This window comes from Enterococcus sp. NPDC086594, from assembly GCF_044746145.1.
GTDB classification, from domain to species: Bacteria; Bacillota; Bacilli; order Lactobacillales; family Enterococcaceae; genus Enterococcus_D; species Enterococcus_D entomosocium.
This window is the reverse complement of record NZ_JBIVBP010000005.1, coordinates 1-230686: the sequence shown is the minus strand read 5'-3', so window position 1 is coordinate 230686 and position 230686 is coordinate 1. Positions and strand designations below refer to the sequence as shown.

Genomic DNA, 230686 nt, shown 5'->3' with positions numbered 1-230686 from the left:
AACTCCGTTGTTTCAATGATCCAAGATGCCCAGTCGAACTTGCGGGGAATCATCGGGAAAATGGATTTAAATGAAGTTTTAAATGGGACTGAAGAAATCAACGTAGCATTGTTTACTTCAATCAAAGATATCACGGCAGGCTATGGGTTAGCGATTGACCGAATCAACATTGGGGAAATCAAAGTTTCGCAAGAAATCATTGAATCAATGAACAAATTGATCACTGCCTCTAGAGACAAAGAATCGATGATCACAAGAGCCCAAGGTGAGAAATCTTCTTCAGTCTTGAGTGCAGAAGCCAAAGCTTCTCAAATGACGATCGACGCCGAAGCCCGAGCGGAACAAACTCAAATCGATGCCGAGGCGCGGGCAAAGCGTGTACGGATTGATGCCGAGGCGGAAGCAGAACGAATCGCGAAAATCACTGAAGCTGAACGCAAACGGATTTTAGCCATCAATGAAGCAATCAAAGAAAGCCAGCTCGACGAGCGCTCACTATCATATCTAGGGATCGAAGCCTTCAGAGATGTGGTGAATAGCAATACCAATACGGTCATTCTGCCATCAAATATGACGGAACTGGGAAATATTCCAGTCGTCAAACAACTTTGGGAAAATGCACCATCTAAATCGGCTGAATAAGTTAAGCACAACAATTGAAAAAGGTTCCCATACTCCGAGAAGAAAGAGGAGTATGGGAACCTTTTTTACTTCGTTTTTTCCGCCGATTGATTATCGACGATCAAGAGGGCCATCATGACATACCCGATCCAACTATCCCGAGAGTATAAAATGTAGCGAGGGGACCAAGAAGCGGCATATTTCTGTTTGTATTCGCGTAACCCTTCAAAAGAATAGAAACGAGAACCAAAGGTGTAAACGAGATAGGCGATCCGCTCTTGCAAGAAACTGCTGCGGAAAGTACCAACGTTGGCTAATGGTGCCATGCCTAAATCAAATTGTTGGTAGCCTTGTTCTTTAAAATAGTCGAATAGCTGAATAAACAAGAAATCCATCGTTCCATTCGGCGCTTTTTCAGGATCGTGGCGCATCAAATCAATGGATGCTAGGCCTGTTTGATAGGTGGGCATAAAGGAAGCGAATGCGACGATCTCCTGTTGCTGATTACGGACGACAGCAATTGGTGCGGTGCTTAGATAGGATTCTGAAAAGAACCCAAGGGAGAACCCTTTTTCTTTCCGTCCATCTAGCCAGTTGTCAGAAATTTCCTTAAGCGTTGCAAATGTTTCGGCTGAAAAGGGAGGGGTGAGCACATCAAAAGTAAAGCCTTCTTTAGTGATCTTATTGTTCAATGCCCGCTGTCCCTTCATTTTCTTTCCTGAGAGGGTGAAGCTAGGTAGATCCACATAAGCTTTCTCACCGAATTTGATAAAGTCATACCCAAATTCATGCAGCAGCATCACCATTTCTTCACTACTTTCATAAAAGACCGGCAGATAATTCCATTGATCCATTTCTGTTAAGAAAGTTTCCAGTGCCTGTGGAAAGTCTGCTTGCTTCCCAGAAGGATCCCCCATGACTAAACATTTGTTATTAAAGGTCGTAAATTGAAAAAAGACCGTCGGCTCGCCAATTTCTGGATACACGTATACTTTCTTGTCTTTTAGATACACCAGATGGCTGTCGCTGTTGCCACCGTAAGTATTTAAAACATGTTTCACTTTATCAGTGGCAGCACTGACGCCTAATTGGTGTTTTGGTCCCATCAAGTACCGGGCAAACAGCAGCATCGCAATGGCGACGAATAAAATCGCAACGAACCCTTGCAGCCATAATTTTTCAGAAGGGAAAAGCAAAAAATCCATCGAATGGTGATGCGTTGGATGTCGATTGATATGAGGCATATTGTAGACCCCGATAATGACATAGAGGATCGTCAACGAACCAATTAACAAACCATCGATCGTCAGCCATTCCCACGAGAAGACGAGTTGTTTACGGAACAACTCGCTTTTTGAAAAAATCATGATTGCTAATAATAATAGAAGAAACAGCATGGTCGAAAAACGGAAGCCAGCAAAAATAGCATAACCGATTGTTGCTGCAATCAACAAAAGCGTCGGCACGTACGCGCGACTGACACGGGCAGATATCCCTCGACCGGCAATTAAAAAGAGGTAACCGAGAAAAATACTCGGGTACTGCATCACAAAATTCAAGCGAATCGGATTGAGGTGGGCCAACCATTTGATTTGATCAAAGGCTTCTGGAATCGTGGCGGAGAGCACCAACATCGTTCCCGTCAAATAAAGCAGCAACACTTCGATCTTGTGGAACACTTCCAACAACAAGCTTTTTGGAATACCAGAAAAGCGCTGGTTGAGGGAGACGCCGACATTTTTTGAGAAAAAAAGCAAACCGATCAAAAAGGGAATGATGTAATAAAACAGGCGGAAAAGCAACAGCCAAGCAATGACACTTTCACGGGGAATCTGCAGTGAGCCCATTCCCATGATCATCATTACATCAAAGGTTCCAAGTTCTCCGGGAATCATCGAAACGATTCCAATCACGGAGGCAGCGATGAAAAGTGGCAACAATTGAAACACATCCACCGAGATGCCCATCAAGAGACCAGTCGTAAAGAAGGCTGCAAAAACACCTAGCCATTCTAATAAGGAAGCGGCGATCAACTGCAGACGATCACGCCGTTGCAGTCCACCTAAGTAAGCATTTTTTTTGGAAAAACTAAGGGCATAGACAACTGGAAAATAAAGACTACCGCCTAAAAGCCAGATCCAATACTGTTGCAGATAATCTGTCGTTGGACCAAATAAGACGAAGGCTAGTGCAGCAAGGGATAAAATCGAAAGACCAGACATCAGGTAAATAAAAATCTTCGAAATTGCTTGGGCAACTTCTTTGCCTTTTTTTCCTTTGCCGTAAAATTCCGAGCGTAATCCGATGCTGATGAAGCCGCCGAAGCCGATTAAGTTGTTCATAGTGTTGATGATCCAGCTGGTTTCCAGCAAATAACGGCGATCAGGTTTGTCCCCTAGCAAGCGATTCAAGACGATATCATATAAGACCATGGGAAAGACACACAGTAAGCCAATGACAGCCATTAATGCCACTCGCCAAAGTGCCAGTTGCGCAAACAACTCTTTTAATTGATCAATGGAGATCGTCTTGCTTAATGAAAGCAGTTCGCCCAACACGATCACGGCTACTGCAATCAAGAAGAGTGTTTTAAACAGTGAGCGGTGGTCGCGGAGCCAAGTAAAGATTCTCATAGTTATTCACCGACCTTTTCTAAAAAAGATAATACTTTCGTGTTAAATACCTCTGGATTCTTTCGTGCAAAACTATGTCCTTGTCCTTTGACGACGATAAAATTGGACTGAGGGATACTGTTTGCAATATAAAATGAATGGGAAAGCTTGATCGAATCACGTTTGCCGACCAAAATCAATGTCGGCACACTGAGGTGATTCAAATCGGCTGTAGATAAACCGATTGGACGAAACAACAATCCCAAAATAGGGAGAAAGCCCCGCATTCCTTTTGAGAATGGGGAACAAAGCCAAACGATCAGATATTGCAAGACACTCCCCATTCGAGAAAAGAGTCTAACTCCCCGTGGCTCAGTATTGCCCGAGTTTAAAATCATACAACTAACATACTCAGGGTAAAGATGACAAAAGACCATTGCTAGATTAGCCCCATCACTAAATCCTAATAGGGCGATTTTAGACAAATTTTCTTGCTGAATGATTGCAAAAAGATCCGTTGCCATTTTAAAAAAATCGATCTTTTTCTGTGTGTTAGTGGACTTGCCATGCCCACGGCTATCGATTAAGTACAATTGATGTTTTTGTCGCAATGCGTCGACCTGCTTTGAGAAATAGGCACTGCTACCGCCATTTCCGTGCAATAAAAAAAGAGGGCATCCTGAACCGGTTTTTTCATAATAGAGGACAGACCCATCCGGTAAGGGTGCGTAACATTTTTCAACTTTCATTTTTTCACCTACTTTCTAAGAGTATACCTTGAAGTCAGTAGCTATCACAAACATATCACTAGATAAAATGAGAAAAAATAACGTTCTACTCATTTTTTCTTTAGCAGATATTTAGGAAAAGGCTTTTTTCTTTACAATGTAAATAAAAATAATCGGCTAAGTTAATTAATTTGTTTTCAGAAAATTCTTTACAAACACGGTTTCGTTGACTATAATCGAACTAACTAATTGAGAATGATTTTCATTTATGAAAGGGAGGCTAGCCAATGACCACTATAGCAGATGTTCTGATTATCGGAGGAGGGCCCACGGGGCTCTATGCGAGTTTTTATGCTGGATTACGTGATCTATCGGTCGTATTGTTTGAAGCACAAGCCGAATTAGGCGGGAAGATCAATTTTTATCCTGAAAAAATGGTCTGGGATGTGGGTGCATTGCCGCCAACCAAGGGGAAGAAAGTCAAAGAACACTTGATTGAACAGGCTAAGTTGTTTGATCCAACGATCTATCTGAAAACGAAAATCATCGAATTGACCAAGGAAGACGATCTTTTTTATGCAGTGGATGACCAAGGGAGGACCCATGTTGGACGCACCGTTTTAGTTTGTATTGGCGGCGGTGTCGTTTCTCCGCAAAAATTGCCTTGTTTCATCCATAATAATGTCGACAACTATATCCACTATCAGTTTCCTGACCAGCAAGCGATCCAAGGCAAACATCTTGTGATCTCTGGCGGCGGGGATGCAGCAGTTGATTATGCGATTGAAGCGGCGTCTTATGGGGCAAAAGTTTCGCTTTGTTATCGGGGCGAGAAATTGAAGGCCCATGAAGCACAAGTAAAGAAGATGAAAGCAGAAGGGATTCAAGTGTTGATGAATCACACGATTGACGGGGTGAATCAAGCCGAAACCTTCAATATGGTTCTAAGATTAAAAAACAGTGCTAACCAAGAAACGATCGATTTTTTATGCGATCATTTGTTGATCCAACATGGCTATGACCGGGACAGTGCCTTGTTAGATAAAGTTTCCTTTGATCTCGCACGTCATGAAGATTTTTATTTGAACTGTGAGATTCCAACAAAAACCAGCCATCCCGGTGTGTTTGCAGCTGGTGACATCCATTACTTCAAAGGCAAAGTGAATCTTTTGGCAGGCGCCTTTCAAGATGCTGCGCAAGCAGTCAACCAAATCAAACACTATTTAGAGCCGACCAGTGTCCCACAGGCGATGGTTTCTTCCCATAATGAGAAATTCAGTGAAAGAAATCGACAGCTGCTGGTGAACGAGTAGCAGCGATTCTTTGTGAAAGAAAAAAAGCAAAAAACAGGATTCCCTTGGGAGTCCTGTTTTTTTGGTAACCTCAGAACAGAAATTCGTTTCACTAGAAGTGAATGTTTGCCACTCCTAAAAAATAAAATCTCTCAAATAAATGATGCAATTGATGAAAATTTCAGCTATTATTTTCAAGTTGACTAATTGGAGGGGATGACATGAATCAAACAAGATATGCAGAATTAAAACAAGCAGAAAGAGGCGCTATCTTAAGTATCGTTGCCTACATTTTTGTTTCCATCGCCAAACTAGTTATTGGTCGTTTGGCAAACTCTGAAGGATTATGGGCGGATGGATTAAACAATGCGACGGATATCGTAGCGTCTATCGCTGTTTTGATCGGTTTGCGTTTGGCTCAAAAGCCAGCAGATGAAGACCATAAATATGGTCATTGGAAAGCAGAAAATGTGGCGAGTCTCGTAACATCCTTGATTATGCTGGCGGTCGGTCTGCAGGTTTTATGGTCCTCCATTCAAACGATTCTACTCGGTGAAACGCAAAGTCCCGATATGATTGCGGCAGTCGTCGGTATCATTTCAGCTATTTTGATGTATGGTATGTATTACTACAATAAGCGATTATCCGCTCGCGTAAAAAGCTCCGCTTTGCTAGCAGCTGCTAAAGACAACCGCAGCGATGCGTGGACGAGTATTGGAACGGCGATCGCTATTTTTGCCGCCTCATTTGGTATCGGTTGGTTAGACAGTTTGACTGCGATCGTGGTAGCTCTTTTGATTATCAAAACCGCCGTTGATATTTTTCGCGAGAGTGCCTTTTCACTTTCTGATGGGTTTGATGAATCGTTAGTCGTGGAGTATGAAGCGGCAATCGCTGGTTTTTCTGAAGTGAAATCTGTTAAATCGATTCGAGGAAGAATGTATGGCGCCAATGTTTTTCTTGATGTCGTCGTGACGATGGACAAATCTTTGACGGTTGAAAAGAGTCATAACGTGGCAGATGCTATTGAAGATCTCTTAGCTGATCGTTTTCAGGTGTTTGATACTGACATCCACATTGAGCCAGCTACCGAATAAATTTTCTGGAAAAACCTTGGTAGGACAAGGATGTAAACCACCCGTTTCCTGTTTGTAAACTGAAAAGTTCTTACGGAACCTGCTCATTCATGGCAAACTAGAGGTAACAAAGGAAGAAAGTAGGGAGCCCTATGAATAATAAGCAGGTAGTAGAAAATGAATTAGTTATTTCTTTAGATAAAATGGATGAAACAGAAATGATGGCAATTTGCCAACAATATATTGCGGCTATCGATGATAGCCAAGTCCTCTTCGCTTTACTGAAAAAAGTTCAAGCCTCTAAAGCAGCAGTAAGCAAATAAAAAAACCGGCATCTTATGCATTGATGTTCCCCACAGCGAAAGCGAAAGGAGCATTGATCAACATGAAAAGATGCCGGTTATTTTTTGATTCGTTCAAGTCTTTTTAAAAACTTTTAAAGGACGTTTAATAGTGCGGTTAATCCATAGACGAGCAAAGAAGCTATTCCTAAAGGAATAATGCGTCGAAATATAATCTCTTTCAAGCGCTTGCCTGCTTGTCGTTCTTTTTCATAGTTAGGATCATGAGCGTGTGCTTTAAATTGCTGAGGAAAACGAGAAAAGATCAAGCCATTGGTCATCGATAAAACCCATCCAATCAACACCAAGAAGAAAGAAACAAAAATGATTGCCAGTAAAAGTAGTTGTAAGAGTTGCATCGTATTGCTACCTCCTTTTTGTAGCCATTTTTTCACTTCTAGTTTACCATCTTTTGAAACTTTTAGGGATCTTTATTCAACGTGCCCTTTCTTTTTTTGGTTCTTCCCTTATAATAGAGATATTTATAAGCGAGTTTCTGTTTCGCACAGCAACAGAGAGAAGGGATTCTTATGGCAATTACACAAAAAATCATTCAATCACCAGAAGACTTCCAAACGTTGGATCGTTTGATCAACGAAATCTGGCCAGAAGTGTTTACACCAATCATTGGTTCGGATCAAGTCGCGTATATGCTGGCTCATTATCAATCACCAGCAGCGATTCAAAACGAAGTCCAGCAAGGAGCCGTCTATCTTTTACTAATGGAAGGTGACCAAGCAGTGGGGTATACAGCGTATGAAGAAACGCCGCAGCAGATTTATTTAAGTAAATTGTATCTCCACCTATCCACAAGAGGCAAAGGCTATGCCAGCCAAGTCTTTGATTGGTATGAGGAGATCGCCTCAGGCAAAACGCTGCATTTAAACGTCAACAAACAAAACCAGCAAGCGATCGCTGTTTATGAGCATCGCGGCTTTACACGTGTTTCTGAACGTACTGTTACGATTGGTTCGGGGTTTGTGATGGATGATTTTATTTATGAGAAGAAGATGGTTTGAAGGCGAAGGTGCGCAGCAAGGAGAAAACTGATGGAACTCACTGCCGAGAATAAGTCATTTAGTAAGAAAGAATGGCAACTATTTCAGTACGTATTAAATCAGCAAGCAGAAGTCTGTTCGATGTCTATTCGTGAGTTGGCGGATGCAACAAAAACTAGCTCAACGACTGTTCTACGGTTTTGTCGAAAATTTGATTGCGAAGGTTTTTCAGAATTTAAAATCAAGCTGAAAAAGACGTTACAGAAACAAGGAAAGACTGATCGATTATTCAAACAAGATAAAAAAGCCCTGCACTATTTTTTTGAACGTATGGATGAATCCTTCTATCGAGAAACATTATTAACGATTGCTAAACGAATAAGCAAAACAAAACTTTTGATCTTAGCCAGTGACAGGGAATCAACACTTTCTTTGACCTATGCCCAACAAAAGTTTGCACGTTTAGATAAGATCGTGAGCGTAGAGGAAGAAGTAGCACCGATTAAATCTGTTTGGCGAACCTTAAGTAGCGAAGCCACGTTGCTGGTTTTTTCTAATAAAGGCGCCGATCCATTCCTTGAATCCTTGATTACTGAATTTACCATCGCTGGAATTTCGACCATTTCACTAACAAATCGTTCAACAACGTCAATTGCCAAACTTTCTGAGCGAAACTTTGCTTATTATTTTTCCGATAATCAAGCAGCTGATTCATTGTCCTCACAAATTCCAGCCATTTATTTGGTGGAACTTTTATTTGATTTAGTTACTGATTGTGAAGGTCGCTGAATAATTAAAACTACCTACGCCTATCAGAGAAGTTCTTCTGATAGGCGTATTCTTTTGGCGATTTTTTCAATTAAATAGATTGCTGGTAGCTGAGAAGTCAGTTCAATGGTTTTCTCTTTTTTTTGACTGGCTTTAAAAATGGTCTCTCTTTCGATGTAATAGGGCACCGTTAAGTCGGATAACTGGCTGATGGTTGAATCTTCCGTATTCGTGATGGCAATAATCTGACAATCTTTTTGATTTAACTTTTGTAAGTATCGAATCATTTCTTGTGTTTCCCCAGAAATAGACAAAACAATGATACCGGTTTTGCACAATATGTCTTCTGGAAACCAGTCGATAGGATAATTTGAGGGATCGTCAACTTTTAATGCCGTTTTTCCCAAGTCAGTAAAATAGAGTGCGCCATATTCCGCAATCGTTTCAGATAAGCCTGATCCAATAAATAGCACGAAGCTTTTGTTCTTAAGAATCTCTGTTGCTCGATCGATTCTTTCAGATAAAAAGGGCTGGTTTACTCGCTTCAAGAAATCAATTGTTTGGGATTCATCACTATCGGATATTTTAGATTTTACGAGAGAATCTAAGTAAAAGCGCAAATTGATCTTAAATTCAGTAAACGTATTACATTCAAATTTCTTGCAAAAGCGGCTAATACTAGCAGTACTGGTATGGGTCTCTTTGGCAAGTTCTTTCATCTTCATTTTAGACACTGAAGCCAAGTTTTTTGATACAAATCGGTAAACCTCGTATTCTAGTGCAGTAAGTTCAGGATTGTAGTCAAGAAAAAGCATGATGCACCTCCGTAACAAAGTGTTTTTTTTGTGGAACAAATGACAAGGAATGAATACGTTTTCTATTTTGGATTATAACATTATATTGATTTTACTTCATGCTATACTTTCGTTGTTCAATAATGTAAGCGGATGCTTCGCTTAGTAAAAAAGGAATTGTAGGAGGGCGACATGGCGTATAATTTTTCGAAGGACTTTTTCTGGGGTGCAGCAACGAGTGCGACACAATCAGAAGGAACGATAGCTGGAGACAATAAAGGAGAAAACATTTGGGATTATGCATCAAAAAACTATAACCATCGGTTTTTTGAAGGAGTTACAACAGAACATACATCAAGGTTTTATCAGGAAATGGAAGCGGATCTGGATCGAATGGAGGCACTTTCTTTTAATTCTTTTCGGACTTCGATCTCTTGGTCACGTCTTATTCCCGAAGGTACAGGGGAAGTCAATCCAGAAGCAGTTGACTTTTATACCAGAATGCTTGATGGGTTAAATCAAAGAGGCATCAAACCGTTTATCAATCTTTATCACTTTGACATGCCAATGAAATTACAAGAAATCGGCGGATTTGAAAATCGTGAGGTCGTCGAAGCGTATCGGGCGTATGCGAAAATTTGTTTTGATTTATTTCATGAGAAAGTTGCGTACTGGTTTACCTTTAATGAGCCGATGATTCCAGCAGAAGCCGGCTATTTGCATGACCGACACTATCCTTATGTAGTAGATTTTAAACGGGCGGCACAAGTACTTCACCATATCATCCTTGCTCACTGTGAGGCAGTTAAGGTCTTTCGACAAGGAACTTATCAAGGAAAAATCGGTATCATCATGGATGTGATCCCAGTTTACCCAAGAAGCCAGCATCCTGCCGACTTAAAGGCAGCGGAAATGGCAGACCTGTTCTATACTCGCTCCCTTAATGAAGCGATATTAAAAGGTCGTTACCCTCAAGAGTTAAAGGCTATTTTAACGCGCTACGACCAAATGCCACGAGTGGAAGAACAGGATCTTGCCTTGATTGCTGAAACAACGATTGATCTGTTAGGGATCAATTATTACCGTCCACGGCGAGTGAAAGCCAAAGAATCATTGCCTAATCCCGAGGGAGTTTTTTCGCCAGAATGGTTTTACGATGATTACGAGATGCCCGGCAGAAGGATGAATACTTCAAGGGGGATTGAGATTTATCCTCATGGCTTGTATGATATCGCCAAAAAAATCCAGTTAGAATATGGGAATATTGATTGGTTTGTTTCAGAAAATGGCATCGGGATTCAGGGAGAAGAAACATTTATCGAAGGGGGGCAAGTACAAGACAACTATCGGATTGCTTTTTTAAAAGAGCATTTAATTGAGCTTCACCAAGCAATGACGGAGGGTAGTAACTGTCTGGGGTATCACATGTGGACATTTGTGGACTGTTGGAGTTGGCAAAATGCGTTCAAAAATCGCTATGGCTTTTATCGCTTAGATTTAGAAACAGGAGAAAAAACGGTGAAAAAGTCTGGTCTATGGTTTAAAGAAGTGATTCAAAGAAATGGTTTTTCAAACGAATTTTAGGAGGTTTTTATAATGAAAGTTTTAGACTCGGTTGCAATGAAGTTATTACCGATTGCCAATGCTATTGGACAGCAGCGGCACTTGCAGGCAATTCGAAATGGGTTGATTTCTATTTTGCCGCTCACGATCGTTGGTTCTTTTTTCACCATTATTTTAAATTTGCCGATTCCTGGTTATACCGAATGGGTCGCTCCTTATTTACCGGCACTTGACATTCCTTTTCGATTTACGGTGGGGCTAATGTCTCTCTATGCCTCATTTACGATCGGCTCCAACTTAGGTGCAAGTTACAAACTCGATCGGATAACAAGTGGGTTTTTATCCATGTTAGCAACGATTTTAATGGTCGTTCCAATCAATTTGGCGGAAGGCATCAGCACGACAGGAGATGCCGTACTTGCAGGAAGGTATTTACCCATTGCTTCACTTGGATCACAAGGATTATTCGGTGCGATCATTGCGGCGCTAGTTTCAGTAGAGATTTATCATTTTACGAAAGCAAAAAACTTGGAAATCAAGATGCCAGAAGGCGTACCTCCTGTGGTAGGAGAATCCTTTGCGGCACTCCTACCAACCTTGCTAGTTATCTTAGTCTTTTGGATTCCGCGACACTTTTTTGGTTTTGATTTAAATGGATTGTTGACGATCGCCATCTCTCCTTTAAAAGGGTTCTTAACGGGAAATAATTTGATTGGTGGGATCATCACACAATTTGTAATCTGTGTATTCTGGGTATTGGGTATTCATGGCCATGCCGTTTTAGGTCCCATCATTCGCCCGTTTTGGGATCAGGCAATTTTAGAAAATGCAGAATTGTTCCAAAATGGGATGTCTGCCTTTGATCTACCAAATCTTTTTACCGAGCAATTTTATCAATGGTATGCCCAAATGGGTGGAACAGGATCAACGCTTGCATTGGTTGTTTTGTTTATGTTCTCTCGTTCAAACTATTTAAAACAATTGGGTCGTCTTTCCATTTTACCAGGGATTTTTAATATTAATGAACCGATGATCTTTGGGACGCCAATTGTGATGAATCCACTGTTGGCAATTCCGTTTATTCTTGTGCCAATCGCTAATACTATCTTAGTCTATATCGTTACCGCTTTAGATTGGATGCCTAAGATGATGGTCAAACCACCATTTTCGATTCCCGCACCTCTTGGCGCATTGATTACCTCAAATTGGAATTGGGTTGCTTGTTTGATGGTCTTCGTCTGTTTCTTCGTTTCGTTAGCGATTTATTATCCATTCTTCAAAGCATTTGAGAAACTTCAAGTGGCGCAAGAGCTAGAAACAGTTAAAGAAGGTGAGTAGAATGGTTCTAGTAGTGAGTTGTTTGCTCTTGATTTTTCTGACCCATCTTCTTTTAGAAAAAAATAATGCTAGAATCACGCTGGCTTTTTGGAAACTATTACTTGTTTCCTTACTTTTCTTACTCAGTTTGTTTTTCCTGTTGATCCGCACTCCTTTGGCGCCAGTTTTCATTTTGTTACTTATCATCAATTGTACCGTCATCCAAAATCGATTTATGTATCAGTATCGACCGAAAGGACAACGATAGGACGCTTGATGGTTACTGTAAGAAATGTTATTGCGAAAAGATTATTCTATCTACTGTTTAAAAAACTATTTACGAACCTTGATCCTCTGTGCTATTATCCTTGTATAAACATTATAATGTTATAAACTAAGGAGGCAATTATGAAAGGGTTTGTAGAATTTATTGAACAGAAATTGATGCCGATTGCAAATAAAGTGGGGATGCAACGGCACATGGTAGCGATTCGAAAGGGGATCATCGCTACTTTACCATTAACGATCGTTGGGTCGTTCTTTACGATTTTGCTGAATTTCCCCATTGAATCGGTCGCTGCGGTGATCGAACCGTATCGGGAAGTTTTGGATATTCCATTTCGTTATACAGTCGGATTATTGGCATTATATGCAACGTATGGGATTGCTTCATCGCTAGCCAAAAGCTACAAGCTGGATTCATTGACTGCGGGTATTTTAGCAACGATGTCCTTTCTTGTAACCGCTGCACCACCGTTGCGAGTCTTTGATTCTGTGGAAGGTATCATTGATGCCGGGCGTTATATCAATGTGGCCAACCTAGGTTCCGGCTCTTTGTTTGGTGCGATCGTTACGGCGATCTTGTCCGTTGAAATCTATCGTTTCTTTATCGTAAAAAATATCACCATCAAAATGCCAGATGGTGTGCCGCCAGAAGTGACAAATTCATTTATGGCATTGATTCCCGGTGGAGCGATCTTGATTTTGTTCTGGGTGATCCGTCATATGCTCGGTTTTGATATCAATGGCTTTTTAAGTAACTTGTTGATGCCGTTAAAAGACGTGCTAGCGGGTAACAGTTTGTTTGGTGGTTTATTGACTGTCTTCTTGATCTGTTTCTTCTGGGTACTGGGAATTCATGGACCAGCCATCATGGGTCCTGTCATTCGTCCCTTCTGGGATATTTCCATCGCTGAAAATATGGAAGCCTTCCAAGCATCTGGCAATGCGCATGAATTGCCTAATATTTTTACGGAACAATTTTTACAATGGTTCGTATGGATCGGTGGAGCCGGTACGACCTTAGCGTTGGTCGTTTTGTTCTTCTTCTCCAAATCAAAATACTTGAAACAATTGGGCCGTTTGTCCATCTTGCCAGGCCTATTCAATATCAATGAACCAGTGATTTTCGGTGCACCGATCGTAATGAACCCAATCTTAGGTATTCCTTTCTTGGTGGCACCGTTGATTACGACAACGATTTCTTACTTCGCTACCATTACCGGTGTTGTACCGATGATGGCTGCCAGACTTGGGTTTGCCATTCCAGCACCAATCGCCGCCTGGATGAGTACGGACTGGAGTATCGCAGCAGCGATTTTAGTGATCGTCAACTTCTTTATCACACTCGCAATCTATTACCCATTCTTTAAAGTCTTTGAGAAACAGCAGATTGCCCGAGAGCAAGAAGAAGAAACAGCCGCTTAAGCAAAACAAAAAGAGTGAGGTGCAAACATGGGGATTTATGCCATTTGTTTATTTTTTGGTTGTCAAATTTGGTTAACAAAATCAGCACAAGGGAAAAAAATTCAAGAAGTGCCGTTTTGGCGGATGCTTTTGTTCGGGATTCTTGGCGTTGCTGCAGCGATCCTACTGAGCCGTCAGTTTCCGTGGGGACCATTTTTGACGATGACGGCGACGATTGTTTGCAGTTCGCTTTTACTGACACGTTTTACTGCTTTTTATGAAGAAATGAGGATGAGATAAGTTGAAAAGAAAACTAGGAGTATCGGTGTATCCCGATCACAGTGATTTTGAAACAGATAAAGCCTATCTGCAATTAGCCCATGATTATGGCTTTAGCCGCATTTTTATGAGTATGTTGGAAGTGAGCGACGGCAAAGAAAACGTGCAGAAAAAATTTAAAGCGTTGATTGATTTTGCCAAAGGATTAGGCTATGAAACGATTTTAGACGTGGCACCAGCCATCTTTTCTGAACTAGGCATCTCCTATGATGACTTGACCTTTTTCCATGAACTAGGTGCCGATGGGATTCGTTTAGATTTAGGTTTTGACGGCAACAAAGAAGCGATGTTGACCTACAATCCCTTTGGTTTAGCTGTTGAATTGAATATGAGCAATGATGTGGCGTATTTAGACAATATTTTGACCTATCAAGCCAACATTCCTTACTTATACGGCTGCCACAATTTCTATCCGCAAGAAGGGACTGCCTTACCCTATGATTTCTTTGAAAAATGCAGTCGTCGTTTCAAGGAAAAAGGCATTCGAACCGCCGCATTTATCTCTTCTCAAACGGGAACGATCGGACCTTGGGATATCAATGATGGCTTACCGACCTTAGAAATGCACCGAAGAATGCCTGTAGAAACTGCCGCAAAGCATTTGTTTGCCACAGGCTTGATTGATGATGTCATTATCGGCAATGCTTATGCTTCGGAAGCAGAATTGGCGGCACTAGGAGCGATTGATCGCTACCAGACCGCATTTGCTATTGAATTTGTGCCTGAAATCAATGAAGTTGAACGCCAAATCGCCCTGGACGAGCAGCATTACCGTCGAGGCGACATCACCGATCGGATGATCCGTTCCACAGAAGTTCGTAAAAAGTATAAGAACCATGACAATCCTGTCCATGACCACGAAGGCGTCTTTCAACGAGGGGACGTTGTGATCGGCAATGATCGTTTTGGCAAGTACAAAAACGAGCTGCAAGTCGTGCTGGAGCCTCACTCAGATCCACGAAAAAATAAAATCGGTTCGATCGTCGAACAAGAGTTAGTTCTGCTGCCCTTTATCCATCCTTGGTCGAAATTCACTTTCACAGAGAGGAAGGTGTAACGAAATGTTTGATTTGATTATTCGTCAAGCCCGCACGATCGATGAAAAAGTATTTGATATTGGGATTCAAGACGGCAAAATCACTGCTCTGGCACCCATGTTGAAGGAGCAGGCGAAACAAGAGCTGACCTTAGCAGAAGGGGAGTTCTTGTCAGCTGGTTGGATCGATGACCATGTCCATTGTTTCGAGGAAATGACGCTCTATTATGATTATCCAGACGAGATCGGTGTCAAACGAGGCGTCACGACCGTTATCGATGCGGGGACGACTGGCGCCGAAAATATCCATCGGTTTTATGATTTAGCCAAAGAAGCCAAAACCAATGTCTTTGCTTTAGTCAATATTTCCAAATGGGGGATCGTAGAGCAGGATGAACTTGCGGATCTGTCAAAAGTCAAAAAAGAATTGGTCAAAGAAGCGCTGCAGAAGTTTCCTGACTTTATCGTCGGAATCAAAGCCCGAATGAGCAAAACGGTGATCGGCGAAAATGGCATCACACCGTTGAAATTAGCGAAAGCGATCCAGGCTGAAAATCAACCGCTGCCTCTGATGGTTCACATCGGCTCAGCACCACCGAATTTAGCAGAGATTCTCGCTGAATTGGAAGCAGGCGATGTGGTGACCCATTGCTTTAACGGCAAAGCCAATGGGATTTTGGATCAGACGAACCAAACCATCAAGCCTTTCGTCTTTGCTGCCTATGAAAAAGGCTTGGTCTTCGATATTGGTCATGGGACAGACAGTTTCAACTTTGATGTGGCGGAGAAGGCCTTTGCCAATCAGCTAAAGGCTTCTTCCATTAGTACGGATATCTACATCCGCAATCGTACCAATGGACCTGTTTTTGATTTAGCGACGACTATGGAAAAATTAGCGGTCGTAGGGTATGATTGGCGTGAGATCATCGAGAAGGTGACCAGTGCCCCTGCGAAGCAATTTCATTTACAGAACAAAGGCGAGATCGCATTGGGATATGATGCTGATTTTACGATTTTCCGCTTTGAAGAGGGCGAAAAGGAATTGACGGATTCTAACGGCAATCGCCGAATCACGACACAACAGATCGTGCCGCAAAAAGCGGTGATAGGAGGGGAACTTTTTGACACTGAATATTGAAGAACTAGGCTTGAAAGAAGTCATCAATGCTTCTGGCAAAATGACGATTCTAGGTGTCTCGAAAGTCAGCGAAGGCGTGCTTGCAGCCCAGCGCTATGGCGGGGAGCATTTCTTTGAAATGGCAGATCTAGCAGAAAAAACCGGTGCCTATTTAGCAAAATTGTTGAAAACGGAAGATGCGCAAATCGTTTCTTCCGCTTCGGCGGGAATCGCCCAATCAGTGGCGGCACTCATCGGTCAAGGAGACAGCTATCATTTGTACCACCCATACAGTGAGAAAATCAGCAAGCGGGAGATCATTTTGCCCAAAGGCCACAACGTAGATTATGGCACACCGGTGGAAGTGATGGTGGCGCAAGGCGGCGGAAAAGTCGTAGAAGCAGGCTATGCCAATATGTGCATACCCGAGCACATTGAACAGATGATTACGCCCGAAACGGCGGGGATCCTCTACATAAAGAGTCATCATACCGTTCAAAAAAGTATGCTGACGGTAGCAGAAACGGCCCAAGTTGCCAAGGCACACGATCTTCCATTGATCGTTGATGCGGCTGCTGAGGAAGATTTGTTTGCCTATACCCAAGCAGGTGCTGATTTAGTGATCTATTCAGGTGCGAAAGCACTGTCAGGACCAAGTGCTGGCTTAGTGATCGGCAAGCAGCCCTATGTCTCTTGGGTGCGCCTGCAATCCAAAGGTATTGGTCGAGCAATGAAAATCGGTAAAGACAATATTCTCGGATTTACCCAAGCCGTGACGGATTATCTAACGGAGGGAACAGAATCTGGCGCTTCGATGCAAGAGCGCCTACAACCATTTATTGCGGCAATCAATGAAATCACTGGTTTCGAAGCAAAAATCGTTCAAGATAGCGCTGGCAGAGACATTTATCGAGCGAGTGTCAAAGTGAAAGAACCAAGTGCCAAAGCAGTGATCGACGCGCTAAAAGCGGGAGAACCAGCGATTTATACCCGTGAATACCAAGCCAATAACGGCATTATTGAATTTGATATCCGAGCAGTCAATGAACAAGAAATGGCAGTGATCACCGATCGCTTACAAGAAATTATGTTAGGAGCAACCCAAAAATGAAAACTTCACCCAATTATTTCGCTGACCGTGTCTGTCTGAATGTGTTAGCAAACTCTGTTGAAAATGCGAAAGCTTGTTATGAAGCAGCAGAGGGCAACATCGTCCTAGGTGTTTTATCAAAAAATTATGCTAGCGATGAGGCAGCCATCGTTGACATGAAAACCTATCAAGCGGCAACAAATAATGCCCTTTCTGTTGGGCTTGGTGCTGGCGACCCCAACCAAAGTGAAATGGTCTCCCGAATTTCCGCTGTTCTACAGCCACAGCATGTCAACCAAGTATTCACGGGGGCAGGGACCTCACGAGCTTTGTTAGGACAATCTGAAACGATCGTCAATGCCCTTGTTTCACCAACGGGAAAAGTCGGCTATGTCAATATTGCTACTGGACCATTGAGTTCACAAACTCCAGCTGCAGAAGTCCCCGTCGAAACAGCGATCGCTTTATTAAAAGACATGGGGGCTAGTTCTATCAAGTATTTTCCAATGAAAGGGTTGGCTCATAAAGCAGAGTATCAAGCAGTAGCAGAGGCTTGTGCTGCGAATGATTTTTATTTGGAACCGACCGGCGGCATCGATTTAGAAAACTTTGAAGAAATCTTGCAGATCGCTGTTGATGCAGGAGTAAAAAAAATCATTCCACATATTTACAGCTCGATCATCGATGGCGAAACAGGGAACACACGCCCTGAAGATGTACAGACATTAGCAGAAATGACGAAAAAGGTGTTGGCAGCAGCCAAATAGGGGGGATCAATGATGCGGATCGGTGCTTACGGTGAGGTAATGATGCGATTGACGCCACCAGAATATCGAACACTGGAACAGACCCACTCTTTGCGGATGGATTTTACAGGAACAGGGGTCAATCTGTTAGGCAATTTGGCGCATTTCGGCTTGACCACCTCGATGCTGACACAAGTGCCAGCCAACCGTTTAGGGGATACGGCGAAAGCCAGCTTGCGTTCCTATGGGATTCAAACAGCATTTGTTGGCAAAAAATACAGCCATATCGGCAGTTATTTCGCCGAGATCGGCTACGGCGCTCGTCCGACTTACGTGACTTATCAAAATCGCCATCATAGTTCCTTTGGCGTTTCAGGTCCAGAAGAATATGCCATCGATGAATTTCTAGAAACAGTCGATCTCATTCATATTTGCGGGATCTCTCTTAGTTTGACTGAGAGAACCTGGCAAACTGCATTGGCTTTGGCGAAACAGGCCCATGTAAAGCAGATTCGCGTCTGCTTTGATTTTAACTTCCGCCCAAGCTTGAATGAAGAATTAAATCGGGAGGTACTAAAACAACGGTATGAAACGATTCTACCTTATTGTGATCTAGTTTTCGGCTCTGTCCGTGACTTGGAGGAGCTGCTGGCATATCCCTTAGAGGAAACAGAAGGCGCCGAGCTTGCGTTGATCCAATCCTTTATTGACCAGTATCAACTAGAATGGTTCTGCGGGACACGCCGTCTAGCCGTGGAAGACAAGCAGTTTATCAGTGGAAGAATCATTACGGCGCAGGATGCCTATGAAACGGCACCGCAGCTGCTGCAAGTCTTGGATCGGATCGGGGCAGGGGATGCCTATGCCGCTGGTGTATTATTAGGCTATGCCGAAAAATGGTCGCTCCAACGCACCGCTGATTTTGCAATCACGAATGCTGTATTGGCTCATACGATGCTGGGAGATGTCCCCTTAACCACCAAAGAACAAGTGGAACAAGTCTTACAGGCACCAGGGAAAGACTTGATTCGCTAGAAAAAACACTTGCATCCTTCTCCTGATGGATAACTGCGCAAAAGCAGAACAATCGGCTGCTTTTGCGAAATCATCCATCGATTTTAGGAGAAGACCGCAAGTGTTTTTATTGTTTTAAAAAGGTTTCTACTTTTTTCTCAGGGATCACCCACAACAATAGCACGAGACTATCCAGCGTGATGATAAGTAGTGGATGGACCAGCCAGCCGAGGAGCAATGCCAGCACGTTGATAAACAACGTAAAGTAGAGTTTCTTGTATCCGCGAAACAGTTCTACGATGGCTTGATTGTCAGGGTTGGCACGCACCAAGGACTTTCCTACAAGGAAATAGCTGAAATCCGTCAATAAAATGACAGACCCGTATAGCAGCTGAGGGGCAAGAGCGACTGGATAACGACTGACCCATGACGTTACAAAAGGAAAGAGGGTTAGTGCCAGGATCAATAAATGATTCGCCCACAAGGTCCAACCGTCAATTTTAGATACTACTTGAAATAGATGATGGTGATTGTTCCAGTAGATCGCTAACATCACAAAGCTGATCAAATAAATAATAAATTGCTGTTCCACTCCTAAAAAAGAAGCAAATGTATCGCCTTCGGGCTGGTGCAATTCCAGTACTAATAAGGTCATTACGATCGCAATGACCGCATCCGTAAAGGCTTCGATTCGATTTTTTGACATGTACATCCATCCTTTTATGTTCCAGTTTACAGGATCAGTGTACTCGATTGTCAGAAATTCGTCTAATAATTTTTCTCGCGCATTACCCAATTGGACTCGCTATTTCGCAATTGGCCCACTGCCTAGTGCACCGAATAAAAACAAATCGATCGCTTCTGGCATTTTGTCTTCTTTTCCCGGTGAGTCCAAGTGAGCCGCCATCAGCACTAACAACTGGCTGGTAACAAATTCTGGATCGACATCCGAACGAAGATTGGAATCACTGCGACGGAACAAGTCAAGAAACGGTTCTTTGTAATTTTTCCGCCAAAGCAAGTACAGTTTTTTTGAAGTGTCCTCAGAAACGGTATGCTGAATGTCGTGCATCATCATATAAAAATTGATGCGATGCCGACTTCTTAAAAAAAGAAACATGTTTAAGATTTTTTCAGAGATCGTCAAGGAAGTATCTTCAACAGTCTGATTTAGTTTTCCAGAAACCTCTTGTGCCAAAGAGACCATCACTTCATAATAGATGGCTTCTTTGCCTTTGAAGTGATAATAAAGATTGGGTTGGGTGATGCCGACGGCTTCTGCGATCTGTCTAGTAGAAGTTGCTTGATACCCCTGCTGCATAAACAGGTTTTCTGCGACTCGTAATATTTTTTCTCGCAAGTTCAAAGTCAGCCCTCCCAACGTTCCTGACGAAGCATTTTTTTCGCGGTAAACAAAAGTTGGATTTTCCGTTGTTTCGGTACCGCTGTTTTTTCAGCAAATACTTGATAGTTGTTTTTGCGGATCACAGTCAAGATTTCCCGATAGATCAAAGCAGCTGCTAATAGAGCTTCACGGCAATCTTCATCGATTTGCGGCATCATTACAAAAGATTCCTGATAAAGCGTCTCAGCAAGTTGCGCTTCGTGTTCCCACATCTCGATAAACTGCTGGTTTTGATTGCCAGCTGCTAATGCCTCTCGCGAAAGGTTGAATTGCGCCAAGACCGTTTGTGGCAAATAGATGCGGCCCATTCGCAGATCCTCGCCAATATCACGTAAAATATTGGTGCGTTGCATCGCTTCACCCAATTTTATGGCGGGCTCTTGAATCACAGCGGCTGTTTGTGAGAGAATCGGCAAGAGCATCAGACCCACACTGCCGGCTACGTAGTAACTATAGTCGGAAAGCTCTTTTTCAGAGGTGGGCTGCTGGAAGTCAAGGTCTTGTTTTTGTCCCACCAATAGATCGAAAAAGGGTTGAAACTGTAGGTCAAACTGTTGGAAAGAAAGGGTCAATGCCCGCCAAATGGCTTCATCAGGATCTTCTTCCTTGATGGCTTGCGGCAAGTCGATCGCATCGCCGGTTAATAGTTCTTGTATTTCTTCCAAGCGTTTTTTCATGGCTTCGATCAACAATGGGTCATGCTTTTCATCGACGGCATCATCGGCACGTCGGCAAAAGGCGTAGACGGCATAGACGGCGCGTGCTTTGTCTTTTGGCAATTGAGAAAAGGCGGTATGAAAGTTTTTCGAATGCTTTTTTATGATGGCCTCACAGTATAAAAAATCGTTGTCGTATTCATCAAAGACGCTTAATGATTTAACGGTCATCTTTTAACAACTCCTCCACAGCTAACTTGGCACTTTGCATCACGATTGGCACACCCGCTCCCGGATGCGTACTGCTGCCGCAGAAGTATAGGCCTTCTGCATAATCAAATTTATTATGGGGACGATAGTAATTGCTTTGCGCCAAGGTTGGTTTCAAGCCAAATGTCGCACCGTTGTAGGCATTGAACCGATCATTGAACGTATCTGGCGTATACATTTTTTCATACACGATGTGTTCATCGATATCCGTAAAGATCGTTTTTTCTTTTAATAATCCAATGATCTGCTGGCGGTAGCTTTGAATCGTTTCATCCGTCCATTGATCAAATTTAGATAATTCAGGTACTGGGACTAAAACATAAAGACCTTCTTGACCATCAGGTGCTAAGGAAGCATCTTTCAGGGTTGGACGATACAAGTAGAAGGAAGGATCTTCTGGCAGCTTGCCAGCCTCGAAAAGATCGTCTACATTGCGTTTAAAATCATTAGCAAAATAAATGCTATGGAGTGCGCTATCTTCATATTTTTTGTCCAGTCCTAAATAAAGCAAGAAACAAGAACAAGAGTAATCCATCGAAGCGATTTTTTGATTGGTATATTTGCCGCGTTTTGATTCATCAGGAATCAAGCTTTCCATAGCATAAGGAAAATCAGCCGCACAAATCACAGCATCTGCGGTGATCGTTTTTCCATTGACACGAACGCCTTTGGTTTGCTTGTTTTCGATCAATAATTCATCGATTGGGGTATTGTAATGGATCGTTCCGCCTAATTCTTGGAACAAACGTGCCATACCAGTGGCTAATGTATACATGCCGCCTTTGATGAAATAGACCCCATACATCAACTCGATCATAGGGATGATGGTATAAAGGGACGGCCCTTGGTAAGGGGAGACACCGATATACAAGGTTTGAAACGCCAATGATTTTCGCAGGCGATCATCTTTGACAAATTTAGAAATGGAAGAGTAGGCGTCACTAAACGTTCGCAGCTTTAACCCTGCCCATAATGATTTGGGATTGTAAAAGTCTCGCCATGTCCGAAACGACTTGGTGATGAAGGACTCTTTGGCGATCACATAGCGTTTGTAAATATCTGCTAAAAAGGCAAAATAGCCTTGAGCATCTTCTTCCGAGATCGCTTCTAGCGTTTTGGTCAATTCTACTAAGTCGTTTGAGAAGGTCAGCGGTTCGTCTTGAGCAAAATACAGCTGCAGCATCGGATCGACTTTCTCCATAGGAATATAGTCATTCGGATCAACGCCAGCAAATTCAAACACTTCACGATAAATTTCAGGCATCATCACGATGGTGGGTCCCACATCAAAGGTAAAGCCGTTTTCCTTGATCTGATTCATTTTGCCCCCAGGTTGACCTTCTTTTTCGTAGAGGGTGACGTCATAGCCAAGTTTTTGCAAACGGACAGCAGCAGCTAATCCTGACACGCCCGCACCGACAACAATAATTTTTTTCATGCTTGCTCCTTCTGCGAATCACTTGATTCGGCTTCTTTTTTCGTGTGTTCTTTTTCTTCTAAAACGCCATCCTTCATGACGAGGACCCGATCACAATAATCTGTCAAACGGGTATCATGGGTCACCATAATGGTGGCTTTTTGTTTTTCTTTGGTTTCTTTTGCTAAGATTTTGACGACTTCGACGGCTTTTTTTGAATCAAGACTCGCCGTTGGTTCATCTGCCAAAATGATGGTGGGATCATGATAGAGCGCTCGGGCAATAGCCACACGCTGCCTTTCACCACCAGATAGTTCATCGGGGTATTTGTTCTGCAGCTTTTCAATCCCTAGTTGTTCAAACAATTCAGTAGCTGATTGCTTTTGGGGTTCTTTGCTGACCTTATCCACCAATTGAAGTTGCTTTTTGACCGTCAAAAAAGGGACAAGGTTGGAAGCTTGTAAAATAAAGCCGATCTTTTTGAAACGAGTTTTTGCCCGTTGCTTTTCTTTTTGTTTACTAAAAGGTTCGTCATTGATAAATACTTCGCCTTCAGAGGGAGCTTGTAGACCACCGGCAATCGTCAGAAAGGTACTTTTCCCAGAGCCGGAAGGACCGATGATGGCGACAAATTCGCCTTTTTCTACCGAAAAGTTGGTTTCTTTCAAGGCTTCAATCGTCGCGTCCCCATCTTTAAATGATTTTTTGACTTGTTTGAATTCAATGGCACTCATGTTTTTTCCTCCTATCCGATTGCTTTCAATGGGTCGATTTTTACAATCGTTCGCACCGAGAAGAAAGCACCTAGCATCGCGATCAGAATCATCATTACACTGATACTAGCAAAGAATAATAGATTGATTTGGAATGGCACTGCCGCAGGTAACACGAGGGCGGTACCGATCGTTGCCAACCCACCGATCAAAACACCCGAGGTGGCCAACAAGAACGTTTGGGCGATCACCGAAAAAGCAATGTAGCGGCTAGAGATCCCTTGAGCTTTCATGACACCAAAAATTTCTGATTTTTGCATCGTTAGCACATAGATAAAAATACCGATAACGATGGCAGCGATCACGATCAAGAACCCGATCATAAAGCCAAAGGTCAGCACTTGTGCGTTGTAACCAGGCAATTCATTAATAAATTTGCTGATATCCGTAGCGACCAGATCATCTGGCACTTCTTTGATTTTGCCACGAGTCACGATCGCGTTGATACGGGCATTTTCAGAATCATCTTCTTTTTCAAAACGAATTTCTTGATAAGCACCGATCGAGGTGTAGAGGACCGGAGCGACACTGAAGCGGGCGTTATCTGTAAAACCGACGATTTTCAATTTTTTGTCACTGCCTGCTAATTTGATGGTGTCACCAATGGAAATCCCGTATTCTTCCTCAATACTGCTGTCGGCGACCGCTTCATCATCTGAAGCAAACATCTCGCCATCGGTAATATTGGGTGCTAAAAATTGATCTGGATCAATGCCGAAAAAGGTGACATCGACTTTTTCACCGTTGTCTTTTTTGGTCACAACTCCAGCGGTTTGCGCCAAAACTGCTTTTTCTGGTGCATCGACTTCATCATAAAGACTGCGAGGAAGCATCGACATGTTTAAATTATCATTTGCTTCTTCGGTCAACAAAATTTGATCTGCCTCCCATTTGTCGACCGCCATCCGATTATCTTGAGCCAACCCATAAGCTAACCCAGTTAAAAAAAAGACCAAATAGGCGATTAAAAACATGACCCCTGTGACTAGGGCGTAACGCAATTTGGAATGGCGTATTTCATTGATTGCCAAAAACATAACGATTCCTCCTAATATTTTATCACTTGATAAAATAAAAATACCATTTTTTTTATTTTCAGCAAACTATCTTGCTTACAAAGAGTAAATTCGGTGAAAAAAGGAAGGTTATTTAGAAGGGCGTCTGTTGATTGAAGAAAACCAGTTGCTGCCCCCTGATTTCAATAGGAGCGTAGGAGCAGCGAAGGAGCGGGGGATTTTAGTGAAAAAAGAACTAGGATAACAGTAAAAGCCCTCTGATTCAGCGCACGCAAACACTTGGCGTATTTTGAAATCAGAGGGTTTCTATTTAAAGTCTGGTGCTGGATCAAAGTGTCAATCGTCAGTTTCTTTGCTTGTAGCGATAACTAACGGCACGATTTTTTCAAAGGTGTGGCGGAAGCTTTCAGGTTGTGCTAATTTTTGATAAATGATCGCCAAACCGTCTTGGTTTTTGCGATAATCCAACCAAACCTTCAGCTCACTTTGAGGACCATATTTCTTTGAAATGTACTGATACGCTTCTTGGTGCAATTGTTCTAGATCTGTGAGTTGCTTTTTCTCATAAGCAAAAAGCAAGGTTCGCTTGAGGATTCGCTCAAAATCTAAGTCACGATCGGCTTCGGAAATAATTTTGCCATAAAGCGAGCGAGGCTCATAGGGCAGCGAAGCACGATGGTCTTCTACTGCTTCGCCGATCATTGAAATGACTGGAGGAGAGAAAAAGTGTGGCAACACAGCATCTTGTTCAACGATCTTGCGGGAATTGCTTTCGTGGTTTTTGCGGCCATAGAGCAAGCCGATATCATGGTAGGCAGCTACCGTATAGACGATATTCAGGTCAACAGGCAATGTTTCAGCAATCTCAAAACTATTTTGGATCACTTGGTGGACGTGCGCTGGGGAGTGACTGCTATCCAATTGGTTGTATTGTGGGATGATGGAGCTTTCAATATAGTGCTTTAGTTGTGAATCAATCTTCATTTGTCTGGTTCTCCTGCCTTTCTTATGCTAGATGAGGGGGAATTGAGCCAGTGCCAAACCGATCACTCGTTTCTAGACCTAGCGGCTGACGACAAAAGCCAAAGGGCTGTCCATCAATGGTGATTTGCTGCTTGAGCCACGGAAGATAGCTGATGGTATCTGTTGGATCGCCGGCAGCTGCTTGTTCCATTTTCTGCCATTCATTCGACGTAGAAATCGTTGCAGCACCTTTGAGTAACCCTTGCCAAATCACCTGGATCTCCTCGGGACAAAGGTTTCCTGCCATTGATGACAGCCCGTTAAACCCTAGTGCGACCTTTTCCGCCAAGTCCGCTTCACCACCAGCATAAAAACGAAAATCGGCAGCCGTCTTTGTTTTTAGTTGAGGCACTCGCTCCTTACTGCCAGCTTCTTTTAAGCCGATCACCCGAGGGTCAGCGATCAAGGTCAAGAGACTTTCTGCAGATAAATCAAAGCCCGTGCGGCGGGGATTGTTGTATAAAATAACTGGTTTTTCGCAAGTATGGATCAATCCCTGAGCATAGAGGACGGCTTCCTTTTGGGTCAGGCAAAGATAAGGGGGAAAGCCTAAAACCACACCATCGATTCGGGGATTTTTGCTGATTGCTTCTGCCAACGCGAGCGTTTCATGAAATACAATGCCAGCTAAACCGAAGAGGACTTCGAAATCGGCTGCCCAGCTGGTTTCTTGCGCTAAGGCATGTAGAAGCTGTTTTTTTTCTGTTAAAGTCAATGAATGCTGTTCACCGGTGGAGCCACACACCAAAACCGATTTGATCCCTTGCTTTTGCAGTTGCAAGATATGAGCGATCGTCCTTTTCGTGTCAAGTCTTTCTGCATGGTCAAATGCTGTTGGGACGGCAACATGCAGTGAGTGATTCAATGAAGTCATCCGATTCATCCTTTCTTGTGATACGTTTAGCCAGCGATGTTCTTCTTGCTTCTGGTGCAAGCCAAGGAAGACGAAATAACTGATTATCCACTAAGTGTAGCAAACTTCTCGTTTCAGCAAAAGGCTTAGCAAAATATTTTTAAAACGGTGGTTGCGTTTTCAAATAAAGCATGGTATTATGCAAGTAATAAAACAGGCATGTGACTGGTAATGCAGGCAGGACCTATAAAAAACATGGAAGGGATCGTTGGATTCCGTTCAATGTTTTTGTAGGTGCTGCCTGCTTTTTTCTTTGTTTGGCCAACAAAGGAAAACTAATTAAAGGAGAAGAAAATTATGAATGTAAAAGAAACGGCAACTGCCATCGTTGAGTTGATTGGCGGAAAAGAAAATATCGCACATTTGGAACATTGCTCCACACGCTTGCGCTTTACCTTAAAAGACAATAGCCTCGTACAAAAAGATGACTTGGAAAAAGTCGATGGCGTGATTGGGGTGCGACAAAATGTCCAATGCCAAGTCATCATCGGCAATGATGTCGTCGAAGTGTATGATGAGGTTATGAACGTGTTAGGTCATGAGCTAACAGCGGATGGAGGAAGTGAAGGCAAACAAAAACAATCGTGGGGTGCGGTCCTGCTTGATTTTATTATCTCGATTTTTCAACCGTTGATTCCAGCAGTCGCTGGAGGGGGCGTCTTGAAATCCTTACTGTTACTTGCTTCTGTCACTGGATTGATGGACAATACGAGCCAAACGTATCAAATTTTGAATCTGATCGGTGGCGCACCATTGTATTTCTTACCGATTTTAGTGGCGATCACCACGGCAAATAAATTAAAGGTCAACCAATTGGTGGCGGTTTCCGCTGTCGGTGCCTTGATTTTGCCTGAATTAACGACACTATTGACAGATGGCGCAGCTTTCATGGGCTTCGGTTTACAAAATATCGCCTATGCGTCACAAGTATTTCCAGCCATTTTAACGGTTTTATTTTACGCTCAAATTGAAAAACTGTTTACTCGAATCTCACCAAAACCGATCCGTATCTTCTTTGTTCCAATGATGAGCTTAGTTATTACGGTTCCAGTTGCTTTATTGATTTTAGGCCCATTAGGCTTTGAAGTCGGAACGATTTTCTCAGCAGCGATTATTTGGCTGTATGCCCATTTAGGTTGGGTGGCAACGGGGATCTTAGCCGCTGTTTTACCATTGATGGTGGTTACCGGTATGCACAAAGCTATGATTCCTTATGCTGTTTCGTCCATGAGTGAGATGGGGGCAGAGCTGTTATACTTACCTGCCTCATTGGCACATAACATCGCAGAAGCCGGTGCTTGTTTTGCGGTGAGTGTTCGGACCAAAGACCAAAAACTTCGTTCAACCGCTGTTTCTGCAGGCATCTCCGCCCTTTTTGGCATAACCGAGCCTGCTTTGTATGGGGTGACGATCCTGCACAAACGAGTGCTTTACGGCGTGATGGCTTCCAGCCTAGTTGGTGGTGCAGTGGCTGGGTTATTTGCCATCAAGGCCTTCGCATTAGTTGGTCCCGGTCTAGCAAGTATCACTATGTTCGTCGATGAAGCCAACCCGATGAATCTTGTGTGGGCATTAGTCACGTTAGGGGTATCCTTTGCTGTTTCCTTCGTCCTTGTCCTTTTCTTATTCAAAGACAAAACAGTGGAAAATAAGACGACAGTTGCCGATCCGAAAGCCGAAGTATTGAGTAAACCAGTAGAAGGCCAAGTGGTCGCCCTATCTGAAGTCAACGATGAAGTCTTTTCAAGCGGTATGATCGGAGAAGGTTTCGGGATCATCCCGACGTCTGGCGAATTGATCGCACCAGAAGATGGCGAAATCACGATGTTGTTTGAAACCAACCATGCGATCGGGTTAAAAACTCGTAATGGCGCAGAATTGCTCTTTCATATCGGCTTGGATACCGTTCAATTAGAAGGCAAACACTTTACCCCTTACGTGAAAGCGGGGGATCAAGTGAAACAAGGGCAACCCCTGATTCAATTTGATCTAGATGCCATCAAAGCAGCTGGGTTTGATCCAATCGTGATCTGTGTGGTCACCAATCAAGAGAACTTTACTGTCAAACCGATCGAATCAACCGATGAGCGCAACGAACAAGGTGTTTTATCGATTGCACCGATCGTCTAAACCAATGAGCAATGCAACAAAAACAATGTAAAAGGGGATTGAAAAAATGACTGAAACAACTTTTCCAAAGGACTTCTTATGGGGTGGCGCTATCGCCGCAAATCAAGTAGAAGGGGGATGGAATCTTGGCGGCAAAGGCTTGTCGGTAGCGGATGTGGCTACTTACAAACCTCATGTCGACGTGAAAAACTTTGCAGCACATATGAGTGTGACTGTTGAAGCCGTCAAAGAAGCAATGGCGGATTCAACGGATACCATCTATCCAAAACGCCGAGGGATCGACTTCTATCATCGCTATCCAGAAGATTTGGCTTTATTTGCGGAGATAGGTTTTAAAGTATTGCGTTTATCGATTGCATGGACCCGATTGTTCCCAACTGGGGAAGAAACGACACCCAATCCAGAAGGGATCGCTTTTTACCGCAATGTCTTCCAAGAAATGCAGCGTTTGGGAATCAAACCGATCGTAACGTTGTCTCACTATGAGATGCCGTTAGCGCTGAGCTTGAAGTACAATGGCTGGGTGGAACGTAAAGTGATCGATGACTTTGTCCGTTTTGCGACCGTCTGCTTTGAAGAATTTGGGGAGTATGTGGAGTATTGGCTGACCTTTAACGAAATCGACAGTATCCATCGTCATCCCTTTACAACAGCAGGTCTCATTCCTGAGCAATCAGAAGCTGGTAAGGAAGAGCAAGACGTATATCAAGCCCTCCATCACCAATTTGTGGCCAGCTCATTAGTGACAAAAATCGCCCATGAAATAAATCCCGACAACAAAGTCGGCTGTATGATCACGAAGTTGATGACGTATCCATTGACTTGTGACCCATTGGATGTTGAATTAACTTTAAAGAAAAACTTGGAAAATGATTTTTATGCGGACGTTCAAGTCAAAGGTGCTTATCCGCGAATGATTGAAAAAGATCTCGAAAAACGGGGCATCAAGATTGAAATGGCACCAGAAGACCGCCAAATCTTAAAAGATCACACCGTTGATTTTCTTTCTTTCAGTTATTATATGTCTATGGCTGAATCAGGCGACCCACATGCGGAACGGACACCGGGCAATACGGTTTTAGGGGTAAAAAATCCCAAGCTGCCGTCAACTGAATGGGGCTGGCAGATCGATCCTAAAGGCTTGAAAATCTCCTTGCTTTCATTGTATGATCGGTATCAAGTGCCATTGATGATCGTTGAAAATGGTATGGGTGCCGTGGATGTCCTTGAAGACGGTCAAGTGCATGATCCGTATCGGGTCGATTATTTCAAGGCACACTTCAAACAAATGAAGGAAGCCATCGATGAAGGAGTCGATTTGATTGGTTATACTTCATGGGCACCGATCGATCTGGTCAGTGCGGGGACGTCACAAGTGACGAAACGCTACGGCTTCATTTATGTGGATGCCGATGATGAAGGAAACGGCAGTTATGACCGTTTGAAAAAAGATTCCTTCGATTGGTACAAAGAAGTGATCGCTACCAATGGCGCAAGTTTGGCAGAATAAACAGTGAGGAGCGAGAGTGCATGATTTACATCAAGAAAGTCTTAAATTCAAGTGTCGTACTTGTTGATAAGGAAGGCCAGGAAATGATTGCACTTGGGAAGGGGATCGGCTATGGAAAGAAAGTCGGCGACAGCATAGCCGATACCCAGATCGATCAAGTTTTTCTGCCAATCGATGAAAAAAAATCGGGTCAGTTTGCCGATTTGGTGGATGAGATTCCGTTGTACTATTTTGAAATGACCAAAGAAATCGTTCAGCTGGCGCAAAAAATGCTGCCGTATCCGCTAAATTCAACGATTTACCTTACCTTATCGGATCACTTGCACTTTGCTGTGGAACGTCAGCAAAAAGGCTTGAGTGTGACGAATCGGCTCTATTGGGAAATCAAGAATTACTATACGGAGGAATTTCGAGCCGCCGAACAGGCACTACGCTTGTTGAAAGAGAAGTATCAAATTGATCTGCCGGAAGAAGAAGCCTCCAATATCGCGTTTCATTTGATCAATGCCCAGTCGAACACCGAGGAAAATCAAGATGGGTTGAAAAAAGCCAAATTGATCGGGTTGATCGTCAATATGGTACGCTACTCGATCCAGCAAGACGTCAACACCAATTCGATCCATTATAATCGCTTTATCACCCACGTGCGTTTCTTCGTTGACCGGTTCTTTTTGGATGGTCTGCTGCAAGAAGAAGACGAAGGACTATACCGTCAAATGTGGGCTCTTTATCCAAATGCTATGGAGATCGCGACAAAAGTCAAAGCCTATATCGATAAAGAATATCAAACGAAGATCCCTGTCAATGAAATCGTCTATCTAGGCGTTCATATCAATCGGTTGATGAACCATTCAGCGATCAATTCCTAAGCGTCCTCATTTTTAACAAACACAAACAAGCCGTTTCCCTTTGCTGGAAAAAACGGCTTGTTTGTATTTAGTAGGCTTGCTTGTCAGGAATCACGCCTCGAACGCCGCCTTTTGGTTCCTCCACGTCGCCTTGGTAGCGTGGGATCAAATGACAATGGCAATGAAAGACCGTCTGTCCGGCAGCCTCCCCGCAATTGAAACCGATGTTGAAGCCGTCTGGTCGATAGGTTTCCAACAAATAGGCTTTGCCTTCCTGCAACAAAGCCTGCAAGTCTTGTAATTCCTCTTGGGTGAGGGCAAAATAATCCCTTCGATGTTCTTTGGGGATCAATAGCAGGTGTCCAGGGGTGACGGGAAACTTATCAAAGATCGCATAAAAGCGTTCGTTTTCAATGATCGCATGTTTTGAGGCAGTACAAAAAATACAAGTCAAAATCTTCCGCTCCTTTTTCTCAGCTAGATAGCGTATCGATACTTATCTTTAGTGTACCAAAAGCTGATTCGAAATGAAACGCACGACAAAAAGCATGTCATTATGAGTCATTTGCGAGTAAAATGAAAAAAAGTTTGCTGATTCGCTTGACTTAGAGTGCACTTCAACCTGTATGCTTAGTGTAACTTAAAAAACAGGAGGACGAGCAAATGAACTATGTAAAATTTGGCAATACGGGACTTGATGTGTCACCATTATGTTTAGGGACAATGGGATTTGGCGATCCCAATAGTGGCTTTCATGAGTGGGTGTTAGAAGAAGCAGATAGTCGCGAAGTCATCAAAAAAGCCTTGGATCTAGGCATCAACTTTTTTGATACGGCAAATGTCTATTCTTATGGAGCGAGCGAAGAAATCGTCGGTCGAGCATTGAATGATTTTGCTCCGCGGGATGAGATCGTGGTTGCCACAAAACTGTATTCAAAAATGAAGCAACGGCCAAATAGTGGAGGGCTGTCTCGAAAAGCGATCTTTTATCAAGTCGAACAAAGCTTAAAACGCCTACAAATGGACTACATTGATTTGTATATCATCCATCGTTGGGATTACCACACGCCAATTGAAGAAACCATGAAGGCCTTACATGATTTGGTGGTTTCTGGAAAAGTGCGCTATATTGGTGCATCCGCGATGTACGCTTGGCAATTTGCCAAAGCACAAGCAGTTGCAGAGAAAAATGGCTGGACCAAATTTGTTTCGATGCAAAATCACTTAAACTTGCTTTATCGAGAAGAAGAGCGAGAAATGATGCCCTTGTGTGCCGATCAAAAAATTGCCGTGACGCCATATAGTCCTTTGGCTGCTGGACGTTTAACAAGAGATTGGGGTGCAGAGACCAAACGGTACTTAACGGATAAAACCGCCAATCAAAAGTACGACAAAACGATGGAACAAGACCGGGAGATCGTGGCACGAGTCGCAAAGATCGCTGACAATCACCAAAGCAAACGGTCGCAAATCGCCTTGGCTTGGTTATTGCAAAAAGAACAAGTGGTCGCACCAATTATTGGCGCAACAAAAGAAAGCCACTTATTGGATGCTTTACCTGCCCTTGATCTAAAGCTGACTGCCGAAGAGATTGCTTATTTGGAAGAGCCTTACTTGCCTCATGCAGTGGTAGGAGCGGAATAACGAGTAACAAAAGGGCTTCTGGCTCGTAGCATACAAAACGATCTAGGAAAAAATGCAAAACAAGGAAGTGAAGCCATGAATATCAAAAAAGTCAGTGAACTGAGCGGTGTCTCAGCTGATACCATCCGTTACTATGAAAAAATTGGGCTGATTCCGCCGGTCAAACGCAATAAAAACGGTGTTCGTGAATTTGATGATGACGACTTAAAATGGATCACCTTTACTAGGCAAATGCGTAATGCTGGACTATCGATTGATGGGTTGAGTCATTACCTGGCTTTATTTGAAGAAGGGCGAGGGACGGTTCCTGAGCGCAAGCAGCTCTTAGCAAAACAAATTGCGGTACTCAGGGAGAAAATCTCAGATATGACGGAAGCTGTTGAACGTTTAGAATACAAACTAGAACATTACGACGAGCATGTTCTGCCGACAGAAGAACGATTGCGTCAACGAAAAGCCAATTTGGTCACTAAGTCTTAATGACTGAATTCGCTACTATGGAAATTGAAACGTTCTGCTCAATGGAATCCAATAGAAAGGAAGCTTATGAAACGACTTGCGATTTTAGGTGCTGCTGGAACGATTGGGCAGCTGACACGCCAAACACTTTTAGAAAGAACCAATTTCTCCCTAGTACTCTATGCCCGCCAGGCAACGGAGCGTTTGCAACAGATTGATGCTGCGCGTGAGACGATCATTGATGGTGACTTTCTCGATTTAGGACGACTCGTTCGGGCATTGCAAGGTTGCCAGTCGGTTTTTTTGACGGATATCCATGATCCGCGGGCAACGCTGCGGGTGATCGAGGCGATGAAATTAGCAGAGGTCAGCCAATTGATCAGTGTCGCACCAGAAAGAAACCTTTGTCATTCAGAGGCATTAAAGCAATTGGTGTCCGCAACTGATCTTTCCCTTCCCCCGAAAAAGCATCAGCTGTTATTGCAGCAAAAAAATCGCTTGATGTCCTATCAATTGATTAAAGGATCAGAATTGTCGGTTTACTTTGTTCATTTGCCGTCAGAGAAGAAACGTATGGCGAATAGAAGAGCATGGCGGGAATCTGTTGTAGAAGAAATCCTTTCCGCTTGTGATTGCTGTGCAGCTTAACAGCAATCTTAAAGGAATGAAAAAATAGCAGAATACTTTCTTGAAGGTCAGAATCAATTTTTTCATGTTTTCATGAAAAAATTGGTTCTTTCTTTTACGATTTTTTTGATAGAATAGACAGAAGCTTTTATACATAAAAATAGTTGCCAGATCGAAAGGAGAACGTTGATGGAAACACTTATCAAAAAAAATCTTGCTTTATTGCTTGGGGTGCTATGGATCTGCATCGCATTAAACTTCTTCCTTTTACCTCACAGCATTGCTTCTGCCGGCGTCGGGTCGATTGGCTACCTCATCGAAACTGGCTGGTCGATCAATCGCCATATCGTTGTCTGGGGTATAAATTTATTGATGCTGGCCCTTGCGTTTTTACTTTTGAAACGAGAGGTCTTTGTCAATACGGTTATCGGTAGTTTGGCATTTCCCGTTCTTCTAGCACTTTTACCAGAAATTATGCTGCTGCGCTTTTATTCCATCTCATTGATTTTAGGTAGTTTCTTCTTTAGCTTCGGCATCTTTTCGCTCTACAAAATTGGTGCGTCTAATGGCGGCGTGACGATTCCGCCACTAATTTTGGAAAAATACTATGGCATTCGCAGATCTAGTGGGGTTTTCTTAACCAATTTGATCATCATCTTATTGAACCTTCTGATCTTTTCTTGGCAAGAAGCACTTATTTCTGCCTTTTCAATCTACTTGATTGCCTTCTTCATGCGGCTCTTCATGAGAATCGAACAAAAAATGCAGGCCAAGAAATCTGTGAAAGTCCAAGGAACAGCAAAATAGAGTAACATTTCAGAAGCAAAACATCGGTGCAAAAAATCTGCACCGATGTTTTTTAATATTTTCTTTTTCTTAGAACAGCTATGGAACCAGTCAAACAAGCGATGATCAAAAAGCAAGTTAACAACAGTGCTGGCAGCAGTTCCCCTAGTTTGATTTGGTCGGTTAAGTAGTTAGGAAATTGGCTGGAAAGGGAATATGGATTCCAGTTTGTTACTTGACTCCATAGGTTGCCTAACATGCCCATCAGATAACAAACGCCAATAAACAACAAACCTTGATAGATACTTTTAGCAAAGCTGGAACCTAGCAGCAGGATGCTGATTGCTAGTAAACCGAAAAGCCAATAGCTGACCAAAGCGCTAGGGACTTGAGCAGCGCTGGAATCATCGAAATAAATCTTCGTATAAAAAGCACTGACACTGGCACTTATGAGGTAACTCAAAGACCAAAGAATCATTAAATAGCAAGCTTTTGCTATGACGATCGTGGTTTTTGGTAAGCCTCTGGTGATCAGCTGAATAAAGGTACCCTGATTTATTTCGGCTGAGAGCGTATCGGTAAAAAGAATCACAAATACTAGCAGGCCAATCGTGCCGATGTTGCTGTAAAACTGAAGCCACGCATCGATCGATGTCGGATCAGCAATCGTGATTTCAATCGATTCCGGCATCATACTGGCCATCAGATCTGGCATGATTTTGGCAGTAAAGGGAGAAAGCATACCAATCAGGGCAAACAGGATCAAGCAAATCAGTAGTTTTTTGCTGCGAAGACCGCCGAGAAACTCTTTCTTTAAGAAAACAAGAAACGCATTCATTTGATCACCTCCAAATAAATCGACTCTAACGATGGTTCGATTCTTTGAAAGGATTCTGGGACAATGTGTTGTTCGTTCAGCAATTGTAGCAGCTGTGAACCGATATTGGTTCCAGTTTGTTCATCGATCAGTAATTGATTGTTCTTTCTTTTTGCCGATATGTCGTGGATTGCTAACACTTTGGCAAATTTTAAATGGTCACCTTCGTCGGTAAAGACAATCCCAAAGACGGTTTTTCGATAACGGTTTTTTAAGGAATCCATCGTTTCGAACGCACGGATCTGACCTTTGTGCAAAATCGCAATATAATCTGACAGCTGTTCGACATCTGCGAGAATATGAGAGGAAAAAAGCACTGTCGTTTCTTCTTTGATTTTTTCCAATACATCAAGAAATGCTTTGCGTCCTAGAGGGTCTAGTGCGGATGTTGGTTCATCACAAATCAAGATGGCGGGGCGGTTGATCAGAGCTTGGGCTAACCCGAGACGTTGCTTCATGCCGCGAGAAAAGCCAGCGATTTTTTGTTTCGAAGCTTTCAGGCCTACCAACTCTAAGACTTCCATCACTCGCTGAGGCTGAAAAGATTCTTTATTTGGCTGAATTTTTCCGCAGAAAGTCAAATATTCTACAGCTGTCATAAAAGAGTAAAACTGCGGCACATCTGGTAAATAGCCGATCCAGCGATTGGTCTTGGTTGAGCCAAATTGTACTGGTTCGCCACAGACAGTGATTTCGCCTTCATCAATAGGGAGTAACCCTAAAATCGCTTTCATGGCGGTTGTTTTGCCGGCGCCGTTTTCCCCTACAAATCCCACGACACTCCCTTTGGGGACCGAAAAGGATAGGTCTTGTAGCACTTGTTTATGCCCAAAATGTTTGGATAAGTGATTGATCTCGATCATCTTCATTGTTGATCCCCTTTTCCAAAAGCAAAATAAAGGATAGGACCGATCAGGCTAACAAAACAGGCGATGAAGAGCCAAAGAATACGAGAGCCGAACTTAAATTGTTCTTGTTTTAAAATATCTCGAACTGCCAAAACGATCAAGATCAATTGCAAAAGAATCAGAGGGATCAGTATGGGCAAATAATCAGATATATTTTCTGGTACGTTTAGTGAAAAACTATTCATGTGAGTCACTCCTTTGCGAATTAGATACTTGTTCAGCCAGATTGCTCAAGCGCTGAAACAACTCTTTAAATGAGGGTTTTTCTTGATACGGTTCAAACAAGGGTGTCAGCTGTGCTATTGCAAGAAATTGTTTTTTGACACTACCTGAGTTACGCGGGATCTGACTCCCTAATTCTAATTCACTGATCCACTCATCGATGCTGTTGAAATAATCATCTCCTTTCAAAACGATTTCCTCTGGAGTAGCTTCTAATGTTTTGACATACAGCGTTAATGCTTGTAACAATAAGCTTTCTTTTCCTAAAGCAGCAAATGAAACCATCCCAGCGGCTAGAAAATTCAGTAAAGAGAGGGGATGCAATTCGGCTAGTTGGAAGCTCTCGCTGAGTGCCAGTCCACGTGCATAGGTTTTTTCCAGTTGCTCCTCGTCTTGTGTGAGCATTGCTAAATAATTCGTTAGCAAACTCATAAAAATAATTAAGTACTGGTAAATCGCACTTTGCGTAACGATCTCAGCTTGTTGCAACTGATTTTTTTGCTGAAATGCTGCGGCAATCAACGGTTCGCTAGGTAAAAAAGAGAGAGTTTTCGTGCCAAGGATCGCCAAGACTTCTTCTGGCTTGTTTCTCATCAGAAGACAATAAGCATCGATCTGTTTCGCTTGTTGTGCCAGCTCACTGTCTCCTTGGTCCATGATCCGTTGGTACAGGGTTTCTGCTTCCTTCAAATAGGTATTTTTCTTTGCTTCCATCAAAGCGTCTTCGTAAGTTTGCCCTTTCGGGACGCCTTCTACGGGGACATCCGGCAACAGATCCCAATGATTCAAGTAAAAGGACCCCATTTGTAATAAGAATGGATAACAAGAGTAATACCGTTTGGTAAAACTTTGAGCAAGAGCGAGAACTTCCGTTGGTGTTTTTGTTTGGAAGGCGTCTTTTAATAATTGATAGATTCGCTGGATCTCTTTAGGTGATAGCTGCGAATCTAAAATCAACAATTCATCGACGCTGCAATCAAAATACGCCGCTAATAAGGGCAGTGAAGTGATATCTGGATACGTCTGTCCCGTTTCCCATTTTGAAACGGATGCTTTTGACACGTTCATAAATGCTGCTAATTCTTGCTGCGTAACGCCTCTGTGTTTTCTTCTCCGGGCGATTTCCTCGCCAATTGGTAAGTCCATAGTACACCTCCGATAGGTTTGTTTGATATACTTCTATCATAAGAGGAGAAGGGATAACTTACAATGGATTACTAGTTAACTTTTGGTTGATTTGATTAACCATAGGTTGATTATTAACGTAGGTGCCCCCATCTCTGGCAAAGAGATGATCTAGAAGGAGAGGCAGAATGATGAAAATTGTAGCAGCGATTGATTCCTTCAAAGGAAGCGCCACTTCCGCAGAATTAAATCAAGCGGTCTTAAGCGGGTTTTCAGACCAGTGGGAAAAATGTAGTATTCCCATCGCTGATGGGGGAGAAGGCTCAATGGCAGCAGTCTTTGCTGCGTTTGGAGGCAATTACGAAACGGTTCCAGTGACCGACCCATTAGGTGGTAAGTTGCAAGCCCGTATGTTGGTCACAAAAATCAATGAAGAAAAAATCGCTTTGATTGAATCTGCGGAAGTGATCGGATTGCAACTCGTGGAACCTAGTGACGAGACCACCCGCAATAGCTCTTCTTTTGGTTTAGGCCAAATGGTCTTAGCAGCTTGCAGACAAGGAGTGAAAAAGATTTACTTGACCCTTGGCGGTAGCGGCACTTCTGATGGGGGCGTAGGCTTTTTACTTGCGTTAGGAGCAACCATTCAAAGAAACGAGCGAATGGAAAACAATCCTTTGCTGCAGGCAGAATCTCTGGAGGTCAGCCAGTTGAACCCTCTGCTTGCACAAATTGACCTGTTTGCTTTAGCCGATGTAACAAATCCTTATTCAGGTGAACAAGGATTTGCGTCAGTTTTTGGTTCACAGAAAGGGGCAACCAAAGAAACGATCCAGCAGTTGGATCAACAAGCAAATCGTTTAGCTGAACACATCAAGCGGACCACGGGGATCGATTTGGAAGTCCCTGGTTCTGGTGCAGCTGGGGGCCTTGGTGGTGCGGTTTATTTGGCAGGTGGTCAGTTGGTTCCGGGATTTTCGACGATTGCTTCCTTGATTGGATTTGAGGAAAAAATCAAAGGAGCAGACTTATTGATCACCGGTGAAGGTCGTATCGATGGCCAAACAGCTAGGGGGAAAGTACCCTATGGTGTCGCTTTGCTCGCTCAAAAACGCCAACTCCCAATTGTTGCAATCTGTGGCTCCCGAACCGAACGTCTCGGTGAACTGTCGCAATTGATTCCAACAGTCTTCAGTATCCAACAAGGACCAGTTTCCTTGGCAGAAGCGATGGGAAAAAAGCGAACCTTGATTAATGCTCAACAGACTGCTCAAGCCATCGCCGGCTTTGTGGAGCAGTGGCAAAAAAAGACCGGATCAGCTCCTTCAGAAGGCACTGATTTTCCAACCAAATAAGAAGCAAACACCAAAAAACTTCGTAGGGAAGGCAATAGCCAGTACGAAGTTTTTTGGTGTTGCGCCTTTTTAAGCCAAGGTGGCTTGTGCTTCAATCTCCACTTTAAATTCAGGGGCAACCAAGCCGGCAACGATGACGAGACTCATGGCCGGTTTGTTTTCTGCCAAAATGGTTGTGAATGCCGTACGGACAGCAGCTAAGTAAGCAGCATCCGTTAAAAAGACGGTCATTTTGACCACTGATGACCAAGACAGTTGATTGGCTGATAAATGCTCTTCGATTTTCTTCAAAACGATGGCTGTTTGCTCTTGCGGGTCCTCAGGTGTGGCTCCGTCTTGTGACGGCGTTTGACCAGAAATGAAAAGAAAAGGTCCTTGCGCGATTTTTGTATCGGTATAGATTGCCACTAATTTGGCTCCTTTCTTCTATCTTACCTTTGGATGATGGGGACAGATAGCAATTGATTGGGTGTGTCTTAGTTTACTTGATTACACCTGCAAAAACAATCAACAAACGTTTTCTGTTGGTTTTGTGAAACCACGGGACGAAGCCGCCCTTCCCCTTTAATAAAAACACTCATTTTTTTCAGGCTCCACTGAAATTATCGCCAGAATTTTATGGTTTTAATGTCTTATACTATGTTCAGATCAAATAAATAAACAAGGAGGAAAAAAATATGAATTGGTACAAAAACACAACAGAAGAACTATTACATACGTTGCAAACAACACGGCAGGGCCTTTCCTCCGAAGAACGCAACCAGCGTTTAGCAAAGCAAGGTGAAAATAAAATTACTGAGGCAGCGCAGATCCCTACATGGAAGAAAGTCGGCAAGCATTTTACAGACTTACTGATGTTGGTCTTAATCGTCGCAGCCGTCTTAAAAGGGGTTTCGGGTGATTATATCGAAAGCGGCATTATTATGGCGGTCGTCGTCATCAATGGATTAGTCGGCTACTGGCAAGAGCGTAAAGCCCAAGAGTCACTGGATGGGTTGAAGCAATTCATGGGGCAAGAAGCAACAATTTATGTTCATGGCCGCAAGAAGAAAATTGCTGTTTCTTCCTTAGTAAACGGAGATTTAGTCGTTTTAGGACCAGGAGATGTCGTACCAGCAGATATGCGCTTGATCGAAACCCATGATCTTGTGATTGAAGAGTCTATCTTAACCGGCGAATCTGAGCCAGTTCAAAAAATGACCGAACCCATTACTCAAGAAAGTACGATTGGTGACCAGCGGAACATGGCGTTTTCTGGTACCCATGTAGAAAGCGGAACTGCCAGCGGGATCGTCGTTGAAACAGGAGACGATACACAAATCGGCCAGATCAATCAAGCAATTCAGTCTGTGAAAGCGCAAGAAACCCCGTTGATCAAAAAAATGAAGCAATTGAATCACCAAATCTTTAAAGGCATTATCGGATTAGTGATTTTCTTGATCTTCTTTACTACCTTCCGCTACGGCTTTAATCTTGATCTCTTGTTCTCATCAGGTATCGCATTAGTTGTAGCAATGATTCCTGAGGGCTTGCCAGCCGTGCTGACCATGATTTTATCGATGGGTGTCAAGGAAATGTCTGAGGAGCAAGCAATCATCAAAACGATGCCATCAGTGGAGACACTAGGTGCCATGACGGTGATTTGTTCAGACAAAACAGGAACCTTGACCAAAAATGAAATGACGGTCGTCGATGTTTTAGTTGAGTCAAACGTGGATAAAGCAACGGTGCTTGATATCATGGCAAATTGTCAAGACTTGAAGCAAGACGAAGGACAAAAGGCTGCGGATCTGGTTGGGAACCCAACCGAAAAAGCCTTGTTACAATACGCAGAATCAGCGCAGCAACCATTGCGTAAAACAGTCGATAAGATTCCTTTTAGTTCCTCTTACAAGTACATGGCAACACGCCATCAAAATCAAGAAGAGCCGAATGCCTCGGTAGTTTTTGTCAAAGGTGCGCCCGAAGTGTTGCTTGAGAAAAGCCAACTGACTTCAGATCAAAAGCAATGGTGGTTAGATGAAAGTGCAAAATTAGCAGCGAAAGGGCAGCGGCTGATCGGCTTTGCGCATCTGACGCTGTCGGCACAGGAGTCCTTGTCCCACGAAGGGCTAACCAATTTAACCTTTGTCGGGATCGCTGGCATCATTGATCCTCCGAAAGATAGTGCCATCAAAGCGGTAAAAGAGTGCTTGCAAGCGGGCATCCAAGTCAAAATGATCACAGGAGACCATGGCAAGACCGCTCAAGCCATCGGCAAGCAAATTGGCTTGAAGCACACGAATCACGTGTTGGAAGGGCTAGAAATCGATCTGTTGTCGGAGGAAGAATTGCAGCAAGCAGTCCAAAAGACAGACATCTTTGCTCGAACGACCCCTGAGCATAAATTACGGATCGTTAGTGCTTTGCAGGCGAATGAAGAGATCGTCGGAATGACCGGTGATGGCGTAAACGATGCACCAGCGCTGAAAAAAGCCGATATTGGGATCGCTATGGGGATCAAAGGCAGTGAAGTAACCAAGCAAGCAGCCGATATGGTTTTGGCAGACGATAATTTTCATACGATCGCCAATGCCGTCCGAGTGGGTCGTCGAATCTACGATAATTTGAAGAAAACCATCAACTTCTTCTTACCAACTGCGGTTGCTCAAGGCTTGATCGTTATTGCGGCACTCTTGTTGAACCGACCACTGCCACTGACACCTGTACAAATTTTATGGGTAAATATGGTGACAACGATCACGCTTTCTTACGCACTCGGTTTTGAAAAGGCAAGTGCGGATGTCATGAATCGACCACCACGGCCAATCAAAGAAGGCATCTTGTCTTGGTACAGCTTGTTCCGCATCTTCTACGTCTCGCTGTTGATCATGATTCCTTCTTACGTCTTAGCGGTTCAATTTGAGGGAACGGTCCTTCAGCAAAGCATGCTGCTGCAAAGTATCGTCTTTGCCCAAGCGGTCTACTTGTTAAACTGTCGGGAGCTGGTCAAGCCAGCCTTGAATCGCCAACTGTTTGCCAACCGAGCGCTATTAGTTTCTCTTTCACTGCTGATCGTATTACAGGCAGCGATTTTCCTAACCCCTCTAGGACACCAGCTTTTAGGGATCGGTTCTTTGACCTTGATGCAGCAGTTGAGTATCGCTGCTAACGGCGCACTCCTTTTCGCAGTCGTTGAGGGTGAGAAATTTATTACGAATAAGCTGCAAGGACGGCAAAAAGCCGCTCCAGTGAAGCAGTAGCGGCAGCTTGATGATTCTAGCGATAGCTTAAATAATAGGTTTGGATGAGCTCAGTCACTTGATTGAGCTCATTTTTCGTTGGTACCATCGATAAGTAAAAAACTGGAACAGATACTTCCTCTAAAGGGAAATTTGAGAGAATAAAATCAACCTCGATTTCCGCCAACGCTTCTAGTTGACCAGGCTCGATCGCCGATAAAAGGATGCGGGCACCGAGGAAGTCATTCAATTCTTGCAGGAGATAAGCTTTCCAGGCAGGCTCACCTTGGAAAACAAAATACCCTTTTGCGCGAATGGGATTGATCTGTAAAATCGCTTGTTGGATCAGTAATGTGGTGGTTGACCATAATGGAAAACTCATTTCCGATTGACTGGCTGTTTGCTCTTCTAAAAAGTCATGGATCGTCGCTTCGATCGATAGCGAATAGGGTTGATTTAACCGTTGGATCTCGTGAAATTCGAGCCCGAACAGTTCTGAGAGCTTGGCTGACTCTTGCGATTTGATCAAAAGCAACAGTAGATTCTCAATCAGTTGTGTATCACTAGCTAAAGACAACTGCAACAAGCGGTCTAGTTTTCCAACAAAATGGGTCGTTTTCTGATAAATAGTTTTGTAGGATTCAAGGGTTGCTTGGATCGTTGCGGACCAGTCGTTATTGTAGTTCCAACTTTCTAAGAAGCAGTAGAAGCTAAAGAAGTGTTCGCTGCGTTCTAAATAAACGCCTTCTTTTTGATACAGCTGGCTTAATGGCTGTTGGAAAAGGCTATAAAGGGGATCGTTCCCCTGAAACTCAAAGGAATCGATACGGCAATTGGCTTTGATGCGAATCGTATTGATAAAAAACCAGCAGGTACCGTAGATTTGTTCCACTTCGATCTGCAACTTGGCTTTTGCTAAGCGATCCAAGAAATGATAGTAGTGGGACTCATGAATCGTATATTCCTCAAAAAAGTAATTGTTATGGGTGTATGGCAGTAACAGGCGATGAAAAAAAACACGGATGTTGATCTCACTTCCTTCAAAGCGGATCATGCGATTGGTGATCCGAATCCGCAACGAAAAATCAGTGAGACTTTTGTTTAATTTTGTCACATGTCGTCGCAAGGTCTCATAGGATGTCCCTGTTTGGCTAAGAATATCTTGCGTACGGAGTTCGCTGGAAAAAAGCAATGCTTTCATCAAAGAAACACCGATCGATTGAGGGAAAAACGTTTCCCAGAGCTGACTCATCAACAATGGCCCATCATGGGTCAGAGCAAAGCCACTACTGGCAGCTTCGATCTGCCAACCATCAGGCAATTGTTGGCGAATATAGGTTAGATCGGAAAAAACGGTTCGCTCCGTCGTATCGATCAATTTTGCTAGTTGCTTGGCAGTGATCATTTTGTGATTCGCCAGTTGTTCCAAGAGAAGGATCTGACGTAATAAATCCTTCTCCGTAATGATTTTTTTCATCATCCCATCCATGACAAAAACTTCCTTTCCGAGTCTTGAAGGTCAAAAGAGTCACATTGACTGTTTTGATGAAAGACAACTCTTTCGTGTTCTTTTTGATTTTATACGAAAAAGGCAAGTTTTGCTATTTCCAATTCACTGGATGATGTTTTTTTTATTAAAAAAGATGGGATCGGCAACCTTCTGAGTAACTGTCTAAAGGAATGCGTTTGTTTTATGTGTTTTAACGGTTAGAGGTCTATCATGTGTTCGTATTTCTTCATACGCAAATACATAGAATAACTTTCTTTCGACAATTTTATTTTTGAGGAAAAAAGACTCTTTTTGCGAGAGGCGTAGAGTTTTCGATGGAGCGCAGAATTGATGATCCATTCAATTTCTGCTTGTTCTTCCTCGGATAATTCGACTTTTTTCTCATTGGATTGAATGAGAGAGTAAGTAAATTCTAAGCAACTCATTTTATAAATAAAGGTGGAAAAATATAATTTGTCTATGTGCATTTAATCACCCTTTCTTACATTCGGTTCAATCATATAGAAGAATATTTCAAATAACAATTCTGTTTTTTCATGATGTTATGAAAATTTTGGGAAAATGTCGATTTTTTGTCAAAATTATAGCAAAGTTTTCACTCTTTGATCTTCACGTAAGGGTTATAAAAAAACGAATATTATTTAAATGGAGTAGCAGCTATAATTAAGTACGCTGAAAGAAGTGAAGGAGATTTTTATCCTAAAGAATGTCTTTTTATTTTGTTTAAGGCAACCCATTGCAGGTTGTTTTCTTGTATTGTCAAAAGGAGACAAAAAAAGAAAATTTGCTTTTTTCTGTTGACAGAACAGTAAAAGCCACGTAATATAGCTACCAATAACTAGTAAAGACTAAACAAAAGAGAAGTATGAGGACGTTCGTCTTGCAGAGAGCTGATGGTGGTGTAAATCAGCAGATTGACGCTTCAGAAATGGACTTTTGTGTCGAAAGGCTGAAATCAGTAGGCTTTTTTCGGGATCTCCCGTTACAGAGAACGATCGTTGATAGACGATCTAGAGAACCAATTGAGGTGGCACCGTGAGTAATCGCCCTCATGCAGACGAGTTTGTTTGCATGAGGGCTTTTTTGTTTTTCTTGCCCTTCAACCAATAAAAAAAATAAACGTAAAATCAAACTAAGAGAAGTACTTGAGTCTTTTTTGGTTACAGAAAGTCGGCGGTGATGAGAGTCCGATACCAAAAAATCAAGGAAATGGCCTTAGCCGATCATTTTTTGAACCCTTTTTTGGCAGTAGGAAAATGCGGGAACTCCCGTTATAGAGGAAGACCGTTGTTAGACGGTTGATAGAGAAGAAGTTGTTTTTTTAGGCAACTTTCAATTGAGGTGGTACCGCGGTCATTCGCCCTCAAGCAGACGTTTTTATGATGTTTGCTTGAGGGCTTTTTGTTTACAAAGAAAGGAGCAGCTTATGTATCGAATGGAACGAATCAACAGCGATTGTTTGACACCTGTCTCAGTGTTTTTACGGATTCAAGGGGCGCATAAAAGTTTACTGGAAAGTATTCCCAGAGAAGAAGATACGGGACGCTATTCGATCCTCACTTTTGATCCTGTTCAGAAACTGACCTTTAAGGATGGTGTTTTTCAAGTAGAGGATCTTTTGGAAAAAACGGTCAACAAGTATCCCTGTCAGGCCCCTTTAAAAGAAATGGAACGGTATGTAGTCAAAAAAGAAATCACCGCATTATCGGATCTGCCGTTGCAAAGTGGGGCGATCGGGTATGCGGGCTATGATATCGCAGCTTGCTATGAAGATATTGGACAACTGCCCGCAGATGAATTGCAGGTGCCTGATATGGCCTTTTGGCTTTTTGAAACTTTTCTCGTTCTGGACCATCAAAAGGAAACCTTGACGATCATCCTTGAAAATTGCTACAGCCAAAGGGGGACCACCGAGATGGAGCAGGTACTCCAAGCGGTGCAGCAGCAATTAAGGACACCGGTCGCAGCTGAGACCCGTGGGTTATCGAATGAAAAGCTGCATTTTACAAGTAATGTTACCCAACATGCCTATGAAACGATCGTTCGTGAGGCAAAAGCCCGAATTACGGCAGGGGATATGTTTCAAGTGGTTCCTTCCCAACGTCTGCAAGCAGCATTTACACAAGATCCTTTTGACTATTACCGAAAACTGCGAGTGACGAATCCGTCTGCCTACCTCTATTATCTTGATTTCGATCACGGATTCAAAGTGATCGGCAGTTCACCTGAAAGCTTGATTCGGGTTCAAGGAACAACGATCACCACAAATCCAATCGCTGGTACCCGCAAACGAGGGGCAACCAAAGCAGAAGACGAAGCTTTGGCGGCGGAATTATTAGCAGATGAAAAAGAATGTGCAGAGCACCAAATGCTGATCGATCTGGGGCGCAATGATTTGGGACGAATCGCTGAACATGGCACGGTTCATGTTCCTTTATACATGGTGATCGAGAAATACCGCTATGTCATGCATATCGTTTCGGTGGTGGCTGCCAAGCGCAGAGCAGGTGTGACGGCAATGGATGCCTTGAAAGCAACCCTGCCAGCAGGCACGGTCAGCGGGGCACCAAAGATTCGTGCCATGACTCGCATCTATCAATGGGAAGCTGTTCGAAGAGGGGTCTATGCGGGAGCCGTTGGGTATTTTTCTCGAAACGATCAAGCGGATTTTGCCATCGGGATTCGGACAATGGTTTTGAAAGACGCGATCGCTTATGTCCAGGCAGGGGCGGGTGTCGTTTATGATTCTGATCCCTCATCTGAATACCACGAAACCTTACACAAAGCCAAAGCACTATTGGAGGTGTCAGCCAATGATCTTACTCGTCGATAACTATGATTCGTTTACTTACAATCTTCTCCAGATCTGTCCAGAAGAAACAGTCGTCTTGCGAAATGATGATCCAGACCTTTTCCTTGTTGCTGAAGAAGCAGAAGCCATCATTTTTTCTCCAGGACCAGGACGTCCCGCAGAGGCAGGATTCATGATTCCTTTGATCAAAACATATCACAATAGCAAGCCGCTTCTAGGGATCTGCTTAGGTCATCAAGCCATTGGAGAAGCGTTTGGTGCCAAAGTGGTCCAAGCACCAGCCATTATGCACGGCAAGCAATCGAGCCTTACGTATCAGAAAAAAGGCGTATTCGAAACCTACCTAGGAGACATGACTGTCATGCGCTATCACTCGCTGGTCATTGAGCCAGCGACCCTTCCTACACAATTTGAGGTGTTGGCTGAAACAAAAGGGATCATCATGGCGATCCAGCATCGACAAAAGCCGATCGTAGGACTTCAATTCCACCCTGAATCAATGGGGACAAACGAAGGGGCATTTTTTATCCAACGGTTTCTTGAACTCATTCCAGAAAACTCAGCAAAAAGCAGCAAATGAAAAAGGAGGAACATTTATGGAAGCAGTCAAAATACAGCAGCCGCAGCAAATCACCCAGCAGCTTTTTAATGGCAGTCATTTAAGTTATCAGGAGATGCGCCACTTTGCTCAAGGAATTTTAAGCGGGATGTTTTCAGAAAGTCAATTGGGGGCAGCGTTAGTTGCGATGAAGATCAACGGCATCACAGCCGCCGAATTGACTGCTTTAGCAGAAATTATGTTAGAGCATGCCGTGACCATTCCTTATGAAGGAGGAGACACCATGGACAATTGCGGCACTGGTGGCGACCACGCCAATAGTTTTAATATCTCTACTACGGCTGCCTTCGTTTTAGCAGCTGGGGGAATCACGATGGCAAAACACGGCAATCGCAGTATCTCTAGTCGTTCAGGCAGTGCCGATGTCTTAGCATGCTTGGGGGTGGCAATTCAAGCATCACCAGAAAAAATCGCCGATCTATTAGCGACAGTCGGCATCGCTTTTCTCTTCGCCCCGTCGTTGCATCCGGGCATGAAAGCAGTGATGAAAATACGGCAAGAATTAGCGACACCAACGATTTTTAATCTATTAGGCCCTTTGATCAATCCTGTGCCATTGACTACGCAACTGATCGGTACCTACGCAGGCGAGAGCTTGGCCGACACCGCTCAGGCGTTAGGCAGTCTTGGTCGACAACGAGCAATGGCGATCCATGGATGCAATGGAATGGATGAAGCCAATTTGGCAGGTGAAACGGCGATCAGTTTTTATCACGAAGGAAAGGTGACGAATTTTTCTTTGGATCCGCAAGCGTATGGCTTTACGCCAGCACCGATCGAGGCGATCGTCGGCGGAGATGCGGCTCAAAACGCCGCGATCTTAACAGCAGTTTTGAAAAATCACCCTTCCGTTTATCTAGAGACAGTGGTCTTAAATGCAGGGTTAGGCTTTTATACCAACGGCAAAGCCGCCACCCTAGCGGAAGGCTTTGCGATGGCACGAGCGTGTATCGCTTCGGGCGCGGCCTACGACAAACTGCAGATGCTGATTCGTCAGTCAAATAGCCATTAACTACGAAAGCTGTAAGGAGGAGAATCATGGATTTTTTAGAAACGATCATCCAGAAAAAAGTTGAAGAAGTTGCCGCGATGCCACAAGAAATCGAAAAGGTCGTAACGAAACGTCCATCATTTTATCAGCAAGTCAAGGACCGACCACAAAAAATGCACCTCATTGCTGAAATCAAGCGTGCTTCACCCTCAAAAGGAGACATCAACCAAGGAATCGACCCAGTCACACAAGCGCAAGCTTATGAAGCCGCGGGTGTCAGCGGGATTTCCGTTTTGACCGACCAGCAGTTTTTTAAAGGCTCGCTGGCAGATCTTGAAGCAGTCAGTAAGGCTGTTTCGGTGCCTATACTATGCAAAGACTTTATTATCGACAGAAAACAATTGATTCGCGCCAAGAATGCGGGTGCCAGTATTGTTTTATTGATCGTGGCCGCTTTAAAACCAGAACGCTTAGCCATACTTCATCAAGAGGCAATAGCACTAGGGTTGGAAGTACTCGTTGAGACTCATAATGCGGCTGAATTTCAACAAGCCCAAGCCTTAGAGGCCAAAATCATCGGCGTCAACAATCGTGACCTAAAAACCTTTGACGTTTCCTTGGATATCAGTGTTGCTTTAGCACCTCAGCCGTCAGAGGCGGTTTACATCAGTGAATCTGGTATTCGAACTGCCTCCGATGTGCTGCAGCTTGCACCGTTTTATCATGGAGTCCTCGTTGGAGAAACGTTGATGAGAAGCAATCGAATTGCTGAAACAGCTGCAGATTTGCAGGTGAGCCGCCGATGACCAAAGTGAAAATTTGTGGACTCACCGAACGGCTGCATGTCGAAACTGCCATCAGTGCAGGAGCAGATTACCTTGGCTTTGTTTTTGCCGAAAGCCGTCGGAGAATCGATCCGACACAAGTCCGCAAGATAACGGAGCAAGTACCCCAAAATGTAGGGAAAGTCGGGGTTTTCGTTTCTCCAAGTTTTGAAGAAGTGCAAGCGGCAATTCAAGCCGCCCAGCTGACAGCGATTCAGCTCCATGGAAAGGTTCTGCCATCTTTGCAAACAGCCATCCAGACAGGCATTTTTGCGCATCAAAAGATCGCAGTGATCCAAGCCTTTGATGGAGAAGCAGAGACTTTAGAACAAGATTTCCTAAGCTGCGATGCAGATTTTGGGTTATTGGACGCTCCAGTAAGAGATCACCCTTATGCTGGCGGCAACGGCCAATCCTTTGATTGGCAAAAAGCGGCGAGAAAACCGTTACCGTTGTCTGAGCGATTTTTTATTGCTGGCGGTTTGCACGCGGAAAATGTAGAAGAGGCGATCCAACTTTTTAGGCCTTATGCTGTCGATGTTTCTTCAGGCGTTGAAACCCAGGGGAAGAAAGACAGTCGGAAAATCGAACAATTTATTTACTTAGTAAAGGAGAAGATAAAATGACCCAATACCCCACAGAAGCAGGTTTTTATGGTTCTTTTGGCGGGCAGTTTGTGCCAGAGACATTGATGTATGCAGTCAAGCAATTGGAAACTGTCTATCGTGAAGCACAAGCGGACGCAAGTTTTCAAGCAGAATTACAGGAATATTTGCAAGAGTATGTAGGAAGAGAGACCCCCCTTTATCATGCACAGCGCTTGTCACAACACTTAGGCGGTGCCAAAATTTATCTGAAGCGAGAAGATTTGAATCATACGGGCGCCCATAAAATCAATAATGCGCTAGGGCAAGTGTTATTAGCAAAGCGGATGGGGAAAAAGAAAGTGGTAGCGGAGACCGGTGCTGGACAGCATGGCGTCGCCACAGCGACTGCGGCCGCGTTGTTCGGTATGGAATGCACGATTTTTATGGGTGCGGTAGATGTTCAGCGGCAAGCACTAAACGTCTTTCGAATGGAATTGTTGGGAGCAAAAGTGGTTTCAGTCACTTCAGGCAATCAGACATTGAAAGATGCTGTCAATGAAGCGCTGCGTTACTGGGTCGCAACCGTCGAGGACACCCATTACGTGATGGGTTCCGTACTCGGTCCGCATCCTTTTCCAGAGATCGTTCGAGATTTTCAAAGTGTGATTGGCAGTGAGACACGACGGCAACTATTAGAAAAAGAAGGACGACTACCGACGACAGTCGTTGCTTGTGTTGGCGGCGGCAGCAATGCGATGGGAATGTTTTACCCTTTTATCGATGATCAGACCGTTCGTTTGATTGGCGTTGAAGCAGCTGGGAAAGGTGTGGATACTACTGAGCATGCGGCGACCTTGACGAAAGGCAGTATCGGTATTTTACATGGTACCAAAATGTATCTGCTGCAAGACGATGATGGGCAAGTGATCGAACCTTATTCGATTTCAGCTGGTTTGGATTATCCAGGGGTCGGTCCCGAGCATTCTTACTTGAAGGAGATTGAGCGAGCGGAGTATTTCGCTGTCACTGATGAAGAAGCCGTTGACGCCTTTTATCTCTTGTCTCAAATCGAAGGCATTATTCCTGCTTTGGAAAGTGCTCATGCCGTTGCCTATGCCCTAAAGCTAGCCCCAATCATGACACCCGAAGAACGCTTAGTGATCTGCTTGTCTGGGCGAGGGGACAAAGATGTTCAACAAATCAAAGACCGGAAAGGAGCAGCGAAATGACCAGCAAAACATTGACGATGAAACTAAAGGAGCGCCAAAAACAAGGCAAGCCACTATTTGTTCCTTATATTATGGCGGGTGCCAACGGACTGGAACGCCTGCCAGCAGAAATCGAACTGTTGACGACACATGGCGCAGCCGCCATTGAAATCGGCGTGCCCTTTTCAGACCCAGTCGCAGATGGAGCGGTCATCCAAGCAGCTGGAATGCAGGCATTAGCCAATGGGACCACTTTAAAAAAGATCATTGCTTTGCTGCAAACAATCCATTCCGAGGTTCCACTGGTATTGATGGGGTATGCCAATTCATTCTTTCATTATGGGATTGAACAGTTAGCAAATGAGTTAAAAGCGACAAATGTGAAAGGGTTGATTATTCCAGATTTACCTTTTGAACATCGATCACTAGTAACGCCTACTTTTGATGCGGCGGATCTCGCGCTGATCACACTGGTCTCTTTGACCAGTCCTCCAGACAGAATTCAGACGCTGATCGAAGACGCAGAAGGATTCGTTTATGCTGTGACAGTGAACGGTGTCACTGGAGAAGATCGCCAATACAACGAACAGCTGGATCAGCATTTGCAAGCCATTTCGGAAAAAAGTCCGATTCCAGTATTAGCTGGTTTCGGGGTCTCGACCCACGCAGATGTGCAGCGCTTTGCCAGTGTGTGTGAAGGGGTAGTGATCGGTTCAAAAATCGTAGCAGCGCTACAAAACGAGCCACTGCCTAAAGTCAGTGAGCTGTTAGCAGAACTTGTTGGTAAGCCATAGAAAACAATGTGAAGGAAAGAACCCGAATTGGGTTCTTTTTTTATGAGAAAACTAGTATTCGAGGTACTGATGGGCTGCTATGGAAAAAAACGTAATGTGTGAAGAGGAAAAGAAAAAAGGCTGATTGAAGATCAGCCCCAAATTGTCGTGATTATGCCAGTGTATCCGTGTCGATGGTTACTGTCTCGCAAAAATGCCCTCTGCCCCCAACGTAAACATGTTGGATTACCTTTCGCGAAGTCGTAGCTAGTTTGACAAAGATTTCAGAAGGTTCACCTAAATTGCTGCCTTGTTCAAAGCGATACACTTCTTTTTCGAGGGCACACTTTTGATACAAGAAGCAAGCCAAAGCGGCATTGGAAGTGCCTGTGGCAGATTCTTCATTGATGTCAAACAATGGGGCAAAGTTACGGCAAACGATTCGTTCTTTTTCCATTGCATATAAGTGCATGCCAACTACTTGTTGAAGCGCACTTACTTTTTTTATTTCCTCAAAATTAGGTGTAACTTGCTGCAACTGGGCCGTTGTTTTGATTGGAATAAGGATATCCTTTAATCCAGTAGAAACGATTTGAATAGGAATTTGATCATTGATAGCATTGGTATCAAAACAGTCAGTTAATTGTTCTAGTGAAAGCACATCTGAAAACAGTGGTTTGTTCTGTTCCATGAAAATGACACCGTCTTTGATGGTGATCGACAAACGTCCGGCGTTGGTGTCGATGCGATACTGTTGCCTGGAAAGTTTGTTTAGATACGATAATAGTGCAAAGGAGGCAATTGTTGCATGTCCGCATAAGTCAACTTCTTCTTTTGGCGTAAAATAGTCAAATCGGAAATCGGCCTGCGGGGATTTCGATAAAAAAGCTGTTTCTGAAAAGCCTAACTCTTTTGCGACGGCTAACTTTTGTTGTGGCGTAAGAGGCTGTTCCAACAAGACGACTCCAGCCTTGTTGCCACCCGTTTGATTTTTACTAAAACCACTTGCGATATGTACCGTTATCTCCATAGGACACCTGCTTTCTTTGTTCTTGTTAAGCATAGCATAATTTTTGCAGGAGGAGGATATGAAAACGGATTGGGTAAGCGTGTTATACTGAAGGTACGACAGAGGAGGGACTTTATGAAGAGAGGGAAAGTAGTTGTAGTGAGTGGCGTTACAGCGTCGGGCAAAACGACATTGGTTCGTGAATTGAGTAGATTGGCAGATGGAATAGTGATCTCCTTTGATGATTATAGTATCGATGCATTGCCCTCAGCACCATCTTTTGATTATTTTTTACAAGATCCCCGCGCAGCGATCAATCAATATGACATCAGTCTGCTACTGAAAGATTTGAAGAGAGCGATGAGCATTCAACCAATCATTTTTGTGGACTTTCCCTTCGGATATGAGCACCAAGATTTGCGTCAGTTGATCGATACGGTGATTTATTTGAAAACACCACTAGATATTGCTTTTGCTCGTCAGATTAAACGGGATTATACGAACGAATCAAAAGAAGCGATTTTGACTTGGGCAGATACTTATCTTTCCTATGCAAGAGAGCTATTTGTTTTACACGAACAGATCATTGCTGAAACAGCCGACTATGTACTGGATGGTGCTCTACCAGCTGATCAGCTAGCAGAACAAGTCAAGTATTATCAAGTATTTTAAGAAGCGCTTTTAAGCAAGATTTAGTCTACTGAGTTTTGTTTAATCTCCCTTACTATCTGTTTCAGAGGTCAAAAATGCCGCTGCTTCCTCTAAAGAGAGCGCTGCTCCATTGAATGTGGGCCACGCATTGATACCGTCACATTTTTTTCTCGGAATCAAGTGAAGATGAAAGTGAGGGACTGATTGACCCGCTGCTTGATTTGCTGCGCTTAGCAAATTAATCCCATCAAATCCTAAGCGAGTGACACAATGATCTGCTATTTTTTGAACCGTTTGAATGAGGTGAGCAAGAAGAACGGGGTCGCAATCTAAAATACTGGTGTAATGTTTTTTAGGAATAACCAGCATATGATAATCCACGTCTTTGGCATGATCAAGGAAGGCGCAAACACTGTCATCTTCATGGATTACATGGCTTTTTATTTTTCCAGAGACGATGCGGCAAAAAGGACATTCTTCCATCAAAATTCCTCCTATGGAATAAATTTTGTTAGTTGTGTTCGAGAAGTATAATATCTAAAAATGTGAAGCTACGGGATTATGGGAAACCATAAACGATCTTTGTAATTAAGCCGCTCTTTGAGAGGATAATATCATATTTATTTAGCAGTTAAAACTATATGTGATAATTAATGATGTTTTAGATAATTAGTTAATAGGTTGTTTGCAAAAGAAAAGCACCGTGCTGCTGATTTGTGGTAAAAGTGACGTTTGAAAAAAGTGGTTTTTAAAAATTTATCAAAAAAAATCGTTAGGAATCAAGATTCCTAACGATCTGCTAGTGCAATGCACGATAATATAACGTTCCAGGAGGGATTCGAACCCCCGACCGTTCGCTTAGAAGGCGAATGCTCTATCCGGCTGAGCTACTGGAACAAATAATTTTCAGCGAATGCTCACTTCGCCTAAGCTGTTGAAATCAATCAGCAACAAATAACATTATAGAAAAAGGGCGCAGCAATGTCAATCGCTTTTCGCCCTTTTCTTATTTTTTCTTTGAAAAAAGGAAGCGCAGCTGCCCTCAACCTTTCTCAGGTTCCTCAAGAATTACGCTATCTGCTTCTTTCGTAATGAGAATCACACCATCTCCTAAAGGGACAAGCGTGGAGGTCAGCTGAGGATGGTTCATCACGGTATCCAAGAAAAGATTCAATTTGCGATGGATCGCTCGCTGGTTACGAGGGATTTCTTCGATGGGGTGTAGAATCGTTCCAGCTTGAAATACGTCATCCACCATCAGCACACCGCCTTTGCGTAATAGACGCAGACATTCTGGTAAAAATTCAATGTATTTTGATTTGGCGCTGTCCATGAAGATAAAATCATAAGGGCCACTCAATGTAGGTAGGACGTCTGCCGCTTGTCCTTCTAATAGCGTGATTTTTTCTTCATTTCCTAAGCGAGCGTAGGTTTCTTTGGCTTTGCGGATCATGACGTCAAAGCGATCGATCGTTGTGACATGACCATCTTTCACACATTGCGCCATCAAGCTTGAAGAAAAACCGATCGCTGTGCCGATCTCAAGGATTTCTTTTGGCTGGAGCTGTCCTAATAAAAACTGCAAAAAGACCACTGTTTCATGTGGGATGATTGGCACTTCTTTTTCATGAGCGGCTTGCTCGATTTCACCAAGTTCGCCGGGTAACTGCTTTTGTTTTTCACGCATAAACGCCACTAGTTCTGGTTTGACTACTGGACGATGCATCATTTCGTTGCGCATCTTCATCCTCCTAATTTATCGCTGCCCCTTATTATACGAATAACTCACCTTAAGTTCAATCTTTTCGAGTCTTTGGAACAACAAAAAAACCAGTCATAAGACTGGCAGGATAAAGGGGTGAAAAATATTTTTGGGATATTTCTATCATAACGGTGTTATGTGGAGGTTTGGTTAAAATCCTGTGAAGATCTCGTCAGGTTCTGCTTAAATTTTCATCAAGGAAGAAAAGCAACCCATCAACAGGGCAAAAACGAACTTTTTATCGAAATATTCAGAAAATTCAGGGAAAAGTGTTGACAGAGGAACCTGCTGTTTGGTATCTTCATAACAAGATAAAAAAAGTGATAGGTGACGACGATGGATAAACGATTGAAACAAACAGCTGCATTTTTATTATTATTATCGTAAGGACTCTTTTTCTATGACCCGCCTTTTTTAAGGCATCATTTGAAGAGTCCTATTCGCATTGCATGAAGGAAACCCTTTATGGAGTGCTTTTTTTATACCATTTTTTCAATTGTGTTTGAATGAGGTCGCGCCAAGCGTGCTCCTACCACTGCTAAGGAGGAAATAGTGATGAGAAAAATCCAGTTTTTTGATACGACATTGCGAGACGGTGAACAGACCCCGGGAGTCAACTTTAATACGAAAGAGAAGGTTCAACTGGCGCTGCAATTAGAAAAATGGGGCATTGATACGATCGAAGCAGGTTTTCCGATTGCATCAGAAGGAGATTTTCAAGCAGTCAAAGCGATTGCTGGGGCGGTGACGAAAATGACCGTTGCAGGACTTGCCCGTTGTCAGAAAAAAGACATTGATCGTGCCTATGAAGCTCTTTATCAAGCCGTCGATCCACAGATCCATGTCTTTCTAGCAACGAGTAAGGTGCATCGCCAGTACAAGCTGAATATGACGAAAGCAGAAGTACTCGCTTCCATCAAAGAACATGTGGCTTATGCGCGTGAACGCTTTGAAAAAGTTCAATTCTCGCCAGAAGATGCCACCCGCACCGATAAAGCCTTCTTGCTTGAGGCGGTTCAAACAGCGATTGATGCCGGCGCGACGATCATCAATGTGCCCGATACAGTAGGGTTTACCAATCCTACGGAATATGGAGCGCTTTTTGCCTATTTGATCGCCAATATCAAAAGCGAGCAGCAGATCACTTTTTCTTCCCATTGTCATGATGACTTGGGAATGGCGACAGCCAATGCGCTGGCGGCTATTGAAAATGGTGCTGATCGGGTGGAAGGAACGATCAACGGGATCGGCGAACGAGCTGGCAATACTGCATTAGAAGAAGTGGCCTTGGCGTTGCATATTCGCAATGATTTCTATCAGGCTACCTCCAACATCAAATTAAACGAAACAAAACGAACCAGCGATCTGGTGGCACGTTTGTCAGGAATCACGGTACCGAAAAACAAAGCGATCGTCGGAGGCAATGCTTATGCCCATGAATCAGGGATTCATCAAGATGGCGTCTTGAAAAATCCTGAGACCTACGAAATTATTACCCCACAGTTGGTGGGGGTAGAAACCAACTCGTTGCCTTTAGGCAAACTTTCTGGCCGCCATGCGTTTGTCGATAAAATGCAGCAACTGGGCTACCAGTTTGACCAAGAAGAAACCAACGAATTGTTTAAACGCTTCAAAGAATTGGCAGATAAAAAGAAGCAAGTGACCGAACAAGATTTGCTGGCTTTGGTGGCCGATCAAGGCCGCAGCCAAGAAGGCGGCTGCGAGTTGGACGCCGTTCAGCTACAATACGTGTCCAATGGCCATCAAGGAGCAGTGGTTTCTATCATCAAAGACGAGGAAAAACAAGTGGCATCAGCCATCGGTGCCGGCAGTATCCAAGCTATCTACAACTCGATCGATCAGATTTTCCAGCAGCAGCCGAAGTTGTTGAATTATGAGATCACTGCCTTGACCAGTGGGGAAGATGCGCAAGCGGAAGTGCACGTGGTCATTGAATGCCAGGAAACCAATGAAAAAATCAGCGGGATCGGCTTAGACTTTGATGTCTTGCAGGCGTCAGCCAAAGCATATGTACAGGCTAGCGCAGCTCTAAAGAATCGAGGTGTCCTTGTTTGAAAAAGATCGTGGTTTTAGCAGGAGATGGCATCGGACCAGAAATTATGGACAGTGCCCTTGCGGTATTGAAAGCGGCTTGTCCTGACCATCTCCAGCACTTTCATTTTGACCAGCGGCCATTTGGTGGAGCGGCGCTGGCACTTACTGGAGAGCCATTGCCGCAAGAAACACTACAAGCTTGCCAGCAGGCGGATGCGGTCCTTTTAGGAGCCATTGGTGATCCAGCTTGGGAAAACGCACCGACAACACCCGAGAAAGGACTTTTGAATCTGCGTCAAGCGTTAGGTCTATACGCCAATATTCGACCCATCAAAGTAGTTGATGCGGTGATTGCTTTGTCTCCCATCAAAGAAACGATCCTTCGAGGGACAGATTTTGTCATCGTTCGTGAGTTGACTGGCGGTATCTATTTTGGCGAAAAAGCAGAAAAACCTGAAGAAGCCTACGACATCAATCATTATCACCAAGCAGAGATTCGACGGATTTTGCGTAAAGCCTTTGAGATCGCCCGTACGCGGAAGAAGCGGGTTCTCTCTGTCGATAAAGCAAATGTGTTGGCGACTAGCCGGCTTTGGCGCCGATTAGCGGAAGAAACGGCACAGGAATTCCCGGATTGTCAGTTGACTCATCAATATGTTGATTCCGCCGCTATGAAAATCATCCAAAATCCCAAAGACTTTGATGTAATCGTGACCGAAAATCTCTTTGGCGACATTTTAAGTGATGAAGCCTCGGTTTTGCCGGGGTCATTAGGGGTGCTACCAAGCGCAAGCCATGGCGCAGAAGGGGTTTCTTTATATGAACCGATCCATGGCTCGGCACCGGATATTGCTAGGCAAAATTGTGCCAATCCGGTTTCCATGATTTTGTCTGTCGTGATGATGCTAAGAGAGTCCTTTCAAGAGGAACAGCTGGCAGATACCATCGAAAGTGCGTGTTATGAGGTAATGAATGCGGGGATCTTGACGCGTGATTTAGGTGGGACGGCAACGACAACTGCCTTTACAGAAGCGGTTATTGCACAGTTAGGAGTGAGCAATTATGGGGAAAACGCTGTTTGATAAACTATGGGATCGGCATGTGATCACAGGAGAAGAAGGGCAGGCGCAGCTGCTTTATGTCGATCTGCATATGATCCATGAAGTGACGACGCCGCAAGCCTTCGAAGGCTTGCGGCAAGCGGGACGGACAGTTCGCTGTCCCGAAAAAACCTTCGCAACAATGGATCATAATGTGCCTACCAAAGATATTTTTACCATCACCGATCTGGTTGCAAAAAAGCAAATGGATACGTTACGTAAAAACTGTCATGATTTTGGGATCGAATTGTGTGACAATGGCTCTGCCAACCAAGGAATTGTCCATATGGTTGGCCCAGAAGTAGGCTTGACCCAACCAGGAAAAACGATCGTTTGCGGTGATTCCCATACTGCCACCCATGGTGCTTTCGGCGCGATCGCATTTGGGATCGGTACGAGTGAAGTGGAGCATGTCTTTGCGACACAGACGATTTGGCAGACAAAACCGAAACGCATGGGAGTTGAGATCACCGGTCAGCTGCAGCCGGGGGTGTACGCCAAAGATATTATTTTGGCATTGATCGCGACGCATGGCACAGATTTTGGTGGTGGCTATGCCGTAGAATTCTTTGGCGAAACGATCCGCAACCTGACGATGGAAGAGCGCATGACCATTTGCAATATGTCGATCGAAGGTGGGGCGAAAATGGGCTTGATCGCACCTGATGAAACGACCTTTGCTTATGTGAAGGATCGACGCTTTGCGCCACAAGCGTTTGCCAGTGCGGTGACGGATTGGGAAACCCTGTATACCGATGAAGGTGCCAACTATGATGCCCTGATCACCTTAGACGCAGCAACCTTAGAACCTTACATCACTTGGGGCACCAATCCAGAAATGGGAGTACCGGTCAGCGAAACGTTTCCTGAAGTGCGAGATCACAATGATCAGCAAGCCTATGAATATATGGCACTGCACCCCGGACAGACGGCTGCCGATATCCCCATCGAATACATCTTTATCGGATCGTGTACCAATGGTCGTTTGTCTGATCTGCAAGAAGCAGCGGCGATTTTGAAAGGTCAGACCATCAAAGAAGGGGTCACTGGCATTATCGTTCCTGGTTCACGCCCTGTTCGTAAAGCAGCGGAAGCGATCGGTTTAGACAAAGTCTTTATTGAGGCTGGTTTTGAATGGCGGGAGCCTGGCTGTTCCATGTGCCTAGGAATGAATCCTGATAAAGTACCAGAAGGCGTCCACTGTGCCTCCACGTCAAACCGCAATTTTGTTGGACGGCAAGGGAAAAACGCTCGGACGCACCTGTGTAGTCCAGCAATGGCGGCAGCAGCTGCGATCCATGGGCGTTTTGTCGATGTACGAGAAGTGGTTGGAGGTGTTGGTTAATGGAAGCTTTTACGCAATTTGAAGGTACGACGCTGCCTTTGATGAATGACAATATCGATACCGATCAAATCCTACCGAAAAATTATTTGAAGCGCGTTGAAAAAACGGGGTTTGGCGAATTTTTATTTGACGATTGGCGCTATTTGCCGCAACGCAAGCCTAATCCAGCATTTATCTTGAATGATCCAGCATATCAGACCGCTCAAGTCCTCGTCACTGGTGATAATTTTGGTTCTGGCTCTTCTCGAGAGCATGCGGCATGGGCGCTGTTGGATTACGGCTTTAAAGCCGTGATTGCTGGCAGCTTCGGTGATATTTTCTATATGAATGCCACCAAAAACGGGCTGCTACCCATCGAGCTGCCTTTGACCGTTCGCCAAAGGATCGCCTCGCTGCCTGCTTCTGAAAAAATCAGCATCGACTTGCCGAGGCAATGTGTGATCGTTGCCGGGGAGGAGCATTTCTTTGCAATCGATGCTACCTGGAAACACAAATTGATCCACGGTCTCGATGAGATCAGTATCACCTTGCAGGAAGAGGCGAAAATCACCGCCTATGAGCAGACGATTCCAGCGTATTGGCAGTAGGGCTAGGGGACTGGTCGTTATTCGTCGGCTGGTATTTGTGAAAGAATGTTTCTTAACCCTCGCCAATCAGCTTCGATTTGCGGAGTTAACGTCCGATTATAAAAGATCGCAGCGGGATGATACATCGGCACGATCAGATATTCTTTTTCCGACCATTGATAGCCATCCTTTGTCGGATTGCTTTCTTGAATTTTGGAACGGATCACTTCGCCATGGTGGTCTTTGATATAATAGGCGTTGCCTAATAATCGCTGTAGTCCGATATTGCCAACAGTTGCAATGACGGGCGGATCCACGATGGACAACTCGTAGTCAAGCAGTGGTGCGTGTAGCAAGACTTCCTTTTTGGTAGGTGTCCGATTGGGATGGACGATCTCATGGGCATCGCTGCGCTTGTTGATTCGTTCTTTGACGGAATATGGACGGCTGCGGACAGCGCTGGTGATGTAGACATCCTCACGGGTCAAACCGGCTAAAGCCAACGATTTCATCAATTCTTTTCCTGCTTGTCCGCTAAAAGGAATAAAATTCTCGATTTCGGTTCGACCAGGGGCTTCACCAACGATCATCAATTTGGGCTGCAGCGGTCCTTGACCGGGAACAAATCCTTCCAACGGATAACTGCGGGATGCCTGTTGAACGGCAGTGGCTAATTCTTTGGGGTATTGCATGAAAACTCCTCCCATTCTGTTTCGCTTGTGCTCTTTCTTCTATAGTAATAGAAAATAAAAAATGCACAAAAGGAAATGACTAGTAGCAAAAGAATTCTGTCTTTTCCTTAATTAGTGATTGACTTTAGGAAAACATTTTGATAAAGTTAATCTGTTGTAATTGTGGACTCCACAGCTACAACCGCACAGAACAAGTAGTAAGTACGAAAGTCACTTGGGATGGCGAGTCTAAGTATATTATAAGGAGGTGCTGTAGAGCATGTACGCAATTATCAAAACTGGTGGGAAACAAGTAAAAGTTGAAGTGGGTCAAGCAATCTACGTTGAAAAATTAGACGTTGAAGCTGGACAAAAGGTTACTTTTGATGAAGTTATCTTAGTAGGTGGCGAATCAACAAAAGTGGGTGCCCCAATCGTTGCAGGAGCAACTGTTGAAGGAACTGTTGAAAAACACGGCAAACAAAAGAAAGTCGTAACTTTCAAATACAAACCTAAAAAACATTCACACCGTAAACAAGGTCACCGTCAACCTTACACAAAAGTTGTTATTGACGCGATCAACGCTTAATTCTTACGAAAAGCAGGGTAACGAATATGATCAAAGGGACATTCAAACGAAATGACTCTGGTCGGATTGTTTCTTTTGAACTAGCTGGACACGCACAAGCAGGAGAATACGGCAAAGACATCGTCTGTGCTGCAGCATCCGCTTTAGCGATCAGTGCAGTCAATGGGATCGATGCTTTGGCTGGCGTTGCGCCAAAAGTTGAAGCAGATAACGAAAATGGTGGGTACTTATTAGTCACGCTGCCTTCTCGTTTGACCCAAGAGCAGTCGAATATCGCACAAATTCTTTTAGAAAATTTGTTGATCGGCTTGCAATCAGTTCAAGAAGAGTACAACGATTATATCCAAATCAAAACTACTAAAGAAAACTAGGAGGTGCATCTCATGTTGATGAAAATGAATTTGCAATTCTTCGCTCACAAAAAAGGTGGGGGTTCTACTTCTAACGGACGTGACTCTCAATCAAAACGTTTAGGTGCGAAACGTGCTGACGGTCAAACCGTTTCAGGCGGATCAATCCTTTATCGCCAACGCGGTACTAAAATTTACCCAGGGGTAAACGTAGGTATCGGTGGAGATGATACATTGTTTGCAAAAGTTGACGGCGTTGTTCGTTTCGAACGTAAAGGCCGCGACAAAAAACAAGTATCTGTTTATCCAGTAGCGCAAGAAGCATAAGAAAATGACATCCAGATTACGTAAAAGTAACCTGGGTGTTTTTTTATACACCAATGAAACCGTTTTAACGAAATAGTTATTTATAATAGCTTAGATAAGGAGTGAAGCAATGATTCAATTAAAAGAAATCACGAAGGAAAACTATCGTGCGTGCATGAATTTGAAGACAACGAAGGAGCAAGAAGATTTTGTTGCGCCCAATTGGTACTCAATGTTAGAGGCGATCTATGAGGAACCACGTCAGGCATTTGCCCTCTACAATGGTGAGGATATGGTCGGCTTTCTCTTATTTAGTTTTTACGAAGCGGATGAGGATTATCCAAAAGCTTCGTGGTGGATCGAGCGGTTTATGATCGCAGAAAAATTCCAAAATCAAGGGTTAGGCAGTCAGGCGTTTCTTGCTGGGTTAGATTGGTTCAAAACCCATATCCAAGCGCAAGAATTAAGGATCTCCGCTGTAGATGGCAACGAGATCGCAACAAAGCTTTACGAACGAAACGGCTTTGTCTTGACAGGTGAAATGATTGATAACGAGCATGTACTCTTGTTGCAGCTGCCAACGGATCAAGGGTAAATGACTCTTTCTACAGTAAAAAATGAGGTCAAAAGCAGAGGTTCTTAAGGGGATTCTCTGCTTTTTTTATTGGTGTTTTTCCGGTCAAAAAAGTGTGCCGTCATTTTCTGGCTAGATTTTTCAAGAAATTTTGTGCACTTAGGGTAAGAATTACGAGTATATCCATGCTTTGTTGTTCACAAAGTTCCTTTTGCTATTAACGAAATCTTTACACGTTGACAACACAAACCTTATATTCATTTGATACTCTGAGGAAGTAGAATAAATGGAAAGAAACTTTCGAAAAACGTTGATTATTGAGAATGTGCTCACGAATGATTTTGGTCGAAACACGAACATTATCAAAAAAGAAAACGTTCGTAATTCGAAAAAGATTGTTTTTGATTCGTTGGTTTTTTATAATCAAAAAGGAAAGTTCGGAATTCCGTGAGTTCGATTTTTTTAATGAAAAGGAGAAAAAGTGATGAAAGTTTGGAAGAAAACGGCAATGTTTGGTTTAGGTTTGGTGGCAGCAGTTACGCTGGCGGCATGTGGCTCAGGTGGAGCAAGTACTGACTCGGCGGCTGAAGAAGCAGGATATGTACCAGAAAAGTTGACCGTTCAATTTGTTCCATCACAAGCAGCAGAAACATTAGAAGCAAAAGCAAAACCACTTGAGCAATTATTAAGTGATGAATTGGGGATTCCAGTCACTGTGAGTGTTTCCACTGACTACAATACAATCGTCGAAGCAATGGCTTCGAAACAAGTAGATGTAGGCTTTTTACCGCCGAATGCCTATGTTTTAGCAAATGAACAAAGCAATGTTAAGGTGCTATTACAAGCACAGCGTTATGGCATCAAGCAGCCTGGTGGGGAATCAACGGATGAATTGGTTGATAGCTATCGCTCAATGATCGTCGTAAAAAGCGGCAGCGATATCAAAGAGTTGGAAGATTTAAAAGGCAAAACGATTGCCACGCAAGATGTTACTTCTTCTGCCGGTTATGTTTGGCCAGTAGCAGAAATGAAAAAAGCAGGCATCGATATCAATACGGATGTGACGACTGTTCAAGTCAAAGGCCATGACCAAGCGGTCTTATCTGTCTTGAATGGCGACGTTGACGCAGCGTTGGTTTTTGAAGATGCCCGCAACACGGTCAAAAATGATTACCCAGAAATCATGGATGAGGTAGAACCAATGTACTTTACCGAACCGATCCCGAACGATACGATCAGTGTCCGCAGCGACATGAGTGAAGAGTGGGACAAAAAAATCCAAGATGCCTTTATCGCGATCGGTAAAGATGAAGAAGGAAAACAAATCATCTCTGATATTTACTCTCATGAAGGATACGTTGTTTCACAAGACAGCAATTTCGACATCGTAAGAGAGTATGCGGAACAAGTCGGACAATAACTAATAGATGAATAGATCGGGAGGGTACCGGTAGTTGAGGTACCCTTTTCGAATGGAAAGCAATTTTTACCTAATGGAAAGAAAGTAGGAGAATCATGGCTCTAGAGAACGAAACGATTATTTCATTTCAGAATGTGACCAAGCGATACCCAAATGGGGTATTAGGTTTGAAGGACTTAAACATCGATATCAAAAAAGGGGAATTTGTCATCGTAGTGGGTTTATCAGGAGCAGGAAAATCAACGATGCTGCGCTCCATCAATCGACTGCACGAGATCACGAGTGGCGAGATTTTAATCGATAGCAAGTCGATCACAAAAGCAAAAGGAAGAGAGCTACGCTTGATTCGTCGAGACATTGGCATGATTTTCCAAAGCTTTAATTTGGTGAAACGTTCGAGTGTCTTGCGAAATGTCTTAACTGGGCGAGTAGCTTATCACCCAACGATCAAAATGTTGCTTGGTTTGTTCCCGCAAGCGGATAAAGAGCTGGCTTATCAATCGCTGCAGCGGGTCAATTTAGCAGAAAAAGTCTATACTCGAGCCGATGAATTGTCTGGCGGTCAGCAGCAGCGGGTTTCGATTGCCCGTGCTTTGACGCAAGAGCCGAAGATTATTTTAGCGGATGAACCGGTTGCTTCCTTAGATCCTTTAACCACTGAAAAAGTCATGAATGACTTAAAACGGATCAATCAAGATCTGGGGATTACCATCGTAGTCAATTTGCATTCTGTCCAATTGGCAAGAGAGTACGGCACGCGGATCATCGGGTTGCGAGACGGAGGCTTGGTTTTTGATGGCCCTGTCAGTGAAGCGACCGATCAGCGATTGAAACAGATTTATGGCAGCGAGATCATAGAAGAGCAGGAAGGGGCAGGACAATGACGACAAATACGTTGCCGAAACGCAGCGGACTATGGAAAAATGTTCTTTGGCTCGTCATTTTTTTAGTGGTATTGTTCGTTAGCGGCTCTATTTCAGGCGTTGATTTGGCACGGTTCTTTAGCAATAGCAGTCAAATGAATGTCATTTTACAAAAGATGGCTCATCCTGATTGGGCATATGCCAAAATCATTGTAGAGCCGATTTTACAAACGATCCAAATGGCGATCATCGGCACGACCTTTGGTGCACTGGCGGCTTTTCCGTTTTCACTTTTAGCAGCACGAAATATCATGACGAATCATTGGATCAGCGGTTGTTTCCGTTTTGTTTTAAATATCATTCGGACAGTACCTGATTTGATGCTGGCGGCTTTATTTGTTGCCATTGTCGGAATCGGTCCCGTTGCCGGGGTGATCTCCATCTCTGTGTTTTCTTTTGGGATGATCACCAAATTGTTTTATGAATCGATTGAAACGATTGATGAAGGTCCGATCGAAGCAATCACGGCTTCTGGAGGATCGAAGTTTGACATCATCCGCTATGCAGTCGTACCGCAAGTCATGAGCCATTTTCTTAGTTACTTGCTTTATGCCTTTGAGATCAATGTGCGGGCATCGACGATTCTTGGGTATATCGGCGCAGGCGGAATCGGTGTTTTCTTACAACGATCTTTAAGCCAATTTCGATATGACCAGACGTCGATTATCGTCTTAGTGATTTTTGCAGTTGTTTTGGTGATTGATACCATCAGTAATAGATTAAGGGAGCGATTGTTATGATGTTGCCAGCAGAACCGAAAAAGAAAAAAATACGGAATTGGCTGATCGCAGTAGTCGTTATCCTCCTTTATATTTGGGCTTTTGCTGGCGTGCCTTTTGCGGGTGTTAAAGAAAATGTCGGTCAAATTGTCGGCTCAATCTTTTATGGCTTGATCCATCCTGATTGGGGCTATGTTTATACCGGTGATGGCGAAGATTTGATCAGTTTGATGATCGAAACCGTTGCGATCGCCTTTGTGGGTACGTTTTTATCCTCAATATTAAGTATTCCTTTTGCCTTTTGGGCGGCGCGCAGCAAAAACAGCCCTCGCTGGCTATCAGGTTTCGGTAAAATCGTGCTGACGGCGATTCGAACGTTTCCAGAAATCGTCTTAGCGATCATGTTCATCAAAACAGTGGGTCCCGGATCCTTTGCTGGTGTTTTGGCAGTTAGTGTCCATTCCATTGGGATGTTGGCGAAACTCTATAGCGAAGCGATCGAGAACATGGATCACGGTCCTTCAGAATCGGTCGTTAGTGCGGGAGGAAATCGTTGGGATGTGTTAGGCTTTGCGACATTGCCACAATTGATTCCAGAATTTCTTTCTTTTACCTTGTATCGTTTTGAACTGGCTGTCCGTTCAGCTTCGATCTTAGGGATCGTAGGAGCAGGTGGGATCGGTACGCCGATGATCTTTGCCATCAATGCGCGATCATGGAGCCGTGTAGGAATCATTTTATTAGGGATCGTTGTGACGGTCACGATCATTGATTTTATTTCTGGGCGCTTGCGTAAACGATTGGTTTAATAAAATGAGGTGCGTACTCGAAAAAACACAGTCAGCATAGGCTGTGTTTTTTTGCAGCGGATAGGCGGATGTCGTTTAAGACAGGTTTCGTGAAACTTGTTATACTGGATTCATAGAAAATGAACCCAAACAAGGAGGCTGTTTTATGAAAGCATTATTGATCGTCAATCCAAGTTCTGGTGGGGAACAAGCGAAAGAATTTGAGGAGATGGCAGAAGAAAAGCTGCGGGAAGCTTTTTCAGAGGTCGTTGTCAAACATACCGAAAAAGAAGGAGATGCTACACGTTTTGCCTCTGAGGCAGCAGCAGAATTTGACAGTGTCTTCGCAATGGGCGGTGATGGTACCGTCAATGAAGCGGTCAATGGCTTAGCCCCTCATGACAAACGACCAAATTTCGGTTTCTTCCCGCTGGGCACAGTAAATGATTTAGCCAGAGCATTAGCGATTCCACTAGATCCCAAGGAAGCCATCGAATCATTTGCAGTGGATCACACCCGCAAAATCGATATTGGGCAGGTTAATCAAGACTATTTTACCAATGTAGTGGCGATTGGTATGATTCCAGCGGCGATCAACAATGTGGAAGTTGAAGAAAAAACCAAGCTGGGAAAAATGGCCTATTTTGTTTCTGGTCTACGGGAAGTGCGGAAAAATGAAAGTCATCCGTTTGAAGTGACCGCCGAAAATAATGGCGAAAAAACGACGATCGCTGTGGAAAGCAGTACGATGATCGTTGGTTCATCCAATACGATCGGCGGTTTCGAATCTCTTTTGCCTAAAGCGAGTACCGATGACGGCAAATTACATCTGATCTACTTAAAGGATACGAATCTTTGGGAAACTGTCAAAAGCGTGCCTGAGCTTCTCAAAGGAGTTACGGAATCAAATGATGTTCTTGGTTATCAAACTTTTGATAAAGCAACGATTCGTTTGACGGATGGGGCAACGATCGAAACGAATGTCGATGGTGATCCAGGACCTGAATTGCCAATCACAGTAGCGGTGCTGCCGCAACATCTTACCGTGTATTGCGGAGTTGAAAAAGCCCGCTAAATCATTCATAACTAGGAAACGATCCGTCAAAAGCGGATTGTTTTTTTTATTCAGAAAGAGTATACTGGGAAAAAAATTTACTGAAAGAAGGGGTTCTATGACGATACGTTCTGCCACGATTGCAGATGCGCAAGCCTTGACAGCAATCTATGCTTATTATGTAGAAAATACACCGATTACCTTTGAAACGGAGGTGCCATCGGTTCAAGAATTCGCGGAACGCATCGCCAAGACCTTGAAACGCTACCCGTATCTCGTTGCAGAAGAGGCTAGTGGAATTGTCGGTTATGCCTATGCGTCAGCCTATAAAGAACGGGCGGCGTATGATTGGACCGTTGAAGTAACCGTTTATTTAGCGCCGGATGCCAAAGCAAAAGGGCTCGGCACCGCTCTTTATCAAGGGCTTGAAGAAAAACTAAAAGCGCAAAACGTGGTCAATCTGACTGCGTGTATTACAGGAGGCAATCAACAAAGTGAGGCTTTTCATGAGAAGCTTGGGTATCGGAAAGTTGCTGATTTTTCGCATGTCGGCTATAAGTTCAATCAATGGCACGATGTGATTTGGATGCAAAAAGAACTGCAATGGTTTCCTGATCAGGTGCCAACGTTCATTCCCAATGAAAAAGCCTAACACATCCTGACTTTTGAATATCTTTTTTTGGCAAAATGCTTTATGCTGAGAGTAGCATGTGAAAGGACGTTCTATTGTTCTTTCGAACAAAGTATTTTGCTTTTTCTGTGTGGAAAAAAAGTTGCTTTTTTATAGAAAAATGAGTAAAGTATTCAAGTGGAAAAAACAAGGAGGCGAAGCTGTTGGGCAAGCGAATCGAACGGATTTATCAATATATCGTCGAAAATACGATGAGCGGCTTAGGGGAAAAGAAGGGGTTGTCTACTTCAGAAGTTGCCGATCATTTAGCCATTCAGCGCAGTAATGCCAGTAAGGATTTAAATAAGCTTGTCAAAGAAGGGCGCGTCGAAAAAAGCGACTCGCGGCCTGTTCGTTATTGGGCGGCAGGGGTCGATCCCAGCAGTAAGGAAAAGTATGTCCCAAGCTACAAAGAAAGTCGCCCGCAAAGAGAGAAAGCCTTCCCTCAACGAGTACAAGGAAAACCCTCTGACCGAGATATTTTTGCGACGATCATCGGTGCCAACGGAAGTATGAAAAACGCTGTTGAGCAGGCGAAAGCAGCGATCTTGTATCCGCCGAAAGGGCTAAACTGCTTGATCACAGGGCCTACTGGTTCTGGGAAAACGTACTTTGCCCATGCGATGTTCCAGTTTGCCAAAAGCAATCAAGTAATTGCCGATGACAAAGAATTGATCGTCTTTAACTGTGCGGACTATGCAAATAACCCAGAGCTTTTGATGAGCCATTTGTTTGGTTATGTACGGGGGGCATTTACGGGTGCCGATCAAGAGAAGATTGGTATTATTGATCAAGCGGATGAGAGTATGTTGTTTCTCGATGAGATCCATCGATTGCCGCCAGAAGGGCAAGAAATGATTTTTTACTTTATGGATCATGGTACCTTTAGTCGTCTAGGAGAGACGGGCAAAAATCATCAAGCGAATGTCCGAATCGTTGGTGCTACTACCGAAGACCCCAACTCAACGCTATTAGATACCTTTACCCGACGCATTCCCATCAATATTCAACTGCCCTTTTTTGAGAAACGACCCGCATCAGAAAAAGTCGATCTCGTTCGGGTATTAGTCGGGCAAGAGGCGACCCGTATTCAGCGGACGATCTCCTTGACAGAAGATGTGGTCAAAGCGTTGATCGGCAGTGTCAGTTTTGGGAATATCGGTCAATTGAAATCCAATGTCCAGCTAGTCTGTGCACGGGGCTTTTTGAATCATATGCAACAAGATGAGATTGAAATCGATTTGATCGATTTGCCAGAAGGGATTCGTTCAGGATTGATCGTTTTGGGGAATCGCCGCAATGAGCTGGCAGAGCTTTCTAAGATCCTTGAACCGAAGATCAGCATTCAACCGAATCAAAACTTAAACAATATTCAATCAGATTCCTATGAATTGCCTTATAATCTTTACGATATTATCGGCGACAAGGCTGCTCTGCTAAAAGCAGATGGGTTAGATCAAGAAGCGATCAATCATTTTATCTCAACAGATATCAATGTTCACTTAAAGTCTTTTTATAAAGATCACGGGTTTTCCTTTAACTCGGTCAATAAACTAAGTGAATTTGTCGATCAGAAAGTGATCAGTGTAACAAATCAAATCTATGAGCTGGTTCGACAACGCTTAAATTATGATTTTCAGCAAAATTTCATCTATGCCATGAGCTTACACATCAGCTCGTTTTTGAAAAAAATCCATTTGGGAGAAGAACGACAAACCAATGACAATATTCGTCAGATGGTAGCTGACTATCCTCAAGAGTTTGAAGTCGCCAAAGAAGTCCGCGATTTTATTGGTGATAGTTTCCAAGTGGCGATTCCTGAGAGCGAATCTTATTATTTAGCGGTTCTTCTGGTTTCTCTTAGAACCTCTCATTCCTCTGGGAAAATCGGCGTCGTCGTTGCAGCCCACGGCAACAGCACAGCCAGTAGCATGGTACAAGTGGTCAAACAGTTGCTGGAAGTCGATCAAGTGACAGCGGTGGACATGCCATTAGATATGCCACCAGCTGTGGCGTTGAAAAAAATCGTGGATAGTGTACGGGCAGTCAATGATGGCAGTGGGGTGATCCTCTTAGTCGATATGGGGTCCTTAGCGACCTTTAATAATGAAATCCAGCGAGAAACGGGTGTGGCTGTTCGAACAGTCGATATGGTGACCACCTCCATCGTCCTAGAGACGGTCCGTAAAGCGTCAGTGATCGGCACGGACCTCGATCAGCTCTATGATTCATTACGGAAGTTCCGCGGGTATGGAGCGGTCACTGTGGAAGAACCAGTGACACAAAACCACCATCCTAAAGCGATTCTAGCGGTCTGCGCTTCGGGAAAGGGAACGGCGCAGCGCATCAAAGAATTGATCCAAAGCTCATTGTCAAAACGTCAAAACCAAAATGTCGAAGTGGTGACGTTATCGGTGGCGGATCTGAGGACGGACTTGGATCAAATTCAACAGCGCTATCGACTGATTGCCGCAACAGGGATCATCGATCCCCATATCGACGCACCGTTTATTTCATTAGAACGTTTTATTGATCAAGATGTTGATCTACTGTTGGATGATATCCTATTAGAGAATGATTTGAGTTTTGAAGATGAAGTACAGCTAGATGATCGGCAGGCGAAAGAAATCTGTGTCCGGTATTTAGAGGAAAACTTTACCTATGTCAATGCGAAAAAAGTAGTAGAGCCGTTGTGGAAATTTGGCGAAGAGATCATTCACGATTTGGATTTGGTAGGGGCGCAGCAAGGCTTTCAGATCAATTTTGTGATGCATGGCGCAGGTATGCTGGAGCGGATCTTACTGCGGCAGCCATTGACTGTTTCTGAAATTGATTTAGCAGCGATGGAGGAGAATCCGCTTTATGGCCAATTGCATGTGCATGTCCAATCGTTTTCACGCTTGATGAATATCGAAGTGCCCAAGACTGAAGAGTACTATCTGCTAGAGCTGATCAAAAACCATCACGAAAAAGAAATGTATTTTTAATTCTTACAAATAATACAGATACACTAAAAAAGATACAGTATTTTTTAGTGTATCTTTTTTAGTGTATTATCTGAATGCTGATTCTTAAGGTTTTTTCAAGAATAGTGTATCGGAAAAACTTGGCACGCTTCTTGCTTCTATATAAGTGGATACAGGAGGTGATTGAAAAAAGAACAGATCCTCAATATGAAAAGCGGATCGATGGATGTAGGAGGCTTGCACAATGGGAATGGATATACGTCTTGCCCGAATCGACGATCGGTTGATTCATGGTCAGGTCGCCACAGCTTGGTCGAAAATGACTGGTATCAATCGAATTATCGTGGTCAGTGATGAAGTCGCAAATGACCAATTACGAAAGTTTCTCTTGAAAGAAGCTGCTCCACCAGGAATCAAATCCAATGTGGTGACAGTAGCGAAAATGCTTGAGGTGGCGCATAACACATTATTTAATACGCAAAAAGTCATGTTATTATTTACCAACCCTCAAGATGTCGTGACTCTGGTTAAAGGAGGCATTGACATTCGTTCCGTCAATATCGGCGGTATGAGTTTTTCAATGGGAAAACGAATGATCACTAATTTCGTGTCAGTCAATGATCAAGATCTTGCTTCATTGCTTTACTTGCAAAACCAAGGCATTGAAGTGGAGATACGCAAAGTTCCAGCTGATCGTAAAATCTTTTTGAAGGATATTTTGGAAAAAGAAGGTAGTCACCCTTAGTTTTTCGATGTTGTTTTTTCTTTCGTATTCGTGTCACATTTTTCAATTTTGATATAGGAGGTAAAAAGATGGTAGGAATTATCCTAGCAAGTCATGGAGAATTTGCTAACGGCATTTTGCAATCTGGTTCAATGATCTTCGGCGAACAAGAAAATGTTAAAGCTGTTACATTGATGCCAAGTGAAGGTCCAGATGACATCAAGGCAAAAATGCAAGAAGCAATTGCTACATTTGACGATCAAGAAGAAGTATTATTCTTAGTTGATCTTTGGGGTGGTACTCCTTTCAACCAAGCGAACAGCTTGTTTGAAGATCACAAAGACAAATGGGCAATCGTTGCTGGTATGAATTTACCAATGGTGATCGAAGCCTATGCTTCACGTTTTTCAATGAATACAGCGCATGAAATTGCTGCGCATATCGTTGAAACAGCTAAAGAAGGGGTCAAGGTCAAACCAGAAGAACTTGAACCAGAAGAAGCTTCAGCACCAAAAGCAGTGCAAGACGATCAACCTAAAGGATCACTTCCTCCGGGAACTGTTCTAGGCGATGGCAAAATCAAAATCGTACTTGCTCGTGTCGATTCACGTTTGTTGCATGGTCAAGTTGCTACAGCTTGGACAAAATCAGTGAATCCATCTCGGATCATCGTTGTTTCTGACGCGGTGGCAAAAGATGACTTGCGTAAAAAACTGATCGAACAAGCAGCTCCTCCAGGAGTAAAAGCGAACGTCATTCCAGTGGACAAAATGATTGAAGTTTCTAAAGACCCTCGTTTCGGGAATACGAAAGCTTTACTATTATTTGAAAACCCACAAGATGTATTACGTGCTGTTGAAGGTGGCGTTGATATAACTGAAGTGAACGTTGGTTCAATGGCTCACTCTGTTGGGAAAGTTGTTGTAAGTAAAGTATTGTCGATGGGTACAGATGATGTGAATACATTTGAAGATTTGAAAGAACGCGGCATCAAATTCGATGTGCGTAAAGTACCAAATGACTCTCGAGACAACATGGATGAAATCTTACGCAAAGCCAAAAATGAATTGGCAAATAAATAGAAACGTATTCAACTAAATAGGAGGTCTATCATGACTATTATATCTATGGTATTAGTAGTACTCGTTGCCTTTTTAGCTGGTATGGAAGGGATCTTGGATGAATTCCAATTCCATCAACCGCTAATCGCGTGTACTTTGATCGGTTTAGTGACCGGTAATTTGGAAGCATGTATCATTTTGGGCGGATCATTACAAATGATCGCACTTGGATGGGCAAATATCGGTGCCGCTGTTGCACCTGATGCTGCATTGGCGTCTGTCGCATCTGCAATTATTTTAGTTTTAGGTGGACAAGGAACTGCTGGTGTTGATACAGCGATTGCCGTTGCGATCCCTCTAGCTGTTGCTGGGTTGTTCTTGACAATGATCGTTCGTACATTGGCTGTGCCAATCGTTCACTTTATGGATGCTGCTGCTGAAGAAGGCAACATTCGTAAAATCGAAATGTGGCACGTGATCGCTGTATGTATGCAAGGGGTTCGTATTGCGATTCCTGCAGCTGCATTGTTGGCTATCCCTGCTGCAACTGTTCAAAACTTCTTAGAATCAATGCCTGCATGGTTAACTGATGGTATGGCTATCGGTGGTGGTATGGTTGTTGCCGTTGGTTACGCAATGGTTATCAACATGATGGCAACTCGCGAAGTATGGCCATTCTTTATTATCGGTTTCGTAATCGCAGCTATCTCTCAATTGACATTGATCGCTATCGGTGCCTTGGCAGTAGCAATCGCATTGATCTACTTGAACCTAACTAAAATGGGCGGATCATCAAATGGAGGCGGCGGCAGCAACACTGGCGACCCTCTAGGCGATATCTTGAATGACTATTAGAATCGAAGGAGGAGAAAAAAATGGCAGAAAAAATTCAATTAAATAAAAAAGATCGTTTAGCCGTAGCATGGCGCTCTACCTTCATTCAAGGTTCATGGAACTATGAACGTATGCAAAATGGTGGTTGGGCATTCTCAATGATTCCAGCAATCAAAAAATTATACAAAACAAAAGAAGACCGTGCCGCTGCTTTGAAGCGTCACTTAGAATTCTTTAATACTCACCCATATATCGCATCACCAATCTTAGGTGTAACTTTAGCGTTAGAAGAAGAACGTGCCAATGGCGCGCCTGTCGATGACGTAGCGATCCAAGGGGTAAAAGTTGGGATGATGGGTCCTTTAGCCGGTGTCGGTGACCCTGTGTTCTGGTTTACTGTACGTCCGATGTTAGGTGCATTAGGTGCTTCTCTTGCTTTAGGCGGAAACATCTTAGGCCCAATCATCTTCTTCGTTGCTTGGAACATCATCCGTTGGGCATTTATGTGGTACACACAAGAATTCGGCTACCGTGCTGGTTCTAAAATCACAGATGACCTTTCAGGTGGTTTGCTACAAGATGTAACAAAAGGTGCTTCTATTTTAGGGATGTTCGTATTAGGGTCACTTGTTCAACGTTGGGTATCGATTTCCTTTGCACCAGTTGTCTCAAGCGTACCGCTTGATGAAGGTGCTTATGTCGACTGGGCGAACTTGCCTTCTGGTTCAGCTGGTTTGCAACAAGCCTTCCAACAAGTAGCTGAAGGCCGTGCATTGACTGATACAAAAGTAACAACATTGCAAAACAACTTGGATCAATTGATTCCTGGTTTAGCTGCACTATTGCTTACTTTGTTATGTATGTGGTTATTGAAGAAAAAAGTTTCTCCAATCGTCATTATTATCGGTCTATTCTTAGTCGGTATCGGTGGACACTTGATCGGATTGTTATAATCTTTTCAATGATAGGTGCTTGGGGAGACCCAAGCATCTTTTTATTTATTCGCCAAACATGCCGCAAACACGTATAATAGGTAATGATAAGACGATATAGAATGGAGTAAGCGCAAATGGTACAATCCCTTAATACAAAAGTTGATTTGACGATCGATGCTACGTCTTTTTTAGGTATCAATGAATACGGCAAAATAATGATCGGCGATAATGCCTTTGAGTTTTATAATGATCGTGACAAACGCAAGTTTATTCAAATACCTTGGGAAGATGTCGACTATGTGATCGCTTCGGTCTTGTTCAAAGGACGCTGGATCCCACGGTATGCGATTCGGACCAAAAAGAATGGGACATATACCTTCTCATCAAAAGAACCAAAAAAAGTTCTGCGGGCAATTCGCGAATACGTTGACCCAGATCATATGGTCCATTCTCTTGGCTTTTTCGATATCTTGAAACGGGCAATTACCCGTAGAAAATAACAAGAGAGCATATGTTTTTCCAATTGATTCTCAATATGTTACCCTTTTTATAAGAAAGTTTAGGAGGGGTTATTATGCACTTTTTATGGACATTGATCGTGGGAGCGGTCATCGGTTCAATCGGTGGCGCCATCGCAGGAGAAAAACGCGGTTGCATTTTTGATATCGTGGCAGGACTTGTGGGCGCATCAATCGGACAAGGCTTATTCGGCACTTGGGGACCGCAAGTGGCAGGAATGGCAATCGTGCCAGCAATCATTGGGGCAGTCATTTTCGTGGCTGTCGTATCATTCTTTTTGGGACGTAAAAGATAATTATCAAAGAAGCAATCCGTTGATTGGGTTGCTTTTTTTGTGGATTAAAGTTATCTAGAAAAGAACAACGAGAGAGCCAACTAGAGTCTTTTTAAAACACCATTCTTTAGGTTCGTATTGTTTGATTTTTTAGAAAACTTTTCGCTTACTTTCCGCTTTTTCTGGAAGTTTGTTATAATACTATCGTATAGAACAAGAAAGTAGGGAACGATACATGTTAAGAGTTGAAAAATTACGTGAAGCAATGAGAAAAGATTCGATTGATGGGTTCTTGATCACTAGCCCATACAATTTGCGTTACTTGACAAACTTTACTGGTACAACTGGTTTAGCAGTCATTACGTTGGACAAAGCTTTTTTTGTAACAGATTTCCGATATACAGAGCAAGCAGCTGCCCAAGCCCAAGGATTTGAGATCGTAAAAAATAGTGGACCGATTTTTGAAGAAGTTGCAACTATCTGCCAAAAGGAAGAAATCAATGTCTTAGCATTTGAAGAAAGTTTCGTCAGCTTTGCTGAATACTCCGTCTTAGAAGACTTGATTGAGGAATCCTCATTAGCTCCTGTATCTGGTATGATCGAGGCATTGCGGGAAGTCAAAGATGAGGAAGAAATCGCATTGATCCAACAAGCCTGCCATATCGCCGATCAAGGGTTCGAACATATTTTGAAAATGATCCGCCCAGGGATGACCGAAATCGAAGTGGCGAATCAGTTAGATTTCTTTATGCGTTCATTAGGTGCCACAAGCGTATCTTTTGAAACGATCGTGGCCAGTGGTCTTCGTTCAGCAATGCCCCATGGGGTTGCCAGTGAAAAAGTGATTGAACAAGGCGATCTGATCACGTTAGACTTTGGCTGTTACTATCAAGGCTATGTGTCTGATATGACCAGAACTTTTGCTGTGGGGGATCCTGGCGATAAATTGAAAGAAATCTATCAAATCGTGCTAGAAGCACAAGAAAAAGTCTTGGCAGCAGCAAAACCTGGAATGACCGGAATTGAGCTAGATGCGATCGCCCGGGATCACATAGCTTCCTTTGGCTACGGGGATGCTTTTGGTCATTCAACAGGCCATGGGATTGGTTTAGAAATCCACGAAGGACCAAATGTCTCCTTCCGTGCTGATAAAGCATTTGTTGTCGGAAACGTAATTACAGATGAACCAGGCATCTATCTTCCAGGAATTGGCGGCGTTCGTATCGAGGATGATCTTTTGATCACTGAAACTGGTAATAAAGTGTTGACACATTCACCGAAAGAATTGATCATTCTCTGATTCATCGACCTTGTTTTTCAGAAAATTCATTGAGAATAGTGGGTTATTATAGATTCTCAGTGCAGAAAATGATAAACTTAGAGCGAGAAGAAACACTGTGCCATGGATGTTATTGATTGAATCAAGCGCTGGCTTGTTTCAAACGGAAAAAACGAGCGATTTTTTTACAAACAATACGGTACAGCTGTTTAGAATGGAGGCAAAAACGTATGAATGAAGATAAAAACCTTGTATTAAATGCAAGTCCTGAATTAGGCGAAATCGTCATCGCGCCAGAAGTGATCGAGATCATTATTGGGATCGCTGCTTCTAAAGTGGAAGGTGTCTATGGGATGCGAGGAACACTGGCAAACAGTGTCACTGAATTACTAGGCCGCGCAGCTCATGGCAAAGGAGTCTACTTAACGATCGATGAAACAGGGATCAAAGTGGATATCTACTGCTATATCACTTATGGGATGTCAGTGCCTAAAGTGGCAATGGAGATCCAAGAACGGGTCAAACAGCAAGTCTTATTTATGACAGATGTGCAACTGGCTGAAGTAAATGTTCATGTTGTGGCAGTCGTGCCAGAAAAAGTAGATTTACCAGACATCGAAGAATTATTTGGAAACGACGAGGAAGAAAATGAGTAAAGAATTATCACGGCATGAAATACGGAAAATGGCGTTACAAGCTTTATTTCCACTAGACTTTAACAAAGATTTAACGAAACAAGATGCCATCATGCATGCCATCGAGTTGGAACACCATGAATTGATTGATGAAGAACAAGAGCATTTTGTCCCTGTTTATTTAGATCAATTAGTGGCAGGTGTCTGTCATTACAAAGAAGCCTTGGATGAAGTCATTCAAAGTCATCTAAAAGCCGGTTGGAAAATCCAGCGTTTATCAAAAATGGACGTGACGATTTTACGAATCGCTTTGTATGAAATGATCTATGTGGATAATGTGCCGAATCGTGTGGCTTTGAATGAAGCGATCGAATTAGCGAAAACCTTTAGTGACGATCAGTCAAGAAAGTTTGTCAACGGTATTTTATCGACAGTCAATCAAGAGCTAGAAACAAAAAACAACCAAGTAAGTGAGTAATTTTTAGCCTTAACACTATCGAACAAAAGAAAACAGCCTTTATTCGATCGAGGCAGAAACCGAACGATTTATGAGCAACCGCCTTGTTTTGACGGTCCTGCTTGATCGTTCGGTTTTTTTGCATACACTTTGTCGGTTCGACCTCGTTTTTTCCGAAAAAAGGGAGCCTTAGACGGTGTTTTTCTTTTCAGAAAATGCTATGATAGAAAACATGAAGAAGCAGATCGACAAACGATTGGTGCGTTTCTTTTTACAAAATAAGTCAGTATAATCAGGTTGGAGGAGTTGTCAGAATGGGTACATTGATCAATGGAAAAGAATTGGCTGAAAAAATGCAAGCGGCGTTTCTTTCAGAGACAGCAACACTAAAAGAGCAGGGTGTGACACCGGGATTAGTTGTTTTACTTGTTGGAGAAGACAAAGCAAGCCAGACTTATGTGAAAAATAAAGAACTAGCTGCGGCGAAAATCGGCATCAATTCCCGTGTTGCCCGCTATCCTGAATCCATTACTGAGGCAGAATTATTAGCAGAAATCGAACAGTTCAATAACGATGATGCCTTTCACGGCATTTTGGTTCAACTTCCTTTGCCAAAACATATCAATGAAGAAAAAGTGCTGTTAGCCATCAAACCGGAAAAAGATGTCGACGGTTTTCATCCAATCAATTTAGGAAAATTATTTGCCGGTGTACCTGACCGAATTCCTTGTACCCCTTATGGCATCATGAAAATGTTTGCTGCATATGGGATCGAATTGGAAGGGAAAAATGCTTTAGTTATCGGCCGCAGCAACATTGTCGGAAAACCGATGGCGCACTTGCTCTTAGGGGCAAATGCCACCGTGACTATTGCTCATTCAAAAACCAAAAATCTGCCTGAGTTAGCGAAGCAAGCGGACATTTTAGTCGTGGCGATCGGCCGCGGTCATTTTGTCACAAAAGACTTCGTAAAAGAAGGGGCCGTGGTGATCGATGTAGGAATGAATCGGGATGCCAATGGCAAGTTGATCGGCGATGTGAAATTTGATGAAGTCGAACCGATCGCTAGCTATATCACCCCGGTACCTAGAGGTGTAGGACCAATGACGATCACGATGTTGATGGCCCAAACGATCGAGGCAGCAAAGGAGACAATGAAAAACTAAATGGCGCAAGAATATTTAACGGTGACCGCATTAACAAAATATATCAAGCGTAAGTTTGACGTCGATCCGTATTTAGAGCGGGTTTATTTGACGGGGGAGATCTCTAATTTTCGTCGTCGCCCCAATCACCAATACTTTAGTTTAAAGGATGATGGTGCAAAAATTTCGACCGTCATGTTCAAGGGCGCTTTTGACAAGCTGCGCTTTCAACCAGAAGAGGGCATGAAAGTCATGGCGGTTGGACGTATCACCTTGTATGAGGCAAGCGGAAATTACCAGATGGTGATCGATCACATGGAACCAGATGGTGTCGGTGCCCTTTATCAAGCCTATGAACAATTAAAGCAGAAATTGGCAGCGGAAGGATTATTTTCTGCACCGAAGCAGTCGTTGCCGAAATACCCGAAACGCATCGCAGTCTTGACCAGTCCTAGTGGGGCGGTGATCAGAGATATCATCACGACGACCCAGCGGCGTTATCCCATTGCTCAGATCGTTTTGTATCCAACCGTGGTACAAGGCAACAAAGCCGCGGATGATGTGGTGAAAAATATCCAACGAGTCGAAGCCGATGGTACCTTTGATACTATGATCATCGGACGTGGGGGTGGGTCGATTGAGGACCTCTGGCCTTTCAATGAAGAACGAGTGGCAAGAGCCATTTTTGACGCAAAAACCCCCGTTATTTCTTCAGTGGGGCATGAAACCGATACGACGATTGCCGATTTAGTGGCGGATGTGCGGGCGGCAACTCCGACCGCAGCTGCCGAATTAGCAGTGCCCGTCCTATCAGAAGAGATTTTGCGGATCGAAGAAAGACAAGCCCGATTAGAGCAAGCTTTTATGCACCAGATCCAGTACAAACAAGAACGCTATCAGCGAGTGATTGGATCCTATGTTTTTCGACAACCAGAGCGCTTGTATGAGGCACAGTCCATCAAACTCGATCAGTTGCAGCAGCGGATGCAGCAAGGTCTGCAAACCTTGCTTTATGACAAGGATCGCCATGCACAGCAATTGATTTCACGGTTAGCACAACAACAACCAAAAGCGCGATTGCAAGCTAGTAACCAAGAGGTCAGTTATCTTTCCCAACGCTTAATGAAAGCCATGAAAGATATTTATGCAGCAAAAGAAAATCAATTTGCAAATGCAGTCCAATCTCTTGATTTGCTAAGCCCACTGAAAATCATGGGTCGGGGCTACAGCTATACCACGAAAAATGAGCAGGTGATCAAATCGATTGATACGATCGAGCCAGAAGACCAGCTGACGATCCATTACCAAGATGGCCAAGCACTTGTCGAAGTTATTAGTACAGAAGGAGTTAATCATGGCAAATCCAACATTTGAAGAATCATTACAAGAATTAGAACAAATTGTAACCCGTTTGGAACAAGGGGATGTTCCCTTAGAAGAGGCACTAGATGCTTTTCAAAAAGGGATGGTTTTGAGTAAGCAATGCAAGGACACTTTGAGTAAAGCAGAAAAGTCCTTAACAAAAATGATGACAGAATCTAACGAAGAAGTGCCTTTTGAAGAGGAAAACCAATGAGTGCTTTAACAGAATTCACAAAAGAACACGCCCCATTGATTGAAGAAGTCATGGAGCGCTTTGTCAAAGAACACACCTCTGATCAACGATTGTTTAAAAGCATGCAGTATTCGATCCAAGCTGGCGGCAAACGTATTCGCCCGCTTTTATTGGCAGCAACAGTCGCCGCTTTTCACAAACCCGTCAATACCGCGGTGTACCAGTGTGCGGCAGCCCTAGAAATGGTGCATACGTATTCGCTGATCCATGATGATCTGCCAGCAATGGACAACGATGATCTGCGTCGAGGCAAACCTACCAACCATAAGGTTTTTGGTGAAGCTTTAGCGATTTTAGCTGGAGATGGTCTTTTGACGGCTGCATTTCAATTAGTCGCTATGGCGGAGATCGAAGCCAATCAAAAAGTCTTGCTGCTGCAGCAATTGAGTAAAGCGGCGGGAACACAAGGCATGGTCGCCGGCCAAGCAGCTGATATTCAAGGAGAAAACCAAGCCCTTAGTCTTGAGGAACTGATGTCCATTCATGAACGGAAAACTGGAGAATTGATCCGCTTTGCGGTGATTGCTGGAGGTGTCTTAGCCGACCAGACGGAAGAAGTTCTGCATGAATTGGATCGCTTTGCCCAGCATATTGGGTTAGCCTTTCAAATTCGCGACGATCTGCTGGATGCCACTAGTACGACCGAAGAGCTAGGCAAAGTTGTCCGTCGAGATGACGAATTGGCGAAAAGTACCTATCCTGCTTTACTTGGCTTAGCAGGCGCGCAGCAAGCCTTGACAGAAGAATTAGGCAAGGCCAAAGAAATTCTGGCGCAATTAAGTCAATACGGTCAATTTACGCCGGATGTTTTATTGGCATTTGTGGAACGATTTGAGATTCGAGGGAACGCATGAAGAAAGAACGAGTAGATGTTTTAGCTGTCCAGCAAGGCCTGTTTGAGACCCGAGAGCAAGCCAAACGGGGAGTGATGGCTGGATTGGTGTACAAAGAAAAAAATAATGAGCGCCTAGATAAGCCGGGAGAAAAAATTGCCGCAGATACGCTGCTGCAGATCAAAGGCAAAAAGCTGCCTTATGTTTCTCGTGGTGGTCTCAAGTTAGAAAAAGCACTCAAAGTCTTTGATTTTGACGTAACCGATAAAATCATGTTAGACATCGGCGCATCCACCGGTGGTTTTACTGATGCGGCATTGCAAAATGGTGCCAAAAAAAGCTATGCATTGGATGTCGGTTACAATCAGTTAGCCTGGAAGCTGCGGCAAGATGAGCGAGTGATCGTAATGGAGCGGGTCAACTTCCGTTATGCAAAACCAACTGATTTTTTAGACGGTCTTCCAGATGCCGCTACGATCGATGTTTCTTTTATTTCACTTAAACTGATTTTACCCCCGCTATATGATATTTTGGTAGCGGATGGCGAAGTGATGGCGCTGATTAAACCGCAATTTGAAGCGGGCAAAGAAGCAGTCGGGAAAAATGGGATCGTTCGTGATCCCAAAACCCATGAACGAGTTTTGGAGGAAGTACTAGCATTTGCTAAGAAAACAAACTTCGATGTCTTAAACCTAAGTTTTTCACCAATCACTGGTGGCGAAGGGAATATCGAGTTTATCGTACATTTAAAGAAAAGCCTGCAAGAAGGTACCGCAGCAGGGATCGATATCCCGAAAGTTGTTGCATCAGCACATGAGACCTTTCATCAACCAAAATAAAGAATGGAAGAGAGTGGACATTTTACTTGTCGGCTCTCTTTCTTTCTTGCGCAAAATAGGATAAAATTAGTAGGAATTCATTCAGGAGGAACAAGAGATGAGAAAAAAAGAACGGCATCGCTTGATTACACGATTGTTAAGTGAACAAGATATTCAGAAACAAGAAGATTTTGTCGAGTTGTTAAAAGATCGCGGCGTCTCAGTCACACAAGCAACAATATCAAGAGATATCAAGGAATTGAAGTTAGTGAAAGTTCCTTCCCAAAAAGGTGGCTATCGCTACAGTATCCCACAAGAGACAACGGAAGACGTGAGTGGTAAACTAGATAAAATCCTAAAAACGGCTTTTGTTTCTGTCGATCGAATGGACAAATTTGTGATCCTGCGCACACTGCCAGGTAATGCCTCGGCTTTGGCGAATTTAATCGATAAACGTTATGCCAAGGAATTATTTGGCACGTTAAACGATGACGACAACGTCTTGATGATCACTAGAACAGAAGCAGATACCGAGAACCTATTCAGGGATTTCCAACGTTACGTTTAGAAGAGGAGGCAAGGGATGCTTTTAGAATTGTCGATCCAAAATTTTGCGATTATTTCCAACTTGCACTTATCTTTCCATGAGGGAATGACGGCACTGACAGGTGAGACAGGTGCCGGGAAATCAATTATTATCGATGCGATGGGTTTGCTAGCAGGCGGTAGAGGTTCCAGCGACTACTTGCGTCAAGGAGCAGAGAAATGCCGTTTAGAAGGGATCTTCGAATGGCCGAATCAGCAGGAGTTCAAAGACTTGACCGCAGATTTAGGTATTGATGAAGAAGAAGTTTTGATCGTACAACGAGATATCTCTCAATCGGGGAAAAATATTTGTCGTGTCAATGGTCGAACCGTTACCTTGTCGGTTTTGCGTCAAATCGGTTTATTCTTGGTCGATATCCAAGGACAAAATGAGCATCAAGAGCTGCTGCAGCCAGAAAAACATTTGACCTTGATGGATGGGTTTGGGGATGATAGCTTTAAAGCGGAGCTTGCGGATTACCGTCAAGCCTATCAAAGCTATCGCTCTTTAGAAAAACACGTCAGGACCATTCAAGAAAATGAACAGCTATATGTCCAGCGAATGGACATGTTGCGTTTTCAACAAGAAGAAATCGCCCAAGCAGAATTGATGGAAAATGAAGAAGAACTGCTGATCGATGAACGAGAAAAACTGACCAATTATCAAAAAATCGTGGATGCTCTAGGGCAAAGCTATGGTGCCTTATCTGCCGAAGAAGTCAATAGCCTAGATGGGGTCAGTGTAGCTTTATCCGAGATCCAGTCAATCGCCCATCTTGATCCGGCTTACGAAAAAATCAGTGAAGCGATCCAAAGTGCGTATTACTTGTTGCAAGATGCAGCCACTGATATTTCGCGGCAAGTCGACAATCTTGAATTAGATGAAGGCCGACTGGAAGAAGTCATTTCACGGCTGGAAACGATTCGTCAATTGAAGCGCAAATACGGGGAGTCGATTCCTGTGATTCTTGCTTATTATGATGAGATCACTAAAGAAATCAGCGAGTCTGCCTATACAGAAGGTCAGTTGGAGCAATTAGAAGAAGAGCTTGCCCAAAAAGCTGAATCAGTCTGGCAGCTGGCGGAAGCCTTGCACGTCAAACGACGTGAACTGGCTCATCGTTTAGAAAAAGAAATCGTTCAAGAGTTAAAAGAGCTGTATATGGAGCACGCACAATTTGAAGTACGGTTTGCACCTGGCTCAAAACAATTGAGTAGCAGCGGATTTGACACCGTAGAATTTTATTTGACCACAAATCCTGGTGAAGGCATGAAGCCGTTGGTGCGGGTTGCTTCTGGGGGAGAACTTTCACGGATCTTACTGGCCCTCAAATCAATTTTCTCTCGGAAACAAGGAATCACCAGTATTGTTTTTGACGAAGTTGATACTGGGGTCAGTGGCCGAGTAGCCCAAGCAATTGCTGAAAAAATCGCCAAGATCGCAGCCAATTCGCAAGTTTTGTGTATCACTCACTTGCCGCAAGTAGCTGCTGTAGCGGATAATCAATATTTTATTGAAAAAGCAATTCAAGAAGGACGGACAGAAACCCACGTCCGTAAACTATCTAAAGAAGAACGGGTGGCAGAGATCGCCCGTATGCTCTCAGGTTCAGAAATCACCGATTTAACGGTCGAACATGCACGAGAACTATTGGCCCTTGCACACCGATAAAAATTGGGAAACATTCGTAGAAAGATTCAGGAGATGATGGACCAGCAAGTTTCGTCTGCCATCCTTTCCTGATCTTCTTTTTTGCAGGAGGATATGATGAGAAAAAGAACAAAAGTTTTGATTGGTGTATTGGTCACCGTTGTTATTTTAACTATTGCCGGTTGGATCGGTTGGCAACAACTACACTACCCAGCAGTTGATGCTGCAGTCACAGCTGCGAAAGAGGCAGAAGATGAGGGGAATGTCCTTTATTTTGCTGGAGATGAAGAAAAGCCATTGGTCATTTTCTATCCCGGCGCCCTTGTCGATGCGGAAAGCTATAGTGTATGGGCAGCAGGTCTAGCGGAAAAAGGCTATCCTGTCGCGATCGTTAAAATGCCCTTTAACATGGCTGTTTTATCAGGCAATCGTGCAGAAGAGGTCTTGAAAGAAATTCCCCATAACTCCTATGTCATTGGTGGTCATTCATTAGGTGGGGTAATGGCGAGCCGTTTTGCAGCGAATCAATTGGCTGCAAACGACAAGGATTTAAAAGGGGTCTTTTTCTTCGCAAGCTATCCCGATGAAAAAGGGTCTTTGGCTGATCAGTCGATTTCTGTGCTATCGTTGACAGGGAGTCAAGATCAGGTGGTCAATCAAGAAAATTGGCAAGCTGCCCGTAGCTTCCTTCCAGAATCTACCACGTTCCAAACGATCGAAGGCGGCAATCATGCTGGCTTTGGTACCTATGGGTTACAAAAAGGAGAAGCCGCCGCTGATTTATCAAATGAAGCGCAGCAAAAAGCCATCGTTGAGCAGATGGCTGCGTGGCTAAGTGAATTAGAGTAAAAAAAGACGGCAGAAGATGCATAGAAATGCTTCTTTCTGCCGTTTCGATTCAACAGACATTTTGGGGAAATGTTGATGAAATCGTGAAAACGCTGAACATAACAACATATTGTACTTGATTGGGGAAGCAAGATTAATAATTATGTTCTTTTAAAATACGTTTCCTCTCACAGTATAGCATAGCATACCTTCTGGATGCACGTAATTTAATTAAGAAATTCTGTCAATTTTTTTACGAAACAGTTATTTTGAAAAAGAAAAAAAGCGTTTTAAATAATCGAACGGACGCTGTTCCAGAAAAAAAAGCAAATAATAATTTTCATTAAATTCAACTAATGGTAAAATGAAAATAATTGATTTTTAAGATCAATGACTTACGAAAGTACAAGGAGCGTTATGATGAAAAAATTTAAACTTCTAAGTCCTATTATCGGATTGGTTATTTTACTCTCAGGATGTGCAAGCTGGGCAGATAGAGGAGAATCGATCACCGCAGTCGGTTCCTCTGCTTTGCAGCCGCTAGTAGAAACAGTTGCAGAAGAATTTCAAAACTCAAATCCAGGACGGTTCATCAATGTCCAAGGAGGCGGAAGCGGAACCGGACTAAGTCAAGTCCAAGCCGGTGCAGTCGATATCGGAAATTCTGATTTGTTTGCGGAAGAAAAGCCAGGAATCGATGCGGATGCCCTTGTTGATCATCGGGTGGCAACGGTGGGAATCACACCAATCGTTAACAAAGGAGTTGGTATCACAGACATTTCCACAGAAGATCTAAAAAATATCTTCTTAGGAAAGATCACCAATTGGAGCGAAGTCGGTGGAAATGATCTGCCGATCGTTTTATTGAACCGGGCGACAGGTAGTGGTACGAGAAGCACGTTTGAAAAATGGATCATGGATGGCGAAACCGCTATTCCTTCTCAAGAGCAAGATTCTAGTGGGATGGTACGCTCGATCGTTTCTGATACACCAGGGGCTATTAGCTACGTTGCATTTTCTTATGTGACTGATGAAGTCAATGTCCTTTCAATTGATGGCGTTGAACCTACGATTGAAAATGTGACGACGAATGATTGGAAAGTTTGGGCGTATGAGCATATGTATACAAAAGGAGAACCAACCGGATTAACTGCTGAGTTTTTAGAATATATGCTTTCTGACGAAGTCCAAGAGCATATCGTTGGGGATCTAGGCTATATTCCAATTTCCATCATGCAGGTGGAAAGAGACTGGGAAGGCAACATTGTTGAATAATCTTTACACAAAATTTACACAAGCTTTAACAGAAATTGATGTTGAACCGATAAACTAATGGTTATGAGTTTAGTTTGATTTTTGAGGAGGAACCCTCGTGGAAAATGTAAAAGAAGTGTTAACAAAAAAATCTAAGCGCGCAAGAATGGAACAAAGAGGAAAACTAATCAGTTTTCTTTGTATCGCGTTGATTGTTTTGGTTGTGATCTCCATTTTTTATTTCGTTGCTAGCCGAGGATTAGCGACATTCTTTGTAGACAAAGTCAATGTGTTTGACTTTTTGTTTGGTACCCAATGGAATCCGAGTGCTGTGGGACCTGATGGACAACCGTTAGTTGGTGCCTTGCCGATGATTCTAGGATCGTTCTTCGTAACGTTCTTATCAGCGATCGTGGCAACACCTTTTGCCATCGGTGCAGCCGTCTTTATGGTAGAAATCTCACCTCGTAATGGAGAGAAGATCTTGCAGCCGGTCATCGAACTTTTAGTCGGTATCCCTTCAGTTGTTTATGGATTCATCGGTTTGTCTGTCGTTGTACCAGCAGTCCGCTCCGTTTTTGGCGGTACTGGTTTTGGGATCTTGGCAGGGACGTTTGTCCTGTTTATCATGATCTTACCGACAGTGACTACGATGACTGTCGACGCTTTGCGGGCAGTTCCACGGCATTATCGTGAAGCTTCGTTAGCTTTAGGTGCGACTCGCTGGCAAACGATTTACAAAGTTGTTTTACGAGCAGCTGTTCCTGGTATTTTAACAGCGGTTGTTTTTGGAATGGCGCGGGCGTTTGGTGAAGCATTGGCGATTCAAATGGTTATTGGTAATGCGGCATTGATGCCAACTAGCTTAGTGACACCAGCTTCAACATTGACTTCTATCCTAACGATGGGTATCGGAAATACGATCATGGGGACAGTCCAAAATAATGTTTTATGGTCATTAGCCTTGATCTTGTTATTGATGTCCTTACTATTTAACATTGTTATTCGCTTTATTGGGAAGAAAGGAGCCTTGAAATAATGAATGCAAAACGTTCAGATAAAATTGCTACCGGCGTCTTGTATGCCGTTGCTGGAATCATTGTTTTGATTTTGGCTTCCTTATTACTGTACATTTTGGTTCGGGGGGTTCCTCACATTAGCTGGGAATTTCTGACCTCTTCTTCAAAAGCGTATCAAGAAGGCGGCGGGATCGGCATCCAATTGTTCAATTCCCTTTATTTGCTTTTAGTAACAATGATCATTAGCTTCCCGATTTCTTTAGGAGCGGGGATCTACTTATCAGAGTATGCAAAGAAAAACTGGTTGACGGATATCATTCGGACATCGATCGAGATCTTGAGCTCACTGCCTTCAGTGGTTGTCGGTCTCTTTGGTTTCTTAGTCTTTGTTATTCAGTTTGGTTATGGCTTTTCAATTATTTCTGGTGCCTTGGCATTGACCTTCTTCAATTTGCCACTATTGACGAGAAATGTAGAAGAATCACTTCAAGCAATTCATTACACGCAACGTGAAGCAGGCTTGTCTCTTGGTTTGTCACGTTGGGAAACGGTCACACGCATCATTGTTCCAGAAGCAACACCAGGGATTTTGACTGGGGTCATTCTAAGTTCTGGTCGGATTTTTGGTGAAGCAGCAGCGCTGATCTATACTGCAGGACAAAGTGCACCGGCCCTTGATTTTACAAACTGGAATCCATTGAGTGTTTCCAGCCCGATCGGTCTTTTCCGACAAGCGGAGACGCTGGCAGTCCATATTTGGAAAATCAATACAGAGGGCACGATGCCTGATGGCGCACAAGTTTCAGCTGGAGCTTCGGCAGTATTGATCATTGCCGTCTTGCTATTTAACTTTGGCGCCCGTGCAGCTGGCAAACGGTTGTACAAGAAAATGACGTCAGCATAAGGAGAATGACAGTATGAACGATTACAATTGGGATGATCGAAATATCATTACCTTCGATAAACCAGAAGATGTGGCGCTTTATACCACTGACTTGCATGTATGGTATGGATCAAATGAAGCCATCAAAGGCATTGATCTACAATTTGAAAAGAATAAAATCACCGCATTGATCGGTCCCTCTGGTTGCGGAAAATCAACGTATCTGCGTTCCTTGAATCGAATGAATGACGGAATCGCAAATACGAGAGTCACAGGAAACATCATGTACAAAGGGGTCGACGTGAACACAAAAGAAGTCGATGTCTTCGAAATGCGTAAGCGGATCGGCATGGTTTTCCAACGACCAAACCCTTTCAGTAAATCGATCTATGACAACATCGCCTTTGCTTTGCGACGTCATGGAGAAAGAAACAAAAAGAAATTGGATGAAGCAGTCGAAACCAGCTTGAAACAAGCCGCACTTTGGGATCAAGTAAAGGACAGCTTAGACAAAAGTGCTTTGGCATTGTCCGGTGGACAGCAGCAACGTCTGTGTATCGCTCGAGCAATTGCGATGAAACCAGATATTTTGCTTCTAGATGAACCAGCTAGTGCCCTTGACCCCATCTCAACCGGGACAGTGGAAGAAACTCTTATCAACTTGAAAAACGACTATTCAATCATCATCGTGACCCACAACATGCAGCAAGCTGCTCGGATCAGCGATTATACCGCCTTTTTCTACTTAGGAAATGCGATCGAGTACGATGAGACCCGTAAGATATTTACTCGTCCAAAAATTAAAGCAACAGAAGATTACGTATCCGGTCATTTTGGCTGAGCCGATTCGATCAGTAAACGGAGGCAAAACAATGGCAGAAGAAATTATTACATCGAAAGATCTGCATTTATACTACGGAAAAAAAGAAGCATTAAAAGGAATCGACCTTTCCATCAAAAAAGGCGAGATCACTGCGATGATCGGTCCTTCAGGTTGTGGGAAATCGACCTACTTGCGTTCTCTTAATCGAATGAATGATTTGATCCCTGGTGTGACAATTACAGGAAGTGTTGTCTATAAAGGGAAAGACATTTATAGTCCGAAGCAAGACATCGTTGATTTGCGTAAAGAAATCGGGATGGTTTTTCAGCAACCGAATCCATTTCCCTTTTCAATTTACGAAAATGTGATTTATGGGTTAAAATTAAAAGGAGTCACGGACAAGGCGATTCTTGATAAGACGGTAGAGGAAAGCTTGAAAGCAGCGTCTGTCTGGGAAGATGTCAAAGATAAGCTTCACCAAAGTGCGCTATCTTTATCCGGTGGACAACAGCAGCGGGTATGCATCGCTCGGGTATTGGCTGTCGATCCAGAAATCATTTTGCTGGATGAACCAACCAGTGCGTTAGACCCAATTTCATCTGGGAAAATCGAGAATACCCTTTTGGCACTGAAAGAACGCTATACCATGATCATCGTGACTCACAACATGTCACAAGCTTCAAGAATCTCAGATAAAACCGCGTTCTTTTTGGACGGCAACTTGATCGAGTTTAATGACACGAAAAAAGTGTTCCTAAGTCCAAGCAAAAAAGAAACAGAAGATTATATCTCAGGAAGATTTGGTTAGGAGGAAAAGGGATGTTGCGTACACAGTTTGAAGAAGAATTATTAAATCTACACAATCAATTTTATGAGATGGGGATGCTAGTCAGCAGCGCGATCCACAAATCCGTACGAGCATATGTCAGACATGATAAAGCAATTGCTCAAGAAGTGATTGAAAATGATTTGGCGATCAACAATATGGAAGTTCGTTTGGAGAAAAAGAGCTTTGAAATGATTGCTTTGCAACAACCAGTAACCACCGATCTACGAATGATCATTACTGTAATGAAAGCCAGCTCTGACTTGGAACGAATGGGAGACCATGCAGTATCGATCGCGAAGTCAACGATTCGGGTCAAAGGTGAAACACGGATCGCCGAAATCGAAAAAGAAATTTCTGATATGTCGGATTATGTGAAGAAAATGGTCGATAATGTTTTAGTTGCCTATGTAAAAACTGACCAAGAAGATGCCCGTATGATCGCCCAAATGGATGATCGGGTCAATGAGTATTACAAAGACATCTATTACAAAACGATCGAGAGTATGAAAGAAAATCCGGAAACCGTTGTTAGTGGAACCGATTATTTATCTGTTGCACAGTACTTAGAACGTATCGGTGACTACGTAACGAATATTTGTGAATGGATCGTGTATCTTGCTACTGGGAAAATCAGTGAATTGAATACAAACCGTACGGAAATGATTTAAGAAACCAGCTTAGGTTCTTGATCACTTATCTCTTTTAAAAGAGATGGGACAGACCGCCGAAAGAAGTTGACCTTTAAGGAGTAACTTCTCTCGGCGGTCTTTTTGATTTGGAAGAATCACTGAAATAGATGACGTGAACAAGATAGACAAATTATAAAATGGCTTCCCTAAAGATGGACAATGGAAATCGATTCTATCGTACCCGAATTTTTCAAGTTGAACCTTCGGCTCTTTTCATCCCCGACCCGCAGTGAAATGAACAATAGATCATTTACTCTAGCAGGCCTATTCCTCAAGGCTGCTATTAGCTGAAACTTTTGTTTCCAATGGTTTTTCGTGGTACTGTTAAGATAAGGAAGATCGTTTTGTGCCTAAAGTAATGAAGAAAAGTGCCGGTTCTGCTTGCCAATCTGCAGATTGAGAAAAACTTGGTACTTAAGACCTATGACACTTTTGCAAAAACAAGGCATAATAGGTTCGTAAGCTAAACTTGCAATCACACATTTGCTGAAGGAGGCAATTTCCATGAACGAAAGAGAACGTATATTGGATCTAGTAAAAAAAGGTGTGCTTTCTACAGAAGAAGCCTTAGATTTACTAGAAGGTATGGCAAAAGCCAAAGACGAAAAACAAATTAACAAAGCTGCTGCTGAGGTAACCGCGGATAAGAATGCGACAAGCCCATTTGATGATACTGAAAATGACGATGAGATGTTCACGTTTGACGGCGAAGAAAAACTTCGTCAAAACGAAGCGCAAGACAAAGAAAATCTTGAAAAGATTCTTGATGGCTTAGCAACGGAAGCCAACCAAGCATCTGCTGAGTTGGACGAAATCAATGCTGAAATTCTTGGCGTCAAAGAAGAATTAAAAGAAGCGCAAGAAACTCTGATGCAATTGAATACCAAAGAAGAATTGGATCAATTGTCAGAAGAGGAATTGGCAACACGTCATGAAACAGAAGCGACCATTACTGGCTTAGAAGAAACGTTAGATGGCTTAACCGAAGAAAAAGCAGAATTGGAAGCAAAACTAAAAAATATTCGCAAAGACCAATGGTCTCAAACGAAAGAGAAAATCTCTCAAAAATTAGATATTCCAGAAGATTGGAAAGAGCAAGCGACCGATACTATCAATCAAGTAAGTGAAAAAATGGTCGATGCCAGCACCCACTTCGGACACTTCTTGAAGAAAACGGTTCGAGCAGTAACGGATTCTGTTAACGACAACATGGAATGGAAAGATATCAACTTGAAAGTTCCCGGTGTTGCAGCGACGAAATTTGAACACACATTCAGCTATGACGAAACGGCAGCGACATTGATCGATGTGAAGTTAGCCAACGGCAGTGTTTCCTTCCAATTATGGGATGAACCAGGTGTCAAAGTAGATGCCAAAATCAAACTATATGGTAAAATGGATGCGGCGGAGCCTTTCGATGCTTTTGAAGCAAGAAGCCAAATCAATGTTGATGATGAACGCATCTCCTTCCAAATTCCAAACAAACGCATTCGTGCCGATCTGGTTTTCTATTTACCAAAACGTACCTATGATCATGTGGCAGTAAAACTATTGAACGGAAATGTTACATTCAATGAATTGGATGCAAAAGATGTTTATACAAAATCAACAAATGGCAATATCGATTTCCGCAAAGTAAACGCATCGATGTTAGAGATTGAAGGCGTGAATGGAACGATCACTGTTCAAGAGGGTGAGATTTTAGATGCCATCATCGAAACAGTGAATGGCGACGTGACGTTGACAGCCACACCACAAAACACCGGTATTTCTTTAGTAAACGGCAATATCCGTGTGACCTACAAAGAAGAAACGGTCCAAAAATTAAACGCCAGCTCTGTAAATGGCAATGTTAAAGTAGCATTACCTGCAGGGATCGGTTTTGAAGGGATCGCCAAAACAAGTTTAGGTAGCATTAACAATCGCTTAAGTGAGATGGAAGTTGTACGGGAGAAAAAAGAACGCCTAAACCAACTATTGCAATTCCGTCGGGTTGCCGATAAAGTCGCACAAATCGATCTATCCACAACAACAGGAAATGTCTTTATCAAAGATACAGATAAATAAGAATAGTTGAGTATACACTCATTAAAGAAAAGAAGGAAGGTGTAGATAAATGAACAAAAAATTAACAAAATCAGCCAATAACGTCGTCATTACAGGGACTCTAGGGGGTCTGGCAGAATACTTGCGAATCGATCCAACTATCGTTCGCGTGATCTATGTCTTTCTATCTTTAGTGACTGCTGGGTTCCCTGGAATCACTTTATATATCATCATGGCGGTCTTGATTCCTTCAGGACGCAAGAGCACCTCAGGATATGGTCATGACAATCGATATTACAAACAAAACAAATACAATGAAGCAAATCGTCCCCGTAAAGAAGCGGAAAAGGTAGAGGATGAGGACTGGAGTGACTTCTAGTGTCTTATTTTCAACGGCTTATCATGAATACACTGACGTTTGTCACATTGGCGGTTCTATTACCAAATATGATCCACGTTCAAAGCATTATGACTGCAGTGATCGCCAGTTTTGTACTGTCGATCCTGAATGCTTTGATTAAACCAATTCTGATCGTCATTTCATTTCCATTGACTTTACTGACGCTTGGGTTTTTCACCTTTGTGATCAATGCGCTCATGCTGAATTTGACTTCGTATTTTGTTGGGTCAGCCAACTTCGGCTTTTCCTCGTTTGGGGCTGCTTTATTAGTGGCACTGATCATGTCAGTGATCAATATGATCGTGACCGAACACCATATCGAAAAATATTCACGTTAAAAAGACGTTTCACGTTTTCTCCTACTAGCTACGAAGCTAGTGGAGAAACGGAAACGTCTTTTTTTAGTTTAACTGTTCTTCTTTGATGGCTGACAGATACGTATCTACTGCCTGTAACGTTTCATCAAGCGCTCCTTTTTCAAAAGGTGAACGTAGATGAGCCAGAGCCAGGATCTCAAGAAATGTTTTCGTGCCGCCGACTTCGCAAATGGCCAAATAATCTTGCCAAGCGGTTTCGTCTTTTGCCACGATGAATCGATACCAAAATTGGAACGCACACACTTGTGCCAATGTGTAATCGATATAGTAGAAAGGTGATTCAAAAATATGCCCCTGTCTGAACCAATACAAGCCACGATCAAGGTCAGGATATTCTGAATAATCCCGTTCTGGGCAATACTGGCGCTCTAATTCCCGCCAACGGGCTTTGCGCTGTGCTGGTGACCACTCAGGATGCTCATAAACCTCTTGTTGGAAGTGATCCACTAAAACGCCATAAGGCAGAAATTGCAGGCTGCTAGCAAGATGCGCAAATTTGTATTTTTCTGTTTCTTCTTCGAAAAAGGCATCCATCCATGGCCAGGCGATAAACTCCATCGACATTGAATGGATCTCGCAAGATTCATAATTGGGAAAGAGAATTTCCGGTTCTTTGATCCAACGAGAGCGAAAGGCTTGAAAGGCGTGGCCAGCTTCGTGGGTCAAAACATCGACATCGCCCGAAGTACCGTTAAAGTTGGCAAAGATAAATGGCGATTGATATTCTTGGATAAAGGTACAGTAGCCGCCAGATTGTTTGCCTTTTTTGCTGAGGAGATCAAGCAAGTCATGTTCGACCATAAAGTCAAAAAATTCGCCAGTTTCAGGGGATAGTTCCTGATACATCACACGGGCTTTTTCCACTAGTTCTTCAGGTGTTCCTTTAGGCTCTGCGTTGCCACTAGGATAAACAAGTGGCAAGTCGGTAAAAGTTGCTTGTGCCAATTGATTACGCTGTGCCTGTCTTTGGTACAGTTTTTGGGTGATTGGGACGACTTTTTCTAAAATTTCACGACGATAGGTCTCGATCATTGAACGATCGTAGTCCCAACGATTCATTTGCGTATCCGCAAAGGCGACGTAATTTTCAAAGCCGAGCTTATGGGCGATCTCGGTACGAACCTTGACCATCTCGTCATAAATTTGGTCAAAACGGTCTTCATTTTCCGTGAAGAAAGCCGTTTGTTTTTCAAACGCTTCTTTACGAACGCTGCGATCTTTATTTTCGGTAAATGGTCGCAGTTGTGCGAGGGTATAGGTTTCTCCTTGGAAGTCGATTTGGGCAGAAGCGACCAATTTGCTGTAATCAGAAGCCAATTGGTTTTCTTTTTGAAACAATTCGATCAAGGCCTCATCAAAAAGCTTCACACGGCTTTCGGCATATAAAAAAAGTGTTTCTGGATATTCGGCTTTTAATTCATCTAAGACCGGTGAAGCCAAGAGTGCTTGATAGAATTGAAAATCCAGAGCTTCAAAATGAGGCTGGTATTCATTCCAGAAAGTGTCTTCTGTTTCATAAAAGGCATCGTTGGTATCGATCGAATAACGGATCGAAGCCAAGTTCATTGCGGTATCGATCGTTCCTCTTAGTTCGTTCAAAGCATCAAGAGCTTGCTTCGCCTCCGAGAAGGTATCGGCTGACTGAAGGTTTGCTAATGCTTTTTTGAATGTTTCTTGATAGACTGGAAAATCAGGGCGTTGATACGTGTATGCTGAAAATTTCATTAAAAATCCCTCCTTAGTAAAATAATAACACAAACGAAAAAGAATGAGGACTTCTATTGGCGAAGGTAGTAACTTTACTGATAGAATGATAAAATAGAACCAGAGTGTCGTTTACAAGAAGCAGCGGCAAGAATCATTGAGAAAAGAGGGGAAACCTATGGCAGAAACCGTCAAAGTCAGCGAGCTGGCGGAGGCTTTAAATTTAGAGATAGTTGAAGGAACTGAAAACAGTTTAGAAAGAGAAATCATTACCGGCGATATTTCCCGACCTGGTTTGGAATTGACGGGTTATTTTAATTACTATTCCCATGATCGTCTGCAATTATTCGGCAGCAAAGAGATCACCTTTGCGGAACGAATGATGCCAGAAGAACGCTTGATGGTGATGCGCAAAATGTGTGCCGATGATACACCGGGATTTATTGTTTCTCGCGGCTTGGAAGTACCAGCAGAAATGATTCAAGCCTGCAAAGAACATGAGATTACGATTCTACGTTCGCCCATCTCAACGTCACGTCTGCAAGGAGAGCTTTCTAGTTTTCTCGATGGGCGTTTAGCAACAAGAACCAGTGTCCATGGGGTATTAGTGGATGTCTATGGCTTGGGCGTTTTGATCCAAGGCGATAGCGGAATTGGTAAAAGCGAAACAGCATTAGAGTTGATCAAACGTGGGCATCGGTTGATCGCTGATGACCGTGTGGATGTGTATAAGCAAGATGAGTTGACTTTGGTGGGGGAACCGCCGAAAATCTTGCAACACTTGATCGAGATCCGGGGAATCGGGATCATCGATGTCATGAATCTTTTTGGTGCCAGTGCCGTACGAGGGTATATGCAGGTTCAAGTAGCGGTGTATTTAGAAGCTTGGGCGAAAGACAAAAAGTATGATCGACTAGGAACCGATGATACGACGGTTGAAATTGGTGGCGTTGATGTACCACAAATCAAAATCCCCGTGAAAACTGGTCGAAATGTTGCGATCATTATCGAAGTTGCTGCCATGAATTTCCGGGCGAAAACGATGGGTTATGATGCAACGAAGACCTTTGAAAATCGATTGACGCAATTGATCGAAGAAAATTCTGGAAACTAGAGAGGATAAGATAGATGTTAGGTTTAGTAAATCGAGTCGCATTTGAATTATTTGGTTTGCCGATTTATTGGTATGCGATCATTATCGTATCAGGCGTGATCATTGCTATGTGGTTAAGTACGAGAGAGGCGGTTCGTGTCGGGCTCAAGCCAGATGACGTGACTGATTTTATGTTGATTGGATTGCCAGTATCGATCATTGGTGCGCGGCTTTATTATATTCTATTTGACTTGCAATACTACATTGATGACCCGAGTCAAATTTTCAATATTCGGTCTGGTGGGATCGCTATCTACGGTGCATTGATTGCCGGGGGGATTTGGCTGTACTTTTTCTGCCAACGAAATTTTATTTCTCCCTGGACCTTTTTAGATATCGCTGCACCAAGTGTCCTATTGGCACAAGGCATCGGGCGTTGGGGCAACTTCATGAATCATGAAGCATTTGGAGCCGAAGTCAGCCGCTCCTTCTTAGAAAGTTTGTATATACCGAAATTTATTATCGATAATATGTATATCGACGAAGCGTATCGGCAGCCGACGTTTCTTTATGAATCGGTTTGGAATGTGATCGGATTTATCGTTTTGATTTTCTTGCGCAAGAAAACTGGGTTATTAAAAGAAGGCGAAGTTTTCTTGAGCTACTTAATTTGGTATGGGTTCGGACGCTTCTTTATTGAAGGAATGCGCACCGATAGTTTATACTTATTTGGGGATATCCGTGTGTCACAAGCACTTTCCGCTTTATTATTCTTTGGAGCGATTGGGCTATTGATCTGGCGTCGGAAAAACCAAACTTTAAAAGACTACAATCGCAGCTTTGGCAAAAACCAAACGATTATCTAAACAGTTATTTTATCGAAATTATGGTAAAATGATAAAGTGCATGAATTTGCGAAAAGGATAGAGGAGGTTTCCATAGTGAAACAGAAAATCGCCGTTTTAGGTCCCGGATCATGGGGGACTGCTTTGGCACAAGTCTTGTCTGAAAACGGACATGAAGTGACTATTTGGGGCAACAATCCCGCCCAAATCGATGAAATCAATACGTATCATACCAATCGGCATTATTTGCCTGATTTGAAATTACCTGAAAATATTTTAGGCTGCAAAAATCTAGAAGAGGCGATCCAAGGGGCAGATGCTGTCTTGTTTGTAGTACCAACCAAAGCGATTCGTGCCGTGGCACAAGAATTCACTAAGAAGACAACCGGTAAACCAGTCATCATCCATGCCTCAAAAGGATTAGAACAAGGCAGTCATAAACGAATCTCAGAAGTACTTGCCGAAGAGATCCCAGCAGATAAACGGCAAGAAATCGTTGTCCTGTCAGGACCATCACATGCCGAAGAAGTCGCTGTCCATGATATTACCACGATCACGGCAGCTTCAGAAAATGAATCGGCTGCTAAATATGTACAAGAGCTATTTATGAATGATTACTTTAGAATCTACACCAATAACGATGTGATCGGTGTCGAAACTGGCGCCGCGCTGAAAAACATCATCGCTATTGGTGCCGGAGCGATTGCTGGACTGGGCTTTGGGGATGATGCGAAGGCTGCGATCATGACCCGTGGGTTAGCAGAAATCAGTCGTCTCGGTGTGGCAATGGGTGCAAATCCATTAACCTTTATCGGATTGAGTGGTGTTGGCGATTTGATCGTCACGTGTACCAGTGTCCATTCGCGGAATTGGCGTGCCGGAAACCTATTAGGAAAAGGCCATAGCTTAGACGAAGTGTTAGACAATATGGGCATGATCGTTGAAGGAGTTTCAACCACCAAAGCTGCCCGCGAATTAGCAGAAGCTTTGTCAGTGGAAATGCCAATCACAGAAACGATTTATTCGGTCTTGTATGAAGGCAAAGACATCAAGCAAGCAGCTAAAGATATTATGCTGCGAGACGGCAAAGAAGAAAACGAATTTACGGTAGATCAATCATTATGATTAAAGGAGCGAGTCACATGAATGTCAAAAAAGCAGTTATCCCAGCAGCCGGTCTAGGTACCCGATTTTTACCAGCTACAAAGGCAATGGCAAAGGAAATGTTGCCGATCGTTGACAAACCAACGATCCAATTTATCGTGGAAGAAGCTTTACAATCAGGGATCGAAGATATTTTGATCGTAACAGGAAAAGCAAAGCGTCCGATCGAAGACCATTTCGATGCCAATTTAGAATTAGAGATGAATCTAAAAGAAAAAGGCAAGACAGAGCTTTTGAAATTAGTGGAAGAAACAACTGACGTAAATCTGCATTTCATTCGCCAATCTCATCCGAAAGGATTAGGCCATGCCGTATTACAGGCGCGGGCATTTGTCGGAAATGAACCGTTTGTAGTCATGCTAGGTGATGACTTGATGGAAGATCAAGTGCCATTGACGAAACAGCTGATCGATAATTATGAAAAAACGCATGCATCAACGATCGCTGTCATGGATGTTCCTCATGAAGATACATCAAAATACGGAATCATTGATCCTGGTATGGAAGTTGAAAAAGGCTTGTTCAATGTCAAAAACTTTGTTGAAAAACCAGCGCCAGAAAATGCGCCAAGTGATTTAGCAATTATTGGTCGCTACTTGCTGACCCCTGAAATTTTTGATATTTTAGCCAATCAGGAACCTGGTGCTGGCGGCGAGATCCAATTGACGGATGCCATCGACACATTAAACAAAACCCAACGCGTGTTTGCTCATCAATTTACCGGCAAGCGTTACGATGTAGGAGACAAATTTGGTTTCTTAAAAACAAGTATTGAGTATGGTTTAGTACACCCTGAAGTCAAGGACAACTTGAAAGAGTATTTGATCGAGTTAGGAAAAGAACTAGCTCCGGCTCAAAAAGAAGTCAAAGAAGCACCGAAAGAGTCAAAAAAATAACAAAAACTCCTAAACAAGGCAATTTCTGATGAAATTGCTTTGTTTTTTTATTATTTCCTGTTGAAAGCGGATAATTTTCTTAAAAATGCAGTCTTTTATTTGTAGAAAGTGCAGTGAAATGCTATTCTTAATATAAGTAAATGGGGAAAGGAGCCATTCTATGTCAGGAGGAGAACTAGCTGCATTGATTGCTGCGATCGCATTTGTCGTATTGGTCATTTTCGTCGTTCGTTTGTTGATGCAAGTCAGCAAGACAATGACCAAAGTAGACAAAACGGTCGAAGAAGCAAACACAACCATCCGTGTCATTACCAAAGACGTTGATATTCTTTCAAAAGAGGTTGAAGGTCTTTTGGTAAAAACGAATGAGCTTTTACAAGATGTGAACGGAAAAGTCGCAACCATCGATCCTTTGTTCACAGCAGTTGCAGATCTAAGTACCAGTGTTTCAGAACTAAATGTTTCTGGAAAAAATTTAATTACGCGCGTGGGTAGTCTTGGCCGGACCACTGCCAAAGCAACGGTAGCTGGAAAAGTCGGTCAAACAGCCATGAAATTTTTCAAAGACAAAAATAACCAAAAATAAAAGGAGGACTTTCAATGAGTAAAAAAGGCGGATTTTTATTAGGAGCAATCATCGGAGGAACAGCGGCAGCAGCAGCAGCACTTTTGTTGGCGCCAGAATCTGGTAAAACATTAAGAAATAAATTAGCAAAACAAGCAGACGATTTATTAGATAAAGCATCTGATTATGGTGATTTAGCCAAAGAAAGAAGTACGGATCTTGTCGATATCGCTAAAGATAAAGCAGCAAAATTAAGCGAGCAAGCATCTGACTTTACCGGTTCTTTAACAGCGAAAGTCGATGACTTAAAAGAAACAGCAGCTGGTTCATCAGAAGAAACCGTTGAAGAGTTAAAGAAACAAGCAGGTGATCTATCAGAACGCTTCAAAAAATCAGCAAGCGATGTGAAAGAAACAGCGAAAGATGCCAAAGAAGATGCAGATGATACAGTCCAAGATATCATCATTGATGCAAAATCTTCTGCAGCGGATATGAAACAAACCGTCAAAGAAGGGGCACAAGAAGCAAAACCTGTAGTTGAAGAAGCCAAAAAAGACGGTCAAGCAGCCGCAGCTGATTTGAAAAAAGAAGCTGGAAAAGCAGCGGATGATGCCAAAAAAACAGCGAAAGCAGAAACAAAAGAAGCTAAAGCTGACTTGGAAGATGCAAAAGAAGAATTAAAAGATACATTAGAAAAAAACAATCCTGAAGCATAAGCAAGGATACAAAATTTGATTACTTTAAAAGATAAAAACGTTCGCCAGTTAAATCGGCGAACGTTTTTCGTGACTTCAGTAGCTATTCGTTTGATGCTTGGGTGATTTCCCAATCGCAAAGTTGATAGATCCAATCCCGCAGTTGACTGAATGGAAACCCAATTCCCTCAGCGAGAGCAACATTGATCGAATAAACAGGTGTACCATTGTAAGGGCCTTGATCACCTGTTTCTGAAAAGAGAGGGGAAAGACCGGTTTTTTCCGTTACGTATTGCAGCACTTCTTCTAAAGAAATCGTGCCTTTTGACGCACCGTTGATGGGTCCTGTGAAAGAGCTGGTACCTAAAAACGCTAAAAATTGGCCAGCTTCTTCAGCATCGACAAAGCCCATTTGATGCGTTAGATTATCGACAGCCATTGGCTTTTGCTTTATCAGATGGTCGATGTAAAAGGCAAAACGTTTTGTATAATCATCTGCACCGATCACGTAAGGAAAGCGGACAAAAACGGACGGAATCTGACTGTAGTTTTGGGTAAGAATCTCTTCAACGGTTCGTTTGCCTTCAGCATAATTGACTTCCTCAGAGCAGACAATTTTGACCGCTTCTTTGGCAGGGTCAAAATCCGTTTCTTTCAAATCGAAGTGCAGTTCATGATAGGCAGACATCGAACTAGTGACAATGTAGCGTTTGGGTGTGACATGACGCAGTAGAATCTCAATGTCGTTGGAAGTATAAGCAATATTGTCGTAAATAACATCATAGGTTTCTTGTGTCAACGTCGTTTTGATACTTTCTTCATCCGTGCGATCAAAGACAAGTCGGTTGACTTGATCGCCAAAAGAATCAGTCGTCTTCCCTCTGGTAGCGATCGTGACATCACAGCCTTGATCCACTAAAGATTGGACCAAATATTTACCGAAAAAACGCGTGCCGCCTAAAACTAACACTTTTTTACTCATAAGAACACTCCTTTTCATGTAATTACAACATATTGCGCCGTTTCATTAAAAGAATCAAGATAAAATCAACAATTCTTTTTTTGTTTTGGTAAATGGTACACAGCCATCTGCAGTGACATAGATGCAATCTTCAATACGAACACCGACTTGATCTGGCAAATAAATCCCTGGTTCGATAGAGAAGCACATGCCTTCTTCAATCACTAAATCATTGCCAGTGATCAAAGAGGGGAACTCATGAACCGTGGTCCCGATGCCATGACCTAAACGATGGTTGAAGTAGTCGCCATAGCCATAACCCGTAATCACATCACGAGCGATCTTGTCTAATTCTCCAGCGGTGATCCCAGGTTTGACCGCTGCTTGAGCCGCTAGTTCTGCTTCAAGAACGATGTCATAAATTTTTCTTTGTAATGCAGTCGGTTCTTTATAGGCAACCGTTCTGGTTGCATCGCTGCAATACCCTTTCCAGATGACTCCTAAATCAAATAAGACGAGTTCATTAGCAGTCACTTTGCGATCCCCAGGTACGCCATGAGGACTTGCTGCATTGGCACCAGCTAATACGGTCGTATCGAAGGACATATGGGAAACCCCACGTTTTTTCAACTCGTACTCAATTTCTGCTACGATTTCCATTTCGCTAACGCCTTCTTTGATGGCAGCAAACCCAACCTCAAAAGCAACATCTGCCCAGTTGCCAGCTTCTAGTAAGGTGTCAATCTCAGACGCGGTTTTTGTTAATTGCATTTTTTGAATCACCGGGGTCACATCTAAAGAAAAATCGGTTTTTGGCAAGAACCGTTTCAATGCTTCATAGCGCTCGACGGAAAGGTCATTTTTTTCTAATGCCAAGGAAGAAACCTCGTAACGAGAGGTCAATTCTTGGCAGATTTTCGCCCAAGGGTCTTCACTATCGAGATAACCGATAATGTCAAAGGGCCAGCCGCTATTTTTTGCTTCTTCTACTTCCAGAGCTGGTGTGAAAAGAAAGGGATCTTTTCCAGGTGCGACGAACAAAGCAAGGACCCGTTCATGAGGTTCACTTTTAAAACCGGAAAAATAAGCGATCGTTGCTGGATTAGAAATATAGGTAACATCGGCGCCATTGGTTTTCAACCAGGCATTTAACTCATTGATTTTTTTATCATTCATTTGATAAAACCTTCTTTCAAGTATTCTTTTTCTATTTTATCATGCTTTCGAAGAGAATAGGGGAGGGGAAAGTAGGAAATTGCTAAGTTTTCATGAAAACAAAATTAAAACGGTTGCAAATCCAGAAAAAATTTGCTATCCTAACAAAGAAATGTAAATAAGATTTTCTGAAAATAGAATAAGGGAGATATATCATGGAAAAACAAACAATTACGATTTATGATGTTGCACGGGAAGCGAATGTATCGATGGCAACTGTTTCACGGGTAGTCAACGGAAATCCAAATGTAAAACCAGCAACTCGTAAGAAAGTGCTGGAAGTGATCGACCGCTTGGATTATCGTCCAAACGCAGTTGCTCGAGGGTTGGCAAGTAAAAAGACCACAACTGTTGGTGTTATCATTCCTGATGTCAGCAATATGTTCTTCTCATCACTTGCTCGTGGGATCGATGATGTAGCGACCATGTATAAATACAATATCATCTTAGCCAACTCTGATGGCGATACGATGAAAGAAGTCAACGTATTGAACAACTTGTTAGCAAAACAAGTGGACGGCGTTATCTTCATGGGTCATCGCATCACGGATGAAATTCGCGGGGAATTCTCTCGCTCAAAAACACCAGTCGTTTTAGCTGGTTCGATCGATCCTGATGAACAAGTAGGAAGTGTCAATATTGATTACACAGCAGCTGCCAAAGATGCTGTTTCATTATTGGCGAAAAACAATCAAAAAATCGCTTTTGTCAGCGGTGCTTTAATCGATCCAATCAATGGCCAAAACCGCTTGAAAGGCTATAAAGAAGCCTTGAAAGAAAACAACCTTGACTATTCTGAAGGGTTGATCTTTGAATCACCATACAGCTTTAAAGAAGGCTTAGCATTAGTTGATCGCATCATCAACAGTGGTGCAACAGCAGCTTATGTTACAGACGATGAGTTAGCGATCGGCGTCTTAGATGGTTTGTTAGACAAAGGCGTTAAAGTTCCTGAGGATTTCGAGATCATCACCAGCAACAACTCATTATTGGCTGAAGCAGCTCGTCCACGCTTATCAAGTGTGACGCAACCATTGTATGATATGGGTGCCGTTGCGATGCGTCTATTAACTAAAATGATGAACAAAGAAGATGTAGAACAAAAAACGATCGTCTTGCCTTACGGTATTTCAGAAAAAAGCTCTACGAAATAAGCAGCGATTTAATAAAAAGACTAGTGGAGCAACGCTTTGTTGTTCCACTTTTTGCTTCAACGATCGTTCGTGTGGGTAGAAAATCTATGGATTTTCTACCCACACTTTTTTTGTATAAAAAAACTGATCAGCACAAGGCTGATCAGTCATCATCATCATTTGTATTAGGTTGGTTATTTTCTTGCTCGTCCTCGTCGTCATCATTTGCAGTAGGTGTAACATTGTTGGATGCGTTATTCGATGATGTATTCGACGAACGATTTGTTGAACGGCTAGAAGATGCTTTTTTCCAATAGTCAGCATAGTTTGCATCTGAACCACCGAGTCCAAATTTGAAATCGACCGTATCTGGTCCGCCAGTTGCCCAATAAGAAGTAACGGTACTACTTGGATTCGTATAGGTTCGATTATCGACTCGCACGGTTCCTCCTGGTTGGGTACCAGTAAACTTGGAAACTTGAGCTTTTTTGACATCACTAGAAAGTTCAAACTTCTGATTTACACCAAAGACTTCTTGGTTTGTTTGATAGATACGATTGATCAAGTAAGCCATGTAATTGGCTGTCCGAGTTCCTGCTGCACTATCGGTAGCTTTATTGTCATCCCGCCCTGACCAGCTGCTGATTGTGATCGATGGGGTGGAAACGACTAGCCAAGAGTCAGACCAATTATTGGTAGACCCAGTTTTACCGACCCAATCGGCATTCCCGAGGTTCCAATCTAATCCGCTGATAACCGATTTAAAGGAACTGGTTTTTTGCTCATCGATAACACTACGCATCATGTCGGTCATAATGGAAGCTGTCGCTTCAGAAAAGACTTGGACCGGTTTGGCTTCATGCTGATAAAGCACTTCGCCTTCATTATCCTTGATTGATTCGATGATGTAGCCTTGCTGATAGACACCGTTATTGGCAAATGTTTGGAAGCCATTTGTTTGATTCAACACTGTGACATCGGTAACCCCTAATGGCGCTGATTCATATGCCCAGCTGTTATCTTCAGGATAGCCCATTTTGCTCAAATAATTTGAATAGGCATAAAAATGATCGCCTTCTTTTTCCCACAGATCTTGGAAAATATTTGTCGCTGCGATATTACTGGAAACTTCCAATGATTCGCGAATCGACATAAAAGTATTGGTTCCACGGTTTGTGGCATTGACGATCGGCTCACCGGCGTTTTCTCCTGTCCGCCATTTTGCGGCATAATCAGAAACCATTGATTCAGAGCCCATCAAGCCACTTTCGATCGCCGGTCCGTAAACCAGCATTGGTTTGATACTTGAACCTGCTTGGCGTTTAGCATCAAAGGCATGGTTGAATTGATTGTCAGCATAGTTACGACCACCAATAAAGCCTAATACTTTCCCGGTGGCATTGTCCATCATGACGTTGCCGACTTCGATGGTGGAGTCGCCCCAGTTGTCTAACATATAGCCGTATTTATCGACGGCATCTTGCATTGCATTATAAATATCTTTATCGATCGTTGATGTGACGGTATAGCCACCATTAACCAGTTTTTGCTGCGCCAATTCGAAGTATTTTTGGTAGGTTTCGTCTTTGGCATATTCTTCGTCACTGACATCATCTTCATCTGCCAGCTGTTTGGCAATTATGTCTTTTGCTTCATTTAACACAGTGTAATAAAGGAAGCTTTGATCCGTTTGTTCAATGGCTTCTTGTTTTTTGAAGTCTTGCTTCAAGTCATAATTAAGCGCCTCTTCGTATTCTTCTTTCGTAATATCGTGGTTACGATACATACTGAAGAGCACGAAGTCTTTCCGCTCTAAGCCAGCGGTCAAGTTTTCCTTGATCTCGCCCGTATTTGTATAAGGGCTGTAGACGATCGGGCTTTGTGGCAGACCCGCAATAAAGGCTGCTTGCGGTAAAGACAGGTCAGCTGCGTTAACGCCAAAAATTCCTTGCGCCGCTTCTTGCACACCTGCGATATTTTGCCCTTTATTGTTCCGGCCAAAAGGGGAGATGTTTAGATACATGGTGACGATCTCATCTTTATCGAAAAATTTCTCCACTTCCATGGCTAATAAAATCTCATTGGCTTTGCGTTTGAAGGTCGTTTCACTGGAAAGGATTTGTTGTTTCACCAGCTGCTGGGTCAAAGTGGAACCCCCGCTGCCGCCAAAGCCTGTCGCTTCGGATAATAACGCCCGCACGACTGCTTTTGGTACGACGCCATTATGAATATTAAAATATTCGTCCTCTGTTGCGATGATCGCTTTTTTCAAGTAGTCTGAAATTTGATCGGAATTAACCGACGTTCGCATCAGATCTGAGCGAATCGTTGCGATTTTACTGCCATCAGCGTATGCGAGTTGAGAAGTCTCTGTGATGTCGGTCAGTTCTTTCTGCAACTCATCTTTAGAAGGAGCTGCGGTATCTTCCACAAGAAAAGCAAAGTAGCCGGCACCGATCCCTAAAGCTAAAGAACCGCCTAGCACCAGTAAAGAAATAGCCACTAAGAACAAGGCATGTAAAACCCTAAGACTGATATTGAAATAGAACCAGCCTCTATTTTTGTTTTCTGTATTCTTTTGATTTTTCGTTTTCTGGGACAAAAAGAGTCACCTCAATAAATTAGAATAGATTCCGTGTAATTATAGCAAAAAACAAGGCGCTTGGGTAGCACCCTATCTGTTATCGAAAGAAGTGTGCGAGAAAATGCCAGTTGGTATTTGTATTGAACCAGCGATAATAAGGGAAAACGAACAGATTTGCCTAAAAGTTTCTTTTTTGGTAAAGGACTTTGAGAGAAAGACTTTTCATTGCCCTCTTTTTCAGTTAAGATGAACAATGAAGCAATTATTAGGAGGAGAAAGAATGAGTACAGACTTTTTTGAAGAACTAAAGCAACGCGGATTAGTTCATCAGACCACAGACGAAGCAGCCTTGACCAAACAATTAAATGAAGAGTCTGTGAAACTATATATCGGCTTTGATCCTACCGCAGATAGCCTGCATATTGGTCATTTATTGCCTATTTTGATGTTGCGCCGTTTCCAACAAAACGGACATGTGCCGATTGCATTAGTTGGTGGCGGTACAGGAATGATCGGTGACCCATCCTTTAAAGATCAAGAACGTCAATTAAACACATTAGATACCGTTTTGGAATGGTCACAAAGTATCAAAAGCCAATTATCTCGCTTTATTGATTTTGATGACCAAGAAAATCCTGCCATCATTGCCAATAACTATGAATGGTTAGGGGAATTGAAACTGATTGATTTCTTACGGGACACGGGGAAAAACTTTACCATCAACTACATGATGAGCAAAGAAAGTGTCAAACGTCGGATCGAAACAGGAATTTCCTACACGGAATTTGCATACCAGCTTTTACAAGCCTATGACTTTTTGAACCTTTACGACAACCACGGTTGCTTGTTGCAATTAGGTGGTAGCGATCAATGGGGGAATATCACTTCTGGAATCGAATTATTGCGTCGTGAGCGTGAAGTCCAAGGGTTCGGTTTGACTATGCCATTGATCACAAAAGCAGATGGAACGAAATTTGGGAAAACAGAAGGCAATGCGGTTTGGCTAGATGCCAAGAAAACAACGCCTTACGAGTTCTACCAATTCTGGATCAATACGGATGATCGTGATGCAGTCAAATTCTTGAAATATTTCACCTTCTTATCATTAGAAGAAATCGCTGCGATCGAAGCTGAATTTAACGCTGCACCAGAATCTCGAGCAGCACAAAAAGCTTTGGCAAAAGAAGTCACTACTTTGGTTCATGGGGCAGAGGCTTATGAACAAGCCGTACGCATCTCAGCAAGTTTATTCAGCGGCAATATCAAAGAATTGAACGCTGAAGAGATCGAACAAGGCTTTAAAGGGGTTCCTAGTCATCAGGTAACAGCGGATGATTCTTTGAACATCGTTGAAGTGTTGACGACTGCTAAAATCGAACCATCAAAACGTCAAGCAAGAGAAGACGTACAAAATGGGGCCATCTACATCAATGGGGAACGCGTCCAAGACCTAACGTACGAGATCCAAGCAAGTGATCGGATCGGTGGAAAATACGTCGTGATTCGTCGTGGCAAGAAAAAATATTTCTTATTAACATTTTAATCGCAAAAAGCGAACCGACCTGTTGGTTCGCTTTTTTTCAAATTTTTGTAGAGGAAGGGTCTTTGTTGGAATGGGAAATATAGTGTTGAATGCCGCCGGTTTATTTGCCATGATCTTCTTAGGGTATTTTCTTAAACGGCTAAATGTCCTTTCAAAAGCGGATGGCTCGATCTTATCCAAAATTATTTTGAATGTGACGTTACCGGCAGCAATCATTTTGAATTTAGCTTCAATGCAAGTACAAGTCAGTGCGCTTAGTTTGATTGTGATCGCTTTGATCATTACGATCGTCCAGATCCTCTTCGCATTTTTCTTGACCAAAAAAGAATCGAACACGCTGCAACAGTTTGCTATGTACTGCGGGTCAGGCTTTAATATCGGCAATTTTGCAATTCCTTTTGCCCAAAGTTTTTATCCTTTAGGGATTCCACTGATTTCGCTGTTTGATATGGGGAACAGTATCATGTTGGCAGGGGGAACGACGATTTTCATCGAGTTCTTGATTGGAAAGCGGACGACGTTTGAACCAGGAAAAATCTTTTTGAATCTCCTGCGCTCGCCAACATTTACCATTTATCTAGTGATGCTGATTATCCGCAGTGCGGATTGGAGGATTCCCGAGTCAGCCTTGGCGCTCGTTCAGCCAATCGGGATCGCAAATACGTTTCTGTCCATGTTTATGATTGGCTTATTTTTGGATTTCCGCTTACCGAAGCACACTACGCCAACGGTAATCAAAATTTTAAGCTTACGCTACGGACTGGCTTTCGTGCTGTTCGCGGCTTTCTATGTTTTACCGATCCCAGTTTTATTAAAACCAGTACTTTGTTTGTTAGTGTTTGCTCCGATCCCTTTATTTGGGGTCATTAATTCCGTGATTGCTGGGATGGAGGAAGAGGCGGTGGGATTTGTTTCTTCCATTAGCTTTTTGATAAGTATGCCGCTAATGACGGGTGTCCTGATGTTATTTGGACTCGCTTGATAAAAAAATACGGCAATGAGCAAAATAATCGCTTTACAAGGTGCTTTTATCGATAATAGAGAAGACTAGATTTAGGAGGAAAAGAAAAATGTTGATTGGTTCACACGTTTCAATGAGCGGCAAAAAAATGCTTTTAGGAGCAGCAGAAGAGGCGGCTAGCTATCAAGCTACTACGTTTATGATCTATACCGGAGCTCCGCAAAACACGCGGCGCAAACCGATCGAAGAGATGCAGATCGCAGCTGGACAAGATTTTATGACGGAAAAGGGAATTTCGAATATCGTTGTCCATGCCCCTTACATCATTAATTTAGGTAATACCATCAAACCAGAAAACTTTGGCTTTGCCGTTTCGTTCTTACAAGAAGAAATCCAACGAGCCCAAGCTTTAGGTGCAACTCAAATCACGTTGCACCCCGGTGCCCATGTCGGTGCAGGACCCGAAGCTGGGATCAAGCAGATCATTAAAGGCTTGAACGAGGTCCTTGAAAAAAATCAAACCGCCCAGATCGCATTAGAAACAATGGCAGGTAAAGGCACCGAGATTGGTCGCAGCTTTGAAGAATTGGCAGCAATTATCGATGGCGTTACCTTAAATGAAAAATTATCCGTTACACTAGATACTTGTCACACGAATGATGCTGGCTACAATGTCAAAGAAGACTTTGACGGCGTGTTAAACGAGTTTGACAAAATCATCGGGTTGGATCGCTTGAAGGTCATCCATGTCAATGATTCAAAAAATCCACAGGGCAGCCACAAAGACCGACATGCGAATATTGGTTTTGGCACGATCGGCTTTGAAGCCTTGAATAAGATCGTTCATCATGAGCAATTATCAGCGTTACCGAAAATTTTGGAAACACCCTATGTTGGCGAAGACAAAAAGAATAAAAAAGCCCCTTATGGCTATGAAATCGCGATGCTGCGGGAAAAGACCTTTGATCCTGAGCTATTGACGAAAATCATGGCGGGTGCTTAAACGGTTCATTTAACCATGAGCCAGCTTATTATTGGAGGAAGAAAAATGGACTTTCAGTTGCTGATCGATGCCGCGAAACAAAAACTGGGATTCAGACAGCTCTCTCAATTTGCAGAAGCAGGGAGTGTTGCGGCAGCTCTGACTACTGCAGATGGACAGATTTATACAGGGATCTGTATCGATACCAGCTGTTCCATGGGTTTTTGCGCCGAACAGGCTGCGGCTGCGCAAATGATCACCGATGGGCAGCAGCGGGTGTTACAGATGGTTGCAATCAATTCGGCAGGTGAGCCGATCCCACCTTGTGGTCGTTGCCGTGAATTCATCAGCCAGCTGGATCCTGCCAACCACAACACGCAGGTCATGATCGCAGCAGGAAAAATCATGACGATAGAAGAGCTGTTGCCTTTTGATTGGAAAGCATCAAAATAAAAAGAGATTTAGCCCCTTAGACCGCTCTGTTCTAAGGGGCATCTTTGTTTTATCGATCCAATGGACGATCAACATGTTTAGATAAAAAAACTCCTCAACCAGCAATAGTGCTTTGTTGAGGAGTTGATCGATAGCAATGATTAGAATTTTTTCGCAGCTGCTGCTACGCGTTCTAAACCTTCAGCAATGATTTCTGCTGTTTTAGAAGGATCTGCATTGTGACCTTCGATGATTACTTCTTCTGTGATGTTCATGCCGAACATACCACCGAAAACTTTTTCCATAAAGGTTACAGCGTTTTCCATTGCGCTCATTTCGCCTGAGTAAACACCACCACGGGCATTCAATAGAACGATTTCTTTGTCTTTCAACAATTGGTTCATTGAACCATCTTCGTTATAAGAGAAAGTAAAGCCAGCTTGGAAGATATAGTCGATGAATGTGTGCAAAGCTGCTGGGATCGTTAGGTTCCACATTGGGAAAGCGAAAACGATGGTATCTGCTGCTGCGAATTTGTTCATCACGTCTTGACGGACAGTCATCAATTCTTGTTCTTCTTGGTTTAATTCTTGTTCTTGTGAAAGTTTGCCAAATGCTTCAAATAACGTTTGACCGATATAAGGCATTGGTTGTGCGTACACATCAAAGGTTACAACGTCCACATTGTTCGTATCAAGATTTTCAACGAACGTATCAAACATTTTTGCAGATACTCCATCAGGACGGTTATTGGCTTTAACAACTAAAATATTTTTCATTTTTTTCCACCTTTACTTTAAGTAAGTTTTAATCACAAAACGTAGTATACTATAAAATAATTTTGCTTACAATAAATAAGTGTACTTTTTTTAAAAAAGCTGGAATTTTGCAGTATTTTTCACGTAGTTTTGGTAAACTTTAGAGAAAACAGGAGGGGTTCTATGAAAATATTCGTGGTCGAAGATGACAAATCGTTAGTCAAAATGATGGAAAATCAATTATCCCGCTATGCGTATCAAACCTTTGTTCCGGAAAATTTCGCTGCGGTTTTAGCTGAATTCTTGATGATCCAACCTGATTTGGTTTTGTTAGATGTCAATCTGCCTTATTATGATGGGTTTTATTGGTGCCAAAAAATCAGGGAACATTCTTTGGTTCCAATTCTCTTCATCTCCGCACGTGACGGCAATATGGACCAAGTGATGGCATTAGAATACGGTGCTGATGATTATCTGGTCAAACCTTTTTCTTATGACTTGCTGCTGGCTAAAGTGAAGAGCCATATTCGCAGAGTCTATGGGGATTATGCACAGTCTGATCGGGCGAGAAGCTTGAAAGCTGGCGAATTGACCTATTATCCGGAAGCGTTGAAGATGGTCTATCGTGAAGCCAGTGAATGGCTGACTGTTCGAGAAGGAGAATTATTGACCCTTTTAATGTCAGCGCACCCAGAAATGGTCAAACGGGAACGGATTTTAAATCTATTATGGGATGATGAGCGTTTCGTTGATGACAATACGCTTTCTGTCAATGTTGGCCGTTTGCGAAAAAAATTGGCGGCAATGGGCATCAATGATCCGATCCAAACGATTCGCGGCAAGGGTTACGCCTTATCGGTAGTAGGTACAGAAGAATGAGAGCATATGCAAGTGTTCATTTACCTAAACTACTCGTTACCTTCCTAGCCATTTCATTGTTCGTTTTGGTGATTTGGTTGGATGGCTATCGAAATTACCTCGTGATTGGTTATGGTCTGCTTCTATTCGGGCTGTTCATTGTTCTTGTTTATTTGGTAGATTACCTTTCCAATACTGCATTTTATCATTATATCAAGCATGGAAGAGCGACTCACCGGAGCAATGGCTACCTTTCCAAGCAATGGCGCAAGCAGTTCGATGCACAAGAACAGCAAGAGCAAGAACGGCTGACAGAACTAGATCAGCACCATCAAAATCATATTCGTTTCATGAATATCTGGGTTCATCAAATGAAAACACCTGTCTCAGTGTTAGCGCTAATGGCTGAAAGTGAGGAGGTCGACAGCTACGATCTTTTAGCTGAAACAGATCGCTTAAAAAGTGGCTTGGCGACTGCGCTGAATTTTGTGCGCTTGGAAGATTTCACAGAGGACTTCGTTATCGAGTCAGCCTCACTGTTGGAATTGTTAAAACACAGTATCGGTGACCAGAAGCGGAATTTTATTCGCAGTGAAGTCTATCCGAAGCTGATGAGTGAAGCGGATATCACGGTGACAACAGATAAAAAATGGCTAGGTATTTTGCTCTTTCAGCTCATTAGCAACGCCATTAAGTACTCAACAGCAGAGAGCAAAGTCTATTTTGAAATTGATCCGTTTTCTAGAAGCTTGACGATCGCAGATGAAGGATGCGGGGTTGCAGCAGCGGATCTCCCGCGGGTTTTTCGCCCCTTTTATACAGGGCAGAATGGGCGGCAAACAGGAGAGGCAACTGGGATCGGTCTTTATTTAGTTGAAACGATCAGTACGCAATTAGATATCGATGTGTCGCTTGCCTCTATGGAGAATCAAGGCACGACAGTTACCCTAACATTTCGGAGGTGAAGGCTTTCTTACAATTTTGTAAGCTTTCTATCATGAAATCGATAACTGATTGCGGTGCCGCCTGCTAAACTGGTAGCAAAGGAGTGAAGATGATGGCTTTACTAGAATTGAAAAATGTATCGAAAACCTATACAGGGGAAGTGTCTGTTGAGGTTTTACAGCAAATCGATCTCAAAGTGCCAGAAGGAGAATTTATCAGCATTATGGGTCCATCTGGCAGTGGCAAGACCACCATGCTGAATTTGGTGGCAACATTGGATAAACCGACTTCAGGTTCGGTGATCATCAAGGGCGAGCAGCCCCTAGAATTATCTAAGCAAAAACTCGCGGAGTTTCGTCGTCGGCAACTAGGTTTTGTTTTTCAAAACTACAATTTACTTTCGCCATTGAGCGTGCTTGAGAATGTGATTTTACCACTGACATTGGATCGGGTGCCGGTTCTTGAGATGAAAGAACGTTCGGAACAGCTATTACGTGAGCTTGGGATCTATGAGAAAAAAGACAAACGCATCTATCAGCTTTCCGGTGGAGAGCAGCAGAGAGTTGCGATTGCTAGAGCTTTGATCCATCAACCGGAATTGCTTTTAGCAGATGAACCGACGGGCAATCTTGATTCAAAGGCAGCACGAGATGTCATGGAAATACTAAGTCAGATGAACAAGCAACTTAAGGTCACCACCATGATGGTCACCCATGATCCTTATTCTGCCAGCTTTTCTGATCGGGTCGTTTTCATCAAAGATGGAAAGCTGTATAACGAAGTCTATCGCGGGGCTGATCAACAGCAATTTTATCAAAAAATTCTTGAAGTCCTAGCACATTTAGGAGGTCGCCGTCATGAATTTCAGACAGTTGATCATTCGTAATCTGCGGGGGAATTTTCGAACCTATGCGGCCTACTTCGTCAGTAGCGCCTTTGCGGCGATGGTGTTTTATATCTTTAGTCTTTTGCTCTTTCATCCGCAATTGGAAGAAAATTTGTCCAATAGCGGTACACTTTCAGAATTGGCGAAGGTCGGTCTATCCGTCGCACTTGTGGTGATCGCTTTACTGTCGCTGTTGTTTTTATGGTATACATTTGTGGTCTTTTTAAAACGACGCAAACGTGATCTGGCAATCTACTTGATTTTGGGGATCGAAGAAAAAGATCTGCGAAAGATTTTGTTTGTCGAAAATGCCCTTTTAGGAACCTGTGCCACAGTGACCGGTATTGGGTTAGGGATTTTATTGACGAAATTATTGCTGCTGATTGCGCAAAATGTCATGTATCTAACAGAAGGACTGAAATTTATGGTTCCTATGGAAGGTTTAGGATTGACCTTTGGGATTTATGTTTTTATTTTTCTCTTGATCTCCTTTTTCAGTACTCGGGCTTTGCAAGGAGAGCAGATCATCTCCTTGATCAAGGAAAATGAAAAACCGCGTCCTGAGCCAAAAAGTCATTGGGCATTGGCATTTTCAGGAATTGTGCTGTTGCTAGTTGGCTATGGATTGGTCTTTTATTTTAGCTTCCAAACGTACTCAATGCTGCCACTTATGCTAGGAGTCTTGTTGACTGTTGCAGGCACGATTTTGTCATTCCATCAGTTCAGCGTATTTCTGTTGAAACGATTAAAGAAACGGTCGACCTTCTTACGGGGCACTCGGATGTTGACTATCAGCGAATGGATCTTTCGCATGCGAGACAATGCGGCGATGTATAGTCTGATCGCTATTAGTACCTCCGTGGCATTCGTTGGGATTTCCGTGATGTTGGCAATCGGTAGCTCTTCTTTTTCTTCGATCCAAGGAATCAGTGTAGCCTATGTGTTTCCGTGGTCTGGGCCAGAAGACCTCGATCATACCGAGGGAAAAGTAAACGAAATTAAAACTGTTATAGAAGAAAAAGGGTATGCGCCTGTAACGGATAGTGTTTCCTTACTATGGGCATATGCGAATCTGGATGAATCTGCAGTTACGAATGATTCATTCTATACGACGAATGGCTTTTCAATTATGCGAGAAAGCGACTATCAGAAAATGATGAAACAAATTGGTGAGGAAGCTGATTCTGTTGCAGATAATCAAATAATGACACTTAGTGCTAATTATTCACGTCGAAAACAGCTTCTAGAAGTCCCTGAGAACGAACGTACAAGTATCTATCCAATCGAATTGGGATCAGAGACCGGTATAAAAAAAGATGTTACGATTGTCCACAGTCCCTCAATGCTTTCTCTGGATTACTTTGGACTGTCAGTTGTGACAGATAAAACCTTTGAGGAGTGGCAAGCCCTCTTGCAAAAATCCACCGACGATATGGAATCTGGTTTTATTTGGTTAGACTATCCAGAATGGGCTGAAACACCTGAATTGGTATCTGATTTCAATGGGAATTTAGATAAAGAAAATGCCTTGATCGATCAGCAATACGAAGAGCTCAGTCAGGAGTTTGAAGCCAAAGGTGACTATACGGATGAAGAGTGGGCAGAAGCAGCAAAAGACATTCCGATGCGTACGTCTTATACCTCGAAATACCAAGTTTTCCAAGAAAATCGTCAAGGAAATGGCATCATCTTAATGATCACGGTATTACTGGGTTCGGTTTTCTTTATTTTCTCCGCTTCAATTATCTATTTCCGTTTATTTGCAGATTTAGATAAAGATGGGGCGTACCACCGTTCCTTGCATATCTTAGGTGTGTCGCCGAAGGAGCGTCACAAAGTTCTGCGACGCCAACTGCAAGTGATGTACTTCTTGCCAACAGTCGTGGCAATGATCCATTTTGCGGTGGCAATGACCGCTTTGCGTATTTTAGTAGAATTGCCTGTATGGCAATACTATGGTGTGATCGTTAGTCTCTTTTTGATTTTCCAAATCGTTTTTTACTTTGTTTGTCAGTATCGGTACTTGCAGCAAATTGATAGGATCGCCGATCCTACAGAGTAATTTATTCTTCAAGCCAAATCTCTTTCAGTTTGTACTGATTGGGATTTGGCTTTTTATTAGCTAGTTTGTCTAAATTTCTATCCATGAAGCCTTTTAATTGTGCAAATCATTGAAAAGCAGATAAAATTAAGTAACGCTCATTTTGTCAAACAAACGAAGAGACACTGTTAGAACACGACAACTGTCAGATGCAAAATTCATTTCGAGTACAGTGAAGGCTGCGGTCGATGGATTTAGGGAAGCACTTATTTGAGGGAGGAGACCAATGATCACACGACTTGGAAAAGCATTTGCAGTCTTACTGTTGCTGATTCCTTTATTTGCTGGTATCCGGATTGTTTATGGGGAAACCGATGTGGGTGCCAACCTGATCACAAATGTATCGATCGTTAATAGCCGCAACGAGGTCATCACAAGTATTGAAAAGGATGATTCCTTCAAAATAGATATGACCTGGAGTTTGGAGGATTTAGGAGATTTAAAAGCCGGTGACAAAGCGACTGTCACCTTGCCAGTTGAGATTGAAGGCGTCAATAATACGTATGCTTTATACGATGAAAATAACAACTTAGTGGTCAATGTTACCCAAGTTGGCAATCAGCTGACCTTTGTTTTCACGGAATTTGTCGAACAAAATACCAATGTACACGGGGACTTTTATTTTTGGACAAAGTTCAGCGATGAAGTGACAGAGAACCAAATCAACAACTTCAACTTCGAAACAGTAAATGGAACGCAATCGGTGCCTATCTTTATTCAAGCAGTGGATGATACAGGGGAGGGAGCCTTACTCACCAAACAAGGACTGTATTTAGGTACGCAAGAACCCAAACGGATTATTGATTGGCGTGTGTACATCAACTCGTTTGATACAAATCAAGTGACGATCAAAGATGGAACGTTTATTGATATTTTAGGTCCCCATCAGACACTCATCAGTACGACTGCCCGAGTAGTTTACGGCCCCAGCGTTTCCAACCCAACGTATGTTGAGCAAGTACCGATCGTTTTAAATAGTGATGGCTCCTTTGAAATTCCTTTGCGGGATACGGAGGAACGGATCTACATTACCTACAAAACAGAAACGGATGGAACATTGGAACAATATACCAATCGGGGCATCCTTGATGCCGTGGTCAATGATGTGCCAAGAACAAGCAGTATTACTGGCTATACGCCACGCTATGGTGGCGGTGGTGGCGGAACCGGTGAACCAGGGGAGTCCAGCAGCACGGAACCAAGTAGTGAAAGCAGCACCAGTAGCAGCACGGAACCAAGCAGCGAAAGCAGCACCAGTAGCAGCACGGAACCAAGTAGCGAAAGCAGTACAAGTAGTAGCACGGAACCAAGTAGTGAAAGCAGCACCAGTAGCAGCACGGAACCAAGTAGCGAAAGCAGTACAAGTAGTAGCACGGAACCAAGTAGTGAAAGCAGCACCAGCAGTAGCACAGAACCAAGTAGTGAAAGCAGCACTAGTAGTACTACCGAACCAAGTAGTGAAAGTAGTACTACTAGTAGCACAGAACCAAGTAGTGAAAGCAGTACAAGTAGTAACACGGAACCAAGTAGTGAAAGCCGCACCAGCAGTAGCACAGAACCAAGTAGTGAAAGCCGCACTAGTAGTAGCACGGAACCAAGTAGCGACAGTAGCACCAGTGAATCCACCGAATCAACTAACAGGAGTAGTTCTAGTAATACTGGGGCGGTGTCACCTGAAAATTCATCCTCTGGGATCAATAAGTCATCCAAAACAAATAATTTGCATAATCAATCAGAAAAACAGCACTTTCCTCAAACGAATGAAGTGTATAATCATTTATGGATTGCAATAGGAATGGTTTTAGCAGGATGCGCATTGAAGTTAGGTTGGAGTAAATTTATCAGGTAGATAGAAACTGAAATTTTGGAGGCAGTTTTATTACTTGGAAGAAAAATTAATAAAGACTTATTTAAAGGAAAGATGCCATTTTATGGCCACTTTCCTTTTTTTTTCGGCGCATGTTTTCTCTGAGATTTTATTATAATTTCTTTATCAAGTTATCTTGAAATATTCATTTAGGAAGTGAGGAAATGAGAAAACTGGTTGGTGTTTTAATCACAATACTGCTAATAGGGTTATTGATTCTTGTGTTTGGTTTCGATCATACTTCAGCAAAAGAACGTTCCAGAGGAAATCTGTCGTTTTCTGTACAAACGAACCGAGTGATTTATGACGAAGCCTTGAAAATGATCACGGTTCCGGTACGTCCGAACAAAACACTGACTTCACAAAAGGTTCGTGTCTTACTAACTTATGGTTGGGATGGGAACGGACACAGTGAAAAAGTGATCGGCGAAACAGTTTTAACGAAAGTCGATTGGTTTTCAGGTGTTGAAAACTACTTAAGGATCCATGCGGAGATGGCTATTGATGAGATAAAAAGTATGGATAAAGTTGATTTAGTTGTTATATATGATGGTGAAACAACAATAACTGAAAACCTGAAGCCCGGTCATTGGCAAGTAACCGCGCCGCCAAGCAGTAATGAGAGTACGACAGCTGAGACAAGTAAAAGCTCAAACGAAACGGTAGCAACAAGCGCTTCCTCTAGTAGTATCGAGCCGAAATTTAGCGAGTCTCAATCGACGAGTCCAACGACTTCTGAGGCTGAAATTACCAGTGAAGACATCCAAAGCACACAAAGCACTATCGATATCAGTGATTCGGAAACCGTCAGCACCCAACCAGTCACTAAAAGCGAGCCAAGTCAGACAGAGAGCTGTCAAGAAAACGCAGCGACAGCCATAACGTCTACCGAGAAGGAATCTGCTTCGTCAAAGCATTCAGATTCACAAAAGAAAACCAAAGGATTGCCAGCCAATCAATCCCAGAAAAGTCAGGCGAGCGTTTCATCTAGTGTCCGTACAGAAGAGCACCAAGCGACAACATCTTCTCAAGACAAAAAGGAACAACTTCAACCCACGGAGATAAGCAGTGGCAAGGAGGTCAATGCAGCCGTACTACCGAAAACCGGCAGCAAAACTACCAATCTTCGCTATCTACTCTTTGGTCTAGTAGTGGTTCTGACTGTGTTTCTTTACTGGCTGAAGTGAAAGTTATTTTATGATGAGAAGCTGTAACGAACATACCCAAAAATCATGAGAAAATTGATAACCCACGATTGGAAATTTCTTCCCCAGAATGCACAATCACGTGTTGTTTTGCCGTAATTCATAATTAGTCTGACGATCGTTTTGAGGCGTCAGACTTTTTTTATGAAAATATACAGATAACAAAAGGAAAATTTGTTAAAAGTAATTTGACAGAAAAGAGGGCACAGTGGTACGATCACCAAACATTCACAGCTTACAATTTTGTAAGGTGATAGATTCAAAGCAAAAAACAGCTTTGGCTGACCATACAAGCGAGGGAATTTTCATGTTACACGCACTTTTGGATACCACAGAAAAACAAATTTTTCAGTTTCTAAGTTATTGTTACGAAACGAACAAACCAAAATATACAATTAAAGAGCTTTCTGATGTTTTCAATAGGAGAACGAATAAAATGCAGTCGATCGTGCAACAAGTCGAATGGTTTTGTGCCCGCTATCCTCAGTTTACGCTGATTTATGATGAACAAGAAAAAGAAGTGGTGATTGCTTTTTCTCCACGATTTTTATTGAGTCAAGCATATAATGTATTGTTACAGGGAACCGTTGGGTTTATCTTACTCGATGCACTCTTTCATGGGGACTATCACTCCCTTGAACAACTCAGCCTCAAAACCTTCAGCAGTCTCCGAACGGTCCAACGAAAATTGAAAGAACTAAATCACATTTTGGCGAACTATCATTTGTCCTATAGTCTGAAGAAAGGAGATCCCTTGACAGGTGAGGAATACGCAATCCGCTATTTTTATCATTTAACCTATTGGCAGATTTTCGATGAGAAGCACTCACAGGTCGTGGCATCGATCAAGGATAAAGAAAGCGTTATGGCTTTGTTTGAAACTAATGCTTCTTATATGAGAAAAATCGATATCGATAAGTTTCTTAATCTATTCGCTATCTCCCTGCAAAGAATTCATCAAAAGCATCCAATCACTTTTTTACCAGAGGAAGTAAGTACCTTTGAACATCCACTGATTGAAAGGAATCAGTTTTTTGAGGTCTTTTTAAAGCCATTATTCAACGGCAATCACCTTTCTCTATCTGAAATCTCGGAGCCTGAATGCAGCTTCTTGTATTTTATGTTTGGCGTAATGAACACCTATCTTGAAGAGGATCTTTGCGAGGCGGAACTCTCGTGGTTGACCCAACCCAAGTATCAGCCAGAAGTATTACTTGTTGAACAACTAGCCCAGTGTTTTCGTCTGAGGTTTACCGATGCTGAAAAAAACTATTTACTAGTTAATTTCGTAATGATCCATTCTGCTTCCAACCTTTTTGGTACCCGACAAAAAAGTGATAGTTTTGGTAAACCGACCGACAAGCAAGAGCTACAAGCGGCTTTCCCAGTGCTTTATCCGACCGTGAAACGATTTTTTGAGGAAGCGACTGTTTCTTTACCTGATTTGCGTGCATTGCTGCAAAAGAATGACCGATTGATTTTCCAATACTGTATGTTATTGAGAGTTATTTTTATCAAATATGAACAGCCAGTCACTTTCTCGATCCATTCGAAATACGGAAAAACGCAAGAACTTTGGATGAAGAACCGACTATTGAATGCAACGCATCGAGCGATGGCGCATCTTTCACTTACTCAAAAACCAGATTTGGTCATCAGTGATTATCCGATTCATCAAGAATTTTCTGAGGAAGAACAGCCCTATATCTTTTATTGGAACGGTCAACCAAGCGCAAAGGAGTGGAAACAACTTAAACAAACGATCAAACAGATCAGAAGTGCCAAGAACAAGGCAGCTTTTGAAAAGCTCGTTTTTGCCCAATCGATTTGATCGTACCATGTAAATAATCAGCCGCGTGGGTTGGCTGAGCAGACAGAACTTATAATTTCGTAAGTTTCGGCAGTAAGGCGAAAGTGAAAAGCGACTTTGATAAACACAGGTGTCAAGAAGCAAAAACAGGAACATCGTCGTTCCTTTTTCGCTTCTTGACTTTTTTTTACAGAGATGGCATGGTATACATATTATCATAACGTTTTTTATTTAAAATCGTTGCAGAAAAGGTGTTAGGAAGAAGGGGTAACTTTGACAGAAGTATTAGCACTGCAAAATGTTTCCAAATTGATTGGAACCAAACGAATCATTGAGGATGTTTCCTTTGTGGTGGACCAAGGACAAGTCGTTGGTTTATTAGGGCCTAATGGGGCTGGGAAGACGACGATCATTCGGATGATTGTTGGGTTGATGAAGCACAACACAGGATCGATTGCCATTATGGGGAATTTACTGGATTCTTCTTTTAAAACCGCGATTGCCTCAGTCGGTGCGATCGTTGAAAATCCTGAGTTTTATAATTATATGACAGGCTATGAAAATTTGATGCAGTATCAGCGCATGGCGAAGAAAAAAAGTACGACAGCAGAATTAGAAGCTCTTATTCGTCAGGTACATTTAGAAGGACACATCCATCAAAAAGTCAAAACCTATTCATTAGGGATGCGTCAGCGTTTAGGTGTTGCCCAGGCATTGGTCCATCAACCAGACTTATTAGTTTTAGATGAACCGATGAATGGCCTGGATCCTAAAGGCATGCGGGAGTTTCGAGAAATGATTCTTTCTTTGAGAGAAAAAGGCGTTTCTGTCTTAGTTTCCAGTCATCAATTAAGCGATATCGAACAAATTGCCGATCATTTGATCGTGGTGCAAAAAGGAAAAGTCACTCATCAAGTAGCAATGGCAGAGTTGAAAGCAGAGAAAAATGTACTGATTATTAAAACTGATGATAATGCGGAAACAGAAGCACTGTTAAAAGCTTCCTTTGAGGTCGAGGTCTTGCAGGTTGCAGATGAATTGCAAGTCACTCTAGCAACAGATCAGCGTTCGGCAATCGCTGCAGCGATCGTGACGGCTGGGATCGGCTTGAAAGAACTACGGACAAAGCAATCTTCTCTAGAAGATACATTCTTGGCTTGGACCGAAGAAGGAGGTTTGTAAGCATGCTGACATTGATTAAAAATGAATGGATCAAATTAACCAAAAAACGTTCTACTTGGATCATGCTGCTTTTATTGGTTCTAATGACTTTTGGGTTGACCTATGTGGTTCGCTTAGGTAGTCCCGAGATTGGTGCCAATGATTTATTCGCTTCTTTGAGCGACATGACTTCCTTTTTAAACTTATTTGTGGTGATTGTGGCAGCTTCTTCAGTGGCGGAAGAGTTCAGTCGTGGAACAATCAAGTTCTTATTGATTCGGCCTTTTTCCAGAAGCCAAATCTTAGCAGCAAAAGCCATCAACACGTTTTTATTTGCGCTTTTAGGGACTGCTGTTTTACTAATCAGTAGTTTAGCAGCCGCCAATTTATTTTTAGCAGCTGAATCACCTTTTGCTGCTACTGGCTACAACGGGCTAGCGGCGATTCTCGTTGCCTTTGTTTTTGCGGGAACCAACTTGCTATTGATTGTCTTTTATATTGCATTGACCATCTTTATCTCAGCCGTCATTCGCTCTCAAAGCCTGGCGGTTGGCTTAGGCTTGGGTATGTTGTTTGGAAGCAGCATCATCAACTCGATCATGCTTTTTGCTCAAGAAAAATACCCATGGCTGAAGTGGAACCCGTTTAATTTTATGAATATCAAAGAGCAGATACCGAGTTTATTAAATAGTCCTGACATGCAGATGACTGCCTTTGATCCGGGATTGGGCTATTGGGAAATGGCGATCGGGATCCTTGTTTATAGTGTTTTAATCTACCTTTTAACAAATTGGTTATTCAATAAAAGAGATGTCGCATTAAGTTGAGGAAACGAGTGAAAGTTTTTGGATAAATCCAACTTTCACTCTTTCTTTTTGTGTTTTTTTCTAGTAAAATGATTCATTGAGAGTACAAGAGAAAGGAGAGTTTTCAAATGGTTAGTGTAGGAATCGTAATCGTGATCGCTGTTGTTGCAGCATTACTAGGCGCTGTCGGCGGCTTCTTTTTGGCGCGTAAATATATGCAAGATTATCTAAAGAAAAATCCTCCCGTTAATGAGGATATGCTTCGCTCGATGATGATGTCAATGGGTCAAAAACCTTCTGAGAAAAAGATTCGTCAGATGATGCAGCAAATGAAAAACCAAAAGTAGGTTTTTTTCTAAGAAGCGGGCTGATTTTATCAGCTCGCTTTTTATTGCGGCAAAATGCAGAAACTAAAAGAATGTCCCCAGGCTGCTTTTTCTATTTACGTTCTGTGAATAGCGGGGTAGCAATCGAATCTGAATCTAATAAATATTCGGAAAAATCGCAAAATTTAGGCAACAGGTCACAAAGAAATGGAGAGTGTTATGTCAATATTTAGGAAGTTAGGTTGGTTTTTTAAACAAGAAAAGAAACATTATTTGTTAGGCGTAGGCTCTTTAGTCCTAGTCGCCTTGGTACAGTTGGCCCCTCCCAAAGTTATCGGGATCATCATCGATGAAATTGCGGAAAAAGAGATCTCGATGCAGACGATCTTTTTTTGGGTCATGATCTTGATTGCTTCAGCTATCGCTCAATATGTGTTTCGTTTTGTCTGGCGAACGCATATCTGGGGCAGTGCCGCTCGGCTAGAAAAAACGTTACGCAGACAGTTATTTGCACATTTTACAAGGATGGATCAGTTGTTTTATCAAAAGCATCGGACAGGTGATTTGATGGCCCATGCCACCAATGACTTGAATGCCATCCAGAATGTGGCAGGGGCGGGGATCTTGACCTTTGCTGATTCCTTCATCTCTGGTGGAGCTACCATCATTGCGATGGTTCTCTTTATCGATTGGCGGTTAACGATCATTGCTCTATTGCCGCTGCCTTTCTTAGCAGTCATGGCACGGGTTCTTGGTAGCAAATTGCATGATGCGTTTCGTGACTCGCAAGAAGCATTTTCTTCCATCAACGACAAAGCCCAAGAAAGTATTACTGGGATGAAAGTCATCAAAACCTTTGGACAGGAAAAAGAGGACATCGCTGATTTTCAAACCAAAATCGACCATGCCATCATCAAAAACCGCAAAGTCAATTTTCTGGATGCCTTATTTGATCCGTTTATTACGATCATCATTGGAATCTCCTATGTGCTGACGATCATCGTTGGCGGCAATTATGTCATGGACGGTACCATCTCGATCGGTCAATTGGTATCTTTCATCAGTTATATCGGTATGTTAGTTTGGCCAATGTTTGCCATCGGACGCCTGTTCAATGTGCTGGAACGAGGCAATGCAAGTTATGATCGGGTTGCCGAATTATTGGCGGCAAAGACCCATATCATTGAAGCCAAAGATGCGGTCGATACCCCAGCCCAAGGAACGGTGAACGTTCAAATCAATGATTTTCACTATCAAGGAGATGATTTTGTCCTGCAAGACATCCACTTTACTTTGCCTGCCGGGCAAACACTTGGTGTGGTCGGGAAAACTGGTGCAGGAAAAACCTCTTTGATGAAGCTCTTGTTGCGAGAGTATGATTCATTTGATGGGGCGATCACCTTCGGGGGCATCGACAGCAAGCAATACTCTTTGAATGCTCTTTTGGGTTCGATCGGTTATGTTCCGCAAGATCATTTCTTATTTTCCATGACGATTCGAGACAATATCCGCTTCGCGCAACCACGGTCTTCTCAAGCAGAAGTTGAAGCGGCTGCTAGATTAGCAGTGATCCACGAGGATATCAGTCAGTTTCCTGAAGGGTACGAAACGATGGTGGGGGAACGTGGTGTTTCTCTTTCCGGCGGACAAAAACAGCGTTTATCCATTGCCCGTGCCTTGATCACTGACCCAGAATTATTGATTTTAGATGACGCCCTTTCAGCAGTAGATGCCAAAACGGAAGAAGCTATTTTACAACAATTACGGACATTCCGTCAGAATAAAACAACGATCATTGCTGCCCACCGCCTAAGCAGTGTCAAGCATGCAGAAGAAATTCTCGTGATCGACAATGGGAAAATCAGTGAACGTGGGACCCATGAACAATTATTGGCTGCAAATGGCTGGTATAAAAAAATGTGGGACAAGCAGCAACTAGAAGCCAAAATCGAAGGGAGTGAAGCCTAATGCAAGAATCAGAATGGAGCAAATCGATTCCCTTTAAAGAGCAAAAAAACATCATCAAACGAATGTTTCTTTTTGCCAAACCGTTTCGAAAAACCTTCTATGCAGCGATCTTTTTTGCTTTTGTGCTATCGATCATCAATATCTTGTTGCCTTTGATCATTCAAACCTTTATGGATAATTATTTGACCAATCAGACGGCGACCCAGCAAGTCATTTATTTCTTTGCTGCGTTGTATTTCTTTGGGGTGTTGGTAAAAGCCGTGATTTGGTTTTTCCAATGGTTCCTTTATTCAATGGGTTCTTTAAAAACCTATCAATATATTCGAGCAAAATTATTTGAAAAATTGCATAGTCTTGGGATGCGCTATTTCGATCAGACGCCAGCGGGTTCGATCGTTTCACGGGTCAGCAACGACACAGAAACATTGTATGAATTTTGGTATGTCTTCTTGATGGTATTGACAGGAATTTTTGCGGTGGTTTCTTCTTTTGCCGCCATGTTCCGCATCAACGTCAAAATTGCCTTACTAAACTTGATTTTTCTGCCAATCCTAATGGTAGTCATCTGGTATTATCAAAAATTCAGCTCTCGTATCTATCGTCAAATGCGGGAAAAACTGAGTCAACTGAATACGAAATTGAATGAATCGATTTCTGGCATGCAGATCATTCAGCAATTCCGCCAAGAGGCGCGGCTGAATGAAGAATTCGAAGCGACCAACGATGATTATTTGAAAACTAGATACGCCATGATCCGCACGAATGCGCTGCTACTATCACCAATCATTAGTTTGTTGTATGCCTTAGCGATTGCCTTGTCATTGACGCTCTTTGGGTTTGATGCCTTAGAATCGCCCATTGAAGTTGGGTTGATTTTCGCCTTTACGACCTATATTCAAGGATTCTTTAATCCCATGACACAGATGATGGATTTTCTCAGCGTCTTTACTGATGGGATGGTAGCCGGCAGCCGGATTTTGAAGATTATGGATAACGAAGAATATACGCCGCAGCAAAACTCCGATGCCAGTCAAACCATCACCAAAGGAAAAATTGAATTTCGTGATGTCAGTTTTTCCTATGATGGAAAAAACAACGTATTGAATCATATTTCTTTCATCGCCTATCCAGGTGAGACCGTGGCTCTAGTCGGTCACACAGGAAGTGGCAAGAGCTCGATCATCAATGTGTTGATGCGTTTTTACGAATTTGGGGAAGGGCAAATTTTGATCGATGATCAAGATATCCGCGACTTCACGATGGAAGAGCTTCGGAAAAAAGTTGGACTCGTATTGCAAGATGCTTTCATGTTTTATGGGGACATCGCTGACAATATCCGCTTATTGAATCAGGACATTCGTGAAGAACAGATCGAAGCAGCAGCAAAATTTGTTCAAGCAGATGCCTTTATTCAAAAACTACCTGGTAAATACCACGCCAAAGTGATTGAACGGGGTGCCAGTTATTCAAGCGGGCAACGGCAATTGATTTCCTTTGCCCGAACGATGGTGACCGATCCGAAAGTGCTGGTCTTGGATGAGGCGACTGCCAATATCGATACTGAAACAGAAGGACTGATCCAAGAAGGCTTGGCAAATATGCGTCAAGGGCGAACCACGATCGCGATCGCCCATCGATTGTCTACCATTCGCGATGCTGAGTTGATTTTGGTGCTTGATAAAGGCTCGATCGTCGAACGAGGCACCCATGATGAACTTTTGGCTCAAAAAGGGTTGTATGCCGATATGTACCGTTTGCAGGCAAGTGAAGTTTAATAGCTTTGATAGTAATGCTAACCTTAAAGACTCTCGTTTTTAAGGTTTTTTTGTACGAAAAAAAGAAGGAAGGGATGAAAAATAAAAATAACGAACAACGATTGACAGCGCTTTCTACCTTTGCTATGATAAAGATAATAGAACTGGTTCTAATGGATAGTGATTGTTGATTTTTAACAAGCTAAACCTGATGAAGCTGCGGTATTTGCGCTGCTTTCATGAGGTTTTTTCTGTGTTGACTGTTGGCTAAACAATAAAGACAAGCAATGAACCATATCCGCAATGATAAAGTAAGTGGGGGTAGGACATGAAAATCAGTAAAGTGTTAAACAATAATGTTGTGATCACTACCGATCAAAGTCAAAACGAGATTATTGTTATGGGGCGGGGGATTGCCTTTAAGAAAAAAGTGGGAGATGACATTTCTTCAGAAACGGTCGATAAAGTATATCGCTTAGAAAATCAGACGATCTTATCTCAATTTCAAGAGCTGCTTGCTGACTTACCACTGGAATATCTTGAATTATCCAATGAGATCATTGAGTATGCTCGGCGAGAATTGTCATCCCCCATCAATGATTCCATCTACATCTCGCTGACAGATCATATGCACTGTGCCATTGAACGATCGAAAAAAGGAATGACGGTCAAAAATGTCTTATTGTGGGATATCAAGCGTTTTTTCCCCGATGAGTACCAAATAGGCTGCAAAACAGTAGAAAAAATCAAAGAACATTACGGGATTCAGCTGCCAGATGATGAAGCTGGCTTTATTGCTCTGCATCTGGTCAATGCGCAAACCGAAAATGGTGACCAAGGCAATATTGCTGAGCTAACCCAAACGATGCAAGACATTATTAACATTGTTAAATATTTTTTCAAAACCACCTTTGATGAAGAGTCCGTTTATTTTTATCGCTTCACTACGCATTTGAAATTTTTTGTCTCAAGAATGCAAAACCATACCCCTCATACGGATGAAACCGATGAAGATCTTTTGGCTATGGTCAAAGTGAAGTACCGAAATGCGTATCAATGCGTACAAAAAATCGCTGAACTATTAGAAAATCAGTATCAGTATCAAATGTCCAGTGACGAAAGTTTGTATTTAACGATTCATATTGCCAGACTTGTGCAAAAAAATCGTTGATTGAAATAAAGAAGAAAGGAGAAAGAGTTTTACTCAGTGCAAGATATAGAAGAAAGAATAATTTTTTGGCAATGATTTTTATTAAAACGTATTTTTAGGACCGCTAGTTAAGAAGCAGCATATCAAAGACGAAACATTTTGGATAGTGACATTCAGTTGGCTAAACCTTCAATACAAAAAAATTGGAGGAATCAAAAATGGGAAAATACCGTGAATTAGCAGAAAAAATCGTCGCAAATGTCGGTGGGAAAGAGAACATCAATAGCTTGACGCATTGTATCACACGCCTGCGTTTTAAATTAAAGGATGAAGGCGTCGCAAATGATGAAGTCTTAAAGAACATGGAAGGTGTCGTGACGGTCATGAAGAGTGGCGGTCAATACCAGGTGGTTATCGGAAACCATGTGCCAGATGTCTATGCAGAAGTGATCGATGTTGCAGGAATCAGTGGTGATGCTGAAGAAACAGCCTCAGGTGGCAACTTGTTTGATCGTTTGATCGATATTTTGAGCGGCTGCTTCCAACCCTTCTTAGGTGCTTTGTGTGCGGCTGGGATGATCAAAGGACTAAACGCACTGTTGCTTTTTATTGGTACAACAGGTTTGATCGATTATACAACAACGACTGGTACCTATGTGATGTTCAATGCGATCGGTGATTCGATCTTCATGTTTATGCCGGTGATTTTAGGGTATACGTCAGCAAAAAAATTCCGCTTAAATCCAATGGTGGGAATCGTGATCGGGTCGGCGCTTTGCTATCCGACGATTCAAGGATCAGCCTTGCAAGCGGCATTTGTTGCCGGAGCTGGCGAGGGAGCTGCTGCACCTTATAGCTTATTAGGCTTGCCAGCGTATGAAACCTTCTTAGGGATTCCGTGGGTTGGTGCGACATATACTAGTAGTGTGGTTCCAGTAATCTTTATCATCGCATTCGCTGCACAAGTTCAAAAATTGGCGAAGAAAATCATTCCGTCTGTTGTCCAAACATTTTTAGTGCCTTTCTTGGTTTTATTGATTGCATTGCCAATTGGCTTTTTGGTGATTGGACCTGTGATCAGTATGTTGACGGATCTTTTAAGCTCAGGATTTGAAGCATTGATGGACTTCTCTCCAGCGATTTATGGTTTGTTATTAGGCTTCTTCTGGCAAGTCTTGGTTATTTTCGGCTTGCATTGGTCAGTTGTGCCACTACACATTATGCAAGTGACACAGCTCGGCTACAGTCAAATTTTGGTAGCATCATTTGGTGCCAGCTTTGCCCAAACAGCGGTAGTGATGGCTATGTACTTTAAACTTAAAGACAAAAAACTAAAAGCTCTATGTCCACCAGCCATTATCTCAGGACTTTTTGGTGTAACAGAACCAGCAATTTATGGGATCACGTTACCGAAAAAAATGCCGTTTTTCTTCTCAATGATTGGTGGGGCGGTCGCAGGTGCCTTCTTAATGATCAATGGCACAACGAGCTATACCTCTGGTGGTTTAGGCGTCTTTGGAATCTTTAACTATATCACTCCAGAAGGCGATGCCAGTGGCATGTGGTTCTCGGTCATCGGGATCTTGATCGCTGCAGCGATTGGTTTTGGTTTGACGATGGCTTTCTGGAAAGATGATGCGGTGGAAGAAGAAATCGCAGAAGGACAACCAGCGATGACTGTTCGGAAAGAAGTAATCACTTCCCCTGTTGAAGGAACGATCGCACCACTAAGCAGTGCAAAAGATGAAGCCTTCGCACAAGGGATTCTAGGAAAAGGCATCTTGATCCATCCCTCAAAAGGCGAAGTTGTGGCTCCTTTTGACGGAACAGTAATGACCTTGTTCCCAACCAAACATGCCATTGGGTTGATCTCTGAGAACGGCTTAGAGCTTTTGATCCATATTGGTTTAGATACTGTTCAATTAAACGGTGAATACTTTGAAGCCCATGTGAAGCAAGGAGACACGGTGACTCGCGGACAAAAATTGATCACCTTTGATAAGGATGCATTGATCAAAGCTGGATTTAATATTGAGACCCCAGTGTTAGTCACCAACTCCGCCGATTATTTGGATATCATCGAGTCAGACAAACGTGAGGTAGGCTGTTCCGATGATTTGATCACGGCTTTAGTTTAGCCAAAAACTTTCTAACAAGTTCTACGTAAGGTTAAAAGCGATCGCCCATGTGAAGCGATCGCTTTTTGTCAGTCATTTAATTGGGAAACAGTGAGTCTTTATAATGAAGATTTTTATCGTAGGTTGGCTCAGCGATTATCGTCGATGATGTAGGGCGCTTGTCATAAGCCATGCCAATATCGATCAAATGCTGCAAGTTTTTTTCATAATGCTCCGAAAAGACGACTGCGTACAACAAATCCAGCAAGTAGCAAACGGACGTATTGATCGTAAAGTTGGCGATCTTTGAGTAGAGCCGTTCTCTTGTCGTGATATTCAAAACACAATTACTTAATTTCGCCAAGGAGTTCTCCCCGATACTCGTCATGCCAATGATGGAAACCTGCCGCTCGGCAAGGATCTTACCGATTTCTTTGACCATTTTGTTTTCACCGGTGTAAGAAATCAAGATCGCGGTCGTACCGGAGGTACAGTTAGATGCCTCGTAAGCACTCTCGCCGAAGGTGTCGCAGACGTGAATGTTTTTTCCTAAACGCCGCATCTTCAAAACAAAGTCTTGAGAAATCAAGGTATTGGCATTACTGGCGAAGATCTTGATATGGTTGGCGTTGAGCAACGATTGTTTCGCTTTTTGTAATTCATCATGATGGATCAAGGAAAGCGTATCTTCAATCGTTGTTTGTTCAAGCTTTGCCAACTTTTTGGCGATGGTCATAATGCCGTCATGGGAGGAAAAAGGGAAGTTCGCATCTACATCTGTAAAATGGCTGCTCATATAAGTTTGCTCTTCCACAAAGGCCGTTTTTAAGTCGAGCCAACCATTGAAGCCTAATTTTTTGGCAATCCGAATAAAAGTAGAAGGATGAACGTAGGTCTTTTCTGACAATTCCTTAATGGTTTGATCCGCCATCGCAGTCGGGTTGGCTAATAAATAATCGATCAACGATCGTTCCGCTGGTGCTAGTTTGATTTGGCGCATTTTTTCTTGTAACAACATGGTATATATGCTCCTTTTTACATTTTTTTATGATTATTTGTAAATGGTTTTTACAAAAATTCGTTTTTATTCAGTACCTAGCGAATCGTTTACATCCTAATTATTCCTTATTTGATGCTCTTTGTAAATCTTTTTTACAAAACATCTGCAAGAAGAAACGAGATTTGCAAACGCTTTTTCTAAATATGCTATTTACATTGAATCAAATGTTTTTATGAATGATAATAAGAATGTAAATAAAATAGCAAAGGAGCAATACAATGACAAAAGGAATTAAAATTGCAACCATTGGTGGCGGCAGCAGCTATACCCCGGAGTTAATGGAAGGCTTTATCAAACGCTATGAAGAATTGCCGATTCGTGAGATTTGGCTAGTAGATATCGAAGCAGGAAAAGAAAAATTAGCAATCGTTGGTGCGATGGCACAACGGATGTGGGATGCGTCACCCTACGATGTAAAAATCCACATGACATTGGATCGAGAAGAAGCGTTAAAAGATGCTGATTTCGTTACGACTCAATTCCGAGTAGGATTGCTGAATGCCCGTATCAAAGATGAACGAATTCCTGCCTATTACGGCATGATTGGTCAAGAAACCAACGGCCCTGGTGGTATGTTCAAAGCGTTTCGTACGGTTCCAATCATTCTTGAAATCGTTGAAGACATGAAACGCTTGTGTCCCGATGCCTGGTTGATCAACTTTGCGAATCCAAGCGGTATGGTGACTGAAGCAATCGTGCGTTACGGAAAATGGGACAAAGTCATCGGGTTGTGTAACGTGCCTGTCATGGCAACGATGGTTGAACCTGCGTTGCTTGGCAAAGAACCTGACGAATTGATTTACAAATTTGCAGGATTGAACCACTTTCACTGGCACAAAGTTACCGACTCACACGGCAATGACGTTACGATGGACATTATTGATAAAATGTATGAAGAAGACAATGGCTTACCGAAGAATATCTTTGATGTACCATTTTACAAAGAACAGCTGGAACAAATGAAGATGATTCCTTGCGGGTATCACCGTTATTACTATCGTCAAGAAGAAATGTTGAATCATGCGATCGAAGAGTACAAGACTGTCGGTACACGCGCACAGCAAGTGAAACAAACAGAAGCCGAATTGTTTGAGTTGTACAAAGATCCTGAATTGGATCATAAACCAGAACAGCTGCAAAAACGTGGTGGTGCTTACTACTCAGATGCAGCGTGTGAAACGATTGCTTCCATTTATGCTAATAAAAATACCCAAATCGTCGTTTCAACCAAAAATGAAGGCGCCGTTCCAGATCTTCCTGCCGATTGCGTAGTCGAAGTAACAGCTTACGTTGGCGGACAAGGGGCTAGAAATGTTGCCTTTGGTGAGTTACCGACAGCTGAAAAAGGTTGGTTACAGGTAATGAAAGCAATGGAATTATTAACGATCGAAGCAGCTGTGACGGGGGATTACAATATCGCATTACAAGCCTTCACCATCAACCCATTGGTTCCATCAGGTGATACGGCAAAACGTGTCATGGACGAACTGTTTATTGCCCACAAAGATCACTTGCCTAAATTTAAGGAAACGATCGCACGTCTTGAAAAAGAAGGCGTAGAAGTACAAGATGAAGTAGCTCGCGAACTTGATCGCGAACTAGTTAAATAAAGAGAAAGTAGGAAAGAAACATGGCATTTAGAAAAGACTTTTTATGGGGCGGCGCAACAGCTGCCAATCAATGTGAAGGAGGCTACCAAGAAGGCGGACGCGGCTTGGCAAACGTTGACGTGGTACCGATCGGCAAAGATCGTTTTCCAGTCATTACTGGTCAAATGAAAATGTTCGATTTTGATGACGAACATTTCTACCCAGCAAAAGAAGCGATCGATATGTATCATCGCTACAAAGAAGACATCGCGCTATTTGGCGAAATGGGCTTTAAAACCTACCGTTTGTCGATCGCTTGGAGTCGGATTTTCCCTAAAGGGGATGAAACAGAACCAAATGAAGACGGCTTGAAGTTCTATGAAGATCTTTTCAAAGAATGCCACAAATATGGGATCGAACCATTAGTAACGATCACTCACTTTGATTGCCCAATGCATTTAGTTGAAAAATACGGAGCATGGCGTTCTCGTGAATTAGTCGGATTCTATGAAAACTTGTGTAACGTGATTTTCAACCGCTACAAAGGATTAGTAAAATACTGGTTGACCTTCAACGAAATCAACATGATTCTACATGCGCCATTTATGGGAGCGGGACTTTATTTTGAAGAAGGCGATAACGTTGAGCAAGTGAAATATCAAGCGGCTCACCACGAGTTGTTGGCATCCGCAATCGCAACGAAAATCGCTCACGAAGTTGATCCTGAAAACAAAGTAGGTTGTATGCTGGCTGCTGGCGCGTACTATCCATATACAAGCAAACCAGAAGATGTCTGGGAATCACGCAAAGCAGATCGCGAAAACTATTTCTTTATTGATGTTCAATCACGTGGGGAATATCCACAATATGCGCTGAAAGAAATGGAACGCAATGGGATCGAAATCAAAATGGAAGAAGGCGACCTTGAGCTGTTGAAAGCTCACACCGTAGACTTTATTTCTTTCTCTTACTATTCTTCACGCGTATCAACAACGGACGCTGAATTGTTAGAACAAACGGCTGGCAATATTTTTGCCTCTGTGAAAAACCCATACTTGGAAGCAAGTGAGTGGGGTTGGCAAATTGATCCACTTGGTTTGCGGATTACAATGAATGACATTTATGACCGTTACCAAAAACCATTGTTTATCGTTGAAAATGGTCTAGGCGCTGTGGATACACCAGATGCAGATGGCTATGTGGAAGATAATTACCGCATCCAATATTTGGCAGAGCATATCCAAGCAATGAAAGATGCGGTTGAACAAGATGGTGTCGACTTATTGGGTTACACGACTTGGGGTTGTATCGATTTAGTTTCAGCTGGAACAGGTGAAATGAAAAAACGCTATGGTTTCATTTATGTGGACCGTGACAATGAAGGAAACGGCACCTTGAAACGAACCAAGAAAAAATCATTTGATTGGTACAAACAAGTGATTGCTTCAAATGGTGAAGATTTATCGAATAACTAATCAAAAGAAGCTGCAGTTGATCCCGTTGAGAAATCAAAGGGGATCAACTGCAGTTTTTTTAAAGTCTTTTTGAAATCTTTGTAACGAATGGTTTCTTTAAGAAGAAATAGACATTCAGATATTTTGACAAGCGCCAATGTGATTGTTGTATAATGTTTATGTTGTAGCAATCACAAAAAGGTGACCTTAAGGATGACATGTTTTGTCCTCAAAATCGCCTTTCTCTGTTTTTTAAAGAACTTTTTCAATTTCTGGAATCATTTTTTGAGGATTTGTCTGGGGAGCGAAACGCTCAACGACTTTACCTTGGCGATCCACCAAGAATTTCGTGAAATTCCATTTAATGGCTTTTCCTAGCGTGCCAGGTGCTTCTTCTTCCAAATAGCGAAACAAGGGATCCGCGTCTTTTCCATTGATCACTGTTAACTTGTGCATCGGAAAGTCGACACCATAGGTGGTTCGGCAAGCGGCTGCGGCTTCTTCGGCTGACCCGACTTCTTGTTTGAACTGATCAGAAGGAAACCCTAAAACGACCAATCCTTGGTCTTTATAAGTTTCATAAAGACCTTGTAATTCTTTGAACTGCGGGCTCAAACCACACTTCGTAGCTGTATTGACGATCACTAGCGGTTGACCTTCGTATTTTGCTAGCGAATAAGTTTCGCCATTTTCCAATGTTGCTTGGTAGTCATAGATTGACATAGCAAACGCTCCTTTTAATGTAAATCGTAGTCGATAGCTTCTGAGACAAGTATAGAGCAAAGTCTTCAAAAAAACCAAGCAAACTTCTTGGCGCATTTTATTTTTTATGGAAAACAAAAAAGTCCAGCAGTCACCGAGACCGCTGGACTTTAATTATGCTTCTGGCAATACTTCGGGTTCTGTTTCTTGTGGATGAACGACAGATTTAGTTTTCCATACACCGGAGTGCCAACGATAAATCATTAAGACGCTGCGCAATGCTTCGTCAATGGCATAAGCGATCCAAACGCCGATCAAGCCGAATTTAAAGACGATCGCCAGTGAATAGGAAAACGGTAAGCTGATGACCCATAGAACAACTAGACTACAGATCAATGGGAACTTCACATCGCCACTTGCATTTAAGGAACCCACAAGGATCATATTGACTGCACGCGCCGTTTCTAAAACGATCTCTACCAAAAAGACACCTTTGGCAATCTCGATCACTTCCGCGTTGGTGGTAAAGATTCCCATGATTGGCTCAATAAACAAGTAAGTCAATAAACAGATCGTTACCGAGGCAATGATCCCGATCACCATCGTGCGCATGCCTCGCTGATGCGCGCGATCGTATTCTCCAGCACCGACATTGCGGCCAATCATGATTTGATTCCCTTGACTCAATGCGGAGGCAATCAAATAAACAAATTGGGTGATAGCTGTTACGTAAGATTTTGCAATCAAGACGCTGGCACCAAGTTGAGCCACGATCATCGTCACTACGACTTGCGCTCCTTGATAGGAAAGAGACTCGCCAGAAGAAGGCAATCCGTAAGTCAAAATGTTTTTCATCACACCCCAAGAGACATTCGAGAAACGGGCAGATAAAACAGAAAAATTCACATGCTTCTTCAGCAACATTGCGGCAATTATTAAACCAATCGAATTACCAAAGACGCTAGAAAATGCCAATCCGGTCACACCAAAATTCGGTAAACCAAAGGGGCTATATAAGACAAAGTAATTCCCAATGACGGCTAGGATACTAGCAAACATCGGCACCAATAACGCAGGTTTTGTGAAACTGTGGCTACGCATGACAGCAATTATGACCGCCGTGATCGATGAAAGGAACAGACTTCCTCCATACACTTGTAAGTATCCATGACCTAAAGCAACTAATTCAGCATCCAATCCCATGAAACGAAGGAGATAGGTTGAGCCGAAAAGGAACATTAAGCTGATCAAAATCCCGATGAACAATGAGCCAAAGAGAGCGGTATTGATGACTTTGGGTATCTGGTCGCGTTTTTTCGCACCAATCAGTTGTGCGATAATGATCTGAGTACCCACGGTGATGAAACCGTATATAAAGACCGTTAAATTCAATAGTTGATTGGCAGCACTGACGGCCGCTACTGCTGGCTCGGAGTAATGAGAAATCATCCAAACGTTGACATTCCCAATAACGACCCGCAAAAATAGCTCAACAAAAATCGGCCAGCTGAGGAAAAGCAGTTCACGGTCTGATTTTCCTAAAAGTTTTTTCTTATTCAATTGTAAGGACTCCTTATTTTCTATATAATAGACGTATCGTGAAAATTTTACAAAAATTGAAAAGAAAGTCAATGTAATTTTCAAAAGTAAAAGCAGGAATATCTTATTATTTTTTGTAAGCAGATGAGTTGATAGAATTTGCTTTTGAAAGTAAAGTATGGGTAGTCCAAATTGGAGGGAAATATATGTATGATGTAATTATCATCGGCGCAGGCCCTGCGGGGATGACAGCAGCGCTTTATGCGTCAAGATCGAATTTATCAGTACTAATGATTGAACGAGGCGCACCTGGCGGTCAAATGAACAATACGGCTGAAGTTGAAAACTACCCAGGATACGAATCAATCTTAGGCCCTGAATTAGCATTTAAAATGTATGAAGGTGCCATTAAATTTGGTGTTGAAAATGCCTATGGGATCGTTCAGAGCATCACGGATCAAGGTGAATTCAAAGAAGTTGCCACCGAAGACAAAACCTATCAAGGGAAAACAATCATCATTGCCACAGGATGCGTACATAGAAAGTTAGGCGTCAAAGGCGAAGAAGAATTCGCGGGACGCGGTGTTTCATACTGTGCGGTTTGTGACGGTGCCTTTTTCCGTAACAAACGCTTGATTGTTGTTGGCGGAGGCGACTCGGCAGTCGAAGAAGCTATCTACTTAACACAATTTGCTTCCGAAGTAACGATCGTTCACCGTCGTGACGAATTACGAGCACAAAAAATCATTCAAGATCGCGCATTTGCCAACGAGAAAATCTCTTTTATTTGGGATTCTGTTGTTGAAGAAATCAAAGGCAATGAGATGGTCGTGACTGGCGTGCAAATCAGAAACGTAAAAACGGATGAAGTGACAGAAGAAGCTGCTGGCGGTGTCTTTATCTATGTTGGTTTAGATCCGTTGACAGAACCATTCAAAGCCAGCGGTATCACGAATGATGCTGGCTGGATTTTAACCAATGAGCAGATGGAAACTTCAATTCCTGGTGTTTACGCGGTTGGCGATGTTCGTGAAAAAGGCTTGCGTCAAATCACGACGGCAGTCGGCGATGGCAGTATTGCTGGTCAACAAGTGTTTGATTTTATTGAAACACAAAAGGATGCTCAATTAACGAAATAGTTTAATGGAATCAGCTGTTATTTTTAAAGTGTCAATCACTTTTGATAGCAGCTGTTTTTATTTTTCGTTTGGTTATTCTTTGAGAAATCTGTAAGTAGTGTTATACTAATTTTAGAGCATTTTAACGGAAAAAGGAGAGGTTATTTTATGGCATGGGAACAAACATTTAATCAATGGAAAAACAGTGAACACTTAGATCCACAATTAAAAGAACAATTGACCGCATTAGAAGCAGATCCTGCGATGTTAGAAGACGCTTTTTATATGCCTTTGGAATTTGGGACTGCCGGTATGCGAGGAATTTTAGGACCTGGTATCAATCGGATGAACATTTATACGATTCGTCAAGCAACCGAAGGATTGGCTCGCTTTATGGATACACAAGATCCTGAAACAAGACGTCGTGGCGTAGCGATCGCCTATGATTCCCGTCATTTTTCACCTGAGTTCGCGATGGAAGCGGCAAAAACATTGGCAAAACACGATATTCCAGCCTTCGTCTTTGAAAGCTTACGTCCGACGCCAGAATTATCTTTTGCTGTGCGATACTTAAAAACCTTTACTGGAATCATGATCACAGCTTCTCACAATCCAGCCGAATACAATGGCTACAAAGTATATGGGGAAGATGGTGGACAAATGCCACCAGCAGATGCGGATGCATTGACAAAATTCGTTCGGGAAATTGAAAATCCGTTAGAGATCCCTGTATTAAGTGAAGAAGAAGCCAAAAACAGCGGCTTGATCTCTATTATTGGCGAAGAAATCGATACTGCCTATCTGAAAGAGATCAAAGAAGTCACGATCGATCAAGAATTGATCGATACGGTGGGCAAAGATTTGAAACTTGTCTATACACCACTTCACGGAACAGGGCGGATGCTTGGGGAGAAAGCGTTGAAACAAGCTGGTTTCCAACAATTCATTATTGAACCTTCTCAAGCGGTTGCCGATCCAAATTTCAGTACAGTGAAATCACCGAATCCAGAAGAGCACTCTGCCTTTGAATATGCGATTGCTTTAGGAGAAAAAGAAGGTGCTGACCTGTTGATCGCAACAGATCCAGATGCCGATCGCTTAGGAGCTGCAGTAAGAATGCCAGATGGCAACTACCAAGTGTTGACAGGTAATCAGTTAGGCGCATTGATGATCCGTTACATTTTAGAAGCCCATAAAACAGCTGGGACATTGCCAGAAAATGCAGCAGTCTTAAAATCGATCGTTTCTAGTGAATTGCCAACAGCGATCGCTAAATCCTACGATGTGGATATGATCAATGTATTGACCGGCTTTAAATTTATTGCCGAAAAAATCCAACAATTTGAAAAAGACCATTCTCAAACCTTTATGTTTGGCTTTGAAGAAAGCTATGGCTACTTAGTAAAACCATTCGTACGGGACAAGGACGCGATCCAAGCGCTCGTTTTATTAGCAGAAGTGGCTGCTTTTTACAAACAATCAAACAAAACATTGTATGACGGTCTGCAAGATATTTTTGAAGAGTACGGTTATTATGCAGAAAAAACGATTTCTGTAACGATGAGCGGCATGGAAGGGGCAACTAAGATTGCTGCCTTGATGAAGACTTTCCGTGAAAAAGCACCTTCTGTCTTCGCAGGAACCCCTGTCGTACAAACAGAAGACTTTAAACTTTTGACTCGTGTGGGCTTAGATGGTCACCAACAAAAAATGACCACACCGCCTTCTGATGTTTTGAAATACACCTTGGAAGATGAAAGCTGGATTGCGGTTCGTCCTTCTGGGACCGAACCGAAAATCAAGTTTTATATTGGTGTAAAAGGCGAAACGGCAGAAGCAGCAGAACAAAAAATTGCTGATCTGCAAGCAGCGATTGAAGAAATCACAGGTGAATAAAGTCATCTGCTGCCTTCATAATCAAAAAATTGCAATTTGACTGAATGATCCGAGTGGTAGAAAAAGAAGCATTTGTTTCCCTCAACGAACAGTTGTTGAGGGACCTAAGCTTCTAAAGGGAATTTTCTGACACTTGGATCTATTCTTGTCTTTTATTTAATTACTTCTCCTTGTTTGGCGGCCGCTGATTGACAAGCCGTCTATCAAGGGCTAAAATGCAAAAGGAAATAAGAGAGGATGTGGCGCGATGACTCCGCCTAAATTAGAGGAAATTCAGCAAGTAACGCAGATTTTTAAGATGCTTAGTGATCCGACCAGATTAAAAATTTTGTTGTCCCTTCAAGAGGGTGAACGCAATGTCACTTCAATCGCGGAACAAGTACATATGGAACAATCAGCAGTCTCTCATCAGTTGAAACTATTGAAAGATAATCGGATCGTAAAGTCGGAAAGACAAGGAAAAACCATCCTTTATAGTCTTGATGACAAACATGTTGTGGATATTTTGCAAAAAACATTCGAACATATCCATCACCGTTAAAACTAGGGCGAGAATTTCTCAAAAGTCCTAGTTTTTTCTTATTGTTTTTGGTATGCTAGTGGAAATATTAAAATTAGATGAACGGTTTTTAATAACGTTTTCAGTTAGGGGGCATTATGGGTAAGCAATTGAACATTGGATTATTAGGAATGGGTGTTGTTGGCAGCGGGGTATGCCAAGTGTTGGCAGAGCAAAAAGAAGCCATTCTGGCACGCACAGGAGTCAGTGTGCAAATCACGAAAGCATTAGCTTCGCCTTATGAGGATAAGTCTGCGTTAGCAGCTAAGTATGGGTTTGCTTTGACGAATGAGGCAAATGAGTTGTTTGAAGATGAGACCATCGACGTAATTGTGGAATTGATCGGGAAGATCGATCCGGCAAAAGCGTTTATTTCAGCTGCTTTAGAAAATAAAAAGCATGTTGTGACGGCAAATAAAGATTTGATTGCCACCCATGGACCTGAACTGCTGGCAATTGCTGAAAAAGCCGGTGTTTCTCTTTATTATGAAGCCAGTGTGGGGGGAGGAATTCCGATTTTGCGCACATTGAGCACCCACTATCTACCTGATACCATCACAGGAATTTTTGGTATCGTCAATGGGACGACCAATTACATGTTGACGAAAATGACGGAAGATGGCCTGACCTATGAAGATGCGTTGTCGCAAGCTCAAGCAAAAGGCTTTGCCGAATCAGATCCCACCAATGATGTTGACGGTATCGATGCGGCTTATAAAATGGTGATCCTGACCAAATTTGCTTTTGGGAAAACAATCGACGTTGCTGATGTTGCAACAAAAGGTATTCGCGGATTAGCTGTAGAAGATATTAAGCAGGCACAAGCTTTTGGCTATGAAGTGAAATTGATTGGCGCAGCTCAAAAGACTGATGACGGTTCCCTTACTGTATCGGTTGGACCGGTGTTAGTACCAAAAAACCACGCCTTGGCGACGATCCAAAATGAGTTCAATGGTATTTTTATCGAGAGCGAAGGAATTGATCAGTCGATGGTTTATGGACCAGGGGCTGGATCGCGGCCGACAGCCACTAGTGTGGTTGCCGATTTGACGGTATTGGCTAAAAACAAAACATTCGGGATCGTTGAACCTTTTTTAACCTTTGAAAAAGAAACAGCATTGGCTTCGGTACAAGAAGTTCCTGTGCAACACTATGTTTCCTTTTCAAGTAAAGACCTTAATGCAGCTTCTTTCCCAGAATGGTTTGAATCAAAGCACACAGCATTTGATGAAGCAAGCCAACGAATAGCTGGAATCACGAAGCCAATCAGTGAAAAGGAACTAACAGTAGCACTCAAGGCATACGCGAAAACGCAAAACGTGCAAATAATGAAAGTGATGGAGGAATAAACATGTATCAAGGATTATTGCATCAATACAAAGAATATCTCCCAGTTAATGAAAATACCCCAGCATTGTCGCTGGCTGAAGGAAATACACCTCTGATTCCATTACCAAGTCTTTCAAATGAATTAGGGATCCAATTGTATGGAAAATACGAAGGCCTGAATCCGACAGGCTCATTTAAAGACCGCGGCATGGTGATGGCGGTGGCAAAAGCGGTGGAAGAAGGCGCGAAAGCGATCGTTTGTGCCTCGACAGGAAATACTAGTGCAGCCGCAGCCGCTTATGCGACCAGAGCAGGAATCAAAGCTTATGTCGTCATTCCAGAGGGCAAGATCGCTATGGGGAAACTGGCGCAAGCGATCGTTTATGGAGCGGACATCATTTCGATTCCAGGAAACTTTGATGAAGCGTTAAAAGCAGTCCGGGATATTGCGAAAACAGAAGCTGTGGCATTAGTGAACTCTGTCAATCCTTATCGTTTAGAAGGACAAAAAACAGCTGCCTTTGAAGTATGCGAACAGCTAGGACAGGCGCCTGATGTTCTTGCAATTCCAGTTGGTAATGCTGGGAATATCTCGGCTTATTGGAAAGGATTCAAAGAATGGCATGAGAAAAAAGGCACCACGTTGCCAAGAATGCATGGGTTTGAGGCAGAAGGTGCGGCTGCCATCGTTCGTGGGGAAGTCATTGAACAGCCGGAAACCATCGCTACAGCGATTCGTATCGGCAATCCAGCCAGCTGGCAGTTGGCAGAAGCCGCTCGTGATGAATCAAAAGGATACATCGATGCAGTAACCGATGAGGAAATTTTGAATGCGTATCGTAAAATTGCTGCGCAAGATGGTGTGTTTATTGAACCAGGCTCTGCTGCCTCGCTTGCTGGTGTCATCCAGCACGTGAAAGCAGGAAAAATCAAATCAGGTGAAACTGTCGTTGCTGTCTTTACTGGAAACGGGCTGAAAGATCCTGATACAGCAATTAAAGCAACGGAAGTAACCATCAATAAAATGAGTGATTTAGAAGAAATGCGTCAGCATCTTCGTGAAGGAGTTGCCAATCTATGAAGATCCGCGTTCCTGCAACCAGTGCGAATTTAGGGCCTGGCTTTGATTCCTGCGGGATTGCCCTGTCAAAGTATTTGTTCATCGAAGTTTTAAAAGAAAACGATACATGGGAAATCATCCATGAGCTAGGCTCAGAGATCCCAAACGATGAAACTAACTTACTTTTGCGTGTGGCACTAAAATTAGCACCAGACATGAAACCCCTGAAGATCCGTATGAGTTCGGATATTCCTTTGGCACGAGGCTTAGGCAGTAGTTCCTCGGTGATCGTCGCTGGTATTGAACTAGCCAACCGAATGGCCCACATGAATCTGAGTGCAGCACAAAAGCTTGAGATCGCAACTGCCATTGAAGGGCATCCTGACAATGTTGGACCAGCGATCTATGGAGATTTTGCAGTTGCTGCTTATGACCATCAGCACAAGCATACGTATTTAGTAAAGCATCATTTTCCAGAGTGCGAGATCATTGCCTATATTCCTCATGAAGAACTTTTGACTGAAGAAAGTCGTCAAGTCTTGCCGCAAACACTTTCTCACGAGCAAGCAGTTGAGGCCAGTGCGATCGCCAACGTGATGATCGCAGCGGTCATCAATGGCAATCTGCCTCTTGCAGGGAAATTGATGCAGCAGGATCGCTTTCATGAAGCCTATCGGGAAAAGCTTGTGCCACACTTGTCGACCATTCGCCAGATTTGCGAAGAAGAAGGCGGCTATGGCTGTTTCTTAAGCGGCGCTGGACCAACGGTCTTAGCGATCGTCCCAGAGGAACGGGCAGAACGAATCTCAAAACTTTTACATGCCTTGGAGAGCAATGCGTATATCGAACAATTACAAATCGATCGTGAAGGGCTGCAAGTTTTTTAAAAAACTTTGAAATGATAGATATTCTAAAAAAGATGAGCAGACGGCAGTCTGTTCATCTTTTTTTATTGCGTTATCGTTATCAGTCTTTTGTCTCTGAAGTGTAATAGCTATGGTCTTCTAAGTTTAATGCATTTAAAATCATTGAGGCGGTTTCTTCGATGGAAAGGGAAGCGACATTGATCACGACACAACCTAATTTCTCATAAAGATCATTAGCAAACGTCAGCTCCGCTTTGATTTTTTCAATATCGGAATATGCAGAGTCAGGGTTCAGGCCGTAAGAACGCATCCGTTCTTTGCGGATACTGTTTAACACATTCGGATCGTTTGTTAACCCGACGATTTTTTTCGGATCGATTTCCCAGAGCTGTTTCGGGATGTGGGCTTGTGGAACCAAAGGCAAATTAGCGACTTTTAAGTTTTTGTTCGCTAAAAATAGACTCAACGGTGTTTTTGAGGTTCGAGAAACCCCTAGTAACACGACATCTGCTTCCAAGAAGCCACGAGGGTCTTTTCCGTCATCGTACATGACCGCAAATTCCATGGCTTTGATGCGTTTGAAATAATTTTCGTTCAGGTGGTGCAAAGCCCCTGGCTCTCGTGAAGGTGCTACTCCAGTGCGGCGTGCCACTTCACTGACAGGCGGTGTTAATACGTCGAAATGATAGAGATCCGCTTCTTCACAAAAATGATTCGTCAAATCCACGAGTTCTTCTTTGATCAAAGTGTGAAGAATAATGGCATTGTGTTTCTTAGCATCTGATAATGCTTTGATCAAGTGCTCTTTCGTGTGGATAAATGTGCGTCTAAAAAGGTTAAATTCGACGCTGGGGTACTGTGCCATTGTCGCTTGGGCAAGCTTCGATGCTGTTTCACCGGCAGAGTCCGACAAAACGAACATCGTCACTGCAGCACTGGTTTGCAATTTTTCTTGCAAGTCTAGTTGTTCTGGTTCATTTGGCTTCATAAGAAAAATCCTCTCTTGCTTTTTTATTGATTTCATTATACCATACTTAAGATTGATAGAATCGGAATGATTTTGATTTATCAGGAGGGTCTACGATGAAAAATCAAACGCTCATAGAGCATGCCATGACAACGTTGAAAGAAAATGGCTTTAAAAATACGAAAAAAAGAGAAGCGATCATTACCTATTTAGTGAAACGCAATCGCTATTTACCGGCAAAAGAAATTCACGAATACATGTCGGAAAAGTACCCTGGCTTGAGTTATGATACGATCTACCGGAATTTGCACGATTTTTCTGAGATCGGTATTTTAGAAGAAACAGAACTGAACGGTGAGATGAAGTTTCGCTATAACTGTTGTGCAGAATTAGAAGACCATCATCACCATCACTTTATTTGCACGGTTTGTGGCAAAACAAAAGAACTGCATATTTGCCCAATGGACTTCTTTCAAGAACAGCTTCCCGGTTGTTTGATCGAGGGTCATCGCTTCGAGATTTTGGGTCGTTGTGAAGAATGTCAATGAAAACCCAAACAAACTTGACAGTATCGAAGACTTTTTTAACAGAATGCCTTGACACTTTTTCAGGGGTTAGCTATAATTTTTAAAGGACAGTCGTGTTTTTTGGGATTTTATTTCAATAACAACTACGGTTACTTTTTAAGCTCGGAGGGAGGGAATTTACATGTCAAAAACAGTCGTTCGCAAAAACGAATCACTTGACGATGCTCTTCGTCGCTTCAAACGTTCCGTGTCAAAAGCGGGTACTTTACAGGAATCTCGTAAACGTGAATTTTACGAAAAACCTAGCGTAAAGCGTAAGAAAAAATCTGAAGCAGCTAGAAAACGCAAAAAATTCTAATTTTCTACTGTTTTGAGAATTGGAGCTGGTAGTGTGACACTACTAAGTACACTGAATGATGACATGAAGACAGCGATGAAAGCCAAAGACAAGGAAACCTTGCAGGTGATCCGCATGTTGAAAGCATCAATTCAAAATGAGCAGATCAAAAAAGGTTCTGACTTGAATGAAGAAGAAGAGTTGACCGTTTTATCTCGTGAGATGAAGCAACGTCGGGACTCTTTACATGAGTTTGAGAAAGCTGACCGAAATGATCTAGCTGAGAAAGTCAAAGTTGAAATTGCAGTTGTTGAAAAATATTTGCCAGCACAACTTGATGAAGCGGAAATCCGCCAAATCGTTGCTGGAGCGATTGAAAAGACTGGTGCTTCTTCTTCCAAAGAATTTGGAAAAGTGATGGGTGCTGTAATGCCGCAAGTCAAAGGCAAAGCAGACGGCAATCAAGTCAATGCGATCGTTAAAGAATTATTGGATCAAATGTAAGCTCACGCCGCGAGTATGGATGACATGCTCGCGGCTTTTTTTCTGATTTCAAAAACTTAAAAAAAGCATAAGGACAAAAAGGAAACTACCCTTGGACTTTATAAGTAATTTTTCTTTTTTGCATCTTATGTTATTATTAATAAGAACGCCAAAAAAGGAGCTGTAACATATTTGACAGACAAAACTATGACGATCGAGATAACACTTAGTGAGAACGATGACGTTCGTTTACTCTTAGGTGCTCACGATAAGAACATTAAAATCATTGAAGACTCGACGGGGACGGTCATTCACACTCGTGGGGAGCTGATCCAAATCGTCGGCGAAGCGGAAGCTACAGAAAAAGCACAATCCGTGATCCGAGCGTTGCAAGAGTTGATCAAACGAGGCATCAATATCAGTACTCCTGATGTGATCACAGCTTTGAACATGGTAAACAAAGGCAGTCTTGATTATTTCAAAGATATGTATGAAGAAGAAATCATCAAGGACCGTAATGGGAAACCGATTCGGGCAAAAAATGCCGGTCAAAAGAAATATATCGAAGCTGTCCGTAAACATGATGTGGTCTTTGGGGTCGGACCAGCCGGAACCGGAAAAACCTTTCTGGCCGTCGTAATGGCGATCGCTGCTTTAAAGAAAGGTCAAGTGCAAAAGATTATTTTGACACGGCCCGCGGTTGAAGCAGGAGAGAACCTTGGCTTTCTGCCAGGCGATTTGAAAGAAAAAGTCGATCCTTACTTACGCCCCGTTTATGATGCGTTGTATCAAATTTTTGGGATGGATCATACGAACCGTCTGATGGAACGAGGCGTCATTGAGATCGCACCATTGGCATATATGCGTGGACGTACGCTAGAAGATGCCTTTGTCATTTTAGATGAAGCGCAAAATACGACGATCGCTCAAATGAAAATGTTTCTGACGCGTTTAGGATTCAACTCCAAAATGATCGTCAATGGCGATACGAGTCAGATCGACTTGCCAAAAGGGACTTTAAGCGGTTTGATCCATGCGGAGCGAACGTTGCAGGAGATCCCTAAAATTGCTTTTGCTAATTTTGAAGCAGGAGATGTGGTGCGGCACCCAGTTGTGGCCGATATCATTCGAGCTTATGAAGAAGCAGATCTTAAAGACAAGCGCTGATCGTCTTTCAGGAGGAGAACTATGATCATTCAACCACTACGGAAACTTAGAGAAAGACTCGGGAAGTTTTATTTACCAGTTTTGATGTTTCTCTTCTTTCTTTTTTCGATTGGTATCATGTACACCAGTGTCAAACAGAATAATGTCGATTATAGCGAAGGCCAGGTGGCGGAAGAAAACATTCGTGCCAATAAAACGATCGAAAACACTACTGCAACGGAACAAAAACGCAAATTGGCAGCAGAAGCGGTTCCGCCAGAGTACACCTATCAGGATACTCTAGCGCAGACACAGCACGATCGCATCGACCACCTTTTTGACTTAGTTGATTCAGTCAAAAAATCAACGGATGAGGCACATGCAAAAGAAGTTGCTGAGGCGGATGAGGATGAAAATATCCCTAAACCGAGTACGGATGAATACATCGCAGCCTTGAAAAAAGAGTTTGAAAAAATGAGTGATGATGAACTTGATTTCTATCAGTCATTGACGAATAATTTTTTGTCGACATTGTTTTCATTAAGTACCGATGAATTGAATACGGTACGAACCTATGCGTTGCAGCTAGTAGACGAGCAAATGGCCAAACAGATCCGTCAAACAGAACTCAGTACTTTCCGCTCAGAGGCGGAAGACAAGATCCAATTTCTAGATGTTACTTCGGATATGGCGTCCGTTTTACGCTTCATTGTCAATCAAGGAATCGTCGTCAATGATATTCCCAATGAAAAGCGGACGGAAGAAGCGAGACAAACCGCCATGGATGCTGTTCCACCGGTAATGATCTATCAAGGAGAGATCATTGTTCGTGAAGGATCACAGATCGATGCCAACGCATTGGAAAAGCTGCAGCTTTTAGGAATGACCAATCAGACCTTCTCAGTTTTTCCATTAATCGCTTTAGTTTTAGCGACCTGCTTACAAATGCTTATGCTGTTTTATTATACAAGACAGACAAAAGATGTTGAAAAGCGAATGAACGCCGTCACTTTTTATATTTTGGCGATGGCATTCAGTATCTTGATCATGAAATTTTTCCAACTGTTCCAATCAGAATTAGTGACCTTTATTCCGCTCTTTTTCCCAGCAGCCTTTACACCGCTGATTCTAAGCATTTTCTCCAGCAGACGTTTAGGGATATTAGCCGCGATTTTCCAAGTGGTCAGTGCACTCTTCATTTACTTTGATTCCAGTGGGACCAACTTGTTGACGACTGTTTTAGTGACCTATCTCTTCTCTGGGTTGATGGGGACGATGATCAAACGAGCACGTATCGCCAGTCAAGGGAAAATCGCAGTCATGTGGGTGATCGTTTTCCCATTACTCTTAAGCATCATGTTGGTCATTTTCCAAGGAATGGATTTGGCCCGCGGCAATACGTGGACAACACTCGTCTGTGGATTGGCTGGCTCGCTTCTTAGCTATTTGCTGACGATGGGGCTGCATCCATATATCGAATTATTGGTAACGGATGAAAGTATGATCGTGTTGAATGAATTGAGTAACCCGAACCACCCGTTATTGAAGCAGTTGCTGGAAGAAGCACCAGGGACCTATCATCACAGTATGATGGTTGCTAATCTTAGCGCCAATGCCGTCGCCGAGATCGGTGGGCAAAGCTTACTGACCCGCGTGGCTTGTTATTACCATGATATTGGCAAAGTCAAACATGCCAATTTCTTCGTAGAAAATTTACCTGCTGGTGCCGAAAACCCGCATAATTTTTTGCTGCCGGAAGACAGCAAACAAATCATCTTCGGTCACGTGATCGACGGAGCGGAAATTCTCGAAGAAGCCAAAATGCCGCGGATGGTGATCGATATTTGCCGTCAACACCATGGCACAACTCTGATGCGTTATTTCTATGTAAAAGCTCAAGAGCGTAATCCCGAGGTGACGGAAGAAGATTTCCGTTATCCTGGGCCAAAACCGCAGACACGAGAAGCGGGTGTCGTGAGTATCGCTGACAGTTGTGAAGCAGCTGTTCGAGCGATGGAAAATCCGACCAATCAAAAAATTCAAGAATTTGTTGCGAATCTCATCAATGATCGGATCTTAGACGGTCAATTAGATGAAACGGGACTAACGTTGAAAGAAATCCGGATGATTGAAAAATCACTGGTCAACGGACTATGCAGTACCTTCCATTCACGGATCAAATACCCAAAAATGAAATCGGAAGCAGAGAAAATGAAAGAAGAACAAGAAAGAAGAGAGCGCTAATGGAGATTACCTTTTTAGATGAGACAAATTCAGTGGGGGAAACGAAGATCAAAGAGATCGAAGGACTTCTGCAATTTGCTGCCGGACATTTAGACCTTCCAGAGGATACGGAAATGTCCGTCACGTTTATGGACAATGCAGCCATCCAAGAAATCAATCGGGAGTATCGCGGCAAAGATATGCCGACAGATGTCATCAGTTTTGCCTTCGAAGAAGAAACGGCGGAGGAGATGCCGATTATTTTTGACGAAGCCCTTGAAGAGATGCCTCGTGATCTAGGAGACATTATGATCTCCATAGAACGGGCAAAGGAACAAGCTGCTGAATATGGGCATACCTATGATCGGGAACTTGGTTTCTTGGCGCTGCATGGTTTCTTGCATATCAATGGCTATGATCATATGACACCAGAAGATGAAAAGGAAATGTTTGGATTGCAAAAGGAAATACTGGATGCCTATGGACTCAAAAGATAAGAATATTGGGAAAAATAAACAGTTTATCTCGTCAATCGAATTTGCTTTCACCGGTATAAAAACCGTCTTTAAAGAGGAACGTAATATGCGTAAACATGTTGGGTTAGGCATCGTTGCGATCATTGCAGGTTTTATTTTCCGTTTGAATCAAATGGAATGGCTTTGGCTGCTGTTAGCCGTTTTCTTGGTCTGGATCGTGGAGATCATCAATACAGTCTTTGAGAATGTCGTTGACATGTTTACGGACTTTCATTTCCATCCAATCGGGAAAAAAATCAAAGATATGGCAGCTGGTGCTGTGCTGATGACCGCAGTTTTTGCATTAGTGGTCGCAGCGATCATCTTCTTGCCAAAATTACTGCAGCTCTTCTGATACGCACTAAAACCACAAGATAAAGGGGAACAACAATGACAACACACAAATCAGGCTTCGTTGCGATCGTCGGACGGCCAAATGTTGGGAAATCCACACTACTAAATCGAGTTGTAGGACAAAAAATCGCTATCATGAGTGACAAGGCGCAAACGACTCGTAATAAAATCCAAGGGGTCTATACGACAGATGACGCACAGCTGATCTTTATCGATACACCAGGGATCCATAAACCCAAACACCGTCTAGGCGATTTTATGGTGGAAACCGCCTATAGCGCACTTCGTGAAGTTGACGTGACACTATTTATGATCAGTGCCGATCAAAAGCGCGGCAAGGGTGATGATTTTATCATCGAACGGTTGCGTCAAAGCCAGACGCCGGTTTTCCTAGTGATCAATAAAATTGATAAAGTCCATCCGGATGCTTTATTGGCAATCATTGAAGATTACTCCTCACAAATGGACTTTGCCGAGATCGTACCGATTTCTGCAACGGAAGGCAATAATTTCGAAACGCTAATGAAACTATTGGTCGATGAAATGCCTGAAGGTCCTCAGTATTTCCCAGAAGATCAAATCACTGACCATCCGGAATACTTTATCGTTTCCGAGCTGGTACGGGAAAAAGTCTTGCTGCTGACCAGAGATGAAGTGCCTCACTCGGTAGCGGTCGTCGTTGACTCCATGAAACGAGATCATAATGATAAGGTGCATATTCAAGCGACGATCATTGTCGAACGTGACAGCCAAAAAGGCATTATCATCGGTAAAGGCGGTAAAATGCTGAAGCAGATCGGGACGAAAGCCCGTCTAGATATTGAACACTTACTAGATGACAAAGTCTTCTTGGAATTATGGGTGAAAGTTCAAAAAGATTGGCGCGACAAGCAAACCTTCTTAACGGATTACGGCTATCGTAAAGATGAGTATTAAGGAAAGGCAGATCCATCACGGTCTGCTTTAAAGAGGAAAAACTGATGCAGTTAGCGAACTGGATCAGTTTTTTTCAAGAAATGAGGTGCGACGATGAATCTTGTTGAAACAAAAGGAATTTTGCTTTTTTCAAAGGACCATAAAGAAAAAGACAAGCTAGTCAAAATCTTTACGGAATCTGCCGGGAAGCAAATGTTTTATGTCAAGGGTGCTCATCGGAAAAATAACCCCTTGGCACCAGCGTTGCTCTCCTATACTGAAGCCACCTACATGGGAACCATCAAAACGGAAGGCTTGTCCTTTTTAAACAATGCCAAAGACATCCATCCTTTTCGTACGATCCAAAGTGATATTTTTATTGCTGGTTATGCGACCTACTTGTTGAATTTGGCTGATTCTGCTATCGATGATCGGGTCTATGACCCACATCTATACCAATTTTTACATGAGGCATTGCACTTAATGGATCAAGGGAACGACGCAGAGATCATCACCAATATCTTTGAGATCCAGATTTTGCACCGTTTCGGGATCACTCCGAATTGGACCCATTGTGCCATCTGCGGAAAAACCGACGGTCGGTTTGACTATTCCTCAAAGTATAGCGGTATTTTATGCGAACAACACTGGGGGATGGACGAACGTCGCTATCATGCGGATTCTCGTGCGATCCATTTTATTCGCTTATTTTCGCAAATATCCTACGAGCAGATTGCTTCGATCAAATTAAAGCCAGAAACGAAAGCAGCGATTCGACAAGTGATCGATCTATTGTATGATGAATATGTGGGCATTCATTTAAAAAGTAAGAAGTTTATCGATCAGATGGGGCAATGGCAAGACGTCTTAAAACCGAAAAATCAATGATAGAGTTGGCGAAACTTCAATGGAGTTAAGCCGACTCTTTTTTTGAATAATGCGGTAAAGTGACTCGCATCCTGAAACCCTACAGCAAAAGCGGCTTGCTGAATGGGCAGATCCGGCTGTGCCACCAAAAGCTCTTTGGCACGGGTCATGCGATAGTTTAATAAGTATTGGGCGGTGGATTGTCCTAAAAAACGCTGGAACAACCGAGAGAGATATTGAGGCGAAACATAGACTAAACCAGCCAAGTTTTTGATCGTGATCGCCTGATCATAATTGGTTTCGATTTCTTGTATAACAGGGACCAGATATTGTTGAAACAAGGGGTGTTTTTCGGTTGGATTCCCAGAGCGCTCTTGCATGATCGCCAGCAAAAAACGATAACACTCACTAGAAGCCCGTAACGGATCCCAGCTGATTTTTGGGTCTTCTTTAATGCGTTGTTTGATCCAAGTCATATAGGAAAAAGTTTTAGACTCTTCAACTAAAAGATAAGGTTGACTTGTAAATTGTTTTAATATCTCAGCTGCCAAAGGTCCTTGAAAGGTAGCGAAGGAGGTTTTCCAATCTGATAAGGGATAGTAGCGATGAGGAGTGAAAGGGAAAATCAAGATGCCTTCACTGGGACGTAAAATAAAGGATTCTTGACCAAAGGTGACGCGACCTTCTCCTTGTTCTGTCTGCAGCCAATGAAAGTAAGGGTAGCCATCGAGACGAACAACGTCATCTTGTGGCCAATCGTTTCCGATACTTTCAAGCGACAAAGGCAACTGCTGGTTTGTTTGATAAAAATAAATAGGCATGTTCAACCTCCATGTTTCGAAAAGTTATAAAATAGTGTTTCATGTATTATACTACAACAAAATGAAAAGCCTTACAATAAGAGAGTAGAAATCATTTTATTTTAAAGGAGCGTTCACTTATATGACAAAATTTTTTGATCGAATTCTATTCGGCGGCGATTATAATCCAAATCAGTGGCCGAAAGAGATTTGGGAAGAAGACATTCGGATCTTTAAAAAAGCAAGTATCAATAGCGCGACCGTCAATGTTTTTTCATGGGCAAAGATCCAACCCTCTGAAAATTGTTATGATTTTGAGGAATTGGATCAAATCATCGAAAAATTAAGTACGGAGGGCTTCGACATCGTCTTAGCCACTTCCACAGCCGCTTTGCCAGCTTGGATGTTTAAGAAGTATCCGGAAGTCGCTCGCACCGATTATGATGGACGCCATCATAAGTTTGGGCAACGGCATAATGCCTGTCCCAATAGTTTGGTTTATCAAAAATACGCAGAACGTCTGGCAACGAAATTAGCCGAACGTTACGGCGAAAATCCACAAGTGACTTGTTGGCACATCAATAATGAATACGGCGGCGAATGTTATTGCGACAACTGTGAAAAAGCGTTTCGTGTTTGGCTAAAGGATAAATATCAAACGATCGAAGCACTGAATAAAGCCTGGAATATGGAATTTTGGGGTCATACTGTATATGAATGGGATGAAATCGTTCTGCCAAATGCGCTGTCAGAAGGAATCGGCTATGACAAGACGGCATTTGCAGGAATTTCTATTGACTACCGACGCTTCAACTCGGATAGCCTTTTAAAAAACTATATGATGGAGCGGGACGCTATTCGGAAAATCGATCCCACGACACCGATTACAACGAATTTGATGGGAACCTTTAAAGGACTGGATTATTTCAAGTGGGCGAAGGAAATGGACCTTATTTCGTGGGATAATTATCCAGCGTATAATACGCCATGGAGTTTAGTAGCCATGACACATGATCTAATGCGCGGCTTGAAACAACAGCCCTTTATGCTGATGGAACAAACACCCTCTCAACAAAACTGGCAACCCTATAACTCATTAAAAAAACCGGGACAAATGCGGGCGCAAAGCTACCAAACGATCGCTCATGGGGCGGACACGATCCAATATTTCCAATTGCGACGTTCCATCGGTGCTTGTGAGAAATTCCATGGAGCTGTTATCGAACATGTCGGTCATGAAGACACGCGAGTTTTCCGAGAAACGGCAGCTCTTGGTGCTGAATTAGCGCAGCTTTCAGACATTATTGGGACGCAAACTCAATCACAGGTTGCCGTGATTTTCGATTGGGACAATTATTGGGCATTAGAATATACGAGTGGTCCGACCGTTGATCTGAAGTATGTAGAACAGATCCATCGCTACTATCGTTATTTTCATGAACAAAATATTGCCGTCGACTTGGTTCCCGTGGATGCTGACTTATCAAAATACAAATTAGTCGCAGCACCTGTTCTCTACATGATCAAAGAAGGAATGCAAGAGCGGCTCACTGATTTCGTCAAACAAGGTGGTTCTTTACTTACCACGTATATGAGCGGTATCGTTGATCAATCTGACAACGTTCACTTAGGGGGCTATCCTGGGCCATTGCGGGAGTTAGCTGGCATCTGGGTGGAAGAAATCGATGCATTAGCCCCAGAACAATCAAACGGCGTTTCCTTAGTCAATGAAGAACTGACAGGAACCAGTAATTTAGTCAGCGATTTGATCCATTTAGAAACCGCCGAAGCGCTAGCGCATTACACAAGCAATTTCTATGCAGGAATGCCGGCAGTGACGAAAAATATGTTTGGCGATGGCACCGTCTATTACTTTGGTGGACAGTTGGAAGATCAGCTGCAAGATCAGCTTTTCAAAACGATTGTCGAAGAAAACGATATCACCCCAGTGATCGAGGAAGCAACAAAACTAGAAGTTGCCTGTCGTGAAAATGCAGAGGCGAAATTCTTCGTTATCATCAATTTCCACGAAGAAGCACAACCGTTGCCAGCAATGTTTGTTGGAAAGACGGATCTTCTGACGGGTGAGGTTCTTTCTTCAGAAATGATGCTGACACAATACACCACCTATATCGTCAAAGAGGAGCGTAACTGATGCGACTTTTTGCTATCGAAGATGACTTTTATCTAGACAAAAAGCCGTTCAAAGTGATCTCTGGAGCGATCCATTATTTTCGGGTCGTTCCTGAATATTGGCAAGATCGATTAGAGAAACTACGCTTGATGGGTTGTAATACTGTGGAAACCTATGTTCCGTGGAATCTCCATGAAGCACAGGAAGGCGTCTATCAATTTGAGGGGATCCTTGATTTGCGGCGATTTATCCAAACGGCACAAGAAGTAGGGCTTTATGTCATTTTGCGACCAGCACCTTATATTTGTGCAGAATGGGAATTTGGGGGACTGCCTTATTGGCTTTTGCAAGATCCCATGATGAAGCTTCGGTTTGATTATCCACCATTTATGGAAAAAATCACTCGTTATTTCGCCCATTTGTTTCCACAAGTGCGGGATCTGCAGATCACCCAAGGCGGTCCGATTTTAATGATGCAAGTAGAAAATGAATACGGCAGCTACGCCAATGATAAAGAGTATTTGCGGAAAATGGTGGCTGCGATGCGGCAACAGGGTGTAGAAACGCCGTTAGTGACCTCTGACGGACCTTGGCACGATATGTTAGAAAACGGCACTATCAAAGACTTGGCATTGCCTACGATCAACTGCGGCTCCAACATCAAGGAAAACTTTGAAAAACTTCGAAGAGTTCACGGAGAAAAACGGCCACTGATGGTCATGGAATTTTGGATCGGCTGGTTTGATGCTTGGGGTGATGACCATCATCATACAACATCAACGGCTGATGCAGTAAAGGAACTTCAGGATTGCTTGGCAGAAGGTTCTGTCAATATTTATATGTTCCATGGCGGGACCAATTTTGGCTTTATGAACGGGTCAAACTATTACGAGCGCTTAGCGCCGGATGTCACTAGCTATGATTATGATGCCTTGTTGACAGAATGGGGAGAACCTACTGCCAAATACCAAGCCTTCAAAAAAGTGATCGCTGACTATGCGGAAATTCCTGAGTTTCCCTTGAGTATGAAACTTGAGCGAAAAGCTTATGGAACATTCTCAGTGAAAGAACGAGTCTCCTTGTTTTCGACGATCGACACGATCAGTCAACCGATCATAAGGAATTACCCTTTATCGATGGAAGCCTGCAATCAAGCGACAGGTTATATCTACTATCGCTCACTGATTGGGCCTGCACGGAAGATTGCCGACTACCGTCTGATCAATACGATGGATCGTGCCCATACGTTTATCAACCAGGAACTTTTGCGCATCGATTACGATCGAGAAATCGGTCAATCCTACAGTTTCGATCTATCAGAATCAGAAAACGAGTTGGGGATCTTGGTGGAGAATATGGGGCGGGTCAATTATTCCGTTAAAATGAACCATCAGCACAAAGGCATTAAAGACGGTGTGATCATCAATGGCGCATTCCAAAGCAACTGGGAAATCTATCCCTTGCCGATGGATAATTTGCATGCCATTGATTTCCAAGGGAAATGGCAAAAAGGCCAACCAAGTTTCTCACGCTTTGAATGTGTTTTTGATGAATGTGCAGATACCTTTATCGAATTGCCGGGCTGGGGCAAAGGGTTTGTCCAAGTCAATGGTCATATGATCGGCCGTTTCTGGGAAAAAGGACCGCAGCAGCGCTTGTACGTCCCGGCGCCATTTTTAAAAACTGGAATGAATGAGATCATTGTTTTTGAAAGTGATGGGAAAATCGCTGATGAGATCGTCTTTCATGATCAGGCGGATTTAGGTCCAGAAGGATAAAAGTTCAAATTAATCATTGACAAACCCTAGCATCAGCTACTATCATAAGGGTAATCGAATCCGTGCAATGATCGGAAGAAAGAAAGAAGTCCATTCCATGAAGCGAACTTGGGAGAGTGAAAGCCAAGTTGGAACCTTATTTCGCAGGCGTCCGTGAGCATGATCAATGAAGCTGCCGACTTGTCGGAAGTAGGGTGGAACCGCGAATGTATCGTCCCTATATCTATACACTTTGTATAGATATAGGGACTTTTTTATGTTTCACACCAAGAATAGCCAAAAACAAAGGAGGTTTTTTTATGTTATTTGATATGACGATTCCAGCAAGTGCGTTTACCGAAAAAAAGCTCAAAGTATTAGCAAGTATTCCACTGCAGGTTCGCCTTTTAAAGGATGAACAGCTTTTACATGAATTTACAACGAGTCCAGACCAAATGCTTTACGACTTATCTGATATTTTAGAAGCAGATGCCGTGGTCGAAGTAAAATTGATCCCCGGATCAGTTGTCGAGTTTTATCCTGTCGTCAATGCGTTATAAGAAAGGAAGAAAAAGATGAGTAAACTAACTGTGCAAGAGATGATTTTGACTTTGCAAAAATTCTGGTCTGAAAACGGCTGTATGCTGATGCAGGCCTATGATACAGAAAAAGGGGCTGGAACCATGAGCCCATACACATTTTTACGTGCAATCGGTCCAGAACCATGGAACGCCGCTTACGTAGAACCTTCTCGCCGTCCAGCTGATGGCCGCTACGGGGAAAACCCAAATCGTTTGTATCAGCACCACCAGTTCCAAGTCGTGATGAAGCCCTCTCCTGAAAATATTCAAGAGCTTTATTTAGAAAGCTTGCGTCTTTTAGGGATCAATCCATTAGAACATGATATTCGTTTCGTCGAAGATAACTGGGAAAACCCCTCAATGGGTTGTGCAGGTCTTGGTTGGGAAGTTTGGTTAGATGGGATGGAGATCACCCAGTTTACTTACTTCCAACAAGTTGGTGGCTTAGCGTGTAAGCCAGTGACATCAGAGATCACTTACGGCTTAGAACGTCTAGCATCTTATATTCAAGAAGTTGAAAGTGTCTACGATCTTGAATGGTCTGCAGGTGTCAAATATGGTGAGATTTTCCGCCAACCTGAGTATGAACATTCAAAATACTCCTTTGAAGTCAGTGACCAAGACTTGCTTTTAGGGAACTTCGATCGTTTTGAAAAAGAAGCAAAACGCTGTATCGATGAACGCTTAGTTCATCCAGCTTACGACTATATCTTAAAATGCAGCCATACCTTCAACCTGTTGGATGCTCGTGGCGCAGTCTCCGTCACTGAACGTGCTGGGTACCTCGCACGTATCCGTAATATGGCCCGTCAAGTAGCAAAACTATTTGTAGCAGAACGGGAAAACCTCGGTTATCCATTGCTTGATCCAGAAGTGGCGCAAAAACTGATTGAGGAGGGAAAATAAGATGGCACAAAACCTATTATTAGAAATCGGCTTAGAGGAATTACCTGCGCATGTCGTAACCCCAAGTATGAAACAATTACAAGAAAAAACGGCAGCTTTCTTAGATGCTCATGCATTACCTTATACAGCGATTGAAGCTTATTCGACACCTCGTCGTTTGGCAGTCTATGTCACCGGTCTTCCTGAAAAACAAGCCGATACACAAGAAGAGGTCAAAGGGCCAGCGAAAAAAATCGCCTTAGACGAAGCAGGCAATTGGTCGAAAGCAGCTCAAGGATTTGTTCGGGGGCAAGGATTGACAACCGATGACATCACCTTCCGTGAATTAAAAGGTGTTGAGTATGTCTATGTAACGAAACATACCCAAGGTCAACCAACCGTTGAGGTATTGAAAGGATTGCAGGAAGTAATTACGAGTTTGACTTTCCCAGTAACGATGCACTGGGCAGACTACGATTTTGAATATATCCGGCCAATTCATTGGATCGTCGCACTCTTTGGTGAGCAAGTCATTCCTTTCCAAATCCTTGATATTGTTACCGGACGCGAGTCAAAAGGTCATCGTTTCTTAGGTGAGGCAGTCACGTTTGATCATGCGGACGACTATTTGGAGAAAATGAAGCATCAGTTTGTCATTGCTGATCCAAGCGAACGTCAACAAATGATCACCTCACAAATCAATGCGATCGCTCAAGAAAACAACTGGCGGATCGATTTAGATGAAGACCTACTCGAAGAAGTGACAAATCTGGTTGAATACCCAACAGCTTTTGTAGGGGACTTTGAAGAAAAATATCTTTCTGTACCTGAAGAAGTGTTAGTTACTTCTATGAAAGAACATCAACGCTACTTCGATGTCCGCACCCTTGATGGAGAATTGCTGCCGCATTTCATCTCTGCCCGCAACGGGGATGCCGTGAAAATTGATAATGTCATCAAAGGAAACCAAAAAGTACTGACCGCCCGTCTAGAAGATGCTGAGTTTTTCTATAATGAGGACAAAAAATTGACCATCGACCATTGCGTGGAAAAGCTTAAGCAAGTCACCTTCCACGAAAAAATTGGCAGTTTGTATGAAAAAATGCAGCGTGTTGGATTAGCTGCACAAATCATCGGGAATACTGTTGGTTTAACACAAGAAGAACTGACTGATCTCCAACGGGCAGCTCAAATCTATAAATTTGATTTAGTGACAAATATGGTGGGAGAATTCCCTGAATTGCAAGGAATCATGGGGGAAAAGTATGCCTTGATCCAAGGAGAAAAACCAACAGTTGCCCAAGCGATTCGTGAACACTACATGCCGATCTCAGCAGAAGGTGAACTGCCGCAATCGAAAATCGGGGCTGTTTTAGCCATTGCGGATAAATTGGACAGCTTGCTTGCGTTCTTCGCTGTCGATATGGTTCCGAGTGGTTCAAACGATCCTTACGCACTCCGCCGGCAAACGTACGGAATTATCCGCATCCTAGCTGAAAAACGCTGGTATTTCCCATTTGCTCAGTTACAAGAAGAGATTCGTGAAGCTATTAATGCCCAACCGGAAATTTTTGGTATTCAACTTGCCGCAGGTCAAGAACAAGTGACCGATTTTGTGAAAGGCCGTCTGCGTCAATTCTTACTCAGCAAAAATACGCGTCATGATGTCATTGAAGCTGTTTTAGGCGCACGCCAAGCAGATATCAGTACGCTATTTGAAACGGCTCAGATGTTAAGAGAACATTTGCAAGACACCGACTTCAAACCATCGATGGAAGCCTTGACCCGAGTAATCAATTTAGCGAAAAAAGCCGAATTGGAACAAGCAGCAATTGATCCTGCCTTGTTTGAAAACGACTCTGAAACTGCCTTGTATGAAGCGGTCTTAACAGTAGAGAACAAGTTCCCACATCAAACGATGGAAGAAAACTACCAAAGCTTAGTGGCACTGCGCCCATTGATTGAATCTTATTTTGATCAAACAATGGTCATGGTGGAAGATGAACAGATTCGCCGCAACCGTTTTGCCTTGTTGGATAAAATCGCGAAGATGAGTCTGGCAGTGGCTAGTTTAGATGCTTTGATTACAAAATAAAAGAAGCTTGCAGTTGCACATTTCTAAATAAAAAAGCTGGAACTGAAAGAATCAGTTCTGGCTTTTTTTCTATGTTTCTCGATTTTTTTTGTACTTAGAATTGCTTTCTTGCAGTGTTAAATATTATATAATAAAAAACATTTTGACCCATTACTTTTCAAGGGATCGAACGATTCTTCGGCTTTAATGATTGGGGATTTGATGATGCTTATAATGATACAAAGATTCTCATCATACAGACCGATTCATTTTTCCATTGAAAATACGCTGAAACGATAGGTGCAATAAAATAGCCTGACAGATCACAAAATGATTTGTCAGGCGAATGTTTATTTGCGGGTCAATTTTACCACCACTTCGCAGCGTGCGGTTTGTGGAAACATATCTACTGATTGCAGATATTCTACGTGAAACACTTTGGCTAATTGGACTAAGTCTCTTGCTAAAGTAGAAACATTACAAGATATATAGACCATCTTCTTCGGTGGTTGTTTCAGCAAAGCTTGCAATAATCGTTCATCCAAGCCTGTCCTTGGCGGATCAACAATGATGCTATCAGGTTTGAAGCCTTCATTGAACCATTTTGGTAAGAGCTCCTCAGCAGTTCCCGTTTCATAATGGGTATTTTGGGCACCAATACGGTGGGCATTTTCTTGGGCATTTTCGATCGCTTGAGGAATAATGTCCATGCCGCGGACTTCTTTGGCATAAGGTGCCACACTCAACCCAATCGTCCCCACACCACAGTAAGCATCAACAACTGTTTCATTTTTGCTCAAGTCAAGGGCTTTTAACCCTTCTTGATACAAGACGCTGGTTTGCTGCGGATTCAGCTGGAAGAATGCGCGGGCGGACAAATCGAAGGTCAGTTCATTCAACCGTTCTTCGATTGCTTCTTTGCCCCAAAGATGAATCGTTTCCTCTCCCATGACGACGGACGTTTTTTTGTTTTGCACATTTTGCATGATGGAAACGACTTGCGGCAAGCGCTGATTGATCTCGCGAATCAGCGCATTTTTTTGCGGCAGTTTGACAGAGTTGGTAATAAACACGACTTGAACTTCGCCAGTCGCGATCCCGATACGAACCATCAATGTCCGTAGAATCCCGCTGTTCTTGCGTTCATCGTAAATCGGGATCTGGTATTTATTCAACAATTGGACGATGCCGTTGATCACTTTTTGCGTATCTTGTTCTTGTACGAGGCAATCATCAATGGCGACTAAGCGATGAGACTCCATTTCGTATAAACCCGCTTCGATTCGTTTGGTTTGACTGTTGTAACGCAATTGAAATTGTGCTTTGTTGCGGTAATGCCAAGGAACATCCATGCCTAAAGTATCCCTTAGTTCAAACTGTTGGTAGCCTTTTGGCTTAAATTTTTCAAGTGCTTGTTTCAATAGGTCTTTTTTGAAGTCTAATTGTTTGTCGTAGACTAAGTGCTGCAATTGGCAGCCGCCGCACCGGTCGTAAAACTTGCACGGTGGTTGGATGCGATTGCTGCTTGGCTTGATGATTTTGGTCATCTTGGCTTCAGCAAAGCGGGGAGAGGCTTTCGTGACTTCGGCAATGACCTGTTCCCCTGGCAGAACACGGGGAACAAAGATGATCAGCTTTTTGTAATACCCGATGCCTTCTCCGTTGATCCCCAAGCGTTTGATCGTTAGTTGTAGTTTTTGTCCAAGCTGGACTTGTATATTTGCCATGTGAACTCCTTAAATAAAATAGTCAGTTCATTTTACCACATTTTTTCAGCTTGATTAGAAGGAATTTCATCGTAGTTGTGGTAAAATAGAATGTACGTTCGCGAGGTGAAGAAGATGAATACAATTATTCGTATCAATAAAGGAAAAGGACCATTTTATGAAGTGGCGACATCAGAAGGTGAAACACTGCGGGTCTCAGAAGATCTTTTGGTCCGTTTTCGGCTATTAAAAGGCAAGGAACTGAGTGAAGAAGAATTAAAAGAAATCAAAAAAAGTGCGGGGTTTGATTTAGGCTTGCAGCAAGCCATGAACTATATCAGCTATCAGCTGCGTTCTGAAATGGAAGTCCGTACCTATTTGAAAGACAAAGAAATCGAAAAACAAGACCGAGACTTAGTCGTTGAACGGCTGAAAGAGCTGAATCTGATCGATGACAAAAACTACGGAGAGAGCTACATTCGCACCCAAGTCCGCATGAGCGATAAAGGACCCTTGGTAATCAGTCAGCAATTGAGAAAAAAAGGCTTGAAAGATCCTGTGATTCAAGAAGTATTGCCTTTGTATACCGAGGAAATGCAGTTTGAAGTCGGTTATCATACGGCTGAGAAAGCGATGCGTCGTTTTCACAACAAAAGTCATAAAGAAATGATCCAAAAGATAAAAATGCATTTGATGCAAAAAGGTTTTCATCAAGGAGTCATTCAGATGATTTTGGATGAATTACCAATGGAAAAAGATGAGGACCAAGAAAATGAAGCGCTCCAAAGAGAAGGGGCCCGACTTATGCGGCGGCATCAGCGATTGCCCTTGATGAAACGAAAAATGAAGATCAAGCAAGGCCTTTATCAAAAAGGGTTTGCCATCGATGATATACAACGATTCTTAGATGAGGAAGTAATGGATGAGTAAGCAATGGGAAACTTGGGATGAAGAAAAAATCAAGACGTTCCAAGAAACATTTTTAACTTGGTATCATAAAGAAAAACGCAATCTGCCTTGGCGGGCGACCAACGATCCGTATGCAATCTGGATCTCAGAGATCATGCTTCAACAAACACGAGTGGAAACAGTGATTGGCTATTTTTATCGTTTTATGGAACAATTCCCAACGATCCAAGACTTGGCGGCAGCCGAAGAACAAAAGCTTTTAAAGGTTTGGGAAGGTTTAGGTTATTACTCTCGTGCCCGCAATCTTAAGGCTGCTGCACAGCAAATCGTTGCAGAATTCGACGGAGAAATGCCCCAATCAATTGAAGAGATTCGCTCATTAAAAGGAATTGGTCCCTACACAGCTGGAGCCATTGGCAGTATTGCTTTTGGCTTGCCAGAACCGGCAATCGATGGAAATGTGATGCGGGTCGTTAGCCGCTTGTTTTGTATCGAAGCAGATATTGCGAAAGCCAGCAGCCGAGCTCCCTTTGATGAGGCCATGAGAACGATCATTTCCCCCGATGAACCCGGTGAGTTTAATCAAGCCTTGATGGATCTTGGCTCACGAATCTGTACACCCACCACACCGAAATGTGAAGAGTGTCCCATCAGTCAGTACTGTCTTGCATATGCGGAGAATCGACAAACAGACTTTCCAGTGAAATCGAAAAAAGCAAAGCCGAAAGATGTCTATTACATCGCTGGCGCCATCGAAGATCAAGGTTCGTTTCTACTCGTGCAGCGACCTGAAACAGGCTTATTGGCCTCTATGTGGCATTTTCCGTTGGTAGAAGTAACGAAAGAACAATATGATGCTTTGCAGCGAACATGGGTAAAAGAGGAACAGTTGCAGTTGGATTTGATTGCAGAAGAGGATGCACTCGAGATTTTTCCTGGTCTTCCTGTCGTTTGGCAAAAACGACATTTCGGCGAGATCACTCATATTTTTAGCCATTTGAAATGGCATGTCCTTTTATTTTACGGTAGAAAACGGGGAGAAATCCCGTTACAAGACAGCGAATGGGCTGCCAAAGAATCCTTTGAAAACTATGTTTTTCCAAAACCTCAGCAGAAATTAGTCGAGCAATTAAAGAAATATCAGAAACTCGATAAAGATTTCTAGGCAAAGCTTTCTTTTATTGCTATAATATTAACGATGTCGGTGTAATGAACACCCAAACAAAACGCAAGTTTTCTTGCTGAGGGAAGGGTTGCTATGCGAGTTCCAAAAGAAGGAGAGTTTGTCAGCATTCAAAGCTACAAACATGACGGCAATTTGCATCGAACGTGGCGGGATACGATGGTCTTAAAGACCAGTGAATTCTCAGTGATAGGGGTCAACGATCATACATTAGTGACCGAATCAGATGGAAGACGCTGGGTTACCCGTGAACCAGCAATTGTATATTTTCATAAAAAATACTGGTTTAATGTTATTGCAATGATTCGAGAAAAGGGGGTTTCCTATTATTGTAATCTTGCTTCACCGTATTTACTTGATGAAGAGGCATTGAAATATATCGATTATGACCTTGATATCAAAGTATTTCCTGATGGCGAGAAACGTTTACTAGATGTGGATGAGTATGAATTGCACAGTAAGATTATGCAATATCCGCAAGACATTGATTTTATCTTGAAAGAAAATGTCAAAATTTTAGTAGATTGGATCAATAATGGCAAAGGACCCTTTTCGCAAGGGTATGTGGACATTTGGTATGATCGCTACAAGCAGTTGTCTCAAAAATAAGTAAAATGGGTCGAATCGCTCATTTTCCCTAAGAAACTTCAACCAAGTTGGTTGGAGTTTTTTTGTGTTTCTAATGGATTGCTTCAATCAGCAGGTTTTAAGTTCTGTTTAAGCTGACAGTCCCATGATAGAGAGACCAAGAAAATTAGTGGGGGAAGCACATGAAGAAAAAAGGGAAGCTTGTTATCGGGACCACCATGATTCTGCTTTTTGCAGCGGGGTTTGCTGTGTTGAGAAACGACCAATCCGCTCGTGAGGAGAGTCAAGAAAGTACTTCTCAAACTGAGCTTAACGCTCAAACTGAAGAGACCGCTCAGACTGCCAGTATGGTTCAAATTTATGTAGATCCCTCAGAATACGATGCAGCGATTGAAAGTGAGAACGATTATGTACCGATTTATCAGTCAACAAGTCAAGAGACAGTCATTGGGAAAATCCATCGGGGAAGTTGGGCAACCTTCATCAGTCAAACAGAAGACATGGTTGAAATTCAAACAGACGATGGGGTAACTGGTTATATTGAAAAGCAATCAGCATCGATTCAAGAAGTCGCGCTTTCGGCAATCCCAAAAGATCTATCGAACTTCAAAGTCGTCCTTGATGCAGGTCACGGCGGCGAAGATTCTGGGGCACTGTCAACGGATCAAACGATCTTGGAAAAAGACTTGACGCTAGCAACGGTCCAAACGATCGGCGAAGTGTTGACAGAAGCAGGTATTCAAGTCAGTTATACACGCACTGAAGATCGTTATCTCTCGCTGTCTGATATCACCGCTGCTTCGCTTTCAGAAGAACCAGATTTATTTATCAGTATTCATTACGATAATTCAGAAATACCAAACAGCAATCAAGGACTGACAACTTACTATTACTATACTGGGGCAAAAGAGATGGCAGAAACGATCACTGCCAATTTGAGTTCTTCAGTGGCATTGAGTTCCAACGGCACTCGTTTTGGTAACTATTATGTGTTGCGAGAACAATATCTTCCAGCAGTATTATTGGAGTTAGGCTATTTGAACAGTGACAATGATTTGGCAATGATTACAAGGGAAGGGTATGATCAAAGGGTGGCGCAAGCGTTGCTGACAGCGATTGAAGAGATCGTTGAAGCAGAGGAATAAAAAACGGCGACTACAAATCAGAGGAAGGATCTGTTTTGTGGTCGCTGTTTTAAGGAATCACTTCTCGTTAAAGATTTTGCTCATTTTGATATGGGGCATATCTGCGTCTAAAAAGACATCGCCTTCAGGCTGATAGCCTAACTTCAAGTAAAACTCTTTTGCGGTTATTTGTGCCCCTAAAGTGACTTTTTTGATTCCTTGTTTTTGAATGAAGGCTTCCGCACCTTCGATCAGTTGTCTGCCATAACCTGAACCTCGATGAGCAGCGGGGACCGCCATTCGCTGCAACTTCACTTCATGATCAGAGATAGGTAAGAAACGCAAGGTTGCGACTGCTTCATTATCGTCGTCATATAAGACAAAGTGGACTGCCAATGCTTCATTTTCATCTACTTCCAATGCTAATGGAACACCTTGCTCTTTCACGAATACTTGATTTCGTATTTTCAATGACGCCAAATAAATGTCACTCAGCGTATCTTTTGTTTGTGCAATATGCATAAAAAATTCACCTCAGCTAAGATTTCTCCGTTATTTTTAATAGTATACCACTTTTTTTACAAATTTTTTTTGTTTGCGGCTAAAGTCGCAAGCTTTTTTTTTCAAAATCATCTATAATGTTATAAAAAAGGGAGGGAATCTTTTGTTCGACAAATTCAAACAATCAAAACTGTTCTTTTGGTCATTGGAAGCATTGGTTTTAGTGACACTCGTGTTTGTGTTAAGTAAAGTCAATTTTCTATTTGCACCGATCGGCACGTTTTTTTCTACTTTATTTGCACCAGTATTGATTGCTGGCTTTCTGTATTACCTGCTAAATCCAATCGTCTTATTTTTGATGAAAACCACAAAAATAAAACGACTGTTTGCTGTCATATTGGTTCTGTTGTTATTAGTAGCAGCAATCATCTTGATTTTCGTCAGCGTTATTCCTAATCTAGTGAGTCAGATTACTTCATTGGCGGAAAATATTCCAACATTTGCCAAAAATATGGAAAGTTGGATCTCAAGAATCGCAGATGATCCATTTTTCAAACAAATCGATATCGCGCAGCAGTTAGAAAACCTAAATCTTTCTTATGGTTCTTTGCTGCAGCAGTTTCTTAGTGGGTTATCCACTAGCTTAGGATCGATCGTCAGTACGATTGCTTCCGCGACGATGATCATCGTTACAGTACCATTCATCCTTTTTTACATGTTGAAGGATGGAGAAAAGCTAGTTCCTAATCTGAAAACTGTCTTTCCAGAAAGAAGACGAGATCAGATTGTTGGGTTGCTAGGTGACTTAAACAAGACATTATCCAATTACATTAGTGGGCAAGCGATCGAATGTATTTTTGTCGCTACCTTCACGTTTATTGGTTACTGGATGATCGGCGTTAACTATGCCTTTCTTTTTGGGGTAATTGCAGGCGTCACAAACTTGATCCCTTATTTAGGCCCATATCTTGGTTTGATTCCGGCGGTGTTAGTGACGGTCTTTGATGAACCATTTCGCGCATTATTATGCTGTATCGTGGTTCTGGTCGTCCAACAATTAGACGGAAATGTTATTTACCCGAATGTAATCGGAAAATCATTGGCGATCCATCCGTTAACGATCATTTTGGTCTTATTAGTTGCTGGAAATCTAGCTGGCTTGCTGGGGATTTTCCTAGGTGTGCCATTTTATGCGATTTGCCGAACGATCGTCGTCTTTATTGTTCGCCTGATCAAAGACGACAAAATTAAGAAAAATCAGGAACGGTTGATCGAATAATCAATGACTGGTGTTTTTTATTGCAAAGAAAAAAACTTTGTGATAGGATTTTATCGTGGGCTAAGCCCACGATTTTTTTTAGAAAATGAAAAAATAAGGAGAGAATGCTATTATGAATGCTGACCCCGAGAGTCAGTCGCTTCTAGCGCAAATTTTATTATTGATCGTTTTGACATTGATCAACGCTTTTCTAGCGGCCTCTGAGATCGCAGTTGTCTCAGTTAACAAAAACCGTGTGGAGCAAAAAGCGGAAGAAGGAAATGTCAAATCACAAAAATTATTGAAAATCATTGATAATCCAACAAATTTCTTGTCAACGATCCAAGTTGGGATTACCTTGGTGAATATTTTATCTGGGGCATCTCTGGCAGATACCTTGTCGACCCGTTTGGCACCTTTATTAGGTGGAGGGACGGCGGCTAAAAGCTTAGCGAACATTATTGTTTTAGCGATCTTGACGTATGTGTCGATCGTTTTCGGTGAGTTGTATCCAAAACGGATCGCCATGAACAAATCAGAAGAAGTTGCCCAGTTCACTTCTGGTGTCATTCGAACGATCGGGATTATTGCAAAACCTTTCGTCTGGTTCTTATCTGCTTCGACAAGTTTATTGGCGCGCATCACTCCAATGGAATTTGACGATGAAGACACGAAGATGACCCGTGATGAAATGCGGTATATGTTGGAAACAGAAGGGGTCTTTGAAGAAGATGAATTAGAGATGCTGCAAGGGATCTTTTCATTAGACACGAAAGTCGCCCGGGAAGTCATGGTTCCTAGAACCTCAGCCTTTATGGTGGACATCAATGACTCAGTAGAAGAAATTTTGACTGAAATTTTAGCAGAAAATTATTCTCGTATTCCTGTATATAATGAAGATAAAGACAAAGTCGTAGGGATTCTACATACCAAAAATCTTTTGAAATGTGCGTACAAATACGGCTTTGATACGATGGACATCAAACAAATCCTGCAGGAACCATTGTTTGTGCCAGAAACGGTCTTTATCGATGATTTGCTTTATGAATTAAAGAAAACCCAAAACCAAATGGCGATTTTGCTTGATGAATATGGCGGCGTCGTTGGATTGGTTACACTAGAAGACTTGCTAGAAGAAATCGTCGGCGAGATCGATGATGAATCAGATGAAGTCGAAGAGCTTTATGAAAAAATCTCTGATAAAGAATATGTCATCCAAGGACGCATGTTGATCGATGATTTTAATGAAGCCTTCAACATGAGCTTGCATATGAGTGATGTGGATACGATGGCAGGATATTTGATCACTGCTTTAGGATTAATCCCTGATGAAGGAGAAAAACTATCCTTCGAAGTGGACAATGTGAAGCTGATCTCTGAAGAAATGGAAGGATCACGCGTCTTGAAGATCCGGGTGATTTTCCACGACCCAGAAGAAGGGGAAGTGGAACCAGAGGAAGAGCGGCGCTATTTCCGTAAAGATTTTGAGGAAGATGAGCCTCGCCGTTAAAGTTCCGTATAAATGAAATGAGAAAGACCAAGGCAGTTGCTTTGGTCTTTTTTGTCCGTTTTTTTACGTATTCCCCTTGATTTGTATGGAAGAAACGGTTACGATAAATTTATTGAATAATACAGTTTAAAAACAGATAAAAAAACACGTGTATCTTATCGTTAAGCAGTTTGATTGCAATTTTCCGTAAGAAAAGCGAGAATATCCATAGAAATATAATGAGAATGAGGGGCTTGAAATGAAATTTTACCGTATGCTTAGTGAAGATATCCGTTACAATTTGGCGACTGAAGAGTATCTGATGAATAACGTAGATGTTTCGGAACCTTGTCTTCTGTTATACATACAAAAACCATGTGTTATAATCGGCAGAAATCAAAATGCGTATCAAGAGATTGATTTTGACTATCTAAGAAGCCGTAAGATCGTTTTGACTCGCAGAACGTCTGGTGGTGGAGCGGTTTATGACGATCTAGGCAATATGAGTTTTAGTTTTGTCACCAAAAAAGATGCCACGAGCTTTGGTGACTATCAAAGTGCAACACAACCTATCATGAAAGGCTTAGCGGCAATGGGAGCCAAGGATGTTGAAGTACATGGCCGTAATGATCTGTTCATTGATGGGAAAAAGTTTTCTGGCAATGCGATGTATACAAAAAAAGGCCGGACGTATTCCCATGGCACATTGATGTATGATGTGGATCTAGAAGAATTGACGAAAGTTCTACATGTTGCCCAAGAAAAAATTGCTTCTAAAGCAACGAAATCAGTTCGGAAAAGTGTGACGAATATCAAGCCCTTTTTGGCAGAGCAATACCAATCAATGGATACCAAGGAATTTCGAGATACACTCCTTTGCCGAATCTATGAAGTAGAATCGATTGATGAAATCAGTGAGCAAGAGATCGTCTTAACAGAAACCGATCGACAAGCGATCCAAAGACTGTTTGAAGAACGATATGCCAATAATGAGTGGATTTTTAATGAAGCGCCTGCTTTCGAATGGCAAAAAAGAAAGCGGTTTGAGCAGGTTGGGATTGTTGAAGTCGATTTTACTGTCAACAAAGGCAAGATTGCAGCGATTCAAATTACCGGTGATTTTTTTGGACAAAAAGAGATCAGTGAACTTGAAGCGATGTTGCAAGGTATTGATTTTGAAAAAAGCACCATTAGCCGCTTGCTAGAGGGAATCGCCATCGATCAGTTTATCCATCAGATGACCGCTTCTGAATTTTTAGCATTGCTGTTTGATTAGGAGGAAAAAGATGTTAGAAGCGATCAATCTCACAAAGCGTTACGATCGAAAGGTTCTCGATGGTTTGTCTTTTTCTGTTCAGGCAGGAGAAATCGTTGGGGTCGTCGGCAAAAGCGGCTCAGGAAAATCGACGTTGTTGCGGCTTTTAAACTTGATTGAAACCCCTGACAGCGGGGAATTACTTTTTGATGGCAAAAAAATCGATACATCGAATAAAAAGCATCTGCTACGTGCACAACAAGAAATCGGCATGATTTTTCAAAATTACAATCTGTTACACAATCGAACCGTTTTCGAAAATGTCTATTTGCCCTTGAAGTTAATGGGAAAGTCAGCAGATATGGTACTTGAGATGCTTTCGTTTGTTGGCATGGAAGATAAAGCCCACATCTATCCGGCCAAGTTAAGCGGCGGAGAGAAACAACGAGTGGCTATTGCACGGGCTTTGATCCGTGAGCCCAAAATCTTGCTGTGTGACGAGCCCACTAGTGCGCTGGACGAAGATACGAAAGCCGATGTTCTTGCTTTGCTGCAAAAAGTTCAACAGACGTTTCAACCAGCTGTCGTCTTTGTCAGTCATGAGCTATCGGCCGTCCGACAAATTTGTCAACGTGTGTTTGTATTGGAGGATGCCGTCTTTGAGGCTGAGTTTGCCAATCAGCCACAACCAATCGTCCGCATTGAAAGCTCTTATGTGAACAAAGTGGAGAGGAGTCTGCTGCATGACGATCAGTGAGAGTATTTTGTATTATCTGCCTGAATTGCTGCAATCTTTGAAAGAAACAGCGATCATGATGGGCATTTCGATGCTCGCAGCCATTGTCTTAGGTCTACCGTTAGGTGTCTGGCTTTTTCTCAGTCGCAGCCGAGGGAAAAAAATCTCATTTCTTTATGAGTGTTTGAATCTCGTTGTGACGATCATCCGCTCGTTTCCTTTTTTATTATTTGTTGTAGCTTTGATCCCGTTGACGCGGATGCTTTTAGGCAGCTCATTTGGACCGATTCCCGCCAGTTTTCCTTTGAGCATCGTTGCTATGAGTATTTTTGCTCGTTTGACGGAGCAAGTGCTGTTGGATGTTCCAGAAGAAGTTTCTTATTTGGCGAAATCTCTTGGTGTCAGTCAATGGCAGTATGTTTGGTCGTTTTTACTAGTGGAAGCTAGAAGCGGCTTGATTTTATCTTTAACGACGACAGCAGTCAGCATGGTTTCTTATTCGACGGTGATGGGGATCGTTGGTGGCGGCGGTATCGGCGATTTTGCGATCCGTTATGGGTACCAGCGTTATGAGTATGGCGTGATGTATTTTGCAATTATCATCATGATTCTTTTGGTCTTTATCCTGCAAGGGATTGGCAATCAAGCAGCAAGAAAACTTGATAAACGAAAATAGGAGGAATGAAAGTGAAAAAAGGATTTGTTTTAGGATTGAGTGTATTGGCATTAGGTGTATTGGGGGCTTGCGGTACAGGTTCTGATGAGGCGAGCGAAGAGAAAATCATCAAGGTCGCTTCGCAAACGACGCCAATGACCGATGTCGTAAATGTTGCAGCTGAAGCAGTGGAAGATGGCTGGGAAATCCAATTGGTCCAAGTCAATGACAATATCCAGTACAATGAGTTGCTGAATAATGACGAGGTTGATGCTAACTTTGCGCAACATGAACCATATATGCAAATGTATAATGAAGAAAAAGATGCAAACCTAGTGGCACTAGATAAAATCTACAACGCAAAAGTCGGTTTTTATTCCAAAGAGTATACGGATATCAATGATATTCCAGAAGGAACGAAAGTCGCATTGCCAAATGATGTGTCCAATGAAGGTCGAGCGTTAGCGATTTTAGCAGAAGAAGGATTGATTACCCTTAAAGAAGGCGTTGGTGTCAATGGGACATTAAAAGACATTACCGAAAATCCGAAAAATTTTGAGTGGTTATCTGTCGATTTACTGAATCTTGCGGAAGCCTATGATGAACCAAACGTATCTTTGGTATATAATTACCCAACCTATATCGCGAAAATCGGTTTGAAACCAGCAGATGCCCTTTTCTTAGAAAAAACCATCGATGATCGCTTTGCTATCTCATTGGTTGCTCGAGAAGACAATCAAGATTCTGAAAAAATCGCTGTATTGCGCCGTGCCATGACTAGCGATAAAGTTCGTGAGTTTTTAGAAAACGAGCATAGCGATACCTTATTGCCAGCATTTTAATTTATTTCTATCAAAATGGAAGGAGCGCCCTTTGCCTAACTCTCTAAAAGAGAGTAGTCAAAGGGGTTTCTTGTCTTTTTTTGCTTTTTTATCATTCTTATCCATGATATACTGATTTGGTCAGAAAACTAGCGACAGTCTAAAATAGACACTGTTCGCATTGTAAATACAAGAAATGGAGCAATAGAATCAATGGATAATCCAAAATTAAAACAACAAGTCGATAGTCGCCGTACCTTTGCGATTATTTCCCATCCGGATGCGGGGAAAACAACCATTACAGAACAATTATTATTATTCGGTGGCGCGATTCGCCAAGCTGGTACGGTCAAAGGGAAAAAGACTGGTAATTTCGCAAAGTCCGACTGGATGGAAATCGAAAAACAACGGGGAATCTCCGTTACCAGTTCCGTTATGCAGTTTGATTACCAAGGCAAACGGGTCAATATTTTAGATACCCCTGGGCATGAGGACTTTTCAGAAGATACCTACCGTACCTTGATGGCGGTGGATAGTGCTGTCATGGTGATCGATAGCGCAAAAGGGATCGAAGCACAAACGAAAAAACTCTTCCAGGTCGTTAAAAAACGTGGTATTCCGATTTTTACTTTTATCAATAAACTCGACCGTGATGGCCGAGAACCATTAGAATTATTAGAAGAACTAGAAGATCTTTTAGAGATCGAATCATTTCCAATGAATTGGCCGATCGGCATGGGGAAAGGCTTGGAAGGACTGTATGATATCCACAACCAACGGGTCGAATTTTACCGTCCTGACAATCACGGTGGGGAACGTTTAGTTGCCCTAGATGAAAATGGTCAATTCCCAGCAGATCATCCATTTGCCGAAGATGGGCTGTTCCAACAAGTTTTAGAAGAAGTGGAATTGCTGCAAGAAGCTGGCGACGCCTTTGATACAGAAAAAATCGCTCGGGGCGATCAAACCCCTGTATTCTTTGGTTCTGCTCTCACAAATTTTGGCGTACAGACCTTTTTAGAAACCTTCTTGACTTTTGCACCAGCACCTTACGGACATAAAACACTAGCTGGTGAGGAAGTCAGTCCTTATGAACCAGAAATGTCTGGGTTTGTATTCAAGATCCAAGCAAACATGAATCCTGCCCATCGTGACCGGATCGCCTTTGTCCGCATTTGTTCAGGAACCTTTGAACGAGGCATGGACGTTACTTTAGAACGTACTGGCAAAAAAATGAAACTCAGCAATGTGACTCAATTTATGGCTGATACCCGTGAAAATATTGAAGAAGCTGTCGCCGGAGATATTATTGGTGTCTATGACACGGGGAATTATCAAATCGGTGACACGATCTATGAAGGAAAACTAAAAGTTGCTTACGAAGAGCTGCCATCGTTTACTCCGGAACTCTTTATGAAAGTTACTGCGAAAAATGTGATGAAGCAAAAATCTTTCCATAAAGGAATCTATCAGTTGGTCCAAGAAGGGGCTATCCAGTTGTACAAGACGTATCTTAGTGATGAGTATATCATCGGTGCTGTCGGGCAACTGCAATTTGAAGTTTTCCAATATCGCATGATGAATGAGTACAATGCGGAAGTCATCATGACCCCAATGGGCCACAAGATCGCCCGTTGGATCGATCCGAAAGACTTGGATGAGCGTATGAGCTCCAGTCGTAACATTTTAGCGAAAGACCGTTTCGACCAGCCATTGTTCTTGTTTGAAAATCAATTTGCGATGCGTTGGTTCGCAGATAAGTACCCAGATGTCGAATTGAAGAGTTTGATGTAAGAACCGCTGATATGACGGTGTTTTAAGGCTGATTTAATCTGTATTTTATTGAAAAGAAATAATTAGATGCGTTGGTTTGTAAGAAGTCCTTTTTTATTGAAATTGATAAGAAGGGGCTTTTTTTGTATGGAATGGGAAGAGATAATTGTAGAGTTTTGTTTAGATATTACTGTCAGAGGATTTTCAAAAATAACAATTAAGAATTATAAATCTAAATTGTCGAACACAGCAAAGTTTTTTAAATCCATTAATGTTTGTCCATCAAATTTGAAAAAAACTCACGTGTCTTTGTGGATTTTAGATATGCAAGAAAAGCAAATGCAAGCATCGACAATAAATCTAAGCGTAAGTCGGATGAAAAAGCTATATGACTATATGTTAAAAGAAAATTATGTTGAGAATAATCCTTTCGAAAGAATTGAAAGATTGAAAGAGCAGACTAAGGTAATTTATCCATTGAATGATTTTGAGATTAAGCAAATGTTATCAGCTGCAAGAAATCATAGATACAAATATATAGCACAACGAAATGTTGTGATTCTGATGTTAATGATTGAATGCGGACTAAGAATTAGCGAAGTTTGCGAAATCACGGACGAGGATATAATGAGTAATCAAATTCTTATTAAAAATTCTAAAAATAATAAGGATAGAGCAGTGGCGATTAGTCCAATTATAAAAAAAGAGATAATAAAGTATCAGCGTTTAAAGAAGAAAAAGTATGGTTCAATTAAAGGCAATCCGTTTATAATCAGTAATAAGTCAAGCAAACTTAACGAAAAAGCAATTTGGCAAATTATGCAAGAAATAAAGAAAGAAATACAAGTAAGGAGTTGTGTAAGATTCTCAGGACATACATTAAGACATACATATGCGAGTATGCAATTAAGAAATGGATTAGATATTTATACGCTGAGTCTAAATATGGGACATAGTACAATTCAGATGACTCAAAGATATGTTCAGACGTTAAATAGTGGAGATTTCATTGAGAAGTCGATTAGAACAAGTACTTTGATGAATTTGAGATAATTTTCTATTAGTTTTAAAGAGAGGAAATCTGAAAACTATAATGTTCTACAAATTTGCTACAAAATTATTCTCTAGATATAATTAATTTATGGATACTTTTTCAATTTCTATCCATCACGATTCCTATTCTATCAATAGTTAAAATACGTATTCTGTAGATATGGATAGTGTTAACATATATGAGATATAAAGTATCCATCAATCATCATTATGGAGGGAGGAATATGACACAAAGAAAAATTAATGTCAAACCAATTAAAGATAAAGAGGTATTGAAGAATTTTGCATCTGAATTACTAAGAAATAAACATGGACAAAGAGATTATACGATTTTTGTGTTTGGTATTTTTACAGGATTAAGAATTTCGGATATACTCAATCTAAAAGTTAATGATGTGAAAGGAAAGCTCAAGACTGATATTATTGAGAAAAAGACAGGAAAGAAGAGAACACTTAACTTGATGCAATTGACTAATCAAATCATTATATATCTAGATGAAGAGCACGATGGACAAAGCGAGTGGTTATTTCCATCTCCTAGGGATAATACGAAACATTTAGCTACACATCAGTTCTATAAGATTATGCAAAAGACTGCTGAATCACTCAATCTAGATTATATCGGAACGCATAGCTTAAGGAAAACGTTTGGATATAGTTACTATAAAAAAACAAAGGATTTAACAAGCTTAATGAAGATTTTGAACCATAGCTCTCAGAGTGTTACTCTCCGATATATTGGTATAGAGGAAGAAGAACTTCAATCTAGTCTTGATAATTTTAATCCATTTCAATAAGTATTGTTATAAAAGTAAAAGCACAGTCAACTAAGACTGTGCTTCTTTTTTTGCTTTCTTTTTAGTAATTGTATTATATTGTTTTCTATTTTCACTGCTTTTTGCATATAAAGTTTCTAACTTGGTATATTTTTCTACATCATTTGAAAAAGTAATTTTCTCATTGGATTTAAAATAATTAGACAAATAATAAATGAATGCAAATAGTCTTTCAATTCTATATAATATCCATTGTCGTTGTTCGTTTTTCGCATAGAAAAAGAAGCAGTCTTCGCTTTGAATATAGATTAGGATGTCATCACGAATAAATTTTGTATTATTCTGCACTTTATACATATTAAAATCTCTGAGTTTATTTCTAATAGCAGGTAATTGTTCTTTAGTAGGGATTGCAATAATATCTAAAGTATCTAAAGAATGAGTGTGGGGTAATTGATTCTCATCAAAAGCACTAGAAAATTGAATCGGAATTTGAACGTGTTGATATTCTGTGAATTTCATATAAAATTCTTTATTCTCATTGGATAAGCATTGATTAAACAATTGGGAAGCTTGTGGCTTCTGACTGAAATTTTTATGATTATAGATATTTCTTACAGAACTATAAAAAGAAGCAGTCACTTGTTTTTGTTGATTCGTAGCTATTGAAAGATTAGCTGTTCTAAATCCTAGTGTCAACATTTTTTGTAAGGCATTGGCTTGTAAGTCCAAGTGCTTTAAATTGTCTAAATCAAACTTTTTAGCGTAGTAGAAGTGCTTAGATAACTTCTTTTTAGAAATCCACTTATGCTTTTCTAACGTTTTTAAACGGGCTTCCAAGCCAATTCTGTTACATTGTAGTAGTTTTTCTAAGGTGGATTCATAAATCCCATTAGATGCTATAGCTAGTTGTAATAATTCATCACTATCAATCGCTCTTTTGTTGACAATATATTTTTTCAAATTCACTCCCTCCAATAATTTTTTACATATTTTTTTCAATAATTTTCATTCTCAAAAGTATCCATTTTTACATAGTTGGTAAAGGTCGAAATAATCCAATTTTGTGACCCCTACATAGTAGGGAATCTCTTGTTCAAATTTTAGAAATTTTTTTAGGTAGCTGCTGTTTTGAAAAATTCACGGAGGTTTCCATTCAAAATTTGTAAAATTTCATCAAAAATCACCGAGTTTTCAAAAAGTTATCACGAAAGTTATCTAAAAGTTATCATCCATAGTATCGAAAAAGCACTTTATGTAGGGTTGATGTAGGGTTTGTGTAGGGTGTAAAAATTGCAGATGTAGGGATAATGTAGGGGCAGAAAATTGAGAGAAAAAATCGAGAAATTTCTCTCAAGTATCCATCTCGTAATTATCCATTTTCAATTTACTCCTATCCATATTATACCATCGGAAAAATGATGATGGAAATTTGAATGACATATCTAGAATTGTTGACAAAGAAAATGGTGAAATGAGAGGAAGGTATTTGATTTGGGGACAAGAAAGACGAACAAATAATTCATAACCCAATACACATTATTTGCTCGTCTTAGCTTCTTAATTGACTTTACTCGTTTATTATTCTAACTTGAATGTTATAGGTAGTTTTTCCACCATGAACATTTGTATAAGTAATTTTAATATCATTTATTGCATTAACCTTCAGCTTAGCACCTTCACCCAATTTATAATAAGCATTACCGTAAGATACCTCACTAAATCTATAACTAACACCATTCATCTCAATTGTGGTGCTTCTATTTCGTCTGTTTCCAAAACCTTTGTCTATTGCTTCCTGTTTAACGCCAACGTTATCGTCTGAAATAGCATCTATTAATACATAACCATCTTCTAAAATAGGCATATCAACACTACTCAATTTCTTCAAATTAATTGTTCTCATACCTATATTATCAGGTGTCCAAATATCTGGACACCTATAAACGTTTTGAAACCAAATACCTATATAACCTTTAACTTCAAATGAATTATGAAATTTCCCTACACAGTTCCCTTCATTACCATCTAATAAATGAGTATCTCCACTAACTTGTTCAAATGCATCACAGTAGATATTTGCTAAACTAGGCTTTAAAGTATCTTTAAATAATAGATAACTTATCAAAACAAAAATACCAAATATTATGATTGCTACAACTACAAATAGTCCTTGTGAACTCCCATCTGACATTATTAACCTCCTTTCTCTGTATAAAAAAATCGTGTTGATTATTTTATTGTTATTTATAAAAATTGACCGACATGATGATTTTGGATTTTGTCTAGCATAACGGCTCCTTTACTAGCCAAAAAAAATTTAATAATTTATATTTTGGTTGCTGAGGAGTTGATACTATAAGTTTCAGGTCTACTAGACTCATATTCATGAGCATTTAATATGCCAATAAAATCAAATTGATGTACTTCGTTTGGCTTTAATTTTATTGTTTTTTCTAATTCGGTTGCATAAATTGAATTAATATCAGTTGTATCTATATCTCCGATAAATAAACCTTTACCCTCAGCTGAAAATTTTACTTTATATGATAATTCCTTGTCTGTTAGATTTTTGATTGTCACATTGATATTCTCTGATAGCCTCGGGAAAGTAGGGCTATCAAAATCCAATTTATTAAAATTGAAATTCAAGTCGCTGATTTCAATGGATATTTCAGAATTTATTATGGGATTGTCAGTTGCCGTATTTATCAAATTATTTTCAGCTTGCTCTAAACCATCCTTGAAAATCCCTGATAAACTAGGACTCATAATGTCCCTAAACAGTAAATAACTCAAGAATACAAAAATACCGAATATTACGATTGCTACAACTACAAATAGTCCTTGTGAGCTTCCATTTGTCATTAATAATACCTCCTTTATGTTATTTTAATCACTTCTTTATTATATCAACTCTGAGTTTTTTTACAAATTTCCAGTGTATAGAAATGCTGTGTATAAGTTGATAAATAAGCAAATAATGCTTTGGTTAAGGGGATATAATAGAAAAGTAAAGGCATGATTCATTTTGTGGACAATCGTTATATTTGATGAGATAATATAGTTACCTTGACGAAAACCATTTATAATGACCTCTAAATCTTTAAGTGTTTTTCAATTGCCTTGACTATTCCCCAGTTAGTCAGGGTATTTTTGTATATAAAGTTATTAATTTGAACTAAACTAGGAACAAAAAAGGAGGGATATATATGAATAATAGAATTATCGGCTATATTCGAACGTCAACAAATAGACAAGAACTTGGATTGGAGGTCCAAAAGAAAGCGATAGAAAAGTTTTCACCGTCCATTATTTATGCAGAACAAATATCTGGAAGAAAAGAGAATCGAAGTGAATTTCAAAAAGCTCTAGATAGTTTGGGTGAAGGAGATACGTTACTTGTATATAATCTATCAAGATTGAGCAGGTCATCAAGACAATTAGTTAATTTAATGTCGGAACTGAACGAAAGGGGTGTTTACTTAAAAAGTATTCAGGAAAATGTAGATACTAAAACTGCTCAAGGTAGATTATTTTATACGATGCTTGCAGCAATAGCAGAATTTGAGGCGGAAAATATCAGCAGCCGAACAAAAGAAGCACTTGCGAATACAGATAAACGATTGGGCAGACCACCTATTAAAAATAACGTAAAAAAGAGAATTATTAAATTGTATGATAAAAAAGAACTATCACTGAATGAAATTGCTATGAAATGTAATGTTAGCGTGAAAACAGTTTATAATGTAGCTAAAAATGCGGGTTTATCAAGAAAATAACCCTTGATTAATTTTTCGACTGAAGGTAACATAGAAAAGGGAAGCAAGATTATGACCGGTAATAAATCAAGGTTTTTTACCGATGAACAAATAAAAAAATAACGAACAGGCAAAGGCTGTCTTATCAATGATTTGAAGTTGATAAAGCAGGCTTTTTTTGTCTTGGCAAAAACCTTGATTTATTACATCTAATGATGGTGAGAAAGGATTGAAATAATGGGAATAAATAAACGTATGAAAGTTGGAGTGAGTATTTTAGGTGCAGTTGTCCTAATAGGTGTAGGGATTGGATATGGACTGTATCAAAAAGAGCAGAATAGAGAATTGACAATAAAAGAAACAACTGATTTGAAACCTATCTCTTTTTCTGAATTTCATAACTCAAAAGTGAAAGATGACGGAACAGTAACTCTAACTTTTGAAATCGATGAATTTTTAAATCCGAATAAACGTAAAAAAATGGACTACTATATTTATGATTCGCATACAAATCAACAAATAGAATTACCGTTGAATAGTCAAGATAGTGCAGAATACACAATTGATTTTAAACAAATTGCAGAGAGAAAGATTCAACAATACATCCGTGAAGGTGAGAATGGACAATTTACACCAGATGAAGATAGGATGGAGCAATTACTAAACGATGTGTATAAAAATGATGAAATTTACTTTTTGGCAGTTCCAAAAGGCTATCTAGAAAAAGAAGAAAAACGGTTAGGAAACCTAAATAAAGAGAAATTTGCAAAAGAACATAGCTTTTATTCCATTGGAATGAGTGGTTATATTGAGTTATTGAATAGAGGATTGAAGCCTGACTTTGTTAGGTATACTTCTTATACAGAATACGTCATAAGTTTAGTAACGAGAGACTTATCTAATGAAGAATTTGTGAAGTTAGTAAAAGCGGTGCAACTAAATGTTCCTAAACAAATTGAAATTCTAAAGTCGCACTTATTCGAAGGACAATTTTCTGAACGCCTAAAAGACGGTTACTTTGCTAGAGGAAATTACGATTATAGAAGATTGGGTTATGTGGTAGCTGAAGACTATAGTATTGGAATATACAGCCCAGTGACAGCATATTTAAGAACGTATAGTGTTCCTGCAAATGAAGAACAGGAACTTAATGAAAATATGAAGGACTGGAATCAACGAATTATTGATGATAAAACGAAATTTGAAGAGCAATCTAACACAATGACATTAGATAAAAGTATTCAAAAAGTTGGACTAATAGATAATGCACTCTTCTCTTACAAAAATACGAATGAACTAGGAGAACGATTGGAGATAAAAGAAGACACAGATGTTTACTAAAATAGCCATGAAAAAGTATGTGAAAAATAAAGTAAAACAAACGTTTGTGAAAGCCCACGTAACTATACCTCAGGTTGTTTTAAACAAATTGTCTAATGAGCTTTATAGTCAATTTGAAAAATTTTCTGATAAAGAACAGGAAAAATTGTTGTTTTCAGAGGATTTAGTGATTAATTTATGGAATAAACACATGGATAAAATCAATAAAGAAATGTTGGACGAGATGTGAGTAAAATCATGTCTCTTTTTTTGCTCAAAATTTACAATAAAAACCACTTAAAAAATGACCTTCAAAAAACCCTTATTTATCAAGGGTTTCATTCTTGTTGACAAAATTAAAAGATTGCTGTTATATCAACATTTTAAAGTACTAATTTTGAAAAAACACTTCTCAGGTGAAGCGAAACTTTTTTTATGGGGAATTACCCACTAAAATGAATCTGAGGAGTGTTTTTTAGTATATGCATATTTCTAAAGTTCTGATAAACACTGATATAACGACGTTTTTAACATTTTTTTCTCTGAGAAGACTATGGAAAGAATCATATAAAATAAAGCATATTTTTTAAAAAATACACCAATTAATTTTTATTGTCAGAAAGTGAGATGTTTACTTTACTTCAGTAGTTGAGGATGGTATAGTCCCGGTAAATATTATTAATAAAATAATAGATAGGTCTAGGAGGTTTCTTAATGACACAAGAAAAAATAATCGAATTGAAACTGAAAGAAAAAAGGGGGATTTTGAGGGGCTGGTTGGATATTTTAGATGAAACGTATGGTGTAAAAATGACGTTTATTGCAAGGCAATTAGATATTCAGATTCAAAACCTACATAATTTTAAAAAAGGGAAACAAACACTTAGTGTGGAGAAACTTTTTTTTTTAGAACGATTTTTGATTGAAAAATATGGGAAGTTATTGATTGAGGAGAGTAAGTAGAATATGAGATTATATGTAAGTAGTATTGTAAATGATACAAAACCTGATGCAACACTGATTAAAGCAATTTCTGCAACAATTTTACAAGAATTAGTAGATATCTCTTTAGAAGAACTTGCAATAGAATTAACTCAAAAAGGAAAAACAGTGGTGTTAGCTGAATTATCGGAACAAAAATTATCAAAATATACACCAATTGTTGGTCAAGAGTTAGTAATGCTTGATTTTGATAACAAAGATGGAAATAGTATCTATACCATTGACGATTTAGAACAAGATATATTTATGCAAAATAATGCTTGTTTTATCTATCAAACCTTTAGTGATGCTGATTCAAAGGTTGATAAATTTAGAGTAGTATTTCATCTTGATAGGTTGATTACTTCAAATAATGAAATAGAAGAAATTTATCAAGAGCTATTTAAAAAATATCCGCAAGCTGATGGTAGCGTTGGGCAAACGAGCAGAATATTTTTCGGAAGCAATAGTGGATTTGAGGTCATTGACTGGGGGAATCGGTTAGATACTACTGATTTGTTAGAGGGAAGAAAAACAATTATTCCTAGAGGCTTAGAAGCTATACGTGGCGAAATAATTGATGAATCGATATCGAATTATGAATTATTAAAGTTAGGCAGATACGACATTGTGAAAGCCAAACTTGGGGATAATTACAGTGGGGTTTTTCCTGATGAATATAGTGCTGTCAATCATTTTTGCTCACTGGATTTAAGAGAATTATTAGAATTGCCAGAAGATAACCCATTTATAGATATTCTACACGATGAGGAGAACCCTAGTGCAAGTATTTATTTTTCTGAAGCAACAGGCAGTTACTTTTATAAATGTTTCAGTGAAAATAACCAGATAACTACTGACATTAAGGGATTACTTTGTAAATTTCTGAAAAAAGACAATTTTGAAGTGATTCAACTGTTGACTTACATCACAAATTCAAAAATTACTATGGATTCTGACCTAGGTAAAATGAAATTGAATGCTAACTTATTTAAAAAGGAATTGTTGAATGGGAAAATAGCGAAAAAATATCCCGAACTATATTTTTATTTGAAGAAATATATTCTTGAAATTCCACTTGTGCTTGAATATATGTTTGATTACGTTTATGAGGATTCTGAGGGTAATTTGAAAATCCAAAATTATTATAGTATTGAAACGTTGACGAAAATGTTATCAAGAAGTTTGAATAAGAGAATTTCTATAAATAAAACAAAACGTATTCTGAATGTGATTGTAGTAACAGAAATCATTCAAAAAGTTCCGGAAGAATTGATTGCAGAAGAAATATACAATCGAGTGATTTTAGAACAAAAACAGGATGATAACAAAGTAAGAACCAGCAATATATATCAGCCCAATTTACTTGTAGAAGAGCATAAAGATTATATGGGAGAAATTGGGAAAATTTTAAAACGTAACAATGTCACTATTGATAGTTTAGGTTATGAATTGATTTATCGATTGTTTGGGGAAGAAAAAGCAAATCGAGATTTTCCTCAATCTTATAAACCTTTGGTAAATAAAGGCTTGATAAAAATGAGTAGACAAGACACAAATCTAACAAATAAAAGTATTCAATTAGAAAAATCAATCGTAAAAATCTTGATGAAAGAGTTGGATTCTAAAGGATATATGTTTGAAAAAGAACTCATATCTAAATTGGCTAGAAATAAAAAGCAAAAGATAGCTAGTATTCGTCCACAGTATAATAAGGTTAGAGCAGATATTATAAATAAATATTCTTTAAAACGAACAAAGTTAACTAAGGGATTACATCAAGAATTAGGATTAACAGAGCAATATTCTTCTAAGGTAATATTCTATAAGTAATAAATGAAGTATAAAAAGTGCGTATTGAAAGTAAGAAATTGATGATAAAAGGATAGTAAATTCAAGGGTTATTTGAGGGTAGGCAAATATGATACTAGATATAATATCTTATGGAGGGTCATATTTACCTACCCTAAAATATCTCCCCTTTTTCTAGAAGAAAATAAATGAAAAATACACTTTTGATACGCATTTTTTATAAAAATCTCTAGGCTCATATTTACCGACCTTAAAATTTTTGCCTTTTTTCTAGGAGGATTTGAATGAAAATCTCACTTTTAATACGCACTTTTTGTTATTGGAAATAAGCATGTCTCTAAATTACTTACTTATTAGAATATTTGAATAGGTTTACTAAAATAGCGAAAGTTTGCTGCTTAGAATTTAACATATAACAAAACAGTGATAATTATTCATGGATTGTAATTTAAAAATCTTTTGAGAAAATCATCTATAAACATCATCAAAACAAGAATATGTCATAAACTATATAATTTATTCCAAACTATAATTCTTATATTAAAATAACTTGTGATTCGTTTTGGCTAGCCTGTTTTATTCCCACGGAGTGTTGAAAATTATTTTCGATAAATTATACACAAAGAATTAAAATCGCTTAGAACGCATTTTAGGCAGCATAGGATTGATTTTAAATATAGAGCAAATACTTCAAACCCTTTAAATACTAAAATTATTTTTATTCATTGTTAAATTGGAAACTAATAGATTTTAGTTGTGCTAGATTTAGACTTTTAGAATATACATATAAACATTGATATATAAGCGTTCAATCAGTATTTAGTTAAATTATAAATGCAAAAACCTCTCTCAGATGAAAGATAGTGGTTAATTCCCCACAAAAATTTTTTCATTGCATCTGATAGGTGTTTTTTGAAAAATAGATATAAAAATCGTTGATGTTACAATAATCTTGTATTATTGTCAACAAGTAGGAAACCCTTGATTTTATTGACTTTTTTTAAGGTCATTTTTTAAGTGATACTTGACGATAATTTCGGGATAGAGCGGAACTATTAGAAGTGGTATCTAAAATTATCTTAGAGTTGAATTAGGAGCAGAATTCACATTTGTCTTCTAATTCAATGGTTGATAAAATTTAAAATGTTGCAGTACTTACGCTTATTTTTAAAACAAAAGCAAATTGAGAGTCTTGGAAATAACTAAAAATTCATGAATTAGGTTATTCAGATAAAATCATTCCACTTATTAGGATTTTATCTAAATGACTATTTTTTCTAATAAATAAAAAAATACTGTCGGTATTAAAATTCATGGAAATATATTGTTGAACGTTACTAACCTATACTTGTGTAATCATTAATCTAATTCTACAAAAATTGACTATACCAATGTTTCGAGAAAATAGAACAATCGTTTATAAGTCGTTTTCCTTTGTTAGTAATTATAGAAAAGTTCGTTATTTGGAGTGTAAACCATATTTTAAATTATTATTTAACATTAATTTTTTCTTAATTTGAAAGCTCTTTACTATTTATTAAACTGGATAAAACTTGATTCTTACGTATGTTTTTTTCAATATTGATTAGCAGATATTTTTTTGGTGTACATGGCTTAGTACATATATTTATATGAAAGATGCTTTTTGTTCTTATTTGTTCAAATCTAATCTTTATTTAAATTATTAAAATATTAGTTGCAATGGCATTTGTTTTTATAGGGGAATTTGACAGTAGTGCTTTAAACCTTTGATTTTTCTAAGCTTTATTTGTATAAAATAATACGATGGATTTGAACATCATCTTAGACAATGAATTTGAATCATCAATATTTAATTGAGTCTTGGATACTTTTTAGAACAATAGATATTTAAATAATCAGATGCTTTTAAGTCATAAAACAACAAATTAATACAATCGTTATCCCTTTTTTCGAAATAAAATCGAATGTTCGGATAATCACTCACCAATATTATATTGTAAACTATTTTTGTAACAATACTATTTAAATTTGGAGGGTATTAGAACAATGAAAAAAAAAATATTAGCGACAACTTTTTTATCAACTTTGTTGTTAGTAGGTAGTAACCCGCTTTTATCAAATGCAACAGAATTAAGTAGTGAAAAAGAAGTTCCTGTAGAAATTCAAGAAGGTATAGTAGATATAAGTTTTAACGAGGGAACAACAAGTAAAGTTGATTTTCAATTATCTGATTTCGACGTAAACTCAGGTGTTCGAAAACAAACGAAACCCTTGAAGGCAGTAGCTACCGTGAATAACACAAAATCAGAGGATGTTAGTGTAAATATTTTTGCGGAACTGGACAATTATAGTATTGGGTTGGAAATTAAACCTTCAAATCCATACATGCAAGCAGATAGGGTACAAAGAATGTCCTCTAAGCAAATTGAGAAAGATTTCGATGTTACGCTTGATGCTGATACTTATGTTTGGAGTAATAATGGAAGTAATAGTGCGAATATTATTTTAAAAGCTCAAGAAGGACCCAATCCTTAGTAATATAATTTTAATTAGAATTGAGAAATAGTTAACAAGTAAATTTATAGACTATGGTCCATCTTTAATAGAGAAAAAAAGTTTAAGTTTGCAAATTTTTACAAAATGAGTTAGATTGCTATACAGTGAATCAAAACGAATGTAGTTTAATTGGACAGCACATAGAATATTGAAGAAGAAGTAACACTAATCGAATCAATAACAATTTCTGTTTTTGATTATTGAATTAGTGTTCCTTCTTTTGTTCTTTTCATTTAGATGAAAAAATTAGCCATTAATCTGGTCACTATCTTTGTGAATTCTAGAGTTAAACGAAATTTCTACAACGTCTGATGTTTGATAATAGTATTTCTAATATTAAACACAATTATGAATAGCTAAAAAGATTTGCTGAAAAAATCACATAGTGTAACGTGATAAATAATACATTTAATAAAAATAATAAGATTTATATGATAATGATTATAATGATTCCTTATTTTCAAATGGTTTGTAATATATTGCATTCTTAAATATAACTAATGTGATTTTAACGCTGTGAAATCGTTATGTAAAATCGTGAAATAAGTATACAGATAATTAAACAAAAGCTTAATAATACAGTCTCTTTTAAATAAAGGTTGGTAAAATGAATGGAATATATAATGAATACTTTTAGCAGTCACTATCTAACAAGAAAGCAAAATGAAAAGTTGAAATTATTTACGGTTGTAGTAACAGAAAAATATATTTCATTGAATAAATTAAGTGAAATATTAAACATAACAATGTATCAAACAAAAATATTATTGGTTGAATTAGAAGAGAATGTTGGACAATTGGAGTATGATTTTTCATCATTGTTTTTTCAAGAAAAAAATACTATAGGATTAATCGAAGGATTTAGTCAAGAACTTTTACTGAATGTGTTTGTTAATCTTAAGAAAAAGTTTTTTGATGAATCACCTTTTTTTCGTTTATTGCTCTATTTATTAAAATATCGCAAGACACGTGTGGTAGATATTTCAGAAAAATTAATGTTTAGTAAATCATATAGCTATAAATTGATTAGCCGTTTAAGAGATATTTTTGAATCACAAAGAATTCCAATCACTATAAACAGCGATTTCGAATCAATTTCCTTGGAAGGTAATGAGAAGTATATAAGAACTTATCATTATTTAGTACAAGTGATGGCATATAATGTTTTTGCAGATAGACAAACAAGGGTGAATATCGACTTAGTTGGTGAAAATTATAAAAGTCTACAAACTACTAAAGTGAAACATGAAATTCTTTTATCAATCCTAGAAAATGCCGTTTCTCGTGGGTATTTAGTTCAAGACCTAGATAAAAAATCCCTCGAAATATTTAATATTATGAAAGAATTATATGAAGATATTTCATTAACAAAATTAATTCCAATTAATAATATGGAAGAAAAAGAAAACGAGCTTGCTTTTTTTTATTTTTGCAGACAGCTTTTAATTCCAGAAACTACAAGTAAAAGAGACAAAGTTTTTTTAGGGGAGAAATTTAAATCTATAAAAGGTAACAAAATAGTTGATTTCTCAGTTGCTGTTTTAGAGGCATTGTCGGAGAAGTTTCATATAAAATATGACGTTGAAAATATTATTTTATATGAATGTATTATTAATACTTGGGCTTATCAAAATATTTATTTTGAAAATCTAAATGGCACCACTAGTCAATATAGTAATGATAACAGAATTCATGAAGTTCAAAATATTATTTTAAATACAGTCTTAAATTTCGAATTACAAGTTGGAGATAAAGAACTTTTTGCAAATAAATTATCCCACATCTTATCTTATTTTTTACCTGTTCAAAATAAAGAAACTGTGGTTATTGCCATATCTATGTTACATCATCCTGAATATGTACCTGTTATTCAAAATAAATTGCTTGCAATTTTCAATGAGAAAATCATTAAATTTAGTTCTAATCATAATGAAGCAGATATATTAGTCTCGGATGGTATTCTAAACCATGACAATTCGCAGGATTTTGCTTTTTTTAGGGATATACATAATAAGGACCATTGGGATAATTTAAATTCAGTGGTTCAAGCAAGAATTATATCAAAACTAGGATAATATATTTAGACTAAATACAAACTTAAAAATATGTGCAGGATTAGGAAATAACATCTTTATGGTACAAACTCATATATCTGAAAAAAATCTAAAATTTGAAGAATTCATTGAGTTCAAAAGACATGGAAGAATAACTTTGTTTTTACATTAAATACTAACAACTTACAATTTTCTATTTAAGAGTACGCAAAAAAGATTATAATTCTCTAATATTTAAATATTATAAATAAAAGAAGATAAGTGTCCAATATAAAGGTGGAGTATTATAAATGTGAGATAATTCCCAAAGGAGATTAAAGTGGTTTTAGTTAACATTTGTCATTTAAACTATAGAATATAGATTCTACGAAGTTAGAAGGATGTGAATTACTTAAAAGTATAAATTGGAGATGTGGTTAATGTGAAAAGCATGGGGAATAATTATGTGCAGAGATTAAGAAAATAGCTTCTATTAATCATATTAAAATATTTTTTCATTAAAACAAATTTTATATTTTAAATCTGGGTTACCAAAAGAAAGTTGGGGGAAATTGTTAGTAAGTAGAAACAGATATAGAAAAGTCATGAATAATAGTAGATTTCTCGAGTATCATTTTCAGACAATAAATGACAATACAAGTGAAAATTTACTCAGGGAATGTGACTTGAATAGCTTGAAATATCTAGTTGAAAATAATATTCGTGAAACAGTGAATGAATCTAAGAAAAAATCAGTCTTTATGAAAAAAGTGAAAATAGCTAGGAAAAATAGAGCGGATTTTATTTTATTAGAAAAAACCTGTGAGATAATAGCAAACAATATAGAAAATCGTCCCATTAATTAGATAGTAGTATTGGTAAAGGAGAAACAATATGAATACTATTTTTATGTTTTTACAAAAAAGTAAAATAATATTTCTTAATTGCTGTATACTATTTGTGTTAATAATTTTCGGCACACAAAGTTTAGCTAATGAAATTAAAGATGAGATAAACATTGAGGCTGATGAAGTTACTTTATCATTGAACGATTTAGACTTTTCAACTAGAACAGTAAAACAAATTGAAACTGTGAAGATAAAATATGATGTAAATTCTTCTTTAGATTATTCATTGGTAATATCCACTGAAGGTAAGGGGCTTACTGCTAGGTTTATAGATACTTTAAGCAATACCTATTCTGGAATCCTTTTACCAACATCAAACCAAGGAGAAGTAAATTTAAATTATGAAGTCGTTTTGAGTATGGATGAATATGAACATTCACCAGAGAATGAAACTGCTATTACATTTACTTTTGTGAAAAAAAATGTAGATAGTTTTGATGATATTTCAGAGTTTGAAAATGACAAAACAAGTAGCTCTCTTGATGAAAACACTTTGAGCAATAATAAAAAGGACGATAACTCAACTAGTTCATCTGGGGAAATTATTGATGAAAAACCAGATGATTCAGATGTTAAGGATATGAGCGAAAGTGAAAATGATGAAAGTGACTTAGATGAAGAAGATAACAATGACAATCAAAATATATCAGACCAAGATAATTCTGGTGAAAATTCATAAGATAGGTTTCTTGAATTTTATCATTATTAAATGAATCAAAAGAAGTAAATGTATTAATGAATAACGCTATGAGAGGTTATTATCCCTTTTTTTTGAGATTGCGAAAATATTAGATAAGATAGCTTAGAGATTTCCTGTATAATTTTAATTGTAATAGATTTCACAATTACAAAATTAGGAGGATACATTAATGAAAAAAACTCTTTTAGCATCAACAGCAATACTTGCTCTATCAGCAATCGGATTTACGAATACAGTTCACGCAACTGAGGAGTCAACAAAGGCAGTAAACGTTGAAGAAGGTCGAGTAAGCGGAAGTCTTGCATTAACTAATCCAGATGTTACTTCTGTAGATTTCGATTTTGCACAAATTGATTTCGAGAATGAAAAGCCACTTAACCCTGAAACATTTTCTGTTACGTATGATATCCAAAATAGAACTTTTGCAAATATTGCAGGGCGTTTCACAATAGACGTATCAACTGATGGTGCTGGTTTAGATGCAGCCTTTGTGAATGCAGGTGATTCAAATATTTCTGAAACAAATAGCGGAACTAGAAATACAGGTGATGTTATTATTGAAGCTACTCTTGACCCAACATTGTATAATGCCTCGGATTCAGATTCGTATAAGATTACAGTAAGTTTAATTGATTCTACCACAGTAACGCCCTGAGGATTGAAATGATTAATACAACAAAGATATAAGAAAACAGGAGTCATGATGGAAAATAAAAGTAAAATGAGAAAACGCGTTTTTGATAACGTGTTTTCTCTTATATTCGTTTTATTAATAGGTAGTTTATTTTACATACAGGAAGTTTTTGCTTCGGAGGATACTGATGCATCAATATTAGTTGATGTTCATCCTAAAGAATATGAGTATAGAGATAGCTATATGCAATTTACTCCTGAACTTAACAACAATTATGAGTTTACAGCGACGATTACCAATATTGGTAATAAAGATTTAGACGTTAATGTATATACATCAGTTGCTATATCGACGATGGCTGGAATAACTTATGTGGAAAATACAGAAAATCTAATGGATAAAGATTATGACTTTAGTAAGTATGTGAAGATAACTAATGATAACGGTGAATTAAAAGATGGTATAGTCCAAGTCAAGGCTAATCAAAGTGAAGATATATCCGTTGTTGTTAACTTAAACAAAGAACTTGATGGAGAAATTCTAGGTGGTTTAAATTTTTCTCAAACACTGAGTGAGCAAAAAAACGAGAATTCTGCAGATATTGTCCATGTTTATGAAAAGGTAGTCTTGTTTCGCCTCAAAATGAATGAGTTAGATTCTGAAAAAGAGCAAGACTATGGTGAATTTGAATTTATCAATTCACAGAATTCTATAGTTTTAAGTTTCTCTGTAATTAATAATAATCCCATAGTGGAATATGCAGAAAGTGGTCCCTACAAAGTCATTAACCCAAAAGGAGATATAATTTCAGAAGGTGAATTTGAAGAAGAAGTACTTACTTTAACTCCTGTTACAAAAACGAAATTAAACATTCCCTTAGTTAGTGATGCGGAATTAATGTCTGGAGAATATCAGTTCATAATAACTGTTGATGGTGAAGAAAAAATTACTAAATTTAATTACACAAAGGAAGAATTGGAAGAAATATCAAAGCAAGTAGAAGATTCAAATAATGTAGTTGTAAGTCAAGACTCAAACATATGGGTAATTGTTTTATTAACAGCAATCGTTGCTCTTCTTATTATCACCATTATTTTGCTGTATCGCAAACAAAAAAAGTCTGAATAATAAATATTCAGACTTTTTTTTTGTCAACTTTTTATTTTATTATGTTTTGTTTAAAATCATAAAAATGAGGATAATCCATAGGTTGTTTATAGTGTTATAGTATTTAAGAAGATAATTTTTATAGATTGGATGATAAAGATATATGGATTGTTGAAATTTAATTGTATAGCTGCTTTTTTTTAGTAGTGGAGTGTATGTGCCTAAGATGACAAATCTAATAATTATTTGAATCTTATATTCCTTACAAGCTTTAAGTTCTTTTTTGATAAGGAAATTACAATAATCGGAGGATTTGAAATGTATTACATTGAAAAAGTCTATAGCTTGTTCATAACAAAGAAGCAAGTAAACAAATTAATCATATTGAAGAAAACACTTATTAATGATGAGGTTTCTGTCAAAAGCTTATGTGAAGAACTGAATAAGAGTACCACACAAATTAAACACCTGGTTTTAGAAATAAATCATGATGCTGATAGATTTATTGAGGATGATATTTTCTTTTTGAAAGAAAATGATGGTAAATTATACTTTGAATTAGCTTCAGATAATATGAAAAAAATTGAGGTTTTCGGAAAAATAAAAAAAATTTATTTTAAATACTCTCAATATTATCAGTTGATAAATTACTTATTTAAACATCGTAAAACAAAGATTGTAGATATATCAGAAGATTTGATGTTCAGTGTTTCGTATTGTTACAAATTGCTCGAATATATAAAAAGGGTATTTACTACACAAAAGATTCCTATTTTCATAAAGAAGAATGCAGATTGGATACATATTTCAGGGGCTGAAGCGTGCATAAGAATGTATCACTATCTATTTGAATTGATGGCTTGCGATACTTATTTGAACAACAGTTTTATTTCAATTAAAGACCCTGTTTCTGAAAATTATGACGCGATGGATACAACAAGAGCAAAGCACCAACTAATGTTTTCTATAATGGAAAATGCAATATCTCAGGGGTATTTTGTGGAGAATGTGGAAAATCATGATTTGGAGCTTTTAAGCTGTATGGAAAATGTAGATGATAGTCTTCCAATTATAGAAAAGTTACCTCTTAAAAATACAGATACAATAAAAAAAGAGCTAGTGTATTACAGTTTTTGGGGATATATATTTATTCCTGAGTTCATTAGTGATGATGAAAAATGTAACAGAGGAAAAAAGTTAAAATCGCTTAATCATATTACCATTGTTGACTTTTCTGAAAAAGTAACTAACAAACTTCGTAATAAATATTTTGTAGACACTAAAACGCTAAATATTATCTTTTATGAGATTGTTATAAATACATGGAGTTACACTCATTTATTTACAGAGAATTTTTTGTCAAGAGAAATTCTAAGCAGTACTCAAAAAAGAATGACGGATATAGAACAAATAGTCTTAGAATCAGCAAATGAAACAGGTATCCTTGATGAAAAAGATATGATTTATATTAAGAAACTAACACAAATTATTGCATCCAATATTTTGTTTCAAGAGGATGATTTAATTTATATAGCAGTGACTGGAATTAATCAGCCAGAATATATCAACGTTGTTAAGAATATTTTGTCTAAAATGTACTCTCATAATTTTATCCAATTCACGACTAATGTTGTAAAAGCTGATATCGTAATATCAGATTGTGCTATAGGAAGTACATCAAAAGAAGTAAATGTTGTTTTTATGGATTGTATACAAAAAAAAGAGAATTGGGAGAGATTAAATTTACTAATCCAATCTCTTATCATGGAAAAATGTATATATAAAAATCTAACAATGATTGGAAAGTGAAATCAAGAATAAATATTGTAATAATAGAAACTATATAGGAGATGTTAAATTTGAATACAAACAAACAAACATTAGAAAAAATCAGAAAAGCTAGAATGGTTAATGTTAGATTTTTTAGTGATAAAGCAGGAATTACTTTAGAACGAGCGTTGATAATAGATACGGATGAAAATATAGACGATGTAATGAATTACTTAGAAGAGTCCATAGACAATATAAATATTATCCATTATGCGACAAAAGATGTATACAGTATTGTAAATATTTCAGAATTAGAAGACATTCATGATTATGTTAAATTGGAACATTACTGGGGGGATGTGATATCCTACGTTATAGAATACAAAGATTGTTTTGGATTTACGGATGAGCTATGTCTAGTAGCAAACATTGATTGCGATAATAATGACTTGATTACTGCGGTAAATAATCTTAATGAGAGTTTTGAAGTTGTTAATATATATGAATATAGAGATTGCTGGGTTAAAAGACCGTAAGAAATTTTACTTATCAATAGAATATGAATTTATAGAGGCATAATTGCAGTATCTTTTAATCTGTAAAATTTTTTTGATTTAGATAATTGAATTGGTATAGTTATTATTGTATATATTGGTAGCACTTTGAAAAAAATATATAGGAGATATTTTATGGTTTCTATAAATGATAAGCATTTAATTGAATTTATTTATCATATGAATTCGTATTTAACATTTAATGAACTGAATGAATGGGCATCTAAATTGATAGAATCCTCAGATGAAATGATTGAATATGCTTTTTCGGATAAGGCGTTTGACATCGTGCAGTTAAGTGATGAATATGAACAAAATTATGTAATAGAAAATTTTATCACTATTGATGAATACTTATCTAAACACTATTCAAGTGCAATCTCTTTGTTACTACGCTTGCCAAATTTAAAAAATGAACTCATGGATAGTAAATATAATAGTAATAATAAAAGGTTTCAAATATATCAAGGAAATGGACATGTGGCAACTTATGCCCAACAAATTTTATATTCTTTATCCAATAAATATGATTTGATTTAATAACAAACGGATATCGAATTTATAATATGCGTTTCTGGAAGAATAAATACTTTTTACAAAAAGATATTGACAGGGGCATTAGGTTAAACTGGAGAAAAACTATATCAATAATGCGTTGGTTTGTCTAAAAAAAGTTGTTGATAAACAAATTTAATTGTTGTAAGATGGGGACCTATAAAAAAGGAATTCAAATCCGAAGTGATTCTACTATTTTAACCAATATATTCATTTAAATACTGTTAAATCAATAGTTGTGCTACGAAAGACTTGGATGAGCGTATGAGCTCCAGTCGTAACATTTTAGCGAAAGACCGTTTCGACCAGCCATTGTTCTTGTTTGAGAATCAATTTGCGATGCGTTGGTTCGCAGATAAGTACCCAGATGTCGAATTGAAGAGTTTGATGTAAGAGCCGTTTCCCGCGAGCCTGTCTAGGTATGCGCAACTCTGTACGTAAGGCTGATCTTTTTGAATTGAACGATCGTAGAAAGTCCTTTCTTATCAAAATGGATAAGAAGGGGCTTTTTTTTGCTGAAAACGTGCTTTTGATACAGAAAGAAAGCTGTGTGATTGGGGCAATGGTCCAATGATCAGACAATTATCCTAATTTATAAACATTCTTTTAAAAGAAGATAAAAAGAGTTGGAAAAAGAGCGTAGTATTAAAGATGACCGCAAGGAAGTGCACTTGAAATGAATAGAAAAATATCATAGGCGCATTTGGTGATTCAGGAAATTTTCACTTGTTTGAAAGTAGAGGGAAAGCAGAGAATAGATTGCCAGTGATAGAGGTCATTTAATCATTTGATCGAGGGACAAGTTCTTTTTGTCAGATGCTACTAGTGAAGACTAAACTTTCTTTATCTGAGCATGATTCGGTTATAGCCCTTAAAACTTCATTTGAAGCACTTCTAACAGATGGCTTAAGTTTTCAGTTGGTGAACCATGGCTTCATAACTCCAAAATGAATTAGTCTCATTGCTAGTCTACTAGTTATCTATAGATCGATTTTGCTAAAGCGAATGATTATTTGTTAAATAAAAGTGATTTCTGAAAGAAGAAAGGGGACCATGTAGTGCTAAAAAGTTTGTTATTTATATTTTCGGCGATATTTTTCTTTCCAACAGTAGAGGCTGCGGCTGATGAGGTTTCCGAAACGTTGATTTTTGATTTGAACACGATTGACTTTAAGGACGAACACTATTATTTGTTGAAAACCACACAAGATCTTCAGCTGACCGTCGATAGCAACGGCAGTGAAGGTGCTTTTGGCGTAGAGATCACAGCTGTCGGGAAGGCATTTTCAGCAGAACTAAACAGCGTGAACGGTTCGGAAGAGAAAATCATTCAGATTGAGGATACTGATGAAGCATCAATGATTCTTAACGTAGCTGCAACATTGAACATAAAGGAATATCTTGATTCCAACTCTGAGTACTACCTATCAGTCACTTTTACAGCAATTGATGATTCAGAGACCTTTACGAAAGATATAAAAATGAATCAGACGGATGAGGAAAAAGAAGAGATATCGGATGAGAATTTAATGACTGAAGACCAAGACGATGAAAAGCAAGAAGACAATGGCATCGAAGATGATTCTGAGAGCCAAAAGGAAGAAGCAGAATCTATTTACGACGAGCAAGCAAACTTGGAAGAAGACTCGCTTGATAAGGATTCTACCAAACTAGAAGATTCAATCAGTGATGTTGAGGATGAGGCTGGTACTGAGTTTTTTTTAGGGAAGAAAAGCCAATGTGAGACAGCAACATTTTTTTCAAAAGAAATGATCATTGAAAAAAATATGTTTAGATTTATATTAGGAAAAACCGCTTATTTGATATGAGCAGTTTTTCTTGTCTCACTTCTTCTATTTCTTCCTAAAGAAGAAACCATGGAGAGAAGATACGCAACATTTCTTTAAAAAGGAATCTCTCAATAATTGATGACCAATGGAATAAGTAGAAGCAGAACAAAAGAGAGGAACTAGCCCTCTCTTTTTCTTTTTGATTTTAAAATGTAGATGACTGCAGCTGCCAGCGCTGCAATGAGAACAAAGATGATCCAGATAAGGATTTGATTATTTGTCTGAACGTTGGCAGCGTTCGTTGGACGGTTCTCTTTTTTGAAGTTATCCAAGTCCTCTTTCTCATAAGAAAAAGTAGTGGTGATCGCTTTTCTAGTTGTTTCTATTGTTAAACGGTATTCGCCTTCAATAAGCTCACTATCGTCTATTAAAGGAATCTGCATTCTTGATTTGGTTAACGGCGTTAAAAGAACGGAATCTGCTAACTCTCCAGAGGCAATTGTTTCTCCATTTGGGTTTATTAGTTCGTAGAGCGCATTGTTTAAGTTGCCTAAAATAGGATTATAGTTGAGGGCATAAAATTGTAGGTTTATCGTGTCCTGAAGAGCAACAAATGAGAAATCTTGATAAATAATATCTTGAATATCCTCATATTTGCTAAAAATTAAGTTGATAAAAATGATAGACTCGTAGGCAGACGCAATACTAATAGAATCTTCAGCTGTTTGAACACCTAATATTTGCTTAAAATTAATTCCACCCATTACAGTACCTTCAAGCTCTATGTCGTCTGGAACATTTATGGTAATGCTGACACCAACAGATTCATTAGGAGCAATTTCTATTTGATTCTCTTCGTCTATAGCTTCTGAAGCGATAGTAACATAATTTGAAAAGTCGTATTTATCATCGAGAAGGTTCTCTGTATTCGAAGTGTACAAAATAGAGGATTCTCTTGAAATAGCAGTTGAAGCAAAGGGAGTGACCACTATTGATGAATCACCAGCTCCGATGTTTTCCAATTTAATTTCAAATGTATACTTTTTATCAACATCAGAAGGAAGAGTAATAGTATTTCTTGATGTCTCATATTCGGTATCGCTAAGCGATAGTTTTAAAGTATTCGTTGTCTCATTCGCTGTTGCAATACTTATATTTATATTTGCGATTATTGTCAATATGAGGAAGAACACAGAAACTCTTAGAAAGGAGTCTCTGTGTTTTGATATTTTATCCATATGTTATCCTTTTTAAGAATTAAAGGTCTTGGCCATTGTCTAAGTCAGTAGTATCTGATGCAGTAACTGTGATAGTGGGTGTGCCATCTAGCAAAGCAGTTTGACGATTGAATGTGAAAGTTGTATCTACGCTGGTAGCTACTGATTGGGAAATAGCTTCTGCTTCAACGGCAACATCACCATTTTCGGTGATAACGATTCCTTCAGAATCAGAAGAAACTGTAATTGTAACTTTATTAACTGAACGAGTTAAGTTTGTTAATGTTCCGCCAACGTTTTCAATAGTTCCTGTCATTGTTCCGTTGACAAATAATGCTGGACTTATTTCGAACGTTTCGTTTAAATTCATATCATTAAATGCAAAACTAGATGTTCCTTCTGTTATAGTAACAGCAAATGGAACAGAGGGAACCTCTGGCATAGCAACATCTGCTGACGCAGTGATTCCTCCTACTAGTATTAAAGATGTTGCCAATGTAGTACCCAAAATAACTTTTTTCATAATAAAACCTCACTTTAATTTTTGCAGATGATTTACTGCTTAAATAAAGTATACAATGATGATGTATTAAGTTATTATCCGTTTTTGCGCTATTTTTAATGAAAAAGTAGAAAGTATTTTATTAATCTGATTTTTTATAAAATAATTTAATCAAATTTTCTAGTAGTCAAGTGATGTTGATTATCAAGTCCACATATTTTTCTGTGTAGCAATTGTCCGTGCGGTAATGATTTATATGAAAATAATTTTGTTGCAATTTTACAATTTGGCTAATATTTTAAGTCAAGATCTTCTCAGAGTTGAAAGAATTGTCGTTCCAACTAGGATTCGACCTAGCAAAGTAATTATATTGTTATTCGTAGTCTCTGAGAATTTGCTCTGAATCAGTCGCTGTCAGGGGAATCAGTTCTGAAGATTCATATCTGTTATTTCTTTCGTGAACATCTGCAATTCAGTAGAATACAATCTTCTATCATTTTTAAGATACTATTTATAGAAGTAGTTTTACGAGTATGAACTATTGCATAGGTGGGGATTGAACGTATTGTTCTATTTATGCATTTCTATTGAATAGGCAATCAAAGTCATAGATTTGAAAATTATCAATTAATGTTTTTATTCAATTTGTAATCTGTACCTACAAATCTTCTACCTTAACGGGACAGAGATATTAAAGGTTGCTTCAAGCTTAAAATTATAAATCCGTACTTGTTTCATTTTAAAAATATTTCAAAAAAATTAGCTGTTTAGAATCACTATCTCATCAATACTAGATTTTAGTAGGATTCATAATATTAGGAGAATATACAATAAGACTCTTTGAAGAAACCTTAGAGTTTTTTTGTCTCTTTTATTTTTATGAAGTTGCTACTCGTTTCTAATTAACAGGTCTTTAAGTCAGTAGAAAGAAAAATGAGGAATAATGATTATTTTATTTGTAGTTTTTTTGAAAAAAAGACGATAAAAATCGGCTGGTTCTTACTATATCCTTAATAGCAGAGGATCAAAGTTCTTTTAAGGAGTGAATCAAAATGCTGCAAACCAGAATAAATTTCAGTCGACAAAAGAATGCTACCATGTTGACTGTGCGCTTTTTCAGCAACAAGACGAATACGATTTTAGAGAGAAATTTAATTGTGGATCAAGAAGATGATCGCCAATCGGTTCTTGACTACTTAGCACAATCATTAGGGGAAATCAACATCTTGCAATACTCTTCGAAAAACGTTTTGTGTATCGCTGAACGTTCAAGGTTAGAAAAAGCAGGCGGCACTCATCGATTGGAACATTTTTGGGGAGATGTGATCAGCTATATCGTTGAGTGCGTGGATAAATCTGGTGTTCATTATGATTTGCATGTCATTGGCAATGTTGATTCGGATGATGAAGAAATCATGCGGTCAATCAATCAAATGAGTGATGAATTGTCGATCATCAACATTTATGAATACAAAGATTGCTGGCTAAAAAGAGAAGATATTTTATTACAAGCTCTTTGAAATGAACTTGATTCCTCAAAGAAATTTGTCCAGCTAGAAAATGGTTTTACTCTCCAAGTCACTTACCAATCAATGAAAGAATACGAATTTTTTCTAAGTTTATGGAAACAGCTAATTCACAGGTTCTTTTTCAGGGTTTCTAACACTTTTTTGTTACAAAAAATAAGAATCGTTTCACAAGTTTTTTTCACCCGTACTGTTTTAAAGAAGAGGGGATTTTTCTGAAGTTTTTATTAAAATTGTCCGTTTAATGAAAAAAGAGGCTTAAATTTAAGTTTATTTTACTATAATTGGATACTGGGATACTTTTTAAATAAGGCGGGTAAAAAATTTTGGAGTATATAGAAAAATTGTATAGGTTTTATTTAACCAAAAAACAGGTAGATAAATTAACTATTGTTAGAAATATCATTTTGGAGAAGCAGCTATCTCTCGATAAAATATGTGAAACGACAAACAAATCTTTGTATCAGGTGAAAATATTGATCAATGAAATCGCCGAAGATATGAGAGAGTTTACGACTTTTGACGAGTCAATTTTTTTGCTGAAAAAGAGAACTGTTTATTTGTCACGAGAATTAAATGAAGAACAAAGCCTGCATATTTTTGTGAATCTAAAGAAAAAATATTTCTTAGAATCTCCTTATTATCGTCTATTATCCTATTTGTTAAGAAAAAGAAAGACCCGTATGGTGGACATCTCGGAAGAATTGATTTTTAGTATTTCTTATTGTTATAAATTGATCAGCTATCTTAAGAAAATGCTGGTTATCCAAAATGTTCCGATTACTATCAATAACAATACAGATTCCATTGATTTGACAGGGGCAGAGCCGTGTGTGAGGATGTATCATTATTTAGTTGAGATCATGGCTTGTAATGTATACATCAATCAGCGAACCCGTGCCAGCGTTGAATTAGCAGCTAAAGAATATGAGCCGTTAAAAACCACAAAAGTGAAGCACGACATTATGTTTTCAATCATTGAAAATGCGGTGTTGAGAGGCTATATTGTCAATGAGTTAGACGATGCTTCCATCACTATTTATGAGCAAATCAAGCAACTAGATGGGGAAAAGCAAGTGATCAAGCTGCTGCCGATCAGAAGTCAGCAAGATATTGAGAAAGAACAGATTTTTTATCATTTCTGGGTTTTTCTTTTCATACCTGAAACGATCTCGGATCAAGAAAAACTACTTTTGGGCCAAAAGCTGAGAAATCTTTTAGGAAATCCGCTGGTCGAATTTTCTGCCGATGTTGTAGCTGTCTTGTCGCAAAAGTATAATCTTTCTAACGAGATCGAAGAATTCATTACCTATGAATTAGTGATGAATACATGGGGCTGTCTTCATCTCTTTTTGGATAGTTTTGTGTCTACTGAAGATTTGTCCTCTACGAACGAACGAGTATTAGAGGTGGAAGAGCTGATTGCAGCTGCCTTGCAGCGCCATTCGTTTGTAATAGAAAAAGAAGCCCTCTTCTTAAGGAAAATCGCTCAGATCACAGCGTCTTATTTACCTATCCAGGAAGAGGAACCGATTCGCATTGGTATTTCTCTTTTGAACCATCCAGAATATATTCCGGTCATTAAAAACAAACTGTTGAAAATTTACAATGAAAATGTGATTCACTTTAGTTCGAATTTAGGAGACTCAGATATATTGGTTTCTGATGGCGTGCTAATCCATAATGAGTCGCAGAAATTCACATTTTTTGGCAATGTTCATAGTACCAAGGATTGGCACAATCTAAATGTGATGATCCAGTCGATGATTTCTAATAAATATACTTAAAAAGAGAGCGTATGGCTCTCTTTTTTTACTTGAACATCAGGTATCGTTGGTCGAAGTACTAACCAAAAGAAGGAAGAGAGAAGACAAAAAAAGATATCTATAAAAGAGGGCTGCGACAGTCACCTTTTATAGATATTTTTTAAACCCATGATCAGGCAAAGCTAACGTGATGAGGATAGCGTTTTTTTGATGGAGATTTCCACCACTTCGGGCATTTGGATCACAGAGATCGTTGCAGGATCATAAGAGCCATCAGGTAATTTTTTCAAGAAGTAATTTTTGATTTCTTCAACTTCCGTCGGGCGAATAGTTCTTTTTTTATTGATCAGCAAAATTTCATTGTGGTTCGGCGCTGAGGTAAAGATCACGGTTGTATCTCCGGCTGTGTAAACCTTTACAAGTTCCGCGTCGGTATTTTCAAGTTGATTCAATACTAGTCGAGAATGGCTGTTCGTAACATTGATTAATTTCACCAGACTCACCTCACATTCTATGTATTTATTAATAACATTATAGGGCGTTTTTTTTCAAAAGAAAAGCCAGACAACTCGGAATTACCCAATTTTTTGGCAAAACATGGTTGTCTGGCAAAGGAAACGTTTCGTTACACGTTTTGGCAGCTTGTTACTCGTTTGTTCCCGATGCTTCTTCTTCAGAAGCCGGATTGGCTTCTTCAAGAGGTGCAGGGGACTCAGCGGAGGTCACAATGATTATATCTGCATCTTCTAATTGTGCTTTTAGTTGATGTACTTGTGGATGCTCAAGATAAAATTCTGCAATGCCGTCTTCGATTTGATCTTGGATGGTTCTACGCAAGGGGCGAGCCCCCATCGTTGCACTGTAACCAAGATCCACCAATTTTTCTTGCACGTCTTGTGGAACGTCGATATGCAATTTTTGTTGGCTAAGGGTTTGATTGACTTCATGCAGCATGAGAGACACGATCGATAACAAGTTTTCCTTGCTTAAAGCTTTAAATTCGATGATGCCGTCAAAGCGGTTGAGAAACTCTGGTGTAAAGTAATTATTCAATTGATTCAAAACGGAACGAGTGATACCTTCACGCGCCGCACCGAAGCCAACGTTAGCTTCAACTTTGCCGGTTCCGGCATTACTTGTCATGATGATCAAGGTGTCCTTAAAGCTGACGGTACGTCCTTGAGCATCGGTCAAGCGACCATCATCGAGAATTTGCAAGAACATATGCAATACATCAGGATGGGCTTTTTCTACTTCATCTAATAGAATCAAGCTGTAAGGATTCCGACGAACTTTTTCAGTCAATTGACCTGCTTCTTCATAGCCAACATAGCCTGGAGGAGAACCAATCAATTTGGATACACTGTGTTTCTCCATGTATTCTGACATGTCGAAACGAATCATTGATTCTTCAGAACCAAACATTTCATAAGCTAATTGTTTTGCTAATTCGGTTTTCCCGACACCGGTTGGACCGACGAATAGGAAAGAGCCGATCGGACGGTTTTGTTTGCCTAAACCGACCCGATTTCTGCGGATCGCTTTTGCAACTTTGTCGATTGCTTCGTCTTGACCAATAACTTTAGCTTTCAAGTCATCCGCAAGATTCCTCAACTGGGTTTGTTCTTTTTCTTTTAATTCCCCAACAGGGATATTTGTCCGTTCTTCAACAATTTGTTCCATGTCTTTTTCGGTGATGACAGGCGTTTCTTCTTCGCTGATTTGACGTTCTTTCATTTTTTGAAGCTTGTTGATTTGATCGCGATAGTAAGCAGCTTTTTCAAAATCTTCTTCTCGAGAGGCAGCTTGTTTTTGTTCTTCCGCTTCTTGTAATTTCTTTTCGATCGTTTTTGGATCAACGATTTGGATCGTCAAGTTTTTCTTCGAACCTGTTTCATCTAGCAGATCGATCGCTTTATCAGGCAAGAATCGATCTTGAATGTAACGGTTAGAAAGGGTAGCGGCAGCTGCGATCGCTTCATCCGTATATTTCACATGATGGTAATCTTCATAACGCGGTTGTAGGCCTTTTAAAATACGAATGGTTTCTTCCACAGAAGGTTCATCCACACGTACTGGTTGCAAACGCCGTTCTAAAGCGGCGTCTTTTTCGATAATGCGGTATTCATTTAACGTCGTTGCTCCGACCATTTGTAGTTCTCCACGGGCAAGAGCTGGTTTTAAGATGTTTCCAGCATCCATATTTCCGTCGCCGGCTGCACCAGCGCCAACGATTTCATGGACTTCATCGATAAACAAGATCACATTTTCCGCTTGCTTGATTTCTTCAATCAATTTTTGGATGCGTTCTTCAAATTGGCCACGAATACCTGTGCCTTGAACAAGCGACGCAACGTCCAAACGAATAACTTCTTTTTCCATCAATTTTTGTGGCACATCACCATCAACGATTTTTTGGGCTAACCCTTCAACGACGGCAGTTTTCCCAACCCCAGGTTCACCAATCAATACAGGATTATTTTTGGTTCGGCGATTAAGGATCTCGATCACGCGTTTGATTTCTGAATCACGACCGACCACTGGATCGACTTCACCATCACGAGCCATTTGAGTGATATTGATGCCATATTCTCCCAGCAGACCCGCAGGTGCTTGGTTATTGCGTGGTGGTTGCCCGCCAACAAAACCGTTACCGCCAGTTTGTGTCGGTGGGGTTTGTTCATAAGGGGTATTTCCTTGCTGCATTTGACGAGACATTTGACGGAATAAATCATCAAGATTGCCAAATCCAAAAGGATCTTGCGCCATTGCAGCTGCAGCATTCCCAGATTGTGCTTTTAATTTTTGGTAACAACTTTGACAATAATCGAGTTGTTTTCTTTGACCATTGACATTGGCATATAAATGAATTGAAGCTTCATTTTTGCCGCAATTTTGACAAAGCATAGATTCACGACCTTTCATATTTGTTCCAACAACCCTATTTTACGGCGCATTTGATTGCTTGTAAAAGAAAAGGGGCTGTGGGCAAAGTAACGGTCACCTTCAAGATAATGTGTTATTGACCTTTACTGACCATAATTCTATTATACTAACTTTTTGTCAGACTGCAAGAATTTTACCTTTAAAAATTTTCCCTTCGATTTCACTTATAGAAGCGGTCTTTTAAATAAAAAGTAATTCCTATATAATAGAAAGAAAGAGGTGAGAATAGACGTTGGAGAACAGAGATTTTGCTGCAGAAGTAGTACGTTTACGCAATGGAGAGATCCAAGAATTGATTGTCCAACAGCCGGAATTTCTGGCGTTTAGAGATGTCTGGCTCCAGTTGGAAGACCGGTCTTCTTTTGTCGGAGAAGCGGGGTTAAATGGGAAGATCATCTACCGTTACGTGCAAGAAAATAAATAGGACATTTATTTCAATCGTTTATTTAAGAGAAAACGGTTGTCTATCGAGGAAAAAAATGGTAATCTTAACAGTTGAAAGGGCGATTTTTTTCGGGTATCATTGCATGCATGGAAATTTTGCCTTCACACAAAAAAACGTATCATAAAGGAGATTGATCAATATGGAAAAGAAAGATTTTCACGTAGTTGCTGAGACAGGGATTCACGCACGTCCAGCTACATTATTGGTTCAAACAGCAAGCAAATTCAACTCTGATATCAACTTAGAGTACAAAGGTAAATCAGTAAACCTTAAATCAATCATGGGCGTAATGTCATTAGGTGTTGGCCAAGGTTCTGATGTAACTATCACTGCTGAAGGTGCTGACGAAGCAGATGCAATCGCTGCAATCGTAGAAACAATGAAAAAAGAAGGTTTGTCTGAATAATGGTTGAGATGCTAAAAGGAATTGCTGCTAGTGATGGTGTAGCCGTTGCGAAAGCCTACCTGTTAGTACAACCTGATTTATCTTTTTCAAAAGTATCAGTTGAAGATACTGCAGCAGAGGAAGCACGCTTAGATGATGCGTTAGCGAAGTCAACAGCGGAATTACAACAAATCCGCGACAAAGCAGCGCAAACTTTAGGTGAAGCAGAAGCACAAGTATTTGATGCTCATTTAATGGTTCTTTCAGATCCTGAGATGATCGGTCAAATCAAACAAAACGTGACAGATAACAAAGTCAATGCAGAAGCTGCATTGAAAGAAGTTACTGACATGTATATTGGTATGTTTGAAGCAATGGATGACAATGCTTACATGCAAGAACGGGCAGCTGACATCAAAGATGTTGCTAAACGTATCTTGGCGCATTTGTTGAATGTGACTTTGCCTAATCCTTCAATGATCAACGAAGAAGTAGTCGTTGTTGCGCATGACTTGACACCAAGTGATACCGCACAATTAGACCGCAACTTTGTTAAAGCTTTTGTAACAGATATCGGTGGACGTACTTCTCATTCCGCAATCATGGCACGTTCTCTTGAAATCCCAGCAATCGTTGGAACGATGGAGATCACTGCAAAAGTGAAAGCGGGCGACATCTTAGCTGTTAACGGCATTATCGGTGACGTTATCGTCAACCCGACAGATGACCAAGCGGCTGAATTTGTTGAAGCTGGGAAAGCCTACGCAGATCAAAAAGCAGAGTGGGAAAAATTAAAAGATGCTGAAACAGTTACGGCTGATGGTAAGCACTTTGAATTAGCTGCGAACATTGGTACACCAAAAGATTTAGAAGGTGTCCACAACAATGGTGCAGAAGCAGTCGGTTTATACCGGACTGAATTCTTGTACATGGATTCTCCTGATTTCCCAACAGAAGAAGACCAATATAAAGCGTATAAAGCAGTTCTAGAAGGAATGGCTGGAAAACCAGTGGTTGTCCGCACAATGGATATCGGTGGCGATAAAGAACTTCCTTACTTAAAATTGCCTCATGAAATGAATCCTTTCTTAGGCTATCGTGCATTGCGTATCAGCTTGTCTGAACTTGGGGACGACATGTTCCGTACCCAACTTCGTGCGTTGTTACGTGCTTCTGCTCATGGTAACTTACGTATTATGTTCCCAATGGTGGCAACATTGAAAGAGTTCCGTACAGCGAAGAAAATGTATGAAGAAGAGCGTCAAAAATTGATTGACGAAGGCGTTGAGATTTCTAACGAGATCCAAGTCGGAATCATGATCGAAATTCCAGCAGCAGCTGTCTTAGCAGACAAGTTTGCGAAGGAAGTTGACTTCTTCAGTATTGGTACCAATGACTTGATCCAATACACAATGGCTGCAGACCGCATGAATGAACGCGTGTCTTACTTGTACCAACCATACAACCCATCCATCTTACGCTTGATCAAAAACGTGATCGATTCAGCGCATGCTGAAGGCAAATGGGCTGGTATGTGTGGAGAAATGGCCGGCGATCAAACTGCTGTGCCACTTCTTGTAGGTATGGGCTTAGATGAGTTCTCAATGAGTGCAACATCTGTTCTGAAAACACGTAGCTTAATGAAACGTTTGTCAACCACTGACATGCAAGAATTAGCAAAACGTGCATTAGAAGATTGCGATACAATGGAAGAAGTTGTAGAGTTAATCGAACAGTATGTAAAATAATCATTTCTAGGCAACAAGCAATTTTTGCTTGTTGCCTTTTTTTGTTTTAAGAAGACATTTTGTTTGATTTGACTTGCAACAACTTACTACTTTTTTCAGAAAACGAACAGTTTTGTCATATCTTGGAATTAAGCTATGATTCCCTGAGCTTTTCCCGTATCATGGTTAAATGGGGAACAAAATCTAGGACCATGGTAGGAGTATCTCTGCGATCGCCTATGGTATACTAATATCAGATATAAGCATTTCCAAGGAGGAATCATCTTTGAAAGTACTTCTTTATTTTGAAGGAGAAAAATTATTAGCTAAATCAGGTATCGGTCGCGCATTGGCCCATCAGCAACGAGCGCTGACATCTGTCGGGATTCCTTTTACTCTTGATAAAAATGATGAGGATTATGACATTCTTCACATCAACACGTATGGAATCAATAGTATGCATATGGTCAATAAAGCCAAAAGACAAGGAAAAAAAGTGATTTACCATGCCCATTCTACAGAAGAGGATTTTCGAAATTCATTTATCGGTTCAAATCAGCTTTCGCCATTATATAAAAAATATTTGATCAATCTTTATTCCAGAGCCGATCAATTGATCACCCCGACCCCTTATTCGAAAGAACTTTTGGAAGGGTATGGTATCCAAGTGCCGATCGAAGCGATCTCAAACGGGATCGATCTTGACAAATATCAGCCGGATCATGAGAAAGAAAAAGCCTTTCGTGAGTATTTTCAGCTTTTACCTGATCAAAAAGTCATTATATCGGTCGGTTTGTTTTTTGAACGAAAAGGCATTCTTGATTTTGTAGAAATAGCTAGACAATTGCCTGAATATACGTTTATCTGGTTTGGTCATACACCAATGATGACGATTCCTAAGCAGATCCGCGACCTTGTCAATGAAGACCATCCAGAAAATGTGCTGTTTCCCGGCTATATCAAAGGAGACATCATCGAAGGGGCATATTCAGCGGCTGATCTGTTCTTCTTTCCTTCCTATGAAGAAACAGAAGGGATCGTGGTCCTTGAGGCGTTAGCCAGCCACCAAAATGTGCTTGTTCGGGATATTCCAGTATATAAAGGGTGGCTAAGCAATGGGCACAATGCATACATGGAGAAAACCAATCAAGGGTTTATCGAGAAAATCAAAGGAATCGTAGATGGCACGTTGCCACAGTTAAGTGAAGCGGGTTATGAAACGGCCAAGCAAAAGAGTATTGATGAAATCGGATATGAGCTAAAAGAAGTTTATACAAAAGTGATGAATACGGAATAAAGAAACTAATGTAAAGTTTGGAGGTACCGTTTTGAAAATCGGATTTTTTACAGACACCTACTTCCCCCAGGTAAGTGGTGTGGCGACATCGATCAAGACATTGAAAGAAGAGCTTGAGAAAAAAGGCCATAAAGTGTATATCTTTACTACGACCGATCCCAATGCTGATCTGGACGAAGAAGATATCATTCGCATGCCAAGTGTCCCGTTTGTGTCCTTCAAAGATCGGCGAATCGTAGTGCGCGGCATGTTGTATGCCTATTTGATCGCCAAAGAGTTAGAGTTGGAATTGATCCATACCCATACCGAGTTTGGCTCTGGGATGTTAGGGAAAATGGTGGGGCGCAAATTGCAAATTCCTGTGATCCATACCTACCATACGATGTATGAAGACTACTTGCACTACATCGCCAATGGGAAGGTCTTACGGCCGTCTCACGTGAAATATCTTTCGCGGCTATTTGCCAACCACTCGACAGGTGTTGTTTGTCCAAGTGAACGAGTCATCGATACGCTGAGGGGGTATGGTGTGGTTTCACCGATGCGGATCATCCCCACAGGGATCGAAGTCGAGAAGTTTCGTCGACCGGACATTACATCTGAAATGAAAAAAGAATTGCGGGAGAAATTAGGCATCACTGAGGATCAACCCATGCTGCTTTCCCTCAGTCGTATTTCTTATGAAAAGAATATCCAAGCGATCATCGATGGGATGCCGGAAATTCTAACCAAGATTCCTGATGCGCAATTAGTGATCGTTGGGAAAGGTCCGCATAAAGAAAAATTAGAAGAAAAAGTGGTGGATATGGCGCTAACTGACCATGTTCAATTTGTCGGCGAAGTGGCGAATGATAAAGTGGCGATCTATTACCACGCTGCCGATTACTTCGTCAGTGCCTCCACTTCAGAAACACAAGGACTGACATACACGGAAGCAATGGCTGCTGGGACCCCATTAGTCGTTGAAGGCAATGATTACTTAAACACCTTGATCGATGATCCATCGTTAGGCGTCACCTTTGAGAGTGATCGGGATTTCGCAAAAGCATTTATTGATTATTATGAACAAAAGATTCCTGCTGATCCCGAAGTTCTTTCTAGGAAGATGTACGAGATCTCGGCATTACGCTTTGGTGAGTCGATGCTGTCTTTCTACCATGATATGGTTGCCTATTATGAAACCGAACGCATCGAGAAAGAAACCGAGCAGACGTTAGAAAAATTCAAAGTAAAATTAAAGGCATTTCGCCGAACGATCGATTAAACAGAAAATTTTCGCAAGTTCATGTTTTTAGCGTATACTAAAGACATGAACTTTTTTATTTTGGAGGGATCTGCATGAAATTAGGATTTATCGGTACTGGTGTCATGGGTCAAGCGATGGTTGGTCATCTCTTAGCTGCAGGACATACAGTGAATGTTTACAATCGGACGAAAGCAAAAACAGATGAACTCGTTGCGAATGGAGCAATTTGGTGTGACACCCCAACAGAAGTTGCATCAGAAAGTGAAATCATCTTTACAATGGTTGGGTATCCATCCGACGTTGAAGAAGTTTACTATGGGCCTCAAGGGATTTTTCAAACGGCTGTGACGGGCAAAACATTGGTGGATTTTACCACCAGTACACCTGATTTGGCAGAACGAATCTACCAGACAGCGAAGGAAAAAGGAGCAGCGAGTATTGATGCGCCAGTTTCTGGTGGTGATCTTGGTGCGAGAAACGCCACGCTAACGATTATGGTTGGTGGCGATGAAGAAGCTTACCAACAAGTAAAACCACTTTTTGAAGTATTAGGAAAGACGTTTCAACTTCAAGGAGGGGCAGGAAAGGGTCAGCATACGAAAATGGCCAATCAGATCATGATTGCCGGAACCATGACGGGGATGACAGAAATGCTGGTCTATGCGAACCAAGCCGGTCTTGATTTACCACGAGTGATTGACACGCTTTCTGGCGGTGGGGCAGCCAATTGGTCCATGACGAATTACAGTCCTCGTATCCTAAAAGAGGATTATTCACCAGGCTTTTTTGTCAAACATTTCATCAAAGATTTGGGGATCGCTTTGGATGAGGCTAAGAAGATGGGATTGGATTTGCCGAGCACCACTTTAGCTAAAAAATTGTATGATCAGTTGGCTGAAAAAGGCTATGAAAATGACGGAACGCAGGCGCTGATTAAACTTTGGTGGCAAGATGGAAAAAAATCTTAAAATGACAAAAAAAATACGAAAAATCAATGCAAGATAGAGGATGTTTTGATACAATATAACGGACAGAAAAAGGAGGCTTACGAATGAAAAGTTCGCAATTAGTCGCTATCATCAAACGTTTAGAAGCGATGGTCGAAGCGCAAGACAATGAAGTTCAAGTACGTCGTTTTGAAAAAGAAGGCGTCGAAAAATGTACCGTTACTTATGACAATTCGACAGAAACGTTTGAATTAACGGAAGCAGAATCAAGTCAATCTTATCAATTTGATAATGTTGATATTGTAGCCATGGAAATCTATGATTTGATCCAATAAGAATGAGTGGGACGTTTTGATGTCTTTGACTCATATCTATACAGCAAGCCTACTTGGGCTTGCTGTTTTTTATTTATCTGCTGCTTTTTCTTGGCGGTACAGGTGATTAAGGATGATCCCTAATGGATCGAGATCTTCCGGGGCTAAAGGCAGCGCAGCGCTTGCTGGCGGATGTGGCTGGAATGTTTCTTCGGGAGAAAGAATGTTTGTTTGGATCAACTTACCAAAGCTGACTTGATAGTATTTGAGTTGAGTCGTCTGTGATACTGGCTCCTCTAAGTCAAAGGGAATCGAAAAAATCACTTCCGGTTCTTGAATGAACTGATTGACCCTCACGATTTCTTGGTAAAAGCTTTCTGCTAAATGGATCTCTCGCTGCAGTACACTAGCTTGTTCAAACAATAAGTGATCAATCAGGTATGCCAAGCGTTTTTTAAGGAGTGAAAAACAGTATGTCTTCTTTCCTGCAAAAAAACAGCCGATCTCTCGCCACTTCTCTTCCAAGGGATACGCCTCCATTTGAGGGAGTTGTTTACGTAAGGTTAATAGCGTCAGTTCGTTGACAGTCGGCAATTGAAACGTTTCTGACAATAATTGAAACAACACAGGCAATTTTTTTGTTTGCCGAAAGGGGCCATAACTGCCAATTTGTGGTGTTTGAGTGATCGTGAAGCTATGATTCGTCAAATCAACAAAGCAATAGTTCGCTGAATGGTTCATTTGGCGGTTGTAGATAGGATGAAAAGCTTGGATCAAACGACATTCAAGTAATAGTGCATCCAATTCTGTATCTGTTTCGATGGTTTCAAAATCAACGACATTATAAACAAGTCGAAGCACCTTATTGGCATGCTGCTGGTTTTTTCGGAAGTAGGAAACGACACGCTGCTTCAATGATTTGGCTTTTCCCACATACAAGACTTCGTTGTGTTGATCTTTCATTAGATAAACGCCAGGCTTTTCAGGCAATGCATTTGCTTTGTTTTTTAGAAACTCTTTGTTCGGATTCATCGATCGTTCCTCTCCTTCCTTCAAAGAGTAGCAGATGAGAGCGGAGAGAGCAACGTTTGCTGGCCATTGACAAGAAAAAAATAGGAATAGAGTGGAGACAACGCAATGATAAACTTTGACATTCAAAGGAAATTTCTCTATAACGGAAACAGATTATTTTGTCAACTCGTAGCTTTTAGAATCTTAGAAAATCAGTTCTCAAATAAAAATGTGCTTAAAAATAAAAAAAGTTCGAAAAAATTCTTGCATTTCTCAATAACTTCCGATATAGTTTGACTATCAAATGATTTGATTATCAAAGTATTCGGATGGTGAAGGTTATGGAACCCAATTTAGAAACAGTTAATGACTACTTAGTCAGCGTCTTTAATGACATCTTAGTGATTGAAGAATCTGAATTGAAAAAATCTCAATTCAAAGACCTTTCAATTACCGAAATGCATACCATCGAAGCCATCGGGATGTACAAAAAAAAGACCACGACTGAAGTTGCCAAAGAGCTTTCGATCACTGTTGGGACTTTGACCATCGCGATCAATCGTTTGGTGAAAAAAGAATATGTAGAACGGATTCGCAGTGAAGATGATCGGCGAGTCGTCAAACTAGGTTTGACGAAAAAAGGAAAACTCCTTTATCGTGTTCATCAGCATTTTCATCGTGAGATGGTGAAAGGTGTCTTGAGTCAGATGTCTCCTGAAGAGGAACAGGCACTGTTGAAAGCACTGAAAAATCTGCATGACTTTTTACAAGATTATAAGTGAGAATAATGGATGAATATGTTTGGAAAAATTACCGCGACTGCAAGTTATGTTCCAGAAAAAATCGTAACAAATGATGATCTATCAAATTTGATGGATACTTCAGATGAATGGATTCATTCTCGCACGGGAATCAAAAAAAGAAGAGTCGCTGTTGGCGAAAACACTTCTGACCTTTGTATTCGCGTCGCTCAAACGCTCTTGCAAGATGCTCAGCTTTCAGCAGAAAGTCTGGATTTTATCTTGGTAGCGACGATCACACCGGATTTCAATACACCGGCGGTTGCTTGCCAAGTCCAAGGGGCGATTGGGGCAGTCAATGCCTTTGCTTTTGATATCAGTGCAGCATGTGCTGGTTTCGTTTATGCATTGTCTATGGCTGAAAAACTGATTCGAACAGGCGCTAAAAAAGGATTGGTCATCGGTGGAGAAGTACTTTCAAAGGTCTTGGATTGGAACGACCGTTCGACGGCTGTTTTATTCGGAGATGGTGCCGGTGGTCTATTGCTGGAAGCATCTTCAGAGCAGCATTTGCTCAAAGAGTCTTTAAAAGCAGATGGGACGCGAGGCATGTCCTTAACATCTGGTTTTCGGACGAATGAGAATCCTTTTTCACAAAACGTTCCGGCGTATAGTGCTTGTATGCAAATGATTGGACGAGAAATCTTTGATTTTGCGACGCGTGATGTGGTCGCCTCGATCAATGATCTGATACAAGATGAAGCAATTGATTATTTTTTGCTTCACCAAGCAAATTCACGCATTTTAGACAAAGTTGCTCGCAAGCTGAAGCAACCCCGTGAGAAATTTTTGCAAAATATGCAAGATTATGGCAATACTTCGGCAGCCTCGATTCCGTTATTGCTAGATGAAGAAATCAAACGAGGTACACTGTCTCTTGGCAGTGGTCAAAAAGTGGTGTTCTCAGGTTTTGGCGGCGGATTGACATGGGGAACTATGTTAGCCACCTTATAACTTGTTCACGAAACAAAATTACTATTGAAAAACACATTGGAGGAATATACACATGGTATTCGAAAAAATTCAAGAAATCGTAGCAGAAGAATTAGGAAAAGAAAAAGAAGAAATCAAATTGAACACGAACATCCAAGAAGATTTAGAAGCAGACAGCTTGGATCTTTTCCAAATCATTAACGAGATCGAAGATGAATTCGATGTGAAGATCGAAACAGAAGATGGTATCACAACCGTTGAAGATCTAGTTAAATATGTAGAAAAACAACAAGCATAAAACAAAGGCTAGGCAGACAGCCTAGCCTTTCCTTTTTAAGAACGTGTTTTTGCTGATTCATAGACGAACTGCAAGAATCCATGTTCTCCAACAACAACGAACAAAGTAATGAAGGAGTGCAAGATGAAGACAGCCTTTTTATTTAGCGGTCAAGGTGCACAGTACCCCAAAATGGGGGAAGAGCTCTATCACCAAGAAGCCATCGTTCGTGAGACGTTTGAACAATCCAGCACTATTCTAGGATATGATATGGCCGAGTTATGCTTTACTGAAAACGAACGTTTAAACCAGACGGAATATACACAGCCTGCCATTTTAACAGTAAGCACGGCTTTTTGGCGACTTTTGGATGCGCAAGGAATCGAAGCAGATGCTGTTGCTGGCTTAAGTTTAGGTGAATATACAGCCTTAGTCGCTAGTGGTGCGCTTGATTTCCAGACCGCAGTCGCATTGGTGCAAAAGCGCGGTCGGTATATGGCAAGTGCGGCGCCTGCAGGTGTTGGGAAAATGGTCGCTGTGATGAACACACCCGCTGAAACGATTGAAGAAATCTGTAAAGAAGCAAGTCAAGTCGGGATCGTGACACCAGCGAATTACAATACGCCGCAGCAGATCGTTATTGGCGGTGAAGCGCCGGCAGTGGATAAAGCGGTGGAATTGTTACAAGCTGCTGGAACCAAACGGGTGATTCCTTTAAATGTCAGCGGTCCTTTCCATACTGCTTTGTTGGAACCGGCATCGCAGCAATTAGCACAGGAATTAGCTCAAATTACCTTTGATGAGTTGCAAGTACCTGTCATCAGCAATACGACCGCGCAGCCGATGCAGCAAGACCAAATCAAGGAACTGTTGACGTTGCAAGTGAAATCGCCAGTGCGTTTTTACGAAAGCATTGCGACACTGAAGCAGCTTGGCATCCAACAAGTCATCGAGATCGGACCAGGAAAAGTATTGAGCGGTTTTATGAAGAAAATAGACAAAGAAATCCAGACTGCGCGTGTAGAAGATAGCCAAACGTTGGCAGATACACTAGCCCGATTCAACTAGGAGGAATTTATGGATCTGCAAAATAGAAACGTCTTTGTAACTGGTAGCTCGCGAGGGATCGGTTTTACCATCGCGGAAGCCTTTGCCAAAGAAGGAGCGAATATCGTTTTAAATGGACGAAAAGAAATTCCCCAGTCACTGATCGATCGCATCACCAGCTACGGCGTGAAATGTGTAGCGATCAATGGGGACATTTCTGATTTTGATCAAGCGGCAGCCATGCTTTTGGAAGCAGAAGCGGCAGTCGGACCGATCCACATTTTAGTCAATAATGCCGGGATCACGAATGACAAATTATTGTTGAGAATGAAACCCGAAGATTTTGATTCAGTGATCAAAATCAATTTGACTGGTACCTTCAATATGACGCAGCACGCGCTGAAAAAAATGATGAAGTTGCGAGAAGGCCGCATCATCAATTTGACGAGTGTGGTCGGCTTGACGGGAAATATCGGGCAAGCCAACTATGCGGCAAGTAAAGCTGGCGTGATCGGTTTTACGAAATCTGCCGCTCGTGAAGGTGCCGCTCGGGGGATCACCTGCAATGCGATCGCCCCAGGATTTATCGAAACAGAGATGACTGAAGTGCTGTCGGATAAAGTCAAAGAACAATCATTGGCAACTATTCCATTACAGCGTTTTGGTTCCACACAGGATGTTGCGCAAACAGCAGTCTTTTTAGCAAAAAGCCCCTACATCACTGGTCAGGTGATCAGTGTAGACGGCGGGATGGCAATGCAAGGGTAGGAGGAAGAAAAGATGAATCGAGTAGTAGTTACAGGATACGGCGTCACTTCTCCAATCGGAAATGACCCAGAAACTTTTTTAGCAAGTTTACAAAACGGGACCAACGGCATCGGCCCGATTACAAAATTTGACGCAGAAGCAACAGGGATCTCAGTTGCCGCTGAAGTCAAAGATTTTCCGTTAGAAAAGTACTTCGTTAAAAAAGATACGAAGCGGATGGATCTTTTTTCCATTTACGGAATTTATGCGGCCTTAGAAGCGATGGAAATGGCGAAGTTAGATACAGAAACCATTGATGTGGATCGTTTTGGCGTGATGGTTGGTTCGGGGATCGGCGGCTTGCCAACGATTCAAGACCAAGTGATTCGAATGCATGACAAAGGAGCAAATCGGGTATCACCAATGTTCGTACCGATGTCGATCGTAAATATGGTTGCCGGCAACATTGCGTTACGGGTAGGTGCGAAAGGCATTTGTACGACGACTGTTTCCGCCTGTGCTTCTGGTACCCATTCAATCGGTGAAGCTTTCCGAAACATCAAGCATGGCTATGCAGATGTCATGATCGCTGGTGGTTCAGAAGCGACGATCTGTGAAATTGGTATTGCTGGTTTTGCTTCTCTGACGGCGTTAACCACTGAATCAGACCCTGACAAAGCTTCCGTTCCGTTTGATAAAAATCGTAGTGGATTTGTCATGGGTGAAGGCGCTGGCGTCTTCATTTTAGAATCATTGGCGCATGCACAAAAACGTGGGGCAACGATTTTAGGTGAAGTCGTAGGGTACGGTGCGAACTGTGATGCCTACCATATGACTGCGCCAAACCCTGATGGATCAGGGGCTGGAAAAGCAATGAAATTAGCGATGCAAGAAGCGGCGATTACCCCAGCTGAAGTTGGTTACATCAATGCCCACGGTACAAGCACGCCCGCCAATGACAGTGCAGAAGCGACATCGATCCAATACGGATTGGGCGAAGACTATAAAAAACCATATGTCAGCAGTACAAAGTCAATGACTGGTCATTTGCTTGGGGCGGCTGGTGGAATCGAAGCCATTGCTTCACTATTAGCATTACAACATCAATTTATTCCACCAACCATCAACGTGACAGAACAAGATCCTGAGATCGACTTGAACGTTGTTATCAATCAAAGCCAACCAGCAGAATTGACCTATGCCATGAGTAATTCACTTGGGTTTGGCGGTCATAATGCAGTGATCTTGCTGAAACGTTGGGAGGAAGCGTAATTGGAAACACATGAGATAAAAGAGCTGCTCAGCCAATTCGATCAATCGACGTTAACTGAGCTTCAATTAAAAAAAGAGACGTTTGAACTTTATTTTAATAAAAATACGACAAGTGGGCTACAAAATGCACAATCTACACCTGCGCCTGCTCCTGCAGCGAATGCTGCGCCAACTCCTGTTGTACCAACGCCTGCTGTCTCAGCGACACCTGACACAGTAGAAGCGGCAAAACCTGTCTTAGAGGGCAAAGAAGTTGTCTCGCCATTAGTGGGTGTCGTTTATTTGAAACCAAGTCCTGACAAAGATAACTTTAAGCAAACCGGCGATCACGTGAAAAAAGGCGATATTCTTTGTATCGTTGAAGCGATGAAAGTCATGAATGAAATCGTCAGCGACGTCGATGGCGAATTGGTTGAAGTCTTGGTTGAAAGCGAACAAATCGTTGAATTCAATCAACCATTATTCCGTGTGAAAGAAGGGTAAAGCAATGAGCGCATTAACGATTCAAGAAATCAAAGAAATCATCCCTCATCGTTATCCGATGCTTTTAGTGGATCGCGTTGAGGAGTTAGAAGAAGGCAAACGGGTCGTTGCGAAGAAAAACGTTACCATTAATGAGCCGTTTTTCCAAGGTCATTTTCCCCATGAACCAGTGATGCCTGGAGTATTGATCGTGGAAGCAATGGCGCAAGCAGGTGCTGTGGCATTATTGTCATTGGAAGACTTTCGTGGGAAAACTGCCTACTTTGGCGGTTTAGACAAAGCAAAATTCAGAAAAAAAGTAACACCAGGCGATACCTTGATCTTAGAAGTAGAAATAATCAAAGTAAAATCTGCAGCCGGCATCGGCAAAGGAATTGCCTATGTTGATGGAAAAAAAGTGGCGGAAGCAGAATTGACTTTCATGATTGGATAGGTGAGACATGTTTTCTAAAGTATTGATCGCAAACCGTGGCGAAATCGCCGTACGTATCATTCGCGCTTGTCGCGAATTAGGTATTCAAACGGTCGCCGTTTATTCAGAAGCAGATAAAGAAGCGTTGCACACAGAGCTTGCCGATGAAGCGATTTGTATCGGACCTGCCAAAGCAGCTGACTCTTATTTGAATGTACAGCAGATCCTAAGCGCTGCGATCGTCACAAAGGCTGAGGCGATCCATCCCGGCTTTGGCTTTCTTTCAGAGAATAGTCGCTTTGCTGCGATGTGCGAGGAATGCAATATCGTCTTTATTGGGCCAAAGAGTGAGACTATCGATGCAATGGGAAACAAAATCAATGCAAGACGCTTGATGATCGAAGCAGAAGTACCGGTCATTCCCGGAAGCAAAGGCGCGATTTCTGATGTGGAAGAAGCTTTAACGATCGCTGAAGAGATTGGTTACCCGGTCATGCTCAAAGCAGCAGCCGGCGGTGGCGGTAAAGGGATACGGAAAGTCGCCGATAAAGAAGCGTTTCTACATCATTTTGCTTCGGCACAGCAAGAGGCGAAAGCGGCATTTGGCAACGATGAAATGTACATTGAAAAAATCATTTATCCTGCTCGACACATAGAAGTGCAAGTGTTAGGTGATTCTTTTGGTAATATTATCCACCTTGGTGAACGCGATTGCTCGCTGCAACGCAACAACCAAAAAGTGTTGGAAGAATCTCCTTCTGTGGTGATTTCTGAAAGCAAACGAGCAGAGCTAGGAGAAGCAGCGGTACGTGCCGCACAAGCGGTAGGGTATCGCAATGCCGGCACGATCGAGTTTTTAATGGCAGACACTGGGGCGTTTTATTTCATGGAAATGAACACTCGAATCCAAGTGGAACACCCCATCACTGAAATGGTGACGAACATTGATCTAGTCAAAAAACAACTCGAAGTTGCTAGTGGTGAACCGCTAGGCTTGACACAAGCAGACATCAAGATGACAGGTGCGGCAATCGAATGTCGGATCAATGCAGAAAATCCAGCCTTCAATTTTGCACCGTCACCAGGAAAGATCAACAATTTATTTCTGCCTGGTGGAGGCTTGGGTGTACGGGTAGACAGTGCCATGTATTCCGGCTATACGATCCCGCCTTATTATGATTCCATGATCGCTAAAGTGATCGTTCACGGCGAGAACCGTTTTGAAGCATTGATGAAAATGCAGCGGGCGTTAGCTGAATTAGTGACCGATGGTGTCATTACGAATGCAGAATTCCAAATGGACTTGATCAGTCACCCGAAAGTGATTGCGGGAGACTATACAACCGCCTTTTTACAAGAGGAATTTTTGCCAAATTGGACACCTGAACAATAGGAGGGAAGTTGAGTGGCTTTATTTAAGAAAAAAAACTACATTCGCATCAATCCTAATCGAGGTCAGCTGCCAACGAACGAACCAGTCGTCCCAGATAATCTTTGGGCGAAATGTCCTAGTTGCAAACGAACGCTTTATACGAAGGAGATGGGGGCAGAAAAAGTCTGTCCCCACTGCGGGTATAATTTCCGGATCAGCGCCTGGGAACGGATCGCTATCACGATTGATGAAAAAAGTTTTGAAGAATGGGACACAGATGTTACCACAAAAGATCCCCTTGATTTCCCAGGGTACCTGGATAAAGTCGCACAAATGCAAGAAAAAACTGGTTTGCATGAGGCTGTTCTAACGGGAGAAGCCAAAGTTCGAGGATTGCCGTTAGCAATCGGTGTCATGGATGCGAATTTCATCATGGGCAGTATGGGAACGGTCGTGGGGGAGAAAATCACCCGTTTGTTTGAACGTGCGATCGAAAAACAGCTACCAGTTGTTCTTTTTACCGCTTCGGGTGGGGCTCGGATGCAAGAAGGGATTTTGTCACTGATGCAAATGGCGAAGATCTCCGCGGCAGTAAAACGCCACAGTAAAGCTGGCTTGTTTTATCTAACGGTTTTAACGGACCCGACCACCGGTGGCGTTACCGCTAGTTTTGCGATGGAAGGGGATATCATCCTGGCAGAACCGCAAGCATTGATCGGTTTTGCTGGACGACGCGTGATTGAACAAACCATTCGTCAGGAACTACCTGAAGATTTTCAAAAGGCAGAGTTCCTGTTAGATCATGGCTTTGTCGATCAAATCGTTCCACGGACGAACTTGCGGGAGAAAATCTACCATTTGATTTCTTTGCATACGCGGAAAGGATGGAATCGCAATGACTAGAGCAGCCCACGAAATCGTTGAACTCGCTCGCAGCAAAGACCGCTTGACGGCACTGGATTACTTTGAAGGCATTTTTTCTGAGTTTGAAGAGTTTCATGGAGACCGTCTGTTTGGCGAAGATGAAGCCGTTGTTGGCGGGATAGCTTGTTTAGATGGCAAGCCAGTGACCGTGATCGGTATTCAAAAAGGCCGTAATCTACCTGAAAATTTACGCAGAAACTTTGGCTCACCACATCCTGAAGGCTATCGAAAAGCGTTACGCCTAATGAAGCAAGCAGAAAAATTTCAGCGACCTGTGGTCACATTGATCAATACAGCAGGGGCGTTTTGTGGTATTGGCGCGGAAGAACGGGGAGAAGGTGAAGCGATTGCCCGTAACTTGATGGAAATGTCCGATTTAACGGTGCCGATCTTGGCAATCATCATTGGTGAAGGCGGCAGCGGCGGTGCCTTAGCACTGGCATTAGGCGATGAGGTTTGGATGATGGAACATTCGATCTATGCCATTTTATCTCCCGAAGGCTTTGCTTCGATCCTATGGAAAGATGGTAGCCGGGCCAAAGAAGCTGCTGGTTTAATGAAGATCACTGCCCAAGAACTATTTGAATTAGGCGTTATTGAAAAAGTGATTGCTGAAACCCATGAAGAGGCCTTTTTACCGAAAGAGCAATTGATGGAACAGATGAAAGCGGCAATTTCAACGAAACTCGTTGAACTTTCTACGTTGCAAACAGAAGAATTGCTTGAGGCAAGGTATCAGCGTTTTCGCCGATTTTAACAACTAGGATATCCACTCTGATTAGAGAGAGGGTATCCTAGTATTTTTTTATTAAAAGTGTTATTGAATAAATCGTGCAAATGACGAAGTTTTTAGTTTAAAATTTAATTATTCTGTGCTATTATGTATATATTCTGAATATAAGAAGATTATATTGCATAAATATTTGTTTTGAAGAGGAGCGTTTTTAATGAAAAAATTATTTGGAGCACTTGTTGTATTGACGGGGATTTTGGTTTTAGGAGCTTGTGGAAATGGCGGCTCATCGAGTACTGGCAGTTCTAGTGCCAGCGGTTCGGCGGATAACCAATTGGAAGCCATCAAAGCAGCCGGTGTGTTAAATGTGGCAACTTCTGCTGACTTTGCCCCCTTTGAATTTCATGCCTTGATTGATGGCAAAGATACGATCGTGGGCGCAGATATCGATATGGTCAATGAGATCGCTGATCGTCTTGGTGTCGAAGTGAATATTTTGGACCTTGATTTCAATGCTGTCTTGACTGCTTTGCAACAAGGAAAAGCCGATATCGCTGTTTCAGGCATCTCAGCAACTGACGAACGTAAACAGACTTTTGATTTCACCGATAACTATTTTACACCAGAACAAAAAGTAGTTGTTAATAAAAACAATGAGTCGGCATTTGATTCAATCGAAAGCTTGTCTGGCAAAAAGGTGGGCGCTCAAAAAGGCTCGATCCAAGAAATGATCGTTCAAGACCAATTAGCGGATTCGCAATTGGTTTCCATCGCCAAAGTTCCGAATCTAGTCAATGAATTGAAACAAGGATCGATCGACGGTTTGGTGCTTGAAAGTGCGGTGGCTGAATCGTATGTTGCACAAAATGATGACCTCGTGATCACTGATGTAGCATTAGAAGCGTCTGAAGGCGATTCTTATGCAATTGCTTTACCTAAAGGGAGTACCGAACTACAAGAAGAGCTAAACAGTATTTTGAAAGAATTGATTGAAGATGGTACAATCGATGAGTATGTACAAAAGAACACAGATCTAGCCAACGAAAATGCGGCGCAATAGATAGAACGGAGTAGACACAATTATGGATTTATCCTTTTTAGCGATATATTACCCTTATTTTCTTTCTGGTGTGGTGATCACCATCGTGATCTCTATCATTACCGTGATCTTTGGAACGATTCTAGGGGTGATTTTTGCCCTAATGAAATTATCAAAAGTGACGCCTTTGCGCTGGTTTGCTAATGCGTATATTGAAGTCATCCGCGGCACACCAATGTTGGTGCAGATATTGATCGCTTTTGGTCTTTTGCAAGGCATGTTTGCCTTGCCGACAGTCTCGATCGGTGTGTTGAGTCTTGATTTTGGGCGGTTATTTCCTGGGATCATTGCGCTCTCGCTTAATTCTGGGGCATATGTTGCTGAGATCGTCCGAGGGGGAATCAATGCCGTTGATTACGGTCAAACAGAAGCGGCTGGTTCTTTAGGGCTGCGGCCTTTTCAAACGATGCGTTATGTCGTATTGCCACAAGCACTACGCAACATCTTGCCGCCACTAGGCAATGAATTTATCGTTTTGATCAAGGATTCCTCTTTGCTTTCAACGATCGGCATCTACGAGCTGATGAACAGTGCGCAGATCGTTGTCACCAGTTCTTTCCAACCATTAACGCCTTTCTATGTGGCGGCGGTCATTTATTTCATCTTGACGTTTACGACTTCGCGACTATTGAGTTTATGGGAAAAGAAACTAGGAAAAGGCTATCGTCGTTAAAAGGAGAAGACAAGCTATGATGTTAGATATTCAAGAGTTACACAAAACCTTTGGCAGCAATCAAGTGCTAAAAGGGATCACAACGACGATCGAGCAAGGTGAAGTCGTTGTGGTGATTGGACCATCTGGTTCAGGAAAAAGCACGTTCTTACGCTGTTTAAACTTACTAGAAGTACCGACAAGCGGAAAAATCTTTTTTGAAGGAACCGATATTACCGATCCAAAGAATGATTTGTATAAGATGCGGGAAAAAATGGGCATGGTTTTTCAAAATTTCAATCTTTTTCCGAATATGACGGTTTTAGAAAACATTACTTTGTCCCCGACGAAAGTCAAAAAGGTAGCAAAACCAGCTGCTGAAACACTAGCAAAGCAACTATTGAATGATGTAGGTCTGCCTGATAAGGCAAACTCCTATCCACAAAGTCTATCTGGTGGACAAATGCAACGGATCGCTATCGCACGTGCCTTGGCGATGGAACCGGACGTGATGCTCTTTGATGAACCGACTTCTGCGTTAGACCCTGAAATGGTTGGCGAAGTATTGTCTGTCATGCAGCGTTTGGCTCAGCAAGGAATGACGATGGTCATCGTCACTCATGAAATGGGTTTTGCGAAGGAAGTCGCGGATCGGATTTTATTTATGGATCAGGGAATCATTATGGAGGAAGGAACGCCAGAACAGCTCTTTGATCATCCGAAAAACCCGAGAACCATTGATTTTTTAAGTAAAGTATTGTAAAATGCGAGAAGCTCGCAGTTGCAAATGACAATTTTGGACTTTTTCTAAGCATCCTTTCAGTAAAAGGATGCTTTTTTGACGAAAAAAAAGACTACTTTAAAGAAGTGATGGAACAAACTGTTGTTTCGACACCTTCGTTTTTCAGTTCTTTTACAAGAAACCTGCAGAAACTAGCGCACTTGCTAGTATTCAAAAAGATTCTATTGTATAATTACAGGTTGAAGAGGTCTGATCCTTTTAGAAACTGCCTGCTTGCTTGTCAACAGCTAGTACGGTTTCTTTTTAAAGATCGACTATGTGGATCGATGACTAGTCGCCGACTTTTAACATGCGAAGAAATCAGATAGTAAAGGAGATTCTATGTTTTCAAATTATAAACCGACTTGGATGGTCGATGCGATTTATAAAATCACCCCTAGCCAACTAAAGGCACAGGGGATCAAAGGGATTTTGACCGATCTTGATAATACCTTGATTGCTTGGAATAATCCTGATGGAACCGAAGAATTAAAAAACTGGTTATTGGAAATGAAAAACGCTGGCATCCCGGTGATTGTCGTTTCTAACAACAATAGTGAACGCGTGGCACGGGCTGTTGCGCCTTTTGGTTTAAAGTACGTACACCGCGCATTAAAACCTTTTTCAAGAGGGATCAAACAAGGGTATCAGCAATTAGGCTTGAAAAAAGAAGAGGTTGTCATGATCGGCGATCAGATTATGACGGATGTACGAGGTGCCAATCGTGCTGGTGTTCGCAGCATTCTAGTGAAACCAGTGATCCCAACGGATTCTTGGAAAACCCAGTTTAATCGAGCAGCAGAAAGAAAAATCATGAACTATTTATTGAAACACAACCCAGAGTTAAAATGGCGTGGAGGAATTTAATATGACAGAAGGAATCGAAGAAATTCACTGTATCGGCTGCGGGGCATTGATTCAAACAACAAATCCTACCGAATTGGGGTACACCCCGCAATCTGCATTAGAAAAAGGACTTGAATCAGGAGAAGTCTATTGTCAACGCTGCTTCCGCTTGCGCCATTACAATGAGATCCAAGATGTCGCGCTGACAGACGATGATTTCCTACGTTTGCTGAATGAAATCGGGGAAAAAGACGCCTTGATCGTTAATGTCGTAGATATTTTTGACTTTAATGGTTCATTGATCCCAGGACTACACCGCTTTGTTGGTGATAATCCTGTTTTATTAGTGGGCAACAAGGTGGATATTTTACCGAAATCTTTGAAAAAATCGAAAATGACCCAATGGATGAAGGAACGGGCTCACGAAGTCGGTTTAAGACCCGTCGATGTATTGTTGACGAGTGCCAAGAAACCGGGTGAAACCCAAGCGTTGCTACAAGCGATCGAAACGTATCGTGAAGGTCGTGATGTGTATGTGGTTGGTGTGACGAATGTTGGAAAATCAACATTGATCAATCAAATCATCAAACAAACAGCAGGGATCAACGAGCTGATCACCACTTCGCGATTTCCTGGAACTACATTGGATAAAATTGAGATTCCATTGGACGACGGGCACTTTTTGATCGACACACCAGGAATCATTCATCGTCATCAAATGGCACACTATTTAGGTAAAAAAGATCTGAAAATCGTGGCACCAGCCAAAGAAATTAAACCGAAAGTGTATCAATTGAACCCTGAACAAACCTTGTTCTTAGGGGGACTTGCCCGTTTTGATTTCATACAAGGAGAACGAAGTTCGTTTGTTGCCTATGTAGCGAATGATGTAGCGATCCATCGGACCAAATTAAGTAAAGCCGATGAATTTTATGAGAAACATGTTGGTGGGCTGCTGCAGCCGCCACGAGCAGATGAAGTGGCGGATTTTCCTGAACTCGTCCGTTTCGAATTTTCAATCAAAGAAAAAACTGATATCGTTTTTGCTGGACTTGGCTGGATCACGATCACCAAACCATGTGTCATCGCCGGGTGGGCGCCAAAAGGTGTCGATGTGCTTAGACGCAAAGCATTAGTATAAGGAAGAAGGAAGATTATGGACTTACGAGGAAAACAAAAAAGATTTTTACGAAGTGAAGCGCACCATCTAAACCCGATTTTTCAAATCGGCAAAGGCGGCTTGAATGACGCGATGATGGCGCAAATTGAAGAAGCACTAGAAAAACGAGAATTAATCAAAGTCTCATTGCTCCAAAATACCGATGAGGTTGCTGACGAAGCAGCTGAAACGATCCGGGAGAAAGTCGGCTGTGAAGTAGTTCAGATCATCGGACGAGTGATCGTTTTATTCAAACCGTCTAGTAAAGAAAAATACCAAACGATTTCAAGCAAAGTTCGTTCAATTTAGGAGGGAGAAGGCATGCAAGGACAAACATTTGGAAAGGTACAAACGGTTTTAGAGACACAAACACAAGAACTTGTACCGAAAAAGCAAGTGGGCATTCTTGGTGGAAATTTTAATCCAGTACACTACGCACATCTGGTCATGGGTGAGCAAGTAGGGCAAGCATTAGGGCTGGATAAAGTTTATTTCATGCCTGAGTATTTACCGCCTCATGTTGATGAGAAAAAGACAATCCCCGCTGAGCATCGTTTAGCGATGTTGAAGTTGGCGGTCGCCGATAATCCGCGATTTGCTGTAGAGACCATTGAGTTGGAACGAAAAGGTAAGAGTTATACGGTTGATACGATGCGGGAATTGACAGCTAAGAATCCAGATACTAATTATTATTTTATCATTGGCGGGGATATGGTGAACTATTTACCAAAATGGCATCAAATCGATGAGCTGATGGAATTGGTAACTTTTGTGGGGGTTCGCCGCCCGGAAGTGCCGATCGATAGCCCATACCCGATTATTTGGATCGATATTCCTCTAATGGATGTCAGCTCAACAACAATTCGTAAAAAAGTGCAACAAGGTTGTTCGGTTCGCTACTTATTGCCTGATAATGTGTTACACTATATTCAAGAAAAGGGGTTGTACTTGGATGAAGAGTGAACACTACACACAAGCAGAACGGGAACTTTTGATGCAAAAGGTCCAAATGCAGATGAGTCAAAAGCGCTTTGAGCATGTGTTGGGTGTCGAAAAAACGGCCGTTGCCCTTGCGGAAAAATATGGTGCTTCACCGGTCAAAGCCAGCATCGCTGCTTTGACGCATGATTATGCGAAGGAACGCAGCGATGAAGAATTTCAATTAGTCATTCGTAGAGACGGATTTGAATTGGATCTCTTGAACTGGAACAATGCTATCTGGCATGGACTCGTCGGTGCTGATTTCGTTCAACGAGAATTAGAAATCGATGACGAAGAAATCTTACAAGCGATCCGTTTGCACACAACCGGAGCTGCCAAGATGAGCCTACTAGATAAAATCATCTATGTAGCAGATTATATCGAACCCGGGCGTACGTTTCCTGGAGTCGTTGAGGCTAGGGAAATCGCAATGATCGACTTAGATGCCGCTGTTGCTTACGAAACGAAACATACCTTGCTTCATTTGATTGAAACAGAAGCAGTTATCTACCCAAAAACGATCGAAACCTACAATTTTTGGGTGGCCAAATATAGGAGGGAATTACCATAGATAGTCAGAAAATATTAGAAATTGCTGTAAAAGCCGCCGATTCAAAACATGCCGAAGATATTATGGCATTAGATGTGCGGGAAATCTCTTTGCTAGCAGATTACTTTGTGATCTGTTCAGGAAATAGTGAACGTCAAATCAATGCGATCATTGATGAAGTCATCGATAAAGAAGAAGAAAGTCAAGTATCTGTTCGCCGTGTCGAAGGAAAAGATGGTGGAAAATGGGTCTTGATCGACTTAGGTGACGTAATCGTTCACGTATTCAGTGCCTCAGAACGTGCTTTTTACAACCTAGAAAAATTATGGTCTGATGCGCCGCTTGTGGATCTTAATGAATGGGTCGTGGCGTAATGGCTTACGAAACCTTCGCATTTGTCTATGACGAAGTAATGGATTCCAGTCTCTATAAAAAGTGGCTGGATTTTTCTTGTCGTCATTTAGGAAAAAGAAAACAGCTGTTAGAATTGGCTTGTGGAACCGGTGCGTTAGCCGTTGAATTTGCCAAGGCTGGTTTTGATGTGACTGGTTTAGATCTTTCAGAAGAGATGCTGATGATCGCTAGTCAACGGGCTGAAAAAGAAGAGGCGGCTGTGCAATTTGTTGCGGGTGACATGCTGGATCTCGTAGATATTGGCACCTATCAAGCTATTACTTGCTATTCTGACTCCCTTTGCTACATGGAAGACGAGCAGAGTGTGCAGCAAGTGTTTGATGGTGTTTACAGTTGTTTAGAAGAAGATGGCGTCTTTTTATTTGATGTGCATTCCTTATATCAAATCAATGAAGTGTTTCCTGATTATAGCTACCATTACCAGACGGATGAATTTGCCTTTCTTTGGGAAAGCTATCAAGGAGAAAAAGACCATAGCATTGAACATTTCTTGACCTTTTTTGTTGCACAAGAGAGTGGGTTGTTTGAACGCTTAGATGAGCTTCATCAAGAAAGAACCTATCCTCTCGAAAGCTATTTAAGAATGTTAGAAAATGCTGGTTTTGCTAATGTTGAATGCTACGCTGATTTTATCGATACAAAACCAAATGAAAAAAGCCGTCGCTGGTTTTTTGTCTGCCATAAGTAACCGTTATGTAAAACAGGAGGGATGTCGATGAAGGCTTGCGGACTAGTCGTAGAATATAATCCTTTTCACCATGGCCACCAATACCACGTGGACAAAGCCAGGCAAGAAACCAACGCCGATGTCATTGCAGCCGTGATGAGTGGAAATTTTTTACAGCGTGGTGAACCGGCGATCATTGATAAATGGCAACGAGCCCAAGCGGCATTGCAAAATGGCGTCGATTTGGTCGTTGAACTGCCATCCGCTTGGGCCGTCCAGTCTGCTGATTTTTTTGCAGCGGGAGCGATTAGGATCTTACAAAATCTGCAATGTGATTCTTTGTGTTTTGGTACAGATGCGAAACAACCCTTTGACTATGCAAAGTTCGCTCAGTTTGAAAAAGAAAATCAGCGGATGATCGATGACGCATTTCAACGCATAGCTAGGCAAAATGCTACCTATAGTCAAAAAATGAGTATGGTCCTCAGTGAGCTTTATCCTGAGTACCATGCAGAAAAAGACCAGCCGAATCATCTGTTGGGTATGGCGTATGCACGGGAAGTGTTGTGTTATGAAAAACCAATGAGGCTTGTTCCCATCCAACGAATTGCGGCCTCTTATCATTCAGAACAATTTGAGCATCCAACGATCGCTAGTGCCACAGCCATTCGTCAAGGACTCAAACAAGGTGAAGCTGTTGTGGATTTTGTTCCTGAAGCAACACAAAAATTTCTTTCGCAAACAACAGTCGACTGGGAAACCTTTTGGCCGTATCTTCAATACCAGATCATTTCTGCCCCCCTCGAAAAATTAGCTGCTATTTACCAGATGGAAGAAGGACTAGAATATCGACTAAAACAATATGTGACTGCGGCGGATTCGTTTGCAGATTTTATCAAGTTGTTAAAGACAAAACGCTATACCCAAACGAGACTGCAGCGTCTTGCTTGTTATGTATTGTTCCAAGTGACAAAAGCTGAAATGAAGGAAGCCCAAGCACATCCCTTTATTCGAGTCTTAGGCTATACAAAGCAAGGGCAGCACTATTTAAAAGAAGTCAAAAAAGAGCTGACCCTTCCGCTGATCGCTAAATTCGGTAAGAAAGAAGCACAGCGCTACGGCTTGTCATTGCGGATCGACCAGATCTATCAGCAAGGGAATCCTCAAATCACAGAACAAAATTTTCGAAGAATTCCGCTTTTTATTGATAAATAAGTGAAAATTACTTCACAGAACGCCATTTGACAAGTATAATGAATAAGGATTTTTAAAAACAAGAAAGCGAAGTGAAATCATGGGTCGTAAATGGGCAAATATCGTAGCGAAAAAAACTGCTAAAGATGCAAACAATAGCCGAGTTTATGCAAAATTTGGAATCGAAATCTACGCAGCAGCAAAATCGGGTGATCCTGATCCTCACGCGAACCAAAAATTACGCTTTGTTATCGAACGTGCGAAAACCTACAATGTGCCAAAACACATTATTGACCGTGCGATTGAAAAAGCCAAAGGTTCTGGCGATGAACAATACTCAGAACTTCGATATGAAGGATTTGGACCAAATGGATCAATGGTGATCGTCGATACTTTGACAAACAACGTCAACCGTACCGCAGCCGATGTTCGGGCCGCTTTTGGTAAAAACGGCGGGAATATGGGTGTTTCTGGGGCAGTTGCTTATATGTTTGATAACACAGCATTATTTGGCTTTGCTGGTGACGATGCCGATGAGATCTTAGAATACTTGATGGACAAAGAGATCGATGTTCGTGATGTTGTTGAAGAAGATGGACAAATTATCGTTCACGGTGAACCAAGTGACTTCCATGCCATTCAGGAAGCCTTGAAAGAAAAAGGAATCACCGAATTTTCAATTGCTGAAATGCAAATGATTCCTCAAAATGAAGTAACCTTAACTGGCGATGATCTAGAAAAATTCGAAAAAATGATCGATGTATTAGAAGATCTTGAAGATGTTCAAAATGTCTATCACAATGTGGCAGACGCTGAAGAATAAGACATACTGGCAGCCTAGAGGTGATCTGGCTGCCAGTTTTTGGTGTTTTTTTCATCAACCTTCCGTTGTTTAGTCAAGTGAAAAAAACAAGAGAGCGAGAAGCACTTCTCTTGAAAATTCTTCAATATTCATCGTCTTTTCAGTTGGTTTCCAGACATTTTATATGTTATGATTTACTACATAAGCAAACAACTCGTTAGGGGGGCAGACATGGAAGAAAAAATCGTTTTAGAGCCATTTAATCGAATCTTAAGTGGTTTTGAAAAGCTAGCAGAAGTGTCTGTATCGATTTCTGACTGCTCGGCTCTTTGTCGGAAATATCAAAAGTATGGGGTGGAAGGGTATCGTCTAGGCGATTATCGTGGTTCTTCTTATTTGAATCGTTATTTAAATGTCGTCGTTGATCGCGCACCCTTGTTAATTTATAAAGAGCGATTCTTGATTCCTTTGGTCTTTCGCATGTCGGAATACTCTGAACGGCTCTTTATCGATGATTATCGAATGGAAGGGTTCTTCTTGCTGTTGGATTGGCTTTTGGAACACCGACCAGAAAAAGCAATTATTGATTATAAGCGAACGCGTGCTTTACCTCACAGAAAGGAATTGGTGATCGATAGTTCTTATGTGCTTTTTCGATTGACGGAAATTCTCGACGGTGCTGGTTTTCCTCTTAGTCGCTTTACAACGATCGAGGAATTTAGTCAATGGAATCGTACCCATCGTTTGATCGATAATGGCAGTATCGGACGTCATACAAAATTATTTGTTCCAGAAGATCCGGAACACGTTTCTGAGCTGCAGATGATTTTGACAATCGTTGGGATGCGTTATCCAGAAACCCGCTTATTTATTGGCGAATTAAAAGGCTAAAAAACATCACAATCGGCTGGTTTCATTTGAGAATCAGGGCTCTTTGTCAATAAGGACTGATGAGTTGTGCAAAATCAAATCTGGGTCAGAATGAACCTCATTCTGGCTCAGATTTTTTGTTATCTTACTTT

At 41.2% G+C, this 230686-nt stretch carries 225 protein-coding genes, 1 tRNA gene and 3 other annotated features (1 of these 229 cut by a window edge); of the genes, 182 read left to right on the top strand and 44 right to left on the bottom strand.

Annotated elements, in window-relative coordinates; genetic code table 11:
• Positions 1-642, top strand: partial view of an SPFH domain-containing protein gene (locus tag ACIPK1_RS10150; protein ID WP_005235198.1) — the 3' portion only. It extends 318 nt beyond the left edge of the window; 642 of the gene's 960 nt are visible here — the last part of the coding sequence; its start codon lies off the left edge, out of view; it ends in the stop codon at positions 640-642.
• A 65-nt stretch (positions 643-707) separates the two neighbouring features.
• Here the strand turns inward: ACIPK1_RS10150 and mprF are convergent, their stop codons facing one another.
• Together mprF and ACIPK1_RS10140 are read right to left on the bottom strand one after the other, a co-directional pair.
• Positions 708-3254, bottom strand: coding sequence for a bifunctional lysylphosphatidylglycerol flippase/synthetase MprF (mprF, locus tag ACIPK1_RS10145; protein WP_016620493.1), 2547 nt, complete (start codon positions 3252-3254; stop codon positions 708-710).
• Between the two features lie 2 nt (positions 3255-3256).
• Positions 3257-3982 carry an alpha/beta fold hydrolase gene (locus ACIPK1_RS10140; protein WP_016620492.1) on the bottom strand — a complete coding sequence of 242 codons (726 nt, stop codon included), beginning with the start codon at positions 3980-3982 and terminating at the stop codon, positions 3257-3259.
• A gap of 266 nt (positions 3983-4248) precedes the next feature.
• Here ACIPK1_RS10140 and ACIPK1_RS10135 point away from each other — a divergent pair, with 266 nt between their 5' ends.
• The 3 genes from ACIPK1_RS10135 to ACIPK1_RS10125 all read left to right on the top strand — a co-directional run bounded on the left by ACIPK1_RS10135 (position 4249) and on the right by ACIPK1_RS10125 (position 6652).
• Complete coding sequence (locus tag ACIPK1_RS10135; protein WP_005235204.1) at positions 4249-5274, top strand: NAD(P)/FAD-dependent oxidoreductase; 1026 nt, start codon at positions 4249-4251, stop codon at positions 5272-5274.
• Positions 5275-5474: 200 nt separating this feature from the next.
• Positions 5475-6350, top strand: a complete 876-nt coding sequence (locus ACIPK1_RS10130; protein ID WP_005235206.1) for a cation diffusion facilitator family transporter — start codon at positions 5475-5477, stop codon at positions 6348-6350.
• A 131-nt stretch (positions 6351-6481) separates the two neighbouring features.
• Entirely contained in the window at positions 6482-6652 is a 171-nt protein-coding gene (locus ACIPK1_RS10125; RefSeq protein WP_005235207.1) for a hypothetical protein, read from the top strand.
• A gap of 113 nt (positions 6653-6765) precedes the next feature.
• On the opposite strand, the gene ACIPK1_RS10120 is transcribed toward ACIPK1_RS10125, so the two are convergent.
• Positions 6766-7029: a hypothetical protein gene (locus ACIPK1_RS10120; RefSeq protein WP_042890964.1), complete on the bottom strand. Its 264-nt coding sequence runs from the start codon at positions 7027-7029 to the stop codon at positions 6766-6768.
• Between the two features lie 171 nt (positions 7030-7200).
• Between ACIPK1_RS10120 and ACIPK1_RS10115 the strand changes: the two genes are divergently transcribed.
• Positions 7201-7689, top strand: coding sequence for a GNAT family N-acetyltransferase (locus ACIPK1_RS10115; protein WP_016620490.1), 489 nt, complete (start codon positions 7201-7203; stop codon positions 7687-7689).
• Positions 7690-7719: 30 nt separating this feature from the next.
• Entirely contained in the window at positions 7720-8457 is a 738-nt protein-coding gene (locus tag ACIPK1_RS10110) for a MurR/RpiR family transcriptional regulator (RefSeq protein ID WP_400450693.1), read from the top strand.
• Between the two features lie 23 nt (positions 8458-8480).
• On the opposite strand, the gene ACIPK1_RS10105 is transcribed toward ACIPK1_RS10110, so the two are convergent.
• Entirely contained in the window at positions 8481-9251 is a 771-nt protein-coding gene (locus ACIPK1_RS10105; RefSeq protein ID WP_016620488.1) for a MurR/RpiR family transcriptional regulator, read from the bottom strand.
• 171 nt (positions 9252-9422) lie between these two features.
• Here ACIPK1_RS10105 and ACIPK1_RS10100 point away from each other — a divergent pair, with 171 nt between their 5' ends.
• The 9 genes from ACIPK1_RS10100 (at position 9423) to ACIPK1_RS10060 (ending at position 19159) form a co-directional block, all read left to right on the top strand.
• A complete protein-coding gene (locus tag ACIPK1_RS10100) occupies positions 9423-10814 on the top strand; it encodes a glycoside hydrolase family 1 protein (RefSeq protein ID WP_016620487.1) in 1392 nt (463 codons plus the stop codon).
• Positions 10815-10826: 12 nt separating this feature from the next.
• On the top strand, positions 10827-12131 hold the full coding sequence (locus ACIPK1_RS10095) for a PTS sugar transporter subunit IIC (RefSeq protein ID WP_016620486.1): 1305 nt from the start codon (positions 10827-10829) through the stop codon (positions 12129-12131).
• A 387-nt stretch (positions 12132-12518) separates the two neighbouring features.
• Positions 12519-13817 (top strand): PTS sugar transporter subunit IIC, encoded by a 1299-nt coding sequence (locus tag ACIPK1_RS10090; RefSeq protein WP_005225702.1) that lies wholly within the window; start codon positions 12519-12521, stop codon positions 13815-13817.
• Between the two features lie 27 nt (positions 13818-13844).
• A complete protein-coding gene (locus ACIPK1_RS10085; RefSeq protein WP_005235223.1) occupies positions 13845-14096 on the top strand; it encodes a hypothetical protein in 252 nt (83 codons plus the stop codon).
• Position 14097: 1 nt separating this feature from the next.
• A complete protein-coding gene (locus ACIPK1_RS10080; protein ID WP_034872254.1) occupies positions 14098-15192 on the top strand; it encodes a DUF871 domain-containing protein in 1095 nt (364 codons plus the stop codon).
• Positions 15193-15196: 4 nt separating this feature from the next.
• Positions 15197-16309, top strand: coding sequence for an amidohydrolase/deacetylase family metallohydrolase (locus ACIPK1_RS10075; RefSeq protein WP_016620485.1), 1113 nt, complete (start codon positions 15197-15199; stop codon positions 16307-16309).
• Positions 16293-17399, top strand: a complete 1107-nt coding sequence (locus ACIPK1_RS10070) for a DgaE family pyridoxal phosphate-dependent ammonia lyase (RefSeq protein ID WP_016620484.1) — start codon at positions 16293-16295, stop codon at positions 17397-17399. Before ACIPK1_RS10075 ends, ACIPK1_RS10070 begins: the two co-directional genes overlap by 17 nt.
• A complete protein-coding gene (locus ACIPK1_RS10065; protein ID WP_142971944.1) occupies positions 17396-18145 on the top strand; it encodes a 2-dehydro-3-deoxy-phosphogluconate aldolase in 750 nt (249 codons plus the stop codon). The genes ACIPK1_RS10070 and ACIPK1_RS10065 overlap by 4 nt, the downstream gene beginning before the upstream one ends.
• Before the next feature lie 9 nt (positions 18146-18154).
• Positions 18155-19159 carry a sugar kinase gene (locus ACIPK1_RS10060; RefSeq protein WP_144330558.1) on the top strand — a complete coding sequence of 335 codons (1005 nt, stop codon included), beginning with the start codon at positions 18155-18157 and terminating at the stop codon, positions 19157-19159.
• Positions 19160-19265: 106 nt separating this feature from the next.
• On the opposite strand, the gene ACIPK1_RS10055 is transcribed toward ACIPK1_RS10060, so the two are convergent.
• The 8 genes from ACIPK1_RS10055 to ACIPK1_RS10020 all read right to left on the bottom strand — a co-directional run bounded on the left by ACIPK1_RS10055 (position 19266) and on the right by ACIPK1_RS10020 (position 26572).
• The gene (locus tag ACIPK1_RS10055) at positions 19266-19844 is read right to left on the bottom strand and encodes a TMEM175 family protein (RefSeq protein WP_042890962.1); all 579 of its coding nucleotides are present in this window, start codon (positions 19842-19844) and stop codon (positions 19266-19268) included.
• Between the two features lie 99 nt (positions 19845-19943).
• A complete protein-coding gene (locus ACIPK1_RS10050) occupies positions 19944-20504 on the bottom strand; it encodes a TetR/AcrR family transcriptional regulator (protein WP_008378578.1) in 561 nt (186 codons plus the stop codon).
• Between the two features lie 2 nt (positions 20505-20506).
• A complete protein-coding gene (locus ACIPK1_RS10045) occupies positions 20507-21430 on the bottom strand; it encodes a phytoene/squalene synthase family protein (RefSeq protein WP_400450688.1) in 924 nt (307 codons plus the stop codon).
• Positions 21420-22907 carry a phytoene desaturase family protein gene (locus ACIPK1_RS10040; RefSeq protein WP_400450686.1) on the bottom strand — a complete coding sequence of 496 codons (1488 nt, stop codon included), beginning with the start codon at positions 22905-22907 and terminating at the stop codon, positions 21420-21422. The genes ACIPK1_RS10045 and ACIPK1_RS10040 overlap by 11 nt, the downstream gene beginning before the upstream one ends.
• A complete protein-coding gene (locus ACIPK1_RS10035; RefSeq protein ID WP_194188315.1) occupies positions 22904-23620 on the bottom strand; it encodes an ABC transporter ATP-binding protein in 717 nt (238 codons plus the stop codon). The genes ACIPK1_RS10040 and ACIPK1_RS10035 overlap by 4 nt, the downstream gene beginning before the upstream one ends.
• A gap of 11 nt (positions 23621-23631) precedes the next feature.
• Positions 23632-24696, bottom strand: a complete 1065-nt coding sequence (locus tag ACIPK1_RS10030) for an ABC transporter permease (protein WP_142965718.1) — start codon at positions 24694-24696, stop codon at positions 23632-23634.
• Positions 24697-25011: 315 nt separating this feature from the next.
• Positions 25012-25659 (bottom strand): HD domain-containing protein, encoded by a 648-nt coding sequence (locus tag ACIPK1_RS10025; RefSeq protein ID WP_244731938.1) that lies wholly within the window; start codon positions 25657-25659, stop codon positions 25012-25014.
• 22 nt (positions 25660-25681) lie between these two features.
• Positions 25682-26572, bottom strand: a complete 891-nt coding sequence (locus ACIPK1_RS10020; protein ID WP_400450683.1) for a dihydrodipicolinate synthase family protein — start codon at positions 26570-26572, stop codon at positions 25682-25684.
• A 336-nt stretch (positions 26573-26908) separates the two neighbouring features.
• Between ACIPK1_RS10020 and ACIPK1_RS10015 the strand changes: the two genes are divergently transcribed.
• From ACIPK1_RS10015 to ACIPK1_RS10005, 3 genes are read left to right on the top strand one after another with little or no spacing between them, the layout of a single operon-like run.
• Positions 26909-28741 carry a beta-glucoside-specific PTS transporter subunit IIABC gene (locus ACIPK1_RS10015; RefSeq protein WP_086299347.1) on the top strand — a complete coding sequence of 611 codons (1833 nt, stop codon included), beginning with the start codon at positions 26909-26911 and terminating at the stop codon, positions 28739-28741.
• Positions 28742-28787: 46 nt separating this feature from the next.
• Positions 28788-30251, top strand: coding sequence for a glycoside hydrolase family 1 protein (locus ACIPK1_RS10010; RefSeq protein ID WP_005235257.1), 1464 nt, complete (start codon positions 28788-28790; stop codon positions 30249-30251).
• 20 nt (positions 30252-30271) lie between these two features.
• Positions 30272-31120, top strand: coding sequence for a PRD domain-containing protein (locus ACIPK1_RS10005; protein WP_005235258.1), 849 nt, complete (start codon positions 30272-30274; stop codon positions 31118-31120).
• Positions 31121-31187: 67 nt separating this feature from the next.
• Here ACIPK1_RS10005 and ACIPK1_RS10000 read toward each other — a convergent pair whose 3' ends face one another.
• On the bottom strand, positions 31188-31589 hold the full coding sequence (locus ACIPK1_RS10000; protein ID WP_254905026.1) for an HIT family protein: 402 nt from the start codon (positions 31587-31589) through the stop codon (positions 31188-31190).
• A 173-nt stretch (positions 31590-31762) separates the two neighbouring features.
• On the opposite strand from ACIPK1_RS10000, the gene ACIPK1_RS09995 reads away from it, so the two are divergent.
• The 4 genes from ACIPK1_RS09995 (at position 31763) to ACIPK1_RS09980 (ending at position 34636) form a co-directional block, all read left to right on the top strand.
• Positions 31763-32743 (top strand): aldo/keto reductase, encoded by a 981-nt coding sequence (locus tag ACIPK1_RS09995; RefSeq protein WP_005235260.1) that lies wholly within the window; start codon positions 31763-31765, stop codon positions 32741-32743.
• A 75-nt stretch (positions 32744-32818) separates the two neighbouring features.
• Positions 32819-33223, top strand: coding sequence for a MerR family transcriptional regulator (locus ACIPK1_RS09990; RefSeq protein WP_008378568.1), 405 nt, complete (start codon positions 32819-32821; stop codon positions 33221-33223).
• A 66-nt stretch (positions 33224-33289) separates the two neighbouring features.
• Entirely contained in the window at positions 33290-33850 is a 561-nt protein-coding gene (locus ACIPK1_RS09985) for an NAD(P)H-binding protein (protein WP_400450678.1), read from the top strand.
• A gap of 168 nt (positions 33851-34018) precedes the next feature.
• Positions 34019-34636: a YitT family protein gene (locus tag ACIPK1_RS09980; RefSeq protein WP_008378566.1), complete on the top strand. Its 618-nt coding sequence runs from the start codon at positions 34019-34021 to the stop codon at positions 34634-34636.
• A 52-nt stretch (positions 34637-34688) separates the two neighbouring features.
• On the opposite strand, the gene ACIPK1_RS09975 is transcribed toward ACIPK1_RS09980, so the two are convergent.
• Genes ACIPK1_RS09975 through ACIPK1_RS09960 form a run of 4 tightly spaced genes read right to left on the bottom strand, consistent with a single transcriptional unit; the run spans position 34689 to position 37768 of the window.
• Positions 34689-35453, bottom strand: a complete 765-nt coding sequence (locus tag ACIPK1_RS09975; protein WP_301387606.1) for an ABC transporter permease — start codon at positions 35451-35453, stop codon at positions 34689-34691.
• Complete coding sequence (locus ACIPK1_RS09970; protein WP_400450676.1) at positions 35450-36361, bottom strand: ATP-binding cassette domain-containing protein; 912 nt, start codon at positions 36359-36361, stop codon at positions 35450-35452. Before ACIPK1_RS09970 ends, ACIPK1_RS09975 begins: the two co-directional genes overlap by 4 nt.
• Positions 36358-36585, bottom strand: coding sequence for a PLD nuclease N-terminal domain-containing protein (locus ACIPK1_RS09965; RefSeq protein WP_005235274.1), 228 nt, complete (start codon positions 36583-36585; stop codon positions 36358-36360). Before ACIPK1_RS09965 ends, ACIPK1_RS09970 begins: the two co-directional genes overlap by 4 nt.
• Positions 36578-37768, bottom strand: coding sequence for a helix-turn-helix domain-containing protein (locus ACIPK1_RS09960; protein ID WP_400450674.1), 1191 nt, complete (start codon positions 37766-37768; stop codon positions 36578-36580). The genes ACIPK1_RS09965 and ACIPK1_RS09960 overlap by 8 nt, the downstream gene beginning before the upstream one ends.
• Before the next feature lie 167 nt (positions 37769-37935).
• Between ACIPK1_RS09960 and ACIPK1_RS09955 the strand changes: the two genes are divergently transcribed.
• Entirely contained in the window at positions 37936-39102 is a 1167-nt protein-coding gene (locus ACIPK1_RS09955) for a glycerate kinase (RefSeq protein WP_016620470.1), read from the top strand.
• Positions 39103-39171: 69 nt separating this feature from the next.
• Here the strand turns inward: ACIPK1_RS09955 and ACIPK1_RS09950 are convergent, their stop codons facing one another.
• Complete coding sequence (locus tag ACIPK1_RS09950) at positions 39172-39510, bottom strand: RidA family protein (RefSeq protein WP_016613408.1); 339 nt, start codon at positions 39508-39510, stop codon at positions 39172-39174.
• Positions 39511-39779: 269 nt separating this feature from the next.
• On the opposite strand from ACIPK1_RS09950, the gene ACIPK1_RS09945 reads away from it, so the two are divergent.
• Positions 39780-42344 carry an HAD-IC family P-type ATPase gene (locus ACIPK1_RS09945; RefSeq protein WP_400450672.1) on the top strand — a complete coding sequence of 855 codons (2565 nt, stop codon included), beginning with the start codon at positions 39780-39782 and terminating at the stop codon, positions 42342-42344.
• A gap of 16 nt (positions 42345-42360) precedes the next feature.
• Here the strand turns inward: ACIPK1_RS09945 and ACIPK1_RS09940 are convergent, their stop codons facing one another.
• On the bottom strand, positions 42361-43812 hold the full coding sequence (locus ACIPK1_RS09940; RefSeq protein WP_016620467.1) for a helix-turn-helix domain-containing protein: 1452 nt from the start codon (positions 43810-43812) through the stop codon (positions 42361-42363).
• 862 nt (positions 43813-44674) lie between these two features.
• Positions 44675-44887, top strand: a binding site (T-box leader).
• A gap of 67 nt (positions 44888-44954) precedes the next feature.
• Positions 44955-45201, top strand: a binding site (T-box leader).
• A 58-nt stretch (positions 45202-45259) separates the two neighbouring features.
• Between ACIPK1_RS09940 and trpE the strand changes: the two genes are divergently transcribed.
• The 7 genes from trpE to trpA are packed head-to-tail and all read left to right on the top strand — an operon-like array spanning position 45260 to position 51668.
• A complete protein-coding gene (gene trpE, locus ACIPK1_RS09935; protein WP_400450670.1) occupies positions 45260-46666 on the top strand; it encodes an anthranilate synthase component I in 1407 nt (468 codons plus the stop codon).
• Positions 46647-47225, top strand: coding sequence for an aminodeoxychorismate/anthranilate synthase component II (locus tag ACIPK1_RS09930; protein WP_016620463.1), 579 nt, complete (start codon positions 46647-46649; stop codon positions 47223-47225). The genes trpE and ACIPK1_RS09930 overlap by 20 nt, the downstream gene beginning before the upstream one ends.
• A 16-nt stretch (positions 47226-47241) precedes the next feature.
• Positions 47242-48276, top strand: a complete 1035-nt coding sequence (gene trpD, locus ACIPK1_RS09925; RefSeq protein ID WP_400450669.1) for an anthranilate phosphoribosyltransferase — start codon at positions 47242-47244, stop codon at positions 48274-48276.
• A 26-nt stretch (positions 48277-48302) separates the two neighbouring features.
• Positions 48303-49061, top strand: a complete 759-nt coding sequence (trpC, locus tag ACIPK1_RS09920) for an indole-3-glycerol phosphate synthase TrpC (RefSeq protein WP_016620461.1) — start codon at positions 48303-48305, stop codon at positions 49059-49061.
• Positions 49058-49705 (top strand): phosphoribosylanthranilate isomerase, encoded by a 648-nt coding sequence (locus ACIPK1_RS09915; protein WP_008378521.1) that lies wholly within the window; start codon positions 49058-49060, stop codon positions 49703-49705. Before trpC ends, ACIPK1_RS09915 begins: the two co-directional genes overlap by 4 nt.
• Positions 49702-50895: a tryptophan synthase subunit beta gene (trpB, locus tag ACIPK1_RS09910; RefSeq protein WP_016620460.1), complete on the top strand. Its 1194-nt coding sequence runs from the start codon at positions 49702-49704 to the stop codon at positions 50893-50895. Before ACIPK1_RS09915 ends, trpB begins: the two co-directional genes overlap by 4 nt.
• A complete protein-coding gene (gene trpA / locus ACIPK1_RS09905) occupies positions 50892-51668 on the top strand; it encodes a tryptophan synthase subunit alpha (RefSeq protein ID WP_005235298.1) in 777 nt (258 codons plus the stop codon). The genes trpB and trpA overlap by 4 nt, the downstream gene beginning before the upstream one ends.
• 151 nt (positions 51669-51819) lie before the next feature.
• On the opposite strand, the gene ACIPK1_RS09900 is transcribed toward trpA, so the two are convergent.
• Complete coding sequence (locus ACIPK1_RS09900; RefSeq protein ID WP_042890957.1) at positions 51820-52677, bottom strand: PhzF family phenazine biosynthesis protein; 858 nt, start codon at positions 52675-52677, stop codon at positions 51820-51822.
• Between the two features lie 114 nt (positions 52678-52791).
• On the opposite strand from ACIPK1_RS09900, the gene ACIPK1_RS09895 reads away from it, so the two are divergent.
• Positions 52792-53328 (top strand): AAA family ATPase, encoded by a 537-nt coding sequence (locus tag ACIPK1_RS09895; protein ID WP_016620458.1) that lies wholly within the window; start codon positions 52792-52794, stop codon positions 53326-53328.
• 39 nt (positions 53329-53367) lie between these two features.
• On the opposite strand, the gene ACIPK1_RS09890 is transcribed toward ACIPK1_RS09895, so the two are convergent.
• From ACIPK1_RS09890 to ACIPK1_RS09880, 3 genes are all read right to left on the bottom strand, one after another.
• Positions 53368-53790, bottom strand: coding sequence for an HIT family protein (locus ACIPK1_RS09890; RefSeq protein ID WP_005235304.1), 423 nt, complete (start codon positions 53788-53790; stop codon positions 53368-53370).
• A 340-nt stretch (positions 53791-54130) separates the two neighbouring features.
• Positions 54131-54204: transfer RNA gene (locus ACIPK1_RS09885), tRNA-Arg, on the bottom strand.
• A gap of 145 nt (positions 54205-54349) precedes the next feature.
• Positions 54350-55048 (bottom strand): O-methyltransferase, encoded by a 699-nt coding sequence (locus ACIPK1_RS09880; RefSeq protein ID WP_034872576.1) that lies wholly within the window; start codon positions 55046-55048, stop codon positions 54350-54352.
• A 576-nt stretch (positions 55049-55624) separates the two neighbouring features.
• On the opposite strand from ACIPK1_RS09880, the gene ACIPK1_RS09875 reads away from it, so the two are divergent.
• From ACIPK1_RS09875 to leuD, 4 genes are read left to right on the top strand one after another with little or no spacing between them, the layout of a single operon-like run.
• Positions 55625-57145 carry a 2-isopropylmalate synthase gene (locus ACIPK1_RS09875; protein WP_016612263.1) on the top strand — a complete coding sequence of 507 codons (1521 nt, stop codon included), beginning with the start codon at positions 55625-55627 and terminating at the stop codon, positions 57143-57145.
• A complete protein-coding gene (leuB, locus tag ACIPK1_RS09870) occupies positions 57142-58206 on the top strand; it encodes a 3-isopropylmalate dehydrogenase (RefSeq protein ID WP_005235314.1) in 1065 nt (354 codons plus the stop codon). Before ACIPK1_RS09875 ends, leuB begins: the two co-directional genes overlap by 4 nt.
• Positions 58187-59569: a 3-isopropylmalate dehydratase large subunit gene (leuC, locus tag ACIPK1_RS09865; protein ID WP_016612253.1), complete on the top strand. Its 1383-nt coding sequence runs from the start codon at positions 58187-58189 to the stop codon at positions 59567-59569. The genes leuB and leuC overlap by 20 nt, the downstream gene beginning before the upstream one ends.
• Positions 59569-60156, top strand: coding sequence for a 3-isopropylmalate dehydratase small subunit (leuD, locus tag ACIPK1_RS09860; protein WP_016612252.1), 588 nt, complete (start codon positions 59569-59571; stop codon positions 60154-60156). Before leuC ends, leuD begins: the two co-directional genes overlap by 1 nt.
• Positions 60157-60173: 17 nt before the next feature.
• Here leuD and ACIPK1_RS09855 read toward each other — a convergent pair whose 3' ends face one another.
• Complete coding sequence (locus tag ACIPK1_RS09855; RefSeq protein ID WP_400450664.1) at positions 60174-60827, bottom strand: uracil-DNA glycosylase; 654 nt, start codon at positions 60825-60827, stop codon at positions 60174-60176.
• 169 nt (positions 60828-60996) lie between these two features.
• Positions 60997-61067, top strand: a sequence feature (ribosomal protein L21 leader region).
• Positions 61068-61086: 19 nt separating this feature from the next.
• Between ACIPK1_RS09855 and rplU the strand changes: the two genes are divergently transcribed.
• The 37 genes from rplU (at position 61087) to ACIPK1_RS09670 (ending at position 93639) form a co-directional block, all read left to right on the top strand.
• Entirely contained in the window at positions 61087-61395 is a 309-nt protein-coding gene (rplU, locus tag ACIPK1_RS09850; protein WP_005225751.1) for a 50S ribosomal protein L21, read from the top strand.
• Positions 61396-61421: 26 nt separating this feature from the next.
• Positions 61422-61766, top strand: coding sequence for a ribosomal-processing cysteine protease Prp (locus ACIPK1_RS09845; protein WP_005225752.1), 345 nt, complete (start codon positions 61422-61424; stop codon positions 61764-61766).
• Positions 61767-61778: 12 nt separating this feature from the next.
• A complete protein-coding gene (gene rpmA, locus ACIPK1_RS09840) occupies positions 61779-62072 on the top strand; it encodes a 50S ribosomal protein L27 (RefSeq protein ID WP_003126181.1) in 294 nt (97 codons plus the stop codon).
• 109 nt (positions 62073-62181) lie between these two features.
• Complete coding sequence (locus tag ACIPK1_RS09835) at positions 62182-62646, top strand: GNAT family N-acetyltransferase (RefSeq protein WP_005235322.1); 465 nt, start codon at positions 62182-62184, stop codon at positions 62644-62646.
• A gap of 463 nt (positions 62647-63109) precedes the next feature.
• Complete coding sequence (gene phnD / locus ACIPK1_RS09830) at positions 63110-64045, top strand: phosphate/phosphite/phosphonate ABC transporter substrate-binding protein (RefSeq protein WP_400450661.1); 936 nt, start codon at positions 63110-63112, stop codon at positions 64043-64045.
• A gap of 95 nt (positions 64046-64140) precedes the next feature.
• Complete coding sequence (phnC, locus tag ACIPK1_RS09825) at positions 64141-64929, top strand: phosphonate ABC transporter ATP-binding protein (RefSeq protein WP_016620453.1); 789 nt, start codon at positions 64141-64143, stop codon at positions 64927-64929.
• Positions 64926-65708, top strand: a complete 783-nt coding sequence (phnE, locus tag ACIPK1_RS09820; RefSeq protein ID WP_005235330.1) for a phosphonate ABC transporter, permease protein PhnE — start codon at positions 64926-64928, stop codon at positions 65706-65708. The genes phnC and phnE (ACIPK1_RS09820) overlap by 4 nt, the downstream gene beginning before the upstream one ends.
• On the top strand, positions 65705-66496 hold the full coding sequence (gene phnE / locus ACIPK1_RS09815) for a phosphonate ABC transporter, permease protein PhnE (protein WP_008378503.1): 792 nt from the start codon (positions 65705-65707) through the stop codon (positions 66494-66496). The genes phnE (ACIPK1_RS09820) and phnE (ACIPK1_RS09815) overlap by 4 nt, the downstream gene beginning before the upstream one ends.
• Before the next feature lie 145 nt (positions 66497-66641).
• Positions 66642-67550: a diacylglycerol kinase family protein gene (locus ACIPK1_RS09810; RefSeq protein ID WP_008378502.1), complete on the top strand. Its 909-nt coding sequence runs from the start codon at positions 66642-66644 to the stop codon at positions 67548-67550.
• A gap of 97 nt (positions 67551-67647) precedes the next feature.
• Entirely contained in the window at positions 67648-68181 is a 534-nt protein-coding gene (locus tag ACIPK1_RS09805; protein WP_034872572.1) for a GNAT family N-acetyltransferase, read from the top strand.
• Between the two features lie 230 nt (positions 68182-68411).
• A complete protein-coding gene (locus ACIPK1_RS09800; protein ID WP_016620450.1) occupies positions 68412-71186 on the top strand; it encodes a sigma-54-dependent transcriptional regulator in 2775 nt (924 codons plus the stop codon).
• A 229-nt stretch (positions 71187-71415) separates the two neighbouring features.
• Positions 71416-71910 carry a mannose/fructose/sorbose PTS transporter subunit IIB gene (locus ACIPK1_RS09795; RefSeq protein WP_026008065.1) on the top strand — a complete coding sequence of 165 codons (495 nt, stop codon included), beginning with the start codon at positions 71416-71418 and terminating at the stop codon, positions 71908-71910.
• Positions 71911-71978: 68 nt separating this feature from the next.
• Positions 71979-72971, top strand: a complete 993-nt coding sequence (locus ACIPK1_RS09790; protein WP_008378493.1) for a mannose/fructose/sorbose PTS transporter subunit IIA — start codon at positions 71979-71981, stop codon at positions 72969-72971.
• Between the two features lie 30 nt (positions 72972-73001).
• Positions 73002-73805, top strand: a complete 804-nt coding sequence (locus tag ACIPK1_RS09785) for a PTS mannose/fructose/sorbose transporter subunit IIC (protein ID WP_008378492.1) — start codon at positions 73002-73004, stop codon at positions 73803-73805.
• Between the two features lie 20 nt (positions 73806-73825).
• A complete protein-coding gene (locus ACIPK1_RS09780; RefSeq protein WP_005235347.1) occupies positions 73826-74737 on the top strand; it encodes a PTS system mannose/fructose/sorbose family transporter subunit IID in 912 nt (303 codons plus the stop codon).
• A gap of 116 nt (positions 74738-74853) precedes the next feature.
• Complete coding sequence (locus tag ACIPK1_RS09775; protein WP_005235348.1) at positions 74854-75219, top strand: DUF956 family protein; 366 nt, start codon at positions 74854-74856, stop codon at positions 75217-75219.
• A gap of 74 nt (positions 75220-75293) precedes the next feature.
• A complete protein-coding gene (locus tag ACIPK1_RS09770; protein ID WP_005225767.1) occupies positions 75294-75533 on the top strand; it encodes a GlsB/YeaQ/YmgE family stress response membrane protein in 240 nt (79 codons plus the stop codon).
• Between the two features lie 214 nt (positions 75534-75747).
• Positions 75748-76812 carry a Xaa-Pro peptidase family protein gene (locus ACIPK1_RS09765; protein WP_005235349.1) on the top strand — a complete coding sequence of 355 codons (1065 nt, stop codon included), beginning with the start codon at positions 75748-75750 and terminating at the stop codon, positions 76810-76812.
• Between the two features lie 209 nt (positions 76813-77021).
• The gene (locus tag ACIPK1_RS09760; protein WP_005225770.1) at positions 77022-77447 is read left to right on the top strand and encodes an Asp23/Gls24 family envelope stress response protein; all 426 of its coding nucleotides are present in this window, start codon (positions 77022-77024) and stop codon (positions 77445-77447) included.
• Complete coding sequence (gene nusB / locus ACIPK1_RS09755; RefSeq protein ID WP_005235350.1) at positions 77440-77904, top strand: transcription antitermination factor NusB; 465 nt, start codon at positions 77440-77442, stop codon at positions 77902-77904. Before ACIPK1_RS09760 ends, nusB begins: the two co-directional genes overlap by 8 nt.
• A gap of 293 nt (positions 77905-78197) precedes the next feature.
• On the top strand, positions 78198-79049 hold the full coding sequence (locus ACIPK1_RS09750) for a bifunctional methylenetetrahydrofolate dehydrogenase/methenyltetrahydrofolate cyclohydrolase (RefSeq protein WP_005235351.1): 852 nt from the start codon (positions 78198-78200) through the stop codon (positions 79047-79049).
• Positions 79050-80402, top strand: a complete 1353-nt coding sequence (gene xseA, locus ACIPK1_RS09745) for an exodeoxyribonuclease VII large subunit (protein WP_005235354.1) — start codon at positions 79050-79052, stop codon at positions 80400-80402. It begins immediately after the preceding gene.
• Positions 80383-80604, top strand: a complete 222-nt coding sequence (locus ACIPK1_RS09740) for an exodeoxyribonuclease VII small subunit (RefSeq protein WP_005235356.1) — start codon at positions 80383-80385, stop codon at positions 80602-80604. Before xseA ends, ACIPK1_RS09740 begins: the two co-directional genes overlap by 20 nt.
• Positions 80601-81497, top strand: a complete 897-nt coding sequence (locus ACIPK1_RS09735; protein WP_005235358.1) for a polyprenyl synthetase family protein — start codon at positions 80601-80603, stop codon at positions 81495-81497. The genes ACIPK1_RS09740 and ACIPK1_RS09735 overlap by 4 nt, the downstream gene beginning before the upstream one ends.
• Positions 81494-82315, top strand: a complete 822-nt coding sequence (locus tag ACIPK1_RS09730) for a TlyA family RNA methyltransferase (protein WP_016620449.1) — start codon at positions 81494-81496, stop codon at positions 82313-82315. Before ACIPK1_RS09735 ends, ACIPK1_RS09730 begins: the two co-directional genes overlap by 4 nt.
• A gap of 97 nt (positions 82316-82412) precedes the next feature.
• Positions 82413-82862, top strand: coding sequence for an arginine repressor (argR, locus tag ACIPK1_RS09725; protein WP_005235362.1), 450 nt, complete (start codon positions 82413-82415; stop codon positions 82860-82862).
• Between the two features lie 15 nt (positions 82863-82877).
• Positions 82878-84551, top strand: coding sequence for a DNA repair protein RecN (recN, locus tag ACIPK1_RS09720; protein ID WP_016620448.1), 1674 nt, complete (start codon positions 82878-82880; stop codon positions 84549-84551).
• 96 nt (positions 84552-84647) lie between these two features.
• On the top strand, positions 84648-85379 hold the full coding sequence (locus ACIPK1_RS09715) for an alpha/beta hydrolase (RefSeq protein ID WP_008378480.1): 732 nt from the start codon (positions 84648-84650) through the stop codon (positions 85377-85379).
• Positions 85380-85778: 399 nt separating this feature from the next.
• A complete protein-coding gene (locus tag ACIPK1_RS09710; RefSeq protein ID WP_008378479.1) occupies positions 85779-86633 on the top strand; it encodes a phosphate ABC transporter substrate-binding protein PstS in 855 nt (284 codons plus the stop codon).
• A gap of 97 nt (positions 86634-86730) precedes the next feature.
• Entirely contained in the window at positions 86731-87651 is a 921-nt protein-coding gene (gene pstC, locus ACIPK1_RS09705) for a phosphate ABC transporter permease subunit PstC (protein ID WP_005235375.1), read from the top strand.
• Positions 87651-88535, top strand: a complete 885-nt coding sequence (gene pstA / locus ACIPK1_RS09700) for a phosphate ABC transporter permease PstA (protein ID WP_008378478.1) — start codon at positions 87651-87653, stop codon at positions 88533-88535. Before pstC ends, pstA begins: the two co-directional genes overlap by 1 nt.
• A gap of 13 nt (positions 88536-88548) precedes the next feature.
• Positions 88549-89355, top strand: a complete 807-nt coding sequence (gene pstB / locus ACIPK1_RS09695) for a phosphate ABC transporter ATP-binding protein PstB (RefSeq protein ID WP_005225783.1) — start codon at positions 88549-88551, stop codon at positions 89353-89355.
• A 31-nt stretch (positions 89356-89386) separates the two neighbouring features.
• Positions 89387-90145 (top strand): phosphate ABC transporter ATP-binding protein PstB, encoded by a 759-nt coding sequence (pstB, locus tag ACIPK1_RS09690; RefSeq protein ID WP_005235379.1) that lies wholly within the window; start codon positions 89387-89389, stop codon positions 90143-90145.
• 11 nt (positions 90146-90156) lie between these two features.
• Positions 90157-90834 carry a phosphate signaling complex protein PhoU gene (phoU, locus tag ACIPK1_RS09685; protein ID WP_008378477.1) on the top strand — a complete coding sequence of 226 codons (678 nt, stop codon included), beginning with the start codon at positions 90157-90159 and terminating at the stop codon, positions 90832-90834.
• A 525-nt stretch (positions 90835-91359) separates the two neighbouring features.
• A complete protein-coding gene (liaX, locus tag ACIPK1_RS09680; RefSeq protein ID WP_400450655.1) occupies positions 91360-92922 on the top strand; it encodes a daptomycin-sensing surface protein LiaX in 1563 nt (520 codons plus the stop codon).
• A 49-nt stretch (positions 92923-92971) separates the two neighbouring features.
• Positions 92972-93280: a PspC domain-containing protein gene (locus tag ACIPK1_RS09675; protein ID WP_005235384.1), complete on the top strand. Its 309-nt coding sequence runs from the start codon at positions 92972-92974 to the stop codon at positions 93278-93280.
• Entirely contained in the window at positions 93280-93639 is a 360-nt protein-coding gene (locus ACIPK1_RS09670) for a phage holin family protein (RefSeq protein WP_005225788.1), read from the top strand. The genes ACIPK1_RS09675 and ACIPK1_RS09670 overlap by 1 nt, the downstream gene beginning before the upstream one ends.
• Before the next feature lie 63 nt (positions 93640-93702).
• Here ACIPK1_RS09670 and ACIPK1_RS09665 read toward each other — a convergent pair whose 3' ends face one another.
• Complete coding sequence (locus ACIPK1_RS09665; protein ID WP_400450653.1) at positions 93703-95403, bottom strand: M3 family oligoendopeptidase; 1701 nt, start codon at positions 95401-95403, stop codon at positions 93703-93705.
• Positions 95404-95560: 157 nt separating this feature from the next.
• Between ACIPK1_RS09665 and hprK the strand changes: the two genes are divergently transcribed.
• The 6 genes from hprK to ACIPK1_RS09635 all read left to right on the top strand — a co-directional run bounded on the left by hprK (position 95561) and on the right by ACIPK1_RS09635 (position 100661).
• Positions 95561-96496 carry an HPr(Ser) kinase/phosphatase gene (hprK, locus tag ACIPK1_RS09660; protein WP_005235388.1) on the top strand — a complete coding sequence of 312 codons (936 nt, stop codon included), beginning with the start codon at positions 95561-95563 and terminating at the stop codon, positions 96494-96496.
• Positions 96497-96510: 14 nt separating this feature from the next.
• The gene (gene lgt / locus ACIPK1_RS09655) at positions 96511-97341 is read left to right on the top strand and encodes a prolipoprotein diacylglyceryl transferase (RefSeq protein WP_005235390.1); all 831 of its coding nucleotides are present in this window, start codon (positions 96511-96513) and stop codon (positions 97339-97341) included.
• Positions 97342-97416: 75 nt separating this feature from the next.
• Positions 97417-98445, top strand: coding sequence for an NAD(P)H-dependent glycerol-3-phosphate dehydrogenase (locus tag ACIPK1_RS09650; RefSeq protein ID WP_008378474.1), 1029 nt, complete (start codon positions 97417-97419; stop codon positions 98443-98445).
• A 17-nt stretch (positions 98446-98462) separates the two neighbouring features.
• Positions 98463-99380, top strand: a complete 918-nt coding sequence (gene galU, locus ACIPK1_RS09645; RefSeq protein WP_008378473.1) for a UTP--glucose-1-phosphate uridylyltransferase GalU — start codon at positions 98463-98465, stop codon at positions 99378-99380.
• Positions 99381-99540: 160 nt separating this feature from the next.
• Positions 99541-99966 (top strand): DUF948 domain-containing protein, encoded by a 426-nt coding sequence (locus ACIPK1_RS09640; RefSeq protein ID WP_005235398.1) that lies wholly within the window; start codon positions 99541-99543, stop codon positions 99964-99966.
• A 14-nt stretch (positions 99967-99980) separates the two neighbouring features.
• Entirely contained in the window at positions 99981-100661 is a 681-nt protein-coding gene (locus ACIPK1_RS09635; RefSeq protein WP_005235400.1) for a YtxH domain-containing protein, read from the top strand.
• Positions 100662-100743: 82 nt separating this feature from the next.
• On the opposite strand, the gene ACIPK1_RS09630 is transcribed toward ACIPK1_RS09635, so the two are convergent.
• Positions 100744-101622: an NAD-dependent epimerase/dehydratase family protein gene (locus ACIPK1_RS09630; RefSeq protein WP_008378472.1), complete on the bottom strand. Its 879-nt coding sequence runs from the start codon at positions 101620-101622 to the stop codon at positions 100744-100746.
• Between the two features lie 54 nt (positions 101623-101676).
• Entirely contained in the window at positions 101677-102777 is a 1101-nt protein-coding gene (locus tag ACIPK1_RS09625; RefSeq protein WP_008378471.1) for a Xaa-Pro peptidase family protein, read from the bottom strand.
• Positions 102778-102971: 194 nt separating this feature from the next.
• Between ACIPK1_RS09625 and ccpA the strand changes: the two genes are divergently transcribed.
• Complete coding sequence (gene ccpA, locus ACIPK1_RS09620; protein ID WP_008378470.1) at positions 102972-103970, top strand: catabolite control protein A; 999 nt, start codon at positions 102972-102974, stop codon at positions 103968-103970.
• A 142-nt stretch (positions 103971-104112) separates the two neighbouring features.
• On the opposite strand, the gene ACIPK1_RS09615 is transcribed toward ccpA, so the two are convergent.
• Positions 104113-106551 carry a transglycosylase domain-containing protein gene (locus ACIPK1_RS09615; protein WP_016612234.1) on the bottom strand — a complete coding sequence of 813 codons (2439 nt, stop codon included), beginning with the start codon at positions 106549-106551 and terminating at the stop codon, positions 104113-104115.
• 262 nt (positions 106552-106813) lie between these two features.
• On the opposite strand from ACIPK1_RS09615, the gene tyrS reads away from it, so the two are divergent.
• The 4 genes from tyrS to ACIPK1_RS09595 all read left to right on the top strand — a co-directional run bounded on the left by tyrS (position 106814) and on the right by ACIPK1_RS09595 (position 110472).
• Entirely contained in the window at positions 106814-108076 is a 1263-nt protein-coding gene (gene tyrS, locus ACIPK1_RS09610) for a tyrosine--tRNA ligase (protein ID WP_008378466.1), read from the top strand.
• A 70-nt stretch (positions 108077-108146) separates the two neighbouring features.
• Complete coding sequence (locus tag ACIPK1_RS09605; RefSeq protein WP_016612232.1) at positions 108147-109058, top strand: AEC family transporter; 912 nt, start codon at positions 108147-108149, stop codon at positions 109056-109058.
• Between the two features lie 88 nt (positions 109059-109146).
• A complete protein-coding gene (locus tag ACIPK1_RS09600) occupies positions 109147-110040 on the top strand; it encodes a deoxyribonuclease IV (RefSeq protein WP_005225802.1) in 894 nt (297 codons plus the stop codon).
• Between the two features lie 45 nt (positions 110041-110085).
• Positions 110086-110472 carry a cytidine deaminase gene (locus ACIPK1_RS09595; protein ID WP_086332454.1) on the top strand — a complete coding sequence of 129 codons (387 nt, stop codon included), beginning with the start codon at positions 110086-110088 and terminating at the stop codon, positions 110470-110472.
• Positions 110473-110612: 140 nt separating this feature from the next.
• Here ACIPK1_RS09595 and ACIPK1_RS09590 read toward each other — a convergent pair whose 3' ends face one another.
• Entirely contained in the window at positions 110613-111230 is a 618-nt protein-coding gene (locus ACIPK1_RS09590) for an FMN-dependent NADH-azoreductase (protein ID WP_005225804.1), read from the bottom strand.
• A 162-nt stretch (positions 111231-111392) separates the two neighbouring features.
• On the opposite strand from ACIPK1_RS09590, the gene ACIPK1_RS09585 reads away from it, so the two are divergent.
• The 14 genes from ACIPK1_RS09585 (at position 111393) to ACIPK1_RS09520 (ending at position 130184) form a co-directional block, all read left to right on the top strand.
• Positions 111393-112088, top strand: a complete 696-nt coding sequence (locus tag ACIPK1_RS09585) for a response regulator transcription factor (protein WP_005235415.1) — start codon at positions 111393-111395, stop codon at positions 112086-112088.
• Positions 112085-113032 carry a sensor histidine kinase gene (locus ACIPK1_RS09580; RefSeq protein WP_400450649.1) on the top strand — a complete coding sequence of 316 codons (948 nt, stop codon included), beginning with the start codon at positions 112085-112087 and terminating at the stop codon, positions 113030-113032. Before ACIPK1_RS09585 ends, ACIPK1_RS09580 begins: the two co-directional genes overlap by 4 nt.
• 89 nt (positions 113033-113121) lie before the next feature.
• Entirely contained in the window at positions 113122-113898 is a 777-nt protein-coding gene (locus tag ACIPK1_RS09575) for an ABC transporter ATP-binding protein (protein WP_008378452.1), read from the top strand.
• Positions 113870-115960 (top strand): ABC transporter permease, encoded by a 2091-nt coding sequence (locus ACIPK1_RS09570; RefSeq protein ID WP_400450647.1) that lies wholly within the window; start codon positions 113870-113872, stop codon positions 115958-115960. The genes ACIPK1_RS09575 and ACIPK1_RS09570 overlap by 29 nt, the downstream gene beginning before the upstream one ends.
• Positions 115961-116225: 265 nt before the next feature.
• Positions 116226-117848 (top strand): Ig-like domain-containing protein, encoded by a 1623-nt coding sequence (locus ACIPK1_RS09565; protein WP_400450646.1) that lies wholly within the window; start codon positions 116226-116228, stop codon positions 117846-117848.
• A gap of 182 nt (positions 117849-118030) precedes the next feature.
• Complete coding sequence (locus tag ACIPK1_RS09560) at positions 118031-119053, top strand: adhesin (RefSeq protein WP_142437106.1); 1023 nt, start codon at positions 118031-118033, stop codon at positions 119051-119053.
• A gap of 325 nt (positions 119054-119378) precedes the next feature.
• The gene (locus ACIPK1_RS09555) at positions 119379-120902 is read left to right on the top strand and encodes a helix-turn-helix domain-containing protein (RefSeq protein ID WP_400450644.1); all 1524 of its coding nucleotides are present in this window, start codon (positions 119379-119381) and stop codon (positions 120900-120902) included.
• 252 nt (positions 120903-121154) lie between these two features.
• The gene (locus tag ACIPK1_RS09550; RefSeq protein ID WP_005235429.1) at positions 121155-122063 is read left to right on the top strand and encodes an ABC transporter ATP-binding protein; all 909 of its coding nucleotides are present in this window, start codon (positions 121155-121157) and stop codon (positions 122061-122063) included.
• Between the two features lie 2 nt (positions 122064-122065).
• Complete coding sequence (locus ACIPK1_RS09545; protein WP_008378441.1) at positions 122066-122869, top strand: ABC transporter permease; 804 nt, start codon at positions 122066-122068, stop codon at positions 122867-122869.
• A gap of 107 nt (positions 122870-122976) precedes the next feature.
• Positions 122977-123195 (top strand): YneF family protein, encoded by a 219-nt coding sequence (locus ACIPK1_RS09540; RefSeq protein WP_005235432.1) that lies wholly within the window; start codon positions 122977-122979, stop codon positions 123193-123195.
• 198 nt (positions 123196-123393) lie between these two features.
• A complete protein-coding gene (locus ACIPK1_RS09535) occupies positions 123394-125142 on the top strand; it encodes an ABC transporter ATP-binding protein (RefSeq protein ID WP_400450641.1) in 1749 nt (582 codons plus the stop codon).
• The gene (locus tag ACIPK1_RS09530; protein WP_005235438.1) at positions 125142-126917 is read left to right on the top strand and encodes an ABC transporter ATP-binding protein; all 1776 of its coding nucleotides are present in this window, start codon (positions 125142-125144) and stop codon (positions 126915-126917) included. The genes ACIPK1_RS09535 and ACIPK1_RS09530 overlap by 1 nt, the downstream gene beginning before the upstream one ends.
• A 307-nt stretch (positions 126918-127224) precedes the next feature.
• Positions 127225-128067 (top strand): BglG family transcription antiterminator LicT, encoded by an 843-nt coding sequence (gene licT, locus ACIPK1_RS09525; protein ID WP_005235451.1) that lies wholly within the window; start codon positions 127225-127227, stop codon positions 128065-128067.
• Between the two features lie 197 nt (positions 128068-128264).
• Complete coding sequence (locus ACIPK1_RS09520) at positions 128265-130184, top strand: beta-glucoside-specific PTS transporter subunit IIABC (protein WP_005235453.1); 1920 nt, start codon at positions 128265-128267, stop codon at positions 130182-130184.
• A 76-nt stretch (positions 130185-130260) separates the two neighbouring features.
• Here ACIPK1_RS09520 and ACIPK1_RS09515 read toward each other — a convergent pair whose 3' ends face one another.
• Positions 130261-131181 carry a MurR/RpiR family transcriptional regulator gene (locus ACIPK1_RS09515; protein ID WP_400450639.1) on the bottom strand — a complete coding sequence of 307 codons (921 nt, stop codon included), beginning with the start codon at positions 131179-131181 and terminating at the stop codon, positions 130261-130263.
• Between the two features lie 260 nt (positions 131182-131441).
• Here ACIPK1_RS09515 and ACIPK1_RS09510 point away from each other — a divergent pair, with 260 nt between their 5' ends.
• Complete coding sequence (locus ACIPK1_RS09510) at positions 131442-132833, top strand: 6-phospho-beta-glucosidase (RefSeq protein ID WP_005225822.1); 1392 nt, start codon at positions 131442-131444, stop codon at positions 132831-132833.
• Positions 132834-132853: 20 nt separating this feature from the next.
• On the top strand, positions 132854-134287 hold the full coding sequence (locus ACIPK1_RS09505; protein WP_400450637.1) for a 6-phospho-beta-glucosidase: 1434 nt from the start codon (positions 132854-132856) through the stop codon (positions 134285-134287).
• Positions 134288-134518: 231 nt separating this feature from the next.
• Here the strand turns inward: ACIPK1_RS09505 and ACIPK1_RS09500 are convergent, their stop codons facing one another.
• Positions 134519-134989 carry a glutathione peroxidase gene (locus ACIPK1_RS09500; RefSeq protein WP_005235460.1) on the bottom strand — a complete coding sequence of 157 codons (471 nt, stop codon included), beginning with the start codon at positions 134987-134989 and terminating at the stop codon, positions 134519-134521.
• A gap of 153 nt (positions 134990-135142) precedes the next feature.
• Positions 135143-136528: an MATE family efflux transporter gene (locus ACIPK1_RS09495; RefSeq protein ID WP_008378420.1), complete on the bottom strand. Its 1386-nt coding sequence runs from the start codon at positions 136526-136528 to the stop codon at positions 135143-135145.
• 185 nt (positions 136529-136713) lie between these two features.
• Between ACIPK1_RS09495 and trxB the strand changes: the two genes are divergently transcribed.
• The 6 genes from trxB to thrB all read left to right on the top strand — a co-directional run bounded on the left by trxB (position 136714) and on the right by thrB (position 143356).
• Entirely contained in the window at positions 136714-137646 is a 933-nt protein-coding gene (gene trxB, locus ACIPK1_RS09490) for a thioredoxin-disulfide reductase (RefSeq protein WP_008378419.1), read from the top strand.
• Between the two features lie 147 nt (positions 137647-137793).
• Entirely contained in the window at positions 137794-139521 is a 1728-nt protein-coding gene (locus ACIPK1_RS09485; protein ID WP_016620427.1) for a phospho-sugar mutase, read from the top strand.
• A gap of 247 nt (positions 139522-139768) precedes the next feature.
• Positions 139769-140062: a metalloregulator ArsR/SmtB family transcription factor gene (locus ACIPK1_RS09480; RefSeq protein WP_005235473.1), complete on the top strand. Its 294-nt coding sequence runs from the start codon at positions 139769-139771 to the stop codon at positions 140060-140062.
• A gap of 116 nt (positions 140063-140178) precedes the next feature.
• Positions 140179-141429 (top strand): homoserine dehydrogenase, encoded by a 1251-nt coding sequence (locus ACIPK1_RS09475; protein WP_400450634.1) that lies wholly within the window; start codon positions 140179-140181, stop codon positions 141427-141429.
• Positions 141430-141431: 2 nt separating this feature from the next.
• Entirely contained in the window at positions 141432-142490 is a 1059-nt protein-coding gene (gene thrC / locus ACIPK1_RS09470) for a threonine synthase (protein ID WP_086316211.1), read from the top strand.
• Positions 142487-143356, top strand: a complete 870-nt coding sequence (gene thrB / locus ACIPK1_RS09465) for a homoserine kinase (RefSeq protein ID WP_005235477.1) — start codon at positions 142487-142489, stop codon at positions 143354-143356. The genes thrC and thrB overlap by 4 nt, the downstream gene beginning before the upstream one ends.
• Before the next feature lie 79 nt (positions 143357-143435).
• On the opposite strand, the gene ACIPK1_RS09460 is transcribed toward thrB, so the two are convergent.
• Positions 143436-144323 (bottom strand): pyruvate, water dikinase regulatory protein, encoded by an 888-nt coding sequence (locus tag ACIPK1_RS09460; protein ID WP_008378409.1) that lies wholly within the window; start codon positions 144321-144323, stop codon positions 143436-143438.
• A 95-nt stretch (positions 144324-144418) separates the two neighbouring features.
• On the opposite strand from ACIPK1_RS09460, the gene ACIPK1_RS09455 reads away from it, so the two are divergent.
• The 9 genes from ACIPK1_RS09455 (at position 144419) to recO (ending at position 151690) form a co-directional block, all read left to right on the top strand.
• Positions 144419-144850 (top strand): Fur family transcriptional regulator, encoded by a 432-nt coding sequence (locus tag ACIPK1_RS09455; protein WP_008378408.1) that lies wholly within the window; start codon positions 144419-144421, stop codon positions 144848-144850.
• 160 nt (positions 144851-145010) lie between these two features.
• Complete coding sequence (gene rpsU, locus ACIPK1_RS09450) at positions 145011-145187, top strand: 30S ribosomal protein S21 (protein WP_002356740.1); 177 nt, start codon at positions 145011-145013, stop codon at positions 145185-145187.
• 33 nt (positions 145188-145220) lie between these two features.
• Positions 145221-145670 carry a GatB/YqeY domain-containing protein gene (locus tag ACIPK1_RS09445; RefSeq protein WP_005235483.1) on the top strand — a complete coding sequence of 150 codons (450 nt, stop codon included), beginning with the start codon at positions 145221-145223 and terminating at the stop codon, positions 145668-145670.
• A gap of 186 nt (positions 145671-145856) precedes the next feature.
• Entirely contained in the window at positions 145857-146816 is a 960-nt protein-coding gene (locus tag ACIPK1_RS09440; protein ID WP_016612213.1) for a PhoH family protein, read from the top strand.
• A 21-nt stretch (positions 146817-146837) separates the two neighbouring features.
• On the top strand, positions 146838-149039 hold the full coding sequence (locus ACIPK1_RS09435) for an HD family phosphohydrolase (protein ID WP_008378271.1): 2202 nt from the start codon (positions 146838-146840) through the stop codon (positions 149037-149039).
• On the top strand, positions 149039-149515 hold the full coding sequence (gene ybeY, locus ACIPK1_RS09430) for an rRNA maturation RNase YbeY (protein ID WP_008378268.1): 477 nt from the start codon (positions 149039-149041) through the stop codon (positions 149513-149515). The genes ACIPK1_RS09435 and ybeY overlap by 1 nt, the downstream gene beginning before the upstream one ends.
• Positions 149499-149888 (top strand): diacylglycerol kinase family protein, encoded by a 390-nt coding sequence (locus ACIPK1_RS09425; protein ID WP_016612211.1) that lies wholly within the window; start codon positions 149499-149501, stop codon positions 149886-149888. The genes ybeY and ACIPK1_RS09425 overlap by 17 nt, the downstream gene beginning before the upstream one ends.
• A gap of 35 nt (positions 149889-149923) precedes the next feature.
• Positions 149924-150823: a GTPase Era gene (gene era, locus ACIPK1_RS09420; RefSeq protein WP_008378264.1), complete on the top strand. Its 900-nt coding sequence runs from the start codon at positions 149924-149926 to the stop codon at positions 150821-150823.
• 93 nt (positions 150824-150916) lie between these two features.
• Positions 150917-151690 (top strand): DNA repair protein RecO, encoded by a 774-nt coding sequence (recO, locus tag ACIPK1_RS09415; protein ID WP_005235491.1) that lies wholly within the window; start codon positions 150917-150919, stop codon positions 151688-151690.
• Here the strand turns inward: recO and ACIPK1_RS09410 are convergent.
• Positions 151684-152490: an AraC family transcriptional regulator gene (locus ACIPK1_RS09410; RefSeq protein ID WP_005235493.1), complete on the bottom strand. Its 807-nt coding sequence runs from the start codon at positions 152488-152490 to the stop codon at positions 151684-151686. The two genes, recO and ACIPK1_RS09410, sit on opposite strands and share 7 nt — an antisense overlap.
• Positions 152491-152611: 121 nt before the next feature.
• On the opposite strand from ACIPK1_RS09410, the gene ACIPK1_RS09405 reads away from it, so the two are divergent.
• The 5 genes from ACIPK1_RS09405 to glyS all read left to right on the top strand — a co-directional run bounded on the left by ACIPK1_RS09405 (position 152612) and on the right by glyS (position 159921).
• Entirely contained in the window at positions 152612-154624 is a 2013-nt protein-coding gene (locus ACIPK1_RS09405) for a beta-galactosidase (RefSeq protein ID WP_086316205.1), read from the top strand.
• The gene (locus ACIPK1_RS09400) at positions 154624-156381 is read left to right on the top strand and encodes a beta-galactosidase family protein (protein WP_142437111.1); all 1758 of its coding nucleotides are present in this window, start codon (positions 154624-154626) and stop codon (positions 156379-156381) included. Before ACIPK1_RS09405 ends, ACIPK1_RS09400 begins: the two co-directional genes overlap by 1 nt.
• Positions 156382-156680: 299 nt before the next feature.
• The gene (locus tag ACIPK1_RS09395) at positions 156681-156920 is read left to right on the top strand and encodes a hypothetical protein (RefSeq protein WP_008378255.1); all 240 of its coding nucleotides are present in this window, start codon (positions 156681-156683) and stop codon (positions 156918-156920) included.
• Positions 156921-156935: 15 nt separating this feature from the next.
• Positions 156936-157847 (top strand): glycine--tRNA ligase subunit alpha, encoded by a 912-nt coding sequence (glyQ, locus tag ACIPK1_RS09390; protein WP_086373041.1) that lies wholly within the window; start codon positions 156936-156938, stop codon positions 157845-157847.
• A gap of 1 nt (position 157848) precedes the next feature.
• On the top strand, positions 157849-159921 hold the full coding sequence (gene glyS, locus ACIPK1_RS09385; protein ID WP_086373040.1) for a glycine--tRNA ligase subunit beta: 2073 nt from the start codon (positions 157849-157851) through the stop codon (positions 159919-159921).
• A 329-nt stretch (positions 159922-160250) separates the two neighbouring features.
• Here the strand turns inward: glyS and rlmD are convergent, their stop codons facing one another.
• Positions 160251-161627, bottom strand: a complete 1377-nt coding sequence (gene rlmD / locus ACIPK1_RS09380) for a 23S rRNA (uracil(1939)-C(5))-methyltransferase RlmD (RefSeq protein ID WP_144330599.1) — start codon at positions 161625-161627, stop codon at positions 160251-160253.
• Between the two features lie 114 nt (positions 161628-161741).
• Here rlmD and recX point away from each other — a divergent pair, with 114 nt between their 5' ends.
• The 4 genes from recX to ACIPK1_RS09360 all read left to right on the top strand — a co-directional run bounded on the left by recX (position 161742) and on the right by ACIPK1_RS09360 (position 165431).
• Positions 161742-162536, top strand: a complete 795-nt coding sequence (gene recX, locus ACIPK1_RS09375) for a recombination regulator RecX (protein WP_400450608.1) — start codon at positions 161742-161744, stop codon at positions 162534-162536.
• A complete protein-coding gene (gene mutY / locus ACIPK1_RS09370) occupies positions 162529-163680 on the top strand; it encodes an A/G-specific adenine glycosylase (protein ID WP_400450607.1) in 1152 nt (383 codons plus the stop codon). Before recX ends, mutY begins: the two co-directional genes overlap by 8 nt.
• A gap of 93 nt (positions 163681-163773) precedes the next feature.
• Entirely contained in the window at positions 163774-164307 is a 534-nt protein-coding gene (locus ACIPK1_RS09365; RefSeq protein ID WP_005225863.1) for a DUF402 domain-containing protein, read from the top strand.
• A gap of 161 nt (positions 164308-164468) precedes the next feature.
• Complete coding sequence (locus ACIPK1_RS09360) at positions 164469-165431, top strand: N-acetylmuramoyl-L-alanine amidase (RefSeq protein ID WP_061054252.1); 963 nt, start codon at positions 164469-164471, stop codon at positions 165429-165431.
• Between the two features lie 57 nt (positions 165432-165488).
• Here ACIPK1_RS09360 and ACIPK1_RS09355 read toward each other — a convergent pair whose 3' ends face one another.
• Positions 165489-165932, bottom strand: a complete 444-nt coding sequence (locus ACIPK1_RS09355; RefSeq protein WP_016612205.1) for a GNAT family N-acetyltransferase — start codon at positions 165930-165932, stop codon at positions 165489-165491.
• 142 nt (positions 165933-166074) lie between these two features.
• On the opposite strand from ACIPK1_RS09355, the gene ACIPK1_RS09350 reads away from it, so the two are divergent.
• The 9 genes from ACIPK1_RS09350 to ACIPK1_RS09310 all read left to right on the top strand — a co-directional run bounded on the left by ACIPK1_RS09350 (position 166075) and on the right by ACIPK1_RS09310 (position 175748).
• Positions 166075-167190: an AI-2E family transporter gene (locus ACIPK1_RS09350; RefSeq protein ID WP_008378242.1), complete on the top strand. Its 1116-nt coding sequence runs from the start codon at positions 166075-166077 to the stop codon at positions 167188-167190.
• A gap of 112 nt (positions 167191-167302) precedes the next feature.
• On the top strand, positions 167303-168679 hold the full coding sequence (locus tag ACIPK1_RS09345) for a hemolysin family protein (protein ID WP_005235523.1): 1377 nt from the start codon (positions 167303-167305) through the stop codon (positions 168677-168679).
• A gap of 238 nt (positions 168680-168917) precedes the next feature.
• On the top strand, positions 168918-169934 hold the full coding sequence (locus tag ACIPK1_RS09340) for a lipoate--protein ligase (protein ID WP_400450604.1): 1017 nt from the start codon (positions 168918-168920) through the stop codon (positions 169932-169934).
• Between the two features lie 10 nt (positions 169935-169944).
• Positions 169945-170670, top strand: a complete 726-nt coding sequence (locus tag ACIPK1_RS09335; RefSeq protein ID WP_101699142.1) for a methionine ABC transporter ATP-binding protein — start codon at positions 169945-169947, stop codon at positions 170668-170670.
• Entirely contained in the window at positions 170657-171325 is a 669-nt protein-coding gene (locus tag ACIPK1_RS09330; RefSeq protein ID WP_086332439.1) for a methionine ABC transporter permease, read from the top strand. Before ACIPK1_RS09335 ends, ACIPK1_RS09330 begins: the two co-directional genes overlap by 14 nt.
• Before the next feature lie 5 nt (positions 171326-171330).
• Entirely contained in the window at positions 171331-172146 is an 816-nt protein-coding gene (locus ACIPK1_RS09325) for a MetQ/NlpA family ABC transporter substrate-binding protein (protein ID WP_400450601.1), read from the top strand.
• 192 nt (positions 172147-172338) lie between these two features.
• A complete protein-coding gene (locus ACIPK1_RS09320) occupies positions 172339-173919 on the top strand; it encodes a peptide chain release factor 3 (RefSeq protein WP_008378231.1) in 1581 nt (526 codons plus the stop codon).
• 66 nt (positions 173920-173985) lie between these two features.
• Positions 173986-174951 (top strand): site-specific integrase, encoded by a 966-nt coding sequence (locus ACIPK1_RS09315; protein ID WP_139960305.1) that lies wholly within the window; start codon positions 173986-173988, stop codon positions 174949-174951.
• 224 nt (positions 174952-175175) lie between these two features.
• Entirely contained in the window at positions 175176-175748 is a 573-nt protein-coding gene (locus tag ACIPK1_RS09310; protein ID WP_139960304.1) for a site-specific integrase, read from the top strand.
• 30 nt (positions 175749-175778) lie between these two features.
• On the opposite strand, the gene ACIPK1_RS09305 is transcribed toward ACIPK1_RS09310, so the two are convergent.
• From ACIPK1_RS09305 to ACIPK1_RS09295, 3 genes are all read right to left on the bottom strand, one after another.
• Positions 175779-176690, bottom strand: coding sequence for a hypothetical protein (locus tag ACIPK1_RS09305; RefSeq protein WP_400450598.1), 912 nt, complete (start codon positions 176688-176690; stop codon positions 175779-175781).
• A 607-nt stretch (positions 176691-177297) separates the two neighbouring features.
• Entirely contained in the window at positions 177298-177921 is a 624-nt protein-coding gene (locus ACIPK1_RS09300; protein ID WP_139960303.1) for a hypothetical protein, read from the bottom strand.
• A gap of 134 nt (positions 177922-178055) precedes the next feature.
• The gene (locus tag ACIPK1_RS09295; protein WP_016620825.1) at positions 178056-178595 is read right to left on the bottom strand and encodes a hypothetical protein; all 540 of its coding nucleotides are present in this window, start codon (positions 178593-178595) and stop codon (positions 178056-178058) included.
• Between the two features lie 344 nt (positions 178596-178939).
• On the opposite strand from ACIPK1_RS09295, the gene ACIPK1_RS09290 reads away from it, so the two are divergent.
• The 16 genes from ACIPK1_RS09290 to ACIPK1_RS09215 all read left to right on the top strand — a co-directional run bounded on the left by ACIPK1_RS09290 (position 178940) and on the right by ACIPK1_RS09215 (position 196229).
• Complete coding sequence (locus ACIPK1_RS09290; RefSeq protein ID WP_139960301.1) at positions 178940-179509, top strand: recombinase family protein; 570 nt, start codon at positions 178940-178942, stop codon at positions 179507-179509.
• Positions 179510-179725: 216 nt separating this feature from the next.
• Complete coding sequence (locus ACIPK1_RS09285; protein WP_086338166.1) at positions 179726-180829, top strand: hypothetical protein; 1104 nt, start codon at positions 179726-179728, stop codon at positions 180827-180829.
• Positions 180819-181058, top strand: a complete 240-nt coding sequence (locus ACIPK1_RS09280) for a hypothetical protein (protein WP_086338167.1) — start codon at positions 180819-180821, stop codon at positions 181056-181058. Before ACIPK1_RS09285 ends, ACIPK1_RS09280 begins: the two co-directional genes overlap by 11 nt.
• Before the next feature lie 464 nt (positions 181059-181522).
• The gene (locus ACIPK1_RS09275; RefSeq protein ID WP_086338169.1) at positions 181523-181771 is read left to right on the top strand and encodes a hypothetical protein; all 249 of its coding nucleotides are present in this window, start codon (positions 181523-181525) and stop codon (positions 181769-181771) included.
• A 3-nt stretch (positions 181772-181774) separates the two neighbouring features.
• Positions 181775-183622, top strand: a complete 1848-nt coding sequence (locus ACIPK1_RS09270; protein ID WP_400450596.1) for a hypothetical protein — start codon at positions 181775-181777, stop codon at positions 183620-183622.
• A 2007-nt stretch (positions 183623-185629) separates the two neighbouring features.
• On the top strand, positions 185630-186118 hold the full coding sequence (locus ACIPK1_RS09265; RefSeq protein WP_086338171.1) for a hypothetical protein: 489 nt from the start codon (positions 185630-185632) through the stop codon (positions 186116-186118).
• A 632-nt stretch (positions 186119-186750) separates the two neighbouring features.
• Positions 186751-188214, top strand: a complete 1464-nt coding sequence (locus tag ACIPK1_RS09260; protein ID WP_016620816.1) for a helix-turn-helix domain-containing protein — start codon at positions 186751-186753, stop codon at positions 188212-188214.
• 644 nt (positions 188215-188858) lie between these two features.
• Positions 188859-189038, top strand: coding sequence for a hypothetical protein (locus ACIPK1_RS09255; RefSeq protein ID WP_229080283.1), 180 nt, complete (start codon positions 188859-188861; stop codon positions 189036-189038).
• 28 nt (positions 189039-189066) lie between these two features.
• Positions 189067-189759 (top strand): hypothetical protein, encoded by a 693-nt coding sequence (locus tag ACIPK1_RS09250; RefSeq protein WP_400450594.1) that lies wholly within the window; start codon positions 189067-189069, stop codon positions 189757-189759.
• Positions 189760-189949: 190 nt separating this feature from the next.
• The gene (locus tag ACIPK1_RS09245; protein WP_016620813.1) at positions 189950-190435 is read left to right on the top strand and encodes a hypothetical protein; all 486 of its coding nucleotides are present in this window, start codon (positions 189950-189952) and stop codon (positions 190433-190435) included.
• Positions 190436-190483: 48 nt separating this feature from the next.
• Positions 190484-191542 (top strand): WxL protein peptidoglycan domain-containing protein, encoded by a 1059-nt coding sequence (locus ACIPK1_RS09240; protein ID WP_400450590.1) that lies wholly within the window; start codon positions 190484-190486, stop codon positions 191540-191542.
• Positions 191543-191839: 297 nt separating this feature from the next.
• Positions 191840-193330: a helix-turn-helix domain-containing protein gene (locus ACIPK1_RS09235; RefSeq protein WP_139960297.1), complete on the top strand. Its 1491-nt coding sequence runs from the start codon at positions 191840-191842 to the stop codon at positions 193328-193330.
• A gap of 41 nt (positions 193331-193371) precedes the next feature.
• Positions 193372-193827 carry a hypothetical protein gene (locus ACIPK1_RS09230; protein ID WP_139960296.1) on the top strand — a complete coding sequence of 152 codons (456 nt, stop codon included), beginning with the start codon at positions 193372-193374 and terminating at the stop codon, positions 193825-193827.
• Between the two features lie 153 nt (positions 193828-193980).
• The gene (locus ACIPK1_RS09225; RefSeq protein WP_139960295.1) at positions 193981-194385 is read left to right on the top strand and encodes a hypothetical protein; all 405 of its coding nucleotides are present in this window, start codon (positions 193981-193983) and stop codon (positions 194383-194385) included.
• Between the two features lie 279 nt (positions 194386-194664).
• On the top strand, positions 194665-194793 hold the full coding sequence (locus ACIPK1_RS09220; protein WP_258185814.1) for a hypothetical protein: 129 nt from the start codon (positions 194665-194667) through the stop codon (positions 194791-194793).
• A 665-nt stretch (positions 194794-195458) separates the two neighbouring features.
• Positions 195459-196229 (top strand): hypothetical protein, encoded by a 771-nt coding sequence (locus tag ACIPK1_RS09215; protein WP_061054249.1) that lies wholly within the window; start codon positions 195459-195461, stop codon positions 196227-196229.
• Between the two features lie 140 nt (positions 196230-196369).
• On the opposite strand, the gene ACIPK1_RS09210 is transcribed toward ACIPK1_RS09215, so the two are convergent.
• Both ACIPK1_RS09210 and ACIPK1_RS09205 read right to left on the bottom strand, forming a co-directional pair.
• Positions 196370-197428, bottom strand: a complete 1059-nt coding sequence (locus tag ACIPK1_RS09210) for a WxL protein peptidoglycan domain-containing protein (protein WP_400450587.1) — start codon at positions 197426-197428, stop codon at positions 196370-196372.
• 19 nt (positions 197429-197447) lie between these two features.
• The gene (locus ACIPK1_RS09205; RefSeq protein ID WP_400450586.1) at positions 197448-197930 is read right to left on the bottom strand and encodes a hypothetical protein; all 483 of its coding nucleotides are present in this window, start codon (positions 197928-197930) and stop codon (positions 197448-197450) included.
• A gap of 1031 nt (positions 197931-198961) precedes the next feature.
• Between ACIPK1_RS09205 and ACIPK1_RS09200 the strand changes: the two genes are divergently transcribed.
• Positions 198962-199429, top strand: a complete 468-nt coding sequence (locus ACIPK1_RS09200; RefSeq protein ID WP_005235556.1) for a hypothetical protein — start codon at positions 198962-198964, stop codon at positions 199427-199429.
• A 473-nt stretch (positions 199430-199902) separates the two neighbouring features.
• The gene (locus tag ACIPK1_RS09195) at positions 199903-201222 is read left to right on the top strand and encodes a helix-turn-helix domain-containing protein (RefSeq protein ID WP_400450723.1); all 1320 of its coding nucleotides are present in this window, start codon (positions 199903-199905) and stop codon (positions 201220-201222) included.
• A 161-nt stretch (positions 201223-201383) separates the two neighbouring features.
• Here the strand turns inward: ACIPK1_RS09195 and ACIPK1_RS09190 are convergent, their stop codons facing one another.
• Together ACIPK1_RS09190 and ACIPK1_RS09185 are read right to left on the bottom strand one after the other, a co-directional pair.
• Positions 201384-201695 (bottom strand): DUF1827 family protein, encoded by a 312-nt coding sequence (locus ACIPK1_RS09190; RefSeq protein WP_008378223.1) that lies wholly within the window; start codon positions 201693-201695, stop codon positions 201384-201386.
• A gap of 151 nt (positions 201696-201846) precedes the next feature.
• Positions 201847-204108 carry an ATP-dependent Clp protease ATP-binding subunit gene (locus ACIPK1_RS09185; protein ID WP_185932199.1) on the bottom strand — a complete coding sequence of 754 codons (2262 nt, stop codon included), beginning with the start codon at positions 204106-204108 and terminating at the stop codon, positions 201847-201849.
• 271 nt (positions 204109-204379) lie between these two features.
• Here ACIPK1_RS09185 and ACIPK1_RS09180 point away from each other — a divergent pair, with 271 nt between their 5' ends.
• The 7 genes from ACIPK1_RS09180 to ACIPK1_RS09150 all read left to right on the top strand — a co-directional run bounded on the left by ACIPK1_RS09180 (position 204380) and on the right by ACIPK1_RS09150 (position 210529).
• The gene (locus tag ACIPK1_RS09180; RefSeq protein ID WP_005235564.1) at positions 204380-204571 is read left to right on the top strand and encodes a hypothetical protein; all 192 of its coding nucleotides are present in this window, start codon (positions 204380-204382) and stop codon (positions 204569-204571) included.
• Between the two features lie 160 nt (positions 204572-204731).
• Positions 204732-204998, top strand: coding sequence for a phosphocarrier protein HPr (locus ACIPK1_RS09175; RefSeq protein WP_003126335.1), 267 nt, complete (start codon positions 204732-204734; stop codon positions 204996-204998).
• Positions 204998-206725, top strand: coding sequence for a phosphoenolpyruvate--protein phosphotransferase (ptsP, locus tag ACIPK1_RS09170; RefSeq protein WP_008378209.1), 1728 nt, complete (start codon positions 204998-205000; stop codon positions 206723-206725). Before ACIPK1_RS09175 ends, ptsP begins: the two co-directional genes overlap by 1 nt.
• Before the next feature lie 265 nt (positions 206726-206990).
• Positions 206991-208001 carry a glycosyltransferase gene (locus ACIPK1_RS09165; RefSeq protein ID WP_005235568.1) on the top strand — a complete coding sequence of 337 codons (1011 nt, stop codon included), beginning with the start codon at positions 206991-206993 and terminating at the stop codon, positions 207999-208001.
• A 31-nt stretch (positions 208002-208032) separates the two neighbouring features.
• Entirely contained in the window at positions 208033-209265 is a 1233-nt protein-coding gene (locus tag ACIPK1_RS09160; protein ID WP_005235570.1) for a glycosyltransferase family 4 protein, read from the top strand.
• Between the two features lie 74 nt (positions 209266-209339).
• Positions 209340-210215: an NAD(P)-dependent oxidoreductase gene (locus ACIPK1_RS09155; protein WP_005235572.1), complete on the top strand. Its 876-nt coding sequence runs from the start codon at positions 209340-209342 to the stop codon at positions 210213-210215.
• An 83-nt stretch (positions 210216-210298) separates the two neighbouring features.
• Entirely contained in the window at positions 210299-210529 is a 231-nt protein-coding gene (locus tag ACIPK1_RS09150; protein ID WP_005225886.1) for a YkuJ family protein, read from the top strand.
• Between the two features lie 69 nt (positions 210530-210598).
• Here ACIPK1_RS09150 and ACIPK1_RS09145 read toward each other — a convergent pair whose 3' ends face one another.
• On the bottom strand, positions 210599-211540 hold the full coding sequence (locus ACIPK1_RS09145; protein WP_400450581.1) for a GIY-YIG nuclease family protein: 942 nt from the start codon (positions 211538-211540) through the stop codon (positions 210599-210601).
• Between the two features lie 320 nt (positions 211541-211860).
• Here ACIPK1_RS09145 and ACIPK1_RS09140 point away from each other — a divergent pair, with 320 nt between their 5' ends.
• The 24 genes from ACIPK1_RS09140 to ACIPK1_RS09025 all read left to right on the top strand — a co-directional run bounded on the left by ACIPK1_RS09140 (position 211861) and on the right by ACIPK1_RS09025 (position 230555).
• The gene (locus tag ACIPK1_RS09140; RefSeq protein WP_008378199.1) at positions 211861-212301 is read left to right on the top strand and encodes a MarR family winged helix-turn-helix transcriptional regulator; all 441 of its coding nucleotides are present in this window, start codon (positions 211861-211863) and stop codon (positions 212299-212301) included.
• A gap of 9 nt (positions 212302-212310) precedes the next feature.
• Complete coding sequence (locus ACIPK1_RS09135; RefSeq protein ID WP_101699137.1) at positions 212311-213273, top strand: beta-ketoacyl-ACP synthase III; 963 nt, start codon at positions 212311-212313, stop codon at positions 213271-213273.
• Between the two features lie 52 nt (positions 213274-213325).
• Positions 213326-213550, top strand: a complete 225-nt coding sequence (locus ACIPK1_RS09130) for an acyl carrier protein (RefSeq protein ID WP_005225890.1) — start codon at positions 213326-213328, stop codon at positions 213548-213550.
• 123 nt (positions 213551-213673) lie between these two features.
• Entirely contained in the window at positions 213674-214597 is a 924-nt protein-coding gene (fabD, locus tag ACIPK1_RS09125; RefSeq protein WP_142437121.1) for an ACP S-malonyltransferase, read from the top strand.
• Positions 214598-214606: 9 nt separating this feature from the next.
• On the top strand, positions 214607-215344 hold the full coding sequence (gene fabG / locus ACIPK1_RS09120) for a 3-oxoacyl-[acyl-carrier-protein] reductase (protein WP_016612189.1): 738 nt from the start codon (positions 214607-214609) through the stop codon (positions 215342-215344).
• A gap of 12 nt (positions 215345-215356) precedes the next feature.
• On the top strand, positions 215357-216595 hold the full coding sequence (gene fabF, locus ACIPK1_RS09115) for a beta-ketoacyl-ACP synthase II (RefSeq protein WP_016610185.1): 1239 nt from the start codon (positions 215357-215359) through the stop codon (positions 216593-216595).
• Complete coding sequence (accB, locus tag ACIPK1_RS09110; RefSeq protein WP_400450575.1) at positions 216596-217078, top strand: acetyl-CoA carboxylase biotin carboxyl carrier protein; 483 nt, start codon at positions 216596-216598, stop codon at positions 217076-217078.
• Between the two features lie 4 nt (positions 217079-217082).
• On the top strand, positions 217083-217511 hold the full coding sequence (gene fabZ / locus ACIPK1_RS09105) for a 3-hydroxyacyl-ACP dehydratase FabZ (protein WP_005225895.1): 429 nt from the start codon (positions 217083-217085) through the stop codon (positions 217509-217511).
• A gap of 7 nt (positions 217512-217518) precedes the next feature.
• Positions 217519-218883, top strand: a complete 1365-nt coding sequence (locus ACIPK1_RS09100) for an acetyl-CoA carboxylase biotin carboxylase subunit (RefSeq protein WP_400450573.1) — start codon at positions 217519-217521, stop codon at positions 218881-218883.
• Between the two features lie 12 nt (positions 218884-218895).
• The gene (accD, locus tag ACIPK1_RS09095; RefSeq protein WP_005235586.1) at positions 218896-219765 is read left to right on the top strand and encodes an acetyl-CoA carboxylase, carboxyltransferase subunit beta; all 870 of its coding nucleotides are present in this window, start codon (positions 218896-218898) and stop codon (positions 219763-219765) included.
• Positions 219758-220543, top strand: coding sequence for an acetyl-CoA carboxylase carboxyl transferase subunit alpha (locus ACIPK1_RS09090; RefSeq protein ID WP_400450571.1), 786 nt, complete (start codon positions 219758-219760; stop codon positions 220541-220543). The genes accD and ACIPK1_RS09090 overlap by 8 nt, the downstream gene beginning before the upstream one ends.
• Positions 220544-220733: 190 nt before the next feature.
• Entirely contained in the window at positions 220734-221579 is an 846-nt protein-coding gene (locus tag ACIPK1_RS09085; protein ID WP_005235588.1) for a transporter substrate-binding domain-containing protein, read from the top strand.
• A gap of 22 nt (positions 221580-221601) precedes the next feature.
• Positions 221602-222291 carry an amino acid ABC transporter permease gene (locus tag ACIPK1_RS09080; protein WP_005225900.1) on the top strand — a complete coding sequence of 230 codons (690 nt, stop codon included), beginning with the start codon at positions 221602-221604 and terminating at the stop codon, positions 222289-222291.
• Positions 222292-222307: 16 nt separating this feature from the next.
• Complete coding sequence (locus ACIPK1_RS09075; protein ID WP_016612186.1) at positions 222308-223033, top strand: amino acid ABC transporter ATP-binding protein; 726 nt, start codon at positions 222308-222310, stop codon at positions 223031-223033.
• A 360-nt stretch (positions 223034-223393) separates the two neighbouring features.
• Positions 223394-223918: a YqeG family HAD IIIA-type phosphatase gene (locus tag ACIPK1_RS09070; protein WP_008378174.1), complete on the top strand. Its 525-nt coding sequence runs from the start codon at positions 223394-223396 to the stop codon at positions 223916-223918.
• 1 nt (position 223919) lies between these two features.
• Positions 223920-225038 carry a ribosome biogenesis GTPase YqeH gene (gene yqeH, locus ACIPK1_RS09065; RefSeq protein ID WP_400450567.1) on the top strand — a complete coding sequence of 373 codons (1119 nt, stop codon included), beginning with the start codon at positions 223920-223922 and terminating at the stop codon, positions 225036-225038.
• Between the two features lie 15 nt (positions 225039-225053).
• Entirely contained in the window at positions 225054-225365 is a 312-nt protein-coding gene (yhbY, locus tag ACIPK1_RS09060; RefSeq protein ID WP_005225905.1) for a ribosome assembly RNA-binding protein YhbY, read from the top strand.
• A gap of 12 nt (positions 225366-225377) precedes the next feature.
• Positions 225378-226019: a nicotinate-nucleotide adenylyltransferase gene (locus tag ACIPK1_RS09055; RefSeq protein WP_005235597.1), complete on the top strand. Its 642-nt coding sequence runs from the start codon at positions 225378-225380 to the stop codon at positions 226017-226019.
• Positions 226009-226608 carry a bis(5'-nucleosyl)-tetraphosphatase (symmetrical) YqeK gene (gene yqeK / locus ACIPK1_RS09050; protein ID WP_008378167.1) on the top strand — a complete coding sequence of 200 codons (600 nt, stop codon included), beginning with the start codon at positions 226009-226011 and terminating at the stop codon, positions 226606-226608. Before ACIPK1_RS09055 ends, yqeK begins: the two co-directional genes overlap by 11 nt.
• A gap of 11 nt (positions 226609-226619) precedes the next feature.
• Entirely contained in the window at positions 226620-226961 is a 342-nt protein-coding gene (gene rsfS / locus ACIPK1_RS09045) for a ribosome silencing factor (protein WP_034878521.1), read from the top strand.
• On the top strand, positions 226961-227689 hold the full coding sequence (locus ACIPK1_RS09040) for a class I SAM-dependent methyltransferase (protein WP_016620356.1): 729 nt from the start codon (positions 226961-226963) through the stop codon (positions 227687-227689). Before rsfS ends, ACIPK1_RS09040 begins: the two co-directional genes overlap by 1 nt.
• 27 nt (positions 227690-227716) lie before the next feature.
• Positions 227717-228883: a nucleotidyltransferase gene (locus tag ACIPK1_RS09035; protein WP_400450564.1), complete on the top strand. Its 1167-nt coding sequence runs from the start codon at positions 227717-227719 to the stop codon at positions 228881-228883.
• 79 nt (positions 228884-228962) lie between these two features.
• Complete coding sequence (locus ACIPK1_RS09030) at positions 228963-229685, top strand: YebC/PmpR family DNA-binding transcriptional regulator (protein WP_005225911.1); 723 nt, start codon at positions 228963-228965, stop codon at positions 229683-229685.
• A gap of 210 nt (positions 229686-229895) precedes the next feature.
• A complete protein-coding gene (locus ACIPK1_RS09025) occupies positions 229896-230555 on the top strand; it encodes a hypothetical protein (protein WP_034872543.1) in 660 nt (219 codons plus the stop codon).
• Positions 230556-230686 lie beyond the last annotated feature (131 nt).

Bases quoted from the DNA above. Each gene is read 5' to 3' on its own strand.
- mprF (WP_016620493.1), bottom strand. From the start codon at position 3,254: ATGAGAATCTTTACTTGGCTCCGCGACCACCGCTCACTGTTTAAAACA.
- ACIPK1_RS10140 (WP_016620492.1), bottom strand. From the start codon at position 3,982: ATGAAAGTTGAAAAATGTTACGCACCCTTACCGGATGGGTCTGTCCTC.
- ACIPK1_RS10135 (WP_005235204.1), top strand. From the start codon at position 4,249: ATGACCACTATAGCAGATGTTCTGATTATCGGAGGAGGGCCCACGGGG.
- ACIPK1_RS10130 (WP_005235206.1), top strand. From the start codon at position 5,475: ATGAATCAAACAAGATATGCAGAATTAAAACAAGCAGAAAGAGGCGCT.
- ACIPK1_RS10125 (WP_005235207.1), top strand. From the start codon at position 6,482: ATGAATAATAAGCAGGTAGTAGAAAATGAATTAGTTATTTCTTTAGAT.
- ACIPK1_RS10120 (WP_042890964.1), bottom strand. From the start codon at position 7,029: ATGCAACTCTTACAACTACTTTTACTGGCAATCATTTTTGTTTCTTTC.
- ACIPK1_RS10115 (WP_016620490.1), top strand. From the start codon at position 7,201: ATGGCAATTACACAAAAAATCATTCAATCACCAGAAGACTTCCAAACG.
- ACIPK1_RS10110 (WP_400450693.1), top strand. From the start codon at position 7,720: ATGGAACTCACTGCCGAGAATAAGTCATTTAGTAAGAAAGAATGGCAA.
- ACIPK1_RS10105 (WP_016620488.1), bottom strand. From the start codon at position 9,251: ATGCTTTTTCTTGACTACAATCCTGAACTTACTGCACTAGAATACGAG.
- ACIPK1_RS10100 (WP_016620487.1), top strand. From the start codon at position 9,423: ATGGCGTATAATTTTTCGAAGGACTTTTTCTGGGGTGCAGCAACGAGT.
- ACIPK1_RS10095 (WP_016620486.1), top strand. From the start codon at position 10,827: ATGAAAGTTTTAGACTCGGTTGCAATGAAGTTATTACCGATTGCCAAT.
- ACIPK1_RS10090 (WP_005225702.1), top strand. From the start codon at position 12,519: ATGAAAGGGTTTGTAGAATTTATTGAACAGAAATTGATGCCGATTGCA.
- ACIPK1_RS10085 (WP_005235223.1), top strand. From the start codon at position 13,845: ATGGGGATTTATGCCATTTGTTTATTTTTTGGTTGTCAAATTTGGTTA.
- ACIPK1_RS10075 (WP_016620485.1), top strand. From the start codon at position 15,197: ATGTTTGATTTGATTATTCGTCAAGCCCGCACGATCGATGAAAAAGTA.
- ACIPK1_RS10065 (WP_142971944.1), top strand. From the start codon at position 17,396: ATGAAAACTTCACCCAATTATTTCGCTGACCGTGTCTGTCTGAATGTG.
- ACIPK1_RS10060 (WP_144330558.1), top strand. From the start codon at position 18,155: ATGATGCGGATCGGTGCTTACGGTGAGGTAATGATGCGATTGACGCCA.
- ACIPK1_RS10055 (WP_042890962.1), bottom strand. From the start codon at position 19,844: ATGTCAAAAAATCGAATCGAAGCCTTTACGGATGCGGTCATTGCGATC.
- ACIPK1_RS10045 (WP_400450688.1), bottom strand. From the start codon at position 21,430: ATGACCGTTAAATCATTAAGCGTCTTTGATGAATACGACAACGATTTT.
- ACIPK1_RS10040 (WP_400450686.1), bottom strand. From the start codon at position 22,907: ATGAAAAAAATTATTGTTGTCGGTGCGGGCGTGTCAGGATTAGCTGCT.
- ACIPK1_RS10035 (WP_194188315.1), bottom strand. From the start codon at position 23,620: ATGAGTGCCATTGAATTCAAACAAGTCAAAAAATCATTTAAAGATGGG.
- ACIPK1_RS10030 (WP_142965718.1), bottom strand. From the start codon at position 24,696: ATGTTTTTGGCAATCAATGAAATACGCCATTCCAAATTGCGTTACGCC.
- ACIPK1_RS10025 (WP_244731938.1), bottom strand. From the start codon at position 25,659: ATGAAGATTGATTCACAACTAAAGCACTATATTGAAAGCTCCATCATC.
- ACIPK1_RS10020 (WP_400450683.1), bottom strand. From the start codon at position 26,572: ATGACTTCATTGAATCACTCACTGCATGTTGCCGTCCCAACAGCATTT.
- ACIPK1_RS10015 (WP_086299347.1), top strand. From the start codon at position 26,909: ATGAATGTAAAAGAAACGGCAACTGCCATCGTTGAGTTGATTGGCGGA.
- ACIPK1_RS10010 (WP_005235257.1), top strand. From the start codon at position 28,788: ATGACTGAAACAACTTTTCCAAAGGACTTCTTATGGGGTGGCGCTATC.
- ACIPK1_RS10005 (WP_005235258.1), top strand. From the start codon at position 30,272: ATGATTTACATCAAGAAAGTCTTAAATTCAAGTGTCGTACTTGTTGAT.
- ACIPK1_RS09995 (WP_005235260.1), top strand. From the start codon at position 31,763: ATGAACTATGTAAAATTTGGCAATACGGGACTTGATGTGTCACCATTA.
- ACIPK1_RS09990 (WP_008378568.1), top strand. From the start codon at position 32,819: ATGAATATCAAAAAAGTCAGTGAACTGAGCGGTGTCTCAGCTGATACC.
- ACIPK1_RS09985 (WP_400450678.1), top strand. From the start codon at position 33,290: ATGAAACGACTTGCGATTTTAGGTGCTGCTGGAACGATTGGGCAGCTG.
- ACIPK1_RS09980 (WP_008378566.1), top strand. From the start codon at position 34,019: ATGGAAACACTTATCAAAAAAAATCTTGCTTTATTGCTTGGGGTGCTA.
- ACIPK1_RS09975 (WP_301387606.1), bottom strand. From the start codon at position 35,453: ATGAATGCGTTTCTTGTTTTCTTAAAGAAAGAGTTTCTCGGCGGTCTT.
- ACIPK1_RS09970 (WP_400450676.1), bottom strand. From the start codon at position 36,361: ATGAAGATGATCGAGATCAATCACTTATCCAAACATTTTGGGCATAAA.
- ACIPK1_RS09965 (WP_005235274.1), bottom strand. From the start codon at position 36,585: ATGAATAGTTTTTCACTAAACGTACCAGAAAATATATCTGATTATTTG.
- ACIPK1_RS09960 (WP_400450674.1), bottom strand. From the start codon at position 37,768: ATGGACTTACCAATTGGCGAGGAAATCGCCCGGAGAAGAAAACACAGA.
- ACIPK1_RS09955 (WP_016620470.1), top strand. From the start codon at position 37,936: ATGATGAAAATTGTAGCAGCGATTGATTCCTTCAAAGGAAGCGCCACT.
- ACIPK1_RS09945 (WP_400450672.1), top strand. From the start codon at position 39,780: ATGAATTGGTACAAAAACACAACAGAAGAACTATTACATACGTTGCAA.
- ACIPK1_RS09940 (WP_016620467.1), bottom strand. From the start codon at position 43,812: ATGGATGGGATGATGAAAAAAATCATTACGGAGAAGGATTTATTACGT.
- trpE (WP_400450670.1), top strand. From the start codon at position 45,260: ATGTATCGAATGGAACGAATCAACAGCGATTGTTTGACACCTGTCTCA.
- ACIPK1_RS09930 (WP_016620463.1), top strand. From the start codon at position 46,647: ATGATCTTACTCGTCGATAACTATGATTCGTTTACTTACAATCTTCTC.
- trpD (WP_400450669.1), top strand. From the start codon at position 47,242: ATGGAAGCAGTCAAAATACAGCAGCCGCAGCAAATCACCCAGCAGCTT.
- trpC (WP_016620461.1), top strand. From the start codon at position 48,303: ATGGATTTTTTAGAAACGATCATCCAGAAAAAAGTTGAAGAAGTTGCC.
- ACIPK1_RS09915 (WP_008378521.1), top strand. From the start codon at position 49,058: ATGACCAAAGTGAAAATTTGTGGACTCACCGAACGGCTGCATGTCGAA.
- trpB (WP_016620460.1), top strand. From the start codon at position 49,702: ATGACCCAATACCCCACAGAAGCAGGTTTTTATGGTTCTTTTGGCGGG.
- trpA (WP_005235298.1), top strand. From the start codon at position 50,892: ATGACCAGCAAAACATTGACGATGAAACTAAAGGAGCGCCAAAAACAA.
- ACIPK1_RS09900 (WP_042890957.1), bottom strand. From the start codon at position 52,677: ATGGAGATAACGGTACATATCGCAAGTGGTTTTAGTAAAAATCAAACG.
- ACIPK1_RS09895 (WP_016620458.1), top strand. From the start codon at position 52,792: ATGAAGAGAGGGAAAGTAGTTGTAGTGAGTGGCGTTACAGCGTCGGGC.
- ACIPK1_RS09890 (WP_005235304.1), bottom strand. From the start codon at position 53,790: ATGGAAGAATGTCCTTTTTGCCGCATCGTCTCTGGAAAAATAAAAAGC.
- ACIPK1_RS09880 (WP_034872576.1), bottom strand. From the start codon at position 55,048: ATGCGCAACGAAATGATGCATCGTCCAGTAGTCAAACCAGAACTAGTG.
- ACIPK1_RS09875 (WP_016612263.1), top strand. From the start codon at position 55,625: ATGAGAAAAATCCAGTTTTTTGATACGACATTGCGAGACGGTGAACAG.
- leuC (WP_016612253.1), top strand. From the start codon at position 58,187: ATGGGGAAAACGCTGTTTGATAAACTATGGGATCGGCATGTGATCACA.
- leuD (WP_016612252.1), top strand. From the start codon at position 59,569: ATGGAAGCTTTTACGCAATTTGAAGGTACGACGCTGCCTTTGATGAAT.
- ACIPK1_RS09855 (WP_400450664.1), bottom strand. From the start codon at position 60,827: ATGCAATACCCCAAAGAATTAGCCACTGCCGTTCAACAGGCATCCCGC.
- rplU (WP_005225751.1), top strand. From the start codon at position 61,087: ATGTACGCAATTATCAAAACTGGTGGGAAACAAGTAAAAGTTGAAGTG.
- ACIPK1_RS09845 (WP_005225752.1), top strand. From the start codon at position 61,422: ATGATCAAAGGGACATTCAAACGAAATGACTCTGGTCGGATTGTTTCT.
- rpmA (WP_003126181.1), top strand. From the start codon at position 61,779: ATGTTGATGAAAATGAATTTGCAATTCTTCGCTCACAAAAAAGGTGGG.
- ACIPK1_RS09835 (WP_005235322.1), top strand. From the start codon at position 62,182: ATGATTCAATTAAAAGAAATCACGAAGGAAAACTATCGTGCGTGCATG.
- phnD (WP_400450661.1), top strand. From the start codon at position 63,110: ATGAAAGTTTGGAAGAAAACGGCAATGTTTGGTTTAGGTTTGGTGGCA.
- phnC (WP_016620453.1), top strand. From the start codon at position 64,141: ATGGCTCTAGAGAACGAAACGATTATTTCATTTCAGAATGTGACCAAG.
- phnE (WP_005235330.1), top strand. From the start codon at position 64,926: ATGACGACAAATACGTTGCCGAAACGCAGCGGACTATGGAAAAATGTT.
- phnE (WP_008378503.1), top strand. From the start codon at position 65,705: ATGATGTTGCCAGCAGAACCGAAAAAGAAAAAAATACGGAATTGGCTG.
- ACIPK1_RS09810 (WP_008378502.1), top strand. From the start codon at position 66,642: ATGAAAGCATTATTGATCGTCAATCCAAGTTCTGGTGGGGAACAAGCG.
- ACIPK1_RS09805 (WP_034872572.1), top strand. From the start codon at position 67,648: ATGACGATACGTTCTGCCACGATTGCAGATGCGCAAGCCTTGACAGCA.
- ACIPK1_RS09800 (WP_016620450.1), top strand. From the start codon at position 68,412: ATGAGCGGCTTAGGGGAAAAGAAGGGGTTGTCTACTTCAGAAGTTGCC.
- ACIPK1_RS09795 (WP_026008065.1), top strand. From the start codon at position 71,416: ATGGATATACGTCTTGCCCGAATCGACGATCGGTTGATTCATGGTCAG.
- ACIPK1_RS09790 (WP_008378493.1), top strand. From the start codon at position 71,979: ATGGTAGGAATTATCCTAGCAAGTCATGGAGAATTTGCTAACGGCATT.
- ACIPK1_RS09785 (WP_008378492.1), top strand. From the start codon at position 73,002: ATGACTATTATATCTATGGTATTAGTAGTACTCGTTGCCTTTTTAGCT.
- ACIPK1_RS09780 (WP_005235347.1), top strand. From the start codon at position 73,826: ATGGCAGAAAAAATTCAATTAAATAAAAAAGATCGTTTAGCCGTAGCA.
- ACIPK1_RS09775 (WP_005235348.1), top strand. From the start codon at position 74,854: ATGGTACAATCCCTTAATACAAAAGTTGATTTGACGATCGATGCTACG.
- ACIPK1_RS09770 (WP_005225767.1), top strand. From the start codon at position 75,294: ATGCACTTTTTATGGACATTGATCGTGGGAGCGGTCATCGGTTCAATC.
- ACIPK1_RS09765 (WP_005235349.1), top strand. From the start codon at position 75,748: ATGTTAAGAGTTGAAAAATTACGTGAAGCAATGAGAAAAGATTCGATT.
- ACIPK1_RS09760 (WP_005225770.1), top strand. From the start codon at position 77,022: ATGAATGAAGATAAAAACCTTGTATTAAATGCAAGTCCTGAATTAGGC.
- nusB (WP_005235350.1), top strand. From the start codon at position 77,440: ATGAGTAAAGAATTATCACGGCATGAAATACGGAAAATGGCGTTACAA.
- ACIPK1_RS09750 (WP_005235351.1), top strand. From the start codon at position 78,198: ATGGGTACATTGATCAATGGAAAAGAATTGGCTGAAAAAATGCAAGCG.
- xseA (WP_005235354.1), top strand. From the start codon at position 79,050: ATGGCGCAAGAATATTTAACGGTGACCGCATTAACAAAATATATCAAG.
- ACIPK1_RS09740 (WP_005235356.1), top strand. From the start codon at position 80,383: ATGGCAAATCCAACATTTGAAGAATCATTACAAGAATTAGAACAAATT.
- ACIPK1_RS09735 (WP_005235358.1), top strand. From the start codon at position 80,601: ATGAGTGCTTTAACAGAATTCACAAAAGAACACGCCCCATTGATTGAA.
- ACIPK1_RS09730 (WP_016620449.1), top strand. From the start codon at position 81,494: ATGAAGAAAGAACGAGTAGATGTTTTAGCTGTCCAGCAAGGCCTGTTT.
- argR (WP_005235362.1), top strand. From the start codon at position 82,413: ATGAGAAAAAAAGAACGGCATCGCTTGATTACACGATTGTTAAGTGAA.
- recN (WP_016620448.1), top strand. From the start codon at position 82,878: ATGCTTTTAGAATTGTCGATCCAAAATTTTGCGATTATTTCCAACTTG.
- ACIPK1_RS09715 (WP_008378480.1), top strand. From the start codon at position 84,648: ATGAGAAAAAGAACAAAAGTTTTGATTGGTGTATTGGTCACCGTTGTT.
- ACIPK1_RS09710 (WP_008378479.1), top strand. From the start codon at position 85,779: ATGAAAAAATTTAAACTTCTAAGTCCTATTATCGGATTGGTTATTTTA.
- pstA (WP_008378478.1), top strand. From the start codon at position 87,651: ATGAATGCAAAACGTTCAGATAAAATTGCTACCGGCGTCTTGTATGCC.
- pstB (WP_005225783.1), top strand. From the start codon at position 88,549: ATGAACGATTACAATTGGGATGATCGAAATATCATTACCTTCGATAAA.
- pstB (WP_005235379.1), top strand. From the start codon at position 89,387: ATGGCAGAAGAAATTATTACATCGAAAGATCTGCATTTATACTACGGA.
- phoU (WP_008378477.1), top strand. From the start codon at position 90,157: ATGTTGCGTACACAGTTTGAAGAAGAATTATTAAATCTACACAATCAA.
- liaX (WP_400450655.1), top strand. From the start codon at position 91,360: ATGAACGAAAGAGAACGTATATTGGATCTAGTAAAAAAAGGTGTGCTT.
- ACIPK1_RS09675 (WP_005235384.1), top strand. From the start codon at position 92,972: ATGAACAAAAAATTAACAAAATCAGCCAATAACGTCGTCATTACAGGG.
- ACIPK1_RS09665 (WP_400450653.1), bottom strand. From the start codon at position 95,403: ATGAAATTTTCAGCATACACGTATCAACGCCCTGATTTTCCAGTCTAT.
- hprK (WP_005235388.1), top strand. From the start codon at position 95,561: ATGGCAGAAACCGTCAAAGTCAGCGAGCTGGCGGAGGCTTTAAATTTA.
- lgt (WP_005235390.1), top strand. From the start codon at position 96,511: ATGTTAGGTTTAGTAAATCGAGTCGCATTTGAATTATTTGGTTTGCCG.
- galU (WP_008378473.1), top strand. From the start codon at position 98,463: ATGAATGTCAAAAAAGCAGTTATCCCAGCAGCCGGTCTAGGTACCCGA.
- ACIPK1_RS09640 (WP_005235398.1), top strand. From the start codon at position 99,541: ATGTCAGGAGGAGAACTAGCTGCATTGATTGCTGCGATCGCATTTGTC.
- ACIPK1_RS09635 (WP_005235400.1), top strand. From the start codon at position 99,981: ATGAGTAAAAAAGGCGGATTTTTATTAGGAGCAATCATCGGAGGAACA.
- ACIPK1_RS09630 (WP_008378472.1), bottom strand. From the start codon at position 101,622: ATGAGTAAAAAAGTGTTAGTTTTAGGCGGCACGCGTTTTTTCGGTAAA.
- ACIPK1_RS09625 (WP_008378471.1), bottom strand. From the start codon at position 102,777: ATGAATGATAAAAAAATCAATGAGTTAAATGCCTGGTTGAAAACCAAT.
- ccpA (WP_008378470.1), top strand. From the start codon at position 102,972: ATGGAAAAACAAACAATTACGATTTATGATGTTGCACGGGAAGCGAAT.
- tyrS (WP_008378466.1), top strand. From the start codon at position 106,814: ATGAGTACAGACTTTTTTGAAGAACTAAAGCAACGCGGATTAGTTCAT.
- ACIPK1_RS09605 (WP_016612232.1), top strand. From the start codon at position 108,147: ATGGGAAATATAGTGTTGAATGCCGCCGGTTTATTTGCCATGATCTTC.
- ACIPK1_RS09600 (WP_005225802.1), top strand. From the start codon at position 109,147: ATGTTGATTGGTTCACACGTTTCAATGAGCGGCAAAAAAATGCTTTTA.
- ACIPK1_RS09595 (WP_086332454.1), top strand. From the start codon at position 110,086: ATGGACTTTCAGTTGCTGATCGATGCCGCGAAACAAAAACTGGGATTC.
- ACIPK1_RS09590 (WP_005225804.1), bottom strand. From the start codon at position 111,230: ATGAAAAATATTTTAGTTGTTAAAGCCAATAACCGTCCTGATGGAGTA.
- ACIPK1_RS09585 (WP_005235415.1), top strand. From the start codon at position 111,393: ATGAAAATATTCGTGGTCGAAGATGACAAATCGTTAGTCAAAATGATG.
- ACIPK1_RS09580 (WP_400450649.1), top strand. From the start codon at position 112,085: ATGAGAGCATATGCAAGTGTTCATTTACCTAAACTACTCGTTACCTTC.
- ACIPK1_RS09575 (WP_008378452.1), top strand. From the start codon at position 113,122: ATGATGGCTTTACTAGAATTGAAAAATGTATCGAAAACCTATACAGGG.
- ACIPK1_RS09570 (WP_400450647.1), top strand. From the start codon at position 113,870: ATGAATTTCAGACAGTTGATCATTCGTAATCTGCGGGGGAATTTTCGA.
- ACIPK1_RS09565 (WP_400450646.1), top strand. From the start codon at position 116,226: ATGATCACACGACTTGGAAAAGCATTTGCAGTCTTACTGTTGCTGATT.
- ACIPK1_RS09560 (WP_142437106.1), top strand. From the start codon at position 118,031: ATGAGAAAACTGGTTGGTGTTTTAATCACAATACTGCTAATAGGGTTA.
- ACIPK1_RS09555 (WP_400450644.1), top strand. From the start codon at position 119,379: ATGTTACACGCACTTTTGGATACCACAGAAAAACAAATTTTTCAGTTT.
- ACIPK1_RS09545 (WP_008378441.1), top strand. From the start codon at position 122,066: ATGCTGACATTGATTAAAAATGAATGGATCAAATTAACCAAAAAACGT.
- ACIPK1_RS09540 (WP_005235432.1), top strand. From the start codon at position 122,977: ATGGTTAGTGTAGGAATCGTAATCGTGATCGCTGTTGTTGCAGCATTA.
- ACIPK1_RS09535 (WP_400450641.1), top strand. From the start codon at position 123,394: ATGTCAATATTTAGGAAGTTAGGTTGGTTTTTTAAACAAGAAAAGAAA.
- ACIPK1_RS09530 (WP_005235438.1), top strand. From the start codon at position 125,142: ATGCAAGAATCAGAATGGAGCAAATCGATTCCCTTTAAAGAGCAAAAA.
- licT (WP_005235451.1), top strand. From the start codon at position 127,225: ATGAAAATCAGTAAAGTGTTAAACAATAATGTTGTGATCACTACCGAT.
- ACIPK1_RS09520 (WP_005235453.1), top strand. From the start codon at position 128,265: ATGGGAAAATACCGTGAATTAGCAGAAAAAATCGTCGCAAATGTCGGT.
- ACIPK1_RS09515 (WP_400450639.1), bottom strand. From the start codon at position 131,181: ATGTTGTTACAAGAAAAAATGCGCCAAATCAAACTAGCACCAGCGGAA.
- ACIPK1_RS09510 (WP_005225822.1), top strand. From the start codon at position 131,442: ATGACAAAAGGAATTAAAATTGCAACCATTGGTGGCGGCAGCAGCTAT.
- ACIPK1_RS09505 (WP_400450637.1), top strand. From the start codon at position 132,854: ATGGCATTTAGAAAAGACTTTTTATGGGGCGGCGCAACAGCTGCCAAT.
- ACIPK1_RS09500 (WP_005235460.1), bottom strand. From the start codon at position 134,989: ATGTCAATCTATGACTACCAAGCAACATTGGAAAATGGCGAAACTTAT.
- trxB (WP_008378419.1), top strand. From the start codon at position 136,714: ATGTATGATGTAATTATCATCGGCGCAGGCCCTGCGGGGATGACAGCA.
- ACIPK1_RS09485 (WP_016620427.1), top strand. From the start codon at position 137,794: ATGGCATGGGAACAAACATTTAATCAATGGAAAAACAGTGAACACTTA.
- ACIPK1_RS09480 (WP_005235473.1), top strand. From the start codon at position 139,769: ATGACTCCGCCTAAATTAGAGGAAATTCAGCAAGTAACGCAGATTTTT.
- ACIPK1_RS09475 (WP_400450634.1), top strand. From the start codon at position 140,179: ATGGGTAAGCAATTGAACATTGGATTATTAGGAATGGGTGTTGTTGGC.
- thrC (WP_086316211.1), top strand. From the start codon at position 141,432: ATGTATCAAGGATTATTGCATCAATACAAAGAATATCTCCCAGTTAAT.
- thrB (WP_005235477.1), top strand. From the start codon at position 142,487: ATGAAGATCCGCGTTCCTGCAACCAGTGCGAATTTAGGGCCTGGCTTT.
- ACIPK1_RS09460 (WP_008378409.1), bottom strand. From the start codon at position 144,323: ATGAAGCCAAATGAACCAGAACAACTAGACTTGCAAGAAAAATTGCAA.
- ACIPK1_RS09455 (WP_008378408.1), top strand. From the start codon at position 144,419: ATGAAAAATCAAACGCTCATAGAGCATGCCATGACAACGTTGAAAGAA.
- rpsU (WP_002356740.1), top strand. From the start codon at position 145,011: ATGTCAAAAACAGTCGTTCGCAAAAACGAATCACTTGACGATGCTCTT.
- ACIPK1_RS09440 (WP_016612213.1), top strand. From the start codon at position 145,857: ATGACGATCGAGATAACACTTAGTGAGAACGATGACGTTCGTTTACTC.
- ACIPK1_RS09435 (WP_008378271.1), top strand. From the start codon at position 146,838: ATGATCATTCAACCACTACGGAAACTTAGAGAAAGACTCGGGAAGTTT.
- ybeY (WP_008378268.1), top strand. From the start codon at position 149,039: ATGGAGATTACCTTTTTAGATGAGACAAATTCAGTGGGGGAAACGAAG.
- ACIPK1_RS09425 (WP_016612211.1), top strand. From the start codon at position 149,499: ATGGACTCAAAAGATAAGAATATTGGGAAAAATAAACAGTTTATCTCG.
- era (WP_008378264.1), top strand. From the start codon at position 149,924: ATGACAACACACAAATCAGGCTTCGTTGCGATCGTCGGACGGCCAAAT.
- recO (WP_005235491.1), top strand. From the start codon at position 150,917: ATGAATCTTGTTGAAACAAAAGGAATTTTGCTTTTTTCAAAGGACCAT.
- ACIPK1_RS09410 (WP_005235493.1), bottom strand. From the start codon at position 152,490: ATGCCTATTTATTTTTATCAAACAAACCAGCAGTTGCCTTTGTCGCTT.
- ACIPK1_RS09405 (WP_086316205.1), top strand. From the start codon at position 152,612: ATGACAAAATTTTTTGATCGAATTCTATTCGGCGGCGATTATAATCCA.
- ACIPK1_RS09400 (WP_142437111.1), top strand. From the start codon at position 154,624: ATGCGACTTTTTGCTATCGAAGATGACTTTTATCTAGACAAAAAGCCG.
- ACIPK1_RS09395 (WP_008378255.1), top strand. From the start codon at position 156,681: ATGTTATTTGATATGACGATTCCAGCAAGTGCGTTTACCGAAAAAAAG.
- glyQ (WP_086373041.1), top strand. From the start codon at position 156,936: ATGAGTAAACTAACTGTGCAAGAGATGATTTTGACTTTGCAAAAATTC.
- glyS (WP_086373040.1), top strand. From the start codon at position 157,849: ATGGCACAAAACCTATTATTAGAAATCGGCTTAGAGGAATTACCTGCG.
- rlmD (WP_144330599.1), bottom strand. From the start codon at position 161,627: ATGGCAAATATACAAGTCCAGCTTGGACAAAAACTACAACTAACGATC.
- recX (WP_400450608.1), top strand. From the start codon at position 161,742: ATGAATACAATTATTCGTATCAATAAAGGAAAAGGACCATTTTATGAA.
- mutY (WP_400450607.1), top strand. From the start codon at position 162,529: ATGAGTAAGCAATGGGAAACTTGGGATGAAGAAAAAATCAAGACGTTC.
- ACIPK1_RS09365 (WP_005225863.1), top strand. From the start codon at position 163,774: ATGCGAGTTCCAAAAGAAGGAGAGTTTGTCAGCATTCAAAGCTACAAA.
- ACIPK1_RS09360 (WP_061054252.1), top strand. From the start codon at position 164,469: ATGAAGAAAAAAGGGAAGCTTGTTATCGGGACCACCATGATTCTGCTT.
- ACIPK1_RS09355 (WP_016612205.1), bottom strand. From the start codon at position 165,932: ATGCATATTGCACAAACAAAAGATACGCTGAGTGACATTTATTTGGCG.
- ACIPK1_RS09345 (WP_005235523.1), top strand. From the start codon at position 167,303: ATGAATGCTGACCCCGAGAGTCAGTCGCTTCTAGCGCAAATTTTATTA.
- ACIPK1_RS09340 (WP_400450604.1), top strand. From the start codon at position 168,918: ATGAAATTTTACCGTATGCTTAGTGAAGATATCCGTTACAATTTGGCG.
- ACIPK1_RS09335 (WP_101699142.1), top strand. From the start codon at position 169,945: ATGTTAGAAGCGATCAATCTCACAAAGCGTTACGATCGAAAGGTTCTC.
- ACIPK1_RS09330 (WP_086332439.1), top strand. From the start codon at position 170,657: ATGACGATCAGTGAGAGTATTTTGTATTATCTGCCTGAATTGCTGCAA.
- ACIPK1_RS09325 (WP_400450601.1), top strand. From the start codon at position 171,331: ATGAAAGTGAAAAAAGGATTTGTTTTAGGATTGAGTGTATTGGCATTA.
- ACIPK1_RS09320 (WP_008378231.1), top strand. From the start codon at position 172,339: ATGGATAATCCAAAATTAAAACAACAAGTCGATAGTCGCCGTACCTTT.
- ACIPK1_RS09315 (WP_139960305.1), top strand. From the start codon at position 173,986: ATGCGTTGGTTTGTAAGAAGTCCTTTTTTATTGAAATTGATAAGAAGG.
- ACIPK1_RS09310 (WP_139960304.1), top strand. From the start codon at position 175,176: ATGACACAAAGAAAAATTAATGTCAAACCAATTAAAGATAAAGAGGTA.
- ACIPK1_RS09300 (WP_139960303.1), bottom strand. From the start codon at position 177,921: ATGTCAGATGGGAGTTCACAAGGACTATTTGTAGTTGTAGCAATCATA.
- ACIPK1_RS09295 (WP_016620825.1), bottom strand. From the start codon at position 178,595: ATGACAAATGGAAGCTCACAAGGACTATTTGTAGTTGTAGCAATCGTA.
- ACIPK1_RS09290 (WP_139960301.1), top strand. From the start codon at position 178,940: ATGAATAATAGAATTATCGGCTATATTCGAACGTCAACAAATAGACAA.
- ACIPK1_RS09285 (WP_086338166.1), top strand. From the start codon at position 179,726: ATGGGAATAAATAAACGTATGAAAGTTGGAGTGAGTATTTTAGGTGCA.
- ACIPK1_RS09280 (WP_086338167.1), top strand. From the start codon at position 180,819: ATGTTTACTAAAATAGCCATGAAAAAGTATGTGAAAAATAAAGTAAAA.
- ACIPK1_RS09275 (WP_086338169.1), top strand. From the start codon at position 181,523: ATGACACAAGAAAAAATAATCGAATTGAAACTGAAAGAAAAAAGGGGG.
- ACIPK1_RS09270 (WP_400450596.1), top strand. From the start codon at position 181,775: ATGAGATTATATGTAAGTAGTATTGTAAATGATACAAAACCTGATGCA.
- ACIPK1_RS09265 (WP_086338171.1), top strand. From the start codon at position 185,630: ATGAAAAAAAAAATATTAGCGACAACTTTTTTATCAACTTTGTTGTTA.
- ACIPK1_RS09260 (WP_016620816.1), top strand. From the start codon at position 186,751: ATGGAATATATAATGAATACTTTTAGCAGTCACTATCTAACAAGAAAG.
- ACIPK1_RS09250 (WP_400450594.1), top strand. From the start codon at position 189,067: ATGAATACTATTTTTATGTTTTTACAAAAAAGTAAAATAATATTTCTT.
- ACIPK1_RS09245 (WP_016620813.1), top strand. From the start codon at position 189,950: ATGAAAAAAACTCTTTTAGCATCAACAGCAATACTTGCTCTATCAGCA.
- ACIPK1_RS09240 (WP_400450590.1), top strand. From the start codon at position 190,484: ATGGAAAATAAAAGTAAAATGAGAAAACGCGTTTTTGATAACGTGTTT.
- ACIPK1_RS09235 (WP_139960297.1), top strand. From the start codon at position 191,840: ATGTATTACATTGAAAAAGTCTATAGCTTGTTCATAACAAAGAAGCAA.
- ACIPK1_RS09230 (WP_139960296.1), top strand. From the start codon at position 193,372: ATGTTAAATTTGAATACAAACAAACAAACATTAGAAAAAATCAGAAAA.
- ACIPK1_RS09225 (WP_139960295.1), top strand. From the start codon at position 193,981: ATGGTTTCTATAAATGATAAGCATTTAATTGAATTTATTTATCATATG.
- ACIPK1_RS09220 (WP_258185814.1), top strand. From the start codon at position 194,665: ATGAGCTCCAGTCGTAACATTTTAGCGAAAGACCGTTTCGACCAGCCA.
- ACIPK1_RS09210 (WP_400450587.1), bottom strand. From the start codon at position 197,428: ATGGATAAAATATCAAAACACAGAGACTCCTTTCTAAGAGTTTCTGTG.
- ACIPK1_RS09205 (WP_400450586.1), bottom strand. From the start codon at position 197,930: ATGAAAAAAGTTATTTTGGGTACTACATTGGCAACATCTTTAATACTA.
- ACIPK1_RS09200 (WP_005235556.1), top strand. From the start codon at position 198,962: ATGCTGCAAACCAGAATAAATTTCAGTCGACAAAAGAATGCTACCATG.
- ACIPK1_RS09185 (WP_185932199.1), bottom strand. From the start codon at position 204,108: ATGCTTTGTCAAAATTGCGGCAAAAATGAAGCTTCAATTCATTTATAT.
- ACIPK1_RS09175 (WP_003126335.1), top strand. From the start codon at position 204,732: ATGGAAAAGAAAGATTTTCACGTAGTTGCTGAGACAGGGATTCACGCA.
- ptsP (WP_008378209.1), top strand. From the start codon at position 204,998: ATGGTTGAGATGCTAAAAGGAATTGCTGCTAGTGATGGTGTAGCCGTT.
- ACIPK1_RS09155 (WP_005235572.1), top strand. From the start codon at position 209,340: ATGAAATTAGGATTTATCGGTACTGGTGTCATGGGTCAAGCGATGGTT.
- ACIPK1_RS09150 (WP_005225886.1), top strand. From the start codon at position 210,299: ATGAAAAGTTCGCAATTAGTCGCTATCATCAAACGTTTAGAAGCGATG.
- ACIPK1_RS09145 (WP_400450581.1), bottom strand. From the start codon at position 211,540: ATGAATCCGAACAAAGAGTTTCTAAAAAACAAAGCAAATGCATTGCCT.
- ACIPK1_RS09140 (WP_008378199.1), top strand. From the start codon at position 211,861: ATGGAACCCAATTTAGAAACAGTTAATGACTACTTAGTCAGCGTCTTT.
- ACIPK1_RS09135 (WP_101699137.1), top strand. From the start codon at position 212,311: ATGAATATGTTTGGAAAAATTACCGCGACTGCAAGTTATGTTCCAGAA.
- ACIPK1_RS09130 (WP_005225890.1), top strand. From the start codon at position 213,326: ATGGTATTCGAAAAAATTCAAGAAATCGTAGCAGAAGAATTAGGAAAA.
- fabD (WP_142437121.1), top strand. From the start codon at position 213,674: ATGAAGACAGCCTTTTTATTTAGCGGTCAAGGTGCACAGTACCCCAAA.
- fabG (WP_016612189.1), top strand. From the start codon at position 214,607: ATGGATCTGCAAAATAGAAACGTCTTTGTAACTGGTAGCTCGCGAGGG.
- fabF (WP_016610185.1), top strand. From the start codon at position 215,357: ATGAATCGAGTAGTAGTTACAGGATACGGCGTCACTTCTCCAATCGGA.
- fabZ (WP_005225895.1), top strand. From the start codon at position 217,083: ATGAGCGCATTAACGATTCAAGAAATCAAAGAAATCATCCCTCATCGT.
- ACIPK1_RS09100 (WP_400450573.1), top strand. From the start codon at position 217,519: ATGTTTTCTAAAGTATTGATCGCAAACCGTGGCGAAATCGCCGTACGT.
- ACIPK1_RS09090 (WP_400450571.1), top strand. From the start codon at position 219,758: ATGACTAGAGCAGCCCACGAAATCGTTGAACTCGCTCGCAGCAAAGAC.
- ACIPK1_RS09085 (WP_005235588.1), top strand. From the start codon at position 220,734: ATGAAAAAATTATTTGGAGCACTTGTTGTATTGACGGGGATTTTGGTT.
- ACIPK1_RS09080 (WP_005225900.1), top strand. From the start codon at position 221,602: ATGGATTTATCCTTTTTAGCGATATATTACCCTTATTTTCTTTCTGGT.
- ACIPK1_RS09075 (WP_016612186.1), top strand. From the start codon at position 222,308: ATGATGTTAGATATTCAAGAGTTACACAAAACCTTTGGCAGCAATCAA.
- ACIPK1_RS09070 (WP_008378174.1), top strand. From the start codon at position 223,394: ATGTTTTCAAATTATAAACCGACTTGGATGGTCGATGCGATTTATAAA.
- yqeH (WP_400450567.1), top strand. From the start codon at position 223,920: ATGACAGAAGGAATCGAAGAAATTCACTGTATCGGCTGCGGGGCATTG.
- yhbY (WP_005225905.1), top strand. From the start codon at position 225,054: ATGGACTTACGAGGAAAACAAAAAAGATTTTTACGAAGTGAAGCGCAC.
- ACIPK1_RS09055 (WP_005235597.1), top strand. From the start codon at position 225,378: ATGCAAGGACAAACATTTGGAAAGGTACAAACGGTTTTAGAGACACAA.
- yqeK (WP_008378167.1), top strand. From the start codon at position 226,009: ATGAAGAGTGAACACTACACACAAGCAGAACGGGAACTTTTGATGCAA.
- ACIPK1_RS09040 (WP_016620356.1), top strand. From the start codon at position 226,961: ATGGCTTACGAAACCTTCGCATTTGTCTATGACGAAGTAATGGATTCC.
- ACIPK1_RS09035 (WP_400450564.1), top strand. From the start codon at position 227,717: ATGAAGGCTTGCGGACTAGTCGTAGAATATAATCCTTTTCACCATGGC.
- ACIPK1_RS09030 (WP_005225911.1), top strand. From the start codon at position 228,963: ATGGGTCGTAAATGGGCAAATATCGTAGCGAAAAAAACTGCTAAAGAT.
- ACIPK1_RS09025 (WP_034872543.1), top strand. From the start codon at position 229,896: ATGGAAGAAAAAATCGTTTTAGAGCCATTTAATCGAATCTTAAGTGGT.